At 62.5% G+C, this 180,430-nt stretch carries 161 protein-coding genes, 1 tRNA gene and 3 pseudogenes (1 of these 165 only partly in view); 83 read left to right on the top strand and 82 right to left on the bottom strand.

The window, feature by feature from the left end:
- The 8 genes from ABDX79_RS13195 to ABDX79_RS13160 form a co-directional block, all read left to right on the top strand.
- Positions 1 to 3,619: hypothetical protein (locus tag ABDX79_RS13195; protein ID WP_346220755.1), on the top strand; the 3,619-nt coding region annotated here is incomplete at its 5' end.
- Positions 3,620 to 3,717: 98 nt separating this feature from the next.
- Positions 3,718 to 4,335 (top strand): invasion associated locus B family protein, encoded by a 618-nt coding sequence (locus ABDX79_RS13190; protein WP_346220754.1) that lies wholly within the window; start codon positions 3,718 to 3,720, stop codon positions 4,333 to 4,335.
- Positions 4,336 to 4,704: 369 nt separating this feature from the next.
- Positions 4,705 to 6,036, top strand: coding sequence for a type VI secretion system baseplate subunit TssK (gene tssK, locus ABDX79_RS13185; RefSeq protein ID WP_346220753.1), 1,332 nt, complete (start codon positions 4,705 to 4,707; stop codon positions 6,034 to 6,036).
- On the top strand, positions 6,033 to 7,598 hold the full coding sequence (gene tssL, locus ABDX79_RS13180; protein WP_346220752.1) for a type VI secretion system protein TssL, long form: 1,566 nt from the start codon (positions 6,033 to 6,035) through the stop codon (positions 7,596 to 7,598). Before tssK ends, tssL begins: the two co-directional genes overlap by 4 nt.
- Before the next feature lie 2 nt (positions 7,599 to 7,600).
- Positions 7,601 to 11,227: a type VI secretion system membrane subunit TssM gene (gene tssM / locus ABDX79_RS13175; RefSeq protein WP_346220751.1), complete on the top strand. Its 3,627-nt coding sequence runs from the start codon at positions 7,601 to 7,603 to the stop codon at positions 11,225 to 11,227.
- Between the two features lie 2 nt (positions 11,228 to 11,229).
- A complete protein-coding gene (tagF, locus tag ABDX79_RS13170; protein WP_346220750.1) occupies positions 11,230 to 11,931 on the top strand; it encodes a type VI secretion system-associated protein TagF in 702 nt (233 codons plus the stop codon).
- Positions 11,932 to 12,031: 100 nt separating this feature from the next.
- The gene (locus ABDX79_RS13165; RefSeq protein ID WP_346220749.1) at positions 12,032 to 12,775 is read left to right on the top strand and encodes a PP2C family protein-serine/threonine phosphatase; all 744 of its coding nucleotides are present in this window, start codon (positions 12,032 to 12,034) and stop codon (positions 12,773 to 12,775) included.
- 138 nt (positions 12,776 to 12,913) lie between these two features.
- Entirely contained in the window at positions 12,914 to 15,541 is a 2,628-nt protein-coding gene (locus ABDX79_RS13160) for a protein kinase domain-containing protein (protein ID WP_346220748.1), read from the top strand.
- Between the two features lie 53 nt (positions 15,542 to 15,594).
- On the opposite strand, the gene ABDX79_RS13155 is transcribed toward ABDX79_RS13160, so the two are convergent.
- Positions 15,595 to 16,818, bottom strand: coding sequence for a GGDEF domain-containing protein (locus tag ABDX79_RS13155; RefSeq protein ID WP_346220768.1), 1,224 nt, complete (start codon positions 16,816 to 16,818; stop codon positions 15,595 to 15,597).
- 331 nt (positions 16,819 to 17,149) lie between these two features.
- On the opposite strand from ABDX79_RS13155, the gene ABDX79_RS13150 reads away from it, so the two are divergent.
- Positions 17,150 to 17,932 carry a Crp/Fnr family transcriptional regulator gene (locus ABDX79_RS13150; RefSeq protein WP_346220747.1) on the top strand — a complete coding sequence of 261 codons (783 nt, stop codon included), beginning with the start codon at positions 17,150 to 17,152 and terminating at the stop codon, positions 17,930 to 17,932.
- 47 nt (positions 17,933 to 17,979) lie between these two features.
- Here the strand turns inward: ABDX79_RS13150 and ABDX79_RS13145 are convergent, their stop codons facing one another.
- From ABDX79_RS13145 to ABDX79_RS13135, 3 genes are all read right to left on the bottom strand, one after another.
- Positions 17,980 to 18,762 carry a prephenate dehydrogenase/arogenate dehydrogenase family protein gene (locus tag ABDX79_RS13145; protein WP_346220746.1) on the bottom strand — a complete coding sequence of 261 codons (783 nt, stop codon included), beginning with the start codon at positions 18,760 to 18,762 and terminating at the stop codon, positions 17,980 to 17,982.
- Between the two features lie 155 nt (positions 18,763 to 18,917).
- Complete coding sequence (hemN, locus tag ABDX79_RS13140; protein ID WP_346220745.1) at positions 18,918 to 20,285, bottom strand: oxygen-independent coproporphyrinogen III oxidase; 1,368 nt, start codon at positions 20,283 to 20,285, stop codon at positions 18,918 to 18,920.
- Positions 20,278 to 20,802, bottom strand: a complete 525-nt coding sequence (locus ABDX79_RS13135; RefSeq protein ID WP_346220744.1) for a hemerythrin domain-containing protein — start codon at positions 20,800 to 20,802, stop codon at positions 20,278 to 20,280. The genes hemN and ABDX79_RS13135 overlap by 8 nt, the downstream gene beginning before the upstream one ends.
- 187 nt (positions 20,803 to 20,989) lie before the next feature.
- Between ABDX79_RS13135 and ccoN the strand changes: the two genes are divergently transcribed.
- The 9 genes from ccoN to ccoS all read left to right on the top strand — a co-directional run bounded on the left by ccoN (position 20,990) and on the right by ccoS (position 30,837).
- Positions 20,990 to 22,648, top strand: a complete 1,659-nt coding sequence (gene ccoN / locus ABDX79_RS13130) for a cytochrome-c oxidase, cbb3-type subunit I (RefSeq protein ID WP_346220743.1) — start codon at positions 20,990 to 20,992, stop codon at positions 22,646 to 22,648.
- A gap of 13 nt (positions 22,649 to 22,661) precedes the next feature.
- On the top strand, positions 22,662 to 23,459 hold the full coding sequence (gene ccoO / locus ABDX79_RS13125) for a cytochrome-c oxidase, cbb3-type subunit II (RefSeq protein WP_346220742.1): 798 nt from the start codon (positions 22,662 to 22,664) through the stop codon (positions 23,457 to 23,459).
- Positions 23,460 to 23,471: 12 nt separating this feature from the next.
- Complete coding sequence (locus tag ABDX79_RS13120; RefSeq protein WP_346220741.1) at positions 23,472 to 23,627, top strand: cbb3-type cytochrome c oxidase subunit 3; 156 nt, start codon at positions 23,472 to 23,474, stop codon at positions 23,625 to 23,627.
- Positions 23,628 to 23,631: 4 nt separating this feature from the next.
- Positions 23,632 to 24,507 (top strand): cytochrome-c oxidase, cbb3-type subunit III, encoded by an 876-nt coding sequence (gene ccoP, locus ABDX79_RS13115; protein WP_346220740.1) that lies wholly within the window; start codon positions 23,632 to 23,634, stop codon positions 24,505 to 24,507.
- A gap of 307 nt (positions 24,508 to 24,814) precedes the next feature.
- Positions 24,815 to 26,047 (top strand): GGDEF domain-containing protein, encoded by a 1,233-nt coding sequence (locus ABDX79_RS13110; RefSeq protein ID WP_346220739.1) that lies wholly within the window; start codon positions 24,815 to 24,817, stop codon positions 26,045 to 26,047.
- Between the two features lie 242 nt (positions 26,048 to 26,289).
- Entirely contained in the window at positions 26,290 to 27,882 is a 1,593-nt protein-coding gene (ccoG, locus tag ABDX79_RS13105; RefSeq protein WP_463671168.1) for a cytochrome c oxidase accessory protein CcoG, read from the top strand.
- A gap of 26 nt (positions 27,883 to 27,908) precedes the next feature.
- Positions 27,909 to 28,403 carry a FixH family protein gene (locus ABDX79_RS13100; RefSeq protein WP_346220738.1) on the top strand — a complete coding sequence of 165 codons (495 nt, stop codon included), beginning with the start codon at positions 27,909 to 27,911 and terminating at the stop codon, positions 28,401 to 28,403.
- Positions 28,400 to 30,700, top strand: a complete 2,301-nt coding sequence (locus tag ABDX79_RS13095) for a heavy metal translocating P-type ATPase (RefSeq protein ID WP_346220737.1) — start codon at positions 28,400 to 28,402, stop codon at positions 30,698 to 30,700. The genes ABDX79_RS13100 and ABDX79_RS13095 overlap by 4 nt, the downstream gene beginning before the upstream one ends.
- Entirely contained in the window at positions 30,697 to 30,837 is a 141-nt protein-coding gene (gene ccoS / locus ABDX79_RS13090; protein ID WP_346220736.1) for a cbb3-type cytochrome oxidase assembly protein CcoS, read from the top strand. Before ABDX79_RS13095 ends, ccoS begins: the two co-directional genes overlap by 4 nt.
- 185 nt (positions 30,838 to 31,022) lie before the next feature.
- On the opposite strand, the gene ABDX79_RS13085 is transcribed toward ccoS, so the two are convergent.
- From ABDX79_RS13085 to ABDX79_RS13075, 3 genes are all read right to left on the bottom strand, one after another.
- Complete coding sequence (locus ABDX79_RS13085; RefSeq protein WP_346220735.1) at positions 31,023 to 31,805, bottom strand: enoyl-CoA hydratase/isomerase family protein; 783 nt, start codon at positions 31,803 to 31,805, stop codon at positions 31,023 to 31,025.
- A gap of 101 nt (positions 31,806 to 31,906) precedes the next feature.
- Positions 31,907 to 32,674 (bottom strand): fumarylacetoacetate hydrolase family protein, encoded by a 768-nt coding sequence (locus ABDX79_RS13080; protein ID WP_346220734.1) that lies wholly within the window; start codon positions 32,672 to 32,674, stop codon positions 31,907 to 31,909.
- A 25-nt stretch (positions 32,675 to 32,699) separates the two neighbouring features.
- Positions 32,700 to 33,374, bottom strand: coding sequence for a GntR family transcriptional regulator (locus ABDX79_RS13075; RefSeq protein ID WP_346220733.1), 675 nt, complete (start codon positions 33,372 to 33,374; stop codon positions 32,700 to 32,702).
- A gap of 265 nt (positions 33,375 to 33,639) precedes the next feature.
- Between ABDX79_RS13075 and dctP the strand changes: the two genes are divergently transcribed.
- The 5 genes from dctP (at position 33,640) to ABDX79_RS13050 (ending at position 39,619) form a co-directional block, all read left to right on the top strand.
- Entirely contained in the window at positions 33,640 to 34,644 is a 1,005-nt protein-coding gene (gene dctP, locus ABDX79_RS13070) for a TRAP transporter substrate-binding protein DctP (RefSeq protein WP_346220732.1), read from the top strand.
- A gap of 208 nt (positions 34,645 to 34,852) precedes the next feature.
- Positions 34,853 to 35,404 (top strand): TRAP transporter small permease subunit, encoded by a 552-nt coding sequence (locus tag ABDX79_RS13065; protein WP_346220731.1) that lies wholly within the window; start codon positions 34,853 to 34,855, stop codon positions 35,402 to 35,404.
- On the top strand, positions 35,401 to 36,729 hold the full coding sequence (locus ABDX79_RS13060) for a TRAP transporter large permease (protein WP_346220730.1): 1,329 nt from the start codon (positions 35,401 to 35,403) through the stop codon (positions 36,727 to 36,729). The genes ABDX79_RS13065 and ABDX79_RS13060 overlap by 4 nt, the downstream gene beginning before the upstream one ends.
- The gene (locus ABDX79_RS13055; protein ID WP_346220729.1) at positions 36,726 to 38,099 is read left to right on the top strand and encodes a malonyl-CoA decarboxylase; all 1,374 of its coding nucleotides are present in this window, start codon (positions 36,726 to 36,728) and stop codon (positions 38,097 to 38,099) included. The genes ABDX79_RS13060 and ABDX79_RS13055 overlap by 4 nt, the downstream gene beginning before the upstream one ends.
- Positions 38,096 to 39,619, top strand: a complete 1,524-nt coding sequence (locus tag ABDX79_RS13050) for a malonate--CoA ligase (protein WP_346220728.1) — start codon at positions 38,096 to 38,098, stop codon at positions 39,617 to 39,619. Before ABDX79_RS13055 ends, ABDX79_RS13050 begins: the two co-directional genes overlap by 4 nt.
- 74 nt (positions 39,620 to 39,693) lie before the next feature.
- Here ABDX79_RS13050 and ABDX79_RS13045 read toward each other — a convergent pair whose 3' ends face one another.
- On the bottom strand, positions 39,694 to 39,996 hold the full coding sequence (locus tag ABDX79_RS13045) for a putative quinol monooxygenase (RefSeq protein ID WP_346220727.1): 303 nt from the start codon (positions 39,994 to 39,996) through the stop codon (positions 39,694 to 39,696).
- 238 nt (positions 39,997 to 40,234) lie between these two features.
- On the opposite strand from ABDX79_RS13045, the gene greA reads away from it, so the two are divergent.
- The gene (gene greA, locus ABDX79_RS13040; protein ID WP_346220726.1) at positions 40,235 to 40,705 is read left to right on the top strand and encodes a transcription elongation factor GreA; all 471 of its coding nucleotides are present in this window, start codon (positions 40,235 to 40,237) and stop codon (positions 40,703 to 40,705) included.
- A 68-nt stretch (positions 40,706 to 40,773) separates the two neighbouring features.
- Here the strand turns inward: greA and ABDX79_RS13035 are convergent, their stop codons facing one another.
- Both ABDX79_RS13035 and dapE read right to left on the bottom strand, forming a co-directional pair.
- Positions 40,774 to 41,352 (bottom strand): hypothetical protein, encoded by a 579-nt coding sequence (locus ABDX79_RS13035; RefSeq protein ID WP_346220725.1) that lies wholly within the window; start codon positions 41,350 to 41,352, stop codon positions 40,774 to 40,776.
- Between the two features lies 1 nt (position 41,353).
- Positions 41,354 to 42,565: a succinyl-diaminopimelate desuccinylase gene (gene dapE / locus ABDX79_RS13030; protein WP_346220724.1), complete on the bottom strand. Its 1,212-nt coding sequence runs from the start codon at positions 42,563 to 42,565 to the stop codon at positions 41,354 to 41,356.
- A 152-nt stretch (positions 42,566 to 42,717) separates the two neighbouring features.
- Between dapE and ABDX79_RS13025 the strand changes: the two genes are divergently transcribed.
- Positions 42,718 to 43,428 (top strand): lytic transglycosylase domain-containing protein, encoded by a 711-nt coding sequence (locus ABDX79_RS13025; protein ID WP_346220723.1) that lies wholly within the window; start codon positions 42,718 to 42,720, stop codon positions 43,426 to 43,428.
- Between the two features lie 6 nt (positions 43,429 to 43,434).
- Here the strand turns inward: ABDX79_RS13025 and ABDX79_RS13020 are convergent, their stop codons facing one another.
- The 4 genes from ABDX79_RS13020 to ABDX79_RS13005 form a co-directional block, all read right to left on the bottom strand.
- Positions 43,435 to 44,199: a phosphodiester glycosidase family protein gene (locus ABDX79_RS13020; RefSeq protein ID WP_346220722.1), complete on the bottom strand. Its 765-nt coding sequence runs from the start codon at positions 44,197 to 44,199 to the stop codon at positions 43,435 to 43,437.
- A gap of 249 nt (positions 44,200 to 44,448) precedes the next feature.
- Complete coding sequence (dapD, locus tag ABDX79_RS13015; protein WP_346220721.1) at positions 44,449 to 45,303, bottom strand: 2,3,4,5-tetrahydropyridine-2,6-dicarboxylate N-succinyltransferase; 855 nt, start codon at positions 45,301 to 45,303, stop codon at positions 44,449 to 44,451.
- Between the two features lie 164 nt (positions 45,304 to 45,467).
- Complete coding sequence (locus ABDX79_RS13010) at positions 45,468 to 46,883, bottom strand: ChaN family lipoprotein (protein ID WP_346220720.1); 1,416 nt, start codon at positions 46,881 to 46,883, stop codon at positions 45,468 to 45,470.
- A 101-nt stretch (positions 46,884 to 46,984) separates the two neighbouring features.
- Entirely contained in the window at positions 46,985 to 48,211 is a 1,227-nt protein-coding gene (locus ABDX79_RS13005) for a lytic murein transglycosylase (protein WP_346220719.1), read from the bottom strand.
- 222 nt (positions 48,212 to 48,433) lie between these two features.
- Between ABDX79_RS13005 and ABDX79_RS13000 the strand changes: the two genes are divergently transcribed.
- Positions 48,434 to 49,390 (top strand): formate/nitrite transporter family protein, encoded by a 957-nt coding sequence (locus tag ABDX79_RS13000; RefSeq protein ID WP_346220718.1) that lies wholly within the window; start codon positions 48,434 to 48,436, stop codon positions 49,388 to 49,390.
- 155 nt (positions 49,391 to 49,545) lie between these two features.
- On the opposite strand, the gene ABDX79_RS12995 is transcribed toward ABDX79_RS13000, so the two are convergent.
- Positions 49,546 to 50,124: a hypothetical protein gene (locus tag ABDX79_RS12995; protein WP_346220717.1), complete on the bottom strand. Its 579-nt coding sequence runs from the start codon at positions 50,122 to 50,124 to the stop codon at positions 49,546 to 49,548.
- A 170-nt stretch (positions 50,125 to 50,294) separates the two neighbouring features.
- Between ABDX79_RS12995 and thrC the strand changes: the two genes are divergently transcribed.
- The 4 genes from thrC to ABDX79_RS12975 are packed head-to-tail and all read left to right on the top strand — an operon-like array spanning position 50,295 to position 56,619.
- Positions 50,295 to 51,704 carry a threonine synthase gene (gene thrC, locus ABDX79_RS12990; protein ID WP_346220716.1) on the top strand — a complete coding sequence of 470 codons (1,410 nt, stop codon included), beginning with the start codon at positions 50,295 to 50,297 and terminating at the stop codon, positions 51,702 to 51,704.
- Positions 51,701 to 53,011 (top strand): M16 family metallopeptidase, encoded by a 1,311-nt coding sequence (locus tag ABDX79_RS12985; protein WP_346220715.1) that lies wholly within the window; start codon positions 51,701 to 51,703, stop codon positions 53,009 to 53,011. Before thrC ends, ABDX79_RS12985 begins: the two co-directional genes overlap by 4 nt.
- Before the next feature lie 30 nt (positions 53,012 to 53,041).
- Positions 53,042 to 53,623, top strand: coding sequence for a GNAT family N-acetyltransferase (locus ABDX79_RS12980; RefSeq protein ID WP_463671167.1), 582 nt, complete (start codon positions 53,042 to 53,044; stop codon positions 53,621 to 53,623).
- Between the two features lie 56 nt (positions 53,624 to 53,679).
- The gene (locus tag ABDX79_RS12975) at positions 53,680 to 56,619 is read left to right on the top strand and encodes an EAL domain-containing protein (protein ID WP_346220713.1); all 2,940 of its coding nucleotides are present in this window, start codon (positions 53,680 to 53,682) and stop codon (positions 56,617 to 56,619) included.
- 17 nt (positions 56,620 to 56,636) lie between these two features.
- Here ABDX79_RS12975 and ABDX79_RS12970 read toward each other — a convergent pair whose 3' ends face one another.
- The gene (locus tag ABDX79_RS12970) at positions 56,637 to 57,206 is read right to left on the bottom strand and encodes a YqgE/AlgH family protein (protein WP_346220766.1); all 570 of its coding nucleotides are present in this window, start codon (positions 57,204 to 57,206) and stop codon (positions 56,637 to 56,639) included.
- Between the two features lie 232 nt (positions 57,207 to 57,438).
- Here ABDX79_RS12970 and ABDX79_RS12965 point away from each other — a divergent pair, with 232 nt between their 5' ends.
- The gene (locus ABDX79_RS12965; protein WP_346220712.1) at positions 57,439 to 58,251 is read left to right on the top strand and encodes a protein-disulfide reductase DsbD domain-containing protein; all 813 of its coding nucleotides are present in this window, start codon (positions 57,439 to 57,441) and stop codon (positions 58,249 to 58,251) included.
- A gap of 135 nt (positions 58,252 to 58,386) precedes the next feature.
- On the opposite strand, the gene rnhA is transcribed toward ABDX79_RS12965, so the two are convergent.
- The 12 genes from rnhA to coxB all read right to left on the bottom strand — a co-directional run bounded on the left by rnhA (position 58,387) and on the right by coxB (position 68,225).
- The gene (rnhA, locus tag ABDX79_RS12960) at positions 58,387 to 58,848 is read right to left on the bottom strand and encodes a ribonuclease HI (protein ID WP_346220711.1); all 462 of its coding nucleotides are present in this window, start codon (positions 58,846 to 58,848) and stop codon (positions 58,387 to 58,389) included.
- A complete protein-coding gene (locus ABDX79_RS12955; protein ID WP_346220710.1) occupies positions 58,845 to 59,825 on the bottom strand; it encodes a homoserine kinase in 981 nt (326 codons plus the stop codon). Before ABDX79_RS12955 ends, rnhA begins: the two co-directional genes overlap by 4 nt.
- Before the next feature lie 167 nt (positions 59,826 to 59,992).
- Complete coding sequence (locus tag ABDX79_RS12950; protein ID WP_346220709.1) at positions 59,993 to 60,367, bottom strand: VOC family protein; 375 nt, start codon at positions 60,365 to 60,367, stop codon at positions 59,993 to 59,995.
- 79 nt (positions 60,368 to 60,446) lie between these two features.
- Complete coding sequence (ispH, locus tag ABDX79_RS12945) at positions 60,447 to 61,451, bottom strand: 4-hydroxy-3-methylbut-2-enyl diphosphate reductase (RefSeq protein ID WP_463671173.1); 1,005 nt, start codon at positions 61,449 to 61,451, stop codon at positions 60,447 to 60,449.
- A 55-nt stretch (positions 61,452 to 61,506) separates the two neighbouring features.
- Positions 61,507 to 62,307 carry an SURF1 family protein gene (locus ABDX79_RS12940; protein ID WP_346220707.1) on the bottom strand — a complete coding sequence of 267 codons (801 nt, stop codon included), beginning with the start codon at positions 62,305 to 62,307 and terminating at the stop codon, positions 61,507 to 61,509.
- A complete protein-coding gene (locus ABDX79_RS12935; RefSeq protein ID WP_346220706.1) occupies positions 62,304 to 62,714 on the bottom strand; it encodes a DUF983 domain-containing protein in 411 nt (136 codons plus the stop codon). The genes ABDX79_RS12940 and ABDX79_RS12935 overlap by 4 nt, the downstream gene beginning before the upstream one ends.
- Positions 62,715 to 62,800: 86 nt before the next feature.
- Complete coding sequence (locus tag ABDX79_RS12930; RefSeq protein WP_346220705.1) at positions 62,801 to 63,676, bottom strand: cytochrome c oxidase subunit 3; 876 nt, start codon at positions 63,674 to 63,676, stop codon at positions 62,801 to 62,803.
- Positions 63,677 to 63,790: 114 nt separating this feature from the next.
- Positions 63,791 to 64,414 (bottom strand): cytochrome c oxidase assembly protein, encoded by a 624-nt coding sequence (locus ABDX79_RS12925; protein WP_346220704.1) that lies wholly within the window; start codon positions 64,412 to 64,414, stop codon positions 63,791 to 63,793.
- The gene (locus ABDX79_RS12920; RefSeq protein WP_346220703.1) at positions 64,414 to 64,560 is read right to left on the bottom strand and encodes a protoheme IX farnesyltransferase; all 147 of its coding nucleotides are present in this window, start codon (positions 64,558 to 64,560) and stop codon (positions 64,414 to 64,416) included. The genes ABDX79_RS12925 and ABDX79_RS12920 overlap by 1 nt, the downstream gene beginning before the upstream one ends.
- Positions 64,557 to 65,489, bottom strand: a complete 933-nt coding sequence (locus ABDX79_RS12915; RefSeq protein ID WP_346220765.1) for a heme o synthase — start codon at positions 65,487 to 65,489, stop codon at positions 64,557 to 64,559. Before ABDX79_RS12915 ends, ABDX79_RS12920 begins: the two co-directional genes overlap by 4 nt.
- Positions 65,490 to 65,668: 179 nt before the next feature.
- Complete coding sequence (ctaD, locus tag ABDX79_RS12910; RefSeq protein WP_346220702.1) at positions 65,669 to 67,270, bottom strand: cytochrome c oxidase subunit I; 1,602 nt, start codon at positions 67,268 to 67,270, stop codon at positions 65,669 to 65,671.
- Between the two features lie 34 nt (positions 67,271 to 67,304).
- Positions 67,305 to 68,225, bottom strand: a complete 921-nt coding sequence (gene coxB, locus ABDX79_RS12905) for a cytochrome c oxidase subunit II (RefSeq protein WP_346220701.1) — start codon at positions 68,223 to 68,225, stop codon at positions 67,305 to 67,307.
- A gap of 510 nt (positions 68,226 to 68,735) precedes the next feature.
- Between coxB and ABDX79_RS12900 the strand changes: the two genes are divergently transcribed.
- From ABDX79_RS12900 to ABDX79_RS12890, 3 genes are all read left to right on the top strand, one after another.
- Positions 68,736 to 69,317, top strand: coding sequence for an invasion associated locus B family protein (locus tag ABDX79_RS12900; protein WP_346220700.1), 582 nt, complete (start codon positions 68,736 to 68,738; stop codon positions 69,315 to 69,317).
- A gap of 102 nt (positions 69,318 to 69,419) precedes the next feature.
- On the top strand, positions 69,420 to 70,835 hold the full coding sequence (tldD, locus tag ABDX79_RS12895; RefSeq protein ID WP_346220699.1) for a metalloprotease TldD: 1,416 nt from the start codon (positions 69,420 to 69,422) through the stop codon (positions 70,833 to 70,835).
- A 20-nt stretch (positions 70,836 to 70,855) separates the two neighbouring features.
- Entirely contained in the window at positions 70,856 to 71,560 is a 705-nt protein-coding gene (locus tag ABDX79_RS12890) for an NAD-dependent deacylase (protein ID WP_346220698.1), read from the top strand.
- Here ABDX79_RS12890 and ABDX79_RS12885 read toward each other — a convergent pair.
- Both ABDX79_RS12885 and ABDX79_RS12880 read right to left on the bottom strand, forming a co-directional pair.
- Positions 71,557 to 72,162: a TIGR04282 family arsenosugar biosynthesis glycosyltransferase gene (locus ABDX79_RS12885; protein WP_346220697.1), complete on the bottom strand. Its 606-nt coding sequence runs from the start codon at positions 72,160 to 72,162 to the stop codon at positions 71,557 to 71,559. The two genes, ABDX79_RS12890 and ABDX79_RS12885, sit on opposite strands and share 4 nt — an antisense overlap.
- A 51-nt stretch (positions 72,163 to 72,213) precedes the next feature.
- Positions 72,214 to 73,098 (bottom strand): LysR substrate-binding domain-containing protein, encoded by an 885-nt coding sequence (locus tag ABDX79_RS12880; RefSeq protein WP_346220696.1) that lies wholly within the window; start codon positions 73,096 to 73,098, stop codon positions 72,214 to 72,216.
- Between the two features lie 132 nt (positions 73,099 to 73,230).
- On the opposite strand from ABDX79_RS12880, the gene ABDX79_RS12875 reads away from it, so the two are divergent.
- Positions 73,231 to 73,422: a hypothetical protein gene (locus ABDX79_RS12875; protein WP_346220695.1), complete on the top strand. Its 192-nt coding sequence runs from the start codon at positions 73,231 to 73,233 to the stop codon at positions 73,420 to 73,422.
- 17 nt (positions 73,423 to 73,439) lie between these two features.
- On the opposite strand, the gene ABDX79_RS12870 is transcribed toward ABDX79_RS12875, so the two are convergent.
- Both ABDX79_RS12870 and pdxH read right to left on the bottom strand, forming a co-directional pair.
- Positions 73,440 to 74,105: a TIGR04283 family arsenosugar biosynthesis glycosyltransferase gene (locus ABDX79_RS12870; RefSeq protein ID WP_346220694.1), complete on the bottom strand. Its 666-nt coding sequence runs from the start codon at positions 74,103 to 74,105 to the stop codon at positions 73,440 to 73,442.
- 49 nt (positions 74,106 to 74,154) lie between these two features.
- On the bottom strand, positions 74,155 to 74,793 hold the full coding sequence (gene pdxH, locus ABDX79_RS12865) for a pyridoxamine 5'-phosphate oxidase (protein WP_346220693.1): 639 nt from the start codon (positions 74,791 to 74,793) through the stop codon (positions 74,155 to 74,157).
- A 215-nt stretch (positions 74,794 to 75,008) separates the two neighbouring features.
- On the opposite strand from pdxH, the gene ABDX79_RS12860 reads away from it, so the two are divergent.
- The 3 genes from ABDX79_RS12860 (at position 75,009) to ABDX79_RS12850 (ending at position 77,767) form a co-directional block, all read left to right on the top strand.
- Positions 75,009 to 76,007, top strand: coding sequence for a J domain-containing protein (locus ABDX79_RS12860; protein ID WP_346220692.1), 999 nt, complete (start codon positions 75,009 to 75,011; stop codon positions 76,005 to 76,007).
- Positions 76,008 to 76,290: 283 nt separating this feature from the next.
- The gene (fabI, locus tag ABDX79_RS12855) at positions 76,291 to 77,112 is read left to right on the top strand and encodes an enoyl-ACP reductase FabI (RefSeq protein ID WP_346220691.1); all 822 of its coding nucleotides are present in this window, start codon (positions 76,291 to 76,293) and stop codon (positions 77,110 to 77,112) included.
- A gap of 61 nt (positions 77,113 to 77,173) precedes the next feature.
- Positions 77,174 to 77,767: a histidine phosphatase family protein gene (locus tag ABDX79_RS12850; RefSeq protein ID WP_346220690.1), complete on the top strand. Its 594-nt coding sequence runs from the start codon at positions 77,174 to 77,176 to the stop codon at positions 77,765 to 77,767.
- A 247-nt stretch (positions 77,768 to 78,014) separates the two neighbouring features.
- On the opposite strand, the gene ABDX79_RS12845 is transcribed toward ABDX79_RS12850, so the two are convergent.
- Positions 78,015 to 78,266, bottom strand: a complete 252-nt coding sequence (locus ABDX79_RS12845) for a DUF1344 domain-containing protein (protein WP_463671166.1) — start codon at positions 78,264 to 78,266, stop codon at positions 78,015 to 78,017.
- Positions 78,267 to 78,585: 319 nt separating this feature from the next.
- On the opposite strand from ABDX79_RS12845, the gene aroC reads away from it, so the two are divergent.
- A complete protein-coding gene (aroC, locus tag ABDX79_RS12840; RefSeq protein ID WP_346220689.1) occupies positions 78,586 to 79,689 on the top strand; it encodes a chorismate synthase in 1,104 nt (367 codons plus the stop codon).
- Between the two features lie 240 nt (positions 79,690 to 79,929).
- Positions 79,930 to 81,276: a phosphoglucosamine mutase gene (gene glmM, locus ABDX79_RS12835; RefSeq protein WP_346220688.1), complete on the top strand. Its 1,347-nt coding sequence runs from the start codon at positions 79,930 to 79,932 to the stop codon at positions 81,274 to 81,276.
- Positions 81,277 to 81,350: 74 nt separating this feature from the next.
- Here glmM and ABDX79_RS12830 read toward each other — a convergent pair whose 3' ends face one another.
- Complete coding sequence (locus ABDX79_RS12830; protein WP_346220687.1) at positions 81,351 to 81,806, bottom strand: cyclic nucleotide-binding domain-containing protein; 456 nt, start codon at positions 81,804 to 81,806, stop codon at positions 81,351 to 81,353.
- Between the two features lie 24 nt (positions 81,807 to 81,830).
- A complete protein-coding gene (locus ABDX79_RS12825) occupies positions 81,831 to 82,514 on the bottom strand; it encodes a response regulator transcription factor (protein ID WP_346220686.1) in 684 nt (227 codons plus the stop codon).
- A 41-nt stretch (positions 82,515 to 82,555) separates the two neighbouring features.
- On the opposite strand from ABDX79_RS12825, the gene ABDX79_RS12820 reads away from it, so the two are divergent.
- On the top strand, positions 82,556 to 83,146 hold the full coding sequence (locus ABDX79_RS12820; protein ID WP_346220685.1) for a L,D-transpeptidase family protein: 591 nt from the start codon (positions 82,556 to 82,558) through the stop codon (positions 83,144 to 83,146).
- 139 nt (positions 83,147 to 83,285) lie between these two features.
- Positions 83,286 to 85,601, top strand: coding sequence for an FdhF/YdeP family oxidoreductase (locus ABDX79_RS12815; protein ID WP_346220684.1), 2,316 nt, complete (start codon positions 83,286 to 83,288; stop codon positions 85,599 to 85,601).
- A 179-nt stretch (positions 85,602 to 85,780) separates the two neighbouring features.
- On the opposite strand, the gene ABDX79_RS12810 is transcribed toward ABDX79_RS12815, so the two are convergent.
- Positions 85,781 to 86,038 (bottom strand): hypothetical protein, encoded by a 258-nt coding sequence (locus tag ABDX79_RS12810; protein WP_346220683.1) that lies wholly within the window; start codon positions 86,036 to 86,038, stop codon positions 85,781 to 85,783.
- Between the two features lie 185 nt (positions 86,039 to 86,223).
- Between ABDX79_RS12810 and ABDX79_RS12805 the strand changes: the two genes are divergently transcribed.
- Positions 86,224 to 86,346, top strand: a complete 123-nt coding sequence (locus ABDX79_RS12805; RefSeq protein ID WP_346220682.1) for a hypothetical protein — start codon at positions 86,224 to 86,226, stop codon at positions 86,344 to 86,346.
- A 359-nt stretch (positions 86,347 to 86,705) separates the two neighbouring features.
- Here ABDX79_RS12805 and ABDX79_RS12800 read toward each other — a convergent pair whose 3' ends face one another.
- A complete protein-coding gene (locus ABDX79_RS12800; protein ID WP_346220681.1) occupies positions 86,706 to 88,295 on the bottom strand; it encodes a solute:sodium symporter family transporter in 1,590 nt (529 codons plus the stop codon).
- Positions 88,296 to 88,555: 260 nt separating this feature from the next.
- Between ABDX79_RS12800 and trmD the strand changes: the two genes are divergently transcribed.
- Entirely contained in the window at positions 88,556 to 89,248 is a 693-nt protein-coding gene (gene trmD, locus ABDX79_RS12795) for a tRNA (guanosine(37)-N1)-methyltransferase TrmD (RefSeq protein WP_346220680.1), read from the top strand.
- A 12-nt stretch (positions 89,249 to 89,260) separates the two neighbouring features.
- On the opposite strand, the gene ABDX79_RS12790 is transcribed toward trmD, so the two are convergent.
- From ABDX79_RS12790 to ftsH, 8 genes are all read right to left on the bottom strand, one after another.
- Positions 89,261 to 89,908: a DedA family protein gene (locus ABDX79_RS12790; protein WP_346220679.1), complete on the bottom strand. Its 648-nt coding sequence runs from the start codon at positions 89,906 to 89,908 to the stop codon at positions 89,261 to 89,263.
- Positions 89,905 to 91,143, bottom strand: a complete 1,239-nt coding sequence (locus ABDX79_RS12785) for a class I SAM-dependent RNA methyltransferase (protein ID WP_346220678.1) — start codon at positions 91,141 to 91,143, stop codon at positions 89,905 to 89,907. The genes ABDX79_RS12790 and ABDX79_RS12785 overlap by 4 nt, the downstream gene beginning before the upstream one ends.
- The gene (locus ABDX79_RS12780; RefSeq protein ID WP_346220763.1) at positions 91,140 to 91,940 is read right to left on the bottom strand and encodes a TlyA family RNA methyltransferase; all 801 of its coding nucleotides are present in this window, start codon (positions 91,938 to 91,940) and stop codon (positions 91,140 to 91,142) included. The genes ABDX79_RS12785 and ABDX79_RS12780 overlap by 4 nt, the downstream gene beginning before the upstream one ends.
- Positions 91,941 to 92,132: 192 nt before the next feature.
- The gene (locus tag ABDX79_RS12775) at positions 92,133 to 92,561 is read right to left on the bottom strand and encodes a DUF1284 domain-containing protein (RefSeq protein ID WP_346220677.1); all 429 of its coding nucleotides are present in this window, start codon (positions 92,559 to 92,561) and stop codon (positions 92,133 to 92,135) included.
- A 15-nt stretch (positions 92,562 to 92,576) separates the two neighbouring features.
- Entirely contained in the window at positions 92,577 to 94,496 is a 1,920-nt protein-coding gene (gene dxs / locus ABDX79_RS12770) for a 1-deoxy-D-xylulose-5-phosphate synthase (RefSeq protein ID WP_346220676.1), read from the bottom strand.
- Positions 94,497 to 94,680: 184 nt separating this feature from the next.
- A complete protein-coding gene (locus tag ABDX79_RS12765; protein WP_346220675.1) occupies positions 94,681 to 94,953 on the bottom strand; it encodes an exodeoxyribonuclease VII small subunit in 273 nt (90 codons plus the stop codon).
- A 31-nt stretch (positions 94,954 to 94,984) separates the two neighbouring features.
- On the bottom strand, positions 94,985 to 95,911 hold the full coding sequence (locus ABDX79_RS12760) for a histone deacetylase family protein (RefSeq protein WP_346220674.1): 927 nt from the start codon (positions 95,909 to 95,911) through the stop codon (positions 94,985 to 94,987).
- Positions 95,912 to 96,027: 116 nt separating this feature from the next.
- A complete protein-coding gene (gene ftsH / locus ABDX79_RS12755) occupies positions 96,028 to 97,962 on the bottom strand; it encodes an ATP-dependent zinc metalloprotease FtsH (RefSeq protein WP_346220673.1) in 1,935 nt (644 codons plus the stop codon).
- A gap of 679 nt (positions 97,963 to 98,641) precedes the next feature.
- Here ftsH and tolQ point away from each other — a divergent pair.
- From tolQ to tilS, 8 genes are all read left to right on the top strand, one after another.
- Positions 98,642 to 99,367, top strand: coding sequence for a protein TolQ (tolQ, locus tag ABDX79_RS12750; protein WP_463671165.1), 726 nt, complete (start codon positions 98,642 to 98,644; stop codon positions 99,365 to 99,367).
- 37 nt (positions 99,368 to 99,404) lie between these two features.
- Entirely contained in the window at positions 99,405 to 99,860 is a 456-nt protein-coding gene (tolR, locus tag ABDX79_RS12745) for a protein TolR (protein ID WP_346220672.1), read from the top strand.
- Between the two features lie 79 nt (positions 99,861 to 99,939).
- The gene (locus ABDX79_RS12740; RefSeq protein WP_346220671.1) at positions 99,940 to 101,025 is read left to right on the top strand and encodes a hypothetical protein; all 1,086 of its coding nucleotides are present in this window, start codon (positions 99,940 to 99,942) and stop codon (positions 101,023 to 101,025) included.
- A gap of 118 nt (positions 101,026 to 101,143) precedes the next feature.
- A complete protein-coding gene (gene tolB / locus ABDX79_RS12735) occupies positions 101,144 to 102,409 on the top strand; it encodes a Tol-Pal system beta propeller repeat protein TolB (RefSeq protein WP_463671172.1) in 1,266 nt (421 codons plus the stop codon).
- Between the two features lie 332 nt (positions 102,410 to 102,741).
- Positions 102,742 to 103,281, top strand: coding sequence for a peptidoglycan-associated lipoprotein Pal (gene pal, locus ABDX79_RS12730; protein ID WP_346220669.1), 540 nt, complete (start codon positions 102,742 to 102,744; stop codon positions 103,279 to 103,281).
- Between the two features lie 299 nt (positions 103,282 to 103,580).
- Positions 103,581 to 104,051, top strand: a complete 471-nt coding sequence (locus ABDX79_RS12725; RefSeq protein WP_346220668.1) for a hypothetical protein — start codon at positions 103,581 to 103,583, stop codon at positions 104,049 to 104,051.
- 182 nt (positions 104,052 to 104,233) lie between these two features.
- Positions 104,234 to 105,130, top strand: a complete 897-nt coding sequence (gene ybgF / locus ABDX79_RS12720) for a tol-pal system protein YbgF (protein WP_346220667.1) — start codon at positions 104,234 to 104,236, stop codon at positions 105,128 to 105,130.
- A gap of 13 nt (positions 105,131 to 105,143) precedes the next feature.
- A complete protein-coding gene (gene tilS / locus ABDX79_RS12715; RefSeq protein WP_346220666.1) occupies positions 105,144 to 106,523 on the top strand; it encodes a tRNA lysidine(34) synthetase TilS in 1,380 nt (459 codons plus the stop codon).
- A 134-nt stretch (positions 106,524 to 106,657) separates the two neighbouring features.
- Here the strand turns inward: tilS and ABDX79_RS12710 are convergent, their stop codons facing one another.
- The 13 genes and pseudogenes from ABDX79_RS12710 to ABDX79_RS12650 form a co-directional block, all read right to left on the bottom strand.
- A complete protein-coding gene (locus tag ABDX79_RS12710; protein WP_346220665.1) occupies positions 106,658 to 107,233 on the bottom strand; it encodes a nicotinate-nucleotide adenylyltransferase in 576 nt (191 codons plus the stop codon).
- Between the two features lie 77 nt (positions 107,234 to 107,310).
- Complete coding sequence (locus ABDX79_RS12705; RefSeq protein WP_346220761.1) at positions 107,311 to 108,579, bottom strand: glutamate-5-semialdehyde dehydrogenase; 1,269 nt, start codon at positions 108,577 to 108,579, stop codon at positions 107,311 to 107,313.
- 141 nt (positions 108,580 to 108,720) lie between these two features.
- Positions 108,721 to 109,293 (bottom strand): HdeD family acid-resistance protein, encoded by a 573-nt coding sequence (locus tag ABDX79_RS12700; RefSeq protein ID WP_346220664.1) that lies wholly within the window; start codon positions 109,291 to 109,293, stop codon positions 108,721 to 108,723.
- A gap of 250 nt (positions 109,294 to 109,543) precedes the next feature.
- Complete coding sequence (gene proB / locus ABDX79_RS12695) at positions 109,544 to 110,656, bottom strand: glutamate 5-kinase (RefSeq protein WP_346220663.1); 1,113 nt, start codon at positions 110,654 to 110,656, stop codon at positions 109,544 to 109,546.
- Positions 110,653 to 111,708 carry a GTPase ObgE gene (gene obgE / locus ABDX79_RS12690; RefSeq protein WP_346220662.1) on the bottom strand — a complete coding sequence of 352 codons (1,056 nt, stop codon included), beginning with the start codon at positions 111,706 to 111,708 and terminating at the stop codon, positions 110,653 to 110,655. The genes proB and obgE overlap by 4 nt, the downstream gene beginning before the upstream one ends.
- Before the next feature lie 42 nt (positions 111,709 to 111,750).
- Positions 111,751 to 112,341 (bottom strand): DUF3833 family protein, encoded by a 591-nt coding sequence (locus tag ABDX79_RS12685; RefSeq protein WP_346220661.1) that lies wholly within the window; start codon positions 112,339 to 112,341, stop codon positions 111,751 to 111,753.
- Positions 112,311 to 112,883 carry a GNAT family N-acetyltransferase gene (locus tag ABDX79_RS12680; RefSeq protein ID WP_346220660.1) on the bottom strand — a complete coding sequence of 191 codons (573 nt, stop codon included), beginning with the start codon at positions 112,881 to 112,883 and terminating at the stop codon, positions 112,311 to 112,313. Before ABDX79_RS12680 ends, ABDX79_RS12685 begins: the two co-directional genes overlap by 31 nt.
- Before the next feature lie 135 nt (positions 112,884 to 113,018).
- A complete protein-coding gene (rpmA, locus tag ABDX79_RS12675; RefSeq protein WP_346220659.1) occupies positions 113,019 to 113,288 on the bottom strand; it encodes a 50S ribosomal protein L27 in 270 nt (89 codons plus the stop codon).
- A gap of 124 nt (positions 113,289 to 113,412) precedes the next feature.
- A pseudogene (gene rplU / locus ABDX79_RS12670) lies at positions 113,413 to 113,703 on the bottom strand (50S ribosomal protein L21); the annotation flags it as partial.
- A gap of 221 nt (positions 113,704 to 113,924) precedes the next feature.
- A complete protein-coding gene (gene nadC / locus ABDX79_RS12665) occupies positions 113,925 to 114,797 on the bottom strand; it encodes a carboxylating nicotinate-nucleotide diphosphorylase (protein ID WP_346220658.1) in 873 nt (290 codons plus the stop codon).
- 23 nt (positions 114,798 to 114,820) lie between these two features.
- Positions 114,821 to 116,437, bottom strand: a complete 1,617-nt coding sequence (locus tag ABDX79_RS12660) for an L-aspartate oxidase (RefSeq protein ID WP_346220657.1) — start codon at positions 116,435 to 116,437, stop codon at positions 114,821 to 114,823.
- A 73-nt stretch (positions 116,438 to 116,510) separates the two neighbouring features.
- Entirely contained in the window at positions 116,511 to 117,512 is a 1,002-nt protein-coding gene (gene nadA, locus ABDX79_RS12655) for a quinolinate synthase NadA (protein WP_346220656.1), read from the bottom strand.
- Between the two features lie 177 nt (positions 117,513 to 117,689).
- Complete coding sequence (locus ABDX79_RS12650) at positions 117,690 to 118,637, bottom strand: NUDIX hydrolase (RefSeq protein ID WP_346220655.1); 948 nt, start codon at positions 118,635 to 118,637, stop codon at positions 117,690 to 117,692.
- Between the two features lie 198 nt (positions 118,638 to 118,835).
- Between ABDX79_RS12650 and ABDX79_RS12645 the strand changes: the two genes are divergently transcribed.
- Together ABDX79_RS12645 and ABDX79_RS12640 are read left to right on the top strand one after the other, a co-directional pair.
- Positions 118,836 to 119,372, top strand: a complete 537-nt coding sequence (locus ABDX79_RS12645) for a TadE/TadG family type IV pilus assembly protein (protein ID WP_346220654.1) — start codon at positions 118,836 to 118,838, stop codon at positions 119,370 to 119,372.
- Positions 119,372 to 119,935, top strand: coding sequence for a TadE/TadG family type IV pilus assembly protein (locus tag ABDX79_RS12640; RefSeq protein WP_346220653.1), 564 nt, complete (start codon positions 119,372 to 119,374; stop codon positions 119,933 to 119,935). The genes ABDX79_RS12645 and ABDX79_RS12640 overlap by 1 nt, the downstream gene beginning before the upstream one ends.
- Before the next feature lie 21 nt (positions 119,936 to 119,956).
- On the opposite strand, the gene ABDX79_RS12635 is transcribed toward ABDX79_RS12640, so the two are convergent.
- Positions 119,957 to 121,645, bottom strand: a complete 1,689-nt coding sequence (locus ABDX79_RS12635) for an ABC transporter permease (protein WP_346220652.1) — start codon at positions 121,643 to 121,645, stop codon at positions 119,957 to 119,959.
- Between the two features lie 97 nt (positions 121,646 to 121,742).
- Entirely contained in the window at positions 121,743 to 122,786 is a 1,044-nt protein-coding gene (locus tag ABDX79_RS12630) for a Fe(3+) ABC transporter substrate-binding protein (protein WP_346220651.1), read from the bottom strand.
- A 715-nt stretch (positions 122,787 to 123,501) separates the two neighbouring features.
- On the opposite strand from ABDX79_RS12630, the gene ABDX79_RS12625 reads away from it, so the two are divergent.
- Positions 123,502 to 124,155 (top strand): class I SAM-dependent DNA methyltransferase, encoded by a 654-nt coding sequence (locus tag ABDX79_RS12625; protein WP_346220650.1) that lies wholly within the window; start codon positions 123,502 to 123,504, stop codon positions 124,153 to 124,155.
- 212 nt (positions 124,156 to 124,367) lie between these two features.
- Here ABDX79_RS12625 and ABDX79_RS12620 read toward each other — a convergent pair whose 3' ends face one another.
- The gene (locus ABDX79_RS12620; RefSeq protein WP_346220649.1) at positions 124,368 to 128,267 is read right to left on the bottom strand and encodes a sensor histidine kinase; all 3,900 of its coding nucleotides are present in this window, start codon (positions 128,265 to 128,267) and stop codon (positions 124,368 to 124,370) included.
- Between the two features lie 299 nt (positions 128,268 to 128,566).
- On the opposite strand from ABDX79_RS12620, the gene ABDX79_RS12615 reads away from it, so the two are divergent.
- From ABDX79_RS12615 to ABDX79_RS19735, 3 genes and pseudogenes are all read left to right on the top strand, one after another.
- A complete protein-coding gene (locus ABDX79_RS12615) occupies positions 128,567 to 129,031 on the top strand; it encodes a phasin family protein (protein ID WP_346220648.1) in 465 nt (154 codons plus the stop codon).
- A gap of 451 nt (positions 129,032 to 129,482) precedes the next feature.
- A tRNA-Gln gene (locus tag ABDX79_RS12610) sits at positions 129,483 to 129,557 on the top strand.
- Positions 129,558 to 129,589: 32 nt separating this feature from the next.
- Positions 129,590 to 129,823, top strand: a pseudogene (locus tag ABDX79_RS19735) (DUF6538 domain-containing protein); the annotation flags it as partial.
- A gap of 67 nt (positions 129,824 to 129,890) precedes the next feature.
- On the opposite strand, the gene ABDX79_RS12605 reads toward ABDX79_RS19735, so the two are convergent.
- The 9 genes and pseudogenes from ABDX79_RS12605 to ABDX79_RS12565 form a co-directional block, all read right to left on the bottom strand.
- Entirely contained in the window at positions 129,891 to 130,220 is a 330-nt protein-coding gene (locus tag ABDX79_RS12605; RefSeq protein WP_346220647.1) for a helix-turn-helix domain-containing protein, read from the bottom strand.
- Positions 130,221 to 130,465: 245 nt separating this feature from the next.
- A complete protein-coding gene (locus tag ABDX79_RS12600) occupies positions 130,466 to 132,697 on the bottom strand; it encodes a pyrroloquinoline quinone-dependent dehydrogenase (RefSeq protein WP_346220646.1) in 2,232 nt (743 codons plus the stop codon).
- 26 nt (positions 132,698 to 132,723) lie between these two features.
- Positions 132,724 to 133,203, bottom strand: coding sequence for a hypothetical protein (locus tag ABDX79_RS12595; RefSeq protein WP_346220645.1), 480 nt, complete (start codon positions 133,201 to 133,203; stop codon positions 132,724 to 132,726).
- Between the two features lie 196 nt (positions 133,204 to 133,399).
- A pseudogene (locus ABDX79_RS12590) lies at positions 133,400 to 134,175 on the bottom strand (IS6 family transposase).
- 273 nt (positions 134,176 to 134,448) lie between these two features.
- Entirely contained in the window at positions 134,449 to 135,405 is a 957-nt protein-coding gene (locus tag ABDX79_RS12585; RefSeq protein ID WP_346220644.1) for a 3-hydroxyacyl-CoA dehydrogenase NAD-binding domain-containing protein, read from the bottom strand.
- Positions 135,402 to 137,315, bottom strand: a complete 1,914-nt coding sequence (locus ABDX79_RS12580; protein ID WP_346220643.1) for a TRAP transporter permease — start codon at positions 137,313 to 137,315, stop codon at positions 135,402 to 135,404. The genes ABDX79_RS12585 and ABDX79_RS12580 overlap by 4 nt, the downstream gene beginning before the upstream one ends.
- Before the next feature lie 97 nt (positions 137,316 to 137,412).
- Positions 137,413 to 138,387 (bottom strand): TAXI family TRAP transporter solute-binding subunit, encoded by a 975-nt coding sequence (locus ABDX79_RS12575; RefSeq protein WP_346220642.1) that lies wholly within the window; start codon positions 138,385 to 138,387, stop codon positions 137,413 to 137,415.
- The gene (locus tag ABDX79_RS12570; RefSeq protein ID WP_346220641.1) at positions 138,384 to 138,767 is read right to left on the bottom strand and encodes an AtuA-related protein; all 384 of its coding nucleotides are present in this window, start codon (positions 138,765 to 138,767) and stop codon (positions 138,384 to 138,386) included. The genes ABDX79_RS12575 and ABDX79_RS12570 overlap by 4 nt, the downstream gene beginning before the upstream one ends.
- The gene (locus ABDX79_RS12565; RefSeq protein WP_346220640.1) at positions 138,767 to 140,122 is read right to left on the bottom strand and encodes an acyclic terpene utilization AtuA family protein; all 1,356 of its coding nucleotides are present in this window, start codon (positions 140,120 to 140,122) and stop codon (positions 138,767 to 138,769) included. Before ABDX79_RS12565 ends, ABDX79_RS12570 begins: the two co-directional genes overlap by 1 nt.
- Before the next feature lie 123 nt (positions 140,123 to 140,245).
- Between ABDX79_RS12565 and ABDX79_RS12560 the strand changes: the two genes are divergently transcribed.
- The 8 genes from ABDX79_RS12560 to ABDX79_RS12525 all read left to right on the top strand — a co-directional run bounded on the left by ABDX79_RS12560 (position 140,246) and on the right by ABDX79_RS12525 (position 148,153).
- Positions 140,246 to 141,172, top strand: a complete 927-nt coding sequence (locus ABDX79_RS12560; RefSeq protein ID WP_346220639.1) for a LysR family transcriptional regulator — start codon at positions 140,246 to 140,248, stop codon at positions 141,170 to 141,172.
- Between the two features lie 97 nt (positions 141,173 to 141,269).
- Positions 141,270 to 141,818 (top strand): carboxymuconolactone decarboxylase family protein, encoded by a 549-nt coding sequence (locus ABDX79_RS12555; RefSeq protein WP_346220638.1) that lies wholly within the window; start codon positions 141,270 to 141,272, stop codon positions 141,816 to 141,818.
- A 431-nt stretch (positions 141,819 to 142,249) separates the two neighbouring features.
- The gene (locus tag ABDX79_RS12550) at positions 142,250 to 143,158 is read left to right on the top strand and encodes a LysR family transcriptional regulator (protein ID WP_346220637.1); all 909 of its coding nucleotides are present in this window, start codon (positions 142,250 to 142,252) and stop codon (positions 143,156 to 143,158) included.
- 81 nt (positions 143,159 to 143,239) lie between these two features.
- Positions 143,240 to 144,172, top strand: coding sequence for an NAD(P)-dependent oxidoreductase (locus ABDX79_RS12545; protein ID WP_346220636.1), 933 nt, complete (start codon positions 143,240 to 143,242; stop codon positions 144,170 to 144,172).
- Positions 144,172 to 145,665, top strand: a complete 1,494-nt coding sequence (locus ABDX79_RS12540; RefSeq protein ID WP_346220635.1) for an aldehyde dehydrogenase family protein — start codon at positions 144,172 to 144,174, stop codon at positions 145,663 to 145,665. Before ABDX79_RS12545 ends, ABDX79_RS12540 begins: the two co-directional genes overlap by 1 nt.
- A gap of 26 nt (positions 145,666 to 145,691) precedes the next feature.
- Positions 145,692 to 146,519 (top strand): DUF3100 domain-containing protein, encoded by an 828-nt coding sequence (locus ABDX79_RS12535; RefSeq protein ID WP_346220634.1) that lies wholly within the window; start codon positions 145,692 to 145,694, stop codon positions 146,517 to 146,519.
- A gap of 3 nt (positions 146,520 to 146,522) precedes the next feature.
- The gene (locus tag ABDX79_RS12530; protein WP_346220633.1) at positions 146,523 to 146,999 is read left to right on the top strand and encodes a hypothetical protein; all 477 of its coding nucleotides are present in this window, start codon (positions 146,523 to 146,525) and stop codon (positions 146,997 to 146,999) included.
- Positions 146,996 to 148,153, top strand: a complete 1,158-nt coding sequence (locus ABDX79_RS12525; RefSeq protein WP_346220632.1) for a M20 aminoacylase family protein — start codon at positions 146,996 to 146,998, stop codon at positions 148,151 to 148,153. Before ABDX79_RS12530 ends, ABDX79_RS12525 begins: the two co-directional genes overlap by 4 nt.
- 438 nt (positions 148,154 to 148,591) lie before the next feature.
- On the opposite strand, the gene ABDX79_RS12520 is transcribed toward ABDX79_RS12525, so the two are convergent.
- Genes ABDX79_RS12520 through ABDX79_RS12500 form a run of 5 tightly spaced genes read right to left on the bottom strand, consistent with a single transcriptional unit; the run spans position 148,592 to position 153,956 of the window.
- Positions 148,592 to 149,365 (bottom strand): SDR family NAD(P)-dependent oxidoreductase, encoded by a 774-nt coding sequence (locus tag ABDX79_RS12520; RefSeq protein ID WP_346220631.1) that lies wholly within the window; start codon positions 149,363 to 149,365, stop codon positions 148,592 to 148,594.
- A 40-nt stretch (positions 149,366 to 149,405) separates the two neighbouring features.
- Positions 149,406 to 150,278 (bottom strand): PCC domain-containing protein, encoded by an 873-nt coding sequence (locus tag ABDX79_RS12515; protein ID WP_346220630.1) that lies wholly within the window; start codon positions 150,276 to 150,278, stop codon positions 149,406 to 149,408.
- Positions 150,275 to 151,903: an acyl-CoA synthetase gene (locus ABDX79_RS12510; protein ID WP_346220629.1), complete on the bottom strand. Its 1,629-nt coding sequence runs from the start codon at positions 151,901 to 151,903 to the stop codon at positions 150,275 to 150,277. Before ABDX79_RS12510 ends, ABDX79_RS12515 begins: the two co-directional genes overlap by 4 nt.
- Positions 151,900 to 153,069: an acetyl-CoA acetyltransferase gene (locus ABDX79_RS12505; protein WP_346220628.1), complete on the bottom strand. Its 1,170-nt coding sequence runs from the start codon at positions 153,067 to 153,069 to the stop codon at positions 151,900 to 151,902. The genes ABDX79_RS12510 and ABDX79_RS12505 overlap by 4 nt, the downstream gene beginning before the upstream one ends.
- Positions 153,066 to 153,956 (bottom strand): IclR family transcriptional regulator, encoded by an 891-nt coding sequence (locus ABDX79_RS12500; protein WP_346220627.1) that lies wholly within the window; start codon positions 153,954 to 153,956, stop codon positions 153,066 to 153,068. Before ABDX79_RS12500 ends, ABDX79_RS12505 begins: the two co-directional genes overlap by 4 nt.
- Positions 153,957 to 154,122: 166 nt before the next feature.
- Here ABDX79_RS12500 and ABDX79_RS12495 point away from each other — a divergent pair, with 166 nt between their 5' ends.
- The 3 genes from ABDX79_RS12495 (at position 154,123) to ABDX79_RS12485 (ending at position 157,152) form a co-directional block, all read left to right on the top strand.
- Complete coding sequence (locus ABDX79_RS12495; RefSeq protein ID WP_346220626.1) at positions 154,123 to 155,205, top strand: DctP family TRAP transporter solute-binding subunit; 1,083 nt, start codon at positions 154,123 to 154,125, stop codon at positions 155,203 to 155,205.
- Between the two features lie 99 nt (positions 155,206 to 155,304).
- Positions 155,305 to 155,796, top strand: a complete 492-nt coding sequence (locus ABDX79_RS12490) for a TRAP transporter small permease (RefSeq protein WP_346220625.1) — start codon at positions 155,305 to 155,307, stop codon at positions 155,794 to 155,796.
- A 6-nt stretch (positions 155,797 to 155,802) separates the two neighbouring features.
- The gene (locus ABDX79_RS12485; protein ID WP_346220624.1) at positions 155,803 to 157,152 is read left to right on the top strand and encodes a TRAP transporter large permease; all 1,350 of its coding nucleotides are present in this window, start codon (positions 155,803 to 155,805) and stop codon (positions 157,150 to 157,152) included.
- Positions 157,153 to 157,484: 332 nt separating this feature from the next.
- On the opposite strand, the gene ABDX79_RS12480 is transcribed toward ABDX79_RS12485, so the two are convergent.
- On the bottom strand, positions 157,485 to 158,213 hold the full coding sequence (locus ABDX79_RS12480; protein WP_346220623.1) for a GntR family transcriptional regulator: 729 nt from the start codon (positions 158,211 to 158,213) through the stop codon (positions 157,485 to 157,487).
- A gap of 260 nt (positions 158,214 to 158,473) precedes the next feature.
- Between ABDX79_RS12480 and uxuA the strand changes: the two genes are divergently transcribed.
- The 7 genes from uxuA to uxaC are packed head-to-tail and all read left to right on the top strand — an operon-like array spanning position 158,474 to position 166,662.
- Positions 158,474 to 159,688 (top strand): mannonate dehydratase, encoded by a 1,215-nt coding sequence (gene uxuA / locus ABDX79_RS12475; protein ID WP_346220622.1) that lies wholly within the window; start codon positions 158,474 to 158,476, stop codon positions 159,686 to 159,688.
- Positions 159,685 to 161,154, top strand: coding sequence for a mannitol dehydrogenase family protein (locus tag ABDX79_RS12470; RefSeq protein ID WP_346220621.1), 1,470 nt, complete (start codon positions 159,685 to 159,687; stop codon positions 161,152 to 161,154). The genes uxuA and ABDX79_RS12470 overlap by 4 nt, the downstream gene beginning before the upstream one ends.
- Entirely contained in the window at positions 161,151 to 162,392 is a 1,242-nt protein-coding gene (locus ABDX79_RS12465; protein WP_346220620.1) for an AGE family epimerase/isomerase, read from the top strand. The genes ABDX79_RS12470 and ABDX79_RS12465 overlap by 4 nt, the downstream gene beginning before the upstream one ends.
- 32 nt (positions 162,393 to 162,424) lie before the next feature.
- Positions 162,425 to 163,402: a C4-dicarboxylate TRAP transporter substrate-binding protein gene (locus ABDX79_RS12460; RefSeq protein ID WP_346220619.1), complete on the top strand. Its 978-nt coding sequence runs from the start codon at positions 162,425 to 162,427 to the stop codon at positions 163,400 to 163,402.
- 56 nt (positions 163,403 to 163,458) lie between these two features.
- On the top strand, positions 163,459 to 163,983 hold the full coding sequence (locus ABDX79_RS12455) for a TRAP transporter small permease (RefSeq protein ID WP_346220618.1): 525 nt from the start codon (positions 163,459 to 163,461) through the stop codon (positions 163,981 to 163,983).
- Positions 163,980 to 165,266 (top strand): TRAP transporter large permease, encoded by a 1,287-nt coding sequence (locus tag ABDX79_RS12450; RefSeq protein ID WP_346220617.1) that lies wholly within the window; start codon positions 163,980 to 163,982, stop codon positions 165,264 to 165,266. Before ABDX79_RS12455 ends, ABDX79_RS12450 begins: the two co-directional genes overlap by 4 nt.
- Positions 165,267 to 165,270: 4 nt before the next feature.
- Positions 165,271 to 166,662: a glucuronate isomerase gene (gene uxaC / locus ABDX79_RS12445; protein WP_346220616.1), complete on the top strand. Its 1,392-nt coding sequence runs from the start codon at positions 165,271 to 165,273 to the stop codon at positions 166,660 to 166,662.
- A 538-nt stretch (positions 166,663 to 167,200) separates the two neighbouring features.
- On the opposite strand, the gene ABDX79_RS12440 is transcribed toward uxaC, so the two are convergent.
- A complete protein-coding gene (locus ABDX79_RS12440; RefSeq protein ID WP_346220615.1) occupies positions 167,201 to 168,298 on the bottom strand; it encodes a TRAP transporter substrate-binding protein in 1,098 nt (365 codons plus the stop codon).
- 79 nt (positions 168,299 to 168,377) lie between these two features.
- Positions 168,378 to 169,142: a DUF6894 family protein gene (locus tag ABDX79_RS12435; protein ID WP_346220614.1), complete on the bottom strand. Its 765-nt coding sequence runs from the start codon at positions 169,140 to 169,142 to the stop codon at positions 168,378 to 168,380.
- Positions 169,143 to 169,395: 253 nt separating this feature from the next.
- On the opposite strand from ABDX79_RS12435, the gene ABDX79_RS12430 reads away from it, so the two are divergent.
- Entirely contained in the window at positions 169,396 to 170,133 is a 738-nt protein-coding gene (locus ABDX79_RS12430; RefSeq protein ID WP_346220613.1) for a gamma-glutamyl-gamma-aminobutyrate hydrolase family protein, read from the top strand.
- A gap of 31 nt (positions 170,134 to 170,164) precedes the next feature.
- On the opposite strand, the gene cbiB is transcribed toward ABDX79_RS12430, so the two are convergent.
- Together cbiB and ABDX79_RS12420 are read right to left on the bottom strand one after the other, a co-directional pair.
- Positions 170,165 to 171,142 carry an adenosylcobinamide-phosphate synthase CbiB gene (gene cbiB, locus ABDX79_RS12425; protein ID WP_463671171.1) on the bottom strand — a complete coding sequence of 326 codons (978 nt, stop codon included), beginning with the start codon at positions 171,140 to 171,142 and terminating at the stop codon, positions 170,165 to 170,167.
- A gap of 176 nt (positions 171,143 to 171,318) precedes the next feature.
- Positions 171,319 to 171,582: an SMc00767 family acetate metabolism repressor gene (locus ABDX79_RS12420; RefSeq protein WP_346220611.1), complete on the bottom strand. Its 264-nt coding sequence runs from the start codon at positions 171,580 to 171,582 to the stop codon at positions 171,319 to 171,321.
- Between the two features lie 347 nt (positions 171,583 to 171,929).
- On the opposite strand from ABDX79_RS12420, the gene ABDX79_RS12415 reads away from it, so the two are divergent.
- From ABDX79_RS12415 to ABDX79_RS12405, 3 genes are all read left to right on the top strand, one after another.
- Positions 171,930 to 172,064, top strand: a complete 135-nt coding sequence (locus tag ABDX79_RS12415) for a hypothetical protein (protein ID WP_346220610.1) — start codon at positions 171,930 to 171,932, stop codon at positions 172,062 to 172,064.
- Positions 172,065 to 172,105: 41 nt separating this feature from the next.
- Positions 172,106 to 173,599: a helix-turn-helix domain-containing protein gene (locus ABDX79_RS12410; RefSeq protein ID WP_346220609.1), complete on the top strand. Its 1,494-nt coding sequence runs from the start codon at positions 172,106 to 172,108 to the stop codon at positions 173,597 to 173,599.
- A gap of 124 nt (positions 173,600 to 173,723) precedes the next feature.
- Positions 173,724 to 174,521 (top strand): aspartyl/asparaginyl beta-hydroxylase domain-containing protein, encoded by a 798-nt coding sequence (locus tag ABDX79_RS12405; protein ID WP_346220608.1) that lies wholly within the window; start codon positions 173,724 to 173,726, stop codon positions 174,519 to 174,521.
- A gap of 250 nt (positions 174,522 to 174,771) precedes the next feature.
- On the opposite strand, the gene ABDX79_RS12400 is transcribed toward ABDX79_RS12405, so the two are convergent.
- Positions 174,772 to 176,589, bottom strand: a complete 1,818-nt coding sequence (locus tag ABDX79_RS12400) for an ABC-F family ATP-binding cassette domain-containing protein (protein ID WP_463671164.1) — start codon at positions 176,587 to 176,589, stop codon at positions 174,772 to 174,774.
- Positions 176,590 to 176,849: 260 nt separating this feature from the next.
- Here ABDX79_RS12400 and ABDX79_RS12395 point away from each other — a divergent pair, with 260 nt between their 5' ends.
- Together ABDX79_RS12395 and ABDX79_RS12390 are read left to right on the top strand one after the other, a co-directional pair.
- Positions 176,850 to 177,071, top strand: a complete 222-nt coding sequence (locus tag ABDX79_RS12395; protein ID WP_346220606.1) for an AbrB/MazE/SpoVT family DNA-binding domain-containing protein — start codon at positions 176,850 to 176,852, stop codon at positions 177,069 to 177,071.
- Entirely contained in the window at positions 177,068 to 177,460 is a 393-nt protein-coding gene (locus tag ABDX79_RS12390) for a type II toxin-antitoxin system death-on-curing family toxin (RefSeq protein WP_346220605.1), read from the top strand. Before ABDX79_RS12395 ends, ABDX79_RS12390 begins: the two co-directional genes overlap by 4 nt.
- 73 nt (positions 177,461 to 177,533) lie before the next feature.
- Here ABDX79_RS12390 and ABDX79_RS12385 read toward each other — a convergent pair whose 3' ends face one another.
- Positions 177,534 to 179,099, bottom strand: a complete 1,566-nt coding sequence (locus ABDX79_RS12385) for an alkaline phosphatase D family protein (RefSeq protein ID WP_346220604.1) — start codon at positions 179,097 to 179,099, stop codon at positions 177,534 to 177,536.
- A 274-nt stretch (positions 179,100 to 179,373) separates the two neighbouring features.
- Here ABDX79_RS12385 and ABDX79_RS12380 point away from each other — a divergent pair, with 274 nt between their 5' ends.
- Positions 179,374 to 180,430, top strand: the 5' portion of a protein-coding gene (locus tag ABDX79_RS12380) for a flavin-containing monooxygenase (RefSeq protein WP_346220760.1). 770 nt of this gene lie beyond the right edge of the window; only the first 1,057 of its 1,827 coding nucleotides appear in the window; it begins with the start codon at positions 179,374 to 179,376; the stop codon falls past the right edge of the window.

The following is a 180,430-nucleotide window of genomic DNA, read 5'->3' as shown; positions in this document are numbered from 1 at the left end:
CGTCGCCGGCGGCACCTCCGTGACGTCCTCGGGTGCGCAGTCGCTCCAGAACGGCACCATCGCGGGAACCCTCGACGGCGCGGGTGCGGTCACCGTCTCCGGCGGCACCACGAGCCTGACCGGCTCGATCACCAACGCCGCAAGCCTTTCGGTGAACTCCGGCACGCTCAACGAAACCGGCACCGGCTCGATCAACACCTCGGGCAACTCGGTCACGGTCGCGGGCGGAACGCTCACGACCGACGGCAACGGCATCGCCGACGACGAAGCCGTCACCGTCTCGGCCGGTACGCTGACGATCAACGGCAACGACACAATCGCCTCGCTCGGCCAGTCCGGCGGCACGGTGAACGGCAACGCGGCCCTCGGCGTCACCGGCGCCTTCAACCAGACCGGCGGCACCACCGGCGGCACGGTCGACGTCAACTCGGCCTCTTTCACACAGTCCGGCGGCGCGATCGTCGCCGGCGGCACCTCCGTGACGTCCTCGGGTGCGCAGTCGCTCCAGAACGGCACCATCGCGGGAACCCTCGACGGCGCGGGTGCGATCACCGTCTCCGGCGGCACCACGAGCCTGACCGGCTCGATCACCAACGCCGCAAGCCTTTCGGTGAACTCCGGCGCGCTCAACGAAACCGGCACCGGCTCGATCAACACCTCGGGCAACTCGGTCACGGTCGCGGGCGGAACGCTCACGACCGACGGCAACGGCATCGCCGACGACGAGGCCGTCACCGTCTCGGCCGGTACGCTGACGATCAACGGCAACGACACCATCGCCTCGCTGGCGGGAACCGGAGGCAGTGTCGTCATCGCTTCCGGCCAGACCCTGTCCACCGGCGACGGCACCAACACGACATATGCCGGCATCATTTCCGGTGGCGGTGGCCTCCTCAAACAGGGCGCGGGAGGATTTACCCTCGCCGGCACCAACACCTATTCCGGACCGACGACGGTGAACGCCGGCAACCTCACGATCGCAAACGGCGGCAGCATCATATCCAACGTCTTCAACAGCGCGTCATTCACCAACAGCGGCACGGTCGCGGGCGGTGTCACGAACAACGCAGGAGCAACGGCGGGTAACGCCGGAACGATCACCGGCGTGGTCTTCAACGCGGGCACCTTCGCCAGCTCGGGGACGATCGGCAGCGGTGTCCGCAACACGGGGTCGTTCGGCAATAGCGGGACGGTGAATGGCGGGCTGAACAACTCAGGCACCTACACACAGACGGCTGGCTCCACCAATGGCGGAACCACAAACACCGGCACGCTCAATGGACAAGGTGCCTTCACCGGCCAGATCGACAACAATGCCGGCTCGTTCAACGTCACTGGCAATCTGACGGCCGACAGCACCTTCAACAACGCCAATTCGGCGGTTCTGAACGTCAACGGCGGCAACTTCACCGGCATGACTGCCCTCAACAACGCCTCGACGATCAACATCGCGGCAGGCCGGACGCTCGCTGCCGGCACCATCAACAATGGCGGAAACGTCAATCTCCAAGGTGCCGGAGCGACGCTCTTCGGAACGGGGAACACCATCAACAATTCCGGCACCGTTACCGTCGCAAACGGCGGCGCGGTGATCGACAATGGCGCGATCAACAACCTCGCAACCGGTGTTTTCAACTTCGCAGGCTCGGCCACCTTCGATTCCGATATCAATAACAACGGCACCGGCCCGATCACCAATGACGGCGTCATCAATTTCAACGGAGCCGACGGATCGATCGTCGATGTCGCTGGCAGCCCCGCCTCCGGTGCGGGCAGCAACAACGACATCGTGAACCGCAACAATGCGCGGCTGAACATCAACACCAGCGACCTGATCAATATCGGGACGCTCACCAACTCGTCCCTGGGTGGTGATGGCGCAGGCGGTGCCGCCGGCATCACCATCGGCGATGGCGGTCTTCTGTCGGCGAGCGCCTTCAACAATTCGGGCGAGTTCTCAAGCACGGGGGCCGTAACGACGACAAACGGCTTCACCAACTCGGGGACCGCCTCGGTTCGAGGCTTGCTGAACGGGCCCGTCACCAACAGTGGCACGCTCGGCCTCACGGGCAATCTGTCGGGCAATGGCGCTTTTACCAATACCGGGCTCTACAACGGCAACGGCTTCGCGTTTTCGGGCCTCACCGCCTTCAACAACACCGGCCTTGCCATTCTCAATGGCGGTTCGGTGACGGCCGGCACCTATACCAATGCCGGAACGATCGATCTTGGCCGCAACAACATTGTCGGCGACACCTATACGATCAATGGCAATCTGGTCAGCCAGAACGGCCAGTACAACGTCGACATCGACCTTGGCCGCAACAACGCCAATGGCGAACAACTGTCCGATCGCATCGTGGTCAACGGAGACCTGTCCGGCACCGGGACGGTCAACTTCGATCAGCAGAACACGGTCTTCCAACTGCAGGACAACCCGATCACCGTCGTCGACGTGTCCGGCACCAACAGCGCCACGTTCACGGCCACCGGCCTGCCACAGGCCGGCAGCCTGATCGAGTACGATCTGCTCAAGGTCGGTGACGACTTTGCCATCGTCAGCTCGATCAACCCGAATATCGGTGGTGTCGCGGGCAATGTCGTGCTCGTCCAGTCGCTGATTTCGACTGTGGTCAACCGGCCGTCGACGCCGTTCGTCAGCTCGCTCGTCTATGACGTGGAGCCGGGCGCATGCGAGCCGGGCGTCTGGATGCGCGGCACGGGCGGCACCGGTTCGGCCGATGGTTCAACCACGAACCAGCTCGGCAGATCGGTGGATGCTTCGATCGATCTCGACTATTGGGGCGTTCAGGGCGGCGCGGACGTCAACTGCATTCCGATGGAAGAACTCGGCGTCGATTTTGCCATGGGCTTCACCGGAGGCTACAACCACGGCGATACAAGCCAGAACGTTCTGACCAACGGTGCCACGACCTCGATCACGACGTCCGAATTCGATCAATACTATCTCGGCGGCTATATCGCAGGCTCCAAGCCGATCGGTGAAGGCGTGCTCGCGGCGGATCTCCAGTTCCGCTACGGAACGACCGATTTCACCTTCAACAACGTCGCGACGACGGCAGCGAACCAGAGCCTCGGCCTTCAGGACGCCGAACTCGACAGTGAGCGGGCGGCCTTCTCCGGCAGCATCAGCTATGCCTATCCCCTGCCCTACGATTACTCGATCGTTCCGGTGGCCGGTTTCTCCTATGCGAAAACCTTCTCCAGCCCGCTGATCTTCCAGAATAGCGGTGTGATATCCTCGCTCCAGATCGACGACTTCGAAACCTTCATCGGTTTCGCAGGCGGCACCCTCGCCCGCACGATCATCGACGAGGAAAACAGCGTCGCCTATCGACCCTTCGTGACCGCGACGGCATACAACGACTTTACCGGCAGCGTCCGCTCGACGGTGACATCCTCCGGCGCGAGCCAGGAGCTGTTCTCCGATAATATCGGGACGTTCGGCGAGGTCAGTGCAGGCATCGACACGATCAAACTGTTCGACGGTAATTTCGGCGCGGTCAAACAGCTGAACGCCAACATTCGCGGCGACGTGAAGTTCTCCGACAGGGTCGAGACCTACAGCCTCACAGGGCAGATCCGTCTCAACTTCTGATCGACCTTGCTTCGCCAGGTCGAATCTGGCCACATCGTCAACGCGCAGACGGGCAGGATCTTCAATCCTGCCCGTTTCCATCAGGAGGTTCCGGGTTCATGCGAACCATCGTCAAGAAGCTTGTGACAGTCGCCGTCATGTGCGCGGCAGTCGGTGTGGGCGGATATTACGTCTATCCGCTTCTCGATACGCCCCGGCAGGCCCAGGCCGAGACCGAGGTCGCGCAGGCGGCGACAGCAAAAGAGACGCCGGGGGACGTCACGCCGGAGGGTACGGGCGGCCGGGTTCAGTCTTCCACCGAAAGAAACCAGGATGATCCTTGGCAGGTCGTCTGTTCCGACCCTTCCGCCGAGACGCCACGCCGCTGTATCCTCCAGCAGGCGCTCTTCGCCCGCCAGACCGGCCAGAAGGTGGTGAGCGCGACGGTTGCGAAGGGCAACGAGGAGAGCGGGCCGCTCATCGAATTCGGGCTGCCACACGGTCTCCTGCTCCTCAAAGGGGTCAATATCTCGGTGGACGGCGGGAACACGAAGACTGTGCCGATCCGCACGGCCGACGAGAACGGAAGCTATGCGCTTTCCCCAATTGACGATGAATTGCTGACGAAGCTTCGCGACGGTGAGACCCTTCGCGTGAGCGTGACGAGCGCGGCAGAACAGGCTATTACCTTCGAATTATCGCTCAAGGGGTTCAGCAAAGCTTACGGTCAGCTTTAACGCACGACATTTCCGGTCTTGTATGGCGTAGAGGAAAAAGCGGGAATGACGTGAGGGGAACGAAATGACGAACCCGGCCGCCGGTCTCGCTGCCTCTCGCCCCCGAACAACCGGCGCGGCAGTTGTCCTACGGACCGATGCGGTCCGGCCTCGCATCGTCGGATTTTCCCGGCTTTTGAGGGCCGCAGAAAATCCTCTTGCGATCGCAGACCGCCCACATCTACGATCACCTTTGGAGACCATCGCACGGACCTGCTTCGGTCACAGTCACCAAGGGCGTGAAAAGCGGGTGCGATCTTGCGTTGAAGGGTTTAAATTTCCACTGGCGGATTGAGCCGTGGTGGCCAATTGGTTTGAAGAGGGCACTTCTTGACGTGGTATAGTAAAGTCGCTTGGTCTGAGGGCCTCTTTCTGCGTCAGCACCACCTTCAGCAGAACGACCGCTATTTCGAAAAGCTGATCGAAAACCGGACCCGGCTCGTCTCGCCCTATCCCTGGGGGTTTTCGAGCCTCGAGATCGATCGTGACCTCGCCCAGCAGAACAAGTTCGGCCTGCGCCGCGCGAGCGGCATCATGCCCGACGGCAGCGTCTTCGACATGCCCGGCGTGAGCCGGCTTCCAACGCCCATCGACGTGCCGGAAGGGGCCGAGAAGCAGTTCGTCTGGATCGTTCTGCCGGCGGCTAATGTGAATGGTCGCGAGCTGGACATGGAGGATGCCTCCAGCGGCAGCCGCTACTACAAGGACCTCGAAACGATCGTCGATGCAAGCTCCAACATGTATGTGGAACAGGAGATCGAGGTCGCCCATCCCCGCATCACCTTCGACATCCGCGAGACACCGAAATCGGGCTTCCATTGCCTGAAGGTCGCGCGCATTCTCGAAGTGCGCGACAAGACAATCCTCTTCGACGACTCCTTCGCCCCGCCGGTCATCACGATCCAGGCCCATCCGCAGAGCGCGGGCTGGTTGGAGCGTGTCATCGGCTGGATCGATACCAAGCTGGAAACGCTTGCCCGCTATGCCGCCGATCCGAGCGCGGGCGGAGGTCTCCAGACCTTCGACTATTTCATGCTCCAGATGCTGAACCGTGAAGCGAACGTCTTGAAGCATTTCAGAAGCTCGCGCTATGTCCACCCCGAACGGCTCTACGAGGAATTTCTGCGCATATCAGGCGAGCTGTGGACGTTTTCACCCAAGCGGATGGCGCCGGAATACGAGCCCTATAACCAGGACGACCTCCAGGCGACATTCGAGCCCCTGCTCGCCGACATCCAGAGGCTTCTCAGCCTCGATCTCGGTCGCGCGATCCGTCTCGATCTGATTGAGCGCGCGCCGAACGCCTATCTTGCCGCCGTCACAGACCGCTCGCTCTTCCGCAACGCCACCTTCGTTATCGAGGTCTCGGCCGCCAAGCCGCTCACCCAGGTCCAGCAGCAGTTCCCCGCCCTCTGCAAGGTTGGCCCGAACACCAAGATGAACGAGATCGTGCAGACCCATCTGCCCGGCATCGAACTCGTACACATGCCGACGCCACCACGACAGATCCGGGCGATTTCAGACCACGTCTATTTCTATCTCGACAAGACCTCGCCGCTCTGGCCGGAATTCAGCGTTGCAAGTAGCATAGGACTGCACTTCGCTGGCGAATGGCCTGAGCTCGAACTCGACCTCTGGGCCCTGATGGAGGATCGACGATGAATGACGATCCATTCTCATTAGGCAACAAGACGATCATCCGGCCCAATCCCGGCGGCCGACGATCGACACCCCCGCCCGGTCAGAAGCGCCCGGCACCCACCCCCATGCCGGATGCAGAACGCACGGTCATCGCCGATATGCCGCAGCGCTCGCCGCCAGGCCAGCGTATTGCGCCTTCGAGCCCTACGCCCCCGCGCTATCCGGGCGGCGAAGATGCCGACTGGATGCGCCAGAGCCCGAACCAGGATGCGTTCTTCCCGCAGAAGAAGAAGCCCGAGCCCCAGGCTAAGCGTCATACGATCCCGCTCGAAGTCGCGTTGAATGCGCGCGCCAGCGGCCAGATCAATTCCGACAACCCGCTGATGGCCTACGCGGCCCCCCTCCTCATCTTGCTGGGACGGCTTCGCCAGAGTGTCGTCGAGATGCAGGCCCTTCCGTTGATGGAGCATGTCGCGGAAGAGATCCGCTCTTTCGAGGCGAAAGCGCTGGAGGCCGGCGAGGATCGTCACGATGTTCAGGTCGCGAAGTATGCCCTTTGCGGCACGGCGGACGACATCGTCCAGAACCTGCCCGGCACCGATCGCCATGTCTGGATGCAGTTCAGCATGCTGGCGCAATTTTTCGGGGTGAGAACCTCGGGCGTGGGTTTCTTCGACGAATTGAAGAAGGTGCTGGCCAATCCCGGCGCGCGCTACAATCTCCTCGAACTGATGCACGCATGCCTGTGCCTCGGCTTCGAGGGTCAGTATCGCGGCGGCGGTCGCGGTCAGGCAGATCTGCATCGCATCCGCCACGAAGCCTATGAGGCGCTCCGCCGCGTGCAGGCCCGGCCGGATGACGACATCTCTCCTCATTGGCGGGGCCTGGGCGTTGCCATGCGCTCGTTCCGTTCGGCGGTTCCGACCTGGGTGATCGCGAGCCTCGCCGCGCTGTTCCTGGTCGCCACCTTCTTCGTCCTGCGGCTTCTCCTGACGAATGACGGCGAAGCGCTCGCGGATACGCTTGTCGCTCTCCACCCGACAAGCCAGATCGCGCTCGAGCGCAATTCCGTCCTGCCTGTGCCGGAGCCCGCCGATCCGCCGCCGACGGGCCAACTCGAACGCATGCGATCGGCTCTCGCCGAAGAAATCGCGGCAGGCGGTGTCGACGTCGAGCCGGTCGGCAACAACATCATGGTCAGGGTCAGCAATGTCCTCCTCTTCCCATCGGGAAGCGCGACCGTGACGCCGGATTTCAAGGCCGTCGCCGACAAGATCGCGGGCGCACTCAACCCGGAGCCCGGGCCAATCTACATCAACGGTCACACCGACAACGTGAAGCTCAACCCGACGAGCCGGTTCAAATCGAACTATGAACTCTCGGTCGCGCGGGCCGAGTCGGTCGAGAACATTGTCAGTTTGCAGATATCCGATCCGACCCGCATCGAAGTCGACGGCAAGGGGGCCGACCAACCGGTCGCCGACAACGCAACCGCAGAGGGACGGTCCCTCAACCGGCGCGTCGAAATCCTGATTCCGAAAGAAGAAACGCTCGAAGACCTCATTCCGGGCGAAGGCCAATAGACGTGAGATTCTGGATACGCCAAACCCTCATCGTGCTCGGGCTGATCGCGCTTTGTCTCGCGATCTGGTTCGGGGGACCGTTCGCGGGATGGGGCGAGACCTATCCGCTGGCCGGAACCCTCACGCGGATCTCGATCATCTCAGTCGTAGTCCTCGGCATCGCCCTTTTCTACGGCATCCGCTACTGGCGCCGTCGCAAGGCGCAAAAAGCGCTCGAAGCGGCGATGACCGAAGCCGAGCCCGAAGTCGTCGGCGATAGTCCCGTCCTTGCCGAACGGATGAGGGAAGCGCTGGAAGTCCTCAAGCGCTCCAATGGGAAATCCAATTTCCTCTACGATCTTCCCTGGTATGTCATCATCGGCCCGCCCGGTGTCGGCAAGACGACGGCGCTCGTCAATTCCGGCCTGAAGTTTCCGCTCGCGGACGCCCAGGGTCCGGCGAGCCTCGCCGGCGTCGGAGGCACGCGCTATTGCGACTGGTGGTTCACCGACGAAGCCGTGCTGATCGACACGGCGGGCCGCTATACCACCCAGGATTCCGATGCCGAGAGTGACGCCAAAAGCTGGCACTCATTCCTCGATCTCCTGAAGCAGCATCGGCCGAAGCAGCCGGTCAACGGCGTGATCGTCGCAGTCAGCCTCGAGGATCTGGTCGCCTCCGGCGAAGAAGGCATAGACCTTCATGCGACCGCGATCCGCCAGCGCCTGCAGGAAATTCACGACCGGCTGAAGGTCGATTTCCCCGTCTACGTCCTCTTCACCAAAGCGGACCTCGTGGCGGGCTTCCGCGAATTCTTCGGCAGCTTTTCCGAAAGCCGTCGGCGCGCAGTCTGGGGCGCCACCTTCCAGACCCGCGATCGCTCGAAGAACATGATCGGCGAGGTGCCGGCGGAATTCGACCTTCTCGTCAAGCGGCTGAGCGACGAGGTGACCGATCGTCTGCACGAGGAGCATGACGGGCTTTCGCGCATCGCGATCTACGGCTTTCCCGATCAGGTCGCTCTCCTGCGCGACAAGATCGACGGCATCCTGCACAAGATCTTCGAGACAACGCGGTACAAGTCGAGCGCCAATCTGCGCGGCTTCTACCTGTCGTCCGGCACACAGGAAGGCACGCCGATCGATCAGGTTCTCGGCTCCATGTCCCGCGACATGGGCTCAGGCGCGGCGATCTCCCATATGTCCGGCAAGGGCAAGAGCTTCTTCCTGCACGATCTCCTGACCAAGGTCATCTTCGCCGAGTCCGGCTGGGTGGGTTATGATCGCAAGGCGGTGCGCCGGGACATGGCCATTCGCTATGGCTCTCTCGCCGTCATCGGAACGATCTCCTGTGTGCTTCTTGGGCTTTGGACCTGGAGCTTCATCAAGAACCGCGCTCTCATCCACGATACCCAGGTCGCGTTGCAGAGCTATCAACTGGAGGCCAAGGACGAGCTTCAGGCGACGAGCGTTTCCGATCCCGATGCGATCGAGATCGTGCCGCTCCTCGATCTCCTGCGTTCGCTTCCGGTCGGCTACGAGAACCGCGATGCCTCGACGCCTCTCGGCGAGCGGTTCGGCCTCAGCCAGCGCGAGCGGCTCAACGCGGCCTCGGAAACGACCTATCATCAGGGTCTGGAGCGCATGCTGCGCACCCGCATCATCCTGCGGTTGGAGCGCCAGCTGGAGCAGCTCGTCGCCGAAAACGAGACCATCAGCATCTACGAGGTCCTGAAGGTCTACCTGATGCTGGGCGGCAAGGCTGGCCGCTACAACGAAGATCTCGTCGTCAACTATCTGCTGCGCGACTGGGAGCAAAACTTCTATCCCGGCGTCCACAATCGCGGTGCCCGCGCCAAGCTCGAACAGCATCTGCGCGCCATGCTTCAGCTCGGTCAGGACGCGCCTCCGATCGTCGAACTGAACGGTCCACTCGTCGCGAACGCGCAGGAAGCCCTGGCGCGTATGAACATCGCGGACCAGGCCTACGCGCTGATAAAGCTGGAGGCCAAGGCCTCCTCGATCCGCGACCTCGTCTTTGCGGAACGGACCGGCGTCAGTTCGGACCTCGTCTTCGAGACAACCGATGGCAGCGAGCTGAGCTCGGTCCGTCTCCCGATGCTGTTCACCTACCGGGGCTTTCACGACTACTTCCTCGACCAACTCGCCGCCGTGGCCGAAAAGTTGGAGAACGACCAGTGGGTTCTCGGCGAATTCGCCGACGAGTCGATCGAACAGCAGATGCGAAACCTCGGACCCGAACTGCTCGATCGCTACAGCGACGAGTTCATCTCGTCCTGGGAGGAAAACCTCGGCAAGCTCAAGCTGAAGTCGGTCGCGGCCGACAAGCCGCGCTACAACGTTCTGAGCGCGATTGCCGCCCAGAATTCGCCGATCGTCATGCTGACCGAACTCGTGGCGGAAGAGACCCAGCTCACCGCCGACACGGAAGCCGAACCCCAGATTGCCGACAGCGGCGGCGGGAGCGGAAACAAGGACAACGCGCAGGCGGCCCGGCAGGCGCTGTCACAGGCGGAAAGCATCGTCGCCGCCCGGCTCGGTGCCTTCAGCCGGATCGGTCTCGATCTGGCGGTGGAGAAATCCCAAAGCCGGATCGGCGGCCTCTTCGACGGCAGCGGTGGTGGCGGCAGCGGATCGCGGTCCCAGCGGCTTCCCGGCGAGCGCGTCGCCGAGCATTTCCGCGACTGGCAGGTTCTGGTCGAAGGCGAGCGCGGCAACCGGGCGATCGATACCCTGCGGCAGAACTTCTATCAGATCCACAAGAACGTCGTCCTGTCGGCAAGCGACCCGCTCGCCTCCGGCCAGGCCAACACCAATCTCCAGGTCCCCATCGCAAATCTTCGCGTCGCGACATCGCGGTTGACGCCGACCCTGTCGCGAATGGTCCAGTCCGCGATCGAGGACCTGGAAGACGATGCCGCCAATACCACCGTCTCCCAGCTTAACCAGCTGATGACGAGCACGGTGACGCGCGCTTGCGAGCAGACGGTCGAAAACCGCTTCCCCTTCGATCGGTCGAGCTCGCGCGATGTGCCTATCACCGATTTCGAGCGTCTCTTCGCCCCGAACGGCACGATAGACCGCTTCTTCCTTCAAAATCTGGCGCCGCTTGCGGACATGAGCGGAGATAACTGGACCTGGCGACAGGACGGGATCGGCAAAAACCTGTCCCAGGCAACGTTGATCGAGTTCCAGCGGGCCGCGCAGATTCGCGACGCCTTCTTCGCTCGCGGCGGGGCCAAGCCGAATATTAATCTGACTGTTTCGCAATATGCGCTCTCACCGGATGCCGAGATGGCCATGCTGACCATCGACAACGACATCCTCTCGTCCAAGCAGAGCGGAAACTATCCCCAGTCGTTCCAGTGGCCGAGCAATACGAGCGGTTCCGAAGCGATGGTTCATCTGCTTCCGCAGATACCGGGACGCCAGCATGTCGTTCAGAAAAACGGGCCTTGGGCGCTGTTTCGTCTGATCGACGCGGGGTCCCCGACACCCAAGGGCGATGTGATCCGCACCCAGTTCACCATCGGCGGGCGGTTCGTCGCCTACAACATCAGGGTCGATACGCTGACCAATCCGTTCTATCTCCCGGCGCTCACCCAGTTCAAATGCCCGACGGGCCTGTAACAATGGGCTGGGGTCTGTTCGGTAAGCTGCCGGCAAAACGCGACTTCGTCGCCCTGCATATTCCCCGTACCGTTCTCGAACCCTACGAAACCTGGGTTCAGGGCGCGATGGCTGCGAGCCGCAACAGGCTCGGCGGAGCCTTCGACGACAGCTACCTGATCTCGCCGATCTGGCGCTTCGTGATCGGCCGTGAGATCTATGGTCGATCCTGCGCGGGCGCACTCATGCCATCGGTGGATCGGGTCGGGCGCCTGTTCCCATTGACGATCGTCTTTTGCGCCGAGCCTGGCGAGGCGATCGCGCCGCCGACGATCGATGCCATGCATTCCCTCTACGAGACCCTCGACGACCGTCTGCTTGGCGCACTCGAGGAGAGCAATGCCCAAATCGATCCCGAGAGCCTGCTTCACGCCCTTCCGGACGTCCCGACGCGCGTGGCCCTTCCCGAGGGTTCGTCTGCCATTCGCCGCGGTCTTATCTGGCAGACGGAGGCGAGTGCGGACGAGGCGAGCAGTTTCGAAGCCTTTGCCCATGACGATTATGCGAATGCCGCCGCGACCCGCTCCTATTGGTGGACAACGAGCGAAGTGAACGGGTCGGGGCCCTTCCTATTCGCAGTCGAAGGTATGCCTGACCCCTATCTCTACGTAAGCATGCTGGATGGCCGATTTGTCGAAGCCGATTCGATTTCAAAATCGCGCTGAGAATAGAGCGCGTGACCTCAATTGTTGGGCGGGAGACAGTCGAGGATGAGCAGAATAAACGGCGAATGCGGACATCGATCTTCCACGGGAGGGGAATGAATTGAGCTCCTTCGAATTTGAAAGCTTCGGCACGACCCATGAGGGCCTGGTGCGGGAGCTCAATGAAGATCAGATCTATCTCAGGCCGGATCACGGGATATGGGCCGTCGCCGATGGAATGGGCGGGCATGAGGGCGGCGAGATCGCGAGCGCGGCCATCGTCAAGCAGCTGGCGACCCTCGGACGGGCCAATTCGGGCAGTGATCTGCTCGCCCGCTTCGAGGACCGGATCATCAAGGCCAATGACGAGGTCATTTCGATTTCCCGCCAGCGGGGATCGACGATTGGTTCGACCATTGTCTCCCTGCTGATCTACGAAACCCATTTCGCCTGTCTGTGGATGGGCGACAGCCGGCTCTATCTGGTGCGCGACGGCGTGCTCTATCCGATCTCGCGCGATCACTCCGAGGTTCAGGAGCTCCTCGACAAGGGGCTCATCACGCCGGAGGAGGCAGAGATCTGGCCCCGCAAGAACGTCATCACCCGGGCGATCGGCGTCTCCACCGACCTCATGCTCAGCATGGAGAACGGCGCCATCGAAGATGGCGATCTTTTCCTCCTGTGCAGCGACGGTCTGACGGCGCATATCGGCGACGACGAGATTACCGGCTTTGTGGCGGGAAAGTCGGCCGAAAAGGCGGTAAAGACCTTGCTGGACGAAACCCTGTCGCGCGGTGCAACGGACAATGTGAGTATCATCGTCGTCCAGTGCCGGAAGTCGACGACAGCCATCTTCGATATGTGAAGCCCGAAATGAATTGGCCCGTAAAGATCGCACGAAGGATTGCCGAAGGACGCGGATGCGCGACCTTGCCGCAGAATGCCCCATGGCAGGATCGGGCACGCCGCGTCGGATCGGGCCAGCGGGTCGGCGAGGATCGGGATGTCTGACAACGACCGCACCCGGATCATCATGCCGCCGGCCTCCGATAGCCTCGCCGCCGGCACCCAGCTCAACGGCATCTACGAAATCGATCGCAAGATCGCCAGCGGCGGCATGGGCGAAGTCTATCGCGGCCACAACATCCATACGGAAGAGCCGGTCGCCATCAAGGCCGTTCTTCCCGATCTCGCGCGCGACGAGACCATTCTCGGACTCTTTACCAAGGAAGCCCGCGTCCTCAGCCGCCTCTCGCACGATGCCATCGTGCGCTATCATGCCTTCGCGATCGATCCGGTGCTGCACCGTCCCTATCTCGCAATGGAATTCGTCGACGGCATTTCGCTCGCAGACCTCGCGGTCGAAGGCCCACTCGACGGTGAAGATGTGCGGCGGCTCGTCATCCGCCTGGCCTCGGGCCTCTATGTCGCCCATTCGGCCGGCGTCATCCACCGCGACCTGTCACCGGACAACGTCATCTTGCCGAACCGGCGTGTCGACGAGGCCAAGCTGATCGACTTCGGTATCGCGAAGTCGACCCAGCTTGGAGACAAGACGCTGCTGGGCGACAAGTTCGCGGGCAAGTACAATTTCGTGTCGCCGGAACAGCTCGGACTGTTCGCAGGCAAGATCACAGCCCAGTCCGATATCTACAGCCTTGGCCTCGTTGCCGCGAATGCACTGCTCGGCCGAGCGATCGACATGAGCGGGTCACTGGTGGAAAGCATCGAACGACGCCGTGTCGTGCCCGATCTGTCCGAGATCGCCGAGCCGATGCGCGGCGTAATCGAGGCCATGCTGATCCCGGAGCCGGAGAACCGGCTAAAGGATATGGCGGAGGTGGTCTACCGGCTCTACGACCTCGCGCCAGCCGAAAGTGCACAAGGCGCTGGTCCGCAAGCGGCCCGTTCGAGCGTCATACAGTCCCTGACGACAGGGTCCCTGCCGCCGCGATCGACACTTAGAACGGTGAGCGAGGTCGAGGCGGAAACCGCCTCCCTTCCAGCAGCTGAACCGAGGGAGGACGGCGACGCTTCACCCGGCGACCCTTCCGCAACACCAGCGGCGCCGATCGCCGACCCAGCAGAGAATGCGGCCGAGAGCCCCGAGGCGCATGCCGTGCCGACCGCCGATGTTGGCCCCGGCCTCGAAACGGATGGTGATCACGGCGATCCGGACGAGACAACTCGCGAGAGCGACGACGGACGATGGAAGACGAGCGCCGCCGAAAGTGCGAGCCTTGCCGGTGACAGCCGACCCCAGGGCGCGGAGGAGGCTCCGGGCGACAAGCCGTCTGGGCAAAGGCTGGATACCTGGGGTTCGAACCCACTGCCAGATGGAACGACGATCGCTCCTCGAGGGATGCCCTTCGACGGCCCCCGATCCGTGCGCACAGCAGATGAACTCGATGAACGCACGACGATTGCGCCGAGATCGTCTTCTGCAGTCGATTCCAACGTCAGCACCGATACCGAAGCTGCGTCGCAAGATACGGGACGTGACGAAGATGCGTCCGACGACTTCGCCACCAGCCGGAGCGAAAGCCCGTTCCCCGATCCGGATTCATTCGGGATCGAGCGGCATGAGGGTGGCGAATCGCCATTCGGGCCCTACGAACCCGACGAGCCAGCTACACAGACGAGTTTCACGGACCTGCAGCCAAAGAAAAGCGGATCAGCCTTTCTGCCGGCCGTCCTGACAATGTTGGTTCTTCTGGGTGGCGGTGTCGGCGCCGCCTGGTTCACGGGCGTTTTCGACACCCCCGACGACAGTCCAACGGAAACGGCGTCGAACTCCGAACCGGCCGAGCAGCCGGCTTCATCTGGTGAAACGCAAGGCGATCCGGCCGAAGACGACACGCCTGCGGACGTGGGCGATGGCCAAAGCGCACCCACGACAACGCCCGACAGGCCGCCCGAAGCAGGTAGCGCGCCGGCCAATGGAGAAACAGACAACCCGCCTGAGCCGCCCGAGGCACCGCGACGCCCCGCAGCCGATCCGGCACAGATCGACGCAACCTCCGACCGCGTCGCATGGATCGCGACCTTCGACGGCGGCGACTGCTTTTTGGCGCTTCCGACCTCAATTACCGAAGAGCACGCGCAGATCACGGGCTTCGGACTGGAGGCCGCCCCGTTCGAGCGGCTGATGACGGCCTATGAGGACCGTTACGGCAGCGAGCCGGATATCGGCGTCCGGCTCATTCAGAACCCGCAATGCGCAGTGCTTGGATTGATCAAGGGGCTATCGGAAGGCGATGCACCGCGCCCGAGTTTTACCCTGAGCGACGATCTCATCTCGGCCAACGACGCCCTCAAGGGGCGATTGAGCCACCTCGGCAACCGCAATCTCTGGCTTTACCTCGTCGGCAATGACGGCGTGGTCTACAATCTCGAAAATATCGTGACCCGCAACGGCGGCGAGGCCAGTTTCAACGTTCGCCTCGGCCTTCAGACGGAGGAACCACGACCGCAATTGATGGTCGCCTTGACGTCGAACGAAGAGATCGCCGCCGCAGAGATCACCGAATATGTTCTGGCCCGGCAGTTCTTTCCCGCTCTTTTGGAAGCGATCGAGTCGCGCGGCATCGATGCCTCCGCTGCGATCACCTATTTCCGCCTGCAGCAGTGATGCGAAATCCGTCGACGCAAAGCGCTGGAACGGATTTCGCATGACTGCGGGGCTTACGGCATGAGTTCGAGAAGACGGCCGCTCCTGTCAGCCCGATCCTGATCGGTTGAGGAGACCCGGCGTCCCTGCAGCGCAGCCCGCTCGGCATAGGTCTCCGGTTCATCGGGCATTTCAGGGTGCATTGCAGGCTTGAGATATTCGAGCTCGATCCGATTCCGTCCCCTCTCCTTGGCCTGATAGAGAGCGCGGTCCGCAGCCTGAAAAAGCTCTCTGAACGCTCGATTGTCGTCATCCGCGACCGCGACGCCGATGCTCGCCGTGATCTCGAAACGCTGATTGGCAGCCTCGATAGCCAAGCGAATCCGTTCCGCAAGCTTACAGGCTTCGAACTGACTGATCGCGGGCAATATGATGGCGATTTCTTCCCCGCCATAGCGCGCCACCAGATCCTCGCGGCGGGCATGGCGAAGGATCGTGTGTGCGACGCTTCGCAATATCCTGTCACCGAAAACATGCCCCCACTTGTCGTTCACCTGTTTGAAGTGATCGATATCGATCAACAGGAGGGCGACGGAATCGATGCCTCCCTTTTCTCCTCGCTTTGCAGTCATGCGTTGAACCGCCTGATCAAAGGCCCGCCGGTTCGGCAATTCGGTCAGCGGATCGGTCAGAGCCTCGCGTTTAAAGAGTTTCGTTGCGTAACGGCGACGGCCAACTCCGGTCAGAAAATGACCGAGGATCAGAATACCGAGGAAATTTGCTGCGACGTGGGGAAACAGCGCCCGCATGGGATCGATGTTCGGCGCAAGAAGCGGGATCAGAAGAAGCAGGAAGCTCTGCAGAGATCCGAAGATCGCAAAAGCAAGAAGCTCCCTGAAATCGTAGCCGCCTTCGCTCTGCTTGACGTAACGGCTGCACAGGGCCCCGATCGCGACGGCAGCGACGATGACGGTGACACCGATGGGCGCGCCGGCACCTCCGAGCCAGAGCCTGTAGAGAGAGGCTATGATACCGGACACGAGCGCGGCCGACAAACCACCGAAGGGTGCCGCGAGGACGAGGATGACCCCGCGCGCATCAATGATGACGCCGTCTCCAAGCACAAACGGGTCCGACATGGTCAGAACTGCGGCAAAGCCAAAGGCCAGACCAACCGCCGGACCGCGCGGCATTACCCCACCCCCCATGTCCGATACGAACCCGTAGAACAGGGCGACGAGCGACAGCAACGCTGTGCCGCGTATCAAAACGAAGATGATTTCGATGTCGAAAAGCATCACGAAAGCCCTGTCCTTTGAGCGTTTAGAATTCCCATAGGGCTTGGAATTTTTCGTTAATCTCACGAGGCGATGGCGGTTCGGCCGATCACAAAAAGTTTAGAATCGACGACATCAGAGCCAGTATCGCGCAAATCTATACCTGAGAGAGTATTTTTTATGACGCAAGGACAATAGCATAGCAGGAGCAAGCGACGTTTCATCTCGTCTTGAGGTTTGCCCTGCGCCACCCGGGCGAAATCGACAACCGCGCCGAAAGTCGTAAAATTCCAGTCCTTTTTCCTGCCGGACCCATCCGTTAAGAGATCGGGTGTTCGACACAGGAGATATCATGAGCAAGGCGACAGCGGCCCCCCTCGACACGGCGGCGCTTTCTGACGACGACCGCCTCGATATTCACAACTCTGCCATTCCGAAGATCTGCCGCGCCTGCGAGGCGCGCCATCGGGGAATCTGCGGCGCGCTCGATGCCGATCAACTGTCGCGCCTCAGCCGGCATACGAGCAAGCATAAATACGATCCGAATGCGGAGGTCGTCGCACCCTATGAGCCGGTTGCGACCTACGCCAATATCCTCGCCGGCGTCGTGAAACTCACCAAGCTGATGCCCGATGGTCGCCAGCAGATCGTCGGCCTGCAATTCGCGCCCGATTTCCTGGGCAGGCCGTTCAAGGCGACGAACGAGGTCTCCGCGGAAGCTGCGACCGAACTTCAGGTCTGCGCCTTTCCGCGCAAGGCCCTGGAGGACATGGTGCAGGAATCGCCAGACCTCGGCCATCGCCTGCACGAGCAATCGCTCAAGGAACTCGACGAAGCCCGCGACTGGATGCTTACCCTCGGCCGCAAGACCGCGGCGGAAAAGGTAGCGAGCTTCCTCTATCTCATCGCCACCCATATCGATCCGGAGATCGATCCTGCAAAAGGCGGTATCCGGTTCGATCTTCCGCTGAAGCGCGCCGATATCGCCGATTTCCTGGGCCTCACCATCGAAACCGTGTCCCGCCAGCTGACCAAGCTGCGAAAGGCGGGCGTCATCTCGATCGAGGCGAACCGGACGGTGATCGTGCCGAACCTGCGCCGTCTGGAAGCAGCCTGCGCCGTGGACGAGGGATAAATCTGGGATCGCGGCCCTTCTATCAGGGCAGCCATTTTCGGACGCGTTTATTGATCCTCATCGCCGCCGAGGTCAGCGTCTCCGCTATACCGTGGCCGAAGGCTCAGCATCGCATTGCGCACCTCGTTGTCGCTTCGGTCGAAGCGCTCGATCACGCGACGACAGTAGGGATTATAGCGATAGACCTCTTCGAAGAGCTGTCCATCATGCCGGACCGAGTCCACGGCGTCCATGAGAAAACCGAAGGAGACCGTATCGATATCGGTCCGTTCGAACCCACCGCGGGCAATGATCTGGCCGACATAGTGGGTGAGAAAGAGCGTTTCTGCGAGATCCTGGTCATGGTCGTCGGCGCTCTTTTCGATGATCGAAAAGCCGATCTCGGTGAGTTTGGCGCAAAACGCCGCGTAGAGCGATGGCATGAGAGTGCTTCCGGTGACGACGATCCGAAATCCGCTCACATCGCCGCCGCGCTTGGAATAGCTTTCCGGCCCGAACATCGGATGCATGGCGATGAACGCGCGCGCGGGCTCGGCCGCCTCCAGAAGCCCCATCGTATATGTCTTGACCGTCGCGATATCGACGAGGATGCCGTCCGGCTTCATGTGAGGACCGACCGCCGCCAGCACAGCTTCGTAAGCACTGCTTGGAACGGCGAGAACCACGGCATCGCAGGCCGCGACCTCTTCGAGCGGGAAGAAGAGCAGCCCATCCGGCTTTCGGCCAGCCGAATGGATCTTCAATGTGGCGTCCGGCAGGTAGCGCTGGGCGAGAACATGCAGGAAAGCGCCGAAATGGCCGTAGCCGACAAGGCCGATGGAAAGGGACATCAGGACTGTTTCGTTGCTGCCGGGCGGAGTGCCGGGTTTTTCCCGGCCTAGTCGCTACAGGTTTCCTGCGCAAGATATCGGTCCGCTCATCTTTCCCGACCAAGGGCGGCGGACAAGCGAATTCGAGGCGATACCACCCGCGCCAAGATACTCCGCTATACCGCCTTCGAATATTGCGCCGCCGACCTGTCGAGATACCCATCGAACCAGGAGGCGACGGTTCGAACGAAGGGCCGCCCCACCTCGTTCATGCGAAAAACGCCGTCCTCGACCTGTGCCAGTCCAAACGGGTCCGCTGCCAGCGTCGCCAGCGCGCTGCGAACCACTGGCCGGGCAGCGGCCCCGAAGCGCGCGTCGAGATCGGCAAGATCAAGTTCGAAATCGCACATCAACCGCTCGATGGCATGAGCCCGGATGCGGTCGTCCTCGCTCATGACGTACCCGCGAAAGGCCGGACTGGTGCCCGCTGACACGGCCCGCCGATAGGTCTCGATGGGCGCGATGTTCTGGAGAAAGCCCCCCGGATATCGGCTGATCGCGGAAGCCCCGAAACCGATCAGCGTCTCACAGGCATCCGGCGTATAGCCCTGAAAATTGCGATGCAGCCGGCCCGCGCGGGCGGCCTTGGCCAGCGGGTCGCCGGGCAGCGCGAAATGATCGAAGCCGATCGTCTCGTAGCCGGCGGAGGCGATGCGTGTCGCCGCTCTTTCGCAATCGGCGAACCGCTGCCGCTGATCCGGCAGATCGGCCTCGTCGATCATTTTCTGGTGGGACTTCATCCAGGGAACATGGGCATAGCCGAACAGGGCGATCCGCTCGGGCCGAAGCTCGATCACCTTTCCGATCGTGTCCATCAGCCGCTCCGGCGTCTGGCGCGGCAGCCCATACAGCGCATCGATATTGATCGCGGTCAGACCATCCGCCCGGCACGCGGCGATGACGTCCCGTGTCACCTCGAAGCTCTGGGGCCGGTTGATCGCCGCCTGCACGTCCGGATCGAAATCCTGAACGCCGATGGAAACGCGGTTGACGTCGAGACGACGGAGCCCCGCGAGCGTATCCTCGGTCACGTCCGAAGGATCGATCTCGACCGCGATTTCCGCATCGGGCGAGATTGAAAAGCTCGCCTCCAGGGCTTCGCGGATGCGCTGAAAATCCTCCGTCTTCAGGATGCTCGGCGAGCCGCCGCCGAGATGCAAGCGGTCGAGCGTCAGGGCTCGGCCGGCGCGGGTCCGAAAGGCCGCTATCTCCTCGACCAGACTGTCTACGTAGCGGGCCACCGGCTCGTAGCGCCGGGTCATCTTGGTATGGCAACCGCAGAACCAGCAGAGACGGTCGCAATAGGGAATGTGGAGATAGACCGACACAGGGGCGCGCCGGTCGAGCTCGCTCAGGAAACGTGCGGCGAGATCGTCGTCGCCGATTTCGGCGAAATGGGGTGCGGTCGGATAGCTGGTGTAGCGGGGCACCTGTTCGCCGTAACGGGCGGTGATGTCGGCAGGGTCGAGCGTGCGGTCAGGCATGAGAGCCTCCATCCTTGGCGGCGTCGATCATCGGCAGGATATATTCGCGTTCGAAGGCGATATGCCGCCGCATGGAGCCGAAAAAGCCGCGCAACATGTAGCCGAGGCTTTCGGCCTTCTCCGTCTCGGGATGCTCGGAGAGATCGGCCAGAGCCTCCGCCACTTCCTCCGCATAGCCCTCGTCCTCGATATGCTCCCAGGACAGACGCAACAGCGATTCGAATTTGATGCCGTCTTTATCCGGCCCACGCTCTATCAGCGGGAAGACCTGCTCTTCCTCGAACCGGTGGGCCTTTCGCACGAGCGCGGAAAGCGTTTGCGAAAGCCGTTTGCACGTCAGCCAGCAGACCTTGCCCGGCAGCCCGTCGGCGAAACTTTCGAGCTGGCCGCAGAGCCTTTCCTGTTCGTCCAACACCTGGCGAAACGTATCGGAAAGATCATAGCCGGCCGGAACCGGTTTGAGCGCAAGCTGGGTCATGCCAGGCTTGCGGTGAAGGATAACGACGTCGCCGTGCATGGCAGGTTGGGCTCCGAGCTGAGGGTCCGAATTGGCGTCACCCTCACTGATGCTCGCCGACGCCGCCTTGATCCAGGTCAAGGCGACGGACCCGGATGGGATGCAGAAGTCGCTCGACACCGGACGATTCCCTTGCGGACCCTATGCAGTGAGATCGGGCCGGTGCCGTCGTTACGGAGACATTCCCATGAAACATTCCACAGAGGCGATCGCGCTGCTCGCCGCAACGCTGGCCGCTTTCGTGGCGGCCGGCTACGCCCAGGATGCAGGGTTCGCGGCCCATGCCTGGGTCCTGGTCTTCCTGTTTGCCGCAGCCTCCATCGTACTGCTCAACCGCATCTCGTTTACCGAGGAAAAAACCATCCCGTTCCGCGCGAACGGTTCTGGAGGGGCAAGCAGCGCGGCCGTGGCCTCGTCAGAGACCGTCTATCAGGACGATGTCGTGCGCTACGGCGTAATCGCGACCTCGCTTTGGGGAACGGTGGGCTTTCTTGTCGGCGTCATTGCAGCGCTGCAACTTGCCTGGCCCGACCTCAATATCGAGCCCTGGTTCAATTTCGGGCGCGTTCGCCCACTCCATACGTCAGCGGTGATCTTCGCCTTTGGCGGCAATGCGCTGATCGCGACCTCGCTCTACATCGTCCAGCGCACGACACGGGCGCGGCTATGGGGCGGCAATCTCGTCTGGTTCGTCTTCTGGGGCTACCAGCTGTTCATCGTCCTTGCCGCGACCGGATATCTTCTCGGCATCACCCAGAGCCGCGAATATGCCGAGCCCGAATGGTATGTGGATCTGTGGCTCACCATCGTTTGGCTCGCCTATCTCGCGGTCTTCGTCGGCACGCTGGTGAAGCGCAAGGAACCGCACATCTATGTCGCGAACTGGTTCTTCCTCGCCTTCATCGTGACGATCGCCATGCTGCACGTCGTGAACAACATGGCGGTGCCGGTCTCCTTCATGGGAGCCAAGAGCTATTCGGCCTTTGCGGGCGTCCAGGATGCGCTCACCCAGTGGTGGTACGGCCACAACGCAGTCGGCTTCTTCCTCACCGCCGGCTTCCTCGGCATGATGTACTACTTCATTCCCAAGCAGGCGAACCGGCCGGTCTATTCCTACCGGCTGTCGATCATCCACTTCTGGAGCCTGATCTTCCTCTACATCTGGGCTGGCCCTCACCACCTCCACTACACCGCCCTGCCCGACTGGGCGCAAACCCTGGGCATGGTCTTCTCGATCATGCTGTGGATGCCCTCCTGGGGCGGCATGATCAACGGCCTGATGACCCTTTCGGGGGCATGGGACAAGCTGAGAACCGATCCGATCCTGCGCATGCTGGCGATGTCCGTCGCCTTCTACGGAATGGCGACGTTCGAAGGCCCGATGCTCTCCATCAAGTCGGTCAACTCGCTCAGCCACTACACTGACTGGACCATCGGCCATGTGCACTCAGGCGCGCTCGGCTGGAACGGCATGATCACCTTCGGCGCGATCTACTATCTCGTTCCGAAACTCTGGAACCGGGAGCGGCTCTATTCGCTGCGCCTCGTCAACTGGCACTTCTGGCTCTCCACCCTCGGCATCGTCATCTACGCCGCCGTGATGTGGGTCTCGGGCATCATGCAGGGCCTGATGTGGCGCGAATACGGGCCGGACGGCTACCTCGTCTACTCCTTCGCGGAAACCGTCGAGGCCATGCATCCCTACTACGTGATGCGCGCCTTCGCCGGCCTGATCTTCCTCTCCGGCGCTCTGATCATGCTCTTCAACATCTACAAGACGATCCGCGGCGAACTGCGGGTTGAGGAACCGATGGGCGGCCGTCCCGCCCTCCAGCCGGCCGAGTAAGGAGGCGAAACCCATGTCCGACAAAACCGAAAAGGACGCGCTCGAAGGCGCGCGTCCGGAACTGAAGAAAGACCCAGTCGCCCGTCCGCTGCTGGCACGCCATGCGAAGATCGAGAAGAACGTCACGCTTCTCCTCGTGCTCTCGCTGATCACCGTCATCATCGGCGGCATCGTGGAGATCGCCCCGCTTTTCTACCTGAAGAATACGATCGAGAAGGTGGAGGGGATGCGTCCCTATTCACCGCTCGAGCTCGCGGGCCGCAACATCTACATCCGCGAGGGCTGTTATGTCTGCCACAGCCAGATGATCCGGCCCTTCCGGGACGAGGTGGAACGCTACGGCCATTACTCGCTGGCGGCCGAATCCATGTACGACCATTCCTTCCAGTGGGGATCGAAGCGAACCGGACCCGATCTTGCCCGCGTCGGCGGCCGCTATTCGGACGAATGGCATGTACAGCACCTCGTCGAGCCGCGCTCGGTCGTGCCGGAATCGATCATGCCGAGCTATTCCTTCCTTGCCGATAACGAGCTCGACATGAGAGATCCGGCAGGTCACCTGAAAGCGAACCGCGCGGTGGGCGTGCCCTATACCGACGAAATGATCGAGGACGCGAAGTCCGATCTTCTTCTGCAGGCAAGCGCCGATGCCGACGTTGAGGACTTCCTGACCCGCTACCCGAAGGCGGTCGTGCGCAACTTCGACGGCAATTCCACCGTCACCGAAATGGATGCGCTCGTCGCCTACCTGCAGATGCTCGGCACGCTGGTCGATTTCTCGACCTTCGAACCCGACACCGCCGGCCGCTGAGGAGGACCCGAAATGGACGTCGAATACCAGACCCTCAGAACCTTCGCGGACAGCTGGGGACTCCTCTACATGATGGCGATTTTCCTCGCCGTCCTCGTCATCACCCTGCGCCCCGGCTCGCGGCAATCCGCAAGCGATGCGGCCGATATTCCCTTCAAGGAGGACTGAAGCCATGGCGGAGCACAAGAAGCCCGTCGACGACGTGACCGGCGTCGAAACGACCGGTCACGAATGGGACGGCATCACCGAACTCAACAATCCGTTGCCGCGCTGGTGGCTCTGGATCTTCTACGCCTGCATCGCCTTTGCGGCGCTCTACACCCTCCTCTATCCAGCCTGGCCGCTGGTCAATCAGGCGACGGCCGGCATTCTCGGATGGTCGAGCCGTGTTCAAGTCGAAAAGACGCTGAGCGAGGCGGAGGCCGGCAAGAAGGAAATCCTTCAGCAGATCGCAGCGCTGGAACCGGCCGAGATCATTGCCGAAGAAGGCTTGCGGGTCCACGCGATCGCCGCTGGAAAGGCCGCCTTCAAGGTCAACTGCGTCCAGTGCCATGGCTCCGGCGCAGCCGGTGGCGGCGGCTATCCGAACCTCAACGACGACGACTGGATCTGGGGCGGCACGCCCGAGGCGATCACCGCCACGCTCATGCACGGCATCCGCTATGGCGCGGACGACGACACCCGGATTTCGGACATGCCGGCCTTCGGCCGGGACGGGCTCCTCGACCGGGACCAGATCACCGATGTGGCGAACTATGTCCGCCAGCTCTCCGGTCAGGAGGCCGATGCTGAGGCCGCGGAAAGGGGCAAGGCGGTCTATGCCGAGAATTGCGTGTTCTGCCATGGCGAGAACGGCGAAGGCATGAAGGAAGTCGGCGCGCCCGCCCTCAACGACGCGATCTGGCTTTATGGCGGCTCGCTCAAGGACATCACCGCGCAGATCCAGAATCCCCGCCAGGGCGTGATGCCGGCATGGGCTGACCGGCTCGGCGAGACGACGGTGAAGGAACTTGCCGTCTACGTGCACAGCCTCGGCGGCGGCCAATAGCCCTGAGCATTGGCAATCAAAGCGTCAGAACGACCGATCCCGGACGGCGATGTTCGAGGTCGGTCGTTTGTTTCCGGGCCTGTCCAACTCTGGAACGCCCCATCTGGCGCACACTCGCGAAGAAAATCCATAAAATCGAAGGTATATCCCAAAACCTTCATTGACCAATACATGAAGGTTTCGGTGAATCCGGCTCTTGCTTACCGTTACATTCAGATCAAACTCATATTTGGCTGGCAACAATCCGGCATCGAATTGGAGAAGATCGATGACCGGCCCCCGGGATATCATTCAAGGCTCTTTTGACTTGGGCGGACGACCACCCCTCGACCGGTGGCTGCGGCTCGCCGCACCGCTGCGCGAAAGATATGATGCGGAAAACAGTTCCCGGCGTAAAAGGGATCTGCAATCGGCCATTCTGGTCGGCCTGCTGGTCTACAACATTTATAATTTCACGAGCATCGTCCTTCTCCCAGACCTTCTCACATTCTCGGTCATTCTGAGGCTCGCAGTCATCACCCCGCTTTCGCTGGGCCTTGCCTGGGCGATCGGTCGCACCTCGCCATACTGGACCGAGTGGCTCGTGACAGGCGGGCTCGTCAACAGTTTCATGTTGCCGATCTATCTCCTCTGGGCAACGAAGGAGCCACTGGGTCTCTTCACCTTCGGCGAGCTTCCGCTGACGATCATCTTCGGATGCGTTCTCTTGGGATTGCGTTTTCCAAACGCCATCGTCTTCACCTCGTCCGCTCTTGCCCTGACCTGTCTCGGGCTCGCGACGAAGGAAGGGCTGGAGACCTCGCTCGCCTTCGCATTGGCTCTGCAGTTTGGAACCGCCTGCGCTTTCGGCCTGGTTGCAAACTACCGGATAGAGAGACGTCGCTGTTCCGATTATCTGCAAAAGCTCGCGGCGATCCTTCAAGCGGATAACGCGCTGGCGGCGCGCCAGGCCTTTCAGGCCTTGTCGCAAACCGACGAACTGACCCAGTTGCCCAACCGGCGGCACCTGACCGAAACGCTGGAAAAACAGCTCGCGGAGGGCCGGTCCTTCGCTCTCATGATGATCGATATCGATCACTTCAAATCCTACAACGATACGTTGGGTCATCCGGCGGGAGATGCCTGCCTGCGAAATGTGGCGAACGCCTTGGCCCGCGCCGCTTCCGATCGGGAAGGCGCGTTCTGTGCCCGTTTCGGCGGCGAGGAATTCACATTCGTGAGCCCCTGCTCTAGCGAGGTCGAAGCCGCGCGCGCCGCGCGATCGCTCGTGCAGGCGATCTCGGCTCTTAAGATTTCCCATCCCTCCAGGCCGGATCAGCTCGACATCGTTACCGCCAGCATCGGCGTGGCGTTCACCGCGAATGGGAAACCGCAATCCCTCGGCGATCTCCTGATTGCCGCGGACCGGGCCCTCTACCGGGTCAAACGCGGCGGGCGGAACGGATATCTGCTGGATGTCCCGGAAAAGACGCCGAAGCGGCGAGCCGGCGACGAACCGGTCGCCGTGATTTCGTCGGCAGCGGCTCTTCGGACGGCATAGGATAACCGGCATCCGCCTTCACGCGGCGAGGGCATGTACCCGCTGCGATGTCGTCTTCGCGCTGGATCGCGAATGTTCGCGCAAGGCTTCGCGGCGGTTGACGACATTTAGCGTTGCGGGCGTTGACGACAGGCCTCCGGCGGACCTTCCCGCGGTTTGATCTGGGTCAAGGTGGCTTGCCTCGCGCCCGCTTATGGAGTGGTTCGTGAGAAACCTTGGGCCGAAAGCCCGGAGCCGCCACCGTGAACCAGTGTCCCGACACCCTCAACCAGCCGAAAACCGAACCGATCGACAAGGTCCAGACCTTCGCCGACAGCGCGACCCATACGCTCGGCTCCTCGGCGCCGCTTTATGCCAAGCGTGAGAAGATTTTTCCCAGACGCGCGGAGGGGCGTTTTCGCCGGCTGAAGTGGATCGTGATGGCGGTCACCCTCGGTATCTATTACCTGACGCCCTGGCTGCGCTGGGATCGCGGGCCTTTCGCGCCGGATCAGGCGGTGCTGGTCGATCTTGCCCATCGCCGCTTTTATTTCTTCTTCATAGAGATCTGGCCGCAGGAATTCTTCTATGTGGCGGGCCTTCTCGTCATGGCGGGGATCGGCCTGTTCCTCGTCACCTCGGTGGTCGGTCGCGCCTGGTGCGGCTATGCCTGCCCGCAGACCGTCTGGACCGATCTTTTCCTGTGGGTAGAGCGCGCGATCGAGGGCGATCGCAACCAGCGCATGAAGCTGGACAAGGCCCCGTATGACGCGAACAAGGTCGCGAAGCGCGTCGCAAAACACGGGCTCTGGCTCATCATCGCGGTCGCCACCGGCGGGGCCTGGATCTTCTATTTCGCCGATGCGCCGACCCTGATGCGGGACGTCCTCACACTCAACGCGCCCTTCGTCGCCTATGCCACGATCGGCGTTCTCACCTTCACCACCTATTCCCTCGGCGGGCTGATGCGCGAGCAGGTGTGCATCTATATGTGCCCCTGGCCGCGCATCCAGGCGGCGATGCTGGACGAGCATTCGCTGACGGTGACCTATAACGACTGGCGCGGCGAGCCCCGCTCGCGCCATCAGAAGAAGGCCGCAGCCAAGGGCGAACCGGTGGGTGACTGCGTCGACTGCAATGCCTGTGTCGCGGTCTGCCCTACGGGCATCGACATTCGCAACGGCCAGCAGCTCGGCTGCATCACCTGCGCGCTCTGCATCGATGCGTGCGACGGGGTGATGGACAAGATCGGCCGGGAGCGCGGACTGATCGCCTATGCGACCTTCAACGACTACAACCACAATATGGCTGTCGCCACGAACCCCGCCACGGGCCAGATCGAGCCGAAACGGGTCCGCGACGGGTCCGGCCGGTTCGTCGAGGGTCTCAAGCATTTCGACTGGCGCATCATCGTCCGACCGCGCACGCTGATCTATTTCGCGGCATGGTGCGCCATTGGCCTCGCGCTTCTCACCGCGCTTTCCCTTCGTGACCGGCTCGACATCAACGTCCAGCACGACCGCAACCCGGTCTATGTGACGCTGAAGGACGGGTCGATCCGCAACGGATACACGGTGAAGCTTCTCAACATGGTGCCGGAGCCGCGCACCATCGCCCTGTCCATCGAAGGCCTTCCCGGCGCGACCATGGCGATCCCGGACCTGAGGCTCGAAAGCGTGACCAGCGCCGACGTCTCGGTCGAGCCCGATCTCTTGCGCCAGATCAAGGTCTTCGTCTCCCAGCCGGTCGATGATGTCGCGGCGGGCGCGAGCGACTTCGAGTTCGTCGCCAAGGATACGGGCTCCGACGAGAGCGACGTCTACGACGCGATCTTCGAAGCGCCGGACCGCCCCTGACGCCTGCCACGAAGGAGACCCATCCCATGCTCGACACGATCCTCGCACGCCGGGAATTCACCGGCTGGCACATGCTGGCGATCATGCTCGCCTTCTTCGGCACAGTCATCGCCGTCAATGTCACGATGGCGATCTACGCCGCCTCCACCTGGAGCGGCCTCGTCGTCGAGAACAGCTATGTGGCGAGCCAGCATTTCGATACGGACGCAGCGGAACGCCGCCGAGAAAACGGCCTCGGCTACCGGCTCGCGGCGACCTATGGGAACGGCACATTCTCGCTCGACGCATTTCAGGCCGGCGAGCCGCGCGCCATCGAGAGCGTGACCGTCGACCTCGGACGCCCGGTCGGGGCCGTCGAGACGCTCGTGCTCGAAAACACCGGCGGCAATGGGCGTAGCGCAAACATCGATCTTGCGCCCGGTGCCTGGGAGGCTGACGTGACGGCCGTCCTTTCCGATGGTGAGCGGCTGGAGCGGGTCATCCGGTTCGAAGTTCCAAACGATAGGGGCGCGGAACGATGAGCTGCTGCGCCGATCTTGCGACCGTCGATGTCGCCCTCGCCAATGCCGATCCGGACGCCCTGCGCCGCCGCGAAGAGCTGCTCCACGCGGCCCGCAGGCTGGAGGATGGGGACAGCGAATACGTGTTCAGCGCGCCCGCGATCCATTGCGGCGCGTGCATCGCCGCGATCGAGGACGCGCTTTCGCGAGAGCCGGGCGTCGTCTCCGCACGGGTCAATCTCACCTTGCGGCGGATCACACTTCGCCTTGCGCCCGAGACCGATCCCCTTGCGATCGTCAAGCGTCTCGAAGCGCTCGGCTATCCCGCGACCGTCGTCGATCTTGGCGATCTCAGCGATCTTGCAACCAGCCGCCGCTCGGCCGAACTTTTGAAAGCGCTTGCCGTCGCTGGCTTTGCCAGCGCCAATGTCATGCTTTTGTCGGTCTCCGTCTGGTCGGGCGCTGAGGCTTCGACCCGAGACATCTTCCATCTCGTCTCGGCGCTGATCGCGGTTCCGGCGATCGGCTATTCCGGGCGCATCTTCTTTCGTTCCGCGCTCATGGCCCTGCGGGCCGGACGGCTCAACATGGACGTGCCGATCTCCCTCGCGATCCTCTTGGCAACCGGGATGAGCCTCGGCGAAACGCTGACCCACGGCGAGAGCGCCTATTTCGACGCGGCGCTGACCCTGACCTTTTTCCTGCTGATCGGCCGCACGCTGGATGAGCGCATGCGCGAGCGGGCCAGAAGCGCGGTGACGACACTCGCCCGGCTTTCTGCCAAGGGCGCGACTGTGATCGACTGCAGCGAGACCCGCTATGTACCACTCGATGAAATCGAACCCGGCATGCGCCTGTTGCTGACGGCGGGCGAGCGCCTTGCCGTCGACGGGGTCCTTGCCAGCAAGAGCGCCTCGCTCGATCGCTCGCTCGTCACCGGCGAGAGCGATCCGGATGCGGCAGAAGAAGGCACGAGCCTCGAAGCTGGCGTCGTCAATCTCGGCGGACCGATCGAGGTGACGGCGACGAAGCGCGCCGACGCCTCCTTCTTCGCCGAGATCCAGCGCATGATGACGGCGGCGGAAGCCGGCCGGGGCAAGCGCAGCCGGATCGCCGACGAGGTGGCGCGGGTCTATGCGCCCGCCGTCCATATCGTGGCCGCCTTGACCTTTGTCGGCTGGATGGCTCTCGGTTTCGGCTGGTACGCTGCGACCTATGCCGCGATTTCGGTGCTGATCGTCACCTGTCCTTGCGCCCTCGGGCTCGCCGTGCCGGTCGTTCATGTCGTCGCGGCGAGCCGGCTCTTCGAGAACGGCATCCTGATGAAGGATGGCGGCGGCCTTGAAAAGCTCGCGGGCGTCACCCGCGCAATCTTCGACAAGACAGGCACGCTCACGACCGGCCAGCCGGAGATTGCCCGCTCGGAGATCTCTGAGACGGAAGCCGGGCTGGCGCTAGCGCTGGCAAATGCCTCCAGCCATCCGGCCTCGAAGGCCCTGGCCAGCCATTTGCGCGGCGCTGCCCCACGATTGGTCGATGATATCCGTGAACATCCCGGCCTCGGCATGGAGGGGCGTTGCGCAGGAAGGCGCATCCGTCTCGGTCAAGCCGAATGGGTTTCAATGATTGCCATGGCCGACACGGACCGACCCAAAGCCGGCCTTGCCTTCGCGATCGCGGGCGAACCGCTACGCGCCGTGACCCTCACTGAGCGTCTTCGCCCGGAAGCCCGTGAGACCGTCGACGCGCTCTCAAATGCCGGGATCACGAGCGAAATCCTCTCCGGCGATGCGGAGCCGCAGGTTCAGCGGATCGCTGCCGACCTCGGCCTTCACTTTGCTGCGCGCCAGACGCCGCAGGACAAGATGGCCGTCATCGCCGCGCGCCAGAGCGAGGGAAACCGCGTTCTGATGGTGGGCGACGGGCTCAATGACGCACCGAGCCTTGCCGCCGGCGATGTTTCCATGGCCCCGGCCTCGGCTTGCGATGTCGGGCGGCTTGCCGCCGACTTCGTCTTCACCCGCGAGGGCTTGTCCAGCGTTGCCATCGCGCTGGTCATTGCGCGCCGCGCGCGCCGCCTTGTCAATCAGAATTTCGGCCTCGCCTTTGCTTATAACGTCGTCGCCGTGCCGCTGGCGATGGCGGGGGTCCTGACGCCGCTTCTCGCCGCGATCGCGATGTCGCTCTCATCGATCCTCGTCGTCGCCAACAGCCTGCGGCTCGCAGGCCCCAACCGTGGCGGAGTCATGACAGCGAAGCCCCGCGAAAAGGAAAACTTCGGGAGCCGGACCATCAACGAAATCGGAGCGCCTGCATGAACCTGCTCCTTTTCCTTATCCCCCTCGCTCTCTTTCTTGGCGGTCTCGGCCTTGCGGCCTTCTTCTGGAGCCTGAAAAGCGGTCAATATGACGACATGGAAGGCGCGGCGGAGCGCGTCCTGCTGGACGACGACTGACGAGAGACAGCAGCCGGCCGAAACCGCCATGCCTGCAACGGCCTTATACAGGTGGACATCTGAACGCACCGCTTTCGAAGGTCCGCAAGCAGCCCGAGCGGCGCTTGAGCCACCAGCCGGGTGAGAACTGGCCCGGAGGGTCAGTTCATTCGTCCGGCGGTCTTATCATCGTCTGATCCGGCGATCTATCGCCCGGTCCATTCCGGCTTGCGCTTGCCGAGAAAGGCTTCCATCCCCTCCTTGAAGTCCTCGCTCATATAGGCCGCGACGATGAGGTCGCGGTCGTCCGCCTTCGCGCCCTCGGTCCGCAGCCGGCGCAAGGCCTCCTTGGTGGTCCGCATGGTGATCGGCGCATGCGTTATCAGCGTTTCGGCCAACTCGCTCGCCCGCTGGACGAGCGCGGCGTGATCGTCGACGATCTCGGAGATGAGCCCGATCGCCTGTGCCTCCCCAGCGCCGACGAGACGCGCGGTGAGGAGAATCTCCTTCACGCGCCCTGCCCCCATCAGCTCCGTCAGGCGTGAAAGATTGGCGATGGACAGGCAGTTGCCGAGAGTCCGCGCGATGGGAATTCCGAACTTCAGGTCGGCGGTCGCGACGCGGATATCGCAGGCGGCCGCGATCGCGGCCCCGCCTCCCGTGCAGGCCCGCGAGATCGCAGCGATGGTCGGGACCGGGCAGGCCTCGACCGCACCCATCACCTCGTCCATCTTTTGCTCGTAGTCGAGCGCATCCTGATCGCAGGAAAAGCCCCGGAACTGGGCCATATCCGTGCCGGCCGCGAATGCCTTGTCGCCCGCGCCAATGAGGACGAGGCATTTCACCGAGCCATCGGTCGGCAGGGTGCCGCAGATCTCCGCGATCCTCTCATACATGGCGAAGGTCAGCGCGTTGCGGACCTCAGGACGATTGAGCACTATCCAGCCGACGCCATCGCGGATCTCGTAGAGAAGGTCGGTGTCGGACATGGCTTACCTTTCGGCGGGGCTGACAGGATCGACGCCAAACAGGCGTGCGGCATGGGACGAACAGAAGTGCGGCAATACGGGGGATCGCCGCGACACGACCCTCAGCAATAGGTCATCGAGGCCGAGCCGAGCCCGTCGACATGCCCTTCGATCACCGTACCGGGTTCGACGAAGAGCAACCCCGTCAGCGTGCCCGTCGTCACGATCTGCCCCGGATTGAAGCCGCCGAGATGCGGGCCGATCGTCTTCGCAAAGGCGAGGAAGATCTCAAAGGCATCGCCGCCCGGCACCTTTTGCGGACCGGAGACGACCGTTTCGCCATTGAAGCGCAGGCTCACGATCGGTTCAATCAAGTCCGGATCGCTATCGGCCTGAGGCTCACCCCAGACGAGGCCGCCATTGACCTGATTGTCGGCAAGCTTCAGGGCGTCGGGAAGCGACCGGAAATCCTCGATCCGGCTGTCGACGATCTCGATCACCGGCAAGGCCGTGACACAAGCCCGCGCCTTCGCGGCAAAATCCGCGGTGTTGAAGTCCGGCAGTGGGCGATCGAGACGGAAGGCGATTTCGAGTTCGATCCCGCAGCTCTTGATCTCGCTCGAGGTATATTCCGCACCGGACGGCCGCAGGACGTCCTTATAGACCGGCGCAACGAGAACCGGATCGCTTTCGACCTTCCGGCCCGTCTTGAAGCCGCCGGCCGGCCCGAATGCATCGCAGACGAGCGACTGGACGGCATGGGCCTTGGCCGTCCCGAAGCCGGCACCAAGAAGCTCTGCCTGGGCACGCGAAAGGCGCACGCCGCTCCGCCGTGCGTCGATCAGTTTTTCGGCGAACTGCGCCTCGATGTCGTTGCTCGATCCTGTCACGACCTTTTCCTTGCTTTTCGAAGTGTCATTCGGCGGCGGCGGAGCGGTTCATCGTGTTCACGAATTCGGTGAAACGCTCGCCTTGAACGCTGATGTGTTTTTTCAGCTCCAGTTCGGCGGCGCGGGGTTTGCCGCCGACAATCGCATCAACGATCCGGCGATGTTCTTCAAGGCTTTGTCCGATGCGTTTCGGCACGCGAAGTTGCAGCCGGCGATAAGCCTTCAGGCGCTGGTGCAGGCGCTTGACTTCGGACGCAAGGAACTGGTTGCCGCAGCCATCGTAGATCGCTTCGTGAAAAACGCTGTTTTCCGCATAATAGGTATCAGGATCGCCTGAGCTCGCGGCCTCCTCGCAGGCGGCAAGACTGATCTTCAACCGTTCGAGCGCTTCATCGTCCGCGCGACTTGCCGCAAGCCGGCCAGCCATGCCTTCGAGCTCGGCCATCACTTCCAGCATTTGAACGAGCTCGCTCAGGGAGACTTCCTTCACGAAGGCCCCGCGATAGGGCTGAAGCTCGACAAGACCGGTCGCGACCAGCTGCTGCAGCGCTTCGCGCACGGGCGTTCGCGAGACGGCGAAGCGCCGCGCGATGGCTTGCTCGTCGAGGCGCTGTCCCGGCAAACGCTCTCCGGTCAGAATTTCCTGCTCCAGGCAGTCGCGGATGTCGCCGGTCCGTTTGCGCGCCGCTGGTCCCTTCAAAATACTGTGCCTCCCGATTTTTTCAGGCGTGGATATAGCGGGGCCTCATCCGCAATCCGCTTGATCCCGTCGCGGTCGCGCACCTCGAAAGCGCCTCCGCGCGACCCGCCCGGGCGGCGCGACACCTCATCGCCCGGACCGTTCGAGCATCGACAAACCATAGCTCGTCGGCGCTTGTATACAATATATTTGACATCGCATACAATATCTGATGTCCTGACTGAAACGCGCTGGGAGGCGCGAAATATAACGGGAGGAAATCACCATGAAGACTGCATTGCTTTCGGCGTCACTCGCCTTCGCGCTCACCGGCACAATGCTGGCCAGCACGGCGCTCGCCCAGGATGTCACCCTGCGCGCCTCGCATCAGTGGCCGGGCGGCTCCGGCGACGTGCGCGACGAGATGGTCCAGTTGATCAAGCGGGAGGTCGAGGCCGCCGATGTCGGCCTTTCCATGCAGATCTTCCCGGGCGGATCGTTGTTCAAGCCGCGCGACCAGTGGGCGGCCGTCACGCGCGGTCAGGTCGACATCACGGCCTTTCCGCTTGACTATGCCTCGGGCCGCCATCCGGAATTCTCCGCAACCTTGATGCCGGGCCTCGTGCGCAATCACGATCGCGCTTCGCGCCTCAACGATTCCGAGTTCATGGAGAGGATCAAGAAGATCGTCGACGACGCTGGCGCGATCGTGTTGTCGGACGCCTGGCTCGCAGGCGGCTTCGTATCGAACGAGAAGTGCATCACCTCGCCGGAAACGGCCAAGGGGCAGATCCTGCGCGCCGCAGGTCCGGCCTTCGAACAGATGCTGGTCGGCGCAGGCGCGTCGATTTCGTCGATGCCATCGTCGGAAATCTACACCGGCATCCAGCAAAACGTTCTGACCGGCGCGAACACCTCGTCCGGCTCCCTCGTTTCCTACCGCATCTACGAAGTCTCCAAATGCCTCACGGCACCCGGCGCGAACGCGCTGTGGTTCATGTACGAGCCGATCCTGATGTCGAAGCGCTCCTTCGACCGGCTCAACGACGAGCAGAAGAAGGCGCTGATGGATGCCGGCCAGAAGGCGGAAGAGTATTTCGCGACCGAGGCCGCCAATCTCGATCAGACGCTTGTCGATACCTACAAGGAGAACGGCGTCGAAGTCGTCGAGATGTCCCAGGACGATTATGATGCCTGGCTGAAGATCGCGCAGGAGACCTCCTACAAGGAGTTCGCCGCGGAGGTCCCGAACGGGAAACAGCTGATCGACCAGGCGCTCGCCGTCGAATAGGCGCGATCCGCTGATCGGCCGACCTCGAGCGGGGTCGGCCGATAGCCTCTTCAGCCGGCGGCACCAACGGTCTCTTCCGTTTCAGGAAAGGGGCCGGCAAGGAGCCAGGCGCGCGAAGTCGCTCCAGTCCCGTGTTTTGCAACATGACATCGCCCGAAGCGTCATTCGGCTCTTCGGCGTCATGCACCAACCGTTGGGGGTATACCGGATGCGTGCGTTCATCGCCGCTTCGTCCGCCATATCGAAGATTCTCGGCTTTCTGGCGGCCCTGCTTCTCGCCTCGGCGATCCTGTCCGTCGCGCACATGGTCTTCGTGCGCTACTTCCTTGGACAATCGACCGTATGGCAGACCGAATACACGATCTATGCGATCGTCTGCGCAACCTTCCTCGGAACGCCCTGGACCCTTCTGGTGCGCGGCCACGTCAATGTGGACCTTCTCCAGCTCGCGGCCGGGCCGAAGGTAAGGCTGGTCCTCCAGCTTCTCTCGGCGCTCGCATCGCTTCTCTTTGCAGGGCTCCTCGCCTACGCGACGGTCTTCTACCTGATGGAGACATGGGAGTTCGGCTGGCGCTCGGAAACGGTCTGGGCAGTTCCCTTGTGGATTCCGACCCTGCCGATGGCGGCCGGCTTCGTGATGCTCTGCGTCCAGTATGTCGCCGAGATCCTGCGCCTCTTCGTCGATGGGGCTTACGAGGCCGATGGCGTTCTGGCTGACCAGACGGACCTCTTTTCCGAAACCGCGGAGACCAAACGATGACGCCGCTTCTCTCCGGCCTGGTGATGATGGTCGCGCTGTTCGCCCTGCTCGCGATCGGCACACCGATTGCGTTCGCGCTCGGTCTCGTCGCTTTCGGCGCGCTCTACGCCTCCTATGGCGGCTACTTCCTCGAAACGATCGGAGAACAGTTCTTCTCCTCGATCGCCTCCTTCGGCCTCGTTGCAATCCCCATGTTCATCCTGATGGGAGCGGCGGTCGCGTCCTCACCGGCCGGCAAGGACCTTTACGAGGCCCTCGACAGGTGGCTCAACCGGGTGCCGGGTGGGCTGGTCCTTTCCAATCTCGGGGCCTGTTCGATCTTCTCGGCGCTATCCGGCTCCTCCCCGGCGACCTGCGCCGCCATCGGAAAGATGGGCATTCCGGAAATGCGCAAGCGCGGCTATCCGGCCGAGATCGCATCCGGTTCGATCGCCGCCGGAGGGACGCTCGGCATTCTGATCCCGCCCTCCGTGACGATGATCATCTACGGCATCGCGACCGAGACTTCGATCGGCCGGCTCTTCCTCGCCGGGCTCCTGCCCGGCTTGATGCTGACCGCCTATTTCATGATCTACACGATCTATGCCTGCAAGCGGCAGGGCATCGGGCTTTCGGAACTCACCCAGCGCTACACCATGTCCGAGCGCTTCGCCGCCCTGCCCCGGGTGCTGCCCTTCCTCGCGATCATCGTCGCGGTTCTCTACGTCCTTTACGGCGGGGTCGCGACGCCGTCGGAGGCCGCCGGCATCGGCGCGCTCTTCTGCCTTATCCTCGTTGCAGTCGTCTACGGCATCTTTTCCAAAAGCTGGAAGTTCAACCAGATGCCGGTTATCTTCCGCGACACGCTCAAGGAGAGCGTGATGATCATGATGATCATCGCCGCCGCCGAAATCTTCGCCTTCGCACTCTCTTCCATGTTCATCACCCAGACGATCGCCCAGACGATCGCCGACATGGACGTGAACCGGTGGGTGCTGCTCGCTGTCATCAATCTCTTCCTGCTGGTCGCCGGTTTCTTCCTGCCGCCAGTGGGCGTCATCCTGATGACCGCGCCGATCCTGATCCCGATTATCACCCAAGCCGGCTTCGATCCCTACTGGTTCGCGGTGATCCTGACGATCAACATGGAAATCGGCCTGATCACGCCGCCTGTCGGGCTGAACCTCTATGTCATCAACGGGATTGCGCCCGATATCTCGCTCGGGACAATTCTCAGGGGCTCGATCCCCTATGTCCTCTGCATGGTCGCGGGCATCGTGACCCTGTGCATCTTTCCGCAGATCGCCCTCTTCCTGCCCGACCTCATCATGGGACCGACGCTATGAGCCGCGTTTCGCTTCTTTCAGATCTTCTCGGCTCGCTCGCTCCGAGAGCATGGTTTTCGGATCGGGAGGCCGAGCGGACCGTGAGCGTCGGCGAACTTCGCGATCTTTGTCGCAAGCTCGTGCGCTCCAAGGGCGAGGCGACCGGCGTCAGGATCGCCGCCAATATCCTCGCCGGGCTGCGCGGGCTCGACGCCGAGCGCCACGAGGCCTTCTTCCGTATGCTCGCGGACGATTTCTCGCCCGATCCCAAAGCGCTCGTCGAGACCGCCAGGGCGTTTGCCGCAGATCCAGGTCCGACCACCCTCGCCCGGCTTCAGCACGAGGCGGAGCCGCCGCGTCAGGAACTCTTCCGCCGGCTCAATCTCGCCCCCGGCGGCACCGCCGAGCTCGTGAAACTGCGCGAGAAACTGCTGCCGCTCGTTGCCAAGGATCGGGAAACGTTCAAGCCGGTCGACATGGACCTCCGCCATCTCTTCGGCTCTTGGTTCAATCGCGGTTTCCTGGTGCTGAAGCCAATCGACTGGAACACCTCCGCGAAGCTTCTCGAAAAGATCATCGAATACGAGGCCGTCCACGCCATCGACAGCTGGGATGCCCTGCGCTCACGCCTCGCGCCGAGCGATCGTCGCTGCTTTGCCTTCTTCCATCCCTCGATCCCCGACGATCCTCTGATCTTCGTCGAGGTCGCTCTCACCCGTGAGATTCCGGCGTCCATAGGCGAGGTTCTGACGGACGAGCGCGAGCATCTTGCCGCGAACGAGGCAGAGACGGCCACCTTCTATTCGATCTCGAACTGCCACAAGGGCCTTGCCGGGGTCTCTTTCGGCTCGTTCCTGATCAAGCAGGTCGCCGAGGATCTGAAGGAGAGCATTCCGAACCTCAAGACCTTCGTGACGCTCTCTCCGGTGCCGACATTCATGGCCTGGCTCCGCGATCTCGATGAAGCCCAGAAAGACCAATTGGAAACCAGCGAAAAACGCGCGCTCACGATCATCGAAGACGAGAATTGGGCGTTCGACGAGGAGAAGGCCGAAGCGGCCAAAGCCGGGCTTCTTTCGCTCGCGGCCCGCTATTTCCTTCTCGCCAGGCGCGGCGACGGCCAGCCGGTCGATCCGGTGGCGCGGTTTCATCTCGGCAATGGCGCAATGCTGAACCGCATCATGCATCGCGGCGACATTTCAAAAAGCGGGCTTTCGCGCGCGGCCGGCCTGATGGTGAACTATCTCTACGATCTTCCCCGCGTCGAAGACCGCCACGAAGCCTATGCGGACGCCAGCACCGTGGCGGCGAGCAAGCAGGTGACCAATCTCCTGCCTTCGGGAGCGGAGAAGGCATCGAAGCGCGACAATACCAAGGGCCAAGCAGCATGACGAACCATCTTTTCGACGGCCTTCTGACGAAAGGCCTGAACGCTCCCGAACGCATCTTCGCGACCCTCGTCGACGGGCGCGTCTTCGCCTATGGCGATCTGGAGGCTCACACCGCGCGAATGGCGAACGCCCTCACCGCGCTTGGCGTCGAACCCGGCGACCGCGTCGCCGTGCAGGTGGAAAAATCGATCGAGGCGTTGTTCCTCTATCTCGCCACGGTGCGGGCGGGCGGCGTCTTCCTGCCGCTCAACACCGGCTATACGCCAAGCGAGATCGAATACTTCCTGACCGATGCGAGCCCGCGCGTGTTCGTCTGCGCTCCGTCGAAAGCCGACGCCCTGAGGCCGATCGCCAAGAAGGCTGGCGCAACGCTTGAAACCCTCGGTGTCGCAAGTGCTGACGGACCGCCGAAGGGCACGATTGCAGAAAAGGCGGCGGAGGCGCCCGATCGCTTCGAAACCGTCGCACGCGATGGTAAAGATCTCGGCGCGATCCTCTACACGTCCGGCACGACAGGGCGCTCCAAGGGCGCGATGCTCACCCACGCCAACCTCCTTTCGAACGCTGCGGTTCTGGAGGAAACTTGGGCCTTCACATCGGACGACGTCCTTCTCCATGCTCTCCCGATCTTCCACACCCATGGGCTTTTCGTTGCGACAAACACGGTGATCATTGCCGGCGGCTCGCTGATTTTTCTCGAAAAGTTCGATCTTGACCTCGTCTTCACCCATCTTGGCGCGGCGACCTCGATGATGGGCGTTCCGACCTTCTACACCCGCATGCTGGACGACAAGCGACTCAACCCTGAGACCGCGGGCCATATGCGGCTCTTCACCTCGGGTTCGGCGCCGCTTCTGGCCGAGACCCATCGCGCGTTCGAAAAGCGCACGGGCCAGCGCATTCTCGAGCGCTACGGCATGACCGAGACCAATATGAACACCTCGAACCCCTATGAGGGCGAACGCCGCGCAGGCACGGTCGGCTTCCCGCTGAAAGGAACCGAGCTGAGAATCGTCGGCGAGGACGGGACAGAACTCGCTGAGGGCGAGATCGGCTCGATCGAAGTGCGCGGGCCGAACGTCTTCAAGGGCTACTGGCAGATGCCGGAAAAGACCAAGTCGGAATTTCGCGAGGACGGGTTCTTCGTTACCGGAGATCTCGGACAGATCGACGGGGACGGCTATGTCTCGATTGTCGGGCGCGACAAGGACCTCGTCATTTCGGGCGGCTACAACGTCTATCCGAAGGAGGTCGAGCTTGTGATCGACGAACTCGACGGTGTCGTCGAGAGCGCGGTGATCGGCGTGCCCCATCCCGATTTCGGCGAGGGCGTCGTAGGCGTCGTCGTGACGGACAAGCCCCTTCAAGAAGACGAGATCGTCGCGCCGCTGAAGGAGAAGCTCGCGAAATACAAGCAGCCCAAGCGCATCATCTTCGTCGACGAGATCCCGCGCAACACCATGGGCAAGGTGCAGAAGAACATTCTGCGTGATACCTATGGGGACCTGTTCAGCCGCTGATCACGCGGGCGATCCTCTGGTTTTCAATGTCTCGGTCGGCACATCAATGCCGACCGATGGAAGGGCCGCTGGTATCAGTCCAGCGGTTCCCGGGCCGCGACGTCGATGATCTCCAGCTTGCGCTCCAGCACGGTCACACTCTCAAGGGCGCGGTGCCACTCCGCCACGTGATTGGAACTGCCGTGCCGGCCAAGGTCACCGCGCGTCTCCCACTCCTCGTAGATGCGAACAAGGCCGGGCTCGCTCAGGTCGTCGGCGAAGGAATAGACGCGGCATCCGGGTTCCGCGCGGGTTTTGGCGATCACGGCCTGCGCGTCGCTCCGAACGCTTGCAAGATCGTCCGGCGTCAGTTTCAGAATGCCCGATACGATGATCATGAGATTGCTTGTCCTTGTTTGTTGCCCCGGGCTTCAGCCGCTTGCCCTGTCGATACATCGCACCGCGTGTCGCGCGTCGATACTGGTTCGTTTTCCAGCGACCATGACAGAGCGGAAACCGGCGATTGTTTTACTTTCGATCGTAAAGGGATAGGCTGGCCAACGGAATATGACGCAGGCTGGGTGTCAGCGTCGAGATGAGGCGAATGATCGCCAGCTGCTGGCGAAAGGGTGTGTCATGAGCGTTGCCTTCGTCAAGGAACCAAACGAAGATCAGGTCGAGGTCCTGCCCGATCGCGATCTCGGCAAGGATCCGAACATCGTCACCGCGCGGGGCCTGAAGAAGATCGACGCAGAGCTACAGGCGCTCGACGAACAACGCACAGCCGCGCGGGCCGCGAACGACAAGGTTGCTCTGGCGAACATCCATCGCGACCTGCGCTACTGGACGGCCCGCCGGGCAACCGCGGAACTCGTCGAGCCCAACAAGAACCCGCAGACCGTACAATTCGGAACGCGGGTGACGATCGAACGCGAAGACGGAAGGGAACAGACCTTCACCATCGTCGGCATCGACGAGGCCGATCCGCGCGACGGCTACCTCTCCTATCTCTCGCCGCTCGCCAGAAACCTTGTCGGCAAAAGCATCGGCGACGAGATCAAGGCCGGTGCGAGCAATGCGGAAATCGTCTCGATCGCGGTCGGCTGACCTGCCTCAACCGCTCAGGCGACGGACGGGATGCCAGCCGCAAGCCGATACAGTCGAATGGTCTGACGTCAGATCAGAGGAACGCCGGTCAGGTCCATGACCACGCCATAGCTCAAAAGGCCGGTCGCCAGCATGGCGGCGGTGAGGAAGATCGCGGTCGGCCAGTCATCGAGGATCGAACGGCACAATCGGGCGGTCAGGATGAGAGAGCCGAGCGAGAAGAGCGCACCGACAATGGCGAGATTCGGCCCCATCCCGATGAGCAGAACGAGCGCGAAGTAAGGCGCGAACCCCCAGGCTATCAGGGCCGAGCCCCAATTCGTCGCCACGACGAGCGGCGAGACCTTGCGGCTCCAGCCGATGCGCTTTGCAACGAGAATGAGGATGACGATCGGCAAGATCCAGGCGAAGAGATCCGCGAAGAGATGTGCGCCGAAGGCCTGGGTCGCACTGACGTTTCCGGTCTGATCGCTCCGGCTGCTCGCCTCGAATTCGAGCCAGGACAGAAACAGCGCCGGCAGGGCGACGGGAATAGCCGAGAAGGAGCGGTAGAAGCCGTCGGCGGAGACGTCCAGGCGGGACATCCCACCCTTGCGGCCCATCATCAGCGCCCAGACGCCGGAAAAATTGTTGAGAACCTCGCTCAAATCAGGCGCGGGACTCGGGGTTTGCGGCGAACCAGCGGGAAATGAATTGGTCATAGATCTCGGTCAAAGCTTCCAGGTCAGCCAAGGCAACACGCTCGTCGGTCATATGCATAGTTTGACCTACTAGACCGAACTCTACAACAGGGCAGAAGTCCTTGATAAAGCGGGCATCCGAGGTGCCGCCGGTCGTTGAGAGCTTGGGCGTCCTGCCGGTGACCGCCGCAACCGCGCCGGAAAGGGCCGCAATCAGGTCTTCCGAGCGGGTCAGGAAGGCCTCGGAGGGCCGGCCGCGCCACTCGACCGCGACCGTAGCAGGTTCTTTGCCGGCTCTATATTTCAGGGCGGTTCGCGCCATTTCGACGCGGGCGAGAAGCTCCGCCTTCAAGCTGTCCGGCGTCCAGAGATCCGAGAAGCGGACATTGAAGGAGAGCCGCGCCCGGCCCGGAATGACATTGGTCGCCTCGTTCCCGCTGTCGATCGATGTGATTTCCAGATTGGTCGGCGGAAACGCCTCCGTTCCCTCGTCGAAGGGCGTTTTGAGCAAGGCCTCCGCGATCGCGGTGATCGTTCGCAGCGGATTGTCGGCAAGATGCGGGTAAGCGACATGACCCTGCCGGCCGGTGACGGTGACATGGGCCGAGAGCGAACCGCGCCGGCCAATCTTGATCATGTCGCCGAGCGATTCCGGATTTGTCGGCTCGCCGACGATGCAGGCATCGAGGGATTCGCCGCGCTTGGCCGCCCAGTCGAGCAGCTTGATCGTGCCATTGATCCCCGGCCCCTCTTCATCGCCAGTAATGAGAAGGGAGAGGCGCCCGCCCGGCTCCTCGCCGCGTGCCTTTCGCCGCGCGAGCGCCGCGACGAAGGCTGCGATCCCGCCTTTCATGTCTACGGCACCCCGGCCATAGAGCTCGCCATCGCGAACCTCCGCCGAGAACGGCGGCAGGCTCCAGTCGCTTGTCTCGCCGGTCGGCACCACATCGGTATGACCGGCAAAGCAGAGATGCGAGCCCGTGCCGCGCACTGCGAAGAGGTTCTCTATATCCGGCGTATTCTCATCGGAAAACACGGGCCGTTCGACCGCGAAACCAAGCTCCATCAGCATCGCACCCAGCGCAGACAACGCGCCGCCCTCAGCCGGCGTCACGGACGGGCAGCGGATCAGCTCGCTGAGAATGGCGGCGGGATCGGTCAAATCGCAAACGGAAGGCATGAAACGGCTCGATAAATGGTTCTTCTGGCAGGGCCCGACGATGCGTCTCTGCCACAGCGCGCAAGGGAATGCGACCGCCGACGAGGCTGCCACCGATTTGCCGTGATCGAAGCAGAGCGGATTAAAATTGGTTAACAAGCCGGACCCGTTCCATGCTCCGTTCTTCACGCGCTCCACTCGTCGCCATCGCCCTTGCGGCCATGTCTCTGTCGGCCTGCGTCCCGAACTCCGCTTCGATCCTTGAAAGCGCCGTCCCCACGCCAACAGGACGTCCTGCCGACGCGCCGAGCCAAGTGGCCGTCGCGGCGATCGGCGACGAAAAGGTCTTCCAGCGCGACCGGGAGATCGCGGCCCGCGAAGTCTCGCAGGCCGCCGAAAAGGGAACGGTCTCGGGAAGCGCCGCGATCGACGCACTGATCGAAAAGCACGCGGAGGAAAACGGGCTTCCGGTGGAAATGGCCTATGGCTTCGTGCGCGTCGAAAGCCGCTACAACCCGAAGGCCAAGGGTGCCGGCGTCTACGGCCTATCGCAGATCAAGCCGGCCACGGCGCGCGCCATGGGCTTTTCCGGCTCGGCCGGAGATCTTTTCGATGCCGACACCAATCTGCGCTACGGCATGAAGTATCTGAAGGGCGCCTGGGACAAGGCGGGCCATGATGTCTGCCGCACGGCGATGAAATACAAGGGCGGGCACCGCGCGACCCGCATGACGCGCTCGGCCTCCAGCTACTGCTCGAAGGTGAAGGCGCATATGGCCGAGATCGCCAAGCGAAAGGCCGCCTCGCCTTCCGGCGATCCATCGCCGGCGACCAGCGTTTCGAGCCGGACGGTCGACACCCCGGCGACCTCCACAGGGTCCTGAGTTTCCTCAGTCCTTCCCGGTGACGAGAAGCATCGGCCCAAGCCGATCCCGGCGATAGGCGATCTTCGCTGCCGGGTAGAAGAGGCTGGAGACCTGCCCGTCGAAGAACAGGGCATCCTTCACGCCGACCGTATCGCGGAAGAACAGGGCGAAATCATAGAAATTGATCGGCTTTCGCGTGAGCGCGAGATAGACCGTCTTTCCGTCCTCGCTGACGCCGACCCCGTTGCGCACATAAAGACTGTCCGAGCCGGCAATGAAGCGCGGATGCACGGCCCCGTCGATCAGCAGCATCGGGCCGGACTGGGTTGCAAGCTCCGGAGTGTGGCTTTCGCTCAGATAGCGTTCGGTTTCGCGAATGAAGGCCCGGCCGTTCTCGATAAAAAAGACGCCGTTGGGCCGCAGGGAGAAGTTCCCCGTTCCGGTGCCGAGGACCGCATTCTTGATCGTTTTACCGTCCTGAACGGTGAGGCCGACGGGCCGGCGATCCTCATGGTACATGCCGGCATTCATGGCGAGCGCGACATCGCCGGAAACGCTTGCCGCCGCCTTTTGAAAGGTCTCGTAAGGCTTGCCGGAGGAATCGACCGCACGCAGGTGAAGATCGAAGTCCGATAGCTGCACTTCGCAAAGGATCGTCTCGACCGAGCCGGCCATGGCTGTCCGGCAAATGCCGTCATGACCGGCCGGGAGACCGGGCACGGGAATAAGCCAGCTCAGAAGGCTCGTCGCAAGAACGGCGGGGAAAGAGAGCGAGAAGAGCTTCTTCAAATTGGGCTCCGCGAGGTCGATGAGGTTGTAGGCACCTCACTCTCATCCGTCATTCCCGGCCACCGTGCCGGGAATCCAATCTTGTGAGGCGTGTCCCGGTTGGGAGACAAACGGCTCTTTCACGTATCGCGGGCCGCCACCGCTCTGTATTCTCGGGACGGAGCCCGACAATGACGACGCGGCGAATGCCCGAACCTCATCGTCGAGCCTCGATCCGGATCACTCGCATTCGAAAACTGCGCCCGACGATCAGTTCCGAAGCAGGTCGTTGATCGAGGTCTTGGAACGGGTCTGCTCGTCAACGCGCTTGACGATGACCGCGCAGTAGAGGTTCGGACCCGGCGCACCATTTTCCATGGGCTTGCCGGGCATCGAGCCAGCGACGACAACCGAATAAGGCGGGATCTCACCATAGGATACCTCGCCGGTCGTGCGATCCACGATCTTGGTGGACTTGCCGATATAGACACCCATGCCAAGCACCGAGCCTTCGCGCACGATGCAGCCCTCGACCACCTCCGACCGCGCGCCGATGAAGCAGCCGTCCTCGATGATCGTCGGTCCAGCCTGCAAGGGTTCGAGAACACCGCCGATGCCGACGCCGCCGGACAGATGAACGTTCTTGCCGATCTGTGCGCAGGAGCCGACAGTCGCCCAGCCATCGACCATCGAGCCCTCGTCCACATAGGCCCCGAGATTGACGAAGGATGGCATCAGGACGACGTCCTTGGCGATGAAGGAGCCGCGCCGCACGATCGAGCCCGGAACAGCCCGGAAGCCGGCCTCGCGGAAGCGGGCCTCGCCCCAGCCGGCAAACTTCGATGGCACCTTGTCCCACCAGACGGAACCGCCATTGCCGCCCTCGATCACCTGCATGTCGTTGAGGCGGAAGGAGAGGAGCACGGCCTTTTTCAGCCATTGATGGACGGTCCACTGGCCATCCTCGCCGCGCGAGGCGACACGCGCGGTTCCGTTGTCGAGCATTTCCAGCGATGCCTCGACGGCCTCGCGGACCTCGCCGGTGGTCGATGTGGAGATCGATGCACGATCCTCGAAGGCGGCTTCGATCGTTGTCTCGAGGGCGCTGTGGTCCGTGGCGCTCATCGCGTCGTCCTTATCATGTCGATGTCTTGGAAAAGCGGACACGAAGGTCCGCCCGGAATCGGCGCGGACCCTAGTTCAAGCCAAAGGGCTAATCAATCGTGTCCGGCACCACAAAGCAGTGGAACGGGGCGGAGATTGCGATTTCGGATGAGGATAAAAGCTGCTCAGTTCGCCGCTTTGGTCTTTTCGCCGGCACCCTTCTTCATCATTGCTTCCATTTCGGCGCAATGATCGGTGTCGTTCGCCTTCGGCGTGAAGATCGTGAAGTCGAAGGGTGCGGGCGTTTCGTTCGACATGCCATAGTCGGAGGCTTCGTCGGCGTCGGCTCCGGCGATCTCGACCATCTGCACGGCAACGGCGTCGGACTGACCGGTCAGACCTTCGATGACGGCGGGCACGCCCCGGTCGTTGCGCACATGCCCCGACCCGGCGATGAGGACAGCCGAACCGTTTTCGTCGGCCGCATCGATCATCGCGGCGGCCATCGCGCCGTCACGCAGGCGCTGGGCAAGCTCCATCGGCTTCAATGCCTCTTCAGGCAGAAGACCGCAGTGAGAGGCTTTCAACTCGGCCATGAGATCTTGCGAGAGCGCCGGATCGACGGGCAGATCGAGCCCGAGACGCGCACGGTCGGCCGCCGAAATGCCCTCCCCGGCCTTGGACGAAAACCTGCGCACGGTGTCGCGGTCGAGATTGCCGGCAACGATCGGCAGGCTGTTGTCGAGGGCTGCCTGGAAGACCGGCGCATAGATCGAGAAATCGGGCCAGCCGCGCTCGTTCCAGGAGAGCTTCTTGGCAAGCCCGGAAAGGTCGACCTCCGTACTGGCGTCGAGATTGGCCAGAATATTGGAGAATGTCTCCGGGATCATTTCAAAGACGACCGCGGGATGACGATCTTCGTCAGCTGCGACATCGCGGATGATGCTGGCCTGAAGCCGGTGATGATCCGGATTGTCGTGTATCTCGCCGAGAAGAACGTAACGCGCGCCCTTCACGGCTTTCACCAGACTCTCGGTATCGCTTGGCGAACCATCGGCGGACACGATCGAGCCGACCAGCGGACTGTCCGCATGGATCGACGAAAGCCAGCTCTGTTCGTCCTCGTCGAACAGCTTCGTCGCCAGCGAACGGGGCGCGCCGGAGGTGGGCTCCGTCTCGTCCGAGGTCCCGGATGCGACCGTCGTCAGGAGATCGGAATCGCTTTTGCGATAGGCGGAGGCGAGGCCGCCATTGCCGAGAAGCTCGGGCGAATTCAGCGCGACGCCCGGATTGCGCTCCGCGATCGACTGCAGCGCCTTCACGGCGCCGGAGACGGCCTCGTCATCGCCACCGAACGGCGTCGCCGTGGCGACGGAGATCGTCACGTCCCGGCCCTTCGACTTGAAGGGACTATTCAAGGTCGCTTCGGTCACGGGAACGGAAAACTCGTTGTCGGTCGTCTGCATCGGCAGTTTGTCGATCAGCGCGGTGACGCGATCCGCGAGTGCGATACTCGACGCGCCGATGACGCCCAAGGTGAGCGAGACGATCAGAAACCGGCGCTTCACGAGAAATTCCCCACTGCATCCCCAATGCTTCATGTTCGCGCGCTCCCCAGCACACGTTCACCATACATAAGAGAAGATGTGGCGAAAATATTACAATCCCGTTTGCGGCGGCCGGACGGGTAAACTTTTCATATCTATCGAAGGGAATCGACAAGCCTGCGGGAAGGCCAGCACGTCTCGGGCAAACCGAGCTCGCGCTCGACGGCGCCGATCGATCTGCGCGTCTTGAATCCGGCGAGACCATCGACACCGCCGACATCGAATCCTTTGGCGACAAGCCTTTCCTGCAGCTTTGCGACATCGCCGCGCGTCAGTCTGTCCGATGCCTTCCAGCCTGCGGAGAACGCGCCGGAGCCCATCATCCGATCGGCCGCATGACCGACGAAAAGCGCATAAAGGTCCGAATTGTTGTAGGTCTTGATCACATAAAAGTTCCCGGTCGCGACGAACATCGGCCCCATCCGCCCTGCCGGCATCATCACATGGCCCGTCTCGTCGATCTCGCGGTCCGGAAAGGGACGGCCGGAAACGCGCGCAACGCCGTCCCTTACATAAGCCGAGATTGGTCGTCCCTGGTCCGGCCCTTCCGTTGTGCAGGACACAGCGATCGGAATATCGGCCTCGAAACCCCAGTCACGCCCGCTCTTCCAGCCGTGTTCCTTCAGATAATTCGCGATCGAGGCCAGTGTGTCGGGCACGGAATTCCAGATGTCGCGCTTGCCGTCACCATCGAAATCCACGGCATAGTCCAGATATTTCGACGGCATGAATTGCGGCTGCCCGAGCGCGCCCGCCCAGGACGAACGCATGGCATCGACGGGCCTGTCGCCGTTTTCCGCGATCTGAAGCGCGGCCAGAAGCTCCCCGCGAAACATGTCCTTGCGCCGGGAGAGCCAAGCCTTGGTGCCGAGCACTTCGAAGACGTCGTGCGGGATCGAAGCGTTTCCGAAGGCGGACTCGCGCCCCCAGATCGCGACGATGATCGGCGCTGGAACGCCGTAGCGCTCCTCGATCCGCGACAGGATATCGGCGTGCCGGGCAAGCAGCTCCCGGCCCGTTCGGACCGTTGATGCGAGCGCGCGCTCGGACAGATAGGACGAGCCATCCTTGAACTCGGCCTGGAAGTTGATCTCGGCGACCGTTTTGCTGGAGCCGGGCAGCTGCAGATCGGGCAGCTTGGTGTTGGGCGACACGCCCTGAAACGCCCGGTCGAAGACCGCGCGCGAAACACCGCTCACCTTTGCCTCGGGCCAGATCTCCTCTTCCAGAAACGAGCGGAAGCCCGCCTTCAACGAAGGCGCGGCCCCTGCCGAACCCAAAGCCAGGAATAACGTCGCGAAAAATATCAGCAGGAAGCGCATGAAACCGTCATATCCTCAAGCTGAGGCAAAATCTGAGACAATCATTTACTCTTGCGAACTTGCCCCGGCACGAACGGCAAGATGGTGGCTGCCGTTCATAGCGGCCATGCGTCACGAGGATTAGAAGATCACGCATGAAGGACTAACTGTATGCTGCTAACCAGGCCGGGTAATTCGAGCGGCGCATCGTTTCGAACCCTCTTCCGCGAAAATGGCGAGTGAATGACCGACAAGAAGACCGAAGACCGCGCGACACCCCTCAGCGAGGACCAGGACCTCAACAAGGAAGCTATCCAGAAGTTCGCCAAAGGCGGTCAACGCCATGCCAGCGAGGTGACAGAACACCGACTGGAAAACGAGGGATCGTCGCTGACCCAGGGCGAACTCGAGGAAGTCGACCACCGCATGAAGCTGCGCCCGCTGGCGGTTTACGAGATTGTGCGGCAGGAGGGCGAAGACGAGCTCACCCGGCCCTATCGTTCGCTCTGGTGGTCCGGTCTCGCGGCAGGTCTCGCGATCGGCTTTTCGGTTTATACCAGGGCCGCGATGCGTTCCTATCTGCCGGATGCGGAGTGGACCCCGCTTCTCGACAGCATCGGCTATTCGGTGGGCTTTCTCATCGTCATCCTCGGGCGACAGCAGCTTTTCACGGAAATCACGCTGACGGCTGTTCTACCGTTGCTCGCGCGGCCGACCCCGCGCGGCTTTTTCGCCGTCGCACGGCTCTGGGCCATCGTCCTTCTCGCCAACATGGTCGGGACGGCGGTCTTTGCGCTCGGCATCGCGGTCGATATCCTGAACGCGCCGCACATCGTCGAAGCCGCTATCGAAATATCGCGGGAAGCAACCACGGGCTCGTTCCATCACCTCTTGCTCCGTGGCATCGCGGCAGGCTGGCTGATGGCCACCGTCGTCTGGCTCATGCCGTCGGCCAAGGGCTCAGGGTTCATCGTGATCGCGCTTTTGACCTCGCTGATCGCGCTCTTCCACCTGGCCCACGTGGTGGCGGGATCGGTCGAGGCCTTGACGCTCGTCTTCATCGGCGAACGGGGTTTCTTCGACACGCTGATCAACTTCCACCTGCCGGCGCTGATCGGAAACATCCTCGGCGGCTCGGCCCTCTTCGCGCTGATCAGCTATGGTCAGGTCGCAGACGAGCTCGACGAAAAAGGAAACTGAGGGCGGGCCTCTCCTTGAAAACAAGAAGCGCCCGGAGCGATCCGGGCGCGGTCATTTTGGTGCGCGATGGCATCCGACGAAGTCGGCCGCCGCGCGCCTCACCGCTGCGAAGGATGCGGCCGTAAAAGAATATCCCGCTCATCCTTGGCCTGAGTTTAAGACGGTGGACCTTCGTCGAAACCGGTGAACACCTTGATGTTCTGTTCCTTGGGTTCGGCGAAGATGATCCGGTCGTCGGTGTAGGTGAAGTTCTGTGCGTCACCGCCAGCGGTCGCCGTCGTCGGAACCCGGCCGAGTTCGGAATAGATCACATCGTCGCCGCGAAGGACGGCGATGCGCAATGGAAGCTGCACGGCGCCGGGCGCAGCAGGTCCCGGCGCGATCCGGCCGCCGACATCAACCTTCATGCGAAGCTGGCCATCGACGATCCGACAGGTGCTCTGCGCGCCGATGATGTTGGCGCTGTAGGCAAGCTCGCTGCCCTGATCCTTGTCGAGAACGCCCGTGCCCTGACGAACCTCCACGGCCGGACAATAGGACGCGGCGGTTCCCAGTGCGCTGAATCCCGCCTGCTGACTGTTCGGCACCGGCGGCGGGGCGGCGCTCGCAGCCGTTTCCTCCAGCCCGGCACCGGTCCCCACCGAAGAGCAAGCCGTCAGCATTGCGCTCGTCAAGACTGCGGCAAGCGACAGATGGGAGCGACGGAGAGTGAGGCGCAGCTTACTCTGAATCATCGATCGGTTCTTCCCTTTCCCTTGGACGAGGGTCTATATCAGGCCCTTATGCCGGACGCGACGCGTCAGCAATATGAGAGAATCAAGGCTTTTACGCCGCAAGATGACAAAGCCAAGGCAGACGGCGCCTCAAAGAAGCCACCCGCAAGACGCCGGCATTGGGAGACGATGTGGATTACGTAAGCACACGGGGAGAGGCACCCCGCCTCGGATTTGCCGATACGCTACTGGCGGGGCTCGCCAGCGATGGCGGACTTTATGTCCCGAACGCATGGCCGCAGCTGACGCAGGAGACGATCCGCTCCTTCCGCGGCAGGCCGTATAGCGAAGTCGCCTATGAGGTGATCGCGCCGTTTGTGGGGAAAGATATCGCACCGGACGATCTGAAGCGCATGATCGACGATGCCTATGCGACCTTCCCCCATCCGGCGGTCGCCCCGCTCGTGCAGATTGGCGCAAATCACTTCCTTCTCGAACTTTTCCATGGGCCGACGCTGGCCTTCAAGGACGTCGCCATGCAGCTGATCTCGCGGCTGATGGATCATGTCCTCACTGAGCGAAACCAGCGCGCGACCATCGTCGGCGCGACGTCCGGCGATACGGGCGGTGCCGCGATCGCGGCTTTCGCGGGCAGCGAGCGTGCCGATATCTTCATCCTGTTCCCCGACAGCCGGGTCTCGCCCGTCCAGCAGCGCCAGATGACGACGAGCGGGGCGGAGAACGTTCACGCCGTTTCCGTCGACGGAACCTTCGACGATTGCCAGGCTCTCGTGAAGGCGATGTTCAACGACCAGCGCTTCCGTCAGGAGGTCGGGCTCTCGGGCGTCAACTCGATCAACTGGGGCCGGATCATGGCCCAGATCGTCTATTATTTCACCGCAGCAGCCTCCCTCGGCGCTCCCGATCGGTCTGTCTCCTTCACGGTGCCGACCGGAAATTTCGGCGATATCTTCGCCGGATTCGCGGCCAAACGCATGGGGCTGCCGATCGACCGGCTGATCGTTGCAACCAATGCAAACGACATCCTCGACCGCACACTGAAGACAGGCCGCTACGAGACCGATGGCGTCGAAGCGACCATGTCCCCTTCGATGGACATTCAGGTCTCCTCGAATTTCGAACGACTGATCTTCGAGGCGGGCGGACGCGACGCCGATCTCGTGCGCAGGCTCATGCAGCAGCTGACCCAGTCCGGAGCCTTCACGCTGCCGGATGCCGTTGCAGAGAAAATCCGCGACGAATTCAACGCAGGACGGACCGGCGAGACGGAAACCGCGAGCACCATCAAGGCCGTTCTGACCCATCAGGCCTATCTGCTCGATCCGCACACGGCGGTCGCCGTCAATGTCGCGGACGATTTCCTGAGCGAAGCGCCGATGGTGACCCTTTCGACGGCCCATCCCGCGAAATTTCCCGACGCCGTGGAAAAAGCGTGCGGCAGAACGCCGGAACTGCCGCCCAGCCACGCCGGCCTGATGCAGAAGCGCGAGCGATTCGACACGATCGCCAATGACTTGAGCGAGCTTCAAGATTTCATCCGCCAGCGTTCGCGCGCCGGCAACGGCGCGGAGGTCGCATGACCCAGAAAATCACGCGGCTCGACAATGGCCTCACCGTCGTCACCGACAAGATGGACAATCTGGAAAGCGCCGCGCTCGGCTTCTGGGTGAAAACCGGTGCCCGCGACGAGAATGTGGGCGAGCACGGCATCGCCCATCTCCTCGAACATATGGCCTTCAAGGGCACGGCACGACGCAGCGCCCGCGACATCGCCGAAGAGATCGAGAATGTCGGCGGCGAGCTGAACGCCGGGACGAGCGTCGAATCGACGTCCTACTATGCCCGCGTCCTCAAGGACGATGTTCCGCTCGCGCTCGACATCCTGTCCGACATCCTCCTGAACTCACGCTTCGATCCCGACGAACTCGAACGCGAACAGCATGTGATCCTGCAGGAGATCGGCGCCGCCGAGGATACGCCCGACGACATCGTCTTCGACCATTTTCAGGAAACCGCCTTCACAGGCCAGATCGTCGGTCGCCCGATTCTCGGGACACGCGACAGCGTCCGCAGTTTCTCGCCCGACGACCTGAGGGCCTATCTCGACCGCCAATACGGCCCCGACCGGCTGGTCGTCTCGGCCGCGGGCGCCGTCGATCACGATGCGATCGTCTCCCAGGTCTCCGGTCTCTTCGAACACCGTAAGAGCCTGATCCTCGAGCCGGCGAGCGGCGAACGCAGCCCGGCGCGCTATACCGGCGGCGAATACCGCGAAAGCCGCGATCTCGCCGATGCGCAACTGCTGATCGGGTTCGAGGGACGGCCCTATTACAAGCGCGATTTCTACGCCTCGCAGGTCCTCTCCATGGTACTCGGTGGCGGCATGTCGTCCCGGCTGTTCCAGGAGATCCGCGAGCGGCGGGGTCTGTGCTATTCGATCTACGCCTTTCACTGGAGCTTTTCCGACTCCGGCCTCTTCGGCATCCATGCCGCAACGGGTGAAAACGAGCTGCAGGAACTGGCGGAAACGATCGTCGAGGAACTCGGCAAGGCGAGCGAGACCATCACTGCGGTCGAGGTGGACCGGGCGCGGGCGCAGATGCGTTCCAGCCTGATGATGGGTCAGGAAAGCCCCGCCGTCAGGGCCGGGCAGATGGCACGCCAGCTGATGTTCAACGGCGCGATCATCTCGACCGAGGAACTGTTCGACCGGCTCGCGGCAATCGACGCTGGGCGCTTGCGGGATCTCGCCGGCCGTCTCTTCCTCGACGGTCAGCCGACCATCGCCGCCATCGGCAAGCTCGACCATCTTGCCACCGCCGAATCCCTTGCTATGCCGCTGAAGACGGGCTCGGCCCGGCATCAAGGCGTCGCAGGCATGGCCTGACGCGGGCCGATGCACCTCCTAGATGCCATCTTGAGACCGCAGAGCCCGGTCTTGAGAGGCGAGCGGGTGATTTTGCGGCTCCCCAAGCGTAGCGACTACGGCGCTTGGGCTGCGCTTCGCGGAGAAAGCGCCTCTTTCCTGAGGCCATGGGAGCCGGAATGGAGCCGCGACGAGCTATCCGTCCAGGCGTTCCGCGCAAGGCTCAGGCGCTATTATGGCGAAGCCCATTCCCATAACAGTTTTACCTTCTTCGTCTTCGACGGGGATGAAAAACACCTGATGGGCGGACTGACCCTCGGCCATATCCGCAGGGGCGTCGCCCAGGCCGCAACGCTCGGATACTGGATGGGCGAGCGGTATGCCGGGCAAGGCGTGATGCGCGAAGCCGTGGGGGAGGTCGTCCGGTTTGCCTTTACCGTGGAAAACCTTCACCGGATCGAAGCCGCCTGCCTGCCGACCAACCAGCGCTCCATTGGTCTCTTGACGCGGTGTGGCTTCAGCTATGAAGGTCAGCTACGGCGTTATCTGAGAATCGCCGGAGAATGGGAAGACCACTGTCTCTATTCGCTGCTTGCCGAAGAATGGCCGCGATCGGGCGCAATGGACGGATAACGCACACACGATTTGGGAGTACAGAGTACGTCGTGTCGCTTTCACGGAGCCCATTCATGACCGACGGCGAGAACCGGCGGCGGCTTTTGCCGTGGGCCGTCGCCAGGCTTCGCGCGGTGTTTGGCGCCTGCCTCATCCTGATCGCAGCGCTCGCAAGCCTCACGGCCCTCACCCAGCCGGCCCGTGCGCTCGATGTCGTCGCCGTCTCGCCCAACGAAAGTGTCATCGATCTTCGCCCAGCGATGGAAGTCTATCGCAATGCCGGGCGCAGTTTTCAGGTCTCCGCCGTTCCCGGCCCCGAAGGCATCGTCCGGCGTATCGAAATCGATGCGACCACGCCTGAAGCCAATGGCGACTGGGCGGTTTTCGCCCTCACGAACGAAAGCGACGAGCAGATCGACCGGCTCATCGTCGCCCCCCATTTCAAGCTGGCCGGCTCCGGCGTGCTCGACCCCGATCTTGGATCCGAGCGCATTGCGGCGATCACGCCCAGTCAGGGCTTTGCGCTGGAACGGCAGGTCTCCAGCGAGGCGGACGAATTCCTCGTCACGCTCGATCCCGGCGCCATCGTCACCTTCGTCGCCGAACTCACCGCCGAGCGCCTGCCGGATGTCCGCCTGTGGGAGCCCGCAACCTACCGCGAGAACGTCAACGCCTTCACGCTCTATCGCGGCATCGTTCTCGGCATCGCCGGCCTTTTGGCGGTGTTCCTGACGATCCTTTTCGTCGTCAAGGGATCGGCGATGTTTCCCGCCGCCGCGGCACTCTCCTGGTCGGTGCTTGCCTATATCTGCATCGACTTCCAGTTCTGGGAAAAGCTGATGCCGTTTGCGCCGGGGCAGGAGCCGATCTGGCGCGCAGGCGTCGAGGTCGCGTTTCTCTTCACGCTGATCCTCTTCCTGTTCGCCTATCTCAGTCTCAACCGCTGGCACGGCTATCTGACGATCGTTTCGGGACTGGTGCTTGCCGCCGTCGGTGCCCTCGGCGCCTATACGCTGGTCGATCCCGTCGCCGCCGCCGGCATCACCCGCGTGAGCCTCGCGGTCACCGCCGCTCTCGGGCTCGTGGCGATCGTTACACTCAGCATCCAGCGCTTCGACCGCGCCGTCATGCTGCTGCCGACATGGCTTCTGCTGATCGTCTGGATCTGGGCCGCGTGGATGACCGTCACGGGGCGGATCTCGAACGACATCATCCAGCCTGCCCTCGGCGGCAGTCTCGTTCTGATCGTACTCCTCATCGGCTTCACGGTGATGCAGCACGGCTTTGCGGGCGGCACCCTCGCGCAGGGGCTCGTTTCCGATCTCGAACGCCGGTCGCTCGCCCTTGCCGGCTCGGGAGACGCCGTCTTCGACTGGGATGTGAACCGCGACCGCATCTTCATCGACTCCGACAGCGACATCCTCTGCGCCCTCCCCGTCGACAAGATGAACGGCCCGGCGCGCAACTGGCTTCCCATACTGCACCCGGACGACCGCGATCGCTTCAAGCTGACCCTCGACACGATCCTCGAACATCGGCGCGGCCGCATGCACCAGGATTTCCGTGTCCGGGACGGCGACGGCCACTATCATTGGCTGGCCTTGCGCGCGCGCCCCATGCTCGGCACCGATGGCGAGGTGATGCGATGCGTCGGCACGCTGAAAGACATCACCTCCGCCAAGAAGGCCGAGGATCGTCTTCTTCAGGATGCGCTTGTCGATCAGCTGACGGGTCTTCCCAATCGCGAGGTCTTCATGGACCGGCTGGAGGCGATCAACACGCTTGCGGCCCATAGCGATGAAATCTCGCCGACGGTCTTCGTCATCGACATCGACCGCTTCAAACAGGTCAATGACGACTACGGCCTCGCCACCGGCGATACGATCCTGCTCACGATCGGTCGCCGCCTGAAACGCACGCTGAAGGCCCAGGATACGCTCGCCCGGCTCTCCGGCGATCAGTTCGGCGCGATTCTCGTGTCCGAAACCAGTTCCGACGCGGTCGCAAGCTTCGCGGAGCGCATGCGCGAGGCGATCCGCGCACCCATCGCCTTTGCCGAGCGCGACATCGTTCTTACCGGCTCGATCGGCCTCACCGGCTGGTCTTCCGATCAGACGCCGCCCGATGCGCTCACCGAAGCCGATCTTGCGATGCATCAGGCCAAGCGTCTGGGCGGCGACCGGATCGAGCCATTCCGCCCGGCCTACAAGGCGATCGGCTCCAATCGCCTCGCCCTCGAAACGGATCTTCGCCGTGCGTTCGAACGCCACGAACTGGCGCTGGCCTTCCAGCCCATCGTCGCGCTCGAAGACGAGACGATCGCCGGGTTCGAGGCCCTCCTGCGTTGGGATCATCCGCGCCGGGGCAAGATATCGCCGGCAGAATTCGTGCCTCTCGCCGAGCGTTCCGGCCTCATCGTCCAGCTCGGCCAGTTCGCGCTGGAAGAAGCCGCCAAGCGCCTGAGCGACTGGCATCGCGCGACCGGCAACACCAGGCTCTTCATGTCGGTCAACGTGTCGAGCCGCCAGCTGATCACACAGGATCTCATCGCCGACGTCGACACCGTCCTCGAGCGCTACCGCCTGCCGGCCGCGTCCCTGAAGCTCGAAATGACCGAGTCCCTCGTGATGGACAATCCGGAACGCTCGGCCCAGCTTCTGGAGCGCGTGGTCGAGCGCGGCGTCGGGCTTTCCCTCGACGATTTCGGAACGGGATATTCCTCGCTCGCCTATCTGATGCGGTTCCCGTTCGACACGCTGAAGATCGACCAGTCCTTCCTTAAGCACAACTCACAGCCGCAGCGCCCGGTGATCCTGAAAAGCATCGTCACCATGGCCCACGATCTCGGTCTGAAGATCGTCGCAGAAGGCGTCGAGACGGAAGCGGATGTCGCGACCCTTCGCCAGATGAAATGCGAATACGCCCAGAGCTTCTTCTATTCCAAGCCGCTCAACCATGACGAGGCGCGGAGGATCCTGATCAGCAAGAATCCGGGATTGCGCAATACGGCCTAAGGCCTGCGGCCTTCTGCTCAGGCATGACCGGCTTCCGCGTTGAGGAAGGCCGGGTGAATACCGAGCAGGGCCAGCGCCTTGTCATATTTGTCGTCGAGCGCGGTGGAAAAGACGATCGACAGATCGGCCTTGCAGGTGAGCCACCCATTCTGGGCGATCTCATCCTCCAGTTGCCCCGGTGCCCAGCCTGAATATCCGAGCGCCATGATCGCCGTCGTGGGCCCGGCGCCCTGGGACATTGCGCGCAGGATATCCGTCGTCGGGGTCAGGGCGATCTCCGGGTCGACATTGATGGTGGATTCGGAGGTGTAATCGGCTGAGTGAAGAACGAAGCCGCGGCTCTGCTCCACCGGCCCGCCGCGGCAAACCAGAACCTCGCCGCCATATGCCGGACGCCGGATATCGTCCTCGCTCTCGACGATCCCGAGCTGGGTTAAAAGCTGCGAGAAGCTCGTCGGCTGCGGCTTGTTGATGATGAAGCCCATGGCACCGCTGGAAGAATGGGCGCAGATATAGATCACCGTGCGCTCGAAGGGTTCGCCTTCGATGCCGGGCATGGCAATCAGAAAATGCCCTTCTAACGACATCGCCGTCTCGTCAGTCACCTCGTCTAAACGCACGGGTCGACCTCCAGTCCTATGTGAACGCATCTTAAGTTGGCATTGAATGCGGCGGAATGCCAGAGACACAAAGTCCTGCAAGCGATGGAAGATTGGCCGGACGGCACACGAAGACATGAATGGCCGGCGCCGGTTCACCTGTGCGACTATCCGCGCCCAGAGGATCTTGTCCGCTCCCACAATGAAGAAGCGACCTGACATGAAGCCAAGCTTCGCCGCCCATACCCGCATCTCCGTTTCGGCCGCGATCGCGGTGCTCGTCGCGATGTCGGGCGCGGCAAGCGCTGCGGATCAATCGCCGGCAAACGTCGCAGAGACCGATTTTGCGACGCTCACCCTTTTCGCTGAACCACCGGGGGCACACGGCATGGTGCGCGGGGCGCTGCAAATCGAAATGGAGCCGGGCTGGAAGACCTACTGGCTCGATCCCGGCCCGTCCGGCATTCCCCCGCAGATCGATTTTTCCGGCACGGCCGGCATCGGCAAGACGGCGGTCCTCGCACCGCTCCCCGAGCGCTTCGGCGAAGAGCTGGCCCGCGCCAACGGCTACAAGCACGATCTGGCGCTCCCCTTTCTGCTGACGCCTGGAGAGGGTGAGACGATAGACGGCGCGATCGTCGCCAATGTCTTTCTTGGGATCTGCGAGGAGATCTGCGTACCCGTTCAGGCAGCGCTGTCCGTCGATCCTTCCAAATCGGCGGCCACGTCAACTGCGGTCGAGAGGGCGTTCGCAGCTCTCCCGCCATCCATTGCTTCGCAGGATGTCACAGCCGCGATCGATGGCGATGTCCTCACGCTCGACCTCGATAGCAAGGCACCCGTGCGCGATGCCTTCGTGCTTGGCCCGAAGGGCTGGTATTTCGGCGAGGCCGAGCTGTCGGCAGAGAACGGCGGGCGCACGATCCTGCGCATCCCGATCGATGAGAAGCCGAAGCAAGCCGAAATACCGGAGCTGACGGTCGTCCTCGACGATGGCGACAAGGGCCTGACGACGGTTATCAGGCCTGAATAAGCGCGGACGCGGAGGCTTATACTGCCGGACGAATGGAATTGACCCCTTGGGTCAATCCACGCCCGGCAAACGGCTCAAACGCCGCTCGGGCTGCCGACGACCCATGAAACCGATGGATTCAAAGGTCCGCCGGTATTAAGCCGAACGGGCCTTCTTCTTGAACGGCTCCATCCCGTCATTGGCAAGCTGGTCGGCGCGCTCGTTGCCCTCGTGGCCGGCATGGCCCTTGACCCAATGAAACGTCACATCGTGCCGGGCGCGCTCCTCGTCGAGACGCTTCCAGAGCTCGGCATTCTTCACCGGCTTCTTGTCGGCGGTCTTCCAGCCGTTCTTTTTCCAGCCGTGAATCCACTTCGTGATGCCGTCGCGCATGTAGGAGGAATCCGAATGCAGATCGATGGCACAGGGTCGTTTCAGGGCTGACAGAGCCTCGATGGCGGCCATCAGCTCCATACGGTTGTTCGTGGTGTTCGCCTCGCCGCCCTTTAGCTCCTTCGAATGCTCGCCAAAGCGGAGCAAGACACCCCAGCCGCCCGGTCCGGGATTTCCCGAACAGGCGCCATCCGTGTAGATCTCGACCCGATTTTCCGTGCTCAAATGTCATTCTCCACCGGCTGGTACCCGTATTCGCCCACGCTATCGACGCTTCGATGAAAGCGCAGCTTCTTCAGATATTCCAACGGGTCCTTCTTCACGACATAGCTGCCGTCGGGGACGGTCAGCCAGTCGTAAAGACGCGTCAACAAAAACCGCATGGCGGCGCCCCGGCACAGGATCGGCAGGGCAGCGACCTCCCCGGCCTCCAGCGGGCGCACCGACTGATAGCCGTTCAGAAGCGCCGCGCCCTTCGTGAGATTGAAGCTGCCATCCGGCTCAAAGCACCAGGCGCACAGCGTGATCGCGATATCGTAGGCAAGCAGATCGTTGCAGGCGAAATAGAAGTCGATGATGCCGGAGAGGTTTCCGCCCAGAAAGAAGACGTTGTCGGTGAAGAGATCGGCATGGATGACGCCAGACGGCAGATCGCTCGGCCAATACGCCTCCAGCGTATCGAGATCCCGCTCGATCTCTTCGCTCAGGCCTGCCTCGACCCCATCCACCCGGTCTGGACAGGATTGAAACAGCGGGCGCCAGGCCTCCATGGACAGCCCGTTCCCGCGCGTCATGGGAAAGCTCGCGCCGATCGCGTGAAGGCGCGCCATGGCTGAACCGACGGCTTTGCAGTGGGCTGGCGTCGGGCGTCTCGCCCCCATTCCCTCCAGAAAGGTGAAAATCGCGCCCGGTCGCCCGGCAAGCTCGCCCAGCGTTTCCCCATGGCGCTTTTTCACCGGCAGCGGACAGGAGAGCCCGTGCTGGGCGAGATGCTCCATCAGCCCAAGAAAAAACGGAAGGTCGTGTCTGTCGACGCGCTTTTCATACAGCGTCAGGATGAAGGTGCCGCCCGTCGTACGCAGCAGAAAGTTCGAATTCTCGACGCCCTCGGCAATGCCCTTATAGCTCAGCACCTGGCCGAGATCGTAATCGGCGAGGAATTCGGACAGTTCGGCCTCGCCGACATCGGTATAGACGGCCACGATCCCTCCTCGGAGATTGGTTCGTTCGACGCACGGCTTCTTGAGCCAGTGCATGCGCTCGGTGATGGGCTCATCTGCACCGAGGAGCCACCGCCCCGCAAGCCGGAATTCCGATCCAGACAAGAAGACACGTGCCGGCCACCGAGGCTCGATCTGGTTCGCCTCGATCAGGCAGGCTGGATGAAGGCGCAGTAAGAGCCGCTGGCCGCCTGGAGAACGGCCATCACGCCGACGCCAGGGACATCGAAGGGTTCGCGGGTTATCACTCCGCCGTTGTCCCGCACGAGCGCGACTCGCTTTTCGATATCGTCGACCGCGATATGGGTGAACCAGTGTTCCGGAATGCCCGCGAACATAGGATGTTGCATATGGAAAATGCCACCGACGCGCGCTTCGCCCGACCAGATGATAATGTAGGTCTGATCGGCATCGATCGGCACGGTTTCGAAGGTCCAGCCGAGCGTTCGTCCATAAAACGCCATCGCCGCATCCGGATCGTGCGTATTCAACTCGTTCCAGTGAACGACACCGTGACCGGCCATCCCGCTTTCTCCCGTCGTTTGTCGACCAGGCGAGGATAGCCGCTGCCGAATCTTCCCGGAAGCGCTTTTGCCCAGCCGGTCACGCAGCCCCGTTGACGAACGCCATATCGGCCTTTGTCAGCGGAACGTCGCGGATCGAGCGCATCACGGGAAAGAGTTCGTTCTCCTCCGCCGTCTGGACGACTTCGAGCGTGACATCGAAGTCCGCACGAGCCTTGGCGATGATCCCGTCGACCAGAATGTCGGGCGCGGACGCGCCAGCCGAGAGCGCGAGCGTCGCACCCGATGCCAGCCGGTCCCATGGAATGTCCCGCTCGCTCTCGACAAGCATGGCATCCGCCGCGCCGAAGCGCTTGGCCACCTCGACCAGACGCTTGGAATTCGACGAATTCGGAGCACCGACGACCACGAAGAGATCCGTATCGACAGCTGCCGCCTTCACTGCGTCCTGACGGTTCGTCGTCGCATAGCAGATCGATTCCGAGGACGGAGCATGAAGCTCGGGGAATTTCGTCTGAAGCGCTTTTACGACGCCTGCGGTATCGTCGACGGAAAGCGTCGTCTGCGTGATGAAGCCAAGTGCGGTCGGGTCCGCAGGTTCGAAGGCAGCGACGTCTTCTTCGGTCTCGATCAGCGTCACCGTGCCTTCCGGCAACTGACCGAGCGTGCCGACCACTTCGGGATGTCCTGCATGGCCGATCAACAGCACGTGCCGCCCGAGCTTCACATGGCGTAGGCCCTGCTTGTGGACCTTGGAGACCAGGGGACAGGTCGCGTCGAGATAGAACATATCGCGCGCCTCGGCCCTTGCAGGGACGGATTTGGGCACACCATGGGCCGAGAAGACGACCGGCTGGCCATCGTCAGGCACTTCCGTCAGCTCTTTCACGAAGACGGCGCCCATGTCGCGCAGGCCGTCTACGACATATTTGTTGTGTACGATCTCGTGCCGCACATAGACCGGCGCGCCATATTTCTTGAGCGCCAGAACGACGATCTGGATTGCCCGGTCGACGCCGGCACAAAAGCCGCGCGGCTCGCAGAGCTTCAGGGTGAGAGCCCGTTTGCTCGAGTGAGGGGTCAGCGAAGGATTGTCGTGTTCGGTCATGAGGCGAATGAAGGCATGAGGCCCTCCCCTGTCAAGCTCGCCGCGAAGCTTGGCCGCGCCTGGCCCGAACCTGCCGATAGACGAGCATGAACGTCATCACGATCAGCACAAAGCCGATCCCGTACCATGTGAAGGCGTATTGCAGATGGTTGTTCGGGATGGTGACGATCGTCTGGCCACCAATCGGCAGTCCATCAAAATTGGGATCGCGATTCGCATCGACGAAGAAGGGCACAAGATCGACACCGGCATCGAGGGCGAGACCGGATGCCATCGCATCGAGATCGCGCCAGAAGAAGGTATCCTTGGCCGGATCGTTTTCCGGGACGAAATAGCCGGGCTTTTCTTGTGGCGCGTTGCGCGCGATCCCCTGGAAGGTGACGACCCCTTCGCTTCGCTCGCCCGGCCACATTGCCGGATCGCGCTGCTCATAGGGCACGAAACCGCGATTGACGATGACCAGCTTCCCGTCTTGCGTCAGGAACGGTGCATAGACGTTCCAGCCCGTGGTGCCGTCGAATGTCGTGAAGAAATAGCGCTCGCCGCCCTCCAGAAAGCGCCCGGTCAGCGTCACCGGCTGATAATCGACGTCACCGGTCTCCTTGAACTCGGCAAGCGCGGCATCGAGTCTGACGGGATCGGAGTCGATGCGGGCATCGATCCGCTCGATCAGCGATTCTTTCCAGAGCAGCCGCTCGACCTGCCAGGTCCCGAGCCCCATGAGGATCAAAATGCCGATGACGCAGAGGGAAAGCGCTATCGCGAACTTTGTCCGGCTCATCGGCTGCGGTTCGCCGACCGGCATCACCCCGCCGGATTCGGGCGCGCTCATGGGTTTTCGTCCGTACCCGTCCCGGTTCGGTTCTCACCATCGAGCCGCCCTTCACGCGCCTTGTTCGCGTAGGTCAGGGTGATCATAACGCCCTTCAGCATCCTCAGCAGCGGGAGCGCGAGAATCGCCGTCAGGGGTATCCAGAGAATGAAATGGAGGAAGAGTGGAGGATCGTAGGAGACTTCGAGCCACAGGGCGAGGCCGCAGACGATGAAGCCGATGATGAGGATCACGAACACGGCCGGACCATCGCCGGAATCGGCGAATTTGTAGTCGAGCCCGCATTCGTCGCATTTCTTGGCCGGCGTCAGAAATCCGGAAAACAGGCCGCCTTCGCCGCAGCGCGGACAGCGCCCCTTGAGCCCTGCCGGGATCGGATCAGGCTCGTTTCCGGACGATACGCTCATGAAATTGGCCTTCTGCCCGGTGATCGAAACAAATGAGGGCGGGCCTGTCGGCACCGCCCTTCTATCAGAAATCCGATATCAACGGATCAAGCGGCGTAGACCGGTGCGCCCCAACCACCCCACACATAGATGGCGAAGAACAGGAAGATCCAGACGACGTCGACGAAGTGCCAGTACCAGGCGGCAGCTTCGAAGCCGAAATGCTTTTCCGTGGTGAACTGGCCAACCGAGGCCCGGATCAGACAGACGATCAGGAAGATCGTTCCGATGAGCACGTGGAAGCCGTGGAAGCCCGTCGCCATGAAGAAGGTCGAACCGTAGATCGAACCCGAGAACGCGAACGGCGCGTGGGCATATTCGAAATATTGGACGTAGGAGAAGATCACGCCGAGCGCGACCGTCAGCGCAAGACCCCAGACGAGGCCCTTGCGATCACCGTGGAGAAGCGCGTGGTGCGCCCACGTCACGGTCGTACCAGACAGAAGAAGCGTGACCGTATTGAAGAGCGGCAGATGGAGCGGATCGAGGACCTCGATACCGACCGGCGGCCACTGACCACCAAGCACTTCCGTACGCGCCTGCTGGATGGCTTCGTTCGGAAACAGGCTGGCATCGAAGAACGCCCAGAACCAGGCGACGAAGAACATCACCTCGGAGGCGATGAACATGATGATGCCATAGCGAAGATGCAGCGAGACGACGCGGGTATGCTTGCCCTCGAGGCTTTCCTTCACCGTTTCCGACCACCAGCCGAACATGGTGTAGAGAACGATTGCGAGACCGAGAACGAAAATCCACGGTGTCGCAAGCGGAACACCGAGGAACTGGAATTCCTGCCCACCGCTCCAGCGGAACAGTCCGACCGCGCCGAACAGCATGATGAAGGCACCGATCGAACCGATCAGCGGCCAGGGGCTCGGTTCCACCATGTGGTAATCATGTTTGGCGTGTGCGTCAGCCATGCCGCGTCTCCTCACTCAACGCGCCGTCTTGCCTCAAATGGCGCGAACCGGCGTCCTCAGCTCTGCTCTCGTCGCCAACCGGGCCATGACTCCCGATTCTGCGGTTTTCCACGTTCATAAAGCGCCTTCGTCCCGATCGGAAGACACCGATTTGGGAGCTTCGGCCATTTCTGCCGGATCGTCGACCGGGAAGAAGGTATAGGACAGGGTAATGGCGTAGCCGCCCTGCAGCTCTTCGGCGTCCAGTATTTCCGGATCGACGAAGAAGGTAATCGGCATGTTCACGCTTTCACCCGGCTGCAGCGTCTGCTCATCGAAGCAGAAACAGGCGATCTTGTTGAAGAAGATACCCGCAGCATCCGGCGTGACGTTGTAGAGCGCCTGCCCCGTGATCGCGCGATCGGAATTGTTGACGACGTGATAGCTCGTCTCGGAGGTCTCGCCGAGACGCACGGTGATCGAGCGATCGTTCGGCCGGAAGGTCCAGGGAAGGTTCTTCGCGGTGTTGCCGTCGAACCGGACCTCGACGGTCTCCTCGCTCGCCTTCGATTGGTTGGCATCGGCGCGCTGGGGCGTGCCGCCATAACCGGTCACCTGACAGAAGAGCTGATAGAGCGGCACGGATGCATAGGCTGCGCCGACCATGCCGAAAATGAATGCCGTGCAGGAGGCTGCGATGATCAGCCCGCGCCGCCTTGCTTTTTCGTCCTGCCGTGGCCTCGGATGTTCGTCGCTCATCACGCACCCATTTTGACGATGGAAACGATGTAGAAGATCACGACCAGAGCAAGAAGCGTCACGGCGATCGCGATCGAGCGCTTGCGCCGGGCCTTGGTCTCCTCGGGCGTCAGCTTGACCGTCTCGAGCTTGTCCTCCTCGCTCAAACCAGCACCCCGATAATGCCCATCACCGTCGTCTCTGCAAGAAGGGTCACGAAGAGGCCGAAGAGGTAGAGGATCGAGAAGCCGAAGAGCTTCTTGGCGGGGATCATCATCTGATCCCCGTCCTGCATCTTCAGGACTGCGTAGGCCTTTTTCAGGAACAGAGCACCCATGACCACCGAGACGGCGCCATATACCGGGCCGGCAAAACCCATCACGAATGGCGCGACACCGATTGGAGCAAGAAGCAGCGAATAGGCGAAGATCTGCCGGCGCGTCGTCTTCTCACCGGCGACATTCGGCAGCATGGGCACGCCGACATTGCCATATTCCTTCATCTTGAACAGCGCGAGTGCCCAGAAATGGGGCGGCGTCCAGAGGAAGATGATGAGGAAGAGAACAAAGCCCTCGATCGAGACATTGCCCGTCACGGCAGCCCAGCCGATCATCGGGGGAAACGCACCGGCCGCGCCGCCGATGACGATGTTCTGCGGCGTCGAGCGTTTCAGTCCCATGGAGTAAACGACGACGTAGAAGAAGATGGTGAATGCTAGGAAGCCTGCGGCGAACCAGTTCGCCGCCAGACCGAGCGTCATCACCGAAAGGATCGACAGCACGATCCCGAAGCCGAAGGCTGCGTCTGGCGCGATCCGGCCGGCAGGGATCGGACGGAGCCGGGTGCGGGCCATGTTGCCGTCGATATCGGCGTCATACCACATGTTGAGTGCACCGGAGGCGCCGGCGCCGACGGCGATCGCGAGGATCGAGATGAAGGCGAGAAGCGGATTGATCGAGCCTGGTGCGATCGCCATTCCGCAGACCGCGGTCAACACGACAAGCTGCATCACCCGCGGCTTGAGAAGCGCGAAATAATCGCGCGGCTCGGCCAGCGAGATTTGCGGAGTTGCCGGCAGACTGGAGGTTTCGATCATCGACAAGGGCGGGTTCCCGTTACTTCAGCATTAACAATCGTCGTATCTCCAAGAGCGCTGATCCGGATCGCACCGGAAGCGCCCCCGGGAACAACCGGCGAAAGCCGGACTGTTATCGGGCGAAGCCCGACCTTGAGGCCGGGCTTCGAATAGTCAGTCTGTTACCAGGGCCGAGGGCCTCAGCTGACCTTCGGCAGCTCTTCCCACTGGTGGAACGGCGGCGGCGAAGACAGCTTCCATTCCAGGGTCGTCGCACCCGAGCCCCACGGATTATCACCGGCGACACGCTTGCGGTAGAAGGCTTCCCAAATACCGAAGAGGAAGACGAGCACGGCGAGACCGGACAGGTAGGACCCCATCGAGGAGACCCAGTTCCAGCCCGCAAAGGCGTCCGGATAGTCCGCATAGCGACGCGGCATACCGGCGGCACCCAGGAAGTGCTGCGGGAAAAAGACGATGTTCACGCCAACGAACGTCATCCAGAAGTGAATCTTTCCGATCGTCTCGTTGTAATTGTAGCCGGTCATCTTCGGGAACCAGTAATACCAGCCCGCGAAGAGCGCGAAGACGGCGCCGAGCGACAGCACGTAGTGGAAGTGGGCGACCACGTAATAGGTATCGTGCAGCACGCGATCGAGACCGGCATTGGCGAGCTTCACGCCCGTCACACCGCCGACGGTGAACAGGAAGATGAAGCCGATCGAGAACAGCATCGGCGTGCGGAACGATATCGAGCCGTGCCACATGGTGGCGATCCAGGAGAAGATCTTGATGCCGGTCGGCACCGCGATCACCATGGTCGCGAAGACGAAGTAGCGCTGCGTGTTGAGCGAGATACCGCTCGTATACATGTGGTGGGCCCACACGACGAAGCCGACGACGCCGATGGCGACCATGGCGTAGGCCATTCCGAGATAGCCGAAGACAGGCTTCTTGGAGAAGGTCGAGATGATGTGGCTGACGATGCCGAAGGCCGGCAGGATCAGAATGTAGACCTCGGGGTGGCCGAAGAACCAGAACAGGTGCTGGTAGAGAATCGGGTCACCGCCGCCTTCCGGCGCGAAGAAGGTCGTGCCGAAGTTGCGATCCGTCAGGAGCATGGTGATCGCACCGGCGAGAACCGGCAGCGACAGGAGCAGGAGGAAGGCCGTCACGAGCTGCGACCAGACGAAGAGCGGCATCTTGTGCAGCGTCATGCCCGGAGCGCGCATGTTGAGGATCGTCGTGATCAGGTTGATCGCGCCGAGCAGCGAGGACGCACCGGCAAGGTGGAGCGCGAAGATCGCCAGATCGACGGCAGGTCCTGGATGCCCGGAGGTCGAGAGCGGCGGATACATGGTCCAGCCGGTGCCCGCACCGTTCGAGCCCGGAGCGCCTTCCACGAAAAGCGAGGCGATCAGGAGAAGGAAGGACGGCGGCAACAGCCAGAACGCGATGTTGTTGACGCGCGGAAAGGCCGTATCCGGCGCGCCGATCATGATCGGCACGAAGTAATTGCCGAAACCGCCGATGAGCGCAGGCATGACCATGAAGAAGATCATGATCAGGCCGTGACCCGTCGTGAAGACGTTGAAGATCTGCGGATCGGAGAAGATCTGCAAACCAGGCTCCTGAAGTTCGGCACGGATGCCGATCGACAGGGCCCCGCCGATCACGCCGGCGACGATGGCGAAGATCAGATAAAGGACACCGATGTCCTTGTTGTTCGTCGAATAGAACCAGCGAACCCAGAAGGACGGCGTATGATCGTCATGGGCGCCATGTGCGGCTTCGTAAGCCATCGTATTGAGGTCTCCCTAAACCTGACGAATTCGGTTAGCGCGCAGCGACGGCGCGCTCGGCCTGCGAGGCCTCGATGGATGCGTTCAGCTGCTCGTTGGCGGCGGCGACATCGTCACGCGCAGCCTCATACCAAGCGTCGTACTGTTCCTTGGATACGGCACGAACGGCGATGGGCATATTCCAGTGCGCAGCACCGCAAAGCTCGGAACACTGACCGTAGAAGATGCCTTCCCGGTTCGCACTGAACCAGTACTCGTTCGCGCGGCCGGGCACGGCGTCAACCTTCACGCCGAGCGAAGGCACGGCAAACGAATGAATGACATCGGCCGAGGTCGAGATGATGCGAACCACCGTATTGACCGGCACGACCATCTCGTTGTCGACAGCGAGCAGGCGCGGATAGGTTTCGATATCGCCCTTGACGTCCGGAATCTCGGTTGCATCGACCGGATAGGACTCGAAGGAAACAGGCTCCGGAGCGGTGCCCTCGGCATCGCTTTCGCTCGTTTCGGTCGGCTGGTACTCGTAACCCCAATACCACTGATAGCCGATCGCCTTGACGGTAAGCTCAGGGGCCTTTGGTGGATTATACTGTGCGGTGAGAAGCTGGAAGGATGGGATCGCGAGCATCAGGAGGATGATCACCGGAGCCAGCGTCCAGATCACTTCGATCGTGGTGTTGTGCGCCGTGCGCGAAGCGTTCGGATTGGCGCTCGCGCGATATTTCACGACACACCAGGCCAGAAGCGCGGCAACGAAGATCACAATCGGGATCACGAAGAAGAGCGTGTAGTCGTTGAACCAGTGGATCTGCTCTTCAATCGGCGAGAACGCCTCCTGCAAGCCCAACTGCCAGGGATGGGGCTTGCCGACCACCAGGTCGCCGCCATCCTGGGCAAAAGCTGCCCCCGCTCCGGTCAGCCATAGTCCGGCCGTCAAGCTCCAAGCTTTCACGCTTTCCCTCCTTAGCCGGCAGATCGGGCCGGGCAGTCATGCAAACCGTTGGCTGGGAGTAAGGCACCGCGTGTCCCTAAAGAGCCGGCACCAGTGCGCCAGGTATACGCGTCTTATCCAGCCACGTGGATTGTGCGCTTCAACCACGAAATCCGGGAAGTCGCAACCATTTTTAGATTGGTTCCATTGCGACATAGCCTCTCACATATTTTAATTTCTGCATACCTGATCGAGGCCACGAACACGCCCTTAGGCTGTGCGTCGGCAGCCGCGCGATGTCACATCAACCCCTTGACTCCACGGAGTGGATTGCGTCCGCAACAGACTTGAGGGGACGATGAGAGGCGCACAGATCACCGTTCGAAATTCAGCGCGCGTTACAGGGTCCGGCGAAACCTTTCATACCAAAAGCGAAGTTGTCAGGATCGGGCCATCTTCCTGCCGCATCATTCCCGTCAGCGCTGAATTCAAGAGCCCTGTTTCGTCCGCCCAATACCGTCCGAGGATACGATGCCACGTCTGCTCGCCGCCTTCGCCAGTCCCCGACGCCTGGTTCTCGCCGTCACATGCCTTGTCGCCGGGATCGGCAGCGCGAGCGCCCAGTTCGCCTCCGAGCCGATCGGGCGACTGAAATCCCAGCATGGCGCCTGGGGCATCGTCTGCTCGACGCCGGCGGGTGCCCCCGGCGAACAATGTCTCATGCGGCAGATCGTGTTGCCGCCGGACCGGCAGGAGATCGGGTTCGCGGTCTCGATCCTGCATCTCGCGGACGGAACGGGGACGATCCTCAGGGCACGCGCGCCCCTCGGCATTATCCTGCCGAACGGACTTCGTCTCCACATCGACGGCGAATTCATCGGGATCACACCTTTCTTGCGTTGTTTCGATACCGGTTGCGTCGCGGACGTCGCCATGGACGAAGCGCTGATCGACAAGCTGTCGAAAGGTCAGGAGGCGACCTTCTCGTTCTTCCAGACACCGGAACAGGGAATCGGGATTCCGGTATCTCTCGACGGATTTACCGCCGCATTCGAGGCGCTGCCGAAGCCGCAGCCGAGCGCGGCATCCGAGCCGGCGACGACCACGGAGTAGGTCGTCTGCCTGCGGCCGGGCGCCTTGGTTTAAAGAACGGCGCGAACGACCTATCTTCGCACCGTCCAACCATTGTGTCCGTCAGCCGGAGCTTCACTTCAGATGTCCATTTCCCTCATCGACCGTTTCGACGTGTCACAGGCCGAGCTTCAGTCGGTTCTCGGAGAGACGCTGCGCGGCGCCGATGACGGCGAACTTTATCTGGAATATCGCGAGAGCGAATCGCTGTCCTTCGACAATGGCCGCCTGAAGGGCGGGAATTTCGGCATCGATCAGGGCTTTGGTCTCCGCGCCGTCGCGGGCGAAGCTGTCGGCTTTGCCCATGCGGACGACTTTTCGATCACGGCTCTGAAACGCGCCGCCGACGCCGTCTCGACGGTCAAGTCCGGCTATGCCGGCACCTATGCCGAGCCGCCTGTCGGGACCAATGCCAAGCTCTACGGCGAAGAAAACCCGATCGGCTCGCCCAGCTTCGAGGAGAAAGTGAGGCTGCTTCAGGCGGTCGACAAATATCTGCGCGATCAGGGCGAGGATGTGCGTCAGGTCTCCGCGACCGTCGGCGCGCAATATCAGGTGGTCGAGATCCTTAGAGCCGATGGCCGCCTCGTGCGCGACATACGCCCGCTCGTTCGCTTCAACGTCTCGGTGGTCTGCGGCGATGACGAGCGTCAGGAAACCGGTTCTTTCGGCGCTGGCGGACGCACCGGATTCGGCGAATTCATGGTGGAGGACACCTGGCGTTCGATCGCCGACAAGGCCCTTGCCCAAGCCCGCGTTAACATGCGTGCAGTCCCCGCCCCCGCAGGCGCCTTCGATATCGTGCTTGGCGCAGGCTGGCCCGGTGTCATGCTGCACGAAGCGGTCGGCCATGGGCTCGAGGGCGACTTCAACCGCAAGAAGACCTCCGCATTTTCCGGCCTCATGGGCCAGCAGGTGGCAGCCAAGGGCGTCACCGTGGTCGACGACGGCACGATCGCCGAACGGCGCGGCTCGCTGACGATCGACGACGAGGGCACGCCGACGAATCGCACGGTCCTGATCGAGGACGGCAAGCTCGTCGGCTACATGCAGGATCGGCAGAACGCCCGGTTGATGGGCGTCAAGGCAACCGGCAACGGACGTCGCCAGTCATACGCCCATGCGCCTATGCCCCGCATGACCAACACGATGATGCTTGGCGGCGATGCGACGCCGGAAGAGATCATCGCCTCCGTCGACGACGGAATTTATGCCGTTTCGTTCGGCGGCGGCCAAGTGGACATCACGTCCGGCAAGTTCGTTTTCGGCTGCACGGAAGCCTATCGCATCCGGGGCGGAAAGGTGGAGGAACCGCTCAAGGGCGCCATGCTCATCGGCAACGGCCCCGACGCCATGCACCGTGTCGCCATGGTCGGCAACGATGTCGAGCTCGACACCGGCATCGGCATGTGCGGCAAGAATGGCCAGGGCGTGCCGGTCGGCGTCGGCCAACCCCATCTCAGAATGAACCAGATCACAGTCGGCGGGACCGAGGCTTGATGCCTTTGGCGTCCGAAGCGATGAAATCCATCTTCATCCTCACCGGTGCCGGCGTTTCGGCCGAATCCGGCGTCGCGACCTTTCGCGACAAGGACGGGCTCTGGTCCAAGGTGAGATTGGAAGATGTCGCGACGCCCGAGGCCTTCGCGCGGGACCCCGAAGGCGTTCAGGCCTTCTATAATGCAAGGCGAGCCAGCCTGAACGGCGTCTCGCCAAATCCCGCCCATGAAGCGCTGGCGCGGCTCGGACGGGAGTTTTTGGGCGAATTGACGCTGGTCACCCAGAATATCGACGATCTCCACGAGCGCGGTGGCTCCCAGAACGTCATCCATATGCACGGCCGCCTTCGCCGCTCGCGCTGTTCGGCTTGCGGCGATACACGCGATCATCACGGCGACCTCGAAGTCACCGAGGCCTGTCAGGCCTGCGGCAAAACCGGCACGCTGCGGCCCGACGTCGTCTGGTTCGGCGAGATGCCCTATCACATGGAGCGGATCTTCGGGCGGCTGGAACAGGCCGATCTCTTCGTCTCGATCGGCACCAGCGGGGCGGTCTATCCGGCAGCCGGTTTCGTGTCCGAGGCAAGGCGTCTTGGCATCCGCACGCTGGAGCTCAATCTCGAACCCTCCGACGGCAGCTTCCAGTTCGACGAGGCGCGGCATGGGCCGGCAAGCCAGCTCGTTCCGGCATTCGTGGACGAAATCCTCGCGGGCGCAACGAGCTAAAGCCTGCCGGCCTTCCGATGCCGCTCCAGCGATTCGGCGTCATCGAGATCCTCGAGCCTGTCGATCAGACCGGCCGAGCCGGCCGGAACATTATCCAGCACCTGCCTCAGCGTCGTTTCCGTCGACCATTCGACATTTCGAAAGATCGCGGGCGGCGGCTGATCGGCGGCGCCGACAAGATAGAAACCGCCGTCCTCTGCCGGGCCGAAAACCAGCGGGCTCGCCGCCAGCGAAGCGAACGCGGTTTCGATCTGCCACCCCGAAAGCCCCGGAATATCGCTACCGACGACGAGAACCGGTGCGTTCGGTTTGGCGTGTTCCAGCAGCCTCAGCATTCGAGAGCCGAGATCGCCCTCGCCCTGCGGGATCCGCGGTGTTCCGGACGGCCAGTAACACGCGTCCTTTGTGGCCTCGTCCGGCGTTGCCGCGATGACGGTGTCCCAACGCGGGTTCGACGCCGTCTCGATGGTCCGTCTCAGAAGGGTTTCATAGAGTGACAGCGCCGCCTCCTCGCCGATCGTCTTGGCGAGCCTTGTCTTCACGGTGCCGGGAATGGGTGCCTTGGCGAAGATGACGACGGTGGGGCGAGTGAAGAGCGACATGGCTGTCGACCCACCACAATCAGCCTCGCGGCCGAAGCGGGCCAACCGCTTTTACCGTTTCTCGCGCAGGTCGTGGAAGAACGCGCGCAGATGCTCGGCGATCGCCTTGGCCTGTTCGGACGGCTCCGCGCGCAGCTTCATGCCGATCGAATAGTTCGCCATCGTCGGCAAGCCATCAGCTTCACCCAGAATGCGGACATCGTCACCGGCGAAGATCCGCGAAACCGGCGCGATCGCGATGCCGGCGCGAACGGCAGCGCGCTGGCCGGGCGTATGGGCGCAGGTATAGGCGACACGCCACGGCCGGCCGACGCTCTCAAGGGCCGCCACAGCCGATCGCCGCCATATGCAGCTTTCGTCCCACATGGAAAGCGGCAACGGATCGCGCAGATGCGCGGTGCCACCGCGCGCGCCGATCCAGACGAGAGGATCGGTGAACAGGCACTCCGCCCCCACCGCGTTCGTGCCCTGCTCGTCGAAGGAGAACACCGCGACGTCCAGTCTGCCCCGGTCGAACAGCTCAAGCAATTCGCGCGTGTTCTGCATGGTCACGTCGATGACCACCGATGGATAGCGTTCGGAGAAATGGCGCAGCATGTAGGGAAGCACCGTCTCACCGTAATCGTCGGGGAGACCGAGATGGATCTGCCCTTCCAGTTCGGGACGGCCGAGCGCGCCGATGGCCTTTCTGTTGAGTTCGAGAAACTGGCGGGCGAAGCCGAGCAGGATCTCCCCCTCGCTCGTGAGCCGAACGGAGCGGGCATCGCGCTTCAGAAGCTCCGCGCCGGTCATCTCCTCCAACCGCTTGATCTGCATGGAAATCGCCGAGGGCGAGCGTCCCACCCTTTCCGCCGCCGCCGAAAAGCTCCCCTCGTCGATGATCGCGGCGAAGCTCTTCAGAAGATCGATGTCGAGGAGCGGCGTTGTCGATGTCACGTCCTGCGCTTGTATATTCAAATTCATTGAATTTACCATCTAAACAATTCGTTTGATTGAATATTAGCGGCCTCCTAGCTTCCGGTCAATCGAAAGCAATGCCCCCTGAGACCGGGGCGCAAGGAGGCCAGGATGTTTCGACCAATGGAAATGTTGAGCCAGTTCGTGCGCATGCGTCGCATCGAACGCCAGCGGCAGGCCGTGCAGCTTATCATGGATGAGATGCCGGACTGGCAGCGCAGGGATATCGGGCTTCCCGCGACCCTTGCCGAAGAAACGGCGCGACTGCGGCTCGATCGGACAAGGACCTGCGGTGTCCGGTAGCGGCCGGACAGGCAGGCTCAGCGGGACTTCAGCCGGGCATAGAGTTCGGCAAGGCGTTTCGGCGGGACACCGCAGACATAGGCGAGCCGCAGGAGCCACATCGTAAGGATCGTGCGCATCGGGCCGTTCGCCTCCCAGCGACGGCCGGATGTCGTGACTTTCGAGCGGAGGCAAGCCGGGCGCGAGATGCGCCGCAGCCGTTTCGAAAGCGCGATGTCCTCCATCAGCGGCATCTCCGCAAATCCGCCGACTCTCGTGAACGTCGTCTTTTTGACGAACATGGCCTGATCGCCCGTCGCAACGCCGGTCAGCCGCGAGCGCAGGTTCATCAGACGACCGACCAACGCCAGGATCTTCGGCCGCCCTTCGATCCGCACATCGAAGCGGCCCCATTCGGGCCCATGCGCGAGTGCCTCGAAAATCTCGGTTTCGGCGCTCGCTGGCACTCGCGTGTCGGCATGAAGAAACAGGAGCACCTCGCCCGAAGCGTCCTCGGCCCCGGCATTCATCTGCCGCGCCCGGCCGGCCCCGGACGACAAGACCCTGTCTGCGAGACAGCGCGCCAGGCTCAGCGTTTCATCGGCGCTGCCGCCATCAACGACGATAATCTCAGCGCCTGGGCAGGCGTGGCGCGTTTCCCGCAAGGTCGAGGCGATCGTCTCCGCCTCGTTCAGTACGGGCATCACCACGGAAAGCCGCCTCGCCGTCGATCGCGGATCAACGGTCACGCGGTTACGGAGAAAGACGCGTGATCACCCAGGGTGCATCCGGGTTCGCCCGCTCATAAAGCGCCCGGTCGTGAAGACGATACTCGCCGTCCTGCCAGAACTCGATTGCCACCGGAACGAGCCGAAACCCCGACCAGTGCGGCGGGCGCGGAATATCACCCTCGCCATATTGCTCTTGCAGTTCCATCACACGGGCTTCCAGTGCCTCGCGGCTTTCCAGCGGGCGCGACTGCCGGGAGGCCCAGGCACCGATACGGCTGCCGCGCGGGCGCGAATGGTAATACGCGTCGGCTTCTTCGTCGGACACCACCTCGACAGTGCCCCTCACCCGCACCTGACGCCGCTGGGATTTCCAGTGAAACGCCATGGCGGCACGCAGGGAGCCGAGGATCTGCTGCCCCTTCGCGCTTTCAAAATTGGTATAGAAGACGAAACCCCGCTCGTCGAAATCTTTCAGAAGCACGATTCGCACATCCGGCTGGCCATCCGGAAAAACCGTGGCAAGGGACAGGGCATTGGCATCGTTGACCTCCGACGCCTCCGCCGCAGCAAGCCATTTTGCAAACAGCGCAAACGGATCGTCGTCAACCGGCTCGCCGCCGAGCCTGACATCGCCCAGACGCTCAACGTTCTTCTCAGCCATCGCTCATTATCTCCTGATCGGCCCGTTCGCGCCATGAGATAGTCGTTTCGGTGCCATTCGCAAAAGTGCGTCTTTTCAGCTTCGAGTCTTGCCGCGAAGATGGCGGGCACACCCTTTGAATGGCATTCTTCTCAACCCATATGACCGACATGTGAACCAATGGGCCGTCATTGACCGGCCGATCGATATCCATCTGAACAAGGACGAAGAGCGCGATGCGCGATCCCTACTCCGTACTCGGTGTTTCGAAATCGGCGAGTGAGAAGGAGATCAAATCCGCTTTCCGTAAGCTCGCCAAGAAGTATCACCCGGACGCCCATCCCGACGACAAGACAGCGGCGTCCCGGTTCAACGAAGCCAATCAGGCTTATGAAATTCTCGGCGACAAGGAAAAGCGCGGCCAGTTCGATCGCGGCGAGATCGACGCTGACGGCAAGCCGAAATTCCAGGGTTTCGGCGGCGGCGGATTTGGCGGCGGCGCGAGCCCTTTCGGCTCGCGCACGAGACCAGGTGCCGACCAGAGCGGATTCGACTTCTCGTCGTCTCGCGGCGCGGGCTCGCAGTTCGACGCCGAAACGATCTTCTCCGACTTCTTCTCATCGGCCTTCGGCGGCGCGGGCGGCGCAAAGCGTCCCGGCGCGGGGCCGGGTGCGGGCCCTGCCGGCGGCGGATTTTCGGCTGCGCGCGAAGCATCCCGCAAGGGAGCGGACATCGAAGCCTCGCTGACGGTCTCGCTCGAGGACGTCGTTGCCGACAAGAAGATCGAGGTCGAATTTTCGAGCGGCAAGCGGCTGGCGATCAAGCTTCCCGACGGTGTCGAGGACGGCCAGCAGATCCGGCTTCGCGGCCAGGGTCAGCCGGCGCCCGGCCCCCACGGCCAGTCGGGCGACGCACTCGTTCGCATCAAGATCCTGCCGCACGAGCGCTTCCGCATCGATGGACGTGACCTTCGCGCCGATGTCTCGGTGCCCCTCCAGACGGCAGTCACTGGCGGTAAGGTCGGCGTCGATACGCTGGAAGGCAGGGTCAACCTCACGATCCCTGCCTGGACCGATTCGGGCCGCACCTTCCGGCTCAAGGGCAAGGGCCTGACGACGAAGATCGGCACGCGGAACGATCTCCTGATCACCACGCGAATTGCTTTGCCGGGCAAGGACGATCCCCTCCGCGAGGTTCTGGAACGCGAGTTTTCCAAGGAACCGATGGCGGAATAACCCGCCCGCATGGCTTTCTCGACGAAGCCGGTGCTTTCAACGTTCGAAACCTGAACAGGCTGCATGAGCGAGCTTTGCTCCACCATGCGGCCTGACCGGCCATCGAGACAGTCTGGCTTTACCTTCAGGCTAGCCAAACCTCGCGCACCTCTTCGAAACAGTTGCAATAAACGGTGTACGCCCCATTCGCCGCCGTTTCTTGAAGGGCTAGCGGGCCTGTGCCATACCCTCCCCAACAACCGATAGACGATCCTGCGATGGTGCGCGGGCAAGGAGAGGCGTAATGACCCAGATGACCGGTCTCATGAGTGGTAAGCGAGGCTTGATCATGGGCATCGCCAACAACCGGTCGATCGCTTACGGAATTGCGAAGGCGCTCGCCGAACAGGGCGCCGAAATTGCCCTCACCTATCAGAACGATGCGCTGAAGAAGCGCGTGGAACCGCTTGCCTCCGAACTCGGCGCTTATGTCGCCGGCCATTGCGATGTCGGCGACGACGAAAGCGTCGACGCGATCTTCGATCATCTTTCGGAAAAATGGGGCAAGATCGACTTCTTCGTCCACGCCGTCGCCTATTCGAACAAGGCTGAACTGACCGGCCGCTACATCCATACGAGCCGTTCGAACTTCCTTTCGACCATGGATATCTCGGTCTATTCGTTCACCTCGCTCGCCGCGCGCGCGCAGAGGCTGATGAGCGATGGCGGCTCCATGCTGACGCTGACCTATTACGGCGCCGAGAAGGTGATGCCGCATTATAACGTGATGGGCGTCGCGAAAGCCGCATTGGAAGCCTCGGTGCGCTATCTGGCGGTCGATCTCGGCAATCAGAAGATCCGGGTCAACGCGATTTCCGCAGGCCCTATCAAGACGCTGGCAGCCTCCGGCATCGGCGATTTCCGCTATATCCTGAAGTGGAACGAGTACAACTCGCCGCTGAAGCGCACGGTCACGACCGAAGAGGTTGGCCAGTCGGCGCTCTATCTGCTTTCCGACATGTCGAAAGGCGTGACGGGCGAGGTCCACCATGTCGATTCGGGTTATCACACGGTTGGCATGAAGGCGGTCGACGCGCCGGACATCTCGGTCGTCAAGGACGAGTAGAGACAAGACCTTTTGGCGTTTAAAGGCGCTCACTGCAACGAGACCAGGGCACCCGCGAGCGATGATCGTCGAGAATGTCTACTTCTGCCGCCACGGGCAGACGGACTATAATGCCGAAGAGCGCCTTCAGGGGCGCCGCGATATACCGCTGAACGAGCTTGGACGGGTGCAGGCGAAACGAAACGGCACCTATTTCCGCAATATCCTCGGCGCTGGCGCCAGCGAATATCGATTTATCGCCTCCCCCCTCGGACGAGCTCAGGAAACGACGCGGATCATTCGGAACGAACTTCGTCTTGATGTGGACGATTTCGAAACCGACGAGCGGCTTGTCGAAGTCAGCTATGGCGACTGGGAGGGATCGACGCTGGAGGAGGTCGGCGAGAGCGACCCTAAGGCGATCGAAGACCGGGACGCCGACAAATGGAATTATCGCTGTCCCGGCGCGACGGCAGAGTCCTATGCCGAACTACTTGTTCGCATCCGCCCGCTTCTCGCCGAACTGACGCCCAAGACGATCCTGGTCTCCCATGGCGGGGTCAGCCGCGCCGTCCTGCGGGAATATGGAAAGCTGTCCGAGCAGGACGCGGCGATGACGATCGTACCACAGGATCGCATCCTGACCTTCGACCGCTACGGAACACGCTGGCTTTGATATGGACATCCGATGGATCGCTTCGCGATGTCGGATTTCCATAATTTTCAAGCGCATTGCTAGCATGAAAACGAGGCCCGACTTCTTCAGCCGGGCGTCGTGGGATACCGCCGGACGAATGAATTGATCCTTTGGGTCAATTCACGCCCGGCGATCGGCTCAAACGCCGCTCGGGCTGCCGAAGGCACATGAAACCGATGGTTTCAAAGATTCGTCGGCATGAGAGCAGCGCGTCATGCGCGTTTAATCAGGCCGAGAACGGATAGACGTTGTGGCCGCTGGCTTCGTCGTAGATCACATGCACCGGCATGCCGGGCGCGATCGCGCCATAGTCGAAATTCTTCGGCAAATCATAGGTCCGGCCGTCGGAGAGCTGCAACTGCTCGGACTCTTCGTTGACTTCCAGAACGAAACCGTCCGTCTCGATCGCGCTGGCCGGAATGGTCATTGCGACACACAGGAACGAACTTGCGAAAAAAGCGACGATACGTCGTGACATGAACCCACCTCTTCAACACTTCGAGCGCAAGGCGCCCCAATCGTTCGCCAGACGAAAGACCCGATCGGCAAACGCCTGCCTCATTGGACTTTCGCAAGTGAAGCAAGACCTCGGAATATCCCCATATTCATCGGTCTCGCCGGCCTTGCCAGTGCTAGCGCCACTGATCGTCAGATGGGGGTGCGATTATGGCATTTCCGCGTATGGCACCGTGACGAATTCGTGAGTCCCGTTTGACGCTGACGGGCACCCTGCCATAGACGGGCTGTTCAACATGCGCCAAGCGCTTGGCGCACCGGGATTTCGGATCGCATTAACCATGTCGCATAATACCTTCGGGCACCTTTTCCGCGTCACGACCTGGGGCGAAAGTCACGGCCCCGCGATCGGCGCCACGATCGACGGCTGCCCGCCCGGACTGCGGTTCACACTTCTTGACATCCAGAACGAGCTCGACCGCCGGCGCCCGGGCTCCTCGCGCTTCGTCACCCAGCGCCGCGAGCCGGACGAAGTCTCGGTGCTTTCGGGCGTCATCGCCGACGAGGCCGATCCGGACGTCATGATCTCCACCGGCACGCCCATCGCGCTCCACATCGACAATGTCGATCAGCGCTCGAAGGATTATGGCGATATCGCCAAGCAGTACCGGCCGGGCCATGCCGATTACGCCTATGATGTGAAATACGGTCTGCGCGATTTTCGCGGCGGGGGGCGCTCTTCGGCCCGCGAGACGGCGATGCGCGTTGCGGCCGGCGCCATTGCGCGCAAGATCGTGCCGCAGATGAAGGTACGCGGCGCCATCGTCCAGATCGGCGACAGGAAGATCAACCGCGATGCCTGGGACTGGTCCGTCATCGAACGCGAGGACAATCCGTTCTTTACGCCCGATGCCGGCTCGATCCCGGTCTTCGAGGACTATCTCGACGAGATGCGCAAGAGACATGACAGCGTCGGCGCCATCATCGAGGTCGTCGCCGAAAACGTCCCGGCGGGGCTCGGTGCGCCGCTCTATGCCAAGCTCGATACGGATATCGCGGCAGGCCTCATGTCGATCAACGCGGTCAAGGGTGTCGAGATCGGCGACGGGTTCGCCTCTGCTTCGCTTTGTGGCACCGAGAACGCGGATGAGATGCGCATGGGGCCCGACGGAACGCCCGTGTTTGAGGCCAATCACGCCGGCGGCATCCTGGGCGGCATTTCCACGGGCGCACCGATCATCGCGCGTTTTGCCGTGAAACCCACCTCCTCGATCCTCACACCGCGGCGGTCGATCGACCGGGACGGCAATGAGATCGAGGTCGTCACCAAGGGGCGTCACGACCCTTGCGTCGGTATTCGCGCCGTGCCGATCGGCGAGGCGATGGTCGCTTGCGCCATCGCCGACCACTTTCTGAGGCATCGCGGCCAGACCGGCCGCATCTGACAGGGCGCGTCCGACAGGATGCCAAGCCTGATCCGCCCTATCCGACCTGATTCACCACACGCCCTGAAAGACGCGCGGCGCTTCTGGCGAACGTGCTAGAAATCCCACAGATTTGGCGAAACCGCTGCGGATACGGCCGGCCGCCAAGCAAATGGCGCAATGTGCCTCTTGATGTGGCACCACGATCATGTGGGGCCACGAGCACCCTGCACCCGCGGTAACAGGACTTCGGAGACGACGATGACGCGACGGTATTTCGGCACGGACGGCATTCGCGGAAAAGCCAACCGCTTTCCGATGACGCCGGAGATCGCGCTGAAGGTGGGCATGGCCGCCGGCCTCGTCTTCCACCGCGGCAATCATCGCCACCGCGTCGTCATCGGCAAGGATACGCGCCGCTCCTCCTACATGCTGGAAAATGCCATGGTGGCCGGCTTCACCGCCGCCGGAATGGACGTGTTCCTGCTCGGCCCCATGCCGACGCCGGCCGTCGCCATGCTGACGCGTTCGCTGCGGGCCGATATCGGCGTGATGATCTCGGCCTCACACAACCCGTTCGAAGACAACGGCATCAAGCTGTTCGGCCCGGACGGCTACAAGCTTTCCGATCAGATCGAGGCGCAGATCGAGGCGCTGCTCGACCAGGACCTCACGAACCGCATGCCGACCGGCGCGGGCATGGGCCGGGCGACCCGTATCGACGGCGTGCACGACCGCTATATCGAGTTCGCCAAGCGCACCCTGCCGCGCGAAATTTCCTTCGACGGCCTGCGCATCGCGATCGACTGCGCCAATGGCGCCGGTTACGACGTCGCACCGAAAGTTCTCTGGGAACTCGGCGGCGACGTCGTCGAGATCGGTACGGACCCCGACGGCACGAACATCAACCGCGACTGCGGCTCTACCTCGCCGAACGCCCTCATTGCCAAGGTTAAGGAAGTGCGGGCCGATATCGGCATCGCCCTCGACGGTGACGCGGACCGCGTCCTCATCGTCGACGAACGGGGCGAGATCGTCGACGGAGACCAGCTGATGGCGGTGATCGCCGAAAGCTGGAACGACGACGGACGACTCGCTGCGGGCGGCATTGTCGCCACCATCATGTCAAATCTCGGCCTCGAACGCTTCCTCGAAGCCCAGAACCTGCTGCTTGCGCGCACCAAGGTCGGCGATCGCTATGTCGTCGAGCATATGCGCGAACACGGCTACAATGTCGGCGGCGAACAGTCTGGCCATATCGTCCTGTCGGATTACGGCACGACCGGCGACGGCCTGATTTCGGCCCTGCAGGTCATGGCCGTGGTCAAACATCGGGGCGGACGCGTCTCGGAGGTGTGCCGGCGCTTCGAGCCCGTGCCCCAGTTCTTGAAGAATGTACGCTTCGGCAGCGGAACGCCTCTGGAAAAGGACGAGGTCAAGACCGTCATCGAGACCGGCCGCTCGCGCCTCGGCAATTCCGGCCGTCTGGTCATCCGCCCGTCCGGCACCGAGCCGTTGATCCGCGTCATGGCGGAAGGGGACGATCCGCAGATGGTCGAAGAAGTCGTCGACGACATCTGCGACGCGCTCCGATCCGTGGCGGCCTGAACGGCGGTTGAGCCATCCTTCAGCCGAGAATTGGCCCAAGGGTCAATTCAGCTGCTCGGCAGTATAAAGCGTCTTCAGTCGATGAACCGGGTTTCCAGTGCCGCGAGTTGCCGCGTCATCTGGACGAACCGATCGCGCAGCCGGGCCTCGAGCCCGGCGGCGAAGTGCGGATACTCCTCCAGAAGCCGCCTGAAATGCGCACGGCCGATCCGTAAAAGATCGCATTGCGTCTCGGCACGAGCCGTCGCCGGTCGGCGCGTGTCGGTGATCAGCGCCATTTCGCCCAGCAAGGTTCCGGGGCCATAAGCGCCGACGATCCTCGGATCGTCCGGCTTGCCGGTGGACAGAACGACCGTGCCGTCCGCGACGACGAAGCCGGCATCGGCGATCGCCGCCTCGCGAAAGATCGTATCGCCTTCGGGAAAGCGCCTGTGTTCGGCACCGAACGCAAGCAGGCGCAGGGCGTCGTCGTCGAGATCGTCGAACAGGGTCACGCTGCGAAGGATCGCGATATCGCTTTTGAGGCTCACCGCCGATCCTCCCTATCGCGGATGTCAGGGAACCAGCTTGTAGCCACCCGACTCCGTGACGAGCAACCGTGCATTGGACGGGTCGGGCTCGATCTTCTGGCGCAGACGATAGACATGGGTCTCCAGCGTATGGGTCGTAACACCGGAATTGTAGCCCCAGACCTCTTCGAGCAGAACGTCGCGCGTGATGACACCCCGATCCGCCCTGTAGAGAAAGCGGATGATCGCAGTCTCCTTCTCGGTCAACCGGATCTTCGTGCCCTTCTCGTCGACGAGCAGCTTCTGGCTCGGCTTGAAGACGTAAGGCCCGATCTGGAAGGTCGCGTCCTCGCTCTGCTCGTGCTGGCGCAGCTGGGCGCGAATGCGCGCAAGCAGGACGGCGAAGCGGAACGGCTTGGTCACATAATCGTTCGCGCCGGCCTCGAGCCCGAGGATCGTGTCCGCGTCCGCATCCTGCCCGGTAAGGATGATGATCGGAGACTTGAATCCGCCCTTGCGCAGGAGCTTCACCGCCTCGCGGCCATCCATGTCCGGCAGACCGATATCGATGACCAGAAGGTCGATCACGCCGGCGCGAGCGGCCTGTATGCCCTTGGTGGCGGAGGCTTCCTGGCTAACGCTGAATTCCTCATGCAAGGCCAATTGCTCTGCGAGGGTTTGCCGCAGGTCGTCGTCATCGTCTACGATGAGAATGGTACGCTGATTCATGCGTCTTTCATCAAGGCTGTCTCGGGCCGAACGTCGTCCCGATGGTCAAACTCTCATGTCACATAGATATATACTCGTGCTTGACAAACGAAATCGACACGCGCGTAAAAAACAGTATGTCGCTGATTGCCCGTCGTTCGCCACTTTCCCCTCAACGCGGTATTCTTGCTGCCGGGCCTTACAGAATACAATGCGCGCTGGGCCGATCATCCACGACAATTTTCAAGCGGGAGGGTGATGGCGCAACACCGGTCGCCCAAATGGCCCTTCTTTCGGCGCGGCATCGGCATTGGCGGATGCCAAGGCCACGGACCGTCTTGCCGATCCAGCCGATACGAACCACCGATGGCTGGTGCGACGCGGCGCGCCATGCCGCCTATAATCGACCGGTCCGCCTGCCATTTCCCGCCAGCACAGAATCGATGGCCCGCAAGGATAGGCTCTACGATTTCGTCGTGATCCTCGACTGGAACATCCGCTCGCGCATACGCCATCGCGGCAGCGCCATCTTCTTTCATATCGCAAAGCCCGGCTATCCGCCGACGGAAGGCTGTATCGCGATCGCTCCCCGGGACATGACGAAGATCGCGCCTCTCCTCAGGTCCGGACGCAGACTTAAGGTCGAGCGATAGATAGCGGCTTTGTGTGCCAGCCGACCGACGACCGTGGCGCTCGTCCTGTCCGAACCGGATCTTCTCTGGCGCGTTATCTCGTCAGGTCGAGTTATTCCCTTAGATATTGCGGCCAAGAATGACGAGGAGCGACATTTCCATGGATCGCAGCGAAAACACCGACAAACCGACCATCGAGCCCTATGATCACCCCGCCGGCGGTTGGGGATCGGTCAAATCGCTCGTCGACAAATCTGCTCAGGAAGGCCTGCTGACTTCCACCGTCTGGGCGACGCTGGAACGGCAGAACAAGACCGGCGGCTATCAGTGCGTCTCCTGTTCCTGGGGCAAGCCCGCCGAACCGAGGGCGTTCGAATATTGCGAGAACGGCGTCAAGGCGACGCTTTGGGAAATCACGCCGAAACGCTGCGATCGCGAGTTCTTCAGGACCCACACGGTCTCCGAACTCCTCGAATGGACGGATCACGATCTCGAAAAGCAGGGCCGGCTGACGACGCCGCTCAAATATGATGCGACACTCGATCAGTATATCCCGGTCAAATGGGAAACCGCATTCAAGGAAATCGGCGCGGAGCTCAACGACATGGACCCGAAGTCCGTCGTCTTCTACGTCTCGGGCCGCGCCTCCCTCGAAACCTCCCACATGTGGCAGCTCTTCGCCCGCATCTATGGCTCGAACAATCTGCCGGACTCTTCGAACATGTGCCACGAGTCGACCTCGGTCGGCCTTCCCGAATCCATCGGCTCGCCCGTGGGCACGGTGACGCTCGAAGACTTCGACGCCTGCGACATGATGTTCTTCTTCGGGCACAACACCGGCACCAATGCACCGCGTCTGCTTCACTGGGTTCAGGAAGCGCGCAAGCGCGGCGCGCCGGTGATCACGTTCAATCCGCTTCAGGAACGCGGGCTGGTGCGGTTCAAAAGCCCGCAGCATCCGCTGGAAATGCTCTCGCCCGACGAGGGCACGAAGATGTCCAGCGATTATTATCAGCTCAAGGGCGGCGGCGACATCGCGGCGATGACAGGCATCGCCAAGGCCGTCTTCGCCATTGACGATGCGGCCAAGAACACCGGCAAACCGCGCGCCCTCGATTCCGGGTTCATCGAAGAACACTGCCATGGATTTGAAGCTTTCGAGACATATGTCAGGGATGCCGACTGGGGTGACATCGAGCGCTGCTCGGGACTGACACGCGCGGACCTCGAGCACGCCGGACGGGTCTATTCCAAGGCTGAACGGGTCATCGGCAATTACGGCATGGGCCTCACCCAGCACCGGCACGGCATCGAAAACGTCCATATGCTGTGCAACCTGCTTCTCATGCGCGGCATGATGGGAAAGAAAGGTGCTGGCATCTCGCCGATCCGCGGCCATTCCAACGTCCAGGGCCAGCGCACCGTCGGCATCACGGAAAAGCCGGACCTGATCCCGGTCGAGAAATTCGAGAGCTTCTACGACTTCACCGTGCCGAAGGAAAAAGGCCTCGATACGGTCGAAGCCTGCGAGGGTATTCTCGACGGATCGGTGAGAGGCTTCGTCTGCCTCGGCGGCAACTTCTCCCGCGCCGTGCCGGAGACGGCCGCCATCGAGAAGGCCTGGCGCAACATGCGCCTCAACGTGCAGATCTCCACCAAGCTCAACCGAAACCATCTGCTCGCCGCGAAGAACACCTATATCCTGCCCTGCCTCGGGCGGATCGAGCGCGATACCCAGAACGGCGTCGACCAGACCGTTTCGATCGAGGACTCCACGGCCTGTATCCACGCTTCGTTCGGCAAGACCGAGCCGGCTTCCAAGGAGCTTCTCTCCGAAGCGAAGATCACCGCCGAACTCGCCAAGGCGACCATTGCCGGCAAGTCCAGCGTGCCATGGGATGAGTGGGTCGCCGACTATTCCAAGGTGCGCGACGCCATCGAGCGGGCCTATCCAGACGACTTCCACCAGTTCAACGAGCGTTTCCGCCAGCCGGGCGGCTTCCACCGCGATATCGGTGCATCGAAGCGCGAATGGCGGACCGAAAATGGCAAGGCGAACTTCTTGACGCCGGAGAGTTTCGACGTGGATCCGGACATCGACACCTCGTCGCCGGATGTCTTCAAGCTGATGACCGTTCGCTCCAACGATCAGTTCAACACATCTGTCTATGGCTATGACGACCGCCTGCGAGGGGTCCATGGCACCCGCATGATCATCCTGATGAACGCCCAGGACATGAAGCGGCTGGGCATCACCGATGACGACAGGATCGATATCGAGACTGTGGCCGATGACGGCGTTTCGCGAAAGGTGGAAGATTATCGGGTGCATGCCTGGAGCATTCCAGCTGGCGATTGTGCCGGTTACTTCCCGGAGCTGAACGCGCTTATCCCGCTCTGGCATCATTCGCGTCGAGCGCATGTGCCGGCTGCGAAATCGATCCCGGTGAAGATCACCAAGCGGCCGGCGGCCTGATACCGGCGGACATATGAAGGCATCGCTTTCGGGTGTCCGCGGCAAGCCAGAGCGGCGGCCGATCCCGTTGCTGGACGTGGATCGGCCCGAAGGGTCAATCCCGTCGTAAAGCGGTACAAGCCCGACCACGCCACACCCGATTTCGACAAGCCCGTATCCGGCCTCGGATGCGGGCTTTTTCATGCCGACAGCCGAGAGCTAAAAAATCCGTTAGCGGCGCGCACGCAAAGCATCGCAGCCAGCGCATGGGTGCTTTCGATTGATGCGCCTTCTCCTTCCTGCGCCGGATCATCATGTTGCATTGCAGCAAGAGAGGGAAAACCATGACCGGCAATCAGCGTCCATCCATCCTGAAACGCATCATCCGCGGCTTCGAAAGCGTCTCGCGCGAGCATGCGCTGCGTGCCGAGCGTCTTGAGCAGATGCGCGCGCGGCACGGCAAATAAGGCTCCTGCGATCGGCGTTGTGCCCGGCCCCGGAGCCGGCCGACGCCGCTGGCGCAAATCTTGCGATGGCCGCGTCCAGAGCCTTGCACTCAGCGCATCGAAGACTTCGCTTAGCGGCAGTTCTCAACCGCCTCTAAAGCGCCTAAATATAAATCAACAAAATGGAGATATTCAGAATGACCGGACAGCCCAAGACAATCCGTAATCGCCTCGGTTCCTTCTTCATGGAACTTGCCAACGCATCGAGCATCGCAGCCCCCCGCCAGTCCCGCACCCTGCGCGAAAAGCGCCCGCGCTGACTGCCTGTTCGATCGCCTGGATCGATCGACGACGCATCGAACACAACGACCTCAAACCGAAAGGTTCAGACCATGACCCAATCCTTAGGCTCTCGCCTCCGCTCCTTTTTCTCCGAGCTTGCCCGTGAAGCCGGCAATCGCAGCCCGCGCCTCGAACAGTCGCTCCGCGAACAGTCACAGTCGCGCTCCCGCACCGTTGAGTGATCTTCGAGCCGCGCGGCGGACGGGCTGGGAAACCTGCCTTGAGACAGACATCCCGATGACGGGCTCACGACACTGAAAGACCGCAGCAAGCCTTGCGCTTCCTGCGGTCTTCTTCATTGGCCCTTCCGAATTGTCCGGGAAGACCGGCGCCGATCTCAGGTGAAGATCACATAGGTCGAGGCAACGACCGCCACCACGGCGATGCCAACGGGCCAGGCAAGATTCCACGGGTTCATCTCCACCGCCCCGCTTTCGAAGGCGATATAATCGTTCTCGCGCGGCTTCATCTTCCCGATCACCAGCATGATGATGACGTTGAGGACGAAGAGGATCGCCATCACGTGCAGGAAGTGCGGATAGTTGTCCTCGCCGATGATGAACTTCAGTCCGAACTGGCTGAGCATGTAGAGGATGACGCCCGAGGCAAGAGCGATCTTGGCCGCGATGGGCGGCACGCGCTTGGTAAAGATGCCGACGAGAATGATCGTCAGGATCGGGATCGAGTAGCAGCCGTTTACCTCCTGCAGATAACCGAACAGCCCCTGCGGCGCATTGGCGATGAAAGGTGCGATCGTCATCGCGGCGATGGCGAGCACGATACCGAAATACTTGCCGGCCTGGACCACCTGCCGGTCGCTCGCATCGGTCTTGATGTATTGCCGGTAGATGTCGATGCCGAAGAGCGTCACCGAGGAGTTCAGCGCCGAGTTGAACGAGGACAGGATCGCGCCGAAAAGCACGGCCGCGAAGAAGCCGACGAGATAGAAGGGCAGCACTTCCGTCACCAGTCGGGGATAGGCCTGATCCGGCGTATCGAGATCGGGGAAGAGGTGGAAGGCGATGATGCCCGGCAGGACGACGATGATAGGCCCGAGGATCTTGAAGACCGCTGCGTAAAGAAGGCCCTTCTGCCCCTCTTTCAGATTTTTCGCGCCGAGGGCGCGCTGGATGATCGCCTGATTGGTGCCCCAGTAGAACAGCTGCACCAGCATCATGCCGGTGAAGATCGTCGCGAAGGGAATGGAGGAATCCGGGCCGCCGATCGCATCGAATTTTTCCGGATGCTCGGTCCAGAGTGTCGACAGACCTTCAGTGATCGAGCCGTCGCCGACGACCAGTAGCCCGAAGATCGGAACCAGAAGCCCGCCGGTGAAGAGGCCCAAGGCGTTGATCGTATCGGACACCGCGACAGCTTTCAGGCCGCCGAAAATCGCGTAGATAGAACCGATGATGCCGATTGCCCAAACCGTGATCCACAGAGCGGCGGTTTCGCCGACGCCGAGAAGCTGTGGAACCTCGAACATGGTCGAGAGCGCGAGAGCGCCCGAATAAAGCACGATGGGCAGAAGCACGACGACGTAGCCGGCCAGAAATAGCGCCGAGACGATGGTCTTCGTGGTATTGTCGTAGCGGTCTTCGAGGAAGGACGGGATCGTCGCGATGCCGCCGTAGAGATAGCGCGGCAGGAGCACCAGCGCGGTCACGACCATGGCGATCGCGGCGAGCGTTTCCCATGCCATGACGAGAATGCCATCCGAGAAGGCCTGGCCGTTGAGGCCGACGATCTGCTCGGTGGAGAGGTTCGTCAAAAGCAGCGATCCGCAGATGACCGGCGCGGTCAGCGAACGGCCACCCAGGAAATAGCCGTCGGAATCGTTTTCGTCGGTGCCTCTTGTCCAGACATAGGACAGGATGCCGACGATCGCGGTAAAACCGAGAAAGACCAGTATGTTGAGCGCGCCCATGTTTCCTCCCAGAGCACTGATGGAACGAGCGCGCCGCCACGCCCGAATTCTGATGATTCGTGGCGGGAGCGTTCTCGCCCTTCGATAGATACGTCAACCTGCGCGGAAAGCCATCGCAAAGACCTGCGATCAAGAAGCGATCCGCCGATCGAACCGGACCCGGCCCGCACGCAAAGGCCGCAGGCCCGACAAGGCGCGGCGTTCGCGTCGCTTCGACTTTGCTGTTTGCAGAATGCGTCCAGTCGACTAAGCCCGAACCCATGACCTTCCGCGCGACCATCCTGACCCTTTATCCGGACATGTTTCCCGGCCCCCTTGGCCTTTCGCTCGCGGGCCGGGCGCTGGAGCGCGGCGACTGGTCGCTGGAAGCGAGACAAATCCGCGAATTCGGGCGCGGGCGGCATCGTGCGGTCGACGATACGCCCGCCGGCGGCGGCGCGGGCATGGTCATGCGCGCGGATGTCGTTGCCGATGCGATCGATGCGGCAAGCGATGACAGTGACACGCGCCCTCGCCTGATGATGAGCCCACGTGGTCGCACTCTGACGCAATCTCTCGTGCGCGAGCTTGCGGAAGGCGAAGGCGCACTGATTTTATGCGGCCGCTTCGAAGGCGTCGACGAGCGCGTGATCGAGGCGCGCAATCTGACCGAGGTTTCGATCGGCGACTACGTGTTGTCAGGCGGCGAAATGGCAGCCCTTACCCTTCTCGATGCGGTCGTCCGGCTCCTGCCCGGCGTCATGGGCAACCAGCAGTCCGGCACCCATGAAAGCTTCGAAGGCGGGCTCTTGGAGCATCCCCACTATACCCGCCCCTCCGAATGGGAGGGCCGCGCGATACCAACGGTGCTGACCTCCGGCGATCATGGCGCGGTCGAGAAATGGCGCCGCGCCGAGGCCGAACGCATCACCCGAGAGCGGCGACCCGACCTTCTGGAAAGCGGAAAGAGCTGAAACCAGCCGGTTTCAAGCCGTCTCCCCGTCCTCGTCTTGCGAGTTAGCTTTCTGCTCGTCAACCTTCGCCTTTTTCTGCTTCTTGGCGTCGAACAGCACCTTGTAGGTGCCATACATGCCGATGGCACAGATCGATCCCGAGATTCCGATGATCGCCCAGATCGAGTGGACGTCGAGAAAATGGGTCAGCGCCTTTCCGAAGTAATAGGCCGAAAGCCCATAGGCGGCCGTCCACAAGGCGGCCGAGATGGCGTTGTAGAGCAGGAACTGTAGCCAGTTCATGTGCATCATTCCCGCGACAAAGCCATTCAGCTGGCGCAGGATGAAGACGAAGCGGGCGATCAGGACGATGATGAAGCCGTAGGACTGAAATTTCTCCTCGACCATTTTCAGCTTGTCTTCGTCGAAGCCGACCTTGTCGCCCCACTTCAAGATGGCCGCTCGTCCGTAGCGCCGTCCAATGAAATAGCCGATATTGTCGCCGAGGACCGAACCCAGGAACGCGGAGCCAAGCACCAGCAGGATGTTCATCTTGCCGCTGCTTGCCAGCATGCCCGCCGCCACGACGAGGCTCTCGCCCGGCAGCGGCAGAGCGAGCGACTCGAAAAGTACGACCACGACGATGAAACCGTAACCGTACTCGGTCAGGAATTCGGTCAACGACCACGCTCCAGAAGCGCGACCGCCTCCACATGATGGGACCAGAGAAACTGATCGATCGGTGTCACCGATTTCAGCTGGTAACCACCATCGATGAGGATGCGCAGATCGCGGCCGAGCGTCTGCGGATTGCAGGAGACGGCTGCGACACGCTTCACGGTCGATGCGGCGAGCGCACTCGCGACACCCTCGGCACCGGCGCGCGGTGGATCGAAGACGACGCCGTCGTAAGGTTTCAGGTCTTTCACGGTCATCGGACGGCGGTAGAGATCCCGCCGCTCATGGGTGATTGGCTTCAGGCCGGACTCCTGCCGGGACGCTGCATCAAGGGCTGCAAGCGCGCCCGCCTCACCCTCGACAGCATGGACCTTCGCGCCCCTCGCAAGGCGCAGTGTGAAAGCCCCGGACCCGGCGAAGAGATCGGCGACGCGTTTCGCCTTGGCGAGATGGCTGAGAACCAGCTCGGCCATATGGTCCTCGGCTGCCGCCACCGCTTGGAGAAAGCCTCCGGGCGGCGGCTCGACGGCGATTCCGCCAAAGAAAACCTGGGGCGGCCGGGCCTTGACCAGAACCTCGCCATTCGACGTCAGTCGCGCGAATTTGGACGCGAGCGCATGGGCCACCGCCTGTCGATGACGCTCCTCGGAGAGTTTGGCGGCATCGCTCGCAGCGATATCGAGCCCGGTATCGGTCTGGGTCACCGTCAGCTTCAGCGGCGCCTTGCGGTCGATCAGGATCGTTGCAAGCTTTTCGAGGGCGGGAAGCGCCGCAACGATCCCCGGCATCGCGACCGGACACGGACCGATCGATACGACGCGGTCCGAATGAGCTTCATGAAAGCCAAGCTGCGCGTTGGTACCGGCGCGAACCGCCGTCAGCGTCACGCGCCGACGCGTGCCCGGCGCGCAGGTCACCAGCGGCGCGACCTCCGCCTCGATCCCGTGGCGCGACAATGCCTCGACGACGATTCCGCGTTTGTATTCGGCATAAAAGCCCGGCGAGGCATGTTGAAGCTCGCAGCCCCCGCACTGGCCAAAATGCGGACAGGGCGAGCTCACGCGCTCGCTCGACGCCGTCAGGATTTCCAGTGGCGTTCCGCGCTTCTCTCCATCGAAGAGATCGGCGCGGACCACCTCGCCGGGCAGCGTGAATGGCACGAACAGCTGGCCATTCCCCGTCTCGGCAATGCCGTCGCCCTGGGCGCCGAGCCGATCGATCGTCACCTCACGGCTCATGCCGTCTCCCCGCTCTTGGTCGCCGCAAGCAGGAATTCCCGGTTGCCGTCGCCCCCTTCGATCGGCGAGGCGATGAGCCCGTCGACCCTCCATCCGGGCTGTTCTGCGAGCCAGTCGGCAACGCTCTGGGCAACGGCCCCGGCGGTCCCCGGCGCCTTCAGAAGCCCGCCTTTGCCGATCGCTTCCCGGCCTGCCTCGAATTGGGGTTTCACGAGAAACAGTCCGCGCGCCGCCTCGCCCGCAATTTCCAGGGCTGGCGGCAAGGCCAGAGTGAGCGAAATGAAACTGACATCGGCGACAATGAGGCTTGGGATATGCCCCTCGAGGTCGTCTTCCGAAAGATCGCGCGCGTTGAGACCCTCGATCACCGTCAGACGGGGCTCATCATGCAAGCTCTCATGCATCTGGTCGTGGCCGACGTCCACCGCGACCACATGGGCCGCACCCCTCTCCAGAAGCACCTGGCTGAAACCACCGGTCGAGGCCCCGATATCGAGGCATTCGATGCCGGCTGGATCGATGGTGAAGGCGTCGAGCCCGGCAATCAGCTTCAGCGCGGCACGCGAGACGTAAGCCGCCGCCGGATCGTCGACGGCGATCTCGGCCTCGGCGGCAACCATCAGCGACGCCTTGCGCGCCGGCCTGCCATCGACCGTCACCCCGCCGCGCTTGATGGCGTCGAGCGCGCGCGAGCGCGTCGGCATCAGCCCCCGGGCGACGAGCGCCTGATCGAGACGTTGACTTGCACCGGTGGCAGCGGCCGGCGGATCGGAAGGGGGCGAATCGGATGTGATCATTGGGCCGAATGTGAGCCGGCGAAGGGCAAGGCGCAAGCGCGGCCCTTCGAAACTCGCTTGCGAGATGCGTTTATATCGTACCCAGCTGATCAGGCCGGGTACAGTATCGAAGCCCGCGCGGCGCAGACACGTTGTTTAAATCCGTTATCGCAAAGCGATCAAACGGATTTCGTATGAGAGCCGTCCGAGAGCCTATCCATGGCCTGTCACAAGGACTTCGGCCCGACCGCACGACGAGACCTCGGAGCAAAGGTCGTGCCACTCACAACCGAGGCAAGCTTTGCGAACGCTCCCCGCCTGAAAGAGGGAACGCGCCGTGGCCAACCACTCGGCATCGATTGCGATGGTCCTCCCGATCCGCAAGTCGCGGGCCACGACTTCGCTCAAATTCCGCAGGGCCACCCTGTCGCGCTCCGCGACACTTTCCCGAAAGCAATGGGCATCGCCATCGCCGAGAAGCGGTGCGCAGATATCATCGGGTCCCTCGATGATTTCGACCGCTTCCCCGAGGTTCAGGCGCTTTGCGATCTGGTTGTAATTCTGAACGAAGCGCTCGGAATAGCCCTTCCCCACATAGGTGAGGATGCACAGAAGATGGTGGCCGCGCAGGCGAACAGTCACGTTGAAGTCGGCCGATTACGCGCGCTTCGCGGCCTCGCTTTCCTCGCGGCCGAGCGCGCGGAAGACCGTGGAGACGATGCCCGCCTTGTCGAGCCCGGCATCGGCATTCATCTTCGTGGGTACCCCATGATCGGCAAAGGTGTCGGGCATGACGATCGGGCGGATTTTCAGCCCAGCGTCGAGCAGTCCGGTGCTGGCGAGATGCTGGAGCACCTGCGCGGCAAAGCCCCCGCTGGAGCCCTCCTCCACCGTGATCAGAACCTCGTGGTTCTTGGCGAGCCGCTCGATCAGATCCGTGTCGAGTGGCTTTGCGAACCGCGCATCGGCAACACTCGTCGAAAGGCCGTAACCATCGAGTTCCTCGGCGGCCTCAAGCGAATCGCCAAGCCGCGTGCCGAAGGAAAGGATCGCGATCTTCGAGCCTTCCTTGATCAGACGGCCCTTGCCGATTTCCAGCACCTCGCCGCGCTCCGGCATTTCGACACCGGTGCCGTTGCCGCGCGGATAGCGGAAGGAGATCGGGCCCTCGTCATAGGCCGCAGCCGTGCGGACCATGTGCCGGAGTTCGGCTTCGTCGGCAGCACCCATCACCACGAAACCGGGAAGCGGACACAGAAAGGCCGTATCGAAGGAACCGGCATGGGTCGCGCCGTCGGCACCGACATAGCCTGCACGATCGATCGCGAAGCGCACAGGAAGATGCTGGATCGCAACGTCGTGGACCACCTGGTCGTAAGCGCGTTGCAGGAAGGTGGAATAGATCGTGGCGAAGGGCTTGTAGCCCTCCGTCGCAAGGCCGGCGCAGAAGGTGACCGCGTGCTGTTCGGCAATACCGACGTCGAAGGTGCGGGTCGGATAGAGTTCGGCGAACTTGTCGAGACCCGTTCCAGCTGGCATCGCTGCATTGACCGCAACGATCTTGTCGTCGTGCCGCGCCTCTTCGATGAGGCTCGATGCGAAGACATTGGTATAGCTCGGCGCATTCCCCTTCGACTTCGACTGGGTGCCGGTGATCACATCGAACTTCGAGACGCCATGATACTTGTCGGCGGAGTTCTCCGCCGGGTCGTAGCCCTTGCCTTTCTTCGTCACGACATGGACGAGGATCGGACCGGTTTCGGCGTCCCGCACATTCTTCAGGACTGGCACGAGCGCATCGAGATCATGCCCGTCGATGGGGCCGATGTAGTAAAAGCCCAGTTCCTCGAACAGCGTGCCGCCGGTGAAGAAGCCGCGCGTATATTCCTCGGTCTTGCGGGCGCCCTCCCGGAAGAAGTCCGGCAGGCGCTGGGTCAGGTCCCGCGCCCGGTTTCTGAGCGTGCGGTAAGTCTTCCCGGACACCAGCCGGGCAAGATAGTGGCTCATCGCACCGGTCGGAGGCGCGATCGACATGTCGTTGTCGTTAAGGATCACGATCAGCCGGGCATCCAAAGCGCCGGCATTGTTCATTGCCTCATAGGCCATGCCGGCGCTCATCGCGCCGTCGCCGATCACCGAGATGACGTTGTTCTTGCCCCCGTCGAGATCGCGCGCGACCGCCATGCCGAGGCCGGCGGAGATGGAGGTCGAGGAATGGCCGGCCCCGAACGGATCGTATTCGCTCTCCGTGCGCTTGGCGAAGCCCGAAAGACCGCCCTCCTGACGGATCGTGCGCATGCGCTCGCGGCGCTTGGTCAGGATCTTGTGCGGATAGGCCTGATGGCTGACATCCCAGATCAGCCGGTCATCGGGCGTATTGAATACGTAGTGGAGCGCGACGGTGAGCTCCACGACCCCGAGGCCGGCGCCCAGATGCCCGCCGGTCTGCGATACGGCATCGATGAGATCGGCGCGCAACTCGTCCGCGATCTGGCTGAGATCACTTTCCTTGAACCGACGCAGATCAGCGGGGGTATCGATCTGGTCGAGAAGCGGTGTGTTCAAGGTTTGGGACACTGCGCGAGAACCTCATACTGCTTTCGGCCGGCCAGGACATCTGGCTCTTTGGAACCGTTCGGTATGTAAATCGTGTTCAGGGGATTCCGATCAAGCCTTTGGCACGCTAACCCGTTGCGTCAAATCGTTTCCCGTGAATGTTGTTTGCGGCCCCTAGCCAGCGAGCAAGGGAAACCATTGTCTATTATTCCGTGTCGAGCGGCTCGGTTCCGGTCGGTTTGCCGGCCCGGTTCAACTTGATTTTTTCCACCTTGTCCTCGGCGGCCGAGAGCAACCGGTCGCAATGGTTCTTCAACTTTTCGCCACGCTCATAGATGCGGATCGAGCGATCGAGGGGCACGTCGCCCCGTTCGAGATCGCTGACGATGCGCTCCAGCGAGGCCATCGCCTGTTCGAAGCTCATGCGCTTGATATCGGAATCGTCCGCTGGAATGTCGTCGGTCTGTTCGTCGGCCATGGATTCTCTTTGTCTAACTGATGTGGCAATCTCAGCCTTCGAGCAGCCGCTTGACGTGGGCCTTCACCGAAACCGCGAGCCCCTGAAGGTCGTAGCCGCCCTCGAGCACGCTCACCAGCCGATCGTCGCAATGGGTCGCGGCCGCATCCATCATCTTGCCCGTCGCCCAGTCGAAATCGGCCTCGGTCAGCTGCAGGTTGGCGAGGGGATCGCGGAAGTGAGCATCGAAACCGGCTGAAATGATGATCAGCTCCGGTCGGAATTCGTCGATCGCAGGCAGGATGCGGGTCTCGAAGGCTTCCTTGAACTTCTCGCCCCCATCGCCAGCGGCAAGCGGGGCATTGACGATGTTGCCCTCGCCTGTCTCGGATTTCGCGCCCGTGCCCGGATAGAGCGGCATCTGGTGGGTGGAGCAATACATCACGCTCGGATCGGACCAGAAGATGTCCTGCGTGCCATTGCCGTGGTGGACGTCCCAGTCCACGATTGCGACGCGGCCAAGTCCATGAACGGCCTGCGCGTGACGGGCGGCGATGGCGGCGGTGTTGAACAGGCAGAAGCCCATGGCCGTCGCCTGCTCGGCGTGGTGGCCGGGCGGGCGGGCGGCGACGAAGGCATTCTTGCAATCCCCGGCAGCAACGCCGTCGACCGCAGCGGTCGCGGCACCAACCGCATGCATCACCGCCTTGAAGCTCTTCGGACTGATGATCGTATCGCCGTCGATCCGCGCCAGCCCCTCCTCCGGGATCGCCTTGGCGACCGCTTCGGCGTATTTGTGCGGATGGCACCGGGTAATCGATTCGAGTTCGCCTTCGGGGGCGAGCTCCCGGTCGAGCAGCTGGAAACATTCGTCTTCCAGGACCTGTTCGACGGCGACAAGCCGCTCCGGCCTCTCCGGATGACCCGGGCCGGTCAGATGTTCGACGAAAATCGGATGGTGGTAATAGCGCGTCAGCATATGATGAGACCTAGCCCGCGCAGGGGCGCTTGGCAATTTTTTGGTGCATCCACGCAAAAACGCGATGCCGAGAGCCTCGGCATCGCGCAATCACAATGGGCTGTCACCAGTCCCGATCAGGTTGGCTGGGGCGCCATGCCGCCCTCGTCGGTCTCCCCCCCATGGCTTGGACGGGACGTACCGGCTTTGGGGATCGAGGAACCACGGCTCGGCGGCGTGTCGTCACCCATGTCGCGGGTCAGGGGACGGCCGTGAAGCAGGTCGTCGACTTCCTTGCCGGACAAGGTCTCGTATTCGAGAAGCGACTTTGCCAGAAGATGCAGCTGATCGATGTTGTCGTTGAGAACCTGTCTTGCCTTGTTCTCGGCGACCTCGACGATCCCGCGGACCTCCGAATCGATCAGGCGCGCCGTGTCCTCCGACATGTTCTGCTGCTGGGCGACCGAGTGGCCGAGGAAGACCTCGTCCTGATTCTGCTTGTAGCGCAAGCGGCCCAGCTTGTCGGACATACCGTATTCCATGACCATCGCGCGGGACATGTTGGTGGCCTGCTGGATGTCGTTGGACGCACCGGTCGTCACATTTTCCTCGCCGTAGATGATCTCCTCGGCGGCACGGCCACCGAAGATCATGGCGAGACGGGCTTCCATCTCGTTCTTGCGCATGCCGTAACGGTCGCGTTCCGGCAGGTTCATGGTGACGCCGAGGGCCCTGCCGCGCGGAATGATCGTCACCTTGTGCAGGGGATCGTTGCCCGGCACGTGAATGCCGACGAGGGCGTGACCGGCTTCGTGATAGGCGGTCAGCATCTTCTCGTCTTCGGTCATCGCCATGGACCGGCGCTCGGCACCCATCATGACCTTGTCCTTGGCGTCTTCCAGTTCAAGCATCGTGACCAGCCGCTTGGAGCGACGAGCGGCCATGAGCGCGGCCTCGTTGACAAGGTTGGCGAGATCGGCACCCGAAAAGCCCGGCGTACCGCGCGCGATGGTTTTCAGATCGACGTTCGGCGCAAGCGGGGTGTTGCGGGTGTGGACCTTCAGGATCTTCTCGCGGCCGGTTACGTCCGGGTTCGGCACGACGACCTGACGGTCGAAGCGGCCGGGACGCAAGAGCGCCGGATCGAGAACGTCCGGGCGGTTGGTCGCGGCGATGAGGATGATGCCCTCGTTTGCCTCGAAGCCGTCCATCTCCACGAGGAGCTGGTTGAGGGTCTGCTCGCGTTCGTCATTGCCGCCGCCGAGACCGGCGCCACGATGACGACCGACGGCGTCGATCTCGTCGATGAAGATAATGCAGGGCGCGTTCTTCTTGGCCTGCTCGAACATGTCGCGAACGCGGCTCGCGCCGACACCGACGAACATTTCGACGAAGTCCGAACCGGAGATGGTGAAGAACGGCACGCCCGCTTCACCGGCGACAGCACGCGCGGTCAGCGTTTTACCCGTACCCGGAGGGCCCACGAGAAGGACACCGCGGGGAATCTTGCCGCCAAGGCGCTGGAACTTCTGGGGTTCACGCAGGAATTCGACGATCTCCTCGAGATCCTGCTTGGCTTCGTCGACACCGGCCACATCGGCGAAGGTCACACGGCCATGCGCCTCGGTCAGGAGCTTGGCCTTGGACTTTCCGAAGCCCATCGCCTTGCCGCCGGCGCCGCCCTGCATCTGGCGCATCAGGAAGATCCAGACCGCGAGAATGAGGAGGATCGGACCGAACGAGAGCAGCATCGACCAGATTGGATTCGTGTCGTCGCCGGGAGGCGCCGCCGTAATCCGCACCTGGCTGTTTTCCAGCCGCTGAACCAGATTGGCGTCGTCCGGCGCATAGGTCTGGAAGCCCTTGCTGCCATCCGTGAAGGTTCCGGTAATCTTCTGGCCCTGAATGGTGACCGCGGAGACGCGCTGCGAATCCACATCCGACAGGAACTGCGAATACGGAATTTCTCGTGAATTGGCGTTCTGCGAGCCGTTTGAAAACAGCTGGAACAGCGCAATCAGCAAGAGGGCAATGATCGCCCAGAGCGCGAAGTTACGGAAGTTCTGGTTCATCAGTCGTCCTGGCCTGGCGGCGCGAGAACCGCCCGCGCAACGTCATCGGAGTTAAGTATTCCCCGTCCTCTTGCCAATGGCAAGCGGCGGTTTTGCGGCGAAATGGCCGATTCAAAGCCTCTCGCCGGATCTGGCCATGGCATAACACGAAGGTTGCGCGCGTCACGCGGAATTCAACAACGCGGTTACCGAGCATTCCATCGCGGAATTGAGCGCGTCGGTTCAATTTGTCAGCCGCTTCGTTCACAGAAGACAATGCGGACCCAGATGCACGGTCCACCAGCATGCAAGACCGGCGTTTCCGGCACGGTTTTCACCTGCCCGAACGGATGGCCGGAATGTGCAGCGCGGCAGATACCCGGCGCGCTAACCGGACGTTAACCATAACCCTTTCATAATCCCACACGGACCGGACCTCCGGTCGCTCGCCATTCTTTGACCGAATTCATTTCGATAAGGGAACGGCAAGGGTGGATGAACGGCATTTGAGACAAACGGCAGGTTTCGCGCCGGTTCTTGAAAGTTCGAACCGATCGAAACCGTTCACTGGTCAACGGAGGGCTCGGGCCGGAGGGGCACGAGCGAACCCGGAAGCGGCGAACGGCTCGCCAAGGCACCATCGAGGCCCGGCATCCGCGATCCGCGAAGACCTGCCGCCGGCAAGGGATAATTGGGGACAATGGGCGACAATATCGTCACCGAAGGCTTGAGCCATGCGGCCGGGGTCTCGATGTGGGACCTCTTCTGGCAGGCCGGCCTTATCGTCAAACTCGTCATGATCGGGCTCATCGTCGCCTCGGTCTGGACCTGGGCAATCATCGTCGACAAGACGATGCGCTACGCCGCCATGCGCCGGCAGCTCAACAATTTCGAAAACCAGTTCTGGTCCGGCCGCTCGCTGGAAGAACTCTACCAGACGCTGGCGGACCGCAAGCCTTCCGGCATGGGGGCCGTCTTCGTCGCCGCCATGCGCGAGTGGAAAAAGAGCTTCGAAAAGGGCGCGCGCTCGCCTGTCGGTCTGCAGCAGCGCATCGAGAAGGCCATGGACGTGACGTTGGCCCGCGAAATGGATCAACTGGAATCCCGTCTCGGCTTTCTTGCCACCATCGGGTCGGCTGCGCCTTTCGTCGGCCTCTTCGGCACGGTCATCGGCATCATGACCTCGTTTCAGGCGATTGCCGGCTCCCAGCAGACCTCGCTTGCCGTCGTCGCACCGGGTATCGCCGAGGCTCTCCTTGCCACCGCGATCGGCCTCGTCGCCGCGATCCCGGCCGTGATCGCCTACAACAAGCTCACCGCGGACGCCGGCAAGCTGGGCATGCGGATGGAGTCCTTTGCCGACGAGTTCTCCTCGATCCTGTCGCGACAGATCGACGAGCGTCAGAGCGTTCGCACCGCAGCCTAACCTTCAAGAAAATCCCGGCTTCGAGAGGCAAGCGATCATGGGCATGTCGACAGGAACATCGGGCGGGGCCAGCTCGCGCCGTCGTGGGCGCGGCTCGCGCCGCCGCGCGCCGATGAGCGAGATCAACGTGACGCCGATGGTCGACGTCATGCTGGTGCTTCTGATCATCTTCATGGTTGCGGCCCCGATGCTGACCGTCGGCGTGCCCATCAAGCTGCCGGAGACGCAGGCAAAAGCGATCAACTCGGAAACCCAGCCGATCACCATTTCCGTGAACCAGGGCGGGACCGTCTTCCTCAACGACACCGAGATTCCGGTCGAGGAAGTCGTCGACAAGCTGCAGGCGATCGCTCAGGCCGGCTACGAGGAACGCATCTTCGTGCGCGGCGACCAGTCCGCCGACTACGGCACGGTGATGAAGGTCATGGCGCGGATTTCCGCCGCAGGCTTCCGCAATATCGGTCTCGTGACCGATCAAGAGAGAAACACTTGAGGATCATGGCGATGCGCGGCTCCGGCCGCGGAAGGCGAGTTTTGACGCGCGCCATGGACGCCAATACGAAGAAGGACCGATGAAGACCGGGCTCACAGTATCCGCAATCGTGCATGGGGTCGTGCTGACCTGGGGCCTCTGGGCCCTGTCGGCACCCGAACCCATGCCGATTTCGGACGACAGCCTGCCGGTGGACATCATATCGGTCGAAGAATTCTCCGAAATGGTCCAGGGTGCGGAAGACGCCCCGATGGCCGAGGTAAGCGCGCCGGAGCCCACGGAGGATACCTCCAACCCTGTGCCGGACGCAGAGAATGCCGGCCAGAACACGGTCGATCTCGAAGCGCCGCCCGCGCCGCGCGCAGCACCCCGCGAAACCATTCAGACGGCGGCGGCCGAGGCTCAGCCGGAACCCGCCCTGCCCGATCCGATCCCGGAGCCCGAGGTCGCCCCGGAGCCTGCCCCCGCGCCGGAGCCAGAGCCGGAGCCGGAGCCGCAGGCAACTGCGAGCGAACCGGAAGCGCCGGCTCCCGACCCCGTGACCGAGGCGATCGAACAGGCGGCTCAGGAACCGGATCCGGTGCCGGCACCGCCTCAGAACATACCTCTGCCGAAGAACAAACCCGAACGCCCCAAGCCGGTTCAGGTGGCGGAAGCCAAGCCGGAGCCGCCGAAGCGGCCTGAGCCCAAGGAAACACCGGAGCCGAAAAAGCCGACCGAGACGCAATCTGATGAAAAGGCCTTCGACGCAGACCAGATCGCCGCGCTCCTCAACAAGGAGAAGTCGGCCGGCGGCGGCGCAAAGCGCGAGCAGCGGACTGCCGCGCTCGGCGGACGCCAGACGACCGGATCATCGCTGAGCACCAGCGAGGTCGACGCGCTTCGCCGGGCGACGAAGGACTGCTGGTACGAACCCTCGGGCTCGTTCGGAGCGGATGGCATCGTCATCGAGGTCTCGTTCGAACTGGAGCGGGACGGGACGCTGCAATCCCTCCCCCGCGCAACTGCCTCGGGTGGCGATCCTGCAACACGTCGCGCTTATGAAGACAGCGCCGTCCGCGCCGTTCGCATTTGCGCCCAAACGGGACGCTACCAGCTTTCTGCCGACAATTATGACGCCTGGTCGGAACTGACCTTCAATTTCCGACCCGGCGACAGCTACTGACGAAGCGGCGCGACAGGCGCCGAGTACCACAACCTTATTTTTTAGGGACAGGACGACAATGGACTTCTCCCGGACGAGCATCATGCGGTTTCTTTCCGCGACGCTGGTCGCCCTCGGCATGGCATGCTTCCTGACAGTCGGGACCGCCCAGGCGCGGGTGACGATCGATATTTCCGGCGGTAATGTCGAGCCGCTGCCGATCGCGATCACAGATTTTCAATCGCAGGACGGTCTTGGCGCGCAGATTTCCAGCGTCATCGAGGCCGATCTGAAGCGCTCAGGCCTCTTCGCCCCGATCAACAAGACCGCCTTCATCCAGACGGACCTGACGCCAGACGCCTCGCCGAACTTTCAGGACTGGACCGTGATCAACGCCCAGGCGCTTGTCGTCGGCCGGGTGGCGCGTGAAGCCGATGGACGCCTCCGTGTCGAGTTCCGGTTGTGGGACACCTTCGCCGGCCAGCAGATGGACGGCCAGCAGTTCTACGCCGATCCGAACGACTGGCGCCGCATCGCCCACATCATCGCCGATGCGATCTACAAGCAGATCACCGGCGAGAACGGCTATTTCGACAGCCGTGTGGTGTTCGTTTCGGAAAGCGGCGACAAGGCGAACCGCGTCAAGCGCCTCGCCATAATGGATCAGGACGGCGCGAACCTTCGCTACCTGACCGAAGGCCAGGACCTCGTCCTCACGCCGCGTTTCTCGCCGAACCGGCAGGAAATCACCTACATGTCCTTCGGCAACGGTGAGCCGCGCGTCTATCTTCTTCAACTGGAGACGGGCCAGCGGGAAATCGTCGGCAACTTTCCGGGCATGACCTTCTCGCCCCGCTTCTCGCCGGACGGCCAGAAGGTGGTGATGAGCCTGCAGCAGGACGGTAACGCCAACATCTATGCCATGGACCTGCGCTCGAGAGCGACCCAGCGTCTGACGAATACGGCGGCGATCGACACCTCGCCCTCCTATTCGCCCGATGGCGGCAAAATCGTCTTCGAAAGCGACCGTGGCGGACGCCAGCAGCTCTACACGATGAACGCCGACGGCTCGAACCAGCAGCGCATCTCCTTCGGTGACGGTTCCTATTCGACGCCCGTCTGGTCGCCGCGCGGCGATCTCATCGCCTTCACCAAGCAGTCGGGTGGCCAGTTCCAGATCGGCGTGATGCGGCCTGATGGGTCGGGCGAGCGCATTTTGACGAGCGGCTTCCACAACGAGGGGCCGACCTGGGCGCCGAACGGCCGGGTGCTGATGTTCTTCCGCGACCAGAGAGGCGGCGCTGGACCACAGCTTTGGTCGATCGACCTGTCGGGACGCAACGAGCAGAAAGTACCCACGAACGGGTTCGCATCCGATCCGGCATGGTCGCCGGTCCTCGGCTGATCGCGCGATCGTGATGAGAAGAGAATACGGCCGGCGCTGAGAGACGCCGGCAGCTCTTCATGCTTCCTGGAGCTTGCAGGTTCGCGCAAGCTTCGGCGGACTAAACTCTTGGCTGTTGCCGGGACGCATCGCGAATCGCTAGCCGGTGTCGCCTTTCACAAGGCTTCGAAGCACCGTCGGCGAGACAACAAGAGCCAATTCCATCAATGGCTTGAATGCCATTAACCATGAGGCAAAAGCAGGCCACGTTCCGATCCGTCTTAAGGCGGCGTTAAGTGAAAACGCGGTAAGCCTTCGGTAAAGAGAAACGTCAGCGTTTGAAGGAGTTGGCCATGAGCCTCTCGCGCATTCTGAAGAGTCGCCTTGCCATCCTCGCCCTCGCCGGGCTGATGGTTGCGGGCTGCGCCAACAAGCAGGACGCCCTGCCGGACAACGCCGCCGGGCTCGGCCTTTCCGGCGCGGGCATGAATGGCATGAACGGCGCCAATGGCGGAGCGGGCGCGCCCGGATCGCAGCAGCAGTTCACGGTCAGCGTCGGCGACCGCATCTTCTTCGAGACCGATTCTTCGGCGATTACGGCCGACGCCCAGCAGACGCTTCAGCGTCAGGCCCAGTGGCTGAACCAGTATCCGCAATACCAGATCACCGTCGAAGGCCATTCCGACGAGCGTGGCACCCGTGAATACAACCTCGCCCTCGGCGCCCGCCGCGCCGCCGCGGCCCGCGACTATCTCGCCCAGCTCGGCGTGAATTCAAGCCGTATGCGCACCATCTCCTACGGCAAGGAACGCCCGGTCGCCGTCTGCGACAACATCTCCTGCTGGTCCCAGAACCGCCGTGCGGTCACGGTCCTCTCAGGCGCCGGCAGCTGACGCAACCTCTTCGGCACACTGCAAGATTTTCACCGGGCGCCTTCTTGAAGAAGGCGCCCGTTTCGTTTGGAGTTTAGCACACGATCGTTTTGATTACCCTGTTCTTGCTGCCCGTTCGAGACTGATAGATCGCCGGAAATCGAACAAGGATTGCAATCTGCAATCGTTTCATCGACTTTGCGGGCGATCACTCTCTGTTGTGGGGAAGACGAATGAAGCGGCTGATTTTCATTGTGGCGGGGCTTCTTTTTTGTGTCTTGCCCGCGCGAGCCCAACACGACCTGTTCGACATCAGGGGCATGACGTCCGCCGAGCTCGAACGCATTCTTCCGGGCTTGCATCCGTCCAGCTACTTCTTCCTCGCAAACGAAAAGTTCGAAGCCGGCGAAAGAAACGAAGCGGTTCGATGGCTTTATGTCGGCCAGATCCGATACCGCTATCATCTGGCGGCCAATCCCGACCTGCCGCCAAGCGGCGATCCGGCCTTTCTCGCATCAATGATGGAGGTCGTGGCGAGACCGATCAACGAGTGGGCGGGCGGTAATGTCGAAACCTGGATCGCCGAAATTCAGGCGGCGCTCGAATGGGATGCGGAAACGCCGAACTATTTCACGCCCAAAGACGTCTTCTCGAACGAACTTGAAACCGTGCGGACTGGTCTTCAAGACCTTATCACGTGGATCGACGAGCAACGGGACCAGATTCCAGTCTTACGCTCCCAAAATGGACTGGAGAACGAAGATCGTCGAAGGACGCCAGAGCCTCGCTAGCGCAGGCGGGCTTTCGCACATGATCGCCCCAGCCGATCATTTTGAATTAAAAGCGTGAACCTGACCGCCGGAACTTGGCTCCATTCTCGCTTTCCGTGCTAGAGAAGCCCAAACCCGGTTCGGGATGTCGCGGAAACCGCCTCGCCCAACCTATTCTTGTCGCAGCATCGAGGAGTTCATCCATGTTTCGCCGTCCGAGCCTCTTTGCGGTTCTCGCTTCGGCAGCGTTTTTGACCGGGCCCGTCACGGCATCAGCTTTCGTGGCTCCCGTCGCGCCCGAAGCCGTTGAACGATCGCAGACCGACGACACGCCCGTGATCCTGGCCCAATCCAGCGATGTCCTGTCACGGATCCAGCGTCTGGAAGACGAGGTGCGCCGGTTGAACGGTCGCGTCGAGGAGCTCTCCTTCCAGCTGCTTCAGGCCCAGGAAGACATGCGCCGCGCCCAGGAGAACAACGAGTTCCGCTTCCAGGATCTCGAACAGGGCGCAGGCTCCGCCGGCTCCGGCGACGGCCTCCCCGATCAGCGGGGCGATCTCGGGACCGATTCCGGTACAGGCGCGGCTGACGCGTCCGGCTCGGCAGGTGGACTGCCCAATTCGGATATCGCCGGGGTCATCGAGAATTCCGGCGGCTCGGGAAACGGTGGCGGCACATCTGCTGCGGCGTCGAACCAGCCGGTCGCCGCACCTTCGGGTGATGCAGGGACGGTCTACAATCAGGCCTACGACCAGCTTCTCGCCGGCGATTATGCCAGTGCCGAAAAGTCGTTCCGCCAATATGTCCAGACCTATCCCGATGCGCCGGATGCCGCCGACGCGCAATACTGGCTGGGCGAGAGCCTTTACCAGCAGCAGCTCTACGCCGATGCGGCGGAGGTTTTCCTGAACGCCCAGAAGGAAAATCCGGAGGCCGACAAGGCGCCGGACATGATGCTGAAGCTCGGCATGTCGCTTTCCGCCCTCGGCAATCAGGAAACCGCCTGCATCACCTATCGCGAAGTCGCGTCCCGCTATCCGCAGATGAGCGATGCCGTGCGCCGCAAGCTCGGCGAAGAACAGAAAAGCGCGAAGTGCTGACCGTCTTCGGGTCTTGAAGCTCTTTCATCCCGAAGCGCCGCCAAGCACAAACGCCCTGTCGGCGGCCGATCTGGAAGCCTGGTTTCGGTCTCAGTGTAAAGTGGAAGGGGCGGGCGACTGCCCTCAGCGACTTCTGATTGCCGTTTCGGGCGGGGCGGACTCCCTGGCGCTGCTTCTTCTGGCAAGCGGACTTCCGAAATCGCGGTTCGATGTGAGCGCCGCGACGGTTGATCACGGTCTCAGGCCCGAAGCTCCGGACGAAGCGGCCTATGTCAAAGAGATTTGCGCTCTGCTCGGCGTGCCTCACGAAACCCTCGTCTGGCAGGGCTGGAATGGCACCGGCAATCTGCAGGCTTCCGCTCGCGCAGCACGCTATCGGTTGCTGGCAGATGAGGCATACCGGCTCGGCGCGAGGATCGTTCTAACCGCCCATCATCGTACCGACCAGATCGAAACCGTGCTTCACGCCCTGGACCGGGGCGACAGGCCGCATCGTCGCGCCGGCATGCGCCCGATCCGCGATTACGAGCCCGGCCTGAAGCTCGCTCGCCCCCTTCTCGATGAACGGCCGGAACGGCTTCGCAAGACTCTCTTCGATGCCGGGATTGCGGCGGTGGACGATCCATCGAATTCCGACCCTCGATTTGCCCGCGTTCGCCATCGTCAGAACATCGCGGCGATGACAGCGCCGGAGATCGAGACCATCTTGGCCGTCCAGCGCGAGGCGGCGCATCACCGAAACGGGAGCGAGCGGAAGCAGGCCGATCTGATGACGGCGATGCTGAAGGAGGGCCAGCTCGACTTCGACGCGGAAACAGGCAGCGTAGCCCTGGCTTACGCCGGGTTTCGAGCGCTGTCCGACGATCTTGCGGCGGATCTGATCGCGCGAATTCTTCGCGCCGTCGGTGGCAGCGCGCGCCCGGCTGGCCGTGCGGCGATCACGCGGTTGCTCGAGCCCCTGAAGAACGGGCATGACGCGAGGACCGCCACCCTCGGTGGGGTCGATATCCGTTCAGGCGCTGGCGCGATCCTCTTTCAGCGCGAATACGGACGAGCTGGTCCACCGAATATTGCTGTGCCCTGGTGCCTCCCCCGTCTCGTCTTCGACGAGCGCTTCGATATCGAGCTGTCGGCCGAGGACCGGCGTCTCGCCGAGGCGCGCAACGCCGCACTCGCGCCCTATGGCGCGACCGGCCGGGGCAATGCCCGGCATCGCACGATGCCTGCGCTTATTGCTACGGATGGCACCGTTCTGGTGGCAACCGCCGAACTTGCAAAGCGCGAGCGCTATCGCGGGATTAATGCGCAGCCGTTCGGGCGTCTTCGCTGCCGCGTCCGCTGGCGATGCCTCGCCGATCTGCCGATCAAGCCGGCTGAAAACGGCACGCGATAAAGGTCTGATACCATTTCCGGCTGATTAGGCCGGGGATGGTATCGCAGCCCGCGCGGCGTTTGAGTGTTCTTCAAATCCGTTATCGCGAAGCGATCGAACGGATTTCGTATGACGTGCAGAAATCAGGCAGGGCTTCAGCGCCGGCCGCGAAGCATTGTGGACGATACCGCCGTTCGCGCCCCATGCAGAAAGGTCCAGGCCGGGGCCCTGCGAAAGGCCAGCGTAGCGGCCTCATGTTCGGGAATGCGGAAGCGTGCGTAGCGGATCGCGAATTTCGACGAGAGCGTCGAGAGCGTGTCCCCCGGCCGGTCGATGACGGCGATGGGAACCGTCTCGGCGATTGTCTGCCAATCCTGCCAGCGGTGGAAGCTCGTCAGGCTGTCGGCGCCCATGATCCAGACGAAGTTGACATGCGGCGCGCGCTCTTTCGCGATACGGATCGTGTCGGCCGTGTAGCGAACCTGATAGGCGGCCTCGAAGGCCGTTGCCCTGTGGCGGGGGCCCGTCGCAAGATCGCGAACGGCGTCGAGGCGGTTGGCGAGCGGTTCGAGGTTTCCGTGATCCTTCAGGGGATTGCCCGGCGTGACCAGCCACCAGACGGCATCGAGCGCAAGACGCTTGATGGCCCGTTCAGCCACCAGAAGATGGCCCGCGTGCGGCGGGTTGAACGAGCCGCCGTATAGACCGATCGCCTGCCCGCGCCCGGCCACCGGAATCGTCAGGTCGCGTCCCGTCAGGTTGCCATTGCCTGCCGATGGATCACGGGTGGAAAGGCCTGCGATAGCGCTCAGAGCCTCGTCTGCCCGGAGCCGCGAACGCGGTAGTTGAAGCTGGTCAGCTGTTCGAGGCCGACAGGCCCGCGCGCATGCATCTTCCCGGTCGCAATGCCGATCTCGGCGCCCATGCCGAACTCGCCGCCATCGGCGAACTGCGTCGAAGCGTTGTGCAGGAGAATCGCGGAATCGATGCCGTTCATGAAGGCCTCGACCGCCGCTGCGTCTTCGGCGATGATCGCCTCGGTGTGGTGGGAAGAATGGGCCTCGATGAACTCGACCGCATCCTCAACGCCGTCCACCAGAGCGACGGAGATGATCGAGTCGAGATACTCGGTCGCAAAATCCTCCTCGGTGGCGATGTTCGCACCCTCATAGATCGCGCAGACCTCGTCGGTGCCGCGGATCTCACAGCCCTTATCGGCCAGCGCCTGAAGCACCGGCGCAAGCAGCGTGTCCTTCGCCTTGCGATCGACGAGCAATGTCTCGGCTGCCCCGCAAATGCCGGTGCGCCGCAGCTTGGAGTTCACCACGATATCCACCGCCATGTCGCGTTGCGCCGAACCGTCCACATAGATGTGGCAGAGGCCTTCGAGATGGGCAAAGACCGGCACACGCGCCTCCGACTGGACGCGGGCGACGAGGCTTTTCCCGCCGCGCGGCACGATCACGTCGAGATTGCCGGAAAGGCCGGCCAACATTTCACCGACAGCCGCGCGATCGGTCGAGGGCACGATCTGGATGGCGTGTTCAGGCAGGCCCGCCTCGATAAGACCGGTGCGGAGCGCGGAATGGATCGCAGCGGAGGAATTCGCCGAGTCCGAACCGCCGCGCAGTATGACGGCGTTGCCGGACTTGAGGCAGAGCGCGCCGGCATCGGCGGTCACATTGGGCCGGCTCTCGTAGATCACGCCCACGACGCCGAGCGGCGTGCGCACGCGGCTGATCTCAAGGCCGTTGGGCCGCGTCCAGGAGGCGATGACGTCGCCCACCGGATCGGGGAGTTCTGCGATCGAGCGCAGGCCCTCGGACATCGCGATCACCCGCGCCGCATTCAGCGTCAGGCGATCGATGAAGGACGCCGGCGAGCCCCTTTCCTGGGCACGGGCGACATCGATCTCGTTCTCCGCGAGAATGGTCCCGAGAGAGGCGACCAGCGCATCGGCCATCCGCTTGAGCGCGATGTTCTTCTGCTCCGTCGAAGCGGTCGCGAGGACGCGGGCGGCGGCGCGGGCGCTGACGCCAATGCCGTGCATCAGCTCCGGGATCGAGGCGTCCGCCATACCTGCGTCCTGCCGTTCGATGTCGCTGCCGTGGAGCGTGTCCATGATGATGTCCTTCGTAGTCTTCGCCGGATCGAAAACGAACCCTTGGTTTAAGACCGCTCGCCCTTCGCTTCAAGGACGGAAGGCGTAGACCGGCGTTCAGGTGCGCGTGCGGGTGGACAGGCTCATGGCGATGGAGGCGATGCCCGAAAGCAGCAGTTCCGCCGCCAGAAAGAGCCCGAGAAGCGCGATGTCGCCTTCGGCCGCGTAAACCAACGCCCCGAGACCAAGGACGACGGACATGGCGCCAGCCACCGCAAGCCATCCCCAACCCTGGCGATCACGCATCTTGAAGGCGATCCACAGCCGGATGCCGCCGAAAGTGAGAAAGAAGAAGCCGATCAGGAGCGTCAGCGAGATGGCGCCGCCCAGAGGATCGAGAAACAGGGTCACACCGAAGAGACAGAGCATGACACCGAAGACGCCGGTCAGGACGCGGCTCGCGGTGCCGTGAATATCGCGCACCGCGAAAAAGATCTGCATCAGACCGATCGCAAAGAAGAAGAAGGACGCCATCAGGGTCACAGCGAAGGATGCGGCGAACGGATTGAGCACGGCCGCGATACCGCCGATCACCATGACGATACCGTAGGCGAGCTGCCAGCCCCAACCGATATTCGGAACCCGTGGGCCGCCGACCGGCTCTCTGGACACTGTCTGATGATCGGCCATGACACACTCCGCTTCGTACACACTGTGACTCCGGGTCAAGGCGAGTCCGATGGTCGAGGTTCCCGGTCGAGTCAATGGTGGCGCGTTAAATTCCGTCCACGAAAAAAGCACCGCGAATGGCACGGCTCATACGCTTATCCGCCCTGCCATACCAAATCCGTTCGATCGCTTCGCGATAACGGATTTGAAGAACGCTCAAACGCTGCGCGCGCTGCGATACCATCCCCGGCTTAATCAGCCGGAAATGATATCAGTTCACCACCATATCGTCGCGGTGAATGACCACACCACGACCCTCATAGCCGAGCACATCCTCGATGGCGTCGGAACGAAGTCCGGCGATCTGGCGCGCTTCGTCCGCATCATAGGCTATGAGGCCGCAGGCGATCTCCCTTGCCTCCTCGTCGCGGACCGCGACCGCGTCGCCGCGCCGGAAGGTGCCGGTCACGGCGCGAATGCCCGCAGGCAGAAGGCTCTTGCCGGCCCGAAGCGCCTTCACCGCGCCGGAATCGACCGTGATCGCGCCGCTGGTCGACAGATGGCCGGCGATCCAGCGCTTGCGCGCCGTCTGCGGCGTTTCGCTCGCCTTGAAGAGCGTCAGCCGCTCACCGGCCTCGATGGCGCTCAGCGGGTAGAGCCGGTTGCCGAGGGTGATGATCATCTCTGTTCCCGACGCCGTTGCGATGCGCGCCGCATCGACCTTCGTCTTCATGCCGCCGCGCGAGAGCTCGGAGCCCGCCGCACCTGCCATGGCGTCGATCTCCGGCGTCACCTTTTCGACGAGAGGAATGTGGGTTGCCGAGGGATCGAGCGCAGGCGGAGCCGTATAGAGCCCGTCGACATCGGAGAGAAGAATCAGAAGGTCGGCATCCATCATGGTCGCGACACGCGCCGCCAGACGGTCGTTGTCCCCGTAGCGGATCTCGGAGGTCGCGACGGTATCATTCTCGTTGATCACCGGGATTGCCCTCATGGACAGCAGCGTTCCGATCGTCGCGCGCGCATTGAGGTAGGAGCGCCGGCTCTCGGTGTCGTTGAGCGTGAGAAGGATCTGCCCCGCCTCGTATTGGTGGCGGCTCAGCATCTCCGAATAGGTCCGCGACAGCGCGATCTGGCCGACGGCGGCCGCCGCCTGACTCTGTTCGAGCTTCAGGGGGCCCGGCGCGATCTTCAAGAGTGTGCGCCCCATGGCGATGGCGCCGGAGGAAACGATGAGGATCTCATGGCCGCGCGCTGCAAGGCGGGCGATGTCCTCGCACAGGGATTCCAGCCAGACGCGGCGAAGCCCACGCCCGCGATCGACCAGCAGGGCAGAGCCGATCTTGATGGTGATCCGCTTATACTTCGAAAGCGGAAAACTCATGAATTGTGATCACCATAGGCGGCATCAGGCCGCCATTCGCCGGGCTCTTCGGCGGGGGCCTCGCGGCCGGCGGCAATCTCGGCTGCGAGCCGCCTCAAGGTCTCGGTCAGCCCTTCACGGCTGACGGCGGAAAGCTCAAGTGCCGTCTTGCCGGAGGCTTCTTTCAAGGCGGCGAGCTTCTCGGCGCGCGCGTCTTCGTCGAGGGTGTCGACCTGACTGAGGCAAAGCACTTCGGGCTTGTCGATCAGGCCATGGCCGTAGGCTTCCAGTTCGCCGCGCACAGTGCGGTAGGCAAGAGCGACATCCTCCTCGTTGCCTGAGACGAGATGCAGAAGCACGCTGGTGCGCTCGACATGGCCAAGGAACCGGTCGCCGATTCCGACGCCCCGATGGGCGCCCTCAATGAGGCCCGGAATATCGGCGATAACGAATTCGGTCGCATCGATCTTCGCGACGCCAAGGCCGGGATGGAGCGTCGTGAAGGGGTAGTCGGCAATCTTCGGCCGCGCGCGAGTCACCGTCGAGAGAAAGGTCGACTTGCCGGCATTGGGCAGGCCCACGAGGCCAGCATCGGCGATAAGCTTCAGCCGCAGCCAGATCGTCAGTTCCTGACCGGGCTGGCCGGGATTGGCATGACGCGGCGCCTGATTGACGGAAGACTTGAAACGGTCATTGCCGAAGCCGCCATTGCCGCCGGCGGCGATCTTCTTTTTCTCGCCCACCATCTGCAGATCGCAGATCAGCGTCTCATTGTCCTCGGCGAAGACCTGGGTGCCGGCGGGCACTTTCAAGGTGATGTCGGAGCCGTTGCGGCCGTGCCGGTTCCGGCCCATGCCGTGGACGCCCGTCTCAGCCTTGAAATGCTGCTGATAGCGATAATCGATGAGCGTATTGAGACCGTCGACAGCCTCCACCCAGACATCGCCGCCACGGCCGCCGTCACCACCGTCCGGTCCGCCGAATTCGACATGGGCTTCACGCCGGAACGAGACGGACCCCGCCCCGCCGTCGCCCGAGCGAACGTAGACTTTGGCCTGGTCGAGAAATTTCATGGCGGAACTTCAGTCCTTCGCTGTGGTGGTCTGTCGGCGCGCTCAGCGACCCGGTTTATAAAAGGTGACGTTGGAACTTGCGAGCGGCAGATAGTATTTCGAGACCGTCACGTGGTTGGTCATCGTGCCGTTTTGCTGGCGATGCATGACGTGGTGGAAGTGGAAAAGGGTCTTCGAGCCGTTGGGCGCGTAGCCGTCATAGTCGAGGACGAGCACGTCCCGGTCGTAGCGGCCCGAGACCGGTCTTGACGCGGTCATCACCCCGTCTTCGATCTCGGTCGCCACGGTGCCGGAAATGGAGCCGTTACGATGGGCGAAGAGATCCCAGCGTTGTAGAGCCGTCCCGTCCGGGAAGGTGAACCGCTCGTCGAGCTTCAGGTCATGGTCGCGATAGGTGCCCTCGAACCGCGCCGTGAAGGCCTCGGTCGAGACGAATAGCGTGGTGATCGTTCCCTTGGACGAAGACGTCCCTTCGAAGAAGGCGAGCGGCACCTGCGTCCTCGTCTTCGAAGCAGCGCCTGCCCCCTGCCCCGAGAGGCAGGATGCCGCGATCAAAACCGCGACGCCCATCGATGCGAGGCGTTTGATGCCCTTCATATGCCTTACCGTCCCCACATGCGGATCGAGCGCCATGAGCTCTTGTCGAGCATATAGTGCTCGCTGGCGACCCGGCCCGCGGCGAGCGAATCGATCATACCCGGCCCGACGAAGGCGAACCCACATTTGCGCACGAGCTGGCGCGAAGCATCGTTGACGACCCGGCACGACACGTCGATCCGGTCGAGCTTCAGGATCTCGAAGCCGTGGTCGATCAGCTTCTGCACGGCCTCCGTCCCATATCCGACGCCCCAATAGTCCTGGCCCAGCCAGTAGCCGAGCTCCGCCCTTCCGTCTTTAGCGCGGTGCAGACCGCCGATCCCGATGAGATCACCCGTCTCGCGAAGGGTGATCGCAAAGATCGCGTTTTCCGGACGACTCGCAATGTCACGGAGGAAGTCTCTCGCATCCTCCATCTCATAGGGCCAGGGGACCCGGGAGAGCATCGAGACGACATCGTAATCCGACAGATGTCTTGCGATTGCCGGCGCATCGGACATGGCGGGCGCACGCAAAATGAGCCGCCGGGTTCTTAATTCTTCGTCGTCATCACCTGCGCATGTCAGTTCGTCTCGCATTTTGGCCTCCAGCAGAAACGAAATCAGGGGAGATGGCGGCCCATCTCCCCTTTCGATTTCTGTCGGAATTCGCCTGAAGCGGGCTTCCTCAAGAACGCCGGGTCGGTGGGACGCCGGCATTCATGAAAACACCGGTCATTCAGCGGCGGCGGCCGCCGGGAGAATGGAAATGTAGGTTCGTTTATTCGCCTTCTTCTGGAAGACAACCTTGCCGTCCGCCTTGGCGAACAGCGTATGGTCCTTACCGATTCCCACATTGACGCCCGGATGCCAGCGCGTGCCGCGCTGACGCACGAGGATGTTGCCGGCGATGACCAGCTCGTCGCCGAACTTCTTCACGCCAAGGCGCTTCGATTCCGAGTCGCGACCGTTGCGCGACGAACCGCCAGCTTTCTTATGTGCCATTTCGAACTCTCCTTGCCTCGCTTGCGAGGCCGATGGGCTCGTGTTCAGCCCAGACTATGCGTTTGATCATTTCACGCGACCCGTTTTCGGATCGCTTCGACGAAATTTCCGCTTATGCGCCCGCGATGTCGGCAACGCGAACCTTGGTCAGGTCCTGGCGATGGCCGCGGGTGCGCTTGGAATTCTGGCGACGGCGCTTCTTGAAGGAGATGACCTTCTTGCCGCGCGTCTGCTCGACGATTTCCAGGGTGACCTTGGCACCATCCACAAAGGGCGTTCCGATCTTGGAGCCGACCATGAGGACTTCGGCCAGTTCCACCTTGTCGCCGGCTTCGCCGGGAATGCGTTCGATGGTGAACTGATCGTCGGCGGTGACACGGTACTGCTTGCCGCCGGTTTTGATGACTGCGAACATTTTATCTCCGTTCGTCTGATCGGCTCTCAAACCTGATCCGCCCGAAGGCAGACCGGCCGGGCCGTCTTCTTGTTCAGTCGGTTGACGTTTTAGACACTAAAAGGCTGGATCACGCACATTGCGCCCCAGCCTTTCGTTCGGGGTGTGCTATAAGCGCGGCATGCCGACGCGTCAAGGCAGAAGCGCAGGCGAAGGGCCAGTGTCGCCTGAATAGTGGCCTTTTACCCGATCTCGTCCAGCCCCAGATCGACGATCGGGGCCGAATGGGTGAGCCAGCCGACCGAGATGAGATCGACGCCTGACGCCGAGACCGGGCCGACCGTCTCTCGGGTCATGCCGCCCGAAGCCTCCGTAATCGCGCGACCATCGACGATCCGCACCGCCTCGGCAAGCGTTTCGGGGCTCATATTGTCGAGGAGAACCGCGCCCGGCTTATGGGGCATGGCCTCTTGAAGCTGTTCGAGCGTATCGACCTCGATCTCGATCATCAGCATGTGGCCGGCATAGGCCTTCGCGCGCGTCATCGCCTCCGAGATAGACCCCGCGACTGCGATGTGATTGTCCTTGATGAGAATCGCATCGTCGAGGCCAAAGCGGTGATTGCCGCCGCCGCCGGCCTTCACGGCATGTTTTTCGAGAACGCGCAGACCCGGCGTCGTCTTGCGGGTGCAGACGATGTCGGCCGTGCCTTGCGCCTTGGCGACCGCGACGAGATCGGCGGTGGCGGTCGCGATGCCCGACAGATGGCAGAGAAGGTTGAGCGCGACACGCTCGGCCGTGAGGACCGAACGGGCCGGCCCTTCCATGCGCAGAACAGCATCGCCCGGCACGAAAGACGCCCCGTCCATCGCAACGATTTCAACGCTGACCGATGGATCGACCAGTTCGAAGGCAAGGCGCGCGGCATCGATGCCGGCGAGTGTGCCGGGCTGGCGCGCCGCGATCTGGCCACGCATCCGGGCGTCCGCCGGTATTACGGCCTCCGAGGTGACATCGCCGCGTCGGCCGAGATCCTCGTGAAGGGCTGCACGGACGATCGGCTCGATCAGGAGGCGCGAGGGACCGCTCAGATCGGCGATACGGGTCTTGGACATGCGGGTGGTCTCGTCTCAGCTGTTCAGCGGGAAAGCGCGGGCAGCGGCTCTGCTGGCCGGCGGGCTGCCGGAAGAGGCTCGGCGCCAATCGGCATCGTATCGAGCCTTGCCCGGCTGTGAACGGGCTCGTCTTCACGGAGAAAGTCGGTGCGAAAATGCCCGCCGCGGCTTTCCTCACGGGCCTTGGCAACGCGTGCGATCAGAAGGCCGATCTCCGCGACGGCAAAGCCGCGCGCCGCAAGCGGCGTCAATGCTTCGATCGCGCGGTCGAGGCCCTCCGCATCACGGCAAACGCCAACATCGCGGGCCATGATCGTGCGGACCTCGAAAAGCGCCTCGCTTGCGTCTTGCTCTTTCGGCGAGCGCAGGGTCGCCCCCGCAAGCGATAGCCGATGCGGCAGCGCCGTTCGCTTGGACCCGGCGATATCGGCCGCGATCCGCGCGCCGAACACCAGCGCTTCGGCAAGCGAATTGGAGGCAAGACGGTTCGCGCCATGAAGGCCCGTCGAGGCGCATTCGCCAGCCGCCCAGAGGCCGGGCACCGAGGAGCGCCCGAGGGCGTCCGTCTCGATCCCGCCCATGTGATAGTGGGCGGCGGGTGCAACCGGGATCGCCTGGGTCGCCGGATCGATCCCGTGGGCGCGGCAAAGCGCGGTGACGGTCGGAAAACGGGTCGCGATCGATGCACCGAGATGGGTGGCATCGAGCGTGACGGTTTCGCCCTTTGAACGCTCGGCGAAGATCGCGCGGGCAACCACGTCGCGCGGCGCAAGCTCGCGGCCCGGAACATCCGCCATGAAGCGTTCGCCCCGCGTGTTCAGAAGCACCGCCCCCTCCCCCCGCAGGGCTTCCGTCGCAAGCGGCAGAGGCGCGCCGGGGCTCGTCGCGATATCGATCGCCGTCGGATGGAACTGCACGAACTCCATGTCGCGCAGCACCGCGCCGGCCCGGCCTGCAAGCGCAAGTCCTGAGCCTGTGGCGCCGGAGGGGTTCGTCGTCTTTGCAAAGAGAGCGCCGAGACCGCCAGTCGCAAGCACCGTCGCTTTGGCCGCGATCGCGAAGGATTCGCCGCCGATCTCGCGGCAGAACGCGCCAGACACGTCCCCCCCATCATCCGTGAGAAGAGAGATTGCGACGACCCGCTCCAAGATCATGATGCGAGGATGGGATCGCGCGACCTTGACCAGCGTCTCCAGAACGGCATGGCCGGTGCCGTCGCCGCCCGCCTTCACGATGCGGCGTGCCGAGTGTGCAGCTTCCAGTCCAAGCGCAAGGTCGCCAGCTGCATTCCGATCGAAGGGCACGCCGAGGCGATCCAGCCAGAGCACCCCATCGCGGATCTCGGTCGCAACGAGGCGGGCGATTTCGGGATCGGTCAGACCTGCCCCGGCCATCATCGTATCGCGGGCATGGGCCTCCGGCCCGTCCTCGGCCGCGAAGGCCGCCGCGATCCCGCCCTGTGCCCAGTCGGTCGCAGCTTCGAGGCCGAGAGGCGCTGCGGTGACGAGCGTGACATCGCCGCTGTCTGCAAGCTTCAGCGCCGTGGTGAGACCGGCAACGCCCGCACCGATGACGAGGGCCGGCGTTTCGCGTCCCGGCGTCACGCCATCGAAGTGGTCTGGAATGTGATGAAATGTCATGTCGCTTGCCTCCTCGAGGCTGGACAAGGAAGGGATGGCGGCGCTGGAAGAGCGCCGCCGGAGAGCCGATGGCTCAGGTCCTGACTTCGAGCATCCGTTCGACGGCGCGTCGCGCCGGTGCCATCAGATGCTGCGGCACGATCACCTCGTGCTGCATGTTTTCAAGCGCCGAGCGGATGTTCTTGAGCGTGATCCGCTTCATGTGCGGGCAGAGATTGCACGGCTTGACGAACTCGGTCTCGGGATTGGCCGCCGCGACATTGTCGCTCATGGAGCACTCGGTGATCAGCGCGACCTTGGCCGGCTTCTTGTCCGCCACGAAGTCCGACATATTCGCCGTCGAGCCGGCATAATCGGCCTCGGCGACCACGTTCGGCGGGCATTCTGGATGGGCAAGGATCGTCACGCCCGGATATGCCTCGCGCATGTCGCGGATATCCTGCGGCGTGAACTGCTCGTGCACCTCGCAATGGCCGGCCCAGGTAAGGATCTCGACTTCCGGAATGTCGCGCTGGACGTTCTGGGCGAGATATTCGTCGGGCAGCATCAGGACGCGCGGAACGCCGAGCGACCGGATCACCGCATGGGCATTGCCGGACGTGCAGCAGATATCGGACGCCGCCTTCACCTCTGCGGAGGTGTTCACATAGGTGACGACCGGCACACCCGGATACTTCTGCCTCAGAAGCGCGATGTCCTCGGCCGTGATCGAATCGGCAAGCGAACACCCGGCGCGCATGTCCGGAATGAGGACGGTCTTGTCGGGATTGAGCAGCTTCGCCGTCTCGGCCATGAAGTGAACGCCGGCCATGACGATGACATCGGCATCCGTCGTCACCGCCTCGCGTGCGAGCGCAAGCGAATCGCCGACGATGTCGGACACCGTGTGGAAGATTTCCGGGGTCTGGTAGTTATGGGCGAGGATGACGGCATTCTTCTCGCGCTTCAGATCGAGGATCGCCTGCACGTCGTCTTCCATCGTCGCCCATTCAGGCCGAGGGACAAAGCGGCTCACCTTTTCGTAGAGCGCATCCGTCGTCCGGGCTTGCGGGCGTTCGAGAACGAGTTCGGTCATTGCGGGTCACCTCCATCCGCGACCGGACAGAAGCCTTTGGACGCGGGTTATCGTTCGACCCGTTCCGGGCCGGCTTATGCTACATATGAGCATAAGTGCCACAATGCAAGTCGAAAGCCATAAACCGCGCACAACGCGCCGCTGCCGTCATCGAGTGACCCTGCCGATAAAGCGGTGTCAGACATCCCTGGCGGGGCGTTCCATCGTGATTTCAGGACGATAGCGGAACAGCTTGGCCGGTCGCCCGCCGGTCTGGGTCGACAGCCGGCCCGTCTCCTCGATCAGGCCCTGGCTTTCCATCAGGCGCCGGAAATTGGACTTGTGCAGGCGAATGCCGGAAAGTGCCTCGGCGATGCGCTGAAGATCGAACAGGGTGAACTCGTCCGCCATGAGCTCGAAGAGCACCGGCCGATACTTGATCTTCGCCCGCAACCGGCCGATCGCCGTCGCCAGCATGCGCCGGTGGTCGAGGGCGAGCGGCGTGCCGGTCTCGGCGCATTCTCGGATCTCGCGTCCGCGATCACGTCCTGCCTCGGCGACGAGACCGGCCTCGTAGAGCAGTTCGTAACGCTCCAGCACGCGCTCCTCGTTCCAGCGGTCGCCGTCTGCCCCGAATGCGGACGCGATCCGGGCAAGGCGGCTGCGCTTGAGTGCGGGATCGGCGCTATCAGCCCACCTCCAGAGGTCCCTGCGAAGAAAGACAACCGAATCAGGTGCCCCTTCGCGCCAGTCCTCATAAGGAAAATGGGCGTAGAGATCGGCCCAGCCGGCAGCGGGTCGCTCTTCGGCCGCGCCCCGCACCAGCGCCAGATAGGCGATCGACACGAAGCGCCGTGTTCCGGGCCGGCTCTTGTCGCCGAAGGTATAGAGCTGCTCGACGAAGCCGAGCGGCTGGCCGGTCTGGCGCTCCACCCAACTTCTGACACCGCTCTCCAGCGTTCGGTGCTCGGCTTCGAGAGGGCCCGAGGGCAAAGCAGGCGTTCCATCCTCGCCGGAATTTGCGAGAAGCACACGCGGCCCCGCATCGTCGAAGGCGATGACGACTGCATTGAGCCCGACACCGACGGTCTGCCCCTGATGAGGCTGAAGCTCCGACGCTTCGTCCGCTCGTTCAGCCGTGCTCATCGGTGTCGGATCGCCTGTGCTGCTGTTTTCACTCCGCTGTCTGCAGATAGCAATGATGGAGCCCACAAAGAAGCCCGCCAAAGCCTCGGCTTTTACCCTTCGCTAAGGATGAAGCCAGGATGCAGGCAGTCCGAACTCCCGATTTACCGCTCGTTGAGGCCCGATGGCCATAAAAGGGACGATTCCACGGAGAGGTCGATGCAAGAGACCGCTGCTCATTCGAAGAACGCGCGCACGATCGGCAGCCTGTTCAAACGGTTTCGCCGCGACCGCGAAGGCGTCGTCGCGATCGAATTCATCCTGTGCGCGTTCCCGTTCTTTTTTCTGATTTTTGCTATCCTTGAGACTGCGATCGTCTTCGCATCCGGTATCGTCCTTGAAAACGGAGTGAAGGACGTCGCTCGTCAGGTCCTTACAGGCCAGTTGCAGACCCTTGGCAACGATGCGCCGGGCGAGGAAGATTTCCGGAAGCTCGTTTGCGACGAGGTCTCCTACTTTCTCGCCTGCGACAAACTTGAGATCGATCTTCAGACCTTCGACACGTTTTCGGACATCGATCTCACCTACGACCCCGACAATTTCGGATATTCACTCGGCGGCAGCGATCAGATCAGCGTGCTTCGGGTATATTACAAACGGGAATGGCTGACCTCCATCCTTCACGGAATTTCGGAGGATGACGACGGCAAGATCATCATTTCCTCGGTCTCAGCATTCAGAAACGAGCCCTTCTGATGGCCAGCATGATCCTTTCCCGCTTCCGCTTCTGCCTTTCCCGTTACCGGCGCGACAACGATGGCGTTGCCGCCGTCGAGTTTGCCCTGCTCCTGCCGATCCTCGCCGTGCTCTATCTCGGCATGTTCGAAGGGGCGAAGATCTACGAAGGCGCCGACAAGACGAACACGGCGGCCGAAAGCCTCGGCGATCTCGTCTCACGTACGCGAACGGTCTCTTCGGACGAACTGAACAAGATCTTCGCGATCTCGAAAGCGATCATGTATCCGCTCGACGAAAGCAAATTCACGGCGACGATTTCAGGCATCGAGATCGACGACAACGGCAAGGGAAAGGTCGTCTGGTCGAAGAAGAACAGCGGTACGGGGCTGGCGAAGGGTTCGTCCTACACGCTGCCGCAAGGACTGAAAGACAATCCGAGCAAGTTTCTCGTCATTGTCGAAACCCAGTACACCCACGAGTCTCCGCTGCTGCATAGCGTGATCGCATCGAGCCTCGAGATCGACCATAAGTTCGCCGTCGTACCGCGACTTTCCCCGGATATTCCCTGCTCGGATTGTTGAGAAAGCGCTCCTTGCGGCAGATCAGGATGCCTGCTTCAGAATCGTGCGCGTCAGCACGATGACCGGCAGGATTCCGGTGAGCACGATAAGAAGGGCTGCGATCGCGGCATCCTCGAAGGCCGATCGCGATGCACTCGCATAGACGAAGGTCGCAAGCGTCTCGAAGTCGAAGGGACGAAGCAGGATCGTCGCGGACAGCTCCTTCACCGAGTCCACGAAGACCAGCATGAAGCCGGTGAGAAGCGCCGGCGTCATCAATGGCAGGAGCACCTGTCGCAAAGTGTTGCCGGGCCCGTGACCGAGGGTGCGCGCGGCATGATCGAGATGGGGCGAGATCTTCGCGAATCCCGACTCCATCGCGCCATAGCCCATCGCCATGAACCGGACGAAACAGGCATAGACGATCGCCGCGCCGGAGCCGGAGAGCAAAAGACCGGTCGAAATGCCGAAATTTGCCCTCAGATAGGCATCGAGGGCGTTGTCGAAGGCCGCAAGTGGGATCAGGACACCGATCGCAAGCACCGTTCCGGGAACGGCGTAGCCGAGGGACCCGAGACGCACGAGAGCCAGGAGGCGGCGCGAGCGCGTCAGCCGGACCCCGTAGGCCATCATGAAGGCGGCCGCGACGGTGATGAGACCGGCAGACCCTGCGACCATCACGGTGTTCTTGAGAGCTGACCAGAGCGCGGGTTCGGCGAACTGATCGAGGCGGCGAGAGGCGTAGTCACCCAGAATATAAGCCGGGATACCGAAGCCGAAGGCGATCGGCAGGGCGCAGACGAGGAAGGCGGGAACGCATGCCCAGCGGCCAAGGGCCAGACGGCCGACCACGGCATCGTCTCCGCGCGCAAGGCTGTAGCGCTGGTCCCGACGTGCCGCCCGCTCCAGAACGACGAGCCCGACGATGACGACGAGCATTGCGAGCGCCAGCTGCGCCGCGCCCGCGAGGTCGCCCCGGTTGAGCCAGGTGGAATAGACCGAGAAGGTGAGTGTCCTGACACCGAGAAATTCGACGCCGCCGATATCGTTGACCGTCTCCATCAGGGCGAGCGCCACACCGACGGCTATCGCCGGGCGTGCCATCGGCAGGAGCACCTTGAGGAAGGCCCCGACAGGCCCGGCGCCGAGCGTGCGCGCGACGTCGGCAGCCTTTCGCCCCTGCATCAGGAAGACGAGCCGCACCGTGAGGAAGACATAAGGGTAGAGAACGCTCGACAGGATGAGCACGGCACCCCAGAGCGAGCGGATGTCCGGAAACCAGTAGTCGCGGCTAGACGTGAACCCGAAAATGTCGCGGATCGCGGTCTGCACGGGTCCGGCGAAATGGAAGAATTCGGTGATGCAATACGCGGCGATGTAGGTCGGAACGGCAAGCGGCAGGACGAGCGCCCAGCAGAAGAAGCCGCGGCCGGGAAAGTCGAAGCTCGTCGTCAACCACGCGGTAACGACGCCGACGGTTCCCGTGACGAGGGCCACGCCGATCATCAGGAGGATCGTGACACGCGTCGCCTCCGGCAGAACGGTCGAGAGGAGATGGGCCCAGCTGTCGCTAGCACCGGAGGAGATGGCGATCACCACCAGGGCAAGGACCGGCAGCACGGTGAGCAGCGCGACGATGCCCGCCGCGACAAGCCAGCGCGTTCCCGTTCCGCGCCTGAGGCGACGGCGGATTTTCAGATCCGGTTTCAGAAACGAGGCGATAGCGGACATCGATCAGCGGCGAGGCGATTGGACGAAAAGTCCGGACATGGAAAATGCCCCGCCCGGATATCCGAGCGAGGCACGATGAAACGAAAACCGGGCGCTATCAGCTCTGCGGACCGGAATCATAGGCCACTTCGTCGACGATGCGCGAGGCCTCGTCGCGATGGGAGGCGATGTCCGACAGCGAGATATCGTCCTTCTTGAACTCGCCGAAGCCCTGAACGAGATCCGACGTCTGGATACCCGGCTCGAGCGGATATTCATAATTTGCGTCGGCGTAGATCTTCTGGGCCTCGTCGGAGGAAAGGAAGTTCATCAGGCGAACGGCATTTTCGCGGTTCGGCGCGTTCTTGGCGAGCGCGACACCCGAAATATTGGCGTGGGTGAGGCCGTTGTCGAAGGTCGGCATGATAACCTTGATGGCATCGGCCCATTCCTTCTGCTCGGGCTCTTCCTCGTTCGTCATCATCTTGCCGACATAATAGGTGTTGCCGAGCGCGATATCGCATTCGCCGGCAAAGATCGCCTTCGCCTGGTCGCGGTCGCCGCCCTCGGGCCTGCGAGCGAGATTGTCACGCAGGCCGGTCACCCATTCGCGCGCAGCGTCCTCGCCGTAATGTTCGATATAGGCTGCGATCAGCGCGACATTGTACTGATGCTGACCGGACCTTGTGCACAGCCGGCCCTTCCACTCGTCGGAGGCCAGATCCTTGTAGGAAAGCGCATCGGTATCGACGCGTTCCTTGGAGGCGTAGACGACACGGCCACGGGCGGTCAGGCCGAACCACTGGTGATCGGCGTCCTGGAATTCGGCAGGAATGTTCTCATTGATCTCTTCACCCGTTACCGACTGGGTGACGCCGGCCTGCTTGGCGGCATCGAGACGGCCGATATCGACAGTCATGATGAGGTCAGCGGGAGAATTCGCCCCTTCGGCGGAAATGCGCTGTTCCAGCCCCTTGTCGATGAAGATCGTCGCCGTCGTCAGGCCCGTTTCCTTGGTGAAGGCGTCGAGTACGGGCTGGATCAACTCGGGCTGGCGGGACGTGTAGATATTGACGTCGGCCGCCGAAGCGGCGCTCGGAACAACGGCGGCAAAGCCGGCTGCGGCCAGGGTGGCGGCGCCGATGGATGCGGTCAATCTCATGGTGTCGTCGAACTCCTCGCGGTCAAAGTGCGATTGGTTGCTGGTTGGCCGGAAGGCCTCCCGTGCAGGCTCATACCCGGCACCATGAGACCATTCCTGATCGAGGATGTGCCTGATGAGAGCGCAGCTTGCAAGCATCTGGCATAGAAAAATCTAATAAAAACAAAGGTTTAGAACAGTTCTAAACTTGAACGATTCTAAGAATCTCAGCAAATTTGCAGTGAAAAGAGGACGATAGCTCACGACACCGCTCGACCGTCTTGAGCCGCGACCAGTGAAAGTCGCCTCACGACCTCGCGAGTTGGCCGGAAGAACAGACGAAACAGACCACAGAGTTCTCTGAACAGTCGTTCGAAACCGATCAGGTCATGACGATCACGTTCGTTATGGCAGGGGCTGCGACGCCGGATCGACGGCATTCAGCGAAGGAAATGAGGCAATCTGGAATCGAATAACATCCATATTCGACAATCTGAGTCGTCTGAGTCTGGAGTAAATTCTGATATTTAAGACGTTGGCCCCAAATCGAGAGCCTCGAGGCGATTTTTAAATGAAGCCGCCAGAAAGGAATCTGTTGGAACGACAATATCGCCCAGATTTTTAAGGCATTCCATTCGGATAAACAAAAGATAATATATTTTCAAGCCTCTCAATTTATTTTTGGGATGCTATCACGTTGCAGACCCCAGATGATCACATTCCAGGAGACTGCATTTTGGATCAACGCGTCGAAAGCATTAAGACATCGCACAATCTCGACGGTGATACTGAGGCTCTACGCGAATATTATGCGGGTTGGGCGAGCGACTACGACAAGGACGTTGCGACTGAACGGTATGGCGGTCCGGGTGTTATCGCCGATGTCGCGACCACCGTCGCGCGCGGCTATCTGAAGCGTCCGCTGAAGGAAATCCGTGTCCTCGATGCGGGCTGCGGCACCGGCCTTGCCGGCATCGAACTGAAGAAGCGGGGCTTCGTGGACGTCGACGGCTTCGACCTTTCGGCGGAAATGACGGAAATCGCCGACAACACCGGCGCCTACGACAAGCTTGTCGCCGACGTCGATCTCAATGTGGATCATGAAAATCCCTTGAAGCAACGCTATGACCTCATGGTCTGCTGCGGCGTTCTCACGCTCGGGCATGTGGAGCCGGAAGCGCTGCTGCGGCTCGCAGACTATCTCAACGAGGGCGGCGTGATGGTGGTCTCGACACGCAACAGCTACCTCAAGGGCTGCGATTATCGCGGAACCGCAGATCGTTTCGTGAAGAGCGGCAAGCTCGAAAGCCTCGGCTGCCTGCCGGATGCGGACTATATCGAGGAGGAAGGCGCCCACTATTGGATTTACCGCAAGCCAGCGAGCGACTGATATCGAGAGGCCTTTGAAAGCACCGCTTTCGAAGGCCCGCTGGCAGCTCGAGCCGGGTTTGAGCAGTTCGTCGGGCGGGAATTGGCCAACGGGTCAATTCAATTATCCGGCGGTATTAAACCATGAGACACGATTTCGGAATCGGCTCTCATGCTCCAGTCTTTTGTTTTCGCATCGGACCGAAAACCGGGATCACTTTTCGGTCCAATGCTTCACCCGGTCACCACACGATCCGGCGCAAAGCGTAGCTCCACCATGGTCCCGTGTTGCGGCGCGGACTCCACCGAAATCTCCGCCCCGTTCGCCCCCGCCATGGCAAAGGCAAGCGGCAAGCCGAGCCCTGTTCCCAGCCGATCGGGACCCGCATCCGATTTCACCCGTCCGTAAGGCTGTTTGGCGATCTCCAGCTCGGCATCGGTCATTCCGACACCATTATCGCGGCATCGCAGCGTGACACTGCCATCCTCGCGATACTGGCTCGACACGATGATCTGGCCACCGCCCGGCGTCGAATTGATCGCATTCTGGATGAGATTGGTCACGATCTGACGAAGCGAACGCTCGTCGGCGATGACCGGCGGCACGGACGGAGGCAGATTGGAACGCAGAACCACGCGCGCACCGCCGGCGACGGGCTGCATCATGGAGACGACCTCGCCCGCCACCTGGTTGAGCGCAACGGTCCTGAAGCTCAGTTGCAGCCGGCCGGCCTCCGCCTTCGACAGTTCCAGAAGATCGTTTACGAGATCGAGGACATGGCGGCTCGATCGCTTGATGTCGGCGATATAGTCGAGATAGCGCGGATTGCCGATCGGCCCGAACGCCTCGCTCTCGATGGCGTCGGCAAAGCCGAGCACCGCCGTCATCGGCGTGCGGATTTCGTGACTGACCGCGGCGAGGAACTGTGTCTTGCGCAGGGACTCTTCCTCGGCGCGAAGGCGGGCGGCTTCGGCATCGGAATCGGTCGGACGGGGCTCTTCTTCACCCACGGCGACATCGCCGATCTCCCGCATGGCAACGCACCAGCCGCCGTGCTCCATCGGCACGGCAACGGCCGCGAGGACCCGTTTTTCACCATCCTTCATGCATATCGTCAGATCGCCATCGCCGCCGACGCGCTCATCCTGCAAATCGGGCGTGGTCTCGCAAATAAGATCGCCGGCCCGCGCCCGGCTCTCGCCATCGAAGAGCTCACTGAAGGTCATTCCGATCAGTAACGCGGCGCGATCCTCGCCCCCTCGCCTTTCGTCTCCAGCTCTATCGGCGGCGTCGGTTCCGGCAAACAAGCCGTTGGCGCGGTCATTGGCAGCCTCGACCCTGCCCTCCTGATCGAGAAGCAGAACCGCCTCTCCCTTGGTCTCGATGCCTTCCATCAGCGCGGCGAGCCGTGATTCAGGATCATCTGCGTCGGGCGTCTGGATCGGAGCCATTTCGCCGGCTGTCGCCTCTGGAACCGTTCCGAGATCGGTGACGGTAAGGCGCGGGGACGCAAAGAAGGAAATCACCAGGAAGGACTTGCCGCCCATGGCGATTCGCTGCATGCGCGCCCTGACTTCGATCGTCTTGTCGTTCGCGCGGCGAAGCCGAACGAACTCGCCCCGCGTGCTCTCTTCGAAGAGATGATCGAGCCCGCCGGCAGCAGCCAGGGATGCGGCGTCCCGGTATCCGGTCAGGTCCGCGAATTCCTCGTTGGTGAAGACCGTGTCGTCGCCGCTCTGGACGAGAATCGGCACCGGCAACCGGCTGTAATAGGCCTGCAGATCGGCGACCACCGTCGTGCCCGGCCGACCTGCCTCGGCATCCATATCGTGATCGTCCGAAGCAGCATGCTCCTGCGGGTCCGGCTTGACGTCCCCAACCGACGGGAGCGCTCCCCCGAAATGCGCAATCTTCTGCTTAGCGATCCGGATCGCCTCTTCCAGATCGGGATTGCGTTCACCGCTCGAAAGGGCGACCCCGATCGTACGGAACGCGGCAGCCTCCTCATCGCTGAGAAGCGCCTCGTTGCGTGCCCGCCGCTCGGCAAGCTGCACGACCTGATCGTCGACACCTTCGAGACTGCGCCCCGGTTCAGGCCGCATTTCTTCGCTTGACGGGTCATCGTGATCATCGCGATCATCGACGCCGAAGTCGATCTCCTCGACCGGCCGGTTGCGCATGGCCTGCGCGACGATGTCGTGCATCGTCGTGCCGGTCGCAAGCTTCAGGCCCCAGGCTGCCGGATCATCCTCGGCATCGGCGGGCCGGGCAACACCAAATCCGCGAAAACCGTCGAAGCTGCGGTCCCGCGAATAGACCGGCAGGGCAGCCAGATCGATCGGCACGCGCTTGTCGCTCGCCTCGACAGGCCAGAAGACGGTCCGGTCCGACCAGGTTTCGCGCCGATCGATAAGTGGGGCGATTTCCTCGCGCGGGTCGAGATCGAGGGCTTCGCTGAGATCCGCGAAGGAGATGCCGATCACATCCGCCGCACGCGGCCCGACGACCGCCGCGAATTCCTGCGAAAGGGCATGAAAGCGGCCATCCTGGTCGAGACGCCAGACGAACCGGGTGGGATCGGTGGTGAAATCGGGATCAAATTCGGCCTCCACCGCTTCCGTGTCGTCCGGTTCAGCGGATGGTTGCGCTGCCCCACCCGCCGCTGCCCGATCTTCAGAGGCATCCGGCGCTGATAGGTCAGAGGGCGCATTATCGCCTGCGAGTGAGACTTCCTCATTGCCCGAAGCGCTGACACTGGATTGCGATCCGGCGTTTTCGGCCAAGGCCGCAGGCGCTACCGCACCCGCCATGGACCAGTTCGATCGAAGCGGAACGCGCCGCTGCGCGGTGTGACGCTCTGCGCCATCATCGCTCGTCGTTCCGTCGAGATCTTCGGCATCCGTCCCATCGGAGATCGCCGCATGATCGGTTTCATGCGCCGGGTCCTGCTCGCGCATCTCGGCTTCGCCGGCTGCGTCTTCCCGCTCCTTCTGAGCGAAGTGATAGGCTGCCGCTGCGCCGATCCCGCCCGCAATGACGGTCAGAACGGACGACGCCGGAGCGGAATAGGTGTCGGAGTGAGTGTCGGTCGAGATAACGCCATCGCGCGGCAGACCCTCTTCGGCATCGGCTTCACCGCTTTCGGGATCGCCAGATCGCGCGGACGGATCGCGGATCGCAGAAGCGCTCTCCTCCGACACAGCACTGCCGGTAACTGCGGGAGACGTGCCTTCGCCATTATCGCCTTCAGAGGACGGCGGGGACTCCTCCGGCATTTCGTTGTCCAACGGATGGGGAATACCGTCGGGGCGATGCTTGTGCCCCTCGCCCCCGGAGCCCGCCAGCCGTTCAAGAACCGCTCCACCGAGAGCCGCACCGGCCGCGCTCAAAAGCGAACCGCTGACGGATTTGATGGTCTCGATCTCGCGAACGAAAGAGCCCTCGTCCGATCGAGCATGCTCGACTGCGGCCGGCGAACCGATATCCGCGGCGTCCGCCTCCTGATCGCTTGGTATTTCCGGGTCCAGATCGAACCGCAGAAGCCGTTCGTCGCCCAGATGCCAGACTGCGATGAGCCGGCGGCTGATTTTCGCAAGGCCGGCCGATCCCCCGTTCGACAGAAAGGCGAGATCGAAATCGGAACCGCTATCCTTCAGATCGTAAAGATCCTCCAGATGAACCTGATCCATCGCACCGAACCCGGCATCGAACCAGGATCGCTCCGAACTCCAGATCGCGATGGGCTGATCTCCGACTTCAGAAAGTGCGGCGAGGCCTTCGCCATCCCGCGCCGCCCCACCGCCAGGCGCCCCTGCCACGAGAATGCATCGACGGTTTTCCGGACCGATTGCGATCCGCTCCTGCGAAAGGACGCCAGCGCCACTGGGCACGCTGCCTGAGGCAGACGCACCATCATGCTGCAGCGCAGCAGAAATCTGCGTGCAAAGCTCGCCGCTTCCCACCATCTGTGGCCCCGGCGCGAGGCCGAAAACGCCCGCGGCCGCTTCGCTCGCCCATACGATTTGCGACAGATCGGCATTGGCAGCCAAAACCCAGGCGCCGGATCGGCGCGCGGTCCGCACGAACGGATGTGTCATCACCGCCAGGACGTCTGGCAGGGTTTCTCGGCTCAAGTTTCCGGCCGTCACGATCTCTTCGCCTCTGCTGATTCCATCATGCCGAGCTCGACTTTCGGTGCGTCTTAACGAAGGATTCATAATAGGCGCACCGAACAAAGGCCATGCCGAGCGAGGATTGGCCACCAAGTTCCGGGGATCAGGCTTAATGCGCGGGGTTTAAGAAAAGTGCGACCGTTCTATGTTGCAATGCACAAAAACCGCTGCTATAAGAATAGGCAGCCACGGTCGGTGCGGAACCTGAGCCCGGCTAACGATGTTGTATTGCAACAGACCCAGCAAATAGGAGACATTTCATGGCAGACGCCAAGAACAACGATCCGTTCGGCCTCGGTAACGCGCAGGCAATGATGGGCATGGATCCGTCCAAGATGACCGAAACCTTCCGCGCCATGACGCAGAAGTCCATGGAGCAGTCCAAGGAAGCCTATGGTCGCATGCGCAGCGCTGCCGACGAAGCTTCGAAGGCCCTCGAGTCGACGATGGAAAACGCTCATCAGGGCTCGCTCCAGCTTTCCAAGAAGGCTCTCGACGCCATGCGCGCCAATGCCGATCTCGGCTTCCAGCACCTCGACGCCATGATGGGCGCCAAGTCGTTCTCGGAAGTTATCGAAATGCAGACGACCTACCTGCGCCAGCAGGCCGAGCTGAACACGACCCAGGCCAAGGAAATCCAGTCGCTGACGCAGAGCGTCGCGCAGGAAATGATGAAGCCGGGCAAGGAAGCTTTCGAAAAGGCTTCGAAGCAGGCGTCCAAGTAAGTCTGCCAATAGGCAGATTGCTTTCTTCGGCAGGCCCAGTTCAACCAGCCCTTTTGGCCGCTTGGTTGTCTGAGCCGCTTCAGGAACCGCGATGAATCCCGGCCATATGCCGGGATTTTGCGTTTTAATCGACGGATGTCGTCGTCGCCTGTGACTATTGATCTCTCCGTCGGAAACTAAGCCCGAGCGGCGCAGACTCGCCGTTCAGTTCCAAGAGCGCGATGCGGACAACGTGATTCCTTGGTATTTTCTGACAAGCACTCGTTATTCGCCGACAAGCGCTCCCTCACCGCTTCAGATTTGCCTCGACCAATGTCGTCCAAAAACCTGCGACGGTTTCAATGCGGCATTCTCGCCGGTCAAACGGCAGCGGAGGCGATTTACAAGACCGCGCACCTTTTCTATAGAGGCCGCACAACCGCTTGAGCAGTGTCGAGCGGCTGGCAACTGTTGGGGCGTCGCCAAGTGGTAAGGCAGCGGCTTTTGGTGCCGCCATTCGCAGGTTCGAATCCTGCCGCCCCAGCCATCTTTTCCAAGCTATTGATTTTGCTGAAACCCATGTCTGGCTGGGGTGCTTCTGCGCCAAGTGAGACACTGGACTGCGACACACATGTGAGACACGGAGTGTCGATTATGGCCGTCGGATCAGGTCTCGAACGTCGCGGCGCCGTCTATTACTGGCGAAAGCGGCTTCCCGAGTTTCTCGCGCGGAGAATTGGGACGAATCATCTACGGCACAGTCTGGGAACAAAGGACCTCGCCGCCGCGCGCCATCTCGGGGCGGGCCTGAACGCGAAGGCTGCGGAACTGATGCTCGACGAACGTCCGGACGTGACGCAGCCGCAGTTGACTGCGGTTTTCATGGCAACGCTGAAAGCACACTCGGGATGGGCCCCTCGCGGACGATCTTGGCCAGTTCCGCTTTCTGCCGGGGACCAAGTCGCGAGGACGGACCGGCATAGAACCGGTTCGAAAGGCCCTTGAGCCTGTCTTTGTTATAGCGATGAACCCAATCGCGAAGGGTCTGACGGTCCATCCCGCACGTCTGCGCGGCCGAACGCCGACCCACGCCTTCCAGAATGAGCGCGATCGCCAGCATGCGCCGCGCCGCCTTCGCAGCCGAACTCTTCGCCGCAGCCGACCGAAGTGCCGCCGGCGAATGGTCCGATCGAGTGATCTCAACCACCATCAAAGCCTACTATGGTTCTATGGGAGTGGATCAGTTGCCCAGCATAAAGGGAATCCCTGCCGCGCCAGAAATCGTGGCCGCCGGTATGACTCGCCTTGGTTCCGAAGTTTTTCGAAGGGAGGCAAGCCGGACCGTCCCGAAGCGGCCGGCCGACCGGCCATCGCAGCCTTGGCGATACCCATCGACTTGGCGCGTCCCGCGCCGTCCATCCCGATAGTCGACATGCCATGTCCGACAAAGGCCGCTCACCCCTCCGGCAGCGCATAGGCGATGTAATAATCGCCCACCGGCGTCTCCATGAAGTGATGTCCGCCGGCCTGGATTACGAGGTACTCACGCCCGTCCTGTTCGTAAACGATGGGGTTCGCCTGGCCGCCGGCGGGCAGGACGTCGGTCCATAGGGTTTCGCCGGTCTTCTCGTCGATGGCGCGAATGAGGTTGTCAGTGGCGGCGGCGATGAAGATCAGGCCGCCCTTGGTGACGACCGAGCCGCCGTTGTTGGGTGTACCGATCGACAGGGGAATGAAGGATGGGATGCCCCACGGGCCGTTGCGGCGGGCGGTGCCTAGGGGGCGATCCCACAAGGTCTTGCCGGTCGCAAGGTCGATCGCCCGGATACCGCCCAGCGGCGGCTGCTTGCAGGGAATGCCGGTGAAGGGCGCGCGCCAGCCGGCATTGACGTCGATGGCATAGGGCGCGCCGGCCTGGGCATCGCCTTCGCCCTCGGCCTTCGAGCCGCCCTCGTCACCCGGCTGTTTTTCGTTGATCGGCTTGAGATTGCGCTCGTTGGCTTCCTCGCGGGGAATCAGGCGGTTGTGGTTCGGCACGTCGTTGTAGTTGGCGACGATGACGCCGTTCTCGATGTCGACGGCGACGCTCCCCCAGTCCGACCCGCCGTTATAACCGGGATATTCGATCCAGTGCTTGTCGGCCGTTGGATGGGTGTAGATACCGCCATAGGAGGCCTGCCGGAAGGCGATGCGGCAGAACAGCTGATCGAGCGGGGTGATACCCCACATGTCGGCTTCGGTCAGGGCATCCTTGCGCAGGGTGTGGTAGCCGGACGCCGGTTGGGTCTTGGCATAGGCGTCGCCTTCGACGCCGCCTTCCGGGGCCTTGATCTCCTCGATCGGGACGAGAGGTTCGCCAGTCGCGCGGTCGAGGATGTAGATGTCGCCCTGTTTGGAGGGGAGCAGGATCGCCGGCGTCGTGCCGTTGCCGTCCTTGGTGGGAAAGTCGATGAGCGTTGCCTGGCTGCCGAGATCGTAGTCCCAAACGTCGTAACGCACGGTCTGGAAGTGCCAGGCTGGCTTGCCGGTGGTGACGTCGATGGCGACGAGGGAGGTGGCCCACTCGTTCTCGGCGTCGGAGCGATTGCCGCCGTAGTAGTCGACGGAGGAATTGCCGAGCGGCAGATAGACGAGGCCGAGTTCTTCGTCGCCGGTGGCCTGTGTCCACATGTTCGGGGTGCCGCGGGTATAGGTCTCGCCTTCCGGCGGTGCGCCGGTCAGCTCCGAATTGCCAAGGTCCCAGGCCCAGGCGAGCTCGCCGGTGACGGCATCGTAGCCGCGGATGACGCCGGAGGGGGCGTCCTCGGCCTGGCCGTCCTTGACCTGGGCCCCCGTGACGGCGATTCCGCGCACGATCGCCGGCGGTGCGGTGACCGCGTACCAGCCGGGTACCTTCTCGCCGATACCCTGCCACATGTCGACCGAGCCGTTTTCGCCAAAGTCTTCGCAGGGCTTGCCGGTTTCAGCATCGACGGCAACCAGCCGTGCATCCAGCGTGCCTTCGATGATGCGGGCGGCGCAAGCCTGGTCGGTGGGGGCGTCGGGGATCTCGTAATAGGCGACGCCGCGGCAGGTGGCGCCATAGGGGATGGCGTCGGGCGAAACCTTCGGATCGTAACGCCAGCGCTCCTCGCCGGTCTTGGCATCGACGGAGGAGAGGATGTTCATCGCCGAGCAGATGTAGAGGGAGTCTCCGATCTTCAGCGGCGTTCCCTCGGGCGAATATTTGCCCTTGGTCTTCTCGGTCGGCATGTCGCCTGTGCGGTAGGTCCAGACCTTCTTTAGTCCGGCGACATTGTCCGGGGTGATCTGGTCAAGCGGCGAGAAGCGGGTGGCGTTCGGGCCGCCGCCCCAGAACGGCCAGTCGGAGCCGATCTGCGGCTGTCTCGCCGGCGCACGGGCAGCGACAGTGGAGGAGGGCTCAGTGCCGGAGGCGCCTTGCGTGTTTTCGTTCTCGGCTTCGGCAGGTCCTGCCCGTCCCTCTTCGGTCGCGGATGCCGCAGGAGCGGTGGCGTCGCTAGACTGTGCCGCGCCCGGTAAGGGCCGGATGATGGTGCCATCCTCTGCCGGCGCCTGCTCGCTCGGGGCTGGCGTTTCCTGGGCGAAGGCGCCTTGAGGGACAGCGGCGAGAAAGAGGGTTGCGGCAAGGGTGGTGGCCGCACCGAAGCGATCGAAGCGTCTCGTCATGTTGATCTCCTGCGGGTCGGGCGGGTTCAGCGGGCGGTCGGGATGATGGTCTCACCATGCCGGCGAGGCGAAGTGTCGGTTCGGCTGAGACGGTCGGTTTCGTGCGCGGGATGGCGGAAGCCGGATGCACCGGGTCCGGAGCGGCCACGCACGCCGCGTCTGAGAACCGGGATTGCGGCGAGGACGAGCACGAGAATGACCGTTGGCGCGACCAGTCGCGGCACCTGCGCCCACCAGTCGAAGCCCTTTTCCCAGAAAGCCCAGACAAGCGTGCCGACCCAGGTGGCGACATACACCCAGACGGCCGACATCGAGGTTTTGACGAGGAACCAGGCCGTCAGCAGCAGGCCTATCCCGGCAAACAGATAGTACCAGGAGCCGCCGAGCCAGATGAGATAAGCTCCGCCGCCGAAGATGGGCAGCCCGAACAGGACGAGCACGATGGCAAGGACCACGACGGCCCAATAGCCCCAGCTGCGGCCTTTGCTGCTTTCGGTATCGGTCATTCAACCCTCGCTCGCTCTGGTCGCCGTTGATATGCTTTACTTACCACCAGCTAGCACCGAGCATCGGCATCGCAACCCGATCCATCACATAATCGCGAGGTTCATCTGTTGGGTGTCTACCGAAATCGCTGTGGCTCGAAGGGGCCGGATCGAGTTCCGTCGCAACTCTTGGCTTGGGTCGTGAGTATTCGTCTTCTCAAGATTTTAAGGTTTCGTTAGCTTTTTGAAGCCCGAAGATATGCGCGATGAGATCGGTTTTTCGGTCGATCGTCCATTCGCCGGCGAAGCCGAGGCCCTTCTTCCGCCAGAGCATCGCTTCGAACCCTTTGATCTTTCGCCGGGCCGTGTTGAACGAGCGAATGCCGCCGATCTTTGGCATGGCCTTATTGACCCGACTATGAACGCTCTCGATACCTCGCTGGAGATGCTCGGTGACGTGATGGACCGGATTAGGCGGTAGCATCCGATCATCGACTGCGCATTGGATGGCAGTCGGGAACGGTCCTGCGCCATCGGTGCAGATCGTCGCCGGCGACAAGACCGGTTCATCCTTCAGCATCTCGGCAAAGAACCGCTGCGCCGCCTCGGCATCGCGCTTGGCTACCAGAAGGAACTCGACCGCGTTTCCGTGTTCATCGATGGCACGATACAGATATCGCGATTGACCATTGATCTTCACATAGGTCTCATCGATACGCCCACCTTAACAGAAAGAGACGCAACGCAGCTTCCGCAACCGGCGCAGCCTTTTCTCGATCAGCGGCGCATTGGCCAAAACCCAGCGATTGATCGCCGAATGATCGACCGCGAAGCCGCGTTCGGCGAATCCCTCTTGCAGATCAAGATAGCTCAGCGGGTAGCGCAGATTCCAGTTCACCACCTGCACAATCAGCCAGGCCTTGATCGGCCGACCCTTGAAGTCGTCTCCTTCGACTGCCGCTTCAGATTCTCGGCGAGCGTGTTCAAGATCACGGCAAGTCTCTCCAGCAGTGAGAGCGAGAAACTCGGTGATCATGGTGCCGAACCGTTAACCGCCAAAAGTTTGCGACAGGCCTCTTTCAGCGGGCGGACAATTTCAAATCTGGACCAGCCGTGCCGGCATCAGCTTCAAAGGCCGGTCCTTTGCCTTATACCGCCGGACGATTGAATTGACCCGTTGGGTCAATCCACGCCCGGCAAACGGCTCAAACGCCGCTCGGGCTGCCGACGGCCCATGAAACCGATGGTTTCAAAGGTCCGCCGGTATTACTTGCGCCGCACGCTTTTCACGAGGCCCACCAATTGGCTGTCGCGCTCGGCCGCGAGGGCCCGAACGCTTTCTCCATCCGCCTCGACGAGCGTTTCCACAACAAGCTTTTCACGAAGCGCCTTCGTTAAGGCCGGGGTGCCGAGATCGTCCCAGCGCCGCTGCTGGCTGTCGCCCAAATGGTCGAGATAAGCGGCAATCCCGCCCTCGCCGCCCCCCAGATGATAGGTCATGTGCGGACCGACTGCCGCCCACCGCAGACCCGGCCCGTTGCGGACGGCGGTGTCGATATCCGCAGCCGAGGCGACCCCTTCGGCGACGAGATGGACGGCCTCTCGATAAAGAGCAGCGCTGAGGCGGCCGGCAATATGACCCTGAATCTCCTTTTTCAGGCGAACAGGCGCCTTTCCCAAGTGTTCGTAGAAAGTCATGGCACGGTCGAGGACCGCCGGATCAGTCAGCGGACCGCCCGAAACCTCGACCAGCGGCAACAGATGGGGCGGGTTGAAAGGATGGGCGGCCAGACAGCGGGAAGGCTCACGGCAGGCCGTCTGGACGTCGCCGATCAACAGCGCCGAGGTCGAAGAGGCTAGGATCGTGTCCGGCTTGACGAAGCGCTCCACCTCCGCAAAGAGGGCGCGTTTCATCTCCAGCTTTTCCGGCGCGTTCTCCTGGACGAGCTGGACCTCGGAAAGCTCAGGTCCCGGCGCGGCGGCAAAGCGTAGATGATCGAGATCCGGTTCGCCCGCCGCCTCGCCGAGTTCCACGAGTGCCGGCCACATCGAACGGATGGCAGCCTCAAGCTTGGCGCTGGCGTCGGGCGCGGGATCGATTGCGAGAACATCGATCCCCTTCGCGAGGAACACCGTCGCCCAGCCCGCGCCGATCAGCCCCGTCCCGATCACCGCGACGCGTTCGATCGGCCGGCCCTGGATAGTCGGGGAACCCTCGCTCACGGGCGCACCTCACCCGTTTCCGATTGCGGCAGGGCGACGGCTGCGCTCGAGGTTCCCGCCATTGCCCGCGCTCTCTGACCACCTGCATAGAACGCCCCAGCCAGTACGCCCGCCGCAAGAATGGGCAAACCGATGACCGGCACAAGGGCAAGCGCAATCACGAATCCATAGATTACCAGGTCGACGAGCCGGTTGCCGAAGAGTGGCATGCGTCCGAGGAGGCAGGGAATGGCGATCACCAGAACCAGCCCCGTCATCAGCGCATCCACCACCGCCATCGTTCCACCGTGGCCGATCATGCCGGGATAGATCAGGAGCAGGAACGGCACGACATAGGTCATCGCGCCGAGCCGCACGGCCTCGCGGGCCGCCGGCAGCCAGTTGGTCTGGGCAATGCCGGCGGCGACGAAGACCGCGACACAGACCGGCGGCGTGATCACCGAGATCGTCGCGAAATAGAAGACGAACATATGCGCGGCGAGCGGCTCGATGCCGACCGTTGTGAGCGCTGGCGCCAGAACGGCGGCGACGAGCACATAGGCGGCCGTCGTCGGCAGACCCATGCCAATGATCAGGCAGACGATGCCGACGATGAGCGCGACGAGGAAAGTCGAATTGCCGGCGAGCATGACGATCAGCGAGGAAAGGGTCACACCGATGCCGGTCAGGTTGATCATCGCGACAAGGATCTGCGCCCCAGCGAGGAGAACGCCGATGATGACGAGGCCACGCCCGGCGTCGTCGAGGGAAGCCACGAGCTGGCGGCCGATCTCGCGCGGCGAACGGTGGCCGATGCTGACGACGAGATAGGCGATGAACAGGCCGGCAATGCCGTAGAAGGCGGCTGTCTGCACCGAGCGGCCGGCGAAGATGCCGTAGAACAGGCCGCCCAGCGCGGCGACGATCGGAAGGACACGCCGCCATTTGACGATCGCCGCCCAGGGCGGGATATCGGTCTCGTCGACGATCCGCATGTTGCGCCGGACCGAGACGACATGGACGGTCATGAAGACCGACAGGTAGAAGAACAGCGCCGGCAGGATCGCCGCGACCATGACGTCGAGATAGGAAACGCCGAGGATCTCGGCCATAACGAAGGCCGCCGCGCCCATGATCGGTGGCGCCAGCTGGCCGCCTGTGGAGGCGACCGCCTCGACGGCCGCGGCGAAGGGCGCCGGATAGTTCAACCGCTTCATCAAGGGAATGGTGAAATTGCCGGTGGTCGCCACATTGGCGACGGCGCTGCCGGACACCATGCCGAAGAGGCCCGACGCGATCGTTGCCATCTTGGCCGCCCCGCCCGGGCTCTTGCCGCCGAGCCGCATGGCGAGATCCATGAAGGTCTGGCCGCCGCCGGTGTTGAGCAGGAAGGCGCCGAAGAGGACGAAGGCCGCGATCACGGTCGCCGCGACGCTGACCAGGGATCCCCATATGCCGAGATCGCCGAGGAACAGGGTCTCGGTGACGAAATAGGCATCGAACTGACGATGACCGAGAACGCCGGGAATGTAGTGGCCGAGCAGCGCGTAGCCGAGGCCAGCGAAGACGAGCGCTGGAAAGATGAGGCCGACGACGCGGCGACCGACCTCGAGGACCACGACGACGAGGCCGATCGTCATGGCGAGATCGGTGGTCGTCGCCCATGGCAGGCTGTTCATGATCGTATCGTAGTTGCGAACGATGTAGCCGCAGGCGATCCACGTCACCACCGCCGCGCAAAGATCGAAGATCAGGCCCGGCAGACGAAACCGCGTGTTCGCGCCGAGCGGATAGAGCACCAGTCCGAGCGTGACGACGAGACCGAGAAAGACGGCGCGCTGCACGAGGCTCTCGAAGGGCCCGAAGGCCGATGTGTAGAGGACGAACAGTCCCGTCAGAACGGCGAGAATTCTCGCTGCCATATCACGCATCGCTCCGCCTCCCGGACCGGATTGAACCGCTTGTCACCAAAGATGCGCGCTTCAGCCCACGCCGAGAGCGGCGAGCTCGGGCTGAAGCGCCGACTTTTCAGTTTGCCTGCGGGCGAAGCGCCTCGGGGATCTCTATCCCCTTTTCCTCATAGTAGCGCGCGGCGCCCGGATGCAGCGGAACCGTGGCGTACTGCATGGTCAGCTTGGCGAGATCCACGCCCTTCTGCGAGGCGAGCGCATTCGCCTGAACGGTCTCGTCCTCTACCGCCGCCTTGGTGATCTGATAGGCGGTTTCCTCGTCCATGTCCGGGCTGGCCGAGACGGCGAGCGCGAAGCTCCAGGTCTTGTAGGGCGGGATGCCCTGGCCGGCATCGGCAATCTCGACGACGGAGATGTCCTTCATCTTGTCCTTCAGCGTCGCGGCCTGCTCGTCGGTGAGCGAGACGACCGTGATCGGCGTGAAGGTGTTGATGTCGAGCGACGAGGCGTCGAGCTTCTCGCCCGCGCCGGATTTCACATAGCCGACGATGCGGTTGTCCTTGACCTGATCGACGACGTCGGTGGTCGAGCCGGGAACGAACTCCGGCGTGATGCCAAGGGTCTCAAAGACGGCCTGGGCGGTCGCCTCGGTGGCCGAGCCCCGAATGCCGGGATTGAAGCGCTTGCCATCGAGATCGGACAGCGTCCCGACATCGGCGTCCTTGCGCACCACGACATTCTGCGGCGCGGGCGAATAGACGAACAGGATCGGCGCTTGCTGGGCTTTCCCCTCGAACTCGTTTGTGCCCTGAGAGGCGTGCTGGACGACGTTGGTGGTCACAAGGCCGAGATCGACCTGGCCGCGCTGCATGCGCCTCAGATTGTCGAGCGTTGCGCCGGTCTCGGCGACCGAAGCGGAAACCCCCGGAACCTTGTCGTTGATCAATTGGCCGAGCGCGACGAAATAGCCGTACTGGCTGGACGAAGCCGAGGTCGAGCCGATCAACAGCCGCTTGTCCTGAGCGTTGGCCGGGCCGGCGACCGTGAATGAAAGCGCCGCAAGCGCTGCGGCGGCGAGAATGGTGCGTTTCATCGTTTCTCCTCCCTGAGATGTTCGATCTTTGCGATCATTTCCTCGTCCACGCCGATCTCCATTTCGAGGAGGCGGAACGAAAGGCTCTTGCCGTGACCGTCGAGGTTGAGGCTGGCATTGACGCCGCCGTCGAGAACATCGTCGATCACGAAATTGAGGGCGCCAAGGCGCGGCAGCTCGTAGCGCGTGATCCCTCCCGGCTCACGCGCGGCGAAGAGCTCGCGGACCCGCTCGATAGTCACGGCCTCGACGAGCAGCGGATAGAATTCGGGCCGGTAGGCGATGAGCGAGAGATTCAGCCGGTCGCCCTTGTCGCCGGCGCGCCCATGGGCAAGGGCGTGCAGCGAAACCGATCTCGTGCCGGTGGAGACGTGATCCATCAAAGCCCCCCGAAGAACCGGCATGTCGGCGAGATGTGGTCGCGCGGCACCAGCACAGACCCCGTCGAGACGCGCGAGCGGACACTGGTGCGCACGCCGCCGCCGCCAGCCGGCCCGCATGTATAGAGCGCGCCGACCTCGTAGATCGCCGCTTCCACGGCTTTCCTGTCCTTCGCCGCGACCGCGATCCGCAGCCGCACATCGCTGGAGGATGCAAGCTCGCTGGAGGCGATCCAGCGTCCGGCGTCGTCGGCAAAAAGGCTCGCCGTCCCGATCAAGTCGGCGCGCAGCTTCAGGGCCGGATCAACCCGATGCTTGACGACCCGCATCGCAGCTTGTGCCCGCGCGAGCGCGTTGGGACCTGAATAGGAGATCTCGCCCTCGCCGATGAAGCCGCCATCATAGCACACGGTCGCCTTCAGGGTCGGCGGCCGCGTCCTGCCCCGCGCCCCCGAAACATGAACCCGATCAGCGCCGATCTCGCGAACCTCGACGCCCGTCAGGTCTAGGACGACATCCGGGGTCAGATAGGCGGAAGGATCGTGGATCTCGTAAAGCAGCTGTTCCTTGACCGTGCGTTCCGTCACGCAGCCGCCTGTCGCCTGCGGCTTGGTGACGACGAGCGAGCCATCCTCGCTCACCTCGCAGATCGGAAAGCCGACCGTTTCGAGGCCGTCGACATCCTTGAAGCCGGGATCGCAGAAATAGCCGCCGGTCACCTGCGCCCCGCATTCGAGCAGGTGGCCCGCCATGGTCGCCGCGGCGATGCGGTCGCAATCGTCGAAGTCCCAGCCGAAATAAGCGGCGATCGGACCGACGGCGAGCGCCGGATCGGCGACACGTCCGGTGACGACGACATCGGCGCCATCGCTCAGCGCTGCGGCGATCTCGCGAGCGCCGAGATAGGCGTTGGCGCTGATCACCGTTTCGCCAGCCGGCACACCCGTGGCAAGCAAGGCGGAAAGCGCCTCGTCGCGGGAATTGGAGACCAGCTCGTCACCGCTGATGACCGCGATCTTCGGCGCACGGCATCCCAGCCGCCCGGCAAGCGCGGCGATCGCCCGGGCCGCGCCTTCAGGATCGGCGGCCCCGAAATTGCCGACGATGGCGATCCGGTGATCAAGACAAGCTTTGAGGATGGGTTCGAGGCGGCCTTCGAGATGCGCGTCGTAGCCGATGCGGCCGGCCGAACGTTCCAGCTGCGCCAGCGCGAGCGTCCGTTCAGCGAGGGTCTCGATCATCAGGCAGGCCGGACCGCCGGCGTCGACCAGCGCGCCGACCACGGCGACGGCCGCATCGAGACGATCGCCACCGAAACCTGCGCCACAGCCAATCCGAAAGACGGGCATCGCCATCCGGTCTCCTCCCATTTCCGTCAAAGCGTAAAACTGAGACGTCTCCCGGCTTCCAAGGTCACCCGGGATGGTCTATTTGTCGAATTTAATGATCAAATAGTTTGATTTGAAAAACCGATGAATATGCAGATGCGCCAGGTGCGCGCCTTTCTCGAACTGGCAGAAACGCTGAGCTTCAGCGAGGCCTCGGCGCGGATCGGACTGTCCCAGCCGGCCTTCAGCCTGTCGATCCAGAAGCTCGAGGAAGCCCTTGGCACGAAACTCTTCGACCGAACCTCGCGCAGCGTTTCGCTGACCCGGGAAGGACAGGCCTTCCAGCCGCTGGCACGGCGCCTTGCAACCACCTTCGACGAGACCGTCGAGGAGATGGCCGATCTCGTCGCCATCAGGCGCGGCCGGGTCGCCATGGCCGCCCTGCCTTCGCTCGCGGCACGCATCCTTCCCGATGCTGTTGCCCGCTTTGCTGCATCCCATCCCGGCGTCTCGATCCGCATCGCCGACGTGCTTCATGGCGCCGTCGTCGATCTCGTTCTGGCAGGCCGCGTCGACTACGGTTTCTCGGTGGAGCCGGAGAGCCAGGACGAGCTGAGCTTTACGCCTCTCGTCAAGGATCGGTTCGTGGCGATCCTGCGCGACGACGATCCGCTTGCCGGACAAACGCAACTGACATGGGAAGCCCTTCTCGCCAATCCGCTGGTGACGATGACCGGCGTCACCAGCGTTCGCCGCCGGCTCGACGCGGCGGTCGCCGGGATGAAAGCCCCACAGCTCGTCGGCGAGGTCAACCAGCTGGCGACGGTCTCGGGCCTCGTTCTCGCCGGTCTCGGTGTTTCCGCGCTGCCGGCGCTCTGCCTGCCGGTCGTCATGCGCCCCGGCCTGACATGGCTGCCCCTCGACGAACCCGTGACCGAGCGGACTCTCGGGCTCGTCCACCGCCGCAAGCAGAGTTTTTCGGTGGCTGCCAAGGCCTTTCTCGGCGAGCTTCGCCGCCTGCCGAAAAGCCGTGTCCTGACCGAGTTGGGCGATCAGATCCACTTCGAGGCGTTTTAGGGCAGCGCTTGACGACGGCGCTGCGACGAGCGACTGGCGTGCCGGCAAATCTTCCGCCCTGCCGTTTCAATCTTCCACACGATACGAAGGATTTTCCATGGCCAATCGTCCGATCGACCTCGACGAGAACGCTCTCACCCCGGAGCAGCGCACCGTCTTCGACGCGATCGCCTCCGGCCCGCGCGGCATCGTCGAAGGCCCGCTGCGGGTGTGGCTGCAATCGCCCGAACTGGCCGAAAAGGCGCAGGCGCTCGGTGCCTTCTGCCGCTATGGGACCCGCCTGCCGCCGAAGCTTTCCGAACTGGCCATCCTGGTGACGGGCGCTTTCTGGCAATCCGGCTTTGAATGGGCTGTCCACGCACCCATCGCCAGACAGGAAGGACTGGGCGAAACCGTCATCGAGGCGATCCGTCTCGGCAACCGCCCGGACTTCTCCGACGAAGCGGAAGAGGCCATCTACGATTTTGCAAACGAACTCCACCGCGATCATCGCGTCGACGACGACACCTATCGACGGGTCACCGCTCTCTTCGGACAAGAAGGTGCCGTCGAACTCACCGGCATTCTCGGCTACTACACGCTGATCTCGATGACCATCAACGCGTTCGCGGTCCCCCTGCCGGAAGGAGCTGCAGAGCCCTTCTAACCGGCTTCAGGCCGGGCGCGAGCTGGGTTTACAAATTTTCTATAGTCTTCTGCGGTGGGCAGCATGACGATGCTTCCGATTTCGACGTCTGCGGGCTGCTTGATTGCGAAGAGGACGGCCTCAGCGATGGAATCAGGCGAAAAGATAAGCTCTCGTTTACATTTGGCGCCCCGGCTGGCTCCTGACCCCGCAAACTGGTCAATTTTGCACTGGCAAGTGAAAGAAGATGATGTTGGTGGGCCCTGCTTGGAAATATTCGCTGAGACAGTTTCCGCTTTGAATCTTGCGGCGCGCTTTCCTTCACGCGTTCGATGCGGTCTCCTGGCGAACGAGATTGATAAATGGTTCAGAAAGACGGCTGGAAGCGAATTTCGAGAAAGCGGTAGCTTCGACAAAGAGCACGAGTCCCCTTCAAGAGATCGCCTCGACCGATGCACGATGATCGCTTCGCCCAAGTCTTTGCCGCCGTAGTTCGTCTGGGCAGTATCCGAAAAGCCGCAGTGACGCTTGGTGTCGATCCATCCGCGGTCAGCCGGGCGATCTCGGCCGCGGAAATCCGGTACGGGGTCGTTCTTCTTGAAAGGACCTCGCGCGGCATTCTGCTCACCGAAGCTGGTCGCGTCATGCGCGATCATGTCTGGCGACAGATCGAAGATGGAGATCGCCTACGGACGCAAATGAAGCGTCTTTCGGCCGAAACAGACAGGCAGGTCCGTATCCGGTGCGGCGAAGGTTTTCTCACCGATCTGATCGAGAACGGTCTTCCCCATATTCGCACCGCTGCGCCGGGCATCAATCTGAATGTTTCTCTCGGAACCACTCAAGAGATCTGCCAGAGCGTTGCGGAAAACAGCGCCGATATCGGAATTGCCTACGACATTCCCGCCGATCCCAATCTGCGAACCCTTACTCACAGGCCGCATCCGCTCACGGTCATTGCGCCGACGAGCGATCGCCTCGTCATCGATCTGAAAGAAACGATGGATCTGAAAGCGTTCATCGATGTTCCCATGGGCCTGCTGCCCGAGACCTACGGGGTGCGCAAACTTCTTGAAATCAGCGCCGAACGCCATGGCTTCCATCTGAAGCCGTTTTTCACCTGCAGCTCGATCTCGGGTCTTCTTCATTTCGTGGCCAGCGGTGGTGGTGTCACCTTTCTGCCTTCGAACGCGGCAGCTGCGCTTGTGCGCCAAGGCAGTGTTCGTGTTGCAACCCTTTCCAATCCGAGCCTGAACTTTCCGAATGCAGCCCTTTTCGTTCGCGCTCGTCAGCGTCCTGTCAAAGCCTCTGAAATCGTCGCAAAGGCACTCATGATCAGCATGAAAAGCTTCAAAGACTGATAGAGCACTTGCTGGAGCATTGCGATTTTCACAACGCAATGTGGTCAATTTTCTGGCTTCCGCTCAAGCGGTTTGCCTTTCATGCTTCCCATCGACCTAACGAGCGAAAGCATGAGAATGGCTATAGGCGAGATTGGAAACGTGGCTGTCATCGGTCTCGGACAGATGGGCCTTCCGATGGCTCTCAACCTCCAAAAGGCGGGCCTTGAGACGTTTTGTTTCGACCCGTCTTCCATGGCCACTGAACAAGCGACCTCGAGGGGCCTGTCTGTCGTAGCGGATGTGGAAAGCGCCTTTAGAGAAGCCACCTTCGTCGTTTTGAGCCTTCCCAACGCGGATATCGTCAAAACAGTCGTTGAAACCGGTCTCACCGGTCTGAGCGAAAATGCTCCCGCGCCGATCGTCATCGACGCCTCCACCTCGACAGCCGAAATGACCCGCCACCTTGCACCCAAACTACGCGAGCGCGGAGGCGATCTGGTCGACGCTCCGGTCAGTGGCGGACCAACGGGCTCGCGGGACGGCACCTTGACCTTTATGGTCGGCGGAGAGGCAGCTGCCATCGATCGATGCCGTCCGATCTTCGATATTCTCGGCAAAACGGTTCTCGTCGCAGGGCCGACGGGTGCCGGCAATGTGGCAAAACTCGTCAACAATCTCATGGTCGCCGGTCACATGCTGATTGCACGGGATGCCATGGCTCTCGCGAAGGCATCCGGTCTCGACCTCGAAGCGGCGCTCGAAGTCGTCAACGCGGCGAGCGGCGGATCTACCATCAGCAAGGTTCACTTTCCGGGCTGGGTCGTACCGCGCAGCTTCGACAGCGGCTTCACCATGGCCTTGATGCGCAAGGATCTTCGTCTTGCAGACGAACTTGCCGCCGAGAGCGGGCTTTCGCTGCCGATCGGCACGCAGGTCGTCTCGCTCTGGAACGAAGGGAACGCTCCTGCGGACGAGGAAGACTTTACCCGCATGGGCGATCCTCAACCTCTCCTGAACTCAGAGAATACGTGATGAACGACATGACGACAGCGACGATCGATCTGATGACGCCGATCCGCGGCGTGGTCGGCGAAGGTCCACTGGGGTCCTGGTCCGATGGCGCGATGCACCCCGGCAGCGGTGATCCCATCACTCTCCTTGATCCCTCGACCGGACGCGAAATCCTGACATATCACGACGCAGGCCCCGAAGTGGTCGGTCGTATCATGGCGCGCGCCGAGGCGGCGCAGATCGAATGGTGGGCGCTGACGGCTTCCGAGCGCGGGCGCGTCATGACCCGCATCGCGGCCCTTGTGAGGGAGAAGGCAGAGGCGCTTGCGACGCTCGACATGATCGTCGGCGGCAAGCCTCGCGCCGGGGCTTTCGGACAGGTCGAGAATGTCGCGGCGATGTTCGAGTATTATGCCGGCTGGTGCGACAAGCTGCATGGCGAGACCATTCCGCTCCCGACGAGCCACCTCAACTATACGTTGCGCGAACCGATGGGCGTTGCAGTCCAGATCACGCCCTGGAACGCACCGATCTTCACGGCCGGCTGGCAGATCGCCCCGGCTCTTGCCGCCGGCAATGCTGCCGTCCTGAAGCCGTCCGAGCTGACGCCGGTCTCGTCGGTCGCGCTCGGCGCACTCTGCGAGAGAGCCGGCGTTCCTGCCGGCCTGGTGGGCATCATCGCCGGCCTCGGCCACACGTCCGGCGTTGCGGCGCTCGAACATCCGGCAGCGTCGATGGCCGTCTTCGTCGGCTCGGCGGAAACCGGGCAGAAGATCGCGGCAATCGCGGCAAAGCAGGTCATGCCCTGCATCCTCGAGCTCGGCGGCAAGTCCGCGAACATCGTCTTCGACGACTCCGACCTCGAAGCCGCAGCGCAAGGTGCAAAGGATGCGATCTTCGCAGCCTCCGGACAGAGCTGCGTCGCCGGCTCGCGTCTCCTCGTTCAGAAGGGCATCAAGGACGCCCTTTTAAAACGGCTCGGCGAGATCTGCGAAGCCATGAAGGTCGGCGCGGCGAACGATGACGACGCTGCAATGGGGCCGATCCAGAACCGTAAGCAGCTCGAAAAAATCGAACAGCTGGTTTCGCAAGCGCAAGAGGCCGGTGCCCGGACGATCACCGGTGGCAGGCGGCCCGAAACGGGTTCGGACGGCTACTACTACGCACCAACCGTGCTGGAAGTTAACGATGCCGATGCGCCAATCGCACAGGAGGAAGTGTTCGGTCCGGTTCTGACAGTCCTCAGCTTCGACACCGAGGACGAAGCTGTGCGGATCGCCAATGCCACCCCCTACGGCCTTGCTGGCGCGGTCTGGACACAGAATGTCGCCCGGGCACACCGCATGGCAGCCAAGGTCCGGGCGGGGACATTCTGGATCAATTCCTACAAAGCCATCAACGTGATGACCCCGTTTGGCGGATCCGGCCTCAGCGGCCATGGCCGCTCGTCCGGGCGGGAGGCGCTGCTTTCCTATACCCGGGTGAAATCCGTCTGGGTCGAGACAAACGGCTGACATCTCATCATTCAAGGAGACCTCGCATGCAAAGCACGAGAAGCATTCTTGGCGACTGGCGGCTCCATGTGACCGCTCTTGCCATCACCATCGTGTCCGAACTGATCGGCGTGATCGTCATTCCCATCGGCATCGGCTCGGTCCTCTTGCTGCCGCTCCTTTACGCTTTCGTCTTCGGTCTCCTTCTCAATCCGAACGTCGTCTCGAAGATGAAGGGGTGGATCGGCAAGCGCGAAGTCGCCGCGGCTTCGCCATTGATTATCATTGCGATCATGCCGTTCATCGCCAAGTTCGGCACGATCATCGGCCCCTCCATGCAGACCATCATCGACGCCGGCCCCGCGCTGATCCTGCAAGAGGTCGGCAATCTGGGAACGATCGTCCTGGCCTTCCCCGTCGCGGTTCTGGTCTTCCGCATGGGGCGTGAATCCATCGGCGCGTGCTTCTCGGTGGCGCGTGAGCCGAATATCGCGATCATCGCCGATCGCTACGGGCTCAAGTCGAAGGAGGGTGCCGGCGTCATGGGCGTCTACGTCGTCGGAACGCTCGCAGGCACATTCATCTTCGCAATCCTCGCCTCGATCTTCGCAACCACCGGCCTCTTCAGTGTCGAGGCTCTGGCAATGGCTTGTGGCATCGGTTCCGGCTCCATGATGGCAGCGTGTTCGGGTGCCCTCGTCAATGCCGTACCGGAAATGCGCGAACAGATCCTAGCGCTCGCCGGTGCATCCAACGTCCTTACCTATGCGACCGGCCTCTATCTCGGCATCTTCGTCGCGCTGCCGCTCACCGAACGGGCCTATGAATGGCTTGATCGCTATCGCAAGCCGGCTTCCGTTTCGAAAGGGGAATAAGCCATGACCGACATCACACCCGATCGCGAACACGAGGACGACAAGACCCTCAATCTCGGCTTTCACGCAGCTGTCCTCGTCCTCGTCTGCCTCCTCGTCTGGGTCGGCAACACAGTTGGACCGGACAAACCGATCATAGCTGGCCTCATCGGTCTCGCCGTCCTCTACGCGATGGTCATGGTCGCTCTCGTCATTACGAAGTTTGCGCCTTTCCGTCTTCCAAGCGTTGCGTGGATCTCGCTCGTCGGCATCGTCCTTACCCTGCCATGGACGCCGGGCAGCGAGTGGATCGTCGCTCAAGTCTCGAATGTCGACTTCCTCGCGCTTGCAACCCCATGCCTTGCCTATGCCGGCATGGCGATCGCGCGCCGAGAAATTCAGGTCGCAAAGGAGTCGGGCTGGAAACTTGCCGTTATCGCCGTGCTAGTCATGATCGGCACCTATGCAGGCTCTGCTTTCATCGCCGATATCTTCCTATGAAAATGAATACGATCGATCCAGATCATGTCGCCGAGGCGGTTGCTTGGCGCCATGATCTCCACCGCCATCCCGAACTTGCCTTCGAGGAAAATCGCACGGCGGATTTCGTCGCCTCGCATCTGTCGAAATGGGGCTACGATGTAAAAAGCGGGATTGGCGGAACCGGCGTCCTCGCCACCCTTGGCGAGGGCGGCCCTGCGATTGGCATCCGAGCGGATATGGATGCCCTGCCGATCACCGAAGAAACCGGTCTTCCCTACGCGTCGAACATTCCTGGTAAAATGCACGCCTGCGGCCACGATGGGCACACCGCGACTTTACTTCTGGCTGCACGTCATCTTGCGAAACATCCGCCGCAAAGCGGCCGCGTGCATTTCATCTTTCAACCCGCGGAAGAAGGCGAAGCGGGCGCCGATGCGATGATCAGAGACGGTGTCCTTGATCTTGCCCCTTGTGAGGAAATCTACGCTCTGCACAATTGGCCGGGCCTTGAAATCGGTACCATCTCCTGTCTCGGCGGTCCGATGATGGCGGCATTCGCTGTCTTCGACGTTACCGTACGCGGCAAGGGGAGCCACGCGGCCATGCCCCATCTCGGCGACCCCGTCGTCTCGGCTGCGGCCAGCATCGCTTCGATGCTGCAAGAGCAAGGTTCGCGCCGCATCGATCCACTCGACCCGGCTGTTCTTTCGGTGACGCGAATCGAGGCTGGCAGCGCCTACAACGTTCTGCCGAGCAGTGCGACGGTCTCGGGAACGGCTCGTTGGTTTTCGGACACTGCCGGCACCACGCTCGAGAGAGTCGTCGAAACCGTCTCGGATGCCGTGGGCAAAGCGCACGGATGCGAAGTAAAAATCGACTACCGCAAGCGCTATCCGGCGACGGTTAACACCGTGACCGAAGCCGAGACCATTCGCGAGATCGCCGCGGCGGTGGGCCATTCGATCGTAGACGCCGGGCCGAGCATGGCTTCGGAAGATTTTGCATTCTTCCTCGAAAAATGCCCCGGCGCCTATTTCTGGCTCGGCGCGGGAACGCGCGAATCCGGTGGATCGGCGCCCCTTCATTCCCCGCATTTCGATTACCAGGACGATCTGATCGGTCCCGGTGCAGAACTCTGGGTTTCCTTGGCCTACCGTCAATCAAATCGCTGAGAACAACGATGCGGACCGCTCGGTAGTCGGTCGATCGTCGTGGTGAACCCATCACACCATGATCAAGGAAAGGTCGGCAGAATGATATTTTTGATCGTGTCCCACCGTGTGATGTAGCTGACGTTTGGCCTCGCGGATCACGGCAGCGTCGAGCTGATCAGCCTGTCATCCGGCAGGCAGGCTGCGACGGGCAGGCTGATGAGGGGATCATCGCAGATGGGCGCGAGAGTTTACAATGTCATGTATCTCGAACGCAGGACGGCCCATTCCTCGTTCTCCTCGATGAGGATGACGCCGACGAGCCGCGTAATGGCTTTCTCATTCGGAAGGGAGGCGGTGAACGGAAACGATCCATCCCTCGCCGCCGCAGGAGGGATCCGAGCCCTTCCACGGCGGTTCATGTTCGCCTGATCGGCAGGAAAAGTTATAAGACAAGCGTCATTGCGACCGACGAAGCGTCGGCAGGCCGATGCCGGCGGCTTCGAAGCCGCCGTCGACGCCGAGGATCTGACCGGTGATGTAGGTCGAGCGCTCCGAGCACAGGAAGAAGATCGCGTCGGCGAGTTCGGCCTCCAGCCCGTAGCGTTCGAGCGGGATCGTGTCGTGATAGTCCTTGCGGATTTCCGGGCTGTGGACGGCCTTCGCCATCGCCGTATCTACGGGGCCGGGCGCGACGGCGTTGACGCGGATGCCGAGCCCCGCAAGCTCCACCGCCTGCTGTTTGGTGAGATGGTTGAGCCCGGCCTTGCTGGTGCCGTAGGCGACCCGCAGCGTCGAGGCCCGCGCGCCGGAAATCGACGTAATGTTGACCACCGCCCCGCCGGTCTTCGCCATGATCGGGGCGACGGCCTGCGTCATCAGGAACGGTCCGCCGAGATTGACCGCGAGCACGCGCTGCCATTCGGCGGGTTTCGTCTCCAGAAACGGCTTGAAGACCGCCGTTCCGGCATTGTTGACGAGGGCGTCGATGCGGCCGAAGCGCTGCTCCACCGCCTGGACCGCCGTTTCGACCTCCGCCTCGTCGGCGACATCGGCTGTGACCGCCATCACCTCGTCGGCCCCGCCTATCGCGCGCGCCGCGTCCTTGAGCGTCTCGCCTTCGATATCGAGGAGCGCGACATGCCAGCCTTCGCCGAGAAAGCGCTTCGCCGTCGCAAGGCCGATGCCGCGAGCGGCCCCGGTGATCAGCGCGACCCTTTGGGTCTGGTCCATGGGATTGTCCTTCCTGTCATGAAATTGAGGGCTTGAGCTGTCAGGCATCCGGTACGAGGACGATCTCGAAGGTGACGCAGACGGGGTTCTCGCCGCGCCTCAGCACGCCTTCGAAAATCCGCCCGTCCATGGCGACCACGGCCACATCCAGCCGAACGCGGCCCTTCTCGAGCCGGCCATCGCGGATCAGAAGCTCGGAGGCATAGGAATCCATCGCAGGCCCCGTCTCGAAGCGGGCGCCGTTGAGACTGCCGATGCCGTAAATCGCCGCGCGATCGAAACCGCATTCTGCCGCGATCGCCTCCAGCGCTTCGCTTACGTCCTGATTGGGCCTGAGCGTGATCGCGAACGCCCTCCGGTGATCGTTCAAGGGGCCATTGGGAACCGCCGCGCCCGTGCCTTCGGCGGAAAACAGGCGAAAATTCGTCTCGGCATCCTCGCGCGAGCGGAAGGCCGCGCCCTTGAGGCCAAAGCCCGTCACGGTCACCGCTTCGCCCGCGAAGCTCTCGTTCGGCAGCATGTGCCCCATGGCGATATCCGCGCCAGCCGCCCGCCACAGCCCGTGGCAGTGAACGAAGGGCGCCCCGTCCCGCTCGCCGATAATCGCGCCGGCCTCTTGCACGTGGACACCGCCTTTGGGGGCATAGATCTCGGAATACCAGGCCGCATGGCTCGGGCCGGGCGAGCCCGCCGGCATCACATAGCGGAAGGGCTCCATCCTTGCGCCGGAAATGCTCACATAGGCGCTCGCGCAGCCGGCCTCCAAAACGCCCCGGCCAAGCCCCGCCTCCATCGCTTCCCCGGCCTCGACCCTGAAACGAAGCGGCACGAGCCGGCCACGAGCCTTGGCATGGCGAACCGGCGCGACCGGGCCCGGATGGCGGATCCGGCGCAGCCTCCCCTCCCCGCTCACGCGTCGATCTTCGTCTGAAGAAGGCCGCGCTCCTCCAGCGTCTGGCGCACCAGTTTCTTGGTGATTTTGCCATAGGCCGATTTCGGCATCTCATCGAGGAAGACGAAGCGTTTGGGCAGCTTGTAGCGGGAGATGCGGGCGGCGAGATAGTCGCCGATCTCCGCCTCGCTCACGCTTGCGCCCTCCTCGGCGACGAGAACCGCGATTCCCACCTCCCCCCAGGCGGGATCGGGCACGCCGAAGACGGCGGCCTCGGAGATCTGCGGATGGGCGAGGATCTTCTCCTCGATCTCGCGCGGATAGACGTTGGAGCCGCCGGAAATATACATGTCCGAGGCCCGGCCGGTGATGAAGAGATAGCCGGCCTCGTCCAGATGGCCGAGATCGCCGGTGCGGAACCAGCCGCCCCGGAACGCCTTCCGGTTGGCCTCCGGATTATCGAAATAGCCGGCAAAAACCGCCGGGCCGCGCACGCAGATCTCGCCCGTCTCGCCCAAGGCAAGCGCTTCGCCGGCCTCGTTCTGGATCGAGATTTCCATGCCCGTTCGCTCGAAACCGCAGGTGCCGACGCGCACGCCCTCGCCGTCTGCCGCGCTGTGCTCGGCTGCCGGCAGGACGGTGATGTTGCCGGTGACCTCGCCGAGCCCGAAATACTGGACGAGGCACGGCCCGAGCACCTCCAGCGCCCGTTTCTGGTCGGCCCGGTACATGGGCGCGCCGGCATAGATCACGTAGCGAAGCGAATTATGATCGGCGCTCATGGCGGCGGGATGCTCGACCAGCCGTTTCACTATGGTCGGCACGGTGAACATGTTCGTCACCCGCCATCGCGCGATCAGATCAAAGACCTCCGCCGGATCGAAGCGTTCGGAGGGCAGAAGCACCGTCGTCGCGCCCGCCGCGACCTGCGTCAGCTGATGAACGCCCGCGCCATGGGAGAGCGGCGCGACCACCAGCGATACGTCGTCAGGTCCGGTTCCCGGCATCAGGTCGCAGAGATGATTGGTGACGACGAAGGCCATCTGGCCATGGGTCAGAACCGCCGCCTTGGGCCGTCCCGTGGTTCCCGAGGTGAAGAAGAACCAGCAGGGATCGTCGCGATCGACCTCGGCATTCTTCACGCGTTCGCCCAGATGGGTCTCCACCAGACGGTCGTAGCTTTCCCCGAAATCGGCCTCGCCGATCGCGATCAGGTGCTGGGGCGGCGCGTTCGAGGCCCGGCAGGCGCTCGCATGCTCGGGAAAACCGGCATTGCATATCATCACCCGCGCGCCGCTCGCCTCGCAAAGATAGGCGACCTCGTCCGGCGTCTGGCGGAAATTCGTCGGCACATAGACCGCGCCGAGGCGGAAACAGGCGAACATCGCCTCGAACATCTGATGGCAGTTCTGGGACTGGACAAGGACGCGATCGCCCTTGGTTACAGCGAACCTGGCGGCAAGGGCGGCGGCGAAGGCGCTCACCCGTTCGTCGAATTCGCGCCATGTCCATGCCGCCTCGCCGACGATCAAAGCCGGCTTACCGGCGAGACGCCGGCTGCCGCGCGTCACGAAATGGGCAAGATTGGCGACCGCCGTCGAGGTGGGCCGCAGCCCGCCTTTCGGATCGTCGGACAGGCCGGTCACTTCACGCGTTCCAGGATCGAGACATAGTTGGCGACGGCCGCGCCGCCCATGTTGAAGACGCCGGCGGTCCGTGCGCCGGACACCTGCATTTCGCCGGCCTCCTCCATCAGCTGCATCGCGGCCATCACATGCATGGAAACGCCGGTCGCGCCGATGGGATGGCCCTTGGACTTCAGCCCGCCGGAGGGGTTCACCGGAAGCCTGCCGTCCTTCTGCGTCGTTCCATCCCGCACGACCCTGTAGCCCTCGCCGCGCCTGGCGAGCCCCATCGCCTCGTATTCGATCATCTCGGCGATGGTGAAGCAGTCGTGGGTCTCGACGAAATCGAGATCGTCGAGGGTGAGGCCCGCATCCTCCAGCGCCCTTGCCCAGGCGCTGCGCGCGCCGGCAAATTCCGTCGGGTCGCGCCGCGAAATCGCGAGAACGTCGTTCACATGACGCCGGGCGCGGAAGGTGATCGCCCGTTCGAGGCCGTCCGCCACATCGTCCGCCGCGAGCACGATTGCCGCCGCCCCGTCCGAGACGAGGGAACAGTCGGTCCGCCTCAGAGGCGCTGCGACATACGGGTTCTTCTCGGAGACCGTGTTGCAGAAATCGACGCCGAAATCCTTGCGCATATGGGCGAAGGGATTGGCCATGCCGTTCTTGTGGTTCTTGGCGGCGATCATCGCGAGTTCTTCGGAGCGGTCGCCATGCTCCTGGAAATAGCGCTGGGCGATGCGCCCGAAGATGCCGGCGAAACCGCCGTCCACCTCGGCTTCCTCCTCCCGGTAGCTTGCCCCAAGAAGGATGTCGCCGATCTGGACCGAGGGGAGCGCCGTCATCTTCTCGGCCCCGACGACGAGGGCGATGCGGCCCCGCCCCGCCTCGATGAAGTCCATCGCGGAATAAAGGGCGGCAGACCCCGTCGCGCAGGCGTTTTCCATGCGCACCGCCGGCACGTTCTCAAGCCCTTCCTCGGCCATGGCGACGAGCGCGCCCTGGAAGTCCTGCTTGGAAAAGCCGTTGTTCATCACGCCGACGAAGATGCCATCGACATCGCCGATCTCGACGCCGGCATGGGCGATGGCGGGGCCGACGACCTCGCGCATCAGCGCCTCGGTGGAGGGGGCTTCGGATTTGCCGAAGCGGCTGTGCGACCAGCCGACCATCCGGGCTTTCGTCATGGGTCCATTCCTTCCGTGGCAAGGAGACGGGCGGGGCCCGCCCCATCTTTGGGTTCGTCGCTCGGCGCGCGCCCTGGCGGACGGGCCCTGAAGCGGGTCTTGAGGCGGTCTTCCACCTTCGCGGTCTCGGCCCGGAGATGGCCGGCGAGCTCGGCGCGGCGTGCCTCTCCCATCCGGCTGTCGATCGCGGCGATGGAAAGGGCGCCGGCAACGCCACCGTCCGGGTAGCGGACGGCCATGCCGACGGCCCAGGAATTTTCGAGGACGCGGCCCGGATTGACCGCGCAGCCGGAAAGGCGGGCGTTCGCGACGTCTTGAGCGATCACGTCCGGCGTATAGGCCGGAAAGTCCTCGGCAAGGCTTTGCGCGTTCGCTTCGATCACCCGGTCGATCTCGTCGTCGCCAAGGGCTGCGAGGATCGCCATGCCGCCGGCTCCGATCCCGAGCGGGTGGCGCTGGCCGGGCATAAGTGCGTGGGTGCGGATCGGGAACGCGCCCTCCTCCCGGTGGAGGCAGACGGAGAAATCGCCGCGCCGGATGGAGGCGAAACTCGTATCGCCCGTTACCCGCGAAAGCCGCGCGAGGCTTTCCATCGCGCAATCGAGAAAGCCGTAGCGCCGGGAGGCGAAGACGCCGAGGACATAGGCCTCCTCGCCGAGGAAATAGCGCCGGCTTACGGCATGCTGCTCGACGAGGCGCGAGCGCATGAGGGCGAGAACCAGCCGGCGGGCCGTCGCGCGGTTGAGACCGCTTGCCGACACGATCGCGGCAAGGCTCGCCCCATCCTCGCAGGACCGGCCGATCAGCGAGAGCAGCATCAGCGCGCGATCGACGCTTTGTGCGCCGCCGCCATCGGCTGCAGTCTCGTCCTGCCTGTCCGCGCTCATATCATCCACATTATGGACACCCGATTACGCCTGCCATTGTTGGCCAATCGAAATCAACTTGCAAGCGCCGCGTCCAGATGGCAACGTGACGGAAACCGGCGCTTCCGGGCGATCACAATGTGGATACACCCGGTCGGCCACGAATGTTCAATCGGGAGGAAAAACGATGAACCTGAAAAAGCTCGCCGCAGCCGCGGCCATGGGCGCTGCCTTTGCGGCCCTCACCCTGTCGCCCGCGCTCGCCGAAACGTTCCGGCTGTCGCACAACACCAACGACACGACGACCTGGCAGAAGGGCGCGGAGAAGTTCAACGAACTTCTCGAGGAGCGCTCCGGCGGCGAGATGGACATCCGAATCTTTCCGAACGCCCAGCTCACCGGCGGCGACCAGATGAAGCAGGCCGAGATGGTCGGTCGCGGCAGCCTCGATTTCGTCGTCACCTCGGCGATCAACGTCACACCGCTGGTGCCGGAAATGGCGGTCTTCTCGCTTCCCTATCTCTATGGCGGCTACGAGGACGTGGACGCGACGACCGCCGGCGCGCCGGGCGATCGGATGGAGGAGATCCTCGCCGAACAGGGCATCGTGGTTCTTGCATGGGGCGAGAACGGCTTTCGCGAGGTGACCAACAACGTCAAGCCGATCAAGGCACCGGCGGACATGGAAGGCCTCAAGATGCGCGTCGCGGGGCCGATGTATATCGACGTGATGAACGCGCTCGGCGCCAACCCCCAGCAGATGCAGTGGACCGAGACCTTTTCCGCGCTCCAGCAGGGCGTAGTGGACGGCCAGGAAAATCCCATCGGCGCGGTGATCATTCCCCAGCGCGTCTACGAGGTTCAGAAATATCTGACCACCTGGCACTATTCCTACGATCCGATCTTCATCGGCGTCTCGCAGGAGCTGTGGAACAGCTGGGATGACGAGACCAAAGAGATGGTCCGCACGAGCGCCGAAGAGGCGATGGAATACCAGAAGGAGATCACCCGCAAGGATACGGCCGAAGGCGCCGAATTCCTGAAGGAACAGGGTATGGAGATCTACGAGCCGACGGACGAGGAGATCGACGCGTTCCGTCAGGCGACGAAGCCCGCCTTCGATACCTGGGCCGAGAAGGTCGGCCCCGAACTCGTCTCGCTCTTTCAGGAGACGATCGACGGCAATGCCGGCGGCTCGTCCGGCGCATCCGGCGGCGAAAGCGATGCCGACGCGGCGGGCGACAACGCCGGCTCCGGCGCCGCACAGTAAACACCCTTCAACCGCGGGGCCGGACGCTTCAAGTCCGGCCCCGCGGCCTTAAGAAACCTTTGGTTTCAAAGGCCCCCGGCATAAGAGAAGAGGCTTTCGATGCGCCATGTTCTCGGCGAGGCGGAGAAGATCGTCTGCGCCGCCGTCTTTCTCGCCATGACGGGGCTCGGCTTCGCCAATGTCGTCGTACGCTATCTGACGAGCTATTCCTTCGCCGCGACCCAGGAACTCCTGCTCGATGGCTTCCTCATCCTCACGATCTTCGGCGCGGCCATCGCGGCCCGGCGCGGCGAGCATCTGGCGGTGACGCTCTTCACCGACATCCTGCCGAACAAGGCGCGGCGGCTCGCCGTCCTTCTCGCAGGCGCGCTCTCGCTGACGCTCCTTCTTCTTTCGGCCTGGTACACCCTGGAGCTCGTCGCCAACCAGTATCGCAGCGGCATCACCTCCTCCGCCATGCAGATCCCGGAATGGTATGTCTCGGTCGGCCTGCCGGTCGGTTTCTGTCTCATCGCGGTGCGGCTGATCGAAAGCGGTGTTGCCGAATGGCGCGAACCCGGCGGCGTGCCCGACGACGGAAAGGGGATCTGAGACCCCATGTTCGATTTCGACCCCGGCACCCAGATGGTCGCCCTCTTCTTCCTGCTCCTTTTCCTCAGGGTGCCGGTCGCCTTCTCCCTCGGCCTCTCCTCCCTCTTTGCTATGTGGCAGCTCGGTTTCGGGCTCGATCTCGTGGGCGACCTCCTGTCGAGCGGTATTGCCAAGTTCTCGCTTCTCGCGATCCCCTTCTTCATCCTTGCCGGAACGCTGATGGGCACGGTCGGCATCGCCGAACGGTTGATCCGCTTCTTCCGCGTCCTGGTCGGTTCGCTGCCGGGCGGCATGGGCATCGTCGGCACGGTGGTCTGCCTCTTCTGGGGCGCGGTGTCGGGCTCGGGTCCGGCCTCGGTCGCCGCCATCGGCCCGCTTATCGTGCGCGGCATGGAGGAGGACGGCTATCCCAAACCCTTCGCCGCCGCCCTCGTGTGCGCGGGCGCTGCGCTCTCCATCGTCATTCCGCCCTCGATCGGTCTCGTCGTCTACGGCGTCATCGCCGAGACCTCGATCGCGAAGCTCTTCATCGCCGCCATCGTGCCGGGCATCGTGATGGGGCTTCTCATCGTCCTCACTTTACCCTTCGCGGGCAAGGCCCGCACCGCGGCCGCCGCCACGTCCTCGCCAAAGACCAAAGCGGGCTCGGGCCTTGCCGCCCTTTCGCCCGAACCCTATGGCGGCATCGGCTATTCGGCCCGCCTCGGCCGCTCCTTCGTGGACGCGTTCTGGGGCCTGTTGACGCCCGTCATCATCCTCGGCGGCATCTATCGCGGCATCTTCACGCCGACGGAAGCGGCCATCGTCGCAACCGTCTACGCGCTTTTCGTCGGGGTCTTCATCTACCGCACCTTGAGCTTCAAGACGCTCTATGCAGCACTCACCGAGGCCAGCGCCTCCTCGGCGGTGGTCATGCTGGTCGTCACCTTCGCCAGCCTCTTCGGCTGGGTGGTCACCGTGGACGATCTCGTCGGCAAATATTCCGGTGCGCTGCTTGCGGTCAGCGACAACGAATGGGTGATCCTCCTGATCATCATGATCGTTGTCCTCATCGCCGGCATGTTCATGGACGCGATCACCATCATGTTCATCGCGCTGCCGATCTTCCTGCCGGTCGTCCACGAACTGAACTGGGACCCGGTCTGGTTCGGCGTCGTGCTGATGGTCAATCTCGCCATCGGCCTCTTCACCCCGCCGGTCGGCATCAATCTCTTCGTCGCGGCGAACATTACGAAACTCTCGCTCGAAAAGATCGCCCTCGGCGCCCTGCCCTTTCTGCTGACGAGCCTGATTGGGCTTGCCTTAATCGCGGCCTTTCCCGAATTGTCTCATATCGCGCTGAGCTTCATGCAGTGAAAGGCGTCGCTGTCGATTTCAAACAGGATGGACTATCTGATCATCTCGGCTCGTCGCACAGCCCATGCCGCCGCAGACGAGTGAATCGAGTGCGCCTCAAGATGGCAGACTTAGGGAAAATCGGGCCGATAGCGGACCGTCCGGTTTGTGACAGCGCAGGCGGAAAACTGCCGTTGCATTCTGGCCCAATCTGAGCAGTTCAAAATCCGCGTTCTGAGAGCCTGGCCCCTACATCGCAGCAACGAGGCGATAAGGCTGCTTTGGACTACGCGATTTCCCTTCGCTCTTGAAGCCGTCAACCCATCGTTTCAGGCGATACATCCCCATCGCCATCAGTCGTAAGATTGTGCCGTGTGCCGGTCGAAAAACTCTGGATGGGCTGCGACGATCGCGGGAAGATCATCGAGTATCTTGCGCAGATGGATGCGCATTGCCCGTTCGGCGGAACCAATATCGCCGCTTTCGATCGCGTTCACGATCGCGGTGTGCTGGGCGATCAGCTTCGCCTTCGGAAACTCGACGGCCGTCAGGTAGCGGACCCGGTCCATCTGCGCCTTGATCTGCTGCAGAACGCTCCACGTCCGCCCGCGACCGGCCGCATCGGCGATCAGCCGATGAAAGGCCTCGTCGAGCGGGAGGAACGCGGCCGCGTCTCCCTCGGCGGTCGCGCTTTGGTGCATCACCAGCCTGCGCAACTCGGCAATCAGGGAGCGATCCGGATTGGTGGCGGCCGCGCGGACGAGATCAGCCTCGATCGCCTCGCGCATGAAGCGCGCGTCCATCACCTCGGCCTCCGAGATATGCTTGACGAAGGTCCCGCGCTGGGGTCGGATCTCCAGTAGCCCTTCGTCCGCAAGACGAATAAAGGCCTCACGAACCGGCTGGCGCGAGAGCCGATAGAAGCTTGCGATCTCCTGTTCGGACAGACGCATCCCCGGCGCGAGATCCGCGCCCACGATGCGGCCGCGCAAATGCCGGACGAGTTGCGGCCCGATCGGCGCGGCAACGTCCAGAGCCGCCTCAGTCGCGGTCTGTCCGAAAGTCGTGGACCCGATGTTCATTTCACGTCTCGATCACACTCTACCATACCAGTCAAACTCCACTGTATCGGTGTCTAGGGGAACGGCAAGCCACGGACTGACGAGCGCACACAAACCGATGGCATCCCGGGACCGCGACAAACGAAACACCTTCGAATCATTTCAGGACACGTTTTGCCATCGATCGCCGCTTAAAAGCGATTCCCGGACATATGCATACTACCATACTTGTAATCCGTAAGTGAGCATGCTTATGCTGACCCTAAAACGGGAGGCGAAAGATGAAGCAGGCGTGGCGCTGGTTCGGACCGAAGGATTTTGTCGGCATCGACGACATGCTGCAGGCCGGCGTCCAGGAGGTCGTGTCCGCGCTTCACCACCTTCCCGTGGGCTCGGTCTGGTCCAAGAACGAGATCGCCAAACGCCAGAGCGAGGTTGCGGTCCGTTTCGACGGCTCGCCGTCCGGACTCGTCTGGAGCGTCGTCGAAAGCCTGCCAGTCTCGGAAGATATCAAGAAACAGTCCGGCGACTGGCGTGCGCATATCGCGGCCTGGCGCCATTCGCTCCGACATCTGGCTGAGGCCGGTATCGAGACCGTTTGCTACAACTTCATGCCGGTCCTAGACTGGACGCGTACGGACCTTCACTGGCGCGCGGCACATGGTGGAACCGCCATGCGGTTCGATCTGATCGACTTCGCGGCCTTCGACATCCACATCCTGAAGCGGCCGGGCGCGGCCGAGAGCTTCGGCGAGACGATCGCTGCCGAAGCCGGCGAGCGGTTCGGCAGGATGGACGATGCACGAAGGCAAGCCCTTGCCAGGAACGTCGTCTTCGGCTTGCCGGGGGCGGCGGAGCATTTCTCGCTGGAGGACGTCCGCGCCCACCTCGCCGAATATGCCGGGACGTCGCCCGAGACCCTTCGCGGCCGCCTCGTCGATTTTCTGTCAGAGGTCGCTCCGGAGGCCGAACGCCTCGGCGTGCGCCTGTGCTGTCACCCGGACGATCCGCCGTTCTCGCTTCTCGGCCTGCCCCGGGTGATGTCGAGCGAGGCCGACTACCGGCTTGTCCTTGATGCGGTTGATCTTCGGGCGAGCGGCGTCACACTCTGTTCGGGCTCGCTCGGCGCGCGCGAGGACAACGATTTGCCGGGCATGATGACCCGGCTCGGCGACCGGGTGCATTTTCTGCATCTGCGCAATGTGACGCGTGAGAGCGAGGGCGCGCCCTGTTCCTTTCATGAGGCCGAGCATCTCGGCGGCGACACTGACATGGTGGCGTTGGTCGATGCTGTTCTCCAGGAGGAGGACAAGCGCCGGGCCGCCGGGCGCTCCGATTGGTCGATCCCGTTCAGGCCCGACCACGGGCAGGACATTCTCGACGATCTGAAGCGCAAGGCGCAACCGGGATATCCGGCTATCGGACGGCTCAAGGGGCTCGCCGAATTGCGCGGGGTCATCGCAGGCCTTTCTCATGGCCGGGCACTCACATCATGACCCGGCTCGACCGACGATCCCTCAACGGCCTCCCTGCCGATTGTCGTCCCGGATACGACCCGGACGTGCATGCGATCGGCATCCTCCATCTGGGTCTTGGCGCTTTTCACAGGGCGCATCAGGCAGTCTACACAGACAGTGCTTTGGCGCACGAGGGTGGTGACTGGCGGATTGCCGCCGTCAGCCTGCGTTCCGTCGAGACGGTGGATGCGCTTGGCCCGCAGGACGGGCTTTATACGCTGATCGAGCGCGGTGCCGACGGCGAGCGCGCCCGCGTAATCGGATCGATCGGGTCGGTTCTCGCCGCCACGCGCGAACTCGCCGCCGTGATCGGATGGCTGGCGAACCCTTCGATCCGCATCGTGACCCTCACGGTGACGGAAAAGGCCTATGGCTTCGACCGCGCGGCGATGGACATCGATCCTGACCATTCCGCGATCGCCGCCGATCTGCGCAATCCGCGAGAGCCACAGGGTGTGATCGGCCTTCTCGTCGAGGGCCTGAGGCTGCGTCGCGCGGCGGACCTTTCGCCGCCGACGATCCTGTGCTGCGACAACCTCCCGGAAAACGGTGCGTTGCTGCGTGCCGGCGTTCTCGGCTTCGCGCGCCGGATCGACCCGGAGCTCGGCGACTGGATCGCCCGGGAAACGGCTTTCCCTTCGTCCATGGTAGACCGCATCACGCCGTCGCCGACGGCTGAGACGAGGGAACGGGCGCGTCGTCACATCGGTGTTGAAGACGCGGGCGCGGTCGAAACAGAACCCTTTGCCCAATGGGTCATAGAGGACCGGTTCCCGACGGGTCGTCCGTCCTGGGATGCCTCCGGCGCGCTCTTCGTCGACGATGTCGCGCCGTTCGAGCGCATGAAGTTGCGCATGTTGAACGGGGCCCATTCCCTGATCGCCTATGCCGGCTTCCTTCGAGGTCATGCTTATGTGCGCGATGCGATGGCCGACGAAACGTTTCCCGTCCTCGTCGACCGGCATCTTCGCGCTGCGGCACGGACGGTCGGCGAACTGCCGGGCATCGACCTTGATGCCTATCGCCGCGATCTTTGCGAGCGCTTCGCCAATCCTGCGATCGCGCACGAAACCTATCAGATCGCCATGGATGGCACCCAGAAGCTTCCCCAGCGGCTGTTCGCGCCGGCGATCGATGCAGCAAGGTCGGGCGACGAGTTCGAACCGTTCGCCTTCGCGCTCGCGGCCTGGATGCGCTACGCGCTGGGCATCAATGAGACGGGCGAAACCTATGATCTGCGCGATCCGCGCGGCGACGAGATCGCCGACGTGGTTGAACGGGTGGGGCGCGATGTGCCCGCGATCGTCGCCGGGCTCGCCGCCCTGCCGAACTTCATGCCGGATGAATTGCGCGCCAATGATGCCTTCCTTGACGCGGTCGCAGCGAAGCTTTCCGTCATGCTGGATCGTGGCATCGGCGCGGCGGTCGAAGCCGAGGCCTCATGAGCCAGGTAGCCGCCACCTCCCGGACGACCCGCGAAATGGACGGGACTGCCGCCGCCGCAAGGTTCACGACCGACTTCGTGCCAGCCTTTCTGAAGCGCGCGCTCGTTCCAGGCGACGGTCCGGCGGCGGTCCTAGAAAGCCTTGATGGGACAGGGCCCGTCACGACGCTCTGCCAGTGTCGCACGATCTTCACACTCGCGCATCTTCATCTTGCGACCGGGCGCGCGGATCTCCTCGACGCGGCGCTTCGCATTCACGGCTTCGCCTCAGCGCATTTGAAGACTGTCGAGGGCGGCTACCGGAGCGCGGTCTCGGCGGACGGACAGCCGCTTGCCGACCCGGTATCACGAACATGCCGGAGTTATGACCAGTCCTTCGCACTCATGGCTCTCGTCACGCTTCGGAGGGCTTCGCCGACGATGATCCCGGCCAATGCAGCCGATGCGCTCTGGGATTTCGTCGAAAGGCGGCTGATCGAGACCGAGACGGGCGCACTCTTCGACGACGATCGCGGAGACGAGGGATCGTCCATTCGCTCGCATAACCCGCACATGCATATGTTCGAGGCCCTGCTGCAGGCCTTCGAGATGACGGGCGAAGACTGTTGGCTGGAGCGGGCCGACCGGTTCGTCGCGTTGGCGCAGCGCTTTTTCGTCGACGCCGGAACAGGTGCCGTGCGCGAATTCGCCGGCAGGGACCTCGGACCTCTTCCCGGACCGCAGGGTCGGCGGTGCGAGCCGGGCCACCAGTTCGAATGGGCGTGGCTCCTCAGGCGATACGCCGCGCTCGGCGGACAAGCCGATGTGCTTTCCATGGCACGCCGTCTTCAGTCCTTTGCCGAAACCCATGGCGTTCGCTCCGGCGGGCCGATGCATGGCGCGCTCTACGATGCGCTCGATGATGACGGCACTATCGTTGAGGCGACCCATCTCCTCTGGCCGCAGACCGAGGCCGGCAAACTCTATGCCGCGCTTCTGGTCGACGACGTGGAGAATGCCGGGTCGAACGCAGCGGCTTTGAAAGCGAAGCGCGCCGCCGATCTCGTCTTCGCCCGCTATTTCGCACCCGACGGGGCGATCCGTTGGGTCAATCGCCTCGATGGCGAAGGCCGGGTCGTCTGGAACGAGGCCCTGACGCGGCTTCTCTATCATGTCGCGCTGTTCGTCACTGAGGGCGGACGCGCGGGCCTTTGGAAACTGGATGGGTCCGGCGGGCACCCCATCCCACACCACTCGTGACAGACCCGCACATCCGATTGGGAGGAACAATCATGCACGCAAAGCTTCGAACCACGATCGCGATCGCCGCACTCGTCGCCGCCTCGCCCGTTTTCGCGCAGGACTTTACGCTCGCGCTCTCTACTTCGCAGCCCTCGACAGACCCGCTGGTGATCGCCATGCAGGACGCCGAAAAGCGGATAGAGGAGCGCAGCGAGAACCGCATCGACGTCACGATCTATCCGAGTTCGCAGCTCGGCGAAGATAACGACGTTCTCGAGCAGATCCGCAATGGCGCGCCGATCGCGGTGCTTGTGGATGCAGGACGCCTCGCGCCGTTCCAGAAGGAGCTCGGTATCTTGTCGGCACCCTATCTCGTCGACGACTATACCGGATATTCGGAAATTACATCCTCGCCCGTCTACGACCAATGGGTCGAACAGCTGGCCGAGAGCTCCGGTCTGCGCCTCTTGAACTACAACTGGTTCCAGGGCACGCGTCAGATGTTCACGAACAAGCTCATCGAGAAGCCCCAGGACCTTAACGGCGTTCGCGTACGCACGATCGACGCCCCGCTCTGGGTCGCCTCGATCGAGGCCATGGGCGCGACACCTGCACCGATGCCTTGGGCGGACGTCTATTCGGCCCTTCAGCTGGGCGCGGTCGACGGTGCAGAGGCACAGCTGACGGGGGCCTACGGCATCAAGCTGCACGAGGTCACGAACCATGTCGCCTTTACCAACCACATCCAGCTCTTCACCGGTCTGGTGACGTCGGACAGCTGGTATCAATCGCTTCCCGAGGACCTTCGCACGATCGTGGACGAAGAGCTCAGCGCGGCTGGCGAGGCGGCCACCGAGGGCACGGTCGCCAAGCTCGGCGAAGTGCAGGATGAGATGGAAAAGGCAGGCGTGACCTTCAACGAGGTCGACATCGAGCCCTTCCGCGAGGCCGTCTCCGGCGTCTACGACCAGCTCGGGCTGGCCGAGGCCCGTGATGCCCTTCAGCCCTATCTCGGCAAGGGCAACTGATCACAGCCGGCCCGTCGCTCTGCTGCGCCGGGCCGGCCATTCGCGGGGAGGACGCAATGGTCGCCAAGGTTTTCGACAGGATTGAACAAGTGCTGGCGCTCGTCGCCCTCTCGGCTTTGGTCGTTGCGGTGCTCTTCGCGGGGATCGGACGCAGCATCGGGCTTCCAATCATCGGCGCGTCCCAGTACGCGCAGCTCGCTCTGATCTGGGCCTGCATGCTCGGGGCTGACATCGCCGTTCGCGAAGGCCGACATATTCGGGTGAGCCTCCTGTTCGACGTCCTGCCGACGCGGATACAGGCCGTTTTCTCGCTCATCGCTGTGGCTTTGATTCTGATGTTTCTCGGGTTTGTCGCCTGGTATGGCTGGTTTCTTGCCATCGACAACTGGGAGCGAGAACTGGGGGCCTCCGGCCTTCCTTACGGCCTTGTGACGCTGGCTCTGCCCGTCGGGGGCGTGCTTCTTGCGATCTCCTTCCTCCGTCGCCTTTTCTCGGCGGGTCTTGCCGCCCTCTTCGACGATCTCGCCGCCGTTGTTCCCGAACAGGGGAGCGAAAAGGAACACAGGGCTGACATCCTATGACATCGACCCTGATCCTTCTCTTTGCCCTCGGCCTGATCGCGATCGGCATGCCCGTCGCCTTCGCGATTGGCATCGCCGGCACGTCCTATTTCCTGTTGCCGTCGACCTTCCTGCCGGACGCAACCGCGGTCCAGCGGATTGTCGCCGTCACCCAATCCTTTCCGCTCCTGGCGGTTCCGCTCTTCATTCTCCTCGGCAACCTGATGAACGGCTCGGGCATAACCGAACGGCTCATCAAGCTTGCGATGACTCTCGCCGGCTGGATGCGCGGTGGCCTTGCCCAGTCCTCGATCCTCCTCAGCGCGCTCATGGGCGGTGTATCTGGCTCCGCGGTAGCGGACGCGGCCATGCAGGCCCGCGTCCTCGGCAAGCCGATGGCGGCGCGCGGCTATTCGCCGGGCTTTGCCGGCGCACTGCTGTCGATCGGCGGCCTCATCACCGCGACCCTGCCACCGAGCCTCGGTCTCATCCTCTACGGCTATCTCGGCGAGGTCTCGATCGGGCGGCTGTTCATCGCGGGCGTCGTGCCGGGCGTAATCCTCACCATCGCCCTGATGGCGACGACCGCGTTTATCGCCAAGCGCCGCAACTACGTACCCGAAGTCGACCACAAGCCCCGCCTTTCGGAGGTCTGGCGCGACTTCAAGAACGGCTTCTGGGCTGTGCTCTTTCCGGTCTGGCTGCTTGCGGGCATTCGGTTCGGCCTGTTCACGCCGTCGGAAGCCGGGGCCTTCGCGGTCGCCTACGTGCTCGTCGTCGGGATGCTGATCTATCGGGAACTGACGCTGCGCCGGGTTCTCGATGCGCTCTTCCAGTCGCTCAACGACATTGGCATGATCATGCTGATCATCCTTTTCTCCGGCACCTTCGGCTACGTCATCACCTTCGAGCGCGTCCCCCAGGACATCGCTTCGGTCGCGCTGGTCGCTCTGACCAACCCGACCATCCTCCTCTTCGCCATCTCGGGGATCCTCGTTGTCCTCGGCATGCTGATCGAGGCGACCGTGCTCGTGATGCTTCTGACGCCGATCCTGGTCCCGGTCATCACCGCCGCCGGGATCGACCCTGTGCATTTCGGCCTCGTGATGATGACTCTCGTCACCTTCGGCGGCATGACGCCGCCCTTCGGCGTCTCGATGTTCACCGTCTGCGGAATTCTGCGCTGTTCCTATTGGGACTACACGGTAGAGGCGGTTCCCTTCATCATCGCCGTTCTGATCGTCGTGACGGTCATGATCGTATTCCCCCAATCCGTCCTGTTCCTTCCCAACCTGCTTCTGTGATCCCATGACGCTTCATCCGGACAGGCTGTTTCCAGCCGAACCCGCCGCACGGACCCTTGCTCGTGATCTCTTCAGGGCGGTCGAGACCGCGCCCATCGTATCGCCGCACGGCCATACGGATCCTCGCTGGTTTGCCGAAAACGAGAGCTTCCGCGATCCGGCCTCGCTCCTTGTCACGCCGGATCATTACCTCACCCGCATGCTGACGAGCCAGGGCGTTGCGTTCGAAGCGCTCGGAATCGGTGAGCACGCAGAAACCGATCCGCGGACGATCTGGCGGACATTCGCTGACCATTATCATCTCTTCGCCGCGACACCCTCGCGCATCTGGGTGGATCATGCCCTGGAGAAGGTCTTCGGTATCACCGAGCGCCTCAACCCGGCCAATGCGGATGCCGCCTACGATGCGATCGCCGATAAGCTGACTGAGCCGGACTACCGGCCGCGCGCCCTTTACGATCGCTTTTCCATCGAAGCGATCGCGACCACCGACAGTGCCCTCGACGATCTGCGCTGGCACGAGGCGATGCGTGCCGAGGGCTGGCATGGGCGTGTCCTTCCGACCTATCGACCGGATGCCGTGATCGACCCCGAAACGCCTGGCTTTTCGGACAATCTCGACCGCTTCGGCGACGTCACAGGCTGCGACACCGGGACATATGGCGGCTACCTCGAAGCCCATGCGAAACGGCGTCGCTTCTTTCGCGACAGGGGCGCGACGGCGAGCGATCACGGCCATCCGTCGCCCGCGACGGCCGATCTCGCTCCCGCGGATGCAGCCACGCTGTTCGACCGGATCCGGTCCGGCAAAGCGAGTGGCGGCGATGCGGAGCTGTTCCGCGCCCAGATGCTGACCGAAATGGCCCGTATGGCGGTCGATGACGGTCTCGTGCTGCAAATCCATTCCGGATCATCGCGCAGTCACAGCGACAAGGTCCGCGCCGCCTACGGCACCGATCGCGGCTTCGACATTCCGGTACCCGTGAGCTTCACGGCAGCCCTCAGGCCACTACTCAACGCCGTCGGTCTCGAGCCCGGCATGACTATCGTCCTCTATACACTCGACGAAAGCACTTATTCGCGCGAACTCGCACCGCTTGCCGGCGTCTGGCCCTGCCTTCGCCTCGGGCCGCCCTGGTGGTTCCACGACAGCTACGAGGGCATGCTGCGTTACTATCGATCGGTCGTCGAGACCGCCGGGTTCTTCAATCTTGCCGGTTTCAACGACGATACCCGCGCCCTGTGCTCGATTCCGGCCCGGCACGATGTCGCGCGCCGCGTCGACTGCGCGTTCCTTGCCGGTCTCGTCGTCACGCACAGGCTGGATGAAGAGGAGGCCTTCGCGATAGCGCATCGTCTCGCCGGGGGGCTCGCAAGGCAGACTTTCAAGCTCTGAGATCGAAAGGCTTTCGGCTGCCTGACCTGTCGGCGGAGCGTCAGAGCCCGTCTGGATGCTCAGGTGTCGGAGGCGCATCTCGCAAATTCCGACGACTGCTGGGTCAGAATCCTGCCGCCCCAGCCAGCCATTCCAAGCGATCGAAAATACCCCCCAACCAAAGGTCCAGAGGTCGAAGCGATCTGCAGGTTTTCGACCAAGGGCTGCCTCCGATTTTTGAACAGCAGGATCAGTGGATTGTCTGTCTGCCATCGGCCGGATGGCCGCGTTTGCGCGTGACCCCGGAGAGGCTCGCGGCCTGCGGATGTTCGATCGCGCCCGGTGACGCTCATCGTGCCTTATGGCGCTGGCGGCACAACGGACGTGTCTGCTCTCTAATTGGCCAAGCTGGCAGAAGGTCCGCCTCGGTCAGCCGATCGTCGTCGAGAACCGGCCCGGTAGCAGCGGAACGAACGCGATGCCTCCAAAGCTCAGACAAAAAAGCCCCGGACGAGGTGTCCGGGGCTGATCGATCAATGACCTTGAACCGTCGAGGCGGTCAGATGGCGCCGTTGCGCTGCTGGATCATCATGAAGGTGTCGTAGGTGTATTCCGAGAGCTGCGCGTAGAGATAGGCATCACGCTTGAAGTCGGTCTGGCTGTCGAGGATCTTTTTGAAGGACTCGTTCGTGCCCGAAATCTCGGAATAGATCTCCTTCGACGCGTCGTAGGCGGCCTGCATGATGTCCTGGCTGAAGGAACGCAGCTTGGCACCCTCGTTGACAAGATTGCGGATCGCGCGGGGATTCTTGTAGTCGTAGCTTGCCAGCATGTCGCAATTGGTCGCCTGACAGGCGGCCTTGAGAACGGCCTTGTAGCTTTCCGGCAGCTCGTTCCACTGGTCGAGATTGATGAAGGTATGGACGGTCGGTCCGCCTTCCCACCAGCCCGGATAATAGTAGAAGGGCGCGACCTTCACGAAGCCGAGCTTTTCATCGTCATAGGGGCCGACGAATTCGGCGCCGTCGATGACACCTTTTTCGAGCGCCGGATAGATATCGCCGCCCGCAAGCTGCTGGGGCACCGCGCCGAGTTTTTCCATGACGCGGCCGGCAAGGCCGGCGATACGGATCTTCAGGCCCTTGAGATCTTGCAGCGAGTTGATCTCCTTGCGATACCAGCCACCCATCTGGGCTCCGGTATTGCCGGACGGCAGGCCGTAGAGCCCTTGCGTCGCGTAGAATCCGTTCATCAGGTCGTTGCCGCCGCCATAGTAGAACCAGGCGTTCGTCTGGCGGGCATTGAGACCGAAGGGAACGGTCGTTCCGAGGGCGTAGGTCACGTCCTGGCCGACATAATAATAGGAGCAGGTCTGCGCCATCTCGACCGTACCGTCGCGCACGGCATCGGCCGCCTGAAGGCCGGGAACGATTTCGCCGGCCGCAAAGACCTGTATCTCGAACTGACCGTCGGTCGCCTCGGTCACGTATTTCGCGACGGTTTCCGCGCCGCCATAGATCGTGTCGAGGGATTTCGGGAATGACGAGGTAACACGCCACTGGAGCTTTGGGCGCTCCTGCGCGATGGCGGGGGTGGCAAGTGCGCTCGCCCCGAGCGCGCCGGTCGCCGCGCCGGCAATAAACTTACGTCTGTCCATAAAGGATGATCCTCCCTGATCCGTTTGGCTTCTTATAGCCTTTCGCAGTATGACGCGCGAGCCAGGGACGCAAGATCGATCAAGCGCCGGAAATCATCATCCGCATCTTGATCTTGCGGGCGAGACGCTCGGCGGGCTCGCGCGCGAGACGACCGAAATGCACAACCCCGAAAAAGCGCCCCGCCTCGTCGAAAATCGGCCAGTTGTCGACATCCCAATGAAAGACGACCCATTCGTCTCCCGGTCCTCGAATGTCGTAGCGCTGGTTACGATAGGCCTCTGGTTTTGGGTTCTTCGCTATTCGTTGCAAAGACTCGCGCAATCTGCGTCGCCCCGCGAAATCATCGTTCTCGAGTCGATCAGGAAACATATCGAAGAAATTGCGCCCCGCCAGCTGCCGGCGCTTGAAGTAACTCACATTTTCGAATGCGTCGTTGATGTCGTGGATCGCGGCCTGGACGTCCATGAAAAGACAGGGGATGGGCGAGCGCAGAAACGCCTCGTAGCTCGTCGGCGGTTGCGGCTCTCCAGCCCCTGCTTTCGCAACCAGATGAGCCGTCATTTCGAACGCCTCGAACGCCTGATGGGCGGCTTCCATGTCGAGATAGGGTTCCGGCCGGACCATTTCGCGAAACGGGATCTCCATGATCAGGCGGTCGTATTCGTCGGTGATCTCGAAGGAAAATCCCATGGCATCCGTACGCTGGCGCAGAAATTCGGCCACCAGATCCGGAATTTCGCGGCAGACCGTCGCGTAAGCATCATCAAGAGTTTGAAATTCCTGTCCCTCCTCGTCCCGCCGCAACACGGTGGGCGACCTGCGCAAATGAAAGAACAGTTTCATCGGTGTCAGGAGATCCGTTTCGTCGATCGAATCGAGAGTGTGACGCCCTTTCTGACGGCGCGCTCAAGGGCCGGCGCCGAGTAGCACTGAACCCGTTAAATGGGAAGTTTACCTTCTTATTTCTCTCATAAGGTGACTGGCTTCGGTGACTGAGTGTGGTCAATTTCCTCCTATGACGCCCACATCTTGCGATTGCGCTTGTGGAGCGACTATGACTTTAACCCAATATCCCCTTCCTGGAACACCTCATCCGATGGCCCCTCCTCCCCTCATAGCCCTTCCCGCAGATGTTCGCGAGATGGACAATTATCGCTGGCATGCGACGCCGGACACCTATCTCAAGGCCCTTACACGAGTGGCGAACGCGATCCCGGTGATCGTGCCCGCGATGGTCGAGGAGATCGACATCGACGCGCTCCTCGCCCGCGTCGACGGCATCATGCTGACCGGCGCGGTCTCCAACGTGCATCCCGACCGCTACGGCGTTCCGCCGAGTGTGGCCCACGAGCCTTATGATCCGGACCGGGACCGGCTCACCCAGACCTTGATCAGAAAGACGATCGAAGCCGGCGTGCCGCTTCTCGCAATCTGCCGAGGCCATCAGGAACTCAACGTCGCCTTCGGCGGAACGCTCGTGCCCGAGGTGCAGGAGATCGAGGGCCGGATGGATCACCGGGCGATCAAGCATCACGAACAACGCGAGCGTTTCGCGATCAGGCACGACGTCGCGATCGAAACCGGTGGCCGTCTGGAAGCGATCGTCGGCAACGGTCCGATCCGGGTCAATTCGCTGCACCGCCAGGGGATCGACCGGCTTGGCGAGGGTCTCATCGTCGAGGCGACGGCGCCGGACGGAACGATCGAGGCAGTCTCGGTGAAGGATGCACCCGCATTCGCGCTCGGCGTCCAGTGGCATCCGGAATACTGGGCCGAAACCGACGCGGCCTCGCGGGCGATCTTCGAAGCCTTCGCGTCGGCCTGCCGAACGTAAACCGCTCGCCGGACGATCGGCCGACAAACGGTCAGCCGACAATCAGAAAGAACAGCGCGAGCGCGGCGCTGAACCAGAGAAGTCGGTTGAAGAGCTTTCGCGTGAGCCTGAGACCGGCATCGATGTCTGCCGCTCCTGCCTCGGTTCGCCCCTGGGGATTGAGAAAGGGCGCATCGACGATCAGGTCGCCATAGCGGCGGGGACCACCGAGCGCGAGCCCCAGCGAAACCGCCGTCGCGGTCTCCGGCCAACCGGCATTGGGCGAGCGGTGGAGCGGCGCGTCCCGCTTGATGATCTCCGTCGCTGCCTGCCGGTCTTGCGCGCCCTTGATGCCCACCTTGAGGAGCAGCCATGCCGTGATGCGGGCCGGCACGAGGTTGAGGAGGTCGTCGAACCGGGCCGACGCCCAGCCGAAGTCGCGATATCTCTCGTTAAGATGGCCGATCATCGAATCGGCGGTGTTGACGGCCTTGTAGGCAAGAACGCCCGGCAGACCGAGAACCAGATACCAGAAGAAGGGCGCGACAATGCCGTCCGAGGCGTTTTCGGCAAGGCTCTCGATCGCGGCGCGGCAGACGCCGGCTTCGCCGAGAACGGACACGTCGCGGCCGACGATTTTCGCGACTTCCGCCCGTCCGCCCGCAAGGCCGCGCTCGCTGAGGCCGATCCCAACCGCCTTCACATGATCGAGGAGGCTCTTCTGTGCGAGAAAAGCGGACAGAACGGCGATCTCCGCGAGGAAGCCGAACGGGCCGAACAGTGCGAAAAAGGCCGACAGGCCAAGACCGAGAACAAGGCTGGCGGCGACAAGGCCGGCAAGGAACAGGAGCCCGTCCCGCTTGCGCTTGCCGGGCGACGCCGCCGGATCGTTCATGCGGTGATCGAAGAAAGCGATGATGCGGCCGATGAGGACCACCGGATGGGGGCAGTGGCGCCAGACGGTATCGGGATCGCCAACGATACGGTCCAGCAGCGTCGCGAAGAACAGAATAGCGAAGTGAGCGGCCATCATTCGGTGTCGCAGGTCTTTGATAGCGCCGGAAACGAATCGATCCCGAGGGCCCAGTTCGCACAGGCTAAACCCCGCTCAGGCTATCGGCATAACCCGGACAGCGCATGCGTCTCGACAGACAAGCGCCCGCCGCCGCAAAACCGACGCCGGGCGCTGCCGAAAGTCCGACGACTTCAGGATTCGGTGCGCACGATCACCGGAATCAGGAGATCGCCCCAATTGTTGTTGCCGCCGTGATGACGGGCCGAGCGAACGAGTTCGACCGAGACGCCCGCTTCGACCGCCTTCATGACGGACTGGTTCAGACGATGAAGGTCGTTCGCCAGCATGCGGATCGCTGCCTGCTGATCGTCGCCCATCGTACTCGACTGCTCCTCGGCGCGCTCGCGCACGCGGGTGCGAGGACGATCTTCGCCGGTCGTATTGTTGTCGCTCATTGGTGCACTCCCAGAAATTGGTCGTCCGTGTTTTGACCGTTTCCAGCCAGCTTCGCAAGGGTTTCGGGCGGGCCCTGGGAAATACCGCTTAAAGGGCGACCGATTTACAGACCGGTGGCCGGCAGGTTGTAAAAGCTGTAAAAGGCAGGGGGTTTCGCGCGCGGCCGGTATAATCACCAATACGTGATTCCGTAACCTTACCGCAACACTGCCTGAGAGACCGCATCTGCCTGAGTTCATTCACCAAATTTCAGCCTGGAAGGATCTTCATTTGCAAAATAGCAACGGATTTCAGTCAGTCTCGGCATGTCTCGCAAACATGCTCGAACAAGGAAAGGGCCGCGGTCATGGTTGCATCGTACAAGCGCCTGGTCTCGCATCTCGTCGCCTTCATTCACCCGACCTACCGGCCGGAACGCTACTACATGCGTGGACCGGGACCGGCCTGCGCGCGCCGTGCCGGGCGGCTGACGCTTTCCTGATCGAACGATGCCTTATGGGCCGTGGCTCGAAGGACTGAGCCATGGCCGAGAACAAGATCTTTGCCGGCCCCCGCATCCGCAGCATCCGCCATGGCCTGTCTCTCACCCAGACCGCGATGGCCGAAGAACTCGGCATCTCTCCGTCCTATCTCAACCTGATCGAGCGCAATCAGCGGCCCCTCACGGTCCAGCTGCTCCTGAAACTGTCCGAAACCTACAAGGTCGATCTCGGCGATCTTCGCGGCTCGGAGGACAAGGTTCTCGGGGAACTGAAGGCGCTCTTTTCCGATCCGCTCTTGAGCGGCGAGATCGCGGGCGACCAGGAGCTTGCCGAAATCTCGACCGCCGCACCCAATGCGGCGAAGGGCATCCTGAAGCTCTACCGCGCCTATCGCGAACAGCAGAGCCGCCTCACCGATCTTTCGACGCTGCTTGCCCAGGAAGGGCGAACGACGAGCGTCGCGGACACGCGGCTGCCGATCAACGAGGTTCACGACATCTTCGAGAGCCGGCCCAACTTCTTTGCAGAGATCGACCGGGCGGCCGAGGCCTTTTACGAAGAACTGCAGATCGAGACCGGCGACGGCGCATCGGCCGCGCTGAAGGCCTGGCTGCGCAAGGAGCGCGACGTGACCGTGCGCGTTCTGCCTGTGCACCGCATGCCGAACTATCGACGCCGCTTCGACCGGCATTCGCGGCGTCTCTTCCTCTCCGAACGGCTTTCCCATGCCGACCGGTTGCGCGAGATCGCGCTTCAGGCCGTGACGCTGAAATTCGCCGATGTCATCGCCGCAGAGTGGAAGACCTTCACCTTCTCGACCGACGAGGCCGGACGGCTCGCCCGGTTCGAGCTCCTGCGCTATGCCGCCCACGCGCTCATCATGCCCTATGGCCCCTTCCAGAAGACGGCGGTGAAAGAGGCCTACGACATCGACGTTCTGGCGGCGCGCTTTCAGGTCTCGTTCGAACAGGCGGCGAACCGGCTGACCACGCTCCAGCGACAGAACGCTCCCGGCCTGCCCTTCTTCATGCTGGAGGTCGATAATGCCGGAAATCACTTCCGGCGCGCGGGCGCGCGAGGCTTTCCGGCCCAGCGGTTCGGCGGCGAATGTCCCAAACTGCCCGTTCACGCCGCCTTCGCCCAACCCGGACACATCATCGTCGAGGGCGCGATCATGCCGGAGGGCACCGAATTCCTGCTGCTTGCCCGCACGCTGGAAGGGCTTCAGACCGGTTTCGAGGAACGCCCCCGCCGCACCGCGATCCTGATCGGCTGCGATATCGGCTACAAGGACGAAACGGTCTACGGGCGCCAGCTGGAAACCGGCAAGGCGAAAACCGACAGGAACCGGGCCGAACGCGAGCCAAGCGAGGGCGAGCCTGCCGGGCGCGAGGCGAGCCATCTTCTCAAGATCGGTCCGGCCTGCCGCCTCTGCGAGCGTCAGGCTTGCCTTGCCCGCGCCGAGCCCCCGCTTGCACGCCCGTCCGGTTTCGACGAGATGGTTACGGGGCTCTCGGCGTTTGATTTTCAGTGAACAATCCTCACATCGCAACTCAAGCGACGGATTTTCCGTTTCATGACCATTATATGACGGCGAGGAGCAGGCGGCCGCCAGTCGGCACCGCCCCAGCCGCCAAAAGCGCACGACACGAGTTGAGATGATGAGCAAGACTGCGAACAACCAGAAGTTCAAGACCGAGGGCCTCGAAGACACGATGGCAGGCGAAGGTTTCGTCGCCCGCTCGGTTCAAAAGCTCGTCGACAAGGCTGAAAAGCTCAATCTTAAGCATTCCGCCGTGGGCAATCCGCCGGTCTTTCCGACGAACGCCTTTCCCTGGGCGCGCGAAGTGGAAAGCGAATGGCACCTGATCCGGGCCGAGCTGGACAAGCTTCTGGTGCGCAAGGGCGAGCTGCCGGCCTTTCACGAGATTTCCTCGGAAGTGCGCTCGATCTCGTCGGACAACGACTGGAAGACCTTTTTCCTCTGCGGCTACGGCATCAAGTCGGAGGAAGCGATCAAACAGTGCCCGGAAACCTGGCGCATTCTCCAGAAGATCCCCGGCCTGAAATCGGCGATGTTCTCGATCTTCGAGCCGGGCAAGCATCTGCCGCCCCATCGCGGACCCTATAACGGCGTTCTGCGCTTCCATCTCGGCCTGCTCGTGCCGGACCAGCCGGACAAGATCGGCATTCGCGTCGACGACCAGACATGCCATTGGGAAGAAGGCAAGGCGCTGATCTTCGACGACGCCTACGAGCATGAAGCGTGGAACCATTCCGATCAGGTTCGCGTGGTGCTCTTCGTCGACTTCGAAAAGCCGCTCAACCAGCCGGCCAAGGCGATGAACAAGGCCGTCCTCAATATGGCGGTGTTCACGCCCTTCATCCGCGAGGGCTACAAGGCCCACAAGAAGTGGGAGAAGATGTTCTATGGCGAGGGAACCAAGCACCGGTGAGGGGTGGGGTTGGTCGTCTCCGATACAGACGGACCTTTGAGAGCACCGCTTTTTTAAGGTCCGGCGGTCTTCAGTGGCACAATCCCTCGGCTCGTCATCCTAGGGCCCCGTCCCGAGGATCCAGAGAAGGTCGCGACAGCACGCTGAAGTCAGCTTCGACACGAAACGAAAGATCGCGCTGGATTCTCGGCACGGGGGCCGAGAATGACGAGAATTTTCGGCTTAGCGCGGGGTCCTCGCGCCGCGGTGCCTACCCACCCGCCATCATCTCCAGCTCCAGCCACTCGTCTTCTGCCTTGGCTAAAGCTGCGCGGTCGGCATCGATCGCCGAGGCAAGGGCATTGAAGCGCTCGGGGTTCTTCGAAAAGAGGTTCGGATCGCTCATCTCGCTTTCCGCCTTGGCGATCCGGGTCTCCAGCTTCTCAATTTCCTTCGGCAGATTTTCGAGGGCGAATTTCTGCTTGTAGGAAAGTTTGTTGGAATTGGCCGCCGGCTTTGAACTGGCCGAAGCGTTCGATCCACCGCTCTTTTTCTGCGCACCCTTTCCGCCGCTTTCCGGCTTGGCAGCCTTCGCGGCGTCTCGCTTCTGGGCGAGCATATCGGAATAACCGCCCGCATATTCGAGCCAGCGGCCTGCATCGGCCGGGTTCACGACGCTCGTCACAGTCCGGTCGAGAAAGTCGCGATCATGGCTGACGAGGAGCACGGTGCCGGGATAGTTGGCCACGAGCTCTTCCAGCAGGTCCAGCGTCTCCATGTCGAGATCGTTGGTGGGCTCGTCCAGCACCAGCAGATTGGCGGGGGTCGCCAGCGTCTTCGCCAACAAAAGCCTTGCCCGCTCGCCGCCCGATAGATTTCCGACCGGCGTCCGCATCTGCTCGGGCTTGAACAGGAAGTCCTTCAGATAGCCCGCGACATGGCGCGGCTCGCCATTGACCATCACCTGATCGCCCCGCCCGCCGGTGAGGGCGTCGGTCACGCTCTCCTCGTCCTTCAGGGCCGCGCGCTTCTGGTCGAGAAAGGCAAGATCGAGATTGGTGCCGAGCTTCACGCGGCCTGAATCGGGCTTGATCTCGCCGATCAGCATCTTGAGAAGCGTCGTCTTTCCCGCCCCGTTCGGACCGACGAGGCCGAGCCGGTCGCCGCGCCCGATGCGGGTGGAGAAATCCTTGACCAGCGTGCGCTCGCCATAGGCTTTCGTCACGTCGATCGCCTCGATGACCAGCTTGCCGCTTTCGCGGGTCTCGCCGGCGCTCATGGCCACCTTGCCCTCGGCCCGGCGCGCGTCCTTGCGGTCGCGGCGCAGCTGATGGAGGCCCTCCAGCCGGCGCTGGTTGCGGGTGCGCCGCGCGGTGACGCCGTAGCGCAGCCAGTGTTCTTCCCGGACGATCTTGCGATCGAGCTTCTGAAGGTCGCGCTCTTCTTCCTCAAGCAGCTTGTCGCGCCAGCCCTCGAAGCTGGCAAAGCCCTCGTCGAGCCGCTTGGCGGAGCCGCGATCGAGCCAGACCGTGGCCTTCGTCACGGTTTGAAGGAAGCGGCGGTCGTGACTGATGGTGACGATCGCGCTCTTGATCTGGCCAAGCTCGCCTTCCAGCCATTCGATGGTCGGCAGGTCGAGATGGTTGGTCGGCTCGTCAAGCAGAATGACGTCCGGTTCCGGCGCCAGCGTGCGGGCGAGCGCCGCGCGGCGGGCCTCGCCGCCGGAAAGGTTCGCCGGCACCATGTCTTCCGAAAGACCGAGCGCCATCAGGCACATATCCACCCGGTAGGGATCGTCCGCCGGGCCAAGCCCCGAGCGCACATAGTCGCCGACGGTCTCGAACGTGCCGAAATCGGGCTCCTGCGGGAGATAGCGCAGTGTGGTGCCGGGTTTCAGGAACACCTCGCCGGCATCGGGCTCGATCTGCCCGGCCGCGATCTTCAGAAGCGTCGACTTGCCGGAACCATTGCGGCCGACAAGCGCGATCCGGTCGCCCGGCAGAACATTGAGTTCGCAGCCGGTGAGAAGCGGTGTTCCGCCGAACGTGAGGCGGACATCGTCGAGGCGAAGAAGCGGTGGTGAAGCCATGCGGCTCATTTAGACGAATGAAAGCGCCTTCGTAAGAGCGATCAGACGTGATTTCAGACGAATATGTCGGCGAAATTCACGCGATGTCGAATGGCGTCGCAATCAGAGCCTCTTGCCGTTTTTAAACGGGCTGCGGTGTCGCGCACGCGATCCCGGTTTGCACAGCGAACTGCAGGAGGTTGCACAAGCGACGTTGCAACAGGTGTCGCAACGACAAACGGCCGGCGTTATATCAGTTGTTATAACGGAGGAGACATCCCATGAACGTCACCATTCGAAAGATCGGCAATTCCGAAGGGATCATCATCCCGAAGGACGTGCTCGAGGAATTGGGTCTCAGCTCAGGCGACGAGCTGAGTATCGTGCGCCAGGGAGACGGCGTCAGACTAGAGCCGGTAAAAGCAGATTTCGATCGTCAGATGAAAGCAGCTCGTGAGGCGATGGCGAAGTACCGGGTCGCTCTGCGCGAACTGGCAACATGACGGATCGCCAATGGCTGTCTCGCCAGGCAATCGAAACGATCCATGACGAACAACTTCGCGAGCAGGGCGGGCTGTTCGGTCTAAAGGACGAAAACGCGCTAGAAGCGGCTCTTTCGCGCCCGGTCAACAAAGCCGCCTCCGGTGAACCGGATATATTCGACCTGGCCGCAGTTTATCTTTACGGACTGGTGCGCAACCATCCGTTCAACGATGGCAACAAGCGGATCGCCTTCATCGCAGCTTACGTGTTCCCTCGTCTCCATGGCTACAGGATCGAAGCGGGTCAGCCTGTGGTCATCGCCTTCGTACTTGGGGTCGCGGCTGGCGAGATCGACGAAGAGGGAGCCGCGCGGTTCCTGCGCGACCATGTGGAACCGGTGGTGGACTGAAGTCAGCCCCGGTCGACCAGACCCCGGCGGCTTCGACCGCCTGATAGCGCGCCTTTCGCGAAGGAAAGGGTGCTTATGCCTCGCGCTGCGGCTCAAGCGTCGTGGACCAGAGTTCGGTGTTATCCCAGTCCATCAGGCGGACCGTCAGCGCTTCGCTTTCCCCATCGATATCGACGAGGCCGAAGAACTGCAGGCCTTCAGACGGCGGAAGGTTGGCCCGGCCTCCCTCCGGGGCCTTGGAAAAGCGGACTTCCGGCCCGAAGGTCCCATCCAGTTCACCGGGCCCGAAGGTTCCCGAATGGATAGGACCCGAGACGAACTCCCAGAAGGGTTCGAAATCCTGAAACGCGGCCCTGTCCGGCGAATAATGATGGGCGGCGGTGTAATGGACGTCGGCGGTCAGCCAGACCGTATTGAGGATATTCTCCCGCTTGATGAAGCGCAGGATCTCCGCAAATTCCATCTCCCGGCCCTTCGGCTCGCCGTCGTCGCCGTTCGCGACCGCTTCCCATAGGTCGCCGTCGCGAACAAGGAGCCCGATCGGCATGTCGGAGGCGATTACCTTCCATGTCGCCTCGGACTTTGCGAGCGCGTCCTTCAGCCAGGCAATCTGACGCGTGCCCATCATGGCGCTCGCCGCAGAACTCTCATCTTGAAGGTTGTCACTGTTGCCGCCGCGATATGAGCGCAGATCGAGGAAGAAGACATCGACCAGCGGTCCGTAATGGATCGTCCGGTAGACCCGGCCCGGTTCCTCCGGCTGGTAGCGGATCGGCGTCATTTCGTGGAAGGCCTGGCCGGCACGCGAGGCAAGCAGCAGGACGTCCTTCACCGAGTAGCGGTCATCCTCCGACAGGTCCTTCGACGGCGACCAGTTGTTGACGACTTCATGATCGTCCCACTGGAAGAAGGTCGGAACCTCAGCGTTGAAATCCTTCAGGTTCTGGTCGAGCAGATTGTATTTCCACTGGCCCCGGAATTCGTCGAGCGTCTCGGCGACCTTCGCCTTTTCCGGCGTGACGATATTGTTCCAGACGCCGCCCATTTCGAGATCGACGCTCTCTTCCATGGGCCCGTCCGCGTAGATCGTGTCGCCGGAGTGAATGAAGAAGTCGAGGTCGTGGCTGTTCATCGTCCCGTAGGTCTTCATGCCGCCCCGGCTCTCGTCGATGCCCCAGCCCTGCCCGGCCGTGTCGCCCGACCACGCAAAGCGGACATTGCGCTTTTGGGTGGGTGCCGTGCGGAAATGGCCCCTCGTCCAGTCCGACTGGGCGTTGCTGTCGGTGAGGTCGGTGGCGCGAGCGCGCCAGAAGATATCCTGATCGGACGGAAGTTCGGTGAGAAGGCGCTTGACCGCGAGGTCGTTGTCGGGGGTCGCGCTGATGGCATGGAGCCGGGTCGGGTCCTTGAAGCTGTCGGTCGTTGCCCATTCGAACTCGATGCTCGATGGCCTGTCTGCACGGACCCAGGCCATGCCGGAAGAGGTATCGACATCGCCGGACTGAACGCCGTGCGTAAAGGACGGACGGCTCTGGGCGCGGCTCAGCCGGGGCATTGCGAGCGAGGATGCGGCAACGAGGCCCGTTGCGCCGGTCGTCTGAAGAAACCTGCGACGGGAGATGGAGACAGGACGGGACATCGGGAGGCCTTTCGGGCTTTCAGGTTTTCGTATCCGAAGTTTCCGCGCCCGTCGTGACCCCCTGATTGCGCTCTCACGAAGATTTCATGAAGGCAGAAACCCCTGTGAAGGCGGGTCTGAACCACCCATGCCGTTGCAGCACCGGGGTATACTTTCGGACTCCTTGCAGACCATGTCCCCGACGCGCAGACTGCCAGGCGGACACGGCCAGCGTTCGGGAGGGCGCTTAAAATCAACACCCGTGCCGACATGCATTTCAAAGGGAGGAACAATGATGAGCGAAACGCTCGAAAGACCTCGGAGCGAAGAAAAAAGCGAAATCCGCCGGAAGACGGAAGCCTGGTTCGCAGATTTCGAGAAGACGCTCGCCGCCGGTGATGCGGAAGCAGCGGCAAGCATGTTCGCGGCCACAAGCTTCTGGCGCGATCTCGTCACCTTCACGTGGAATATCAAGACCGTCGAAAACCCGGCCGGCGTGAAGGACATGCTTCTGGCAACGCTCGACCGGGTGCGGCCGAAGAATTTTCAGCTTTCTGACGAGCCGAGCGAGGATGGCGGCGTCATCACCGCCTGGTTCACCTTCGAGACCGATATCGCGCGCGGCGAAGGCCTGGCCCGGCTTCAGGACGGGAAAGCCTGGACCTTCCTCACCGCGATGACGGAACTCAAGGGATACGAGGAAAACCGCGGCAAGGCGCGTCCCCTGGGGGCCGTTCACGGCCATGACAGCGACAAGCTGAACATGCGTCAGCGTATCGACCAGGAAAAGAAGACGCTCGGCTACGAGACGCAGCCCCATGTGGTGATCGTCGGTGGCGGCCAGGGCGGCATCGCACTCGGCGCGCGGCTTCGCCAGCTGGGGGTGCCGGCGATCATCCTGGAACGGCGCGATCGACCGGGCGATTCATGGCGCAACCGCTACAAGTCGCTCTGCCTGCACGATCCGGTCTGGTACGATCACCTGCCCTATCTGAAGTTTCCGGAGAACTGGCCGGTCTTTGCCCCCAAGGACAAGATCGGAGACTGGCTGGAATTCTACACCAGGGTCATGGAGCTTAACTACTGGGAGAAGTCCGAAGCGGTTTCCGCCCATTACGACGAGGCCAAGGGCGAATGGGTCGTCGAGGTGAATCGCAACGGCGAGAGCGTGACGCTTCGCCCGAAGGAACTGGTCTTTGCGACCGGCATGAGCGGCAAGGCCAATAGGCCGAAATTGCCCGGCGAAGAGAAATTTAAAGGCGAAGTCCAGCACTCCTCCCAGCATCCGGGGCCAGACGCCTATGCAGACAAGAAAGTCGTTGTCGTCGGCTCCAACAACTCGGCCTTCGACA

Origin of the sequence: Fulvimarina fulva (assembly GCF_039652615.1) — a bacterium.
Lineage (GTDB): Bacteria > Pseudomonadota > Alphaproteobacteria > Rhizobiales > Rhizobiaceae > Fulvimarina.
This window is presented reverse-complemented; position numbering and strand designations above follow the sequence as displayed.

Excerpts from the sequence above, each read along its gene's own strand:
- ABDX79_RS13190 (WP_346220754.1), top strand. The coding sequence starts at position 3,718 with ATGCGAACCATCGTCAAGAAGCTTGTGACAGTCGCCGTCATGTGCGCG.
- tssL (WP_346220752.1), top strand. The coding sequence starts at position 6,033 with ATGAATGACGATCCATTCTCATTAGGCAACAAGACGATCATCCGGCCC.
- tagF (WP_346220750.1), top strand. The coding sequence starts at position 11,230 with ATGGGCTGGGGTCTGTTCGGTAAGCTGCCGGCAAAACGCGACTTCGTC.
- ABDX79_RS13160 (WP_346220748.1), top strand. The coding sequence starts at position 12,914 with ATGTCTGACAACGACCGCACCCGGATCATCATGCCGCCGGCCTCCGAT.
- ABDX79_RS13155 (WP_346220768.1), bottom strand. The coding sequence starts at position 16,818 with ATGCTTTTCGACATCGAAATCATCTTCGTTTTGATACGCGGCACAGCG.
- ABDX79_RS13150 (WP_346220747.1), top strand. The coding sequence starts at position 17,150 with ATGAGCAAGGCGACAGCGGCCCCCCTCGACACGGCGGCGCTTTCTGAC.
- ABDX79_RS13145 (WP_346220746.1), bottom strand. The coding sequence starts at position 18,762 with ATGTCCCTTTCCATCGGCCTTGTCGGCTACGGCCATTTCGGCGCTTTC.
- hemN (WP_346220745.1), bottom strand. The coding sequence starts at position 20,285 with ATGCCTGACCGCACGCTCGACCCTGCCGACATCACCGCCCGTTACGGC.
- ABDX79_RS13135 (WP_346220744.1), bottom strand. The coding sequence starts at position 20,802 with ATGCACGGCGACGTCGTTATCCTTCACCGCAAGCCTGGCATGACCCAG.
- ccoN (WP_346220743.1), top strand. The coding sequence starts at position 20,990 with ATGAAACATTCCACAGAGGCGATCGCGCTGCTCGCCGCAACGCTGGCC.
- ccoO (WP_346220742.1), top strand. The coding sequence starts at position 22,662 with ATGTCCGACAAAACCGAAAAGGACGCGCTCGAAGGCGCGCGTCCGGAA.
- ABDX79_RS13120 (WP_346220741.1), top strand. The coding sequence starts at position 23,472 with ATGGACGTCGAATACCAGACCCTCAGAACCTTCGCGGACAGCTGGGGA.
- ccoP (WP_346220740.1), top strand. The coding sequence starts at position 23,632 with ATGGCGGAGCACAAGAAGCCCGTCGACGACGTGACCGGCGTCGAAACG.
- ABDX79_RS13100 (WP_346220738.1), top strand. The coding sequence starts at position 27,909 with ATGCTCGACACGATCCTCGCACGCCGGGAATTCACCGGCTGGCACATG.
- ABDX79_RS13095 (WP_346220737.1), top strand. The coding sequence starts at position 28,400 with ATGAGCTGCTGCGCCGATCTTGCGACCGTCGATGTCGCCCTCGCCAAT.
- ccoS (WP_346220736.1), top strand. The coding sequence starts at position 30,697 with ATGAACCTGCTCCTTTTCCTTATCCCCCTCGCTCTCTTTCTTGGCGGT.
- ABDX79_RS13085 (WP_346220735.1), bottom strand. The coding sequence starts at position 31,805 with ATGTCCGACACCGACCTTCTCTACGAGATCCGCGATGGCGTCGGCTGG.
- dctP (WP_346220732.1), top strand. The coding sequence starts at position 33,640 with ATGAAGACTGCATTGCTTTCGGCGTCACTCGCCTTCGCGCTCACCGGC.
- ABDX79_RS13065 (WP_346220731.1), top strand. The coding sequence starts at position 34,853 with ATGCGTGCGTTCATCGCCGCTTCGTCCGCCATATCGAAGATTCTCGGC.
- ABDX79_RS13060 (WP_346220730.1), top strand. The coding sequence starts at position 35,401 with ATGACGCCGCTTCTCTCCGGCCTGGTGATGATGGTCGCGCTGTTCGCC.
- ABDX79_RS13055 (WP_346220729.1), top strand. The coding sequence starts at position 36,726 with ATGAGCCGCGTTTCGCTTCTTTCAGATCTTCTCGGCTCGCTCGCTCCG.
- ABDX79_RS13050 (WP_346220728.1), top strand. The coding sequence starts at position 38,096 with ATGACGAACCATCTTTTCGACGGCCTTCTGACGAAAGGCCTGAACGCT.
- ABDX79_RS13045 (WP_346220727.1), bottom strand. The coding sequence starts at position 39,996 with ATGATCATCGTATCGGGCATTCTGAAACTGACGCCGGACGATCTTGCA.
- greA (WP_346220726.1), top strand. The coding sequence starts at position 40,235 with ATGAGCGTTGCCTTCGTCAAGGAACCAAACGAAGATCAGGTCGAGGTC.
- dapE (WP_346220724.1), bottom strand. The coding sequence starts at position 42,565 with ATGCCTTCCGTTTGCGATTTGACCGATCCCGCCGCCATTCTCAGCGAG.
- ABDX79_RS13025 (WP_346220723.1), top strand. The coding sequence starts at position 42,718 with ATGCTCCGTTCTTCACGCGCTCCACTCGTCGCCATCGCCCTTGCGGCC.
- dapD (WP_346220721.1), bottom strand. The coding sequence starts at position 45,303 with ATGAGCGCCACGGACCACAGCGCCCTCGAGACAACGATCGAAGCCGCC.
- ABDX79_RS13010 (WP_346220720.1), bottom strand. The coding sequence starts at position 46,883 with ATGAAGCATTGGGGATGCAGTGGGGAATTTCTCGTGAAGCGCCGGTTT.
- ABDX79_RS13005 (WP_346220719.1), bottom strand. The coding sequence starts at position 48,211 with ATGCGCTTCCTGCTGATATTTTTCGCGACGTTATTCCTGGCTTTGGGT.
- ABDX79_RS13000 (WP_346220718.1), top strand. The coding sequence starts at position 48,434 with ATGACCGACAAGAAGACCGAAGACCGCGCGACACCCCTCAGCGAGGAC.
- ABDX79_RS12995 (WP_346220717.1), bottom strand. The coding sequence starts at position 50,124 with ATGATTCAGAGTAAGCTGCGCCTCACTCTCCGTCGCTCCCATCTGTCG.
- ABDX79_RS12985 (WP_346220715.1), top strand. The coding sequence starts at position 51,701 with ATGACCCAGAAAATCACGCGGCTCGACAATGGCCTCACCGTCGTCACC.
- ABDX79_RS12975 (WP_346220713.1), top strand. The coding sequence starts at position 53,680 with ATGACCGACGGCGAGAACCGGCGGCGGCTTTTGCCGTGGGCCGTCGCC.
- ABDX79_RS12970 (WP_346220766.1), bottom strand. The coding sequence starts at position 57,206 with ATGTCGTTAGAAGGGCATTTTCTGATTGCCATGCCCGGCATCGAAGGC.
- ABDX79_RS12965 (WP_346220712.1), top strand. The coding sequence starts at position 57,439 with ATGAAGCCAAGCTTCGCCGCCCATACCCGCATCTCCGTTTCGGCCGCG.
- ABDX79_RS12950 (WP_346220709.1), bottom strand. The coding sequence starts at position 60,367 with ATGGCCGGTCACGGTGTCGTTCACTGGAACGAGTTGAATACGCACGAT.
- ABDX79_RS12940 (WP_346220707.1), bottom strand. The coding sequence starts at position 62,307 with ATGAGCGCGCCCGAATCCGGCGGGGTGATGCCGGTCGGCGAACCGCAG.
- ABDX79_RS12935 (WP_346220706.1), bottom strand. The coding sequence starts at position 62,714 with ATGAGCGTATCGTCCGGAAACGAGCCTGATCCGATCCCGGCAGGGCTC.
- ABDX79_RS12930 (WP_346220705.1), bottom strand. The coding sequence starts at position 63,676 with ATGGCTGACGCACACGCCAAACATGATTACCACATGGTGGAACCGAGC.
- ABDX79_RS12925 (WP_346220704.1), bottom strand. The coding sequence starts at position 64,414 with ATGAGCGACGAACATCCGAGGCCACGGCAGGACGAAAAAGCAAGGCGG.
- ABDX79_RS12915 (WP_346220765.1), bottom strand. The coding sequence starts at position 65,489 with ATGATCGAAACCTCCAGTCTGCCGGCAACTCCGCAAATCTCGCTGGCC.
- ctaD (WP_346220702.1), bottom strand. The coding sequence starts at position 67,270 with ATGGCTTACGAAGCCGCACATGGCGCCCATGACGATCATACGCCGTCC.
- ABDX79_RS12900 (WP_346220700.1), top strand. The coding sequence starts at position 68,736 with ATGCCACGTCTGCTCGCCGCCTTCGCCAGTCCCCGACGCCTGGTTCTC.
- tldD (WP_346220699.1), top strand. The coding sequence starts at position 69,420 with ATGTCCATTTCCCTCATCGACCGTTTCGACGTGTCACAGGCCGAGCTT.
- ABDX79_RS12890 (WP_346220698.1), top strand. The coding sequence starts at position 70,856 with ATGAAATCCATCTTCATCCTCACCGGTGCCGGCGTTTCGGCCGAATCC.
- ABDX79_RS12885 (WP_346220697.1), bottom strand. The coding sequence starts at position 72,162 with ATGTCGCTCTTCACTCGCCCCACCGTCGTCATCTTCGCCAAGGCACCC.
- ABDX79_RS12875 (WP_346220695.1), top strand. The coding sequence starts at position 73,231 with ATGTTTCGACCAATGGAAATGTTGAGCCAGTTCGTGCGCATGCGTCGC.
- ABDX79_RS12870 (WP_346220694.1), bottom strand. The coding sequence starts at position 74,105 with ATGCCCGTACTGAACGAGGCGGAGACGATCGCCTCGACCTTGCGGGAA.
- pdxH (WP_346220693.1), bottom strand. The coding sequence starts at position 74,793 with ATGGCTGAGAAGAACGTTGAGCGTCTGGGCGATGTCAGGCTCGGCGGC.
- ABDX79_RS12860 (WP_346220692.1), top strand. The coding sequence starts at position 75,009 with ATGCGCGATCCCTACTCCGTACTCGGTGTTTCGAAATCGGCGAGTGAG.
- fabI (WP_346220691.1), top strand. The coding sequence starts at position 76,291 with ATGACCCAGATGACCGGTCTCATGAGTGGTAAGCGAGGCTTGATCATG.
- ABDX79_RS12850 (WP_346220690.1), top strand. The coding sequence starts at position 77,174 with ATGATCGTCGAGAATGTCTACTTCTGCCGCCACGGGCAGACGGACTAT.
- ABDX79_RS12845 (WP_463671166.1), bottom strand. The coding sequence starts at position 78,266 with ATGTCACGACGTATCGTCGCTTTTTTCGCAAGTTCGTTCCTGTGTGTC.
- aroC (WP_346220689.1), top strand. The coding sequence starts at position 78,586 with ATGTCGCATAATACCTTCGGGCACCTTTTCCGCGTCACGACCTGGGGC.
- glmM (WP_346220688.1), top strand. The coding sequence starts at position 79,930 with ATGACGCGACGGTATTTCGGCACGGACGGCATTCGCGGAAAAGCCAAC.
- ABDX79_RS12825 (WP_346220686.1), bottom strand. The coding sequence starts at position 82,514 with ATGAATCAGCGTACCATTCTCATCGTAGACGATGACGACGACCTGCGG.
- ABDX79_RS12820 (WP_346220685.1), top strand. The coding sequence starts at position 82,556 with ATGGTCAAACTCTCATGTCACATAGATATATACTCGTGCTTGACAAAC.
- ABDX79_RS12815 (WP_346220684.1), top strand. The coding sequence starts at position 83,286 with ATGGATCGCAGCGAAAACACCGACAAACCGACCATCGAGCCCTATGAT.
- ABDX79_RS12805 (WP_346220682.1), top strand. The coding sequence starts at position 86,224 with ATGACCGGACAGCCCAAGACAATCCGTAATCGCCTCGGTTCCTTCTTC.
- ABDX79_RS12800 (WP_346220681.1), bottom strand. The coding sequence starts at position 88,295 with ATGGGCGCGCTCAACATACTGGTCTTTCTCGGTTTTACCGCGATCGTC.
- trmD (WP_346220680.1), top strand. The coding sequence starts at position 88,556 with ATGACCTTCCGCGCGACCATCCTGACCCTTTATCCGGACATGTTTCCC.
- ABDX79_RS12785 (WP_346220678.1), bottom strand. The coding sequence starts at position 91,143 with ATGAGCCGTGAGGTGACGATCGATCGGCTCGGCGCCCAGGGCGACGGC.
- ABDX79_RS12780 (WP_346220763.1), bottom strand. The coding sequence starts at position 91,940 with ATGATCACATCCGATTCGCCCCCTTCCGATCCGCCGGCCGCTGCCACC.
- ABDX79_RS12765 (WP_346220675.1), bottom strand. The coding sequence starts at position 94,953 with ATGGCCGACGAACAGACCGACGACATTCCAGCGGACGATTCCGATATC.
- ABDX79_RS12760 (WP_346220674.1), bottom strand. The coding sequence starts at position 95,911 with ATGCTGACGCGCTATTACCACCATCCGATTTTCGTCGAACATCTGACC.
- ftsH (WP_346220673.1), bottom strand. The coding sequence starts at position 97,962 with ATGAACCAGAACTTCCGTAACTTCGCGCTCTGGGCGATCATTGCCCTC.
- tolQ (WP_463671165.1), top strand. The coding sequence starts at position 98,642 with ATGGGCGACAATATCGTCACCGAAGGCTTGAGCCATGCGGCCGGGGTC.
- tolR (WP_346220672.1), top strand. The coding sequence starts at position 99,405 with ATGGGCATGTCGACAGGAACATCGGGCGGGGCCAGCTCGCGCCGTCGT.
- ABDX79_RS12740 (WP_346220671.1), top strand. The coding sequence starts at position 99,940 with ATGAAGACCGGGCTCACAGTATCCGCAATCGTGCATGGGGTCGTGCTG.
- tolB (WP_463671172.1), top strand. The coding sequence starts at position 101,144 with ATGGCATGCTTCCTGACAGTCGGGACCGCCCAGGCGCGGGTGACGATC.
- pal (WP_346220669.1), top strand. The coding sequence starts at position 102,742 with ATGAGCCTCTCGCGCATTCTGAAGAGTCGCCTTGCCATCCTCGCCCTC.
- ABDX79_RS12725 (WP_346220668.1), top strand. The coding sequence starts at position 103,581 with ATGACGTCCGCCGAGCTCGAACGCATTCTTCCGGGCTTGCATCCGTCC.
- ybgF (WP_346220667.1), top strand. The coding sequence starts at position 104,234 with ATGTTTCGCCGTCCGAGCCTCTTTGCGGTTCTCGCTTCGGCAGCGTTT.
- ABDX79_RS12705 (WP_346220761.1), bottom strand. The coding sequence starts at position 108,579 with ATGGCGGACGCCTCGATCCCGGAGCTGATGCACGGCATTGGCGTCAGC.
- ABDX79_RS12700 (WP_346220664.1), bottom strand. The coding sequence starts at position 109,293 with ATGGCCGATCATCAGACAGTGTCCAGAGAGCCGGTCGGCGGCCCACGG.
- proB (WP_346220663.1), bottom strand. The coding sequence starts at position 110,656 with ATGAGTTTTCCGCTTTCGAAGTATAAGCGGATCACCATCAAGATCGGC.
- obgE (WP_346220662.1), bottom strand. The coding sequence starts at position 111,708 with ATGAAATTTCTCGACCAGGCCAAAGTCTACGTTCGCTCGGGCGACGGC.
- ABDX79_RS12685 (WP_346220661.1), bottom strand. The coding sequence starts at position 112,341 with ATGGCGCTCGATCCGCATGTGGGGACGGTAAGGCATATGAAGGGCATC.
- ABDX79_RS12680 (WP_346220660.1), bottom strand. The coding sequence starts at position 112,883 with ATGCGAGACGAACTGACATGCGCAGGTGATGACGACGAAGAATTAAGA.
- rpmA (WP_346220659.1), bottom strand. The coding sequence starts at position 113,288 with ATGGCACATAAGAAAGCTGGCGGTTCGTCGCGCAACGGTCGCGACTCG.
- nadC (WP_346220658.1), bottom strand. The coding sequence starts at position 114,797 with ATGTCCAAGACCCGTATCGCCGATCTGAGCGGTCCCTCGCGCCTCCTG.
- ABDX79_RS12660 (WP_346220657.1), bottom strand. The coding sequence starts at position 116,437 with ATGACATTTCATCACATTCCAGACCACTTCGATGGCGTGACGCCGGGA.
- nadA (WP_346220656.1), bottom strand. The coding sequence starts at position 117,512 with ATGACCGAACTCGTTCTCGAACGCCCGCAAGCCCGGACGACGGATGCG.
- ABDX79_RS12650 (WP_346220655.1), bottom strand. The coding sequence starts at position 118,637 with ATGAGCACGGCTGAACGAGCGGACGAAGCGTCGGAGCTTCAGCCTCAT.
- ABDX79_RS12645 (WP_346220654.1), top strand. The coding sequence starts at position 118,836 with ATGCAAGAGACCGCTGCTCATTCGAAGAACGCGCGCACGATCGGCAGC.
- ABDX79_RS12640 (WP_346220653.1), top strand. The coding sequence starts at position 119,372 with ATGGCCAGCATGATCCTTTCCCGCTTCCGCTTCTGCCTTTCCCGTTAC.
- ABDX79_RS12635 (WP_346220652.1), bottom strand. The coding sequence starts at position 121,645 with ATGTCCGCTATCGCCTCGTTTCTGAAACCGGATCTGAAAATCCGCCGT.
- ABDX79_RS12630 (WP_346220651.1), bottom strand. The coding sequence starts at position 122,786 with ATGAGATTGACCGCATCCATCGGCGCCGCCACCCTGGCCGCAGCCGGC.
- ABDX79_RS12615 (WP_346220648.1), top strand. The coding sequence starts at position 128,567 with ATGGCAGACGCCAAGAACAACGATCCGTTCGGCCTCGGTAACGCGCAG.
- ABDX79_RS12605 (WP_346220647.1), bottom strand. The coding sequence starts at position 130,220 with ATGGTGGTTGAGATCACTCGATCGGACCATTCGCCGGCGGCACTTCGG.
- ABDX79_RS12600 (WP_346220646.1), bottom strand. The coding sequence starts at position 132,697 with ATGACGAGACGCTTCGATCGCTTCGGTGCGGCCACCACCCTTGCCGCA.
- ABDX79_RS12595 (WP_346220645.1), bottom strand. The coding sequence starts at position 133,203 with ATGACCGATACCGAAAGCAGCAAAGGCCGCAGCTGGGGCTATTGGGCC.
- ABDX79_RS12580 (WP_346220643.1), bottom strand. The coding sequence starts at position 137,315 with ATGCGTGATATGGCAGCGAGAATTCTCGCCGTTCTGACGGGACTGTTC.
- ABDX79_RS12575 (WP_346220642.1), bottom strand. The coding sequence starts at position 138,387 with ATGAAACGCACCATTCTCGCCGCCGCAGCGCTTGCGGCGCTTTCATTC.
- ABDX79_RS12570 (WP_346220641.1), bottom strand. The coding sequence starts at position 138,767 with ATGGATCACGTCTCCACCGGCACGAGATCGGTTTCGCTGCACGCCCTT.
- ABDX79_RS12565 (WP_346220640.1), bottom strand. The coding sequence starts at position 140,122 with ATGGCGATGCCCGTCTTTCGGATTGGCTGTGGCGCAGGTTTCGGTGGC.
- ABDX79_RS12560 (WP_346220639.1), top strand. The coding sequence starts at position 140,246 with ATGCAGATGCGCCAGGTGCGCGCCTTTCTCGAACTGGCAGAAACGCTG.
- ABDX79_RS12555 (WP_346220638.1), top strand. The coding sequence starts at position 141,270 with ATGGCCAATCGTCCGATCGACCTCGACGAGAACGCTCTCACCCCGGAG.
- ABDX79_RS12550 (WP_346220637.1), top strand. The coding sequence starts at position 142,250 with ATGCACGATGATCGCTTCGCCCAAGTCTTTGCCGCCGTAGTTCGTCTG.
- ABDX79_RS12545 (WP_346220636.1), top strand. The coding sequence starts at position 143,240 with ATGCTTCCCATCGACCTAACGAGCGAAAGCATGAGAATGGCTATAGGC.
- ABDX79_RS12540 (WP_346220635.1), top strand. The coding sequence starts at position 144,172 with ATGAACGACATGACGACAGCGACGATCGATCTGATGACGCCGATCCGC.
- ABDX79_RS12535 (WP_346220634.1), top strand. The coding sequence starts at position 145,692 with ATGCAAAGCACGAGAAGCATTCTTGGCGACTGGCGGCTCCATGTGACC.
- ABDX79_RS12530 (WP_346220633.1), top strand. The coding sequence starts at position 146,523 with ATGACCGACATCACACCCGATCGCGAACACGAGGACGACAAGACCCTC.
- ABDX79_RS12525 (WP_346220632.1), top strand. The coding sequence starts at position 146,996 with ATGAAAATGAATACGATCGATCCAGATCATGTCGCCGAGGCGGTTGCT.
- ABDX79_RS12520 (WP_346220631.1), bottom strand. The coding sequence starts at position 149,365 with ATGGACCAGACCCAAAGGGTCGCGCTGATCACCGGGGCCGCTCGCGGC.
- ABDX79_RS12505 (WP_346220628.1), bottom strand. The coding sequence starts at position 153,069 with ATGACGAAAGCCCGGATGGTCGGCTGGTCGCACAGCCGCTTCGGCAAA.
- ABDX79_RS12500 (WP_346220627.1), bottom strand. The coding sequence starts at position 153,956 with ATGAGCGCGGACAGGCAGGACGAGACTGCAGCCGATGGCGGCGGCGCA.
- ABDX79_RS12495 (WP_346220626.1), top strand. The coding sequence starts at position 154,123 with ATGAACCTGAAAAAGCTCGCCGCAGCCGCGGCCATGGGCGCTGCCTTT.
- ABDX79_RS12490 (WP_346220625.1), top strand. The coding sequence starts at position 155,305 with ATGCGCCATGTTCTCGGCGAGGCGGAGAAGATCGTCTGCGCCGCCGTC.
- ABDX79_RS12485 (WP_346220624.1), top strand. The coding sequence starts at position 155,803 with ATGTTCGATTTCGACCCCGGCACCCAGATGGTCGCCCTCTTCTTCCTG.
- ABDX79_RS12480 (WP_346220623.1), bottom strand. The coding sequence starts at position 158,213 with ATGAACATCGGGTCCACGACTTTCGGACAGACCGCGACTGAGGCGGCT.
- uxuA (WP_346220622.1), top strand. The coding sequence starts at position 158,474 with ATGAAGCAGGCGTGGCGCTGGTTCGGACCGAAGGATTTTGTCGGCATC.
- ABDX79_RS12470 (WP_346220621.1), top strand. The coding sequence starts at position 159,685 with ATGACCCGGCTCGACCGACGATCCCTCAACGGCCTCCCTGCCGATTGT.
- ABDX79_RS12465 (WP_346220620.1), top strand. The coding sequence starts at position 161,151 with ATGAGCCAGGTAGCCGCCACCTCCCGGACGACCCGCGAAATGGACGGG.
- ABDX79_RS12460 (WP_346220619.1), top strand. The coding sequence starts at position 162,425 with ATGCACGCAAAGCTTCGAACCACGATCGCGATCGCCGCACTCGTCGCC.
- ABDX79_RS12455 (WP_346220618.1), top strand. The coding sequence starts at position 163,459 with ATGGTCGCCAAGGTTTTCGACAGGATTGAACAAGTGCTGGCGCTCGTC.
- ABDX79_RS12450 (WP_346220617.1), top strand. The coding sequence starts at position 163,980 with ATGACATCGACCCTGATCCTTCTCTTTGCCCTCGGCCTGATCGCGATC.
- uxaC (WP_346220616.1), top strand. The coding sequence starts at position 165,271 with ATGACGCTTCATCCGGACAGGCTGTTTCCAGCCGAACCCGCCGCACGG.
- ABDX79_RS12440 (WP_346220615.1), bottom strand. The coding sequence starts at position 168,298 with ATGGACAGACGTAAGTTTATTGCCGGCGCGGCGACCGGCGCGCTCGGG.
- ABDX79_RS12435 (WP_346220614.1), bottom strand. The coding sequence starts at position 169,142 with ATGAAACTGTTCTTTCATTTGCGCAGGTCGCCCACCGTGTTGCGGCGG.
- ABDX79_RS12430 (WP_346220613.1), top strand. The coding sequence starts at position 169,396 with ATGGCCCCTCCTCCCCTCATAGCCCTTCCCGCAGATGTTCGCGAGATG.
- cbiB (WP_463671171.1), bottom strand. The coding sequence starts at position 171,142 with ATGGCCGCTCACTTCGCTATTCTGTTCTTCGCGACGCTGCTGGACCGT.
- ABDX79_RS12420 (WP_346220611.1), bottom strand. The coding sequence starts at position 171,582 with ATGAGCGACAACAATACGACCGGCGAAGATCGTCCTCGCACCCGCGTG.
- ABDX79_RS12415 (WP_346220610.1), top strand. The coding sequence starts at position 171,930 with ATGGTTGCATCGTACAAGCGCCTGGTCTCGCATCTCGTCGCCTTCATT.
- ABDX79_RS12410 (WP_346220609.1), top strand. The coding sequence starts at position 172,106 with ATGGCCGAGAACAAGATCTTTGCCGGCCCCCGCATCCGCAGCATCCGC.
- ABDX79_RS12405 (WP_346220608.1), top strand. The coding sequence starts at position 173,724 with ATGATGAGCAAGACTGCGAACAACCAGAAGTTCAAGACCGAGGGCCTC.
- ABDX79_RS12400 (WP_463671164.1), bottom strand. The coding sequence starts at position 176,589 with ATGGCTTCACCACCGCTTCTTCGCCTCGACGATGTCCGCCTCACGTTC.
- ABDX79_RS12395 (WP_346220606.1), top strand. The coding sequence starts at position 176,850 with ATGAACGTCACCATTCGAAAGATCGGCAATTCCGAAGGGATCATCATC.
- ABDX79_RS12390 (WP_346220605.1), top strand. The coding sequence starts at position 177,068 with ATGACGGATCGCCAATGGCTGTCTCGCCAGGCAATCGAAACGATCCAT.
- ABDX79_RS12385 (WP_346220604.1), bottom strand. The coding sequence starts at position 179,099 with ATGTCCCGTCCTGTCTCCATCTCCCGTCGCAGGTTTCTTCAGACGACC.